General features: G+C 57.6%; 188 protein-coding genes, 5 tRNA genes, 1 other RNA gene and 1 pseudogene. 98 read left to right on the top strand and 97 right to left on the bottom strand.

What is annotated here, in order from left to right:
• Positions 1–156 precede the first annotated feature (156 nt).
• Positions 157–545, bottom strand: an RNA gene (rnpB, locus tag NCN06_RS06940) — RNase P RNA component class A.
• A gap of 39 nt (positions 546–584) precedes the next feature.
• On the opposite strand from rnpB, the gene NCN06_RS06935 reads away from it, so the two are divergent.
• From NCN06_RS06935 to NCN06_RS06925, 3 genes are all read left to right on the top strand, one after another.
• Positions 585–658, top strand: a tRNA-Arg gene (locus NCN06_RS06935).
• A gap of 91 nt (positions 659–749) precedes the next feature.
• Positions 750–1,076, top strand: coding sequence for a DUF8670 family protein (locus tag NCN06_RS06930; protein WP_226398767.1), 327 nt, complete (start codon positions 750–752; stop codon positions 1,074–1,076).
• A gap of 37 nt (positions 1,077–1,113) precedes the next feature.
• Positions 1,114–1,578, top strand: coding sequence for a DUF8661 family protein (locus NCN06_RS06925; RefSeq protein ID WP_115024820.1), 465 nt, complete (start codon positions 1,114–1,116; stop codon positions 1,576–1,578).
• On the opposite strand, the gene NCN06_RS12830 is transcribed toward NCN06_RS06925, so the two are convergent.
• The 4 genes from NCN06_RS12830 to NCN06_RS06915 are packed head-to-tail and all read right to left on the bottom strand — an operon-like array spanning position 1,561 to position 5,169.
• Positions 1,561–1,944 (bottom strand): hypothetical protein, encoded by a 384-nt coding sequence (locus NCN06_RS12830; RefSeq protein ID WP_350223186.1) that lies wholly within the window; start codon positions 1,942–1,944, stop codon positions 1,561–1,563. The genes NCN06_RS06925 and NCN06_RS12830 overlap by 18 nt on opposite strands.
• Positions 1,859–2,398: a hypothetical protein gene (locus NCN06_RS12825; protein ID WP_350223185.1), complete on the bottom strand. Its 540-nt coding sequence runs from the start codon at positions 2,396–2,398 to the stop codon at positions 1,859–1,861. Before NCN06_RS12825 ends, NCN06_RS12830 begins: the two co-directional genes overlap by 86 nt.
• Positions 2,399–2,425: 27 nt before the next feature.
• On the bottom strand, positions 2,426–2,647 hold the full coding sequence (locus NCN06_RS12820; RefSeq protein ID WP_350223184.1) for a hypothetical protein: 222 nt from the start codon (positions 2,645–2,647) through the stop codon (positions 2,426–2,428).
• A complete protein-coding gene (locus tag NCN06_RS06915; protein ID WP_226398766.1) occupies positions 2,647–5,169 on the bottom strand; it encodes a glycogen/starch/alpha-glucan phosphorylase in 2,523 nt (840 codons plus the stop codon). The genes NCN06_RS12820 and NCN06_RS06915 overlap by 1 nt, the downstream gene beginning before the upstream one ends.
• A 212-nt stretch (positions 5,170–5,381) precedes the next feature.
• Here NCN06_RS06915 and NCN06_RS06910 point away from each other — a divergent pair, with 212 nt between their 5' ends.
• On the top strand, positions 5,382–6,755 hold the full coding sequence (locus NCN06_RS06910) for a cation:proton antiporter (protein ID WP_226398765.1): 1,374 nt from the start codon (positions 5,382–5,384) through the stop codon (positions 6,753–6,755).
• 3 nt (positions 6,756–6,758) lie between these two features.
• On the opposite strand, the gene NCN06_RS06905 is transcribed toward NCN06_RS06910, so the two are convergent.
• Positions 6,759–7,076: a hypothetical protein gene (locus NCN06_RS06905; RefSeq protein ID WP_250398787.1), complete on the bottom strand. Its 318-nt coding sequence runs from the start codon at positions 7,074–7,076 to the stop codon at positions 6,759–6,761.
• A gap of 36 nt (positions 7,077–7,112) precedes the next feature.
• On the opposite strand from NCN06_RS06905, the gene NCN06_RS06900 reads away from it, so the two are divergent.
• Together NCN06_RS06900 and NCN06_RS06895 are read left to right on the top strand one after the other, a co-directional pair.
• Positions 7,113–8,033, top strand: a complete 921-nt coding sequence (locus NCN06_RS06900; protein ID WP_284499958.1) for an alpha/beta fold hydrolase — start codon at positions 7,113–7,115, stop codon at positions 8,031–8,033.
• A gap of 28 nt (positions 8,034–8,061) precedes the next feature.
• Positions 8,062–8,916 carry an aldose epimerase family protein gene (locus NCN06_RS06895; RefSeq protein ID WP_250398786.1) on the top strand — a complete coding sequence of 285 codons (855 nt, stop codon included), beginning with the start codon at positions 8,062–8,064 and terminating at the stop codon, positions 8,914–8,916.
• On the opposite strand, the gene NCN06_RS06890 is transcribed toward NCN06_RS06895, so the two are convergent.
• Positions 8,901–10,052: an FAD-binding oxidoreductase gene (locus NCN06_RS06890; protein WP_250398785.1), complete on the bottom strand. Its 1,152-nt coding sequence runs from the start codon at positions 10,050–10,052 to the stop codon at positions 8,901–8,903. The two genes, NCN06_RS06895 and NCN06_RS06890, sit on opposite strands and share 16 nt — an antisense overlap.
• 14 nt (positions 10,053–10,066) lie before the next feature.
• On the opposite strand from NCN06_RS06890, the gene NCN06_RS06885 reads away from it, so the two are divergent.
• A complete protein-coding gene (locus tag NCN06_RS06885; protein ID WP_226398760.1) occupies positions 10,067–11,413 on the top strand; it encodes a four-carbon acid sugar kinase family protein in 1,347 nt (448 codons plus the stop codon).
• On the opposite strand, the gene NCN06_RS06880 is transcribed toward NCN06_RS06885, so the two are convergent.
• Genes NCN06_RS06880 through NCN06_RS06870 form a run of 3 tightly spaced genes read right to left on the bottom strand, consistent with a single transcriptional unit; the run spans position 11,312 to position 14,903 of the window.
• A complete protein-coding gene (locus NCN06_RS06880; protein ID WP_226398759.1) occupies positions 11,312–12,688 on the bottom strand; it encodes a (Fe-S)-binding protein in 1,377 nt (458 codons plus the stop codon). The two genes, NCN06_RS06885 and NCN06_RS06880, sit on opposite strands and share 102 nt — an antisense overlap.
• Positions 12,689–12,731: 43 nt before the next feature.
• On the bottom strand, positions 12,732–13,457 hold the full coding sequence (locus NCN06_RS06875; RefSeq protein ID WP_226423108.1) for a sulfotransferase family 2 domain-containing protein: 726 nt from the start codon (positions 13,455–13,457) through the stop codon (positions 12,732–12,734).
• 21 nt (positions 13,458–13,478) lie between these two features.
• Positions 13,479–14,903: an NADP-dependent isocitrate dehydrogenase gene (locus NCN06_RS06870; RefSeq protein ID WP_226398757.1), complete on the bottom strand. Its 1,425-nt coding sequence runs from the start codon at positions 14,901–14,903 to the stop codon at positions 13,479–13,481.
• Positions 14,904–14,985: 82 nt separating this feature from the next.
• Between NCN06_RS06870 and NCN06_RS06865 the strand changes: the two genes are divergently transcribed.
• Positions 14,986–15,936 (top strand): glycosyltransferase family 2 protein, encoded by a 951-nt coding sequence (locus tag NCN06_RS06865; RefSeq protein ID WP_226398756.1) that lies wholly within the window; start codon positions 14,986–14,988, stop codon positions 15,934–15,936.
• Here NCN06_RS06865 and NCN06_RS06860 read toward each other — a convergent pair.
• Entirely contained in the window at positions 15,919–17,133 is a 1,215-nt protein-coding gene (locus tag NCN06_RS06860) for a ChbG/HpnK family deacetylase (protein ID WP_226398755.1), read from the bottom strand. The two genes, NCN06_RS06865 and NCN06_RS06860, sit on opposite strands and share 18 nt — an antisense overlap.
• Positions 17,124–17,879 carry a 5'-methylthioadenosine/adenosylhomocysteine nucleosidase gene (locus tag NCN06_RS06855; RefSeq protein ID WP_166015749.1) on the bottom strand — a complete coding sequence of 252 codons (756 nt, stop codon included), beginning with the start codon at positions 17,877–17,879 and terminating at the stop codon, positions 17,124–17,126. The genes NCN06_RS06860 and NCN06_RS06855 overlap by 10 nt, the downstream gene beginning before the upstream one ends.
• A gap of 77 nt (positions 17,880–17,956) precedes the next feature.
• Here NCN06_RS06855 and NCN06_RS06850 point away from each other — a divergent pair, with 77 nt between their 5' ends.
• From NCN06_RS06850 to NCN06_RS06805, 10 genes are all read left to right on the top strand, one after another.
• Positions 17,957–18,400 (top strand): Tery_1686 family protein, encoded by a 444-nt coding sequence (locus NCN06_RS06850; protein ID WP_502988829.1) that lies wholly within the window; start codon positions 17,957–17,959, stop codon positions 18,398–18,400.
• 75 nt (positions 18,401–18,475) lie between these two features.
• Positions 18,476–19,189 carry a biliverdin-producing heme oxygenase gene (locus NCN06_RS06845; RefSeq protein WP_226398754.1) on the top strand — a complete coding sequence of 238 codons (714 nt, stop codon included), beginning with the start codon at positions 18,476–18,478 and terminating at the stop codon, positions 19,187–19,189.
• Between the two features lie 10 nt (positions 19,190–19,199).
• Entirely contained in the window at positions 19,200–20,237 is a 1,038-nt protein-coding gene (locus tag NCN06_RS06840) for a glycosyltransferase (protein WP_226398753.1), read from the top strand.
• Between the two features lie 66 nt (positions 20,238–20,303).
• Complete coding sequence (locus NCN06_RS06835) at positions 20,304–22,142, top strand: ABC transporter ATP-binding protein (protein ID WP_226398752.1); 1,839 nt, start codon at positions 20,304–20,306, stop codon at positions 22,140–22,142.
• Positions 22,142–23,329: a glycosyltransferase gene (locus tag NCN06_RS06830; protein ID WP_250398784.1), complete on the top strand. Its 1,188-nt coding sequence runs from the start codon at positions 22,142–22,144 to the stop codon at positions 23,327–23,329. Before NCN06_RS06835 ends, NCN06_RS06830 begins: the two co-directional genes overlap by 1 nt.
• Before the next feature lie 221 nt (positions 23,330–23,550).
• A complete protein-coding gene (locus NCN06_RS06825) occupies positions 23,551–24,498 on the top strand; it encodes a hypothetical protein (RefSeq protein WP_226423104.1) in 948 nt (315 codons plus the stop codon).
• Entirely contained in the window at positions 24,495–25,634 is a 1,140-nt protein-coding gene (locus NCN06_RS06820; RefSeq protein WP_226398750.1) for a glycosyltransferase, read from the top strand. Before NCN06_RS06825 ends, NCN06_RS06820 begins: the two co-directional genes overlap by 4 nt.
• A complete protein-coding gene (locus NCN06_RS06815; RefSeq protein ID WP_226398749.1) occupies positions 25,634–26,902 on the top strand; it encodes a glycosyltransferase in 1,269 nt (422 codons plus the stop codon). Before NCN06_RS06820 ends, NCN06_RS06815 begins: the two co-directional genes overlap by 1 nt.
• Positions 26,899–28,023, top strand: a complete 1,125-nt coding sequence (locus NCN06_RS06810) for a glycosyltransferase (protein WP_226423102.1) — start codon at positions 26,899–26,901, stop codon at positions 28,021–28,023. The genes NCN06_RS06815 and NCN06_RS06810 overlap by 4 nt, the downstream gene beginning before the upstream one ends.
• Entirely contained in the window at positions 28,020–28,880 is an 861-nt protein-coding gene (locus NCN06_RS06805; protein ID WP_250398783.1) for a sulfotransferase, read from the top strand. Before NCN06_RS06810 ends, NCN06_RS06805 begins: the two co-directional genes overlap by 4 nt.
• A gap of 5 nt (positions 28,881–28,885) precedes the next feature.
• Here the strand turns inward: NCN06_RS06805 and NCN06_RS06800 are convergent, their stop codons facing one another.
• The 3 genes from NCN06_RS06800 to NCN06_RS06790 form a co-directional block, all read right to left on the bottom strand.
• Entirely contained in the window at positions 28,886–29,716 is an 831-nt protein-coding gene (locus NCN06_RS06800; RefSeq protein ID WP_226423100.1) for a sulfotransferase family protein, read from the bottom strand.
• A gap of 24 nt (positions 29,717–29,740) precedes the next feature.
• Positions 29,741–30,589: a 3-deoxy-8-phosphooctulonate synthase gene (gene kdsA / locus NCN06_RS06795; RefSeq protein WP_226423099.1), complete on the bottom strand. Its 849-nt coding sequence runs from the start codon at positions 30,587–30,589 to the stop codon at positions 29,741–29,743.
• Between the two features lie 112 nt (positions 30,590–30,701).
• The gene (locus tag NCN06_RS06790; RefSeq protein ID WP_250398782.1) at positions 30,702–32,510 is read right to left on the bottom strand and encodes a hypothetical protein; all 1,809 of its coding nucleotides are present in this window, start codon (positions 32,508–32,510) and stop codon (positions 30,702–30,704) included.
• Positions 32,511–32,648: 138 nt separating this feature from the next.
• Here NCN06_RS06790 and NCN06_RS06785 point away from each other — a divergent pair, with 138 nt between their 5' ends.
• Genes NCN06_RS06785 through kdsB form a run of 3 tightly spaced genes read left to right on the top strand, consistent with a single transcriptional unit; the run spans position 32,649 to position 36,554 of the window.
• Complete coding sequence (locus NCN06_RS06785) at positions 32,649–35,039, top strand: UvrD-helicase domain-containing protein (protein ID WP_226398743.1); 2,391 nt, start codon at positions 32,649–32,651, stop codon at positions 35,037–35,039.
• 25 nt (positions 35,040–35,064) lie between these two features.
• The gene (locus NCN06_RS06780; protein ID WP_226398742.1) at positions 35,065–35,775 is read left to right on the top strand and encodes a hypothetical protein; all 711 of its coding nucleotides are present in this window, start codon (positions 35,065–35,067) and stop codon (positions 35,773–35,775) included.
• Complete coding sequence (kdsB, locus tag NCN06_RS06775) at positions 35,775–36,554, top strand: 3-deoxy-manno-octulosonate cytidylyltransferase (RefSeq protein WP_226398741.1); 780 nt, start codon at positions 35,775–35,777, stop codon at positions 36,552–36,554. The genes NCN06_RS06780 and kdsB overlap by 1 nt, the downstream gene beginning before the upstream one ends.
• 10 nt (positions 36,555–36,564) lie before the next feature.
• On the opposite strand, the gene NCN06_RS06770 is transcribed toward kdsB, so the two are convergent.
• Entirely contained in the window at positions 36,565–37,116 is a 552-nt protein-coding gene (locus NCN06_RS06770; RefSeq protein ID WP_226423097.1) for a KdsC family phosphatase, read from the bottom strand.
• Positions 37,113–38,126 carry a KpsF/GutQ family sugar-phosphate isomerase gene (locus NCN06_RS06765; RefSeq protein WP_226423096.1) on the bottom strand — a complete coding sequence of 338 codons (1,014 nt, stop codon included), beginning with the start codon at positions 38,124–38,126 and terminating at the stop codon, positions 37,113–37,115. Before NCN06_RS06765 ends, NCN06_RS06770 begins: the two co-directional genes overlap by 4 nt.
• Before the next feature lie 18 nt (positions 38,127–38,144).
• On the opposite strand from NCN06_RS06765, the gene NCN06_RS06760 reads away from it, so the two are divergent.
• Positions 38,145–39,356 (top strand): tRNA nucleotidyltransferase/poly(A) polymerase family protein, encoded by a 1,212-nt coding sequence (locus NCN06_RS06760; RefSeq protein WP_250398781.1) that lies wholly within the window; start codon positions 38,145–38,147, stop codon positions 39,354–39,356.
• Positions 39,353–40,777 (top strand): glycosyltransferase family protein, encoded by a 1,425-nt coding sequence (locus NCN06_RS06755; RefSeq protein WP_250398780.1) that lies wholly within the window; start codon positions 39,353–39,355, stop codon positions 40,775–40,777. The genes NCN06_RS06760 and NCN06_RS06755 overlap by 4 nt, the downstream gene beginning before the upstream one ends.
• On the opposite strand, the gene selD is transcribed toward NCN06_RS06755, so the two are convergent.
• Positions 40,722–42,746, bottom strand: coding sequence for a selenide, water dikinase SelD (selD, locus tag NCN06_RS06750; protein ID WP_250398779.1), 2,025 nt, complete (start codon positions 42,744–42,746; stop codon positions 40,722–40,724). The two genes, NCN06_RS06755 and selD, sit on opposite strands and share 56 nt — an antisense overlap.
• Positions 42,743–43,777 (bottom strand): UDP-glucose 4-epimerase GalE, encoded by a 1,035-nt coding sequence (gene galE, locus NCN06_RS06745; protein WP_226398735.1) that lies wholly within the window; start codon positions 43,775–43,777, stop codon positions 42,743–42,745. Before galE ends, selD begins: the two co-directional genes overlap by 4 nt.
• A gap of 100 nt (positions 43,778–43,877) precedes the next feature.
• On the opposite strand from galE, the gene NCN06_RS06740 reads away from it, so the two are divergent.
• From NCN06_RS06740 to NCN06_RS06685, 12 genes are all read left to right on the top strand, one after another.
• A complete protein-coding gene (locus NCN06_RS06740; protein ID WP_226423094.1) occupies positions 43,878–44,663 on the top strand; it encodes a peptidylprolyl isomerase in 786 nt (261 codons plus the stop codon).
• On the top strand, positions 44,660–47,590 hold the full coding sequence (locus tag NCN06_RS06735) for a type I secretion system permease/ATPase (RefSeq protein WP_226423093.1): 2,931 nt from the start codon (positions 44,660–44,662) through the stop codon (positions 47,588–47,590). The genes NCN06_RS06740 and NCN06_RS06735 overlap by 4 nt, the downstream gene beginning before the upstream one ends.
• Positions 47,590–48,843 (top strand): HlyD family secretion protein, encoded by a 1,254-nt coding sequence (locus NCN06_RS06730; protein ID WP_226398732.1) that lies wholly within the window; start codon positions 47,590–47,592, stop codon positions 48,841–48,843. The genes NCN06_RS06735 and NCN06_RS06730 overlap by 1 nt, the downstream gene beginning before the upstream one ends.
• A 4-nt stretch (positions 48,844–48,847) precedes the next feature.
• Entirely contained in the window at positions 48,848–50,098 is a 1,251-nt protein-coding gene (locus NCN06_RS06725; protein WP_226398731.1) for a glycosyltransferase family 4 protein, read from the top strand.
• 41 nt (positions 50,099–50,139) lie between these two features.
• Positions 50,140–51,432 carry a histidine--tRNA ligase gene (gene hisS / locus NCN06_RS06720; protein ID WP_226398730.1) on the top strand — a complete coding sequence of 431 codons (1,293 nt, stop codon included), beginning with the start codon at positions 50,140–50,142 and terminating at the stop codon, positions 51,430–51,432.
• A 2-nt stretch (positions 51,433–51,434) separates the two neighbouring features.
• Complete coding sequence (locus NCN06_RS06715; RefSeq protein ID WP_226398729.1) at positions 51,435–52,385, top strand: UDP-glucuronic acid decarboxylase family protein; 951 nt, start codon at positions 51,435–51,437, stop codon at positions 52,383–52,385.
• Complete coding sequence (locus NCN06_RS06710; RefSeq protein WP_226398728.1) at positions 52,382–53,785, top strand: nucleotide sugar dehydrogenase; 1,404 nt, start codon at positions 52,382–52,384, stop codon at positions 53,783–53,785. The genes NCN06_RS06715 and NCN06_RS06710 overlap by 4 nt, the downstream gene beginning before the upstream one ends.
• Complete coding sequence (locus NCN06_RS06705) at positions 53,785–54,807, top strand: NAD-dependent epimerase (protein ID WP_250398778.1); 1,023 nt, start codon at positions 53,785–53,787, stop codon at positions 54,805–54,807. Before NCN06_RS06710 ends, NCN06_RS06705 begins: the two co-directional genes overlap by 1 nt.
• A 209-nt stretch (positions 54,808–55,016) precedes the next feature.
• Entirely contained in the window at positions 55,017–57,008 is a 1,992-nt protein-coding gene (locus NCN06_RS06700; protein ID WP_250398777.1) for a hypothetical protein, read from the top strand.
• Positions 57,005–58,558 (top strand): hypothetical protein, encoded by a 1,554-nt coding sequence (locus tag NCN06_RS06695; protein WP_250398776.1) that lies wholly within the window; start codon positions 57,005–57,007, stop codon positions 58,556–58,558. Before NCN06_RS06700 ends, NCN06_RS06695 begins: the two co-directional genes overlap by 4 nt.
• On the top strand, positions 58,555–59,646 hold the full coding sequence (locus NCN06_RS06690; RefSeq protein WP_250398775.1) for a hypothetical protein: 1,092 nt from the start codon (positions 58,555–58,557) through the stop codon (positions 59,644–59,646). The genes NCN06_RS06695 and NCN06_RS06690 overlap by 4 nt, the downstream gene beginning before the upstream one ends.
• 78 nt (positions 59,647–59,724) lie before the next feature.
• Complete coding sequence (locus NCN06_RS06685) at positions 59,725–60,759, top strand: glycosyltransferase family protein (protein WP_250398774.1); 1,035 nt, start codon at positions 59,725–59,727, stop codon at positions 60,757–60,759.
• 167 nt (positions 60,760–60,926) lie between these two features.
• Here the strand turns inward: NCN06_RS06685 and NCN06_RS06680 are convergent, their stop codons facing one another.
• From NCN06_RS06680 to NCN06_RS06645, 8 genes are all read right to left on the bottom strand, one after another.
• The gene (locus NCN06_RS06680) at positions 60,927–62,705 is read right to left on the bottom strand and encodes a GSCFA domain-containing protein (protein ID WP_250398773.1); all 1,779 of its coding nucleotides are present in this window, start codon (positions 62,703–62,705) and stop codon (positions 60,927–60,929) included.
• 349 nt (positions 62,706–63,054) lie between these two features.
• Positions 63,055–64,056, bottom strand: a complete 1,002-nt coding sequence (locus NCN06_RS06675; protein WP_250398772.1) for a sulfotransferase family 2 domain-containing protein — start codon at positions 64,054–64,056, stop codon at positions 63,055–63,057.
• Between the two features lie 523 nt (positions 64,057–64,579).
• On the bottom strand, positions 64,580–64,780 hold the full coding sequence (locus NCN06_RS06670) for a photosystem II reaction center protein J (protein WP_226408986.1): 201 nt from the start codon (positions 64,778–64,780) through the stop codon (positions 64,580–64,582).
• A 10-nt stretch (positions 64,781–64,790) separates the two neighbouring features.
• Positions 64,791–64,910: a photosystem II reaction center protein PsbL gene (gene psbL / locus NCN06_RS06665; protein ID WP_006852026.1), complete on the bottom strand. Its 120-nt coding sequence runs from the start codon at positions 64,908–64,910 to the stop codon at positions 64,791–64,793.
• An 8-nt stretch (positions 64,911–64,918) separates the two neighbouring features.
• The gene (psbF, locus tag NCN06_RS06660; protein WP_226423084.1) at positions 64,919–65,059 is read right to left on the bottom strand and encodes a cytochrome b559 subunit beta; all 141 of its coding nucleotides are present in this window, start codon (positions 65,057–65,059) and stop codon (positions 64,919–64,921) included.
• A gap of 3 nt (positions 65,060–65,062) precedes the next feature.
• Entirely contained in the window at positions 65,063–65,311 is a 249-nt protein-coding gene (gene psbE, locus NCN06_RS06655; protein WP_166015668.1) for a cytochrome b559 subunit alpha, read from the bottom strand.
• Between the two features lie 71 nt (positions 65,312–65,382).
• Positions 65,383–66,384, bottom strand: coding sequence for a photosynthesis system II assembly factor Ycf48 (locus tag NCN06_RS06650; RefSeq protein WP_250398771.1), 1,002 nt, complete (start codon positions 66,382–66,384; stop codon positions 65,383–65,385).
• A 9-nt stretch (positions 66,385–66,393) separates the two neighbouring features.
• Positions 66,394–66,792: a rubredoxin gene (locus NCN06_RS06645; RefSeq protein ID WP_115024895.1), complete on the bottom strand. Its 399-nt coding sequence runs from the start codon at positions 66,790–66,792 to the stop codon at positions 66,394–66,396.
• 83 nt (positions 66,793–66,875) lie between these two features.
• Between NCN06_RS06645 and NCN06_RS06640 the strand changes: the two genes are divergently transcribed.
• Genes NCN06_RS06640 through NCN06_RS06630 form a run of 3 tightly spaced genes read left to right on the top strand, consistent with a single transcriptional unit; the run spans position 66,876 to position 68,544 of the window.
• Positions 66,876–67,238, top strand: a complete 363-nt coding sequence (locus NCN06_RS06640) for an NAD(P)H-quinone oxidoreductase subunit 3 (RefSeq protein ID WP_011363234.1) — start codon at positions 66,876–66,878, stop codon at positions 67,236–67,238.
• Between the two features lie 2 nt (positions 67,239–67,240).
• Entirely contained in the window at positions 67,241–67,981 is a 741-nt protein-coding gene (locus NCN06_RS06635) for an NADH dehydrogenase subunit K (RefSeq protein WP_115024896.1), read from the top strand.
• Positions 67,978–68,544 (top strand): NAD(P)H-quinone oxidoreductase subunit J, encoded by a 567-nt coding sequence (locus NCN06_RS06630; RefSeq protein WP_250398770.1) that lies wholly within the window; start codon positions 67,978–67,980, stop codon positions 68,542–68,544. The genes NCN06_RS06635 and NCN06_RS06630 overlap by 4 nt, the downstream gene beginning before the upstream one ends.
• Before the next feature lie 7 nt (positions 68,545–68,551).
• Here NCN06_RS06630 and NCN06_RS06625 read toward each other — a convergent pair whose 3' ends face one another.
• Entirely contained in the window at positions 68,552–69,907 is a 1,356-nt protein-coding gene (locus NCN06_RS06625) for a gluconeogenesis factor YvcK family protein (RefSeq protein WP_115024898.1), read from the bottom strand.
• 149 nt (positions 69,908–70,056) lie between these two features.
• Between NCN06_RS06625 and NCN06_RS06620 the strand changes: the two genes are divergently transcribed.
• Positions 70,057–70,815, top strand: coding sequence for an ABC transporter ATP-binding protein (locus NCN06_RS06620; protein ID WP_170952207.1), 759 nt, complete (start codon positions 70,057–70,059; stop codon positions 70,813–70,815).
• A gap of 5 nt (positions 70,816–70,820) precedes the next feature.
• Complete coding sequence (locus NCN06_RS06615; protein ID WP_250398769.1) at positions 70,821–71,681, top strand: MlaD family protein; 861 nt, start codon at positions 70,821–70,823, stop codon at positions 71,679–71,681.
• Between the two features lie 50 nt (positions 71,682–71,731).
• On the opposite strand, the gene bchD is transcribed toward NCN06_RS06615, so the two are convergent.
• A complete protein-coding gene (gene bchD, locus NCN06_RS06610; RefSeq protein WP_226423081.1) occupies positions 71,732–73,840 on the bottom strand; it encodes a magnesium chelatase ATPase subunit D in 2,109 nt (702 codons plus the stop codon).
• 8 nt (positions 73,841–73,848) lie between these two features.
• Positions 73,849–75,255, bottom strand: a complete 1,407-nt coding sequence (locus tag NCN06_RS06605) for a hypothetical protein (protein WP_250398768.1) — start codon at positions 75,253–75,255, stop codon at positions 73,849–73,851.
• Positions 75,256–75,342: 87 nt separating this feature from the next.
• Here NCN06_RS06605 and folK point away from each other — a divergent pair, with 87 nt between their 5' ends.
• The 3 genes from folK to NCN06_RS06590 are packed head-to-tail and all read left to right on the top strand — an operon-like array spanning position 75,343 to position 77,852.
• The gene (gene folK / locus NCN06_RS06600; protein ID WP_250398767.1) at positions 75,343–75,840 is read left to right on the top strand and encodes a 2-amino-4-hydroxy-6-hydroxymethyldihydropteridine diphosphokinase; all 498 of its coding nucleotides are present in this window, start codon (positions 75,343–75,345) and stop codon (positions 75,838–75,840) included.
• A gap of 18 nt (positions 75,841–75,858) precedes the next feature.
• On the top strand, positions 75,859–76,419 hold the full coding sequence (locus NCN06_RS06595) for an NUDIX hydrolase (RefSeq protein WP_226423078.1): 561 nt from the start codon (positions 75,859–75,861) through the stop codon (positions 76,417–76,419).
• The gene (locus NCN06_RS06590; protein ID WP_226423077.1) at positions 76,419–77,852 is read left to right on the top strand and encodes an FAD-binding domain-containing protein; all 1,434 of its coding nucleotides are present in this window, start codon (positions 76,419–76,421) and stop codon (positions 77,850–77,852) included. Before NCN06_RS06595 ends, NCN06_RS06590 begins: the two co-directional genes overlap by 1 nt.
• A gap of 24 nt (positions 77,853–77,876) precedes the next feature.
• Here the strand turns inward: NCN06_RS06590 and NCN06_RS06585 are convergent, their stop codons facing one another.
• The 3 genes from NCN06_RS06585 to NCN06_RS06575 are packed head-to-tail and all read right to left on the bottom strand — an operon-like array spanning position 77,877 to position 81,887.
• Complete coding sequence (locus NCN06_RS06585) at positions 77,877–79,142, bottom strand: type II secretion system F family protein (RefSeq protein ID WP_250398766.1); 1,266 nt, start codon at positions 79,140–79,142, stop codon at positions 77,877–77,879.
• Positions 79,143–79,144: 2 nt separating this feature from the next.
• Entirely contained in the window at positions 79,145–80,212 is a 1,068-nt protein-coding gene (locus NCN06_RS06580) for a type IV pilus twitching motility protein PilT (protein WP_226423075.1), read from the bottom strand.
• Positions 80,205–81,887, bottom strand: a complete 1,683-nt coding sequence (locus NCN06_RS06575; RefSeq protein ID WP_250398765.1) for a GspE/PulE family protein — start codon at positions 81,885–81,887, stop codon at positions 80,205–80,207. The genes NCN06_RS06580 and NCN06_RS06575 overlap by 8 nt, the downstream gene beginning before the upstream one ends.
• 464 nt (positions 81,888–82,351) lie before the next feature.
• Between NCN06_RS06575 and NCN06_RS06570 the strand changes: the two genes are divergently transcribed.
• The 5 genes from NCN06_RS06570 to NCN06_RS06550 all read left to right on the top strand — a co-directional run bounded on the left by NCN06_RS06570 (position 82,352) and on the right by NCN06_RS06550 (position 87,582).
• Complete coding sequence (locus NCN06_RS06570) at positions 82,352–82,582, top strand: hypothetical protein (RefSeq protein ID WP_250398764.1); 231 nt, start codon at positions 82,352–82,354, stop codon at positions 82,580–82,582.
• On the top strand, positions 82,579–83,598 hold the full coding sequence (locus NCN06_RS06565; protein ID WP_250398763.1) for a hypothetical protein: 1,020 nt from the start codon (positions 82,579–82,581) through the stop codon (positions 83,596–83,598). Before NCN06_RS06570 ends, NCN06_RS06565 begins: the two co-directional genes overlap by 4 nt.
• Positions 83,595–84,323 carry a hypothetical protein gene (locus tag NCN06_RS06560; RefSeq protein WP_250398762.1) on the top strand — a complete coding sequence of 243 codons (729 nt, stop codon included), beginning with the start codon at positions 83,595–83,597 and terminating at the stop codon, positions 84,321–84,323. The genes NCN06_RS06565 and NCN06_RS06560 overlap by 4 nt, the downstream gene beginning before the upstream one ends.
• A 3-nt stretch (positions 84,324–84,326) precedes the next feature.
• On the top strand, positions 84,327–85,211 hold the full coding sequence (locus tag NCN06_RS06555) for a hypothetical protein (protein WP_250398761.1): 885 nt from the start codon (positions 84,327–84,329) through the stop codon (positions 85,209–85,211).
• Positions 85,212–85,278: 67 nt separating this feature from the next.
• The gene (locus NCN06_RS06550; protein ID WP_250398760.1) at positions 85,279–87,582 is read left to right on the top strand and encodes a type II secretion system protein GspD; all 2,304 of its coding nucleotides are present in this window, start codon (positions 85,279–85,281) and stop codon (positions 87,580–87,582) included.
• 6 nt (positions 87,583–87,588) lie between these two features.
• Here NCN06_RS06550 and NCN06_RS06545 read toward each other — a convergent pair whose 3' ends face one another.
• Genes NCN06_RS06545 through NCN06_RS12775 form a run of 5 tightly spaced genes read right to left on the bottom strand, consistent with a single transcriptional unit; the run spans position 87,589 to position 93,063 of the window.
• Complete coding sequence (locus tag NCN06_RS06545; protein ID WP_250398759.1) at positions 87,589–88,980, bottom strand: hypothetical protein; 1,392 nt, start codon at positions 88,978–88,980, stop codon at positions 87,589–87,591.
• A 25-nt stretch (positions 88,981–89,005) separates the two neighbouring features.
• Positions 89,006–89,626, bottom strand: a complete 621-nt coding sequence (locus tag NCN06_RS06540; RefSeq protein WP_250398758.1) for a pilus assembly FimT family protein — start codon at positions 89,624–89,626, stop codon at positions 89,006–89,008.
• On the bottom strand, positions 89,614–90,261 hold the full coding sequence (locus NCN06_RS06535; protein ID WP_250398757.1) for a type II secretion system protein: 648 nt from the start codon (positions 90,259–90,261) through the stop codon (positions 89,614–89,616). Before NCN06_RS06535 ends, NCN06_RS06540 begins: the two co-directional genes overlap by 13 nt.
• 2 nt (positions 90,262–90,263) lie before the next feature.
• Positions 90,264–92,510 carry a hypothetical protein gene (locus NCN06_RS06530; RefSeq protein WP_250398756.1) on the bottom strand — a complete coding sequence of 749 codons (2,247 nt, stop codon included), beginning with the start codon at positions 92,508–92,510 and terminating at the stop codon, positions 90,264–90,266.
• Between the two features lie 10 nt (positions 92,511–92,520).
• Entirely contained in the window at positions 92,521–93,063 is a 543-nt protein-coding gene (locus NCN06_RS12775; RefSeq protein ID WP_284499957.1) for a prepilin-type N-terminal cleavage/methylation domain-containing protein, read from the bottom strand.
• A gap of 146 nt (positions 93,064–93,209) precedes the next feature.
• Here NCN06_RS12775 and NCN06_RS06520 point away from each other — a divergent pair, with 146 nt between their 5' ends.
• The gene (locus NCN06_RS06520; RefSeq protein ID WP_226398353.1) at positions 93,210–94,028 is read left to right on the top strand and encodes a pentapeptide repeat-containing protein; all 819 of its coding nucleotides are present in this window, start codon (positions 93,210–93,212) and stop codon (positions 94,026–94,028) included.
• 1 nt (position 94,029) lies between these two features.
• Here the strand turns inward: NCN06_RS06520 and NCN06_RS06515 are convergent, their stop codons facing one another.
• The 3 genes from NCN06_RS06515 to NCN06_RS06505 form a co-directional block, all read right to left on the bottom strand.
• On the bottom strand, positions 94,030–94,455 hold the full coding sequence (locus NCN06_RS06515) for a hypothetical protein (RefSeq protein ID WP_250398755.1): 426 nt from the start codon (positions 94,453–94,455) through the stop codon (positions 94,030–94,032).
• A gap of 173 nt (positions 94,456–94,628) precedes the next feature.
• Entirely contained in the window at positions 94,629–95,864 is a 1,236-nt protein-coding gene (locus tag NCN06_RS06510) for a DegT/DnrJ/EryC1/StrS family aminotransferase (RefSeq protein WP_226398355.1), read from the bottom strand.
• 10 nt (positions 95,865–95,874) lie between these two features.
• Complete coding sequence (locus tag NCN06_RS06505) at positions 95,875–96,468, bottom strand: thioredoxin family protein (protein ID WP_226398417.1); 594 nt, start codon at positions 96,466–96,468, stop codon at positions 95,875–95,877.
• A 57-nt stretch (positions 96,469–96,525) separates the two neighbouring features.
• On the opposite strand from NCN06_RS06505, the gene NCN06_RS06500 reads away from it, so the two are divergent.
• Entirely contained in the window at positions 96,526–97,044 is a 519-nt protein-coding gene (locus tag NCN06_RS06500; protein ID WP_115024907.1) for a hypothetical protein, read from the top strand.
• On the opposite strand, the gene NCN06_RS06495 is transcribed toward NCN06_RS06500, so the two are convergent.
• Positions 97,026–97,466, bottom strand: a complete 441-nt coding sequence (locus NCN06_RS06495) for a hypothetical protein (RefSeq protein WP_226398356.1) — start codon at positions 97,464–97,466, stop codon at positions 97,026–97,028. The two genes, NCN06_RS06500 and NCN06_RS06495, sit on opposite strands and share 19 nt — an antisense overlap.
• 14 nt (positions 97,467–97,480) lie before the next feature.
• Entirely contained in the window at positions 97,481–98,392 is a 912-nt protein-coding gene (locus NCN06_RS06490; protein ID WP_250398754.1) for an FAD-binding domain-containing protein, read from the bottom strand.
• Positions 98,393–98,475: 83 nt separating this feature from the next.
• Between NCN06_RS06490 and fabI the strand changes: the two genes are divergently transcribed.
• From fabI to NCN06_RS06465, 5 genes are all read left to right on the top strand, one after another.
• Positions 98,476–99,258: an enoyl-ACP reductase FabI gene (gene fabI, locus NCN06_RS06485; RefSeq protein ID WP_226398418.1), complete on the top strand. Its 783-nt coding sequence runs from the start codon at positions 98,476–98,478 to the stop codon at positions 99,256–99,258.
• A 29-nt stretch (positions 99,259–99,287) separates the two neighbouring features.
• Positions 99,288–99,896 carry an imidazoleglycerol-phosphate dehydratase HisB gene (gene hisB, locus NCN06_RS06480; protein ID WP_226398358.1) on the top strand — a complete coding sequence of 203 codons (609 nt, stop codon included), beginning with the start codon at positions 99,288–99,290 and terminating at the stop codon, positions 99,894–99,896.
• Positions 99,897–99,956: 60 nt separating this feature from the next.
• On the top strand, positions 99,957–101,426 hold the full coding sequence (locus NCN06_RS06475) for a carotenoid oxygenase family protein (protein WP_250398753.1): 1,470 nt from the start codon (positions 99,957–99,959) through the stop codon (positions 101,424–101,426).
• Positions 101,427–101,489: 63 nt separating this feature from the next.
• Positions 101,490–102,164, top strand: a complete 675-nt coding sequence (locus tag NCN06_RS06470) for an SIMPL domain-containing protein (protein ID WP_250398752.1) — start codon at positions 101,490–101,492, stop codon at positions 102,162–102,164.
• Positions 102,165–102,728: 564 nt separating this feature from the next.
• Entirely contained in the window at positions 102,729–103,262 is a 534-nt protein-coding gene (locus NCN06_RS06465) for a hypothetical protein (protein ID WP_250398751.1), read from the top strand.
• Between the two features lie 12 nt (positions 103,263–103,274).
• Here NCN06_RS06465 and NCN06_RS06460 read toward each other — a convergent pair whose 3' ends face one another.
• The 6 genes from NCN06_RS06460 to NCN06_RS06435 form a co-directional block, all read right to left on the bottom strand.
• On the bottom strand, positions 103,275–104,822 hold the full coding sequence (locus NCN06_RS06460) for a BCCT family transporter (RefSeq protein WP_226398362.1): 1,548 nt from the start codon (positions 104,820–104,822) through the stop codon (positions 103,275–103,277).
• An 18-nt stretch (positions 104,823–104,840) separates the two neighbouring features.
• Entirely contained in the window at positions 104,841–106,031 is a 1,191-nt protein-coding gene (locus tag NCN06_RS06455; RefSeq protein ID WP_250398750.1) for an FAD-dependent oxidoreductase, read from the bottom strand.
• Positions 106,028–107,083, bottom strand: a complete 1,056-nt coding sequence (locus NCN06_RS06450; protein ID WP_226398364.1) for a Glu/Leu/Phe/Val dehydrogenase dimerization domain-containing protein — start codon at positions 107,081–107,083, stop codon at positions 106,028–106,030. The genes NCN06_RS06455 and NCN06_RS06450 overlap by 4 nt, the downstream gene beginning before the upstream one ends.
• Complete coding sequence (locus tag NCN06_RS06445; protein ID WP_250398749.1) at positions 107,083–108,120, bottom strand: class I SAM-dependent methyltransferase; 1,038 nt, start codon at positions 108,118–108,120, stop codon at positions 107,083–107,085. The genes NCN06_RS06450 and NCN06_RS06445 overlap by 1 nt, the downstream gene beginning before the upstream one ends.
• A gap of 69 nt (positions 108,121–108,189) precedes the next feature.
• Positions 108,190–108,771, bottom strand: coding sequence for an RdgB/HAM1 family non-canonical purine NTP pyrophosphatase (gene rdgB / locus NCN06_RS06440; RefSeq protein ID WP_226398365.1), 582 nt, complete (start codon positions 108,769–108,771; stop codon positions 108,190–108,192).
• On the bottom strand, positions 108,768–110,231 hold the full coding sequence (locus tag NCN06_RS06435) for a phosphoglucomutase/phosphomannomutase family protein (RefSeq protein WP_226398366.1): 1,464 nt from the start codon (positions 110,229–110,231) through the stop codon (positions 108,768–108,770). Before NCN06_RS06435 ends, rdgB begins: the two co-directional genes overlap by 4 nt.
• A 53-nt stretch (positions 110,232–110,284) precedes the next feature.
• On the opposite strand from NCN06_RS06435, the gene NCN06_RS06430 reads away from it, so the two are divergent.
• A complete protein-coding gene (locus tag NCN06_RS06430) occupies positions 110,285–111,760 on the top strand; it encodes a TM0106 family RecB-like putative nuclease (protein WP_226398367.1) in 1,476 nt (491 codons plus the stop codon).
• Here NCN06_RS06430 and ygfZ read toward each other — a convergent pair.
• Positions 111,742–112,536: a CAF17-like 4Fe-4S cluster assembly/insertion protein YgfZ gene (gene ygfZ / locus NCN06_RS06425; protein WP_250398748.1), complete on the bottom strand. Its 795-nt coding sequence runs from the start codon at positions 112,534–112,536 to the stop codon at positions 111,742–111,744. The two genes, NCN06_RS06430 and ygfZ, sit on opposite strands and share 19 nt — an antisense overlap.
• Complete coding sequence (gene pyrE, locus NCN06_RS06420; RefSeq protein ID WP_226398369.1) at positions 112,533–113,105, bottom strand: orotate phosphoribosyltransferase; 573 nt, start codon at positions 113,103–113,105, stop codon at positions 112,533–112,535. The genes ygfZ and pyrE overlap by 4 nt, the downstream gene beginning before the upstream one ends.
• Positions 113,106–113,161: 56 nt before the next feature.
• Between pyrE and NCN06_RS06415 the strand changes: the two genes are divergently transcribed.
• The 4 genes from NCN06_RS06415 to NCN06_RS06400 all read left to right on the top strand — a co-directional run bounded on the left by NCN06_RS06415 (position 113,162) and on the right by NCN06_RS06400 (position 116,089).
• On the top strand, positions 113,162–113,662 hold the full coding sequence (locus NCN06_RS06415) for a hypothetical protein (protein ID WP_250398747.1): 501 nt from the start codon (positions 113,162–113,164) through the stop codon (positions 113,660–113,662).
• A 12-nt stretch (positions 113,663–113,674) separates the two neighbouring features.
• Positions 113,675–113,747: transfer RNA gene (locus NCN06_RS06410), tRNA-Ile, on the top strand.
• 13 nt (positions 113,748–113,760) lie between these two features.
• A complete protein-coding gene (locus NCN06_RS06405; protein ID WP_226409035.1) occupies positions 113,761–115,044 on the top strand; it encodes a hemolysin family protein in 1,284 nt (427 codons plus the stop codon).
• Positions 115,045–115,081: 37 nt separating this feature from the next.
• The gene (locus NCN06_RS06400; RefSeq protein ID WP_115024926.1) at positions 115,082–116,089 is read left to right on the top strand and encodes a Gfo/Idh/MocA family protein; all 1,008 of its coding nucleotides are present in this window, start codon (positions 115,082–115,084) and stop codon (positions 116,087–116,089) included.
• A gap of 15 nt (positions 116,090–116,104) precedes the next feature.
• Here the strand turns inward: NCN06_RS06400 and NCN06_RS06395 are convergent, their stop codons facing one another.
• A complete protein-coding gene (locus NCN06_RS06395) occupies positions 116,105–119,281 on the bottom strand; it encodes a glycoside hydrolase family 15 protein (RefSeq protein WP_250398746.1) in 3,177 nt (1,058 codons plus the stop codon).
• Between the two features lie 48 nt (positions 119,282–119,329).
• On the opposite strand from NCN06_RS06395, the gene NCN06_RS06390 reads away from it, so the two are divergent.
• The gene (locus tag NCN06_RS06390; protein WP_250398745.1) at positions 119,330–120,064 is read left to right on the top strand and encodes a WecB/TagA/CpsF family glycosyltransferase; all 735 of its coding nucleotides are present in this window, start codon (positions 119,330–119,332) and stop codon (positions 120,062–120,064) included.
• Between the two features lie 4 nt (positions 120,065–120,068).
• Here the strand turns inward: NCN06_RS06390 and NCN06_RS06385 are convergent, their stop codons facing one another.
• Entirely contained in the window at positions 120,069–120,212 is a 144-nt protein-coding gene (locus NCN06_RS06385; protein ID WP_025362038.1) for a photosystem II reaction center protein K, read from the bottom strand.
• A 31-nt stretch (positions 120,213–120,243) separates the two neighbouring features.
• Positions 120,244–121,362 (bottom strand): tRNA guanosine(34) transglycosylase Tgt, encoded by a 1,119-nt coding sequence (tgt, locus tag NCN06_RS06380; RefSeq protein ID WP_115024928.1) that lies wholly within the window; start codon positions 121,360–121,362, stop codon positions 120,244–120,246.
• 29 nt (positions 121,363–121,391) lie between these two features.
• Here tgt and cobS point away from each other — a divergent pair, with 29 nt between their 5' ends.
• Positions 121,392–122,162 carry an adenosylcobinamide-GDP ribazoletransferase gene (gene cobS / locus NCN06_RS06375; protein ID WP_250398744.1) on the top strand — a complete coding sequence of 257 codons (771 nt, stop codon included), beginning with the start codon at positions 121,392–121,394 and terminating at the stop codon, positions 122,160–122,162.
• On the opposite strand, the gene NCN06_RS06370 is transcribed toward cobS, so the two are convergent.
• Positions 122,122–123,243, bottom strand: a complete 1,122-nt coding sequence (locus NCN06_RS06370; RefSeq protein WP_226398421.1) for a sensor histidine kinase — start codon at positions 123,241–123,243, stop codon at positions 122,122–122,124. The two genes, cobS and NCN06_RS06370, sit on opposite strands and share 41 nt — an antisense overlap.
• 382 nt (positions 123,244–123,625) lie before the next feature.
• On the opposite strand from NCN06_RS06370, the gene NCN06_RS06365 reads away from it, so the two are divergent.
• Positions 123,626–123,994: a DUF3155 domain-containing protein gene (locus NCN06_RS06365; RefSeq protein WP_115024930.1), complete on the top strand. Its 369-nt coding sequence runs from the start codon at positions 123,626–123,628 to the stop codon at positions 123,992–123,994.
• Here the strand turns inward: NCN06_RS06365 and NCN06_RS06360 are convergent, their stop codons facing one another.
• On the bottom strand, positions 123,995–124,567 hold the full coding sequence (locus tag NCN06_RS06360; protein WP_250398743.1) for an alpha/beta hydrolase: 573 nt from the start codon (positions 124,565–124,567) through the stop codon (positions 123,995–123,997).
• A 56-nt stretch (positions 124,568–124,623) separates the two neighbouring features.
• Here NCN06_RS06360 and purH point away from each other — a divergent pair, with 56 nt between their 5' ends.
• The 3 genes from purH to NCN06_RS06345 all read left to right on the top strand — a co-directional run bounded on the left by purH (position 124,624) and on the right by NCN06_RS06345 (position 127,673).
• Complete coding sequence (gene purH, locus NCN06_RS06355; protein WP_226398377.1) at positions 124,624–126,186, top strand: bifunctional phosphoribosylaminoimidazolecarboxamide formyltransferase/IMP cyclohydrolase; 1,563 nt, start codon at positions 124,624–124,626, stop codon at positions 126,184–126,186.
• Between the two features lie 55 nt (positions 126,187–126,241).
• Complete coding sequence (locus tag NCN06_RS06350; RefSeq protein ID WP_166015632.1) at positions 126,242–126,700, top strand: DUF4079 domain-containing protein; 459 nt, start codon at positions 126,242–126,244, stop codon at positions 126,698–126,700.
• 787 nt (positions 126,701–127,487) lie between these two features.
• The gene (locus tag NCN06_RS06345) at positions 127,488–127,673 is read left to right on the top strand and encodes a hypothetical protein (protein ID WP_250398742.1); all 186 of its coding nucleotides are present in this window, start codon (positions 127,488–127,490) and stop codon (positions 127,671–127,673) included.
• A 71-nt stretch (positions 127,674–127,744) separates the two neighbouring features.
• Here the strand turns inward: NCN06_RS06345 and fldA are convergent, their stop codons facing one another.
• The 3 genes from fldA to NCN06_RS06330 all read right to left on the bottom strand — a co-directional run bounded on the left by fldA (position 127,745) and on the right by NCN06_RS06330 (position 130,053).
• Positions 127,745–128,314 carry a flavodoxin FldA gene (gene fldA / locus NCN06_RS06340; RefSeq protein ID WP_502988828.1) on the bottom strand — a complete coding sequence of 190 codons (570 nt, stop codon included), beginning with the start codon at positions 128,312–128,314 and terminating at the stop codon, positions 127,745–127,747.
• Positions 128,315–128,789: 475 nt separating this feature from the next.
• The gene (locus NCN06_RS06335; protein ID WP_226398379.1) at positions 128,790–129,251 is read right to left on the bottom strand and encodes a hypothetical protein; all 462 of its coding nucleotides are present in this window, start codon (positions 129,249–129,251) and stop codon (positions 128,790–128,792) included.
• A 478-nt stretch (positions 129,252–129,729) separates the two neighbouring features.
• Entirely contained in the window at positions 129,730–130,053 is a 324-nt protein-coding gene (locus NCN06_RS06330) for a hypothetical protein (RefSeq protein WP_250398741.1), read from the bottom strand.
• Between the two features lie 277 nt (positions 130,054–130,330).
• Between NCN06_RS06330 and thiD the strand changes: the two genes are divergently transcribed.
• Positions 130,331–131,143: a bifunctional hydroxymethylpyrimidine kinase/phosphomethylpyrimidine kinase gene (gene thiD / locus NCN06_RS06325; protein WP_350223183.1), complete on the top strand. Its 813-nt coding sequence runs from the start codon at positions 130,331–130,333 to the stop codon at positions 131,141–131,143.
• 22 nt (positions 131,144–131,165) lie between these two features.
• Here the strand turns inward: thiD and NCN06_RS06320 are convergent, their stop codons facing one another.
• The 4 genes from NCN06_RS06320 to sfsA form a co-directional block, all read right to left on the bottom strand.
• A complete protein-coding gene (locus tag NCN06_RS06320; RefSeq protein WP_226398382.1) occupies positions 131,166–131,774 on the bottom strand; it encodes a DUF1997 domain-containing protein in 609 nt (202 codons plus the stop codon).
• Positions 131,775–131,835: 61 nt separating this feature from the next.
• A complete protein-coding gene (locus NCN06_RS06315; RefSeq protein ID WP_115024940.1) occupies positions 131,836–133,035 on the bottom strand; it encodes a 4-hydroxy-3-methylbut-2-enyl diphosphate reductase in 1,200 nt (399 codons plus the stop codon).
• A 110-nt stretch (positions 133,036–133,145) separates the two neighbouring features.
• Complete coding sequence (locus NCN06_RS06310) at positions 133,146–134,618, bottom strand: ammonium transporter (protein WP_226423044.1); 1,473 nt, start codon at positions 134,616–134,618, stop codon at positions 133,146–133,148.
• A gap of 104 nt (positions 134,619–134,722) precedes the next feature.
• Complete coding sequence (sfsA, locus tag NCN06_RS06305) at positions 134,723–135,487, bottom strand: DNA/RNA nuclease SfsA (RefSeq protein ID WP_226398383.1); 765 nt, start codon at positions 135,485–135,487, stop codon at positions 134,723–134,725.
• Between the two features lie 68 nt (positions 135,488–135,555).
• On the opposite strand from sfsA, the gene murJ reads away from it, so the two are divergent.
• Complete coding sequence (murJ, locus tag NCN06_RS06300) at positions 135,556–137,163, top strand: murein biosynthesis integral membrane protein MurJ (RefSeq protein ID WP_226398384.1); 1,608 nt, start codon at positions 135,556–135,558, stop codon at positions 137,161–137,163.
• Here the strand turns inward: murJ and NCN06_RS06295 are convergent.
• The 3 genes from NCN06_RS06295 to NCN06_RS06285 are packed head-to-tail and all read right to left on the bottom strand — an operon-like array spanning position 137,150 to position 138,016.
• On the bottom strand, positions 137,150–137,413 hold the full coding sequence (locus NCN06_RS06295; protein WP_115024943.1) for a cytochrome-c oxidase: 264 nt from the start codon (positions 137,411–137,413) through the stop codon (positions 137,150–137,152). The two genes, murJ and NCN06_RS06295, sit on opposite strands and share 14 nt — an antisense overlap.
• A 27-nt stretch (positions 137,414–137,440) precedes the next feature.
• Complete coding sequence (locus tag NCN06_RS06290) at positions 137,441–137,731, bottom strand: DUF3181 family protein (protein ID WP_115024944.1); 291 nt, start codon at positions 137,729–137,731, stop codon at positions 137,441–137,443.
• Between the two features lie 39 nt (positions 137,732–137,770).
• A complete protein-coding gene (locus NCN06_RS06285; protein ID WP_115024945.1) occupies positions 137,771–138,016 on the bottom strand; it encodes a hypothetical protein in 246 nt (81 codons plus the stop codon).
• A gap of 88 nt (positions 138,017–138,104) precedes the next feature.
• On the opposite strand from NCN06_RS06285, the gene NCN06_RS06280 reads away from it, so the two are divergent.
• The 7 genes from NCN06_RS06280 (at position 138,105) to NCN06_RS06250 (ending at position 144,617) form a co-directional block, all read left to right on the top strand.
• Positions 138,105–138,178: transfer RNA gene (locus NCN06_RS06280), tRNA-Arg, on the top strand.
• Positions 138,179–138,272: 94 nt separating this feature from the next.
• Complete coding sequence (glyA, locus tag NCN06_RS06275; RefSeq protein ID WP_115024946.1) at positions 138,273–139,562, top strand: serine hydroxymethyltransferase; 1,290 nt, start codon at positions 138,273–138,275, stop codon at positions 139,560–139,562.
• Positions 139,563–139,677: 115 nt separating this feature from the next.
• Positions 139,678–140,820 (top strand): glycosyltransferase family 4 protein, encoded by a 1,143-nt coding sequence (locus NCN06_RS06270; RefSeq protein WP_115024947.1) that lies wholly within the window; start codon positions 139,678–139,680, stop codon positions 140,818–140,820.
• Positions 140,813–142,072 carry a competence/damage-inducible protein A gene (locus tag NCN06_RS06265; protein WP_226423144.1) on the top strand — a complete coding sequence of 420 codons (1,260 nt, stop codon included), beginning with the start codon at positions 140,813–140,815 and terminating at the stop codon, positions 142,070–142,072. The genes NCN06_RS06270 and NCN06_RS06265 overlap by 8 nt, the downstream gene beginning before the upstream one ends.
• Positions 142,073–142,098: 26 nt before the next feature.
• Entirely contained in the window at positions 142,099–143,517 is a 1,419-nt protein-coding gene (gene leuC, locus NCN06_RS06260; protein ID WP_226423043.1) for a 3-isopropylmalate dehydratase large subunit, read from the top strand.
• On the top strand, positions 143,517–144,131 hold the full coding sequence (locus NCN06_RS06255; protein WP_115024950.1) for a 3-isopropylmalate dehydratase small subunit: 615 nt from the start codon (positions 143,517–143,519) through the stop codon (positions 144,129–144,131). The genes leuC and NCN06_RS06255 overlap by 1 nt, the downstream gene beginning before the upstream one ends.
• Positions 144,132–144,182: 51 nt before the next feature.
• Positions 144,183–144,617, top strand: a complete 435-nt coding sequence (locus NCN06_RS06250; protein ID WP_115094947.1) for a pentapeptide repeat-containing protein — start codon at positions 144,183–144,185, stop codon at positions 144,615–144,617.
• On the opposite strand, the gene NCN06_RS06245 is transcribed toward NCN06_RS06250, so the two are convergent.
• Together NCN06_RS06245 and NCN06_RS06240 are read right to left on the bottom strand one after the other, a co-directional pair.
• Positions 144,618–147,533: a DUF3769 domain-containing protein gene (locus tag NCN06_RS06245; protein ID WP_250398739.1), complete on the bottom strand. Its 2,916-nt coding sequence runs from the start codon at positions 147,531–147,533 to the stop codon at positions 144,618–144,620. It abuts the gene before it with no gap.
• Between the two features lie 74 nt (positions 147,534–147,607).
• The gene (locus NCN06_RS06240) at positions 147,608–147,727 is read right to left on the bottom strand and encodes a photosystem II reaction center protein I (RefSeq protein ID WP_006172424.1); all 120 of its coding nucleotides are present in this window, start codon (positions 147,725–147,727) and stop codon (positions 147,608–147,610) included.
• 64 nt (positions 147,728–147,791) lie between these two features.
• Here NCN06_RS06240 and NCN06_RS06235 point away from each other — a divergent pair, with 64 nt between their 5' ends.
• Positions 147,792–150,731: an alpha-mannosidase gene (locus NCN06_RS06235; RefSeq protein ID WP_226423040.1), complete on the top strand. Its 2,940-nt coding sequence runs from the start codon at positions 147,792–147,794 to the stop codon at positions 150,729–150,731.
• On the opposite strand, the gene psbN is transcribed toward NCN06_RS06235, so the two are convergent.
• Positions 150,719–150,859, bottom strand: coding sequence for a photosystem II reaction center protein PsbN (gene psbN, locus NCN06_RS06230; protein ID WP_011363291.1), 141 nt, complete (start codon positions 150,857–150,859; stop codon positions 150,719–150,721). The two genes, NCN06_RS06235 and psbN, sit on opposite strands and share 13 nt — an antisense overlap.
• A gap of 84 nt (positions 150,860–150,943) precedes the next feature.
• Between psbN and psbH the strand changes: the two genes are divergently transcribed.
• Genes psbH through NCN06_RS06210 form a run of 4 tightly spaced genes read left to right on the top strand, consistent with a single transcriptional unit; the run spans position 150,944 to position 152,287 of the window.
• On the top strand, positions 150,944–151,144 hold the full coding sequence (gene psbH, locus NCN06_RS06225; RefSeq protein WP_006849996.1) for a photosystem II reaction center phosphoprotein PsbH: 201 nt from the start codon (positions 150,944–150,946) through the stop codon (positions 151,142–151,144).
• Positions 151,145–151,153: 9 nt separating this feature from the next.
• A complete protein-coding gene (locus tag NCN06_RS06220; protein WP_115024952.1) occupies positions 151,154–151,384 on the top strand; it encodes a TatA/E family twin arginine-targeting protein translocase in 231 nt (76 codons plus the stop codon).
• Between the two features lie 28 nt (positions 151,385–151,412).
• On the top strand, positions 151,413–152,030 hold the full coding sequence (pth, locus tag NCN06_RS06215) for an aminoacyl-tRNA hydrolase (RefSeq protein WP_226423039.1): 618 nt from the start codon (positions 151,413–151,415) through the stop codon (positions 152,028–152,030).
• Positions 152,030–152,287 carry a DUF3146 family protein gene (locus tag NCN06_RS06210; protein WP_115094359.1) on the top strand — a complete coding sequence of 86 codons (258 nt, stop codon included), beginning with the start codon at positions 152,030–152,032 and terminating at the stop codon, positions 152,285–152,287. The genes pth and NCN06_RS06210 overlap by 1 nt, the downstream gene beginning before the upstream one ends.
• On the opposite strand, the gene NCN06_RS06205 is transcribed toward NCN06_RS06210, so the two are convergent.
• The 4 genes from NCN06_RS06205 to rph are packed head-to-tail and all read right to left on the bottom strand — an operon-like array spanning position 152,271 to position 155,405.
• A complete protein-coding gene (locus NCN06_RS06205) occupies positions 152,271–152,711 on the bottom strand; it encodes a RuvC family protein (RefSeq protein ID WP_226423038.1) in 441 nt (146 codons plus the stop codon). The genes NCN06_RS06210 and NCN06_RS06205 overlap by 17 nt on opposite strands.
• On the bottom strand, positions 152,708–153,859 hold the full coding sequence (locus NCN06_RS06200) for a DUF3084 family protein (protein ID WP_226423037.1): 1,152 nt from the start codon (positions 153,857–153,859) through the stop codon (positions 152,708–152,710). The genes NCN06_RS06205 and NCN06_RS06200 overlap by 4 nt, the downstream gene beginning before the upstream one ends.
• Positions 153,860–153,886: 27 nt before the next feature.
• Entirely contained in the window at positions 153,887–154,603 is a 717-nt protein-coding gene (gene ntcA, locus NCN06_RS06195) for a global nitrogen regulator NtcA (RefSeq protein WP_115024957.1), read from the bottom strand.
• A 58-nt stretch (positions 154,604–154,661) separates the two neighbouring features.
• Positions 154,662–155,405, bottom strand: a complete 744-nt coding sequence (gene rph, locus NCN06_RS06190; RefSeq protein WP_226423036.1) for a ribonuclease PH — start codon at positions 155,403–155,405, stop codon at positions 154,662–154,664.
• A 144-nt stretch (positions 155,406–155,549) separates the two neighbouring features.
• On the opposite strand from rph, the gene NCN06_RS06185 reads away from it, so the two are divergent.
• Positions 155,550–156,149, top strand: a complete 600-nt coding sequence (locus NCN06_RS06185) for a cob(I)yrinic acid a,c-diamide adenosyltransferase (protein ID WP_226423035.1) — start codon at positions 155,550–155,552, stop codon at positions 156,147–156,149.
• Complete coding sequence (dcd, locus tag NCN06_RS06180) at positions 156,149–156,742, top strand: dCTP deaminase (RefSeq protein ID WP_115024959.1); 594 nt, start codon at positions 156,149–156,151, stop codon at positions 156,740–156,742. The genes NCN06_RS06185 and dcd overlap by 1 nt, the downstream gene beginning before the upstream one ends.
• 11 nt (positions 156,743–156,753) lie before the next feature.
• Here dcd and thyX read toward each other — a convergent pair whose 3' ends face one another.
• Together thyX and NCN06_RS06170 are read right to left on the bottom strand one after the other, a co-directional pair.
• Positions 156,754–157,476 carry an FAD-dependent thymidylate synthase gene (gene thyX / locus NCN06_RS06175; RefSeq protein ID WP_226398390.1) on the bottom strand — a complete coding sequence of 241 codons (723 nt, stop codon included), beginning with the start codon at positions 157,474–157,476 and terminating at the stop codon, positions 156,754–156,756.
• A 44-nt stretch (positions 157,477–157,520) separates the two neighbouring features.
• Positions 157,521–158,096 (bottom strand): thioredoxin domain-containing protein, encoded by a 576-nt coding sequence (locus tag NCN06_RS06170; RefSeq protein WP_250398738.1) that lies wholly within the window; start codon positions 158,094–158,096, stop codon positions 157,521–157,523.
• Positions 158,097–158,159: 63 nt separating this feature from the next.
• Between NCN06_RS06170 and NCN06_RS06165 the strand changes: the two genes are divergently transcribed.
• Positions 158,160–158,663 (top strand): hypothetical protein, encoded by a 504-nt coding sequence (locus tag NCN06_RS06165; RefSeq protein WP_226423033.1) that lies wholly within the window; start codon positions 158,160–158,162, stop codon positions 158,661–158,663.
• A 90-nt stretch (positions 158,664–158,753) separates the two neighbouring features.
• Here the strand turns inward: NCN06_RS06165 and NCN06_RS06160 are convergent.
• Positions 158,754–159,995 (bottom strand): annotated as a pseudogene (locus tag NCN06_RS06160) (lytic transglycosylase domain-containing protein); the annotation flags it as partial.
• 783 nt (positions 159,996–160,778) lie between these two features.
• Here NCN06_RS06160 and glmM point away from each other — a divergent pair.
• Both glmM and NCN06_RS06150 read left to right on the top strand, forming a co-directional pair.
• The gene (gene glmM / locus NCN06_RS06155) at positions 160,779–162,173 is read left to right on the top strand and encodes a phosphoglucosamine mutase (RefSeq protein ID WP_226423032.1); all 1,395 of its coding nucleotides are present in this window, start codon (positions 160,779–160,781) and stop codon (positions 162,171–162,173) included.
• Between the two features lie 222 nt (positions 162,174–162,395).
• Positions 162,396–163,430, top strand: a complete 1,035-nt coding sequence (locus NCN06_RS06150) for a class I SAM-dependent methyltransferase (protein ID WP_226423031.1) — start codon at positions 162,396–162,398, stop codon at positions 163,428–163,430.
• Between the two features lie 156 nt (positions 163,431–163,586).
• Here the strand turns inward: NCN06_RS06150 and NCN06_RS06145 are convergent, their stop codons facing one another.
• Genes NCN06_RS06145 through NCN06_RS06130 form a run of 4 tightly spaced genes read right to left on the bottom strand, consistent with a single transcriptional unit; the run spans position 163,587 to position 167,884 of the window.
• The gene (locus tag NCN06_RS06145) at positions 163,587–164,540 is read right to left on the bottom strand and encodes a BadF/BadG/BcrA/BcrD ATPase family protein (RefSeq protein ID WP_250398737.1); all 954 of its coding nucleotides are present in this window, start codon (positions 164,538–164,540) and stop codon (positions 163,587–163,589) included.
• On the bottom strand, positions 164,537–165,850 hold the full coding sequence (locus NCN06_RS06140) for an IctB family putative bicarbonate transporter (protein ID WP_250398736.1): 1,314 nt from the start codon (positions 165,848–165,850) through the stop codon (positions 164,537–164,539). The genes NCN06_RS06145 and NCN06_RS06140 overlap by 4 nt, the downstream gene beginning before the upstream one ends.
• A 9-nt stretch (positions 165,851–165,859) precedes the next feature.
• The gene (trmB, locus tag NCN06_RS06135; RefSeq protein ID WP_226423028.1) at positions 165,860–166,564 is read right to left on the bottom strand and encodes a tRNA (guanosine(46)-N7)-methyltransferase TrmB; all 705 of its coding nucleotides are present in this window, start codon (positions 166,562–166,564) and stop codon (positions 165,860–165,862) included.
• Between the two features lie 24 nt (positions 166,565–166,588).
• Positions 166,589–167,884 (bottom strand): FIST signal transduction protein, encoded by a 1,296-nt coding sequence (locus NCN06_RS06130; protein ID WP_226423027.1) that lies wholly within the window; start codon positions 167,882–167,884, stop codon positions 166,589–166,591.
• Positions 167,885–167,953: 69 nt separating this feature from the next.
• Between NCN06_RS06130 and NCN06_RS06125 the strand changes: the two genes are divergently transcribed.
• Positions 167,954–168,565: a DUF3177 family protein gene (locus NCN06_RS06125; protein WP_226423026.1), complete on the top strand. Its 612-nt coding sequence runs from the start codon at positions 167,954–167,956 to the stop codon at positions 168,563–168,565.
• Complete coding sequence (locus NCN06_RS06120) at positions 168,565–168,858, top strand: DUF7734 family protein (protein WP_226398400.1); 294 nt, start codon at positions 168,565–168,567, stop codon at positions 168,856–168,858. The genes NCN06_RS06125 and NCN06_RS06120 overlap by 1 nt, the downstream gene beginning before the upstream one ends.
• Here NCN06_RS06120 and ileS read toward each other — a convergent pair.
• Both ileS and NCN06_RS06110 read right to left on the bottom strand, forming a co-directional pair.
• Positions 168,843–171,767 carry an isoleucine--tRNA ligase gene (gene ileS / locus NCN06_RS06115; RefSeq protein WP_226398401.1) on the bottom strand — a complete coding sequence of 975 codons (2,925 nt, stop codon included), beginning with the start codon at positions 171,765–171,767 and terminating at the stop codon, positions 168,843–168,845. The two genes, NCN06_RS06120 and ileS, sit on opposite strands and share 16 nt — an antisense overlap.
• Positions 171,768–171,794: 27 nt before the next feature.
• Positions 171,795–172,313, bottom strand: coding sequence for a Ycf66 family protein (locus NCN06_RS06110; protein WP_226398402.1), 519 nt, complete (start codon positions 172,311–172,313; stop codon positions 171,795–171,797).
• A 54-nt stretch (positions 172,314–172,367) separates the two neighbouring features.
• On the opposite strand from NCN06_RS06110, the gene NCN06_RS06105 reads away from it, so the two are divergent.
• Positions 172,368–172,449 (top strand) — tRNA-Leu (locus NCN06_RS06105).
• 54 nt (positions 172,450–172,503) lie between these two features.
• A complete protein-coding gene (crtR, locus tag NCN06_RS06100; RefSeq protein WP_115094331.1) occupies positions 172,504–173,535 on the top strand; it encodes a beta-carotene hydroxylase in 1,032 nt (343 codons plus the stop codon).
• A 7-nt stretch (positions 173,536–173,542) separates the two neighbouring features.
• Here the strand turns inward: crtR and gatC are convergent, their stop codons facing one another.
• From gatC to NCN06_RS06080, 4 genes are read right to left on the bottom strand one after another with little or no spacing between them, the layout of a single operon-like run.
• Positions 173,543–173,836: an Asp-tRNA(Asn)/Glu-tRNA(Gln) amidotransferase subunit GatC gene (gatC, locus tag NCN06_RS06095; protein ID WP_115094329.1), complete on the bottom strand. Its 294-nt coding sequence runs from the start codon at positions 173,834–173,836 to the stop codon at positions 173,543–173,545.
• Positions 173,833–174,621 (bottom strand): creatininase family protein, encoded by a 789-nt coding sequence (locus NCN06_RS06090; protein ID WP_250398735.1) that lies wholly within the window; start codon positions 174,619–174,621, stop codon positions 173,833–173,835. The genes gatC and NCN06_RS06090 overlap by 4 nt, the downstream gene beginning before the upstream one ends.
• 43 nt (positions 174,622–174,664) lie before the next feature.
• Positions 174,665–174,808, bottom strand: a complete 144-nt coding sequence (locus tag NCN06_RS06085) for a DUF8629 family protein (protein WP_170952198.1) — start codon at positions 174,806–174,808, stop codon at positions 174,665–174,667.
• A gap of 41 nt (positions 174,809–174,849) precedes the next feature.
• Positions 174,850–175,581 (bottom strand): queuosine precursor transporter, encoded by a 732-nt coding sequence (locus NCN06_RS06080; protein ID WP_226398403.1) that lies wholly within the window; start codon positions 175,579–175,581, stop codon positions 174,850–174,852.
• Between the two features lie 28 nt (positions 175,582–175,609).
• On the opposite strand from NCN06_RS06080, the gene NCN06_RS06075 reads away from it, so the two are divergent.
• Positions 175,610–176,251, top strand: coding sequence for a DNA-3-methyladenine glycosylase (locus NCN06_RS06075; protein ID WP_226398404.1), 642 nt, complete (start codon positions 175,610–175,612; stop codon positions 176,249–176,251).
• Complete coding sequence (locus NCN06_RS06070; protein WP_226398405.1) at positions 176,248–177,297, top strand: aspartate carbamoyltransferase catalytic subunit; 1,050 nt, start codon at positions 176,248–176,250, stop codon at positions 177,295–177,297. The genes NCN06_RS06075 and NCN06_RS06070 overlap by 4 nt, the downstream gene beginning before the upstream one ends.
• Here NCN06_RS06070 and NCN06_RS06065 read toward each other — a convergent pair.
• The 5 genes from NCN06_RS06065 to NCN06_RS06045 form a co-directional block, all read right to left on the bottom strand.
• Complete coding sequence (locus NCN06_RS06065; protein ID WP_226398406.1) at positions 177,237–178,751, bottom strand: NAD(P)/FAD-dependent oxidoreductase; 1,515 nt, start codon at positions 178,749–178,751, stop codon at positions 177,237–177,239. The genes NCN06_RS06070 and NCN06_RS06065 overlap by 61 nt on opposite strands.
• A gap of 71 nt (positions 178,752–178,822) precedes the next feature.
• Positions 178,823–179,203, bottom strand: coding sequence for a DUF565 domain-containing protein (locus tag NCN06_RS06060; protein ID WP_226423024.1), 381 nt, complete (start codon positions 179,201–179,203; stop codon positions 178,823–178,825).
• Between the two features lie 175 nt (positions 179,204–179,378).
• Positions 179,379–179,579 carry a DUF8635 family protein gene (locus NCN06_RS06055; RefSeq protein ID WP_115024980.1) on the bottom strand — a complete coding sequence of 67 codons (201 nt, stop codon included), beginning with the start codon at positions 179,577–179,579 and terminating at the stop codon, positions 179,379–179,381.
• Between the two features lie 43 nt (positions 179,580–179,622).
• Complete coding sequence (locus NCN06_RS06050) at positions 179,623–179,760, bottom strand: hypothetical protein (protein ID WP_170952199.1); 138 nt, start codon at positions 179,758–179,760, stop codon at positions 179,623–179,625.
• Positions 179,761–179,768: 8 nt separating this feature from the next.
• A tRNA-Ala gene (locus tag NCN06_RS06045) sits at positions 179,769–179,841 on the bottom strand.
• A gap of 66 nt (positions 179,842–179,907) precedes the next feature.
• Between NCN06_RS06045 and isiD the strand changes: the two genes are divergently transcribed.
• Together isiD and coaBC are read left to right on the top strand one after the other, a co-directional pair.
• Positions 179,908–180,108 carry a protein IsiD gene (gene isiD / locus NCN06_RS06040; RefSeq protein WP_115024981.1) on the top strand — a complete coding sequence of 67 codons (201 nt, stop codon included), beginning with the start codon at positions 179,908–179,910 and terminating at the stop codon, positions 180,106–180,108.
• Entirely contained in the window at positions 180,098–181,384 is a 1,287-nt protein-coding gene (gene coaBC, locus NCN06_RS06035; RefSeq protein WP_226423023.1) for a bifunctional phosphopantothenoylcysteine decarboxylase/phosphopantothenate--cysteine ligase CoaBC, read from the top strand. Before isiD ends, coaBC begins: the two co-directional genes overlap by 11 nt.
• Here the strand turns inward: coaBC and NCN06_RS06030 are convergent.
• The gene (locus tag NCN06_RS06030) at positions 181,357–181,626 is read right to left on the bottom strand and encodes a hypothetical protein (RefSeq protein WP_226398409.1); all 270 of its coding nucleotides are present in this window, start codon (positions 181,624–181,626) and stop codon (positions 181,357–181,359) included. The genes coaBC and NCN06_RS06030 overlap by 28 nt on opposite strands.
• 156 nt (positions 181,627–181,782) lie before the next feature.
• On the opposite strand from NCN06_RS06030, the gene NCN06_RS06025 reads away from it, so the two are divergent.
• The 5 genes from NCN06_RS06025 (at position 181,783) to NCN06_RS06005 (ending at position 186,990) form a co-directional block, all read left to right on the top strand.
• A complete protein-coding gene (locus NCN06_RS06025) occupies positions 181,783–182,613 on the top strand; it encodes a photosystem II manganese-stabilizing polypeptide (RefSeq protein WP_166015594.1) in 831 nt (276 codons plus the stop codon).
• Between the two features lie 107 nt (positions 182,614–182,720).
• Complete coding sequence (sat, locus tag NCN06_RS06020) at positions 182,721–183,893, top strand: sulfate adenylyltransferase (RefSeq protein WP_226398410.1); 1,173 nt, start codon at positions 182,721–182,723, stop codon at positions 183,891–183,893.
• 43 nt (positions 183,894–183,936) lie between these two features.
• On the top strand, positions 183,937–185,787 hold the full coding sequence (gene ftsH, locus NCN06_RS06015) for an ATP-dependent zinc metalloprotease FtsH (protein ID WP_166015592.1): 1,851 nt from the start codon (positions 183,937–183,939) through the stop codon (positions 185,785–185,787).
• Entirely contained in the window at positions 185,759–186,460 is a 702-nt protein-coding gene (locus tag NCN06_RS06010; RefSeq protein WP_226423022.1) for a bifunctional 4-hydroxy-2-oxoglutarate aldolase/2-dehydro-3-deoxy-phosphogluconate aldolase, read from the top strand. The genes ftsH and NCN06_RS06010 overlap by 29 nt, the downstream gene beginning before the upstream one ends.
• A gap of 62 nt (positions 186,461–186,522) precedes the next feature.
• On the top strand, positions 186,523–186,990 hold the full coding sequence (locus NCN06_RS06005; protein WP_226423021.1) for a hypothetical protein: 468 nt from the start codon (positions 186,523–186,525) through the stop codon (positions 186,988–186,990).
• A gap of 25 nt (positions 186,991–187,015) precedes the next feature.
• Here NCN06_RS06005 and aroC read toward each other — a convergent pair whose 3' ends face one another.
• The 5 genes from aroC to NCN06_RS05980 form a co-directional block, all read right to left on the bottom strand.
• Positions 187,016–188,110 (bottom strand): chorismate synthase, encoded by a 1,095-nt coding sequence (gene aroC / locus NCN06_RS06000; RefSeq protein ID WP_226398413.1) that lies wholly within the window; start codon positions 188,108–188,110, stop codon positions 187,016–187,018.
• A gap of 39 nt (positions 188,111–188,149) precedes the next feature.
• Complete coding sequence (locus NCN06_RS05995) at positions 188,150–188,608, bottom strand: cupin domain-containing protein (RefSeq protein ID WP_226398414.1); 459 nt, start codon at positions 188,606–188,608, stop codon at positions 188,150–188,152.
• Positions 188,605–189,363: an aspartyl/asparaginyl beta-hydroxylase domain-containing protein gene (locus NCN06_RS05990; protein WP_226398415.1), complete on the bottom strand. Its 759-nt coding sequence runs from the start codon at positions 189,361–189,363 to the stop codon at positions 188,605–188,607. The genes NCN06_RS05995 and NCN06_RS05990 overlap by 4 nt, the downstream gene beginning before the upstream one ends.
• 43 nt (positions 189,364–189,406) lie before the next feature.
• The gene (locus tag NCN06_RS05985) at positions 189,407–190,390 is read right to left on the bottom strand and encodes a hypothetical protein (protein ID WP_250398734.1); all 984 of its coding nucleotides are present in this window, start codon (positions 190,388–190,390) and stop codon (positions 189,407–189,409) included.
• Between the two features lie 24 nt (positions 190,391–190,414).
• The coding region (locus NCN06_RS05980) for a hypothetical protein (protein WP_250398733.1) at positions 190,415–190,600 on the bottom strand (186 nt) is incomplete at its 5' end.

The raw sequence follows: 190,600 nt of genomic DNA, 5'->3' as shown, positions 1-190,600 counted from the left end.
CGGGCGCGACCGGTCGACACGTGGGTGAGAGCTTGGTCCACCTGGACCAGTAACTCCGCTTCGATCGGGATCTCAGCGTGCAGGCGCTGGATCAGGCCGGTGAGCTCTGCGGCGCGGGATGAATCCACAGGCACTCCTGAGCAACGCTGATAAGGGGTTGAAAGCAGGACATAAGCCGGGTTCTGTTCACGCCACCACAGAGGTTGTCTGCAGAGGGTGGGTGGCTATCTATCTGGGACCGCCGTTACCGACGGCCTCAAGCGGCGCGTTCAAGCGGAACGGGGCCAATGGCCAGCCTTCGTTCCTTGGCCTTGCTCCCAGCCGGGGTTTACCGAGCCAGCACCTCTCGATGCTGCTGGTGCGCTCTTACCGCACCTTTGCACCCTTGCCTGTGCCGGCGAACCGGCCATCGGCGGTGTGTTTCTGTGGCACTCTCCTCACGGTCACCCGCACTGGGCGTTACCCAGCAAGCCTGGCCATCAGGGAGCCCGGACTTTCCTCAGCCGACACTCAAAGAGATCGGCCGCAACCACCTCGCCTGCTTTCAGATCTCATCATGCCTCGTGGGCATAATTCAGAGGTCTGGGGCTGTAGCTCAGCTGGATAGAGCGACGGTTTCCTAAACCGTAGGTCGTGGGTTCGAGTCCCGCCAGCCCCGTGAGAATCGTTGAAGAAGTAGTTAACGCTACATCTGGTGGGGTGGGCAGATCGCTCACCACCGCTAGGGTTGCTTTAACCGTGTGGGCGCCATGACCCAGCTTCACGATCTCCGTCTGCGGCTGTTGGTGCAGCAGGAAAGCGAGCGGATTGCGGAGTCCCAGCCCACGGATCTGGATCTATCGGTGGTTCAGGCCCGTTGCCTCTGCTGGCTGGCTCTGTTGGCGGAAGCCCATGAAGATCAAGCCAGTGATGCCGAACGTCGGGGTGACACTGAACAGGCCATGGGCTGGTTTGCCGATTCGATGCGGCTGCGGGATGTGATCGGTGTGGTCTCCTCCATTGAGATCCCTCTGCCCGACACGGCTGGAGAGGATGGCCCTCAGCCTGAAGAGGATCTGGGACAGCAGGCAGCTTGATCGGTGGCATAGTGGGAGATGACCGCGAGGGACTGCATTGCCGGAAGAGCCCTGCCAGTGCCCGGATTGCCAACGGTTTTACCGAGAGCATGACCGGCTGATCCGGGAATCGCCCACGCTTCGTCAGCAGCAGGAGCTCAACTGGGCAGCCCTCCAATCGTTTCGCACCCTTTCTGGCCGTGTTCTGGAAGATCTCCAGAGACAGCACAGCTCCCGCCAGACCGCTGATGCAGCTGCCAAGCCGGCAGCACCGAGTTCCCCACTGCCCGAGGAATCGGGAGATTCACTTCAGCAGGCCATTGCTGATCTGGAGAACATCAACGCCCATCTGTTCTCGATCGAGGCCTTGATGGAACGCGTGTTTGATGTTCGCGTCCCTGAGGAGATCGAACAGAAGTTCCGCGAACTTGCCGGTGAGTTGGCCCCTGACCCGTTGAATGTGGATCGTCTCCGGCTCAACCGTCTGTTGCATCAGACGCCCGACTTACCCGATCGCAGCTGATCCAGCTGTGCATTCAGAGGAGTTGTTAGGGGTGCTGTGGCGCCGGCATAATCGAGCAATCATGCCTTCTTCATCGGCGGGAACCACAATCACGTCAAAGTCTCCCCACCAGCTCAAGGCCTGTCGAAGTTCCTCTTGAAGCTGCAGGTCGTGTTCGCCGATTCCGCCTGTAAGAGCAAGCACATCGACACCACGCAAGCTGGCTGCCATTGAGCCGAGCAACTGAATCAAGCGGTGTCTGAATACGCCGAGGGCCCGGATTGCCCCGTTGTGGCCATTTTCAGCTGCAGCGCGGATCTCTCGTATGTCGCCGCTCAGGCCTGACAGCCCCTTCAGGCCAGACTCCTTCTGCAGGATGTCGGCCATGGCCCTCACGCATCAGTTCCAGCAGCAGGCCGGGATCGATGGAGCCGGAGCGGGTGGCCATCACCAGCCCCTCCAGGGGGGTAAAGCCCATGGTGGTATCGATGCAGATCCCACCTTTGATGGCGGCCAGGGAGGCTCCGGCCCCAAGGTGAGCACTGATCAGACGAAGGCTGGCGGGGTCTCGGCCCTGTTGCCGCCATTGCTCTCCCACCGATTCGGCCACGTGTTGGTGGTTGATCCCGTGAAAACCGAAGCGGCGGAACCCCTGGGCTCGGAACTGCTGGGGAATGGCATAGGTGGTGGCCGATGCCGGCAAGCTGCTGTGAAAGGCCGTGTCGAAGCAGGCCCATTGCTGGCATTCGGGTGCTCTCCGGCGTGCCCAGGCCAGTCCCTTCAATGCCGGTGGGTTGTGCAGAGGGGCCAGGGGGATCAACTCCCTAAGCCAGGTTTCCACCTCGGGCGTGATCAGCGTCGGCGCGGTTCACCGCGCCGACGCCGTGGACAACACGATATGGCCGATGCGCTCCAGTCGCTGGAGGTGGGGTTTGATCGCCGGCGTCAACCAGTTGTCGAGCACCTCCTCAAGCACGTCATCCTTGGCCAGGCTTTGTCCCTCATGCCAGACGAAAGCCCCGGTGGAGTCCACCAGGGCCGCCTTGAGGCTTGAACTGCCCAGATTGATCACCAGGCAGAGGTCGCCCATCAGCGAACGTCGCAGGTGATCTCCACGTTGAGTGGATCCACGGCCCAGATGTTGTTGCAGTACTCACTGATGGATCGGTCGGAGGAGAAGAACCCTGTGCGAGCCGTGTTCAGCAGCGACATTCGATTCCAGTGCATCCGGTCGCTCCAGGCATGGCTGACTGCCTCCTGGGCCCGGAGGTAGTCGGCGTAGTCGGCCATCACGTAGAAGGGGTCGTTGCCGGTGAGGTTGTCGAGCAGAGGGCGGAATAGCTCGCCGTCGCCGTTGCTGAAGTGGCCCATCTCGATCAGCCGCAGGGCCTCTTGCAGTTCAGGCAGCGCGGCGACCACGTCGCTTGGGCGGTAGCCACCTTGCTTCAAGGCTGTGATCTCCTCCACGGTCTTGCCGAACAGGAAGAAGTTCTCGGCACCAACGAGGTCTCGGATTTCCACATTGGCTCCATCGAGGGTGCCAATGGTGAGGGCACCATTCATGGCGAACTTCATGTTGCCGGTGCCTGAGGCTTCCTTGCCGGCAGTGGAAATTTGTTCAGACAGGTCGGAGGCGGGGTAGACCTGCTCGCCCAGCTTCACGTTGTAGTCCGGCAGGAAGACCACCCGCAGCAGGCCATCCATGTCGGGGTCTGCGTTGATGGTGTCGGCAATGCCGTTGATGAAGCGGATGATCAGCTTCGCCATGTAGTAACCGGGAGCGGCCTTGCCTCCGAAGATCACAGTGCGAGGCGCCATGCCCTCGGTCTGGCCGTTCTTGATCCGCAGGTACTGGGTAATCACCTGCAGTGCATTGAGGTGCTGGCGCTTGTATTCGTGGATGCGCTTTACCTGCACGTCGAACAGGCTGGCGGGATCAACGAGCACGCCTGTGTTGCGGTGGATGTAGGAGGCCAGCTTGCGTTTCACCGACAGCTTGGTGTTGCCCCAAAGCTCGAGGAAGCCATTGTCGTTCTGCCTTTCCTCCAGCTTCCGCAGGTTCTCCATGTTGGAGATCCAGTCTGGTCCCACGTGCTCATCCAGCAGGGCAGACATCTCGGGGTTGGCCAGGGCGACCCAGCGCCGCGGGGTGACGCCATTGGTGACGTTGGTGAACTTCTCCGGCCAGAGCGCTGCGAACTCCGGTAGTAGGTCGGTTTTCACCAGATCGGAGTGGAGAGCCGCCACACCATTGACGTGGTGCGCGCCGATTGTTGCCAGGTGCGCCATGCGCACGGCTTTGCTGCCTTCTTCATCGATGATCGAGAGCTTGCGCTGGATCGCGTCGTTGCCGGGATAGCGCAGTCGCACTTGCTGCAGGAAGCGGCGGTTGATCTCGTAGATAAGCTCCAGGTGGCGGGGCAGCAAGCTGCTGAACAGGTTGAGATCCCACTTCTCCAGTGCTTCTGGCAGCAGGGTGTGGTTGGTGTAAGCCACGGATCGGGAGGTGATGTCCCAGGCCTTATCCCACTCCAGATGCCGATCGTCGATCAGCAGTCGCATCAACTCCGCAACGGCGATGGCTGGATGGGTGTCGTTGAGCTGAACAGTCCAGTAGTTGGCGAAGTCTTCGACGGCCAGTCCTCGGTTATCGAGGCTGCGCAGCATGTCCTGCAGTGAGCAGCTGACGAAGAAGTGCTGCTGCTTCAGGCGCAGCCGCCGACCTTCGTCGGTGCCGTCGTTGGGATACAGAACCTTGGAGAGCGTTTCGCTGCCCACCTTTTCCTCAACGGCGCCGTAGTAGTCGCCGATGTTGAAGGCATAGAAGTCGAAGCTTTCGGTGGCATCGGCACGCCAGAGTCGCAGCCGATCGCAGATGTTGACCCGGTAGCCCAGCACCGGTACGTCATGGGGGATGCCAATCGCGTGTTCCGCTGGGATCCAGCGCGAGCGGTAGTTGCCCTTGTCATCGATATAGCTCTCTGTGCGGCCACCGAAGCCGACGAAGCAGGCCTCATCGGGCTGGGGCAGTTCCCAGGGCCAGCCACCCTTGAGCCATTTGTCGGTGATCTCCACCTGCCAGCCATCGCGGATCAGCTGGTCGAAGATGCCGAATTCGTAGCGGATGCCGTAACCGGTGGCCGGGATCTTCAGGCTCGCCAGCGACTCCATGTAGCAAGCCGCCAGGCGACCGAGACCGCCGTTGCCCAGACCCGGTTCCTCCTCCACATCAAGGATTTGCTGCAACGACTCGATGCCGAAATTCTTTAGTGCCTCCTCGGCCTCCTTCTGGATCCCCAGGTTCAGCAGGTTGCTGTGGAGCTGCGGGCCGATCAGGAATTCCGCCGACAGGTAGGCCACCGATTTCTGCGGGCGGGCCCGCATCGCTTCGGTGGTGGCGAGATATCGCATCATCAAGCGGTCGCGCACCGCATAGCTCAGGGCCATGTAGAGGTCATGGCGGCTGGCGGTGGGAGCGAGCTTGCCGAGCGTGAAGAAAAGGTGCTCGGTCATGCCGTCGAACACGCTCTTGGCATCCAGCCCGGCGCGTTCGGGGTCGTTGTAACAGCCGGGGGTCGGCAGACGCAGATCGAACGGTTGGGACGTGGTCATGGGGGGGCAGCGAGCCAAGGAGCGTGGAATCACCGTCAGGCCAGGGGTGCTCGGAGCCCAACTCGATGAATTACCCGGACCGTAGCGATCACAACTGGGGCTGCCTGCAAAAAAGCGTGCTTCTACAGCATTCCCGGTCAATTGGGATCGTCCAGCGAACAGTTCGTCGGCGGATTCACCATTAAGGTTCGGCGTGAATAACGCCCGGCTTGATGCTGCTGCCCACCCTGCTGAGCGAAATCAGCAGCCATGACCTCGAATTGGCGGAAACGCTGATCGGCGTCCTTCGCTTCATGCTGATTTTTGTGGCGGCCCGCTCCCTCGCGGAGGTGCTCGTGAGGTTCGAGCTGCCCACAATTCTTGGTGAGCTTCTTGCTGGGGTGCTAATCGGTGCTTCGGGTCTGCATCTTCTGGTGCCGCCGGAGACCCAGGTGCAACTTTCCGGAGCTTTTTCAGAGCTGGTCTCCGGCCTGTCGCACGTTCCGGTGGACGAAATCCCAGCTCTCTACAACGAGAGCTTCGGAGCCCTGCAGGCGGTGGCCACGTTGGGTCTCTACTCCCTGCTGTTCCTCACCGGTCTCGAAAGCGAGCTGGAGGAACTGATGGCGGTGGGGGCCCAGGCCTTCAGTGTTGCCGTGGTGGGTGTGGTGCTGCCCTTCGCCCTCGGCACGCTTGGACTGATGGCGATCTTCCATGTGGATGCGATCCCAGCGATCTTTGCGGGTGCCTCGATGACGGCTACCAGCATCGGCATCACCGCCAGTGTTTTTGGTGAACTGGGTTATCTGCGCACCCGGGAGGGTCAGATCGTGATCGGAGCTGCCGTGCTCGACGACATCCTCGGCATCGTCATCCTGGCCATTGTGGTGTCCTTGGGAGCCGGTGGAAGTCTGGAGATTGGACCCATCGTGCAGTTGGTGGTGGCGGCGGTGCTGTTCGTGGTGGTTGCCCTGTTGTTGAGCCAGAAGGCGGCACCGGCTTTTGATTGGATGATTGATCAACTCAAGGCTCCTGGCGCCAAACTGATTGGTTCCTATCTGCTTCTCGCTGTCAGCTGTTTTGTGGCGTCCGCCATCGGTTTGGAAGCCGCCCTTGGGGCCTTTGCTGCTGGTTTGATTGCCAGCACGTCCAAGCACCGCCATGAGATTCAGGCGGCGGTCACCCCCATCGTTGGCCTGTTCGCCACCGTTTTCTTTGTGCTGGTGGGTGCCGGTATGGATCTTTCGGTGATCAATCCCTCTGACCCCGGTGCCCGTTCCGCCCTGGTGGTAGCAGCCTTTCTTTTTGTGGTGGCGATCATCGGCAAGGTGGCTGCCGGCTGGGCCATCTTCAGCAAGGAAAAGACCAACAAATTGGTGGTGGGTCTTGGGATGATGCCCCGCGGCGAAGTCGGCTTGATTTTCTTGGGCTTGGGAACCGCCTCCGGTCTGCTCAGCCCCAGCCTTGAGGCGGCGATTCTTTTAATGGTGATCGGGACTACCTTCCTGGCGCCGGTGCTGCTGCGCATCGTTCTGAAAGGCAAGCCCCCCGAGGATGGCAATCAGGTGCCTGAAGAATTTGCTGCTGATCCCCTGGCTGGCAATTGAGCGTTAATCCTGGCGATTGAAGGCAACCAACAGCAGGCTCCAGCCAATGGCGATGGCCGCCAGGCTGGAGGCCCAGCCTGGGCCTAGAGCCCAGCTGGCAACCAGTTGGGTGATCAATCCCACCATCAGCGCCAGCAGGAGACTGCTGGTCACCAGCACAATCTGGCGCCACAGCTGCGGCAGGGGGCTATCCGCCAGGCTGGTTTCGAACGCTGCCAGAGGTGCACTCAAGGGGATGTAAAGGGCAATGGCCCAGAGCAGGGCACCCCGCCAGACCCCACCATCGGCGAGGGGGCTGATGAATACACCGGTCTCCTGCATCCAGTTCCCCGAAACTGCTGCCTAGCATCGCGGCTCTTGCGCGACGTTGTGGAGTCCACGCCCTGGAACCATCTCGGCCACACCGTTCATGCGGTGCAGCAACAGCCTGACGCCTCTGGAGATCGCCCGGCTCTTCTGTTGGTGCATGGGTTCGGGGCCTCCACAGATCACTGGCGGCACAACATTCCCGTGTTGGCTCAGACCCATGCCGTGCACGCCATCGATCTGCTGGGATTCGGCAGGAGTGCCAAGCCGGCGGAGCTGAATTATGGCGGCGCCCTGTGGCGCGATCAGCTGGTGGCCTACGTGCGTGAGCGGATTGGTAGGCCGACGGTGATTGCCGGTAATTCCTTGGGGGGATTCGCCGCCCTCGCCGCCGGGGCCACATTGGGATCGGATTGTGCGGGGGTTGTGCTGCTCAATGCCGCCGGTCCCTTCAGTGATGAGCAGAAATCTCCGCAAGGTTGGGGGGCGATCGCCCGTCAGAGCATCGCCACGGCGCTGCTGAAGAGCCCGGTGCTGCAGCGGCTGATGTTCGAGAACCTTCGCCGTCCGGCCACGATCCGCCGCACGCTTAACCAGGTGTATGTGGACAAGACCAACGTCGATGACTGGCTGGTGGAGTCGATCCGCCGCCCGTCACTGGATCCCGGTGCATTTGGTGTGTTCCGCACGGTGTTCGACATTCCCCGCGGCCAGCCCCTCGATGAGTTGTTCGCTGAACTCACGGCGCCATTGCTGCTGTTGTGGGGGATTCGTGATCCCTGGATCAATGCGCCCGGGCGGCGTTCCACCTTCCAGCGCCATGCGCCGGCTGCCACCACTGAGGTGGTGTTGGAGGCGGGTCACTGCCCCCACGATGAGGTGCCTGAGCAGGTGAATGCAGCTCTGTTGGAGTGGCTGGCGGGCTTGACGTCGGCCACAGCACCGACATATCCGGAGCACTCCGCTATTTGATTAGGCCAGACTTTCCGCACCTTGGCGGATGCCGATGACCCTCACCCAGCAAGCCGCTCCCTATGCCCACTGGGAGTATGTGCACCCCACCAGCGGTGACCGGCTGCGGATCATCCCTGAGCGGGGAGGAATCGTCAGCGAGTGGCGTTGCGGTGAGCGCGAGGTGCTTTATTTCGATCAGGAGCGTTATGCCGATCCTGCGAACAGCATCCGCGGCGGTATACCGGTGTTGTTTCCGATCTGCGGCAATCTGCCCGGCGACGTGTTCACGGTCGATGGGGTCGACCACACGCTCAAGCAGCACGGCTTTGCCCGGAATCTTCCCTGGGCATTGCAGCTGCTAGACGACCAGAGCGGGGTTCGTCTCAGCTTCTCCAGCACCGATGAAACCCTCAAGGCTTATCCCTTCGCCTTTCTGGTGGAGATGGACGTGCGGCCAATTGACAGTGCTCTGGAGATCAGCACCACCATCCACAACCGCAGCGCTGCGGCGATGCCCTTCAGCTTCGGGCTGCATCCCTATTTCAACGTGAGTGACCTGGCTCAGACCCGGCTCACCGGTTTGGCGGAGCGCTGCCTCAATCATCTGGAGATGGCTGATGCCGCCACGGCTGATCAGCTCACCCGTCTGCCGGAAGGAGTGGATTTTCTCTGCCGTCCAGCTGGTGCTGTAACTCTGATCGATGACACCAACGGCGCCCAGCTGCAGCTCCAGCACCAGGATCCGATGGATCTCACCGTGGTCTGGACCGAGCCGCCTCGCCCGATGGTTTGCTTGGAACCCTGGACGGGGCCGCGCCAATCCCTGATCAGCGGTGATCGAAAACTGGTGCTGGAGCCCGGTGCTGAGCAGACCCTCGCCTGTCGCTACAGCGTCTCCTGATGCACCCCGGGCAGACGGCCGCGGCTGAGTTGCAGCTTGGGATCGAATTGGCGTTTCACCGCTTCGATCAGTGATCGGGAGGGACGATCAACCCACGCTGGCAGGGTTGATCCTGCGGTGCGTTTCAACAGCGTCATTTCGCCGCCAAGGCGGCTAACGCTGCGGCGCAGCGCCTCCAGCTGGTGATCCGGTGTGGCGATGTCGCACCAGCCATCACCACAGCCGGCTCCGGCGGCCAGTTCCCAGCACCATGGCTTGAGGGTTGTCATGGCGTCATCCCGCAGCAACAGCTGCAACTGGGCTGGCGGCAGCACCAGCCGCACCAGCTGGGCTGATTGGCTGGCATCGAGGGGTGTGGTCAGCGGATCGGTGCAGGGCTGGCGTTCTGCACTGAGCTGTTGTTGCAGCGCCAAGCTTTCCAGCCGGTTCAGCTGGTCCTCCACCGCCTGGTTCGACACGCTGCTCACCACCAGCCGGAGCTGCCAGGAGCCATCGCCGCTGTTGATCCAGTCACAGCGTTCTGGCGTGAGACTGGAGCGCAGAAGTTCAGTCCGGAAGTTGTCTTGGGCTGCAAGGTCGCCATCCACGAGCAGGCTGCTGCGGGCGGGGCGCTGCGGTTGGAGCCGCAGGGTGAGTTCCGTGATCAGCGCCAGGCTGCCCCAGCTGCCGCAGAGCAGACGCATCAGGTCGTAGCCCGCCACGTTCTTCACCACCCGTCCACCGGCCCGGGCTTCGACGCCATCAGCCCGCAACAGGCCGATCCCGATGATCTGATCGCGCACCCCCAGATGGCGTTGACGCAGTCCCCCCGCCAGCCCCCGGGCCACCAGTCCGCCAATGGTTCCGGGCGCGCCGGCCCGGGGCCAGTCAATCGGTAGCCATTGCCCCTGGTCCGCCAGTAGATCCTGCAGGTCTTGCAGTGGCAGGCCGGCTTCCACCGTGATGGTTAGATCGTCCACCGCATGGTCGATCACCCGATTGAGCTGACGACACGAGAGCACCTCGTGGCTGGGATTGAGCGGCGGGCCCCAGTCCAGGCGTGTTTCCAGGCCACTGGGCGTCCAGGGTGTGGCGCTCTGATGCCACTGGCGAACCAGGTCGATCAGATCGCTGCGGGTAGCGGGGGAATGGCTCACGGCACGATGGTGCCATGAAGGTTGTGGTCATTGACGACGATCCCACCGGCTCGCAGACGGTGCACAGCTGTCCTCTGCTGCTGCGCTGGGATGTCGAAACCCTGCGCCGGGGGTTGCGCCAACCCTCGTCGTTGTTGTTTTTGCTGGCGGACACCCGGGCGCTGACGCCAACGGATGCGGCTGAACGCAACCGCAGCATTGCCGCTGCGCTGGATCAGGCGTTGCTGCGGGAGGGTTTGGCGCGCGATCAGGTGCTGTTGGTGAGTCGCGGGGATTCGACTCTGCGCGGCCATGGGGTACGAGAGCCTGAGGCCTTGCAGGCGTCCTTCGGCCCCTTTGATGCCACCTTGCATGTGCCGGCTTTTCTGGAAGGAGGCCGTACCACCGTGAACGGGGTACATCTCCTCCACGGCGAACCGGTGCACACCACGCCGTTTGCCCAAGACCGGCTGTTTGGTTTCAGCAGTAGTGATCTGGCCTGCTGGCTGGAGGAGAAAAGCGATGGAACCATTGCCGCGGCTTCGGTGCTGCGGATGTCTTGCCGTGAGCTCGATGCCGCCTGTGGTGCTGGCCTGCCGCAGTTGATTGATCGCCTCCGCTGTTTCCAGGCCAATGTGTCGGTGGTGGTGGATGCCGAGCGTCAGGAGCAGCTCACTGCTTTAGCCGCAGCGGTGCGTGCCCTTCAGGGAGAGAAACGTTTTCTGTTCCGCTCTGCCGCCAGCATGGTGAAGGCCTTGGCGGATCCCGGCCCACCGCCGTTGGATGCAAAAGGCCTTGTGGGGCTGCGGCGACGAGCTGCCGACGGAACGGCTCTGCCGGGATTGGTGATGGTGGGCTCGCACGTGCCCTTGGCGGATCGGCAACTCGACCGGCTTTTGGCTGCCCCCGGTTGTGCTGGCCTGGAGCTGCCGGTGCATCGCATCGCCAAGGTGCTGGAGGGACCAACACCCGATCTGTTGTTGGCAGACCTGGAGCGGGTCTGGTTGCAGCAGTTGCGAGCGCTGCTCGACGCTGGCGCCACACCGGTGCTGTTCACCAGCCGCGGTGAGCTGCGCTGTGCTTCAGAGCACGAGGGCCGGCGCTTGTCCTGCGCACTGGCTGCGTTGATGGGGAGACTTGCGGCCGCCTTCGCCCCTGATTTGGGCTATCTGATCAGCAAAGGGGGCATCACCACCCAGACCCTGCTGGCCGGTGGTTTGTCACTTGAGTCGGTGCAGCTGGAAGGGCAGCTGTTGCCGGGACTCTCGCTCGTGCGCCCGTCAGGGGGACCCTGCAGCGGTCTGCCAATTCTCACCTTCCCCGGCAATCTTGGTGGTGCCGACACCCTGCGGGACGCCTGGCAGCGCATGGAGGCCGGCTGAGGCAGCCAGCAGTTCCATCGGGTGCAGTACCTGGGCCCGATCGCCTAGGTGCCGCCGCAACTGCAGGGTGCAACCGATGTTGGCGCTGGCCACCAGTTCAGCTCCGGTGCCGCTGAGGTCATCGGCCTTGATCCGCCCCAGTTCAGCGGCCTCCTCCGGTTGCACAAGGTTGTAGATGCCTGCACTGCCGCAGCACACCCCCGCTTCGGTCGCTTCCTTCAGCTGAATGCCGGGGATGGCTCGCAAGAGTTGGCGAGGTTGGGCCTGGATGCCCTGGCCGTGAATCATGTGGCAGGCGTCATGCATGGCCACAACCGCTGGGAGAGGTTGCAGTTGCGTGCGGAACGTCTCCAGCAGGCCGCGATCCGCCAGGAACTCCTGCACATCCAGCACCGGAGCACGGAATTGGATGTCGCCGTTCAGCAGCTCGCCGTAGGCCTTCATCGTGTGGCCGCAGCCGGAGGCGGCCACGAGCACCGCATCCAGCTCACCTTGCACAGCGTTCATGCTGCGGAGGAGATCCCTCGCGAGTTGGCGGGTGAGCTCCAGCTCACCCTGGTGATGACTCACGGCACCGCAGCAGCCTTGGTCTGGTGGAATCACCACCTCAAAACCGTTGGCCTGCAGCACCTTCACCGTTGCGGTGCTGACGCTGGGATCGAAGCAGCGCTGCACGCAGCCCAGCAACAGCGCCACGCGGCCGCGGCGCTCGCCGCTGGCGGGATTGATCTGAAGCAGTTGGTCGCTGAAGCTTTCCGGCACCAGGGGGGGCAGTAGTTGCTCCATCGCTTCGATCTCCGGCCCGAACAGACGGGTGAGCCCGGAGCGGCGGGCCAGGTGTTGCAGTGGTGTGCCGGCATAGGCCCGCAGCGGTTGCAGCAGGGCCCGCAGGCGCTTGGGGTAGGGCAGCACCTGCAGCAGCAGCTGGCGGAAGGCCACCTGCCATGGGCTTCGCTGGCCCGCATCGATCAGCTTGGGGCGGGTGGCTTCGATCAGCTGGTCGTAGCGCACCCCCGAAGGACAGGCGCTCACGCAGGCATAGCAGCCAAGGCAGGTGTCGAAATGGCTGGCGACCGTGGCATCCAGTTCCAGCTCGCCGGCTTCTATTGCCCGCAGTGCATGGATGCGGCCGCGGGGGGAATCCATCTCACTGGCCAGCACGCGATAGCTGGCACAGGTGGGCAAGCAGAAGCCGCAGTGCACGCAGGGGTCGGCGGCACCGGCGGGAAGGCCGGGGAGTTGGGTGCGAGATGAAGAGCCGGATTCGAGTCCCATCAATCAAGTCTGACTGCTTGACGATTTCCTTGCCTGGAAGGCTTTAAAACTGATATTTTCCCCATTCCACTTCTTGGTAAAAGATGCGCTCAATGGCGTCTTTTTGATTTGAATTGAGTATTTCTTTGTAGGGCCTTTTGTCGGTGCGTAAGGTGGATTTGGCTTTGGGAAGTTGTGGATTTCCGGCTAGATTGAGATCATTAAATAGATTCTCAATGGCTTCCTGAAGTTGTTCATAGTGATATAAGTGGTTCACGAGGATTGTTCCTTTGTGGCTATAAATTGATCGGCAAGAAGTTGCGAAATTTTCTAGAAGACCGCCGTTGATAAAAGTGTCTAGATCGAGGTCTTTGTGGCTTTTCTGGTCTTTTTTGAGTTCAAAAAACTGGGAAAGAGCATGGTCCCATGGGTTTCGAATAAAGCAGAAGCTGTAATAGCTCTCGAATGTCGATGCACTGATGTAATTTTTGCTAAGGGCAGTTGTTGCCTCAATGTGTGTGTGCAATCCAATCGATTTGATATAGCGGCTGACGCCTTTTTTCTGTAATTTGCACTTTGCTTTAATTGCAAAGTAGTTGATTTTGTTCCACCAGGGAATATAATTTGTGGGTCCCTGGTAGCCAAGCTCCCGGCGAATCTTTTCGTCTCGACCTAATGGCGTAATGACGTCTTTGCGATTGCAGCTGCTGGACAGTGCAATCGCTGTTGATGTCGATGCTGTCTTCCGGTTGGCAAAAAATATGAATTTATTTGAGTGATTAATAATCACGAATCTCTAGCAGTTGATTGTTCAGAAGCGGTCAATGATCGCCTCGGCAAAGCCGCTGCAGCTCACGGGGTCCACTTGGGGTTCCATCAGTCGGGCCAGGTCGTAGGTGACCTGCTTGTCGGCAATGGCGGCACTGAGGCCTTTAGTCACCAGATCAGCAGCCTCCTGCCAGCCGAGGAACTCCAGCATCATCACGCCGCTGAGGATCACCGACCCCGGGTTGATCCGGTCGAGGCCGGCGTGTTTCGGGGCGGTGCCGTGGGTCGCTTCGAAGATGGCAGCGTTCTCGCCGATGTTGGCGCCAGGGGCCATGCCCAGGCCTCCCACCATCGCGGCCGCGGCATCGGAGATGTAGTCGCCGTTGAGGTTGAGCGTGGCGAGGATCGAATACTCCTGGGGGCGGGTCTGGATCTGCTGGAAGATGCTGTCGGCGATGCGGTCATCCACCAGCACCATTTCTTTCCATTTGCCGTCACCGTGGCTGCTGCCGATGGCGTCGATCACCGCCTGCACCTCCGCATCGATGTCGGCTTTCTTCTCTGGTGTGAGGCTGTCGTAGCCCGGTTCGATCATCCGTGCGTTGGCCTGCACGCTCAGGTTGGAGTCCTTCTCGAGGTTGCCGAGGATCCAGCTCTCCCGCTCGGTGATGCACACATCGCGGAATTCGGTGGTGGCCAGCTCATAGCCCCAGTCACGGAAGGCCCCTTCCGTGAATTTCATGATGTTGCCCTTGTGCACCAGGGTCACGTGGCGCTTGTTGCCCTCAAGGCGAAGGGCGTGCTGAATCGCCTTGCGGATGTGGCGTTGGCTGCCGTTTTTGCTCACCGGCTTGATGCCGATGCCTGATCCCTCGGGGATTTGGCGCTTTCCGAGCTTGCCGTTGGCGGGGATCACCACTTCGTTGAGGTGCTTGCGCAGCTCTTGGCCGACGGCGTCATCGGCTTCCCATTCCACCCCCATGTAGATGTCTTCGGTGTTCTCCCGGTAGACGATCACGTCCAGATCCTGGGGACGCTTGTGGGGGCTTGGGGTGCCTTCGTAGTAGCGGCACGGGCGCACGCAGGAATAGAGATCAAAGATCTGGCGCAGGGCCACATTCAGCGAACGGATGCCGCCGCCCACTGGTGTGGTGAGGGGGCCTTTGATGGCCACGCCGTAGCTGCGGATCGCTTCGAGGGTGTCCTCTGGCAGGTACTGGTAGGTGCCGTAGAGGTCGCAGGCTTCATCGCCGGCATACACCTTGAACCACTCAATGCTCTTGCTGCCGCTATACGCCTTGGCCACGGCCGCATCCAAAACCTTTTGCGTGGCGGGCCAGATGTCAACGCCGGTGCCATCGCCCCGGATGAAGGGGATGATCGGGTTGTTGGCCACCACGGGTTGACCGTTCTCGAAGCGGATCGGTGTGCCCTGGCTGGGGGCGGTGAGCTTCTCGAACTGGGCCATGGCGGTTGGTCGGGCGTCAGCAGGCCGAGCCTATGACTGAGCCGGTAGCCCTACGGTTCCCGATAGTGCAAACCGCGCATTCATGGCCAGTGAGCAGGTGTGGGTGGTGGCGGCCTGCTTCAACGAAGCCGAGGTGATCAGCGCCTTCATCGAGCGGGTTATGGCCTTGCCGGATGTTGACCGTCTTCTCCTCATTGACGACGGATCGTCTGATGCCACGGTGGCGGTGATCCAAGCCTGGCAGCAGAGGCATGCCGACCAGGGCGTCACGCTGCTGGAGCTCACCCGTAACTTCGGCAAGGAGGCGGCGATGTTGGCGGGGCTGGACTACGCCAACGGACGCTGTGCCGCGGCGGTGTTGATCGATTCCGATCTTCAGCACCCTCCGGAACGGATTCCGGCGATGGTGGAGGCCTGGCGCAATGGCGCCGAGGTGGTCACCGCGGTGCGGGATGACCGCGATGCCGAAGGGCTGGTGAAGGTCGCCACGGCATCCTGGTTCTACCGGGTGTTCAACCGCCTGGTGGATTCGATCCAGCTTCAGGAGGGGGCCGGTGATTTCCGTCTGCTGAGTGCACCCGTGGTTGAGGCGGTGACCCAGTTGCGTGAGGCCACGCGTTTTTCCAAGGGTTTAATGCCCTGGACCGGTTATCGCAGCGAGGAGATCGCCTACAGCCGTGTGGCTCGCGTCGCTGGTGCCACATCCTGGAGCTCTCTCAAGCTCTGGCGCTATGCCCTGGACGGCATCTTTTCGTTCACGGTGAAGCCGTTGAAGGTTTGGGGCGTGATCGGTGTTCTGATTTCGTTCCTGAGCTTCATCTATGCCGCACTGATCGTTCTGCGCACCCTGGTCTTTGGTGTGGATCTGCCGGGCTATGCCTCACTGATCGTGGCTGTTCTGTTCCTCGGGGGGATTCAGTTGATTGGCATCGGTGTGCTGGGCGAATACATCGGCCGGATCTACATCGATGTCAAACGGCGGCCGCACTATTTCGTCAGAGCCGTGCATCAGGGTTCAGAGCTGTTGCGCTGAAGTCCACTCTTTTTGGCGGTGGGAGGAGTTGAAAAAGGCCACGGACTGCTGAAAGGTCTCCTGATCCATGCCAGATGCGGCATGGCGGCGGGCCGGGTGGATGAGCACAACGGGCCTTGATTCGCGAGGGATCGTGCTGGGGCTGTGGGCCGTGATCCAGCTGCGACGCAACGCATTGCCGAACATCGATCCACTGAACAACACACCGGCGAAGCGCTGGTTGGTTGGAATCCCGGCCCGGCGTAGCCGGGGGATGGCCAGCCCGCTCAGCAGCTGCAGGACCAGCCACTTGATCAGCCCTCCTGTGTGCAGGCTGCGCCACCAAAGTTTCAGGGACAAGCCTTCCGGCAGGGGTTCCCGCGTCGTGCGCACCCAGGTGATCGATTCGGAACGGGCCAGATCCAGCACGGCATCCAGCACCAGGGGCACGAGATGGATGTGCTGGTGGCCATCGAGTCGGATCCGCTGCAGCCCGGTGAGTTGGCGGTAGCGGCTGATCTGCTGCAGCAGAACCGTGCGCAGCTGGGGTGCGATGCGTTGGCGTTGCCACGGCAGGATCGAGGCCAGCAGCAAGGTGCCGAATCCGGTTGGCAGATCCGGAGCGTTGGGCAGGCGATGCCCTTCGGTCAGGCAGAGGTGAAGCGTGAGTGGTGGTGGATCAGCAAGGTCGCGCCAGGCTTCGACAGCGGCAGCTGCACTTGGACCATTCACCAGAAGACTGGCTCCCTGGATCTGTCCCCTTCGGGCGAGATCGATGATCGCCGCATCAACCCCGTCAGCCAACCCGAGGTCGTCGGCATGGAGCAGCGGTGGTTGGCCGTTTTGTTGGTGGCGCGACTTGGCACTGAAGCGGGCCGCTCGACTCCAGATCAGTGCATTCAGCACCGTGGGTGTGAACACCAGCACCAAGATCGGGGCGTTGAGCAGCGGCAGCAGAGCGCAGACGCTGATGTTGACGACGTACTGCAGGAGCAGCCAGCGACGGGCGAACTGGCGACCACCAGTCTCTTCCCGGAAGGTCAGTAAGGCGTGGCCCAGATACCCCGCTACTGAGGCGGCCAGGAAGGCGATGGGGTTGGCCAGGCTCAGGGTCATCCACTGGCCCAGCAGCAGAAGCACGCCAATGTGAACCGCGGCGGCCGTGCCCCCCACGACGCCGTACCGCAGCAAGCGGTTCAGCAGAGGCATCATGCGCATCGTTGGGGCGTGTCGTTGCAGCGTTGCAGCAGGGCCTCAATCAGCCGCCATGCCTTCTCCTCGTAGCGTTTGACGAAGTCTTCGAAGCTCTGGGCTGCCGCCTCATCGGCACCATCGGAAATCACCCGAAGCACAAGCCAGGGGACGCCCTCCTGCTCGGCCACCTGCGCGACGGCGGCGCCTTCCATCTCAACGGCCAGCAGATTGGGAAGGGCGTCCCGCAGTGTTTGCAGCACCGCGGGATCGCCGATGAAGCGATCCCCCGTGGCGATCAGACCGCTGCGTGGACGTGCGAATCCGTCCAGTTCGCTGGCGCCGTGAGCCTCCTGAAGAGCGGTCTTGGCCCAGTGAAACCAGGTCGGCTGTGGTCGGAGCTGGTCCTGATTGAGCGCTGGCAGCGTGAACCGTGGGAACAGGGGGCGGGCATCCATGTCGTGCTGCACCACGGCATCGGCCAACACCACATCCCATTGACGAAGGGCTGGATCCGCAGCGCCGGCGACACCCGTGAACAACAGCAGATCGATGCTGGGATCGCTGGCGAGCAGACGTGTGGCGGCCCGCGCAGCGCTCACCTTGCCCCAGCCGCTCCAGGCCAGGCTGAGGCGCACGTTGTCACCCCAGGATCCCCGATGGATTTTGAGATCTCCGTGTTCGCTGCAGCTCAGGTCCTTGAGGTGGCTGAGATCGGAGCCGATCTCCTCCGGCATCGCGCCAAGCAGGGCAATGTGCAGCGGTTGCGTCATGGTTTCTTAAACCTCGGGCAACCGTAACGGCGACCTCTTGCATCTCCCTGCACACTGTGCGGAAGTCGGAGGGTCCAGTGAACGCGGGTGAGTCGGTACACAGCGTGGCCCGGATGCGAGCACTGGCCTCCACGATCACGCTGGTGCGTCAACAGTTTCCTGCTGCACAGGCCAACCTCAGCCCCTGGCGGGATGACCCGCAGACCCGGCAGTGGAGTGAGGAGGAATCGTTGGATCTTTCATTCCACTTTCCTGGCTGGAGTCCACGGCTGGAATGCCGCAGTTTGCTGATGCAATTGCGCATCAGCGAAGAGAGAGGTGATGAACAGCTGCGTCTGCTGGGGGTGTTGATGCGGGGCATGACCTACGACGGCGAACGCTGGCGCCTGGCTACGGTCGGTGAGTGGTTGCCGGAAGGCCGCCATTTGCCCCAGCAGCAGCAGGTGAAGCAGCTTCAGCAGATCTGTCGCCAGTTGTTTGAACTGTTCGAGGGACATGCTGTATCTGATACAGCGGCGTAACCCTTCGCAACGCTCAAGGCCACCCTTACGTGGACTGCTTATAGGGTCCTTCTATCGGTCCAATCACAAGCATTCATGTCCGTTGCACTGGCTGCCCAGATCCGTGAAGGCACGAAAAAGTCTCACACCATGGCCGAAAACACCGGCTTTGTGAGTTGCTTCTTAAAAGGCGTCGTCGACAAATCCAGCTATCGCAAGCTTGTTGCAGACCTCTACTTCGTCTATGAGGCGATGGAAGAGGAGATCGACAAGCTGGGTGATCATCCTGTTGTTGGACCGATTGGCAAGAAAGAGCTCAATCGTCGTGAATCTCTCGAGCAAGACCTCACCTACTACTTCGGTGAGGGTTGGAAAGAGCAGATTCAGCCGTCTCCGTCGGCAGTGGCTTATGTCGAACGCATTCATGCTGTTGCGAAGGAGTCCCCTGAGCTCTTGGTGGGTCACCACTACACCCGTTACCTCGGTGATCTCTCCGGTGGTCAGATCCTCAAGAACATCGCTCAGAAGGCAATGAATATGGATGGAGACGATGGTCTTCGTTTCTATGTCTTTGATGACATTGCCGACGAGAAGGCGTTCAAGACCCAGTACCGGGCTGCCATGGATAATCTCCCGATCGATCAGGCCACGGCTGATCGCATTGTTGAGGAAGCCAACCATGCCTTCCACCTGAACATGAACATGTTCAAGGAGCTTGAGGGCAATCTCGTTGCCGCCATTGGCAAGGTTCTGTTCGGTTTCCTGACTCGTCGTCAGCGGGCTGGCAGCACCGAGGCCGCCGCCGCTTGAGTTTTCGCTGGTGCCCACCGAACTGATTCGTTTTCTGGTCCCCGGGACCGGTCGCCGCTTTCGTTGTGGTGGGCTCAGCGTCGAACAGCAGACCGCCCGACTGGTGGCAAATCTGTGCTCGACCGAATTGGTCACTTACCGCGAGCGTTCACCCGATCATCCGTACCTGGATGATTGTCTTCGTCATGAGCTCCCTGATGCTCAAGTTGTCTGGGTGGTCAGCTGGGGCTTTGACGTTCCTGGTTTGATCCGTCGGTTGAACGGCCGTCGGGTTGTGTATCACGCCCACAGCAGCCAATACGGCTTTGGGTTGCCCCCTGGAGTCCCGGTATTGGCCGTCAGCCGCAACACCCTGGGCTATTGGGGTGACAAGGCTCCCCGCAATCCCTTGTTCTTGGTTCCGAATGCCCTGGGCCAGGCTTGGCTTGACCGTGGCGACCGTTCGGCACGCCAAAGTCGATCCATCGATGTGCTGGTGCAAGCCCGCAAGAGCAGCCCTTATGTACTGAATCAGTTGGTGCCGGCGTTGCGGCAGGCCGGTCTTGTGGTGGAGGTGCAGGCCGGCTGGGTGGATGACTTGGTCGAACTGTTCAATCGCTCCACGGTGTACCTCTACGACTCAGCGGAGTACTGGCGCGGCCGCGGCGTGACCGAGGGTTTCGGGTTGCCGCCGCTGGAAGCGCTGGCTTGCGGCTGTGTTGTGTTCAGCAGCCTGAATCATGCCCTGGCCGACTACGGCGATCCCAGTCACACCGTGCATCAGATCGGTTGTGGTCGGCTGCATTTCGACCTCGAACGAATCAAGGGCGCTGTTGCTGCTCCCCAGAGCTGGCGCCCTTCAGTCGACCGTTTGGAGGCTTTGCTGCAGGAATGTTCAGAAGCTGAGCTGCTGAAGCGCTGGCGAGACGCCTTCTCTCTTCTGGATGCCCTGGAAGCTGCATCCGGGCCAGATCTGAGTAGTGCCCCCACGTGGCGGTTGCAGCTGCAGCAGCTGCTCTCACGGCTTCAGCGAGTGGTCAATCGGTTGCCCGTCTGGCCTTCCCGTTAGGGCAGCATGATCCTTGGCGCGTACGGTCACTGAAGAGGTTGATGCGTCGGTTCTGGCTTGGGAAAGATGAGCCGTCAGTTTCCGAGATTTTCCCTGCAGAGTCAGACTTGGAAAGATATTTCGGCGTTGCTGGGCAAGTTGCCGGCAAGGCGGAAACGGTTGGTCGGTTTTGTCCTTCTTGCGTCGTTTTTTCAGGGCATCCTTGATCTTCTTCTGATTGCATTTTTGGCCCGATTTGTTGGCCTGTTCTCAGGTGCAAAGCTTGCAGATCGCTTGCCAGGAATTTGGGTTTTTGGTGGCGGAATTTTAGATCAAACGGGCTGGCTTTTGGCCTTATTGATTGCTTCATTCTGGCTTACATCTTTCGTGCGTTTTCTTGTATCTTTGATGCAAAGTCTCCTGAGTGCGGAGATATGGAATGACCTCGTCAATCAGGTGTACCAAAATGTTCTTCAGCAGCGATATGAATTTTTTATTGAAAACCGTACGGCCAACCTCTCCGAAAAATTCAATCGAATTCTCAATAGTGTTTCAACCAAGGTTGTGATTCCTTTGATTGCGATTGCCGGCAATGCTTTGTCGGTCACGTCTCTATTGGTTGGTGTTGTTTTTGTCCTTGGCTATCAGGCCTTGGCCATCTTCTTGCTGATGTTGATTGCCTACGCAGTGGCTTCGGTGCTTATTACTCCTTATTTAAGGTTGGCGACCAAGCAGCGTGTTCGTTATGGAAGACGGATCAATCTTTTGCTGATGGAGTCGTTGCGATCCATACGTGATGTTCATCTGTACTCGGCTGATAAATATTTTGTGACTCGCTTTTCTTCGGATGGAGTCATTGCAAAAAGGTACGATCGACTGACGCGCTTACTGCCTGATGTTCCGCGCTTTTTGATCGAGCCTGCTGGTGTTTCGATTCTTTTCTTGGTCGGTTTGGCCCCAGCTGTTTTGAATGGGGATTCCAGTGATGTGCGTAATGCGATTCCCGATTTGTTCGCAATCATGTTCACGTTGTTGAAGATTTCTGGGCCGCTGCAGAACACATTCCGTAGTCTGAACCGTTTGCGTGGTGGCCTCCCTGAAATAAAAGATGCGCTGGACTTGTTGGATCTGAAGCCTGAGCGACTTCTTCTGTCTTCTCCTGGTGTACCAACCCCAGAAGGGTTAATGCCCCGCCGGCTGATTCAGTTGAAGGATGTCAGTTTTTTGTATCGGCGCAGCGAAAAATTAATTGTTGATGCAGTCAATCTCTCGATTCCGATTGGCTCCCGTTTTGCCTTGGTTGGGCGCACGGGAAGCGGAAAAACCACAATTGCCCATTTGTTGCTGGGTTTGCTCCAGCCATCATCGGGTCAGCTCATGTTGGACGGCATTCCTGTGAGTGCGCAAGACTTGCCTGCTTGGCAGGCCAATTGCGCCTTGGTGCCTCAAGATATTCGTCTTTTTGATGGAAGTATTCGCGACAATGTGGCGTTCGGATTGGACAATGATTCGATCGACGATGAGGATATTTGGGCTGCGTTGAAGACGGCTCAGTTTGATGATGTTGTGGCTCAAATGCCCTATGGCCTTTACACCATGATTGGAGAAAACGGCGTCAAGTTGTCTGGGGGGCAACGTCAGCGTCTCGCGCTGGCACGAGCCTTTTATCGTGGTGCCAAGGTTCTTGTCTTGGATGAAGCGACAAGTGCTCTTGACAACAGAACAGAGCATGATCTTCTTCAGGCCTTGGATCTGGTGGGGCGTCGCTGCACAACCATCGTGATCGCCCATCGGCTGTCAACAGTCAAAAAGTGCGACCGAATTGTCGAGATTGAAAATGGCAAGATCCACGCTCAGGGTGATTTTGTCTCTCTCTGCGAGAATTCGGAAACGTTCAGGGATATGTATCGCATTGAAAACACTTAATGGCAGATATCGTTCTGCTCTCTACGGCTGACTGGGATCATCCCCTGTGGACAAACAAGCAGCACGTTGCTTGTGCACTCGCCGCTGAAGGTGAGCGAGTTTTGTACGTTGAATCTCTTGGTCTTCGCTCGGTTCAAACCAAAACCCAGGATTTCAGAAGGATCCTACGGAGGCTGTTTCTTGGGCTGCGTTTCCTGCGGGCGGTGCGACCGGGGATCTGGGTGTTGTCTCCCTTGGTTGTGCCCGGTGGATCCCGTGGGATTGCGCTACGCCTGAACCGCTTGATGGTTCGTTTCAGCGTGTCACTGGCTTGTTGGTTGTTGCGCTTCCGTTCCCCTTGGCTTTGGACCTACAACCCGCTGACGTTGCTCTATTTGCCGTTGAAAGGGTTCGAACTGTCGATCTATCACGCGGTTGATGCGGTTCAGGAGCAGCCTTGTATGCCCAAGAGTTTGATTGAATCTGAAGAAGCCCGCTTATGTCGCTCCGTCGACCAGGTATTCACAACGTCGCCGTATCTCGCTGAACGGCTGGCAACGTATACAGAACGAATCTGTTACGAGCCCAATGTTGCTGACCGGGATCATTTTTCCGCCTCACTTGAACTTCGTGATGACCCCACGTTCGTCTTTCCGCCGGAGTTGGTAGGAATTCCAGAGCCCAAAATTGGTTTCGTTGGTGCGATCAGCAGCTACAAACTTGATTTTGCGCTGATTCGTGCAGTCGCCGTTCGTTGCCCTGAGTGGCAATTCGTTTTCATCGGGCCACAGTCAGAGGGTGAGCCCAGCACGGATCTCTCGCAGTTGTGTGGTCTCAGCAATGTGCATTGGCTTGGCCCGAAGCCCTACAGCCAACTCCCACAGTTTTTGGCTGCCTTTCAGTGCGCCTGGTTGCCATTGCAGTGCAATCCCTACACCCGCGCGATGTTTCCGATGAAATTTTTCGAGTACCTCTTCGCTGGGTTGCCTGTGGTCTCCACGCGGATTCATGCCCTTCATGCCTTTGAGGCCATTTGTTGCCTCTGCCCACCGGATCCGTTGGAGTTCAGCGAGCAGCTCCAACGTGTTTTGGCAGGAGAGGGTCCACGTCTCGATGAGCGATTGAGCGGAATTGAGGGTTACACCTATCAAAGTCGAACCCGTCGCATGCTGAAGCTGCTGCGTTCTCAAGGGGAATGCGTTGGATGAACGAGCAGCTCTCGCTCCAGCTGGTTGCTGTCAAGAGATGGCTTAAACGCGTTGCCCCGCCGATTTTTGCGTTGCTGAAATCTTTCAACCAGCGGCGTGAACAGCTTTGGACCAGTCCGTTGGCGTATGTCTGTCGAAACAGCCGCCTGGGTCACGCGTTAGGCGTTGCTGTGTTTCGGCTCACGCAAGGGAGGCTGACGTCAGCTTCAACGAGCTATCTCATGTTCGATGGCAGCCTTCGCCTTCATCAGTATCAACAGGCTTCTTGGATTGCTGATGCGGCGTGGCGCCGGTGGCCGAATGCGATCGATGTTGTCTCGATGCAGTGCACCCTGGCGTTAAGGGCTGGTGCATTGCCTGAGGCCTTTGCTCTGATGGAGCGATCCCTGATTGCGTCGGACTATCGAGCTGTGGATCGGGTTCTTTTTCGCACCGGATCTCGCCCCCGTGATCTCCACCAAAGCGATGAGGTTTTTCGTTGGCTTTCGCATCGTGCCGACATTGACCTCACCCGGCGCTCCTATGCGCTCGTCGCTGAGGCTTATCTGATTCTTCGCCTAGAGAATTCGGCGCGCGCTCAGGAGTTGGTAGCCGCTTTGGAGGGCATGGCAGAGAAGCTGCGCAGCGACGAAGCAACAACCTGTTGTCCGCAGTCCAATCGGCAGAATCTTGGGAAGCTGTATGTGTCGATCAGCAGTGCTCTCTATCACCTCGCTCTTCTTCAGGGGGACATGCCTTTGCTGGCGAGGTGTTGGCAACGCTTGGCTGAATTCAGTCGTGCGATCGACAGGGATCAGATGAATGCTGATGCGTTGTTCCGCATGTCCAGCAACATCGGGCGCGGTCTTGCCCTTGGCTTTCTGCTCGACCCGCGTGAATACGGAAGGGTACGCAGTGATGCGTTGACCTTGTTGAACGCTTGGACGACCGCCAACGCTGCAGGGCTCGCCCCGAGGCGACGTGTCAGGGGAAGAACGCCTCAGGAAAACCATCTCCTGTTCCTTGAGGCTTTGCAGCAGAGTTGTATGGAGCTTCACCTGGCGGGTGGTTCCGTTACCCCGCAGGCGTGCCGTCAGTGGGCGCGTCTGCTGAATCACTCCTCTGAAGGAAGTTTGAACGACACGATCGCGGCGCTGGTGCAGAGGCAACTCACCGAGCCCGAGCCATGAAGGCTGCAGCACAGCCGCGCAGGTCGGCACTTCTTTTCATTGATTCGCTCAAAATCGGTGGTGCAGAGCGCGTCACCCTTCAATGGGCCGAATGGCTGTCGGAGGAAGGTTGGAGCGTCACCTTGTTGACCTCAAAGTCCGCCAGCCACGACTTCTATCCCGTCCCCGCTGGTCTCCGCCGCGTGCAGGAGCCTGCCCTGCCGGGGCTGTTGGATCGTGCCTTGTTTTGGCCGTTGAAGCTCTTGCGCTTGCGCAAGCTGCTTCAGCGAGAACAACCAGATCTCTTGATCGGGATGACGACGCTGCCATCAATCAAGTTGGCGTTGGCTTCGGTCGGTCTGTCGTCATGCCTGGTGCTTTCGGAGCGCAACTACCCTCCGGCTCGGCCGCTGGCTTGGCGTTGGCGCCTGCTGCGTCGTTTGGCCTATCCCAGAGCTCATTTGCATCTGGTGCAAACGCAGGGCATTGCTCAGTGGCTCCATCAACGCGGCTTGGCCCGCCGCACAGCGGTTTTGCCCAACGCGATTGTTTGGCCGATACCGCGTCTGGCTCCCTGGCTGAATCCGGAGCGTTCCGTTCCGCCGGGCCAGAAGTTGATCCTGGCGGTTGGAACCAAGCTCCATCAGAAAGGCTTTGATCGCTTGGTGGCCGCGTTCGCTGGCTTGCAGGCTGACTTCCCCGATTGGTCGTTGGTGATTCTTGGCATCGACGATGCGCTGTATCGCGGGGTCAATCAGGCGGCTCGGTTGCGCGCGCAGATGGGCACTGAGTCCTCACGTTTGATCCTTCCGGGGAACGTCGGCAATGTGGGGGATTGGTACAAGGCCAGTGCCTTGTTTGTTCTCTCCTCTCGCTTTGAGGGGTATCCCAATGTGTTGCTCGAGGCGATGGCCTCCGGTCTTCCTTGTCTGGCGGTGGACTGTCCCACCGGCCCTTCGGACCTGATTGATCCAGGATTGAACGGTTGGCTTGTGTCCGAGCAAGTCGCCTCAACCGACATGGAACAACCCTTGCGCCAGGCCTTGGAGGACAAAGCTGCGCGCGTGGCCTTTGCGTCCAAGGCTCAAGCGGTCCGCCAGCGCAATGCACCTGAGAGCTTGCGACCTGTGTTTCTTGATTTGATGGGGTCTCTGTGATGCAAGAGCAAGAGCCTCTGCTGGCGGATTCAGGTCGTGATGATCTGTGGCTGGTGCTGCCGCATCTCGGAGCGGGGGGCGCGCAAAAAGTTGCCTTGATAGCCGCCCGCCATTTCGCTGCTCAGGGTTTGAAGGTGAAGCTGGTAACGCTCATCCCAGGGCATCCTGTGGCCCATGCCCTTCCTGACGGCATCCCTCTGCTTGAACTGGGGCTACCGAACCATCGCTCCTGGTGGGCCCGCGCTGGTCGTTTCACCCTGGCGCAGCTCGACAAGCTGATCCGCTGGTTGTTTCAGCTGCAGCTGCGCTGGTTCGAACGCTGGTTCCAAGCCCGTGTCTGTCCAGGGGGTCGGGGTCTTGCTATGCAGCTTTTTCGTGTGGGAACAGAGGCGACGGCTGGTTTTCGTCTCCGTCAGCTGCGCCGGCAGTTCCGTCGTCAGCTGCCCCATCGGGTCCTGGCCCTGCTCACCCGCACCAACATCACGTGCTGTTGTGCTGCCTGGGACCTTCCGATTCACCTCGTGGTGTCAGAGCGCAACGACCCCTCACTTCAGCTGCTCCCGGAGGTGTGGCAGCGCCTGCGACCCTTTGCCTATCGCCGCGCGGATGTGGTGACAGCCAACACAGCCGGTGTTCTTTCGGCTCTGGAACCCATGGGGCCCTGGGAGCGGTCGGCCTTGCTGCCCAATCCCTTGCCGGGTGCCCCCAGGGCTGGTGCACGTGGAGGTCAGGCGAGCGCCGTTGGCTTTATCAGTGTTGCCAGGTTGGTGCCGCAGAAGGGACTGGACGTGTTGATCAACGCCTTGCCAAGGCTGAGCGGAGCTGCAGCAGACTGGCCCGTCACCTTGGTGGGTGATGGGCCGGAGCGCGAGACGTTGCAGCAGCAGGCGCAGGATCTCGGGGTCTCGGGTCGGTTGCGATGCATGGGGTTCCGCCCTGATCCGGAGCGGTTCCTGGCGGAGGCTGCTGTGTTCGTGTTGCCCTCCCGTTTTGAAGGCATGCCCAATGCACTCCTGGAGGCCATGGCTGCCGGTCTGGCGGTGATCGTGACGGATGCTTCCCCTGGCCCCTTGGAGGTGGTTGAGCCGGGTGTGAGCGGTTTGGTCGTGCCAAGTGATGATCCGATTGCTCTGGCCGCCGCGATGGTGAAGCTGGCCTCGGATCCAGTGTGTTGTCGGCGGATGGGTGCGGCGGCCAGGGAACGAATCGCTGCGTTGGATTGGCCCCAGTTGGAACCGCTTTGGCGGTCGATCCTGGCGTTGTCATGACAGCACGTGTTCTAGTGCTGGCGCCGACCCGGCGGGCGCGGACGGAAACCTTCGTGCGCGCGAATCTGGCCCGCTTGCCGTTTGCGGTGGAGGCCTGTTTCGGGGATGAGATTCCCTGGCGAGAGCCCCTTAAAGCGCTCTATGGGCTGGCGATACTGATTAGTAAGGTCTGCACCCGGTTGGGCTGGCTTCGACTGGCCACGCTGCCCGCTTCCATTGTGGCTGTGCTTTTGGTGCGACGTCACCGGCCGGATGTGGTGATGGTGGAGTTCGGCTTTCATGCCGTTCGGGTGATGGAGCTGGCTCGCACGGGAGTTCCCCTGGCGGTTCACTTCCGCGGTGCCGATGCCTCTGCCGACCGCTACCTGAAGCGCTTGGAACAGCGCTATCGCCGTTTGTTTCAGCTCACCTCGGCTGTAATCGTCAAGAACCAAACGATGCGGAGCCGTCTGATCGCCCTTGGCGCCGAGCCAGCACAGCTGGTGATCAGTCCATCCGGTGCCGATGAGGAGCGCTTTCAGGGGGCTACTCCCGCCTCCATGCCTCCGCGGTTTCTGGCGGTGGGTCGCTTTGTGTCGAAAAAAGGGCCGTTGGACACCTTGGAAGCCTTTGCCCTCCTACAAGGCCTGACGGATCAGGCCGATTCGTGCCGCCTGGTGATGGTGGGTGATGGACCGTTGCTTCCTGTCGTGCAGGAACGGGTGCGCCAGCTCGGCCTAGAGCAGCTGGTTCAGTTCCCTGGCGTGCTTCCACCCGATGCGGTGGTGGAGGAGATGCGGCGCGCGCGGGCGTTTCTGCAGCATTCCCGCACAGCGGAGGATGGTGATGAGGAGGGATGCCCGGTCTCCGTGATGGAAGCTCAACTTTGTGGTCTGCCCGTTGTGGCAACCCGCCATGGTGGGATTCCTGACGTGGTTGTGGATCAGCAGACCGGTCGCCTGGTGGAGGAAGGCGATCGCCTGGCCATGGCGGAGGCAATGGCCTTGCTGGTGGATCGCCCAGATCTTGCGGCTGCTTGGGGTGTTGCGGGGCACCGTCGGGCTCAGGCCCAATTCACCGTGGCGCATCACGTGGATCAGATCACAATGCTCCTCAACGATTTGATGGGCCACAGCCGATGAGCAGCAAGCGATTGAAGGTGCTGCTGATCCGTGGTCTCGGCCACAGCGGCACGACGATGCTGGATTTGGCCCTGGGGGCGCATCCGCAGATCATTGGCCTGGGTGAGGCGGCGCGAATTCTGGCGACGCCGCAGCCTGGTGACGAACATCGCGGGCCCAGTCAACTACGCGGTGCCCATCGGTTTGAGCGGCGTTGCACCTGTGGTGCCATTGCGGCGGAGTGCCCACTCTGGGGACCTCAGCTCGAGTGGCTGCGCCTGCATGACCATACGTCGATGCAGGAGAAAGTGCAGCGGCTGCTGACGGGTTCACCCCACGCTGGTGAGGCGGTGTGGCATGTGGACTCGTATCAGGACGATCTGGAGATGACGCGGCTGCCCGAGGCGATGTTTGACATCCGGATCATTCATCTCGTGCGTGATGTGCGCTCCTGGGTTCATTCCCGGGCCCAGGCCGGTCGTAAGGCAGGCCAACGCTTGCCGGCAGCGCGTCAGCTGGCGCGCTGGTGGCGTGTCAATGCCAAGTTTGAGAGGGCTTTTCGCCAGTCTCCGTACCCGGTTTTTCGTCTGGGTTATGAGGAATTTGCGCTTCAGCCCCAGCGCAGTTTGCAGTTGCTCTGCGCCTGGTTGTCGATCGATTTCCAGGAGACGATGCTGGCTCCTGGTCTCAACAGCAGCAGCCACATCCTCGCGGGGAACCGGGTGCGTTTCGATGCGGATCGCAGCCGAACGATTGCTTACGACGGTGTCTGGTTGGGGGCGCAAGAACCAACGGCTGCGCATCTCGGCTTGCTCCTGCCTGGCGTTGCCCGGATGAACCGCCGCCTGGTCTATTCCAACAACTTGCTTTGCCGCTGATGGCCTCAGCCCCCCCGCCAGGTCATGGCGGTGGCCCAGTGCTGCTCAACTGCTAGATCCGGACAGCGTTCCTGCACAGCTGTCACCAAAGGGGCGAAGTGCCGGCCCAGGCGCTGCAACAGCTCCGGCGGAACCGAGGTGGTGGCTTGGCTGGCGTTCACCCGGTGGCTCAAATCGGGTATTTGCTCTGGGATGCCGAGATACCGGCATAAATCCTGATGTGCTGCTGGCGTGAAAAGGGTTTCGTACAAGCCGATGAAGACCTCCGATTCAGCGAGTCCGCCCCGCAGTGCATCGAGGGTGGCGGGGTAATCGTTCCGAGGAGATTCACGCTTGAGCAGCTTGATGCTGGCCTTATCCAGGTGCTCGATTTCATGCGCGGGTGTGAGCAAGCCACGCTTGCGCAGTTGCATGCGCTGCTGCGACAAAAACCGTTCGACTGGGTCGCGCATGATGAACACCGCCCGCGTTTGCACGCCGCGTTTCGCGAAGGCCTGCTGGATGCGCTGATAGCTCTCCGCTTTCAACCCGGCATAGGAGGGGGTGATGTCCCCCGTCAGGCGGATCTGGGGTGGCTTGAGCAGTGATGCGAAGTAGTCGAAGTAGCGCTCGGGACGTTCGATGAACCGTGCCCGACGCCAGGTGCGCCACTTCAGCGGTGTGGGTTGCTTGGGCCGGAAGCATGCAAAGCGTTCCAGCTCGAGAGCATCGAAAACGTGGTACTCCTTCAGAAAGCCGAAATCGGCGTCGCCTCGGCGTTGCAGTTGATCGTGCAGCCAGGAGGTTCCTGCTTTCTGGGCACCAACGCCGAGCAGAAAAGTTGCGTCAGAGGCCAAGACGTTCTGCCTTTTGAGCGCGCATCAGTTGATGCGTAGGTCTCGCATGTCTTTCACCAGATCGTCGATGGCTTTGATCTGAGTGAGAAATGGTTCCAGCTGATCAAGAGGTAAGGCGCTGGGGCCATCACAACGGGCTTGCGCTGGGTCAGGGTGTGCTTCCAGGAACAAGCCGGCCAGGCCAACCGCCATGCCTGAGCGGGCCAGGTCGACAACCTGGGAGCGACGTCCGCCGGAGGCAGCACCACCTGGATCCCTGCACTGCAGGGCGTGGGTGACATCGAAGATCAGCGGAAGGTCATCGCAGGTTCGCTTCATCACGCCAAACCCCAGCATGTCCACCACGAGATTGTCGTAACCGAAGTTGGTGCCTCGCTCGCACAGCATCAGCTTCTCGTTCCCGCATTCGCGGAATTTGTCCACGATGTTGCGCATCTGTTCTGGGCTGAGGAACTGTGGCTTCTTGATGTTGATCACCGCACCGGTTTCCGCCATGGCCCGGACCAGATCGGTCTGCCTGGCCAGGAAGGCCGGAAGCTGGATGATGTCCGCGACCTTGGCGGCAGCTACGGCTTCCTCCGGACTGTGCACATCAGTAATCACCGGAATGCCGTGGGTGTCCTTCACCGCCTGCAGGATTTGCAGCCCTTCCTCGAGGCCGGGGCCGCGGAAGGAATGAATGGAAGAGCGGTTGGCTTTGTCGTAAGACGCCTTGAACACCAGCGGAATGTTCAGCCTTCCGCAGACGTCTTTGTAGTGGCCGGCGCAACGCAGGGCAAAGTCAAGATCTTCGAGAACGTTCACGCCACCCAGCAGGGCGAAGGGTCGATCGTTCGCGAAAGTGATGTCGCCCAGTTGGATCTGATGCGCCACGGTTTCAATCACGTCCAATGATCGGCGAGCCTACCCGCCTTCAATCAATTCGTATCAGGGGATTAGGTTGCAAATTTGTTGGGCTGTCGCCTCTGCCCCCGCTTCTGGCTGATCAGCGGTGGCGGAAGATACGTGCGTACTGACGGCTTGGATCCTCTTGATACAGCAAGTCGTAGTTGGAGAGATCGATGCCGTATTGGGTTAGTTTCTGGCCAGTGTCGATGTCAACCAAATAATCTCCCCGTTGAGGTGCGTAGAACTCGCCTTTTCCGATACCGGCTTTGATGATGTAGCGCCTGGTGTCGATGTCGTAATACACAAGACGGTCGTAGGTAAGAGCTTTCATCTGGTCGGAATGTTTGAACCATCCCTTTGAGTAGATCAGGTTGACTGTTTCTCCGTTCTCCTTGGCATGTTTTGTGATGGCTCTGGCTTCGTTCAGGGTTGTTCGCCATGAACGTTGTTTCCAGCTGATTAGTTGTGCGCGTTGTCGGAATGTGGCGGCTTGTCGATCTTCAACATTCAGCAGCAGCAACGTGGTGCCAAGGGCCACAGCTTGAGCCTGACGACTGTTGATGCGTTGTTGCAGCTTCGGAGCTAGAAGGCTTTCCCAGATCATCAAGATGTCGAGAACGGCGACAAACTGAATCGGCAGGCTCATGTAGTTGCTGCCTTCCAGGCCTACTAATGCGTACAGGGCAAAGCCATAGGCCAGCACCGCAAAGTTGAGTCCGTCGAGGGCAGTGACGTTTGTTCGTTTGCGGCCGATCAGCCATAGGCGTGATGCGATGAAGCCCAGCAAGACGATCAGACGAATGTCGAGTGCCAACACTGAAAAGCCCAGATGTGAGTCGTAGCGCGGCACATCAGCGGCAAGGCTGGGAAGTGCACTGAGAATCGCAAACGAGGCCAGAAAGAACAGCACCAGGCTGACGATGGCGATTTCCAACGCATAAGCCTCTCTCCATTCGGAGGGCTTGATCGATCCCCATGCTGGGCGGTTGGGCATGGCTCCAAAGCTGCCGGCAACGATCGTGGTGGCTGCAGGGACCATGGCTAACAGCACTGCAGTGTCTTTGAAAAATGGGATGAACAGCGCGAAAAGCAGTGCGAGTCGGCCGTTTCGAAGCTGGCCTGAGTCCAGGTAAACGCAGTAGTGATAGGCGTACAGCGCGAGCAGAAATGTGAGAAATCTCTCGCTGTAAATGAATTGGAAATAGTTGTAAGCGGATGCGCTTGTGAAGAGGAACAGAAGCGTTCCCATTAGGATAAGTGAAGCACTGGTGACGTTTTTCTTGACGCGTTCAATCAACTTGCAGCCCAGGATGATGGTCGCAATGAGTTCAAGAGCACTCACCAATGACCAGACCTTGATGTAGGGCGTCATCCAGCTGAGGATGTGAAGATCTTGATGCGAAAGAGGAAAGAAGCGAAAATCGTTTCGTCCCATCGTTTCATTGATCAACTTCTCTCTGAGGCTGAAATTGTTGAGGAGTTGATCGCTAAAGATGTCGTCGTACCAGGTGAGAATCTCCTTGTAGAACCAGCTGCTTTCCTGCACCATCAGCACCACATAGATCGTCAGCACTATCGTGACGACTGGATGTTGTTTGATGAAGTCTGTGAATGCTGAAAGCCAGGATTTTTGTGGTCTTGTTTTTTCTTCCTGCGTGCCTGCTTTGACAATGGAACGAATCAGTAGCCCAGCGAGAACAGCCAAAACAGCGATGAATCCCCCATGGGCGATGGCGTTGTATTGGTTCAGTAGAGACTCTCTTGTCGTTTCTGGAAGAGTGCTGAATCTGCTTGCGCCGAACTGAAGCCAGAGCTCCACGCTCGCGCTGACGATTAAGGCCGCGCCAGATAGCACTGACAGCCAGAAGCTCCAGCGTTGTTCAAAGACCGTGGTCGTCTCTCGCATGGCCTAGCGAATGTCTTGATCGGGTTTGGGCTCGACCAGGTCGACGACCTTGGCCTGCAGAGCCTGGGTCAAGTCGAAGCTCAGGGGAAGGCCATCGCAGTTGCGTTGGAGGCATCTAAGCACCACTAATCTCCATCCATGAGCTTTTTGGCCGGCCTCAACGACGCCCAGCGACGGGCGGTTGACCATCACGAGGGGCCCCTGCTGGTGGTGGCAGGCGCTGGCAGTGGTAAAACTCGCGCCCTCACTCATCGGATTGCTCACTTGATCGGTGAGCACGGTGCGGATCCCGCCCAGATCCTGGCGGTGACCTTCACCAACAAAGCCGCCCGCGAGATGAAGGAGCGGCTCGAGGTTCTCCTGGCGCAGCGTTTGGCCCAAAGCCAGTACGGCCAGCCCTGGAGCACTCTGCCCCCGGTGGAGCAGCGCCAGCTGCGTTCACGTATCTACAGGGAGGTGACCAAGGAGCTCTGGATCGGCACCTTCCATGCCCTGTTTGCGCGGATGCTCCGCTACGACATCGACAAGTTCAAGGACGCGGAAGGACTCACCTGGACCAAGCAGTTTTCGATCTACGACGAGGCTGACGCCCAGAGCTTGGTGAAGGAGATCGTGACCCAGGAACTCCAGCTGGATCCCAAGCGGTTCGAGCCCAAAAAGACCCGTTGGGCCATCAGCAATGCCAAGAACCAGGGTTGGCTGCCGGACCAGCTCGAGGCCAATGCAGAAGGCCAGCGGGGCAAGCTCACGGCCGATGTCTACCGGCGTTATCGCAAAGCCTTGGCGGCGAACAACGCCCTGGATTTCGACGATCTGCTGTTGCTTCCGGTGCAGTTGCTCCAGCAGAACGAGCAGGTGCGTAGCTACTGGCATCGCCGCTTTCGCCATGTGCTCGTGGATGAATACCAGGACACCAACCGCACCCAGTACGACTTGATCAAGCTGCTGGTCACCGACGGCAAGGAGCCTCAGGATGTTGATGACTGGTCAGGCCGCTCGGTTTTTGTGGTTGGTGACGCCGACCAGAGCATCTACAGCTTCCGAGCGGCTGACTTCACGATCCTGATGGGATTTCAGGACGACTTCGGCGATCAGGCGCCGGATGACTCCACCCGGACGATGGTGAAGCTGGAGGAGAACTACCGCTCCACCGCCACGATCCTTGAGGCGGCGAATGCTCTGATCGCCAACAACAGCGAACGGATCGACAAGGTGCTCCGTCCCACCCGTGGTGAAGGGGAGCTGATTACCCTCACCCGGTGCGACGACGAGATTGCCGAAGCGGAAGCCGTGGTGCACCGCCTGCGCACGATGGAAGCCGCCAACCCCGAGCTGAGTTGGGGCGACATGGCCGTGCTGTATCGCACCAATGCTCAGTCCCGTGCGATCGAGGAATCCCTGGTGCGCTGGGGTATCCCTTACATCGTTGTGGGGGGCCTGCGCTTCTACGACCGGCGCGAAATCAAGGATCTGCTGGCCTATCTGCGGCTGCTGATCAATCCGGCCGACACCGTCAGCCTGCTGCGGGTGATCAACGTGCCCAAACGCGGCATTGGCAAAACCACAATCCAGCGCCTCAACGATGCAGCCAATCAACTGGGAATCCCGCTATGGGATGTGGTGAGTGATCCTGAGGCGGTGCGCTCCCTCGGCGGCCGTTCGGCCAAGGGTTTGCTGCAGTTCTGTGACCTGGTCAATGACCTGAAAGCCCGCAGCCGTGACGTGGCGCCATCGGAACTGATTCAGCAGGTGATGGAGAAGAGCGGCTACGTCAGTGAATTGATTGCCGATGGCACCGATGAAGCGGATGAGCGGCGCCGCAACCTCCAGGAACTGGTCAATGCCGCTCTTCAGTACCAGGAGGAAAACGAGGAGGGTGATCTGGAGGGATTCCTGGCCACGGCGGCCCTCTCCAGCGATGCCGATAGCAAAGACACGGCGGCCGATCGCGTCACATTGATGACCTTGCACAGCAGCAAGGGTCTCGAATTCCCTGTGGTGTGCTTGGTGGGTCTTGAGCAGGGATTGTTCCCCAGCTATCGATCCTTGGATGACCCGGCCTCGCTGGAGGAAGAACGCCGGCTTTGTTACGTGGGCATCACTCGGGCCAAGGAACGGTTGTTCATTTCCCATGCCTGTGAGCGTCGTCTCTGGGGCGGCATGCGTGAAGCGGCGGTGCCTTCAGTGTTTCTTTCCGAGCTGCCGGAAGCCCTGATCCAGGGCGATATTCCGCAGACCGGTGGGGCGGCGCTCCGGCGTGAACGACGCCTCGACCGGCTCACCCGGGTGGACCGCGACAAGCCGACATCGGCCCCCGCCAATGCCGTGCGTCGCCGGCAGGCCGGCCCTGCTCCAGGCCGCAGCTGGCAGGTCGGCGATCAGGTCATCCACGCCAGCTTCGGGGTTGGTGAAATCACCCACACCTTCGGCAGCGGCGAGAAGGTGTCGATCGCGGTCAAGTTTGCGGGGATGGGCCCCAAGATCCTCGATCCGCGCCTGGCGCCGATTGAACCTGTGACCACCGCTTAATCTCGCCAACAGCCATCTCCGGCCTGTGTCGACTATCAGCCAGCCGATTCCCATTTTCATCGGCTACGACCCAAGAGAGCGGGCAGCCACCAACGTTCTGATCGACAGCCTGTATCAGAACAGCAGTGTCCCTCTGGCGATCACGCCGCTGGTGACCCCTCAGTTGGAGGCCCAAGGGTTGTTTAGGCGCGAACGGGACCCCAAGCAGAGCACAGCTTTTTCCTTCACGCGTTTTCTCGTCCCCCATCTGATGGGCTACCAGGGCTGGGCCCTGTTCATGGATTGCGACATGCTCTGCCGGGCCGACATCAAGGCGCTCTGGGATCAGCGCGATGACGCCTATGGGGCCATGTGCGTGCAGCACGAGCATGTGCCTGGGGAGACTGTGAAATTTCTCGGCGAGGTGCAGAGCCCTTACCCCAAGAAGAATTGGAGTTCCCTGATGCTGCTCAACTGCAGCCGCTGCACCAAGCTCACGCCTGATTACGTGAACACGGCAACGGGGCTTGAGCTGCACCGCTTCCACTGGCTCGAGGGTGACCATGAGATCGGCGCCATCCAGGGGGGCTGGAATCATCTGGTGGACGTGCAGGCTCCGCCGGAGTCCGAGCAGGCTTCCCCGATGCTGCACTGGACCCTGGGAGGCCCCTGGTTCCGCGAACAGCGCACCATGGGTGGCGCCTTGGCCGCTGAATGGTTCAGCGCCCGCGACGATGCAATGAAACTCTGGGATTGATGGCGATTCGTAAGTGTGTGGTGGCTGTTCCGGCCAGGCTTCAGTCCTCTCGACTGCCCAACAAGGTGCTGGCTGACATTGGTGGCAAACCAATGATCCAGCGTGTTCTGGAACGCTGCCGTGAGGCTCGTGGCGTAGAAGCGGTAGTGCTGTGCACCGATAGCGCCAAGCTTCAGACCTTGGCTGAGGGATGGGGGTTTCCGGTGCTGATGACCGCTGAATCCTGCAACTCCGGCAGTGAGCGCATCGCTTCCGTGGCCCATCCTTTGATGGCCCTGGGTTGGGGAGATGCGGACCCCGTGGCGGAAGAGACCGCCGTAATCAACGTTCAGGGCGATCAACCGTTCATCGATCCTGCCGTGATTGATGCCATGGCTGAGGAATTTCGGAGTCAGGATCCTGTGCCAGCAGTGGTCACTCCTGTTTACGGGCTGAAGCCCGAGTCGGTGCACAACCCCAATGTCGTGAAAACATTGCTGGCCCACGACGGCCGCGCCCTGTATTTCTCGCGCTCTGCCATCCCCCATGTGCGCGATGTAGCCGAGGCCGATTGGCATCAGCACACCACCTATTGGGGGCATGTGGGGATGTACGGCTTCCGGGGAGATGTGTTGGCCGCATGGGATCAGCTGCCGGCATCACCACTGGAGGATCTCGAACGGCTGGAGCAGCTGCGGCTGATCGAGGCTGGCCTGACCATCGCCACCTTCCGGGTTCAGGGCACGTCTCTGTCGGTGGACACCGCCGAGCAGCTCGAACAGGCCCGGGCGATGGTCTGACCTCTACACCTCAATCGTTGCGGTCTTTCCAGCCGTCGCGGCGCAAGTTGCCCCAGCGTCCACGCCCCTGAAGGATGCGCTCCGCCAGCTCACGGACGGCCCCATGGCCGCCCTGGCGGCGGAGCACCGCATCGGCACCGTGCCGGACGGGCCGACAGGCGTCGGCGGGTGCGAACAACAGTGCCACCACCGGCCTGACGGCCAGATCGTTGAGGTCATCGCCCACAAAGGCCGTTTGCTCAGCGCTAACTCCAAGTTCGTTTTGAAGGGCCGTGAGGGCAGCCGGCTTGTCCTTGATGCCGACAAGGCAATGGCTGATGCCCAGTTGCCGGGCACGAACCTCTGTCGCTCCTCCCTGGCCTCCACTGAGGAAGGCGATATGCAGCCCCGCCTGTTGAAGCAGGCGGATCCCAAGACCATCGCGCACATCGAAGCGCTTGATCAGTTGCCCCTCGGCATCGAACCAGAGGCCCCCATCGGTGAGGACGCCATCCACGTCCAGCACGAGCAGTTCAATTGATCTCAGGCGGCGCCTTAGCAACCACCAGCGCAGTTTGTTCACGCTAGACCGGCCTGAACCAGATCATGCAGGCGCAATAGACCCATCAATTGGTGCTCTTGATTCACCACGGGCAGCACAGAGACGGGTTTTCGCCGGTTGTGTTCCATCTGCTCCAGAGCCTTCACCACCAAAACATCGGCCTTCGCTGTGATCGGATCGGCGGTCATCAGATCCTTTGCCGTCAGTTGGCTCCAGGTTTCAGCGCCGTGATCCTGCAGGGCACGGCGCAGGTCACCATCGGTGAGGATGCCGAGCAGGCTTCCCGGGCTGTCTGGGTTTTCAACCCAACCACTGCCGATGCCGTCGCGCGTCAGCCCGCCGATTACTTCGGGCAAGGGGGTGTGGGGCTGAAAAGGGTGCAGTTGGCTGGCGGGAACCATTAGGTCGGCGGCTGTGAGGGTCAGCTGCTTGCCCAGGGATCCGGCGGGGTGATTCAGGGCGAAATCTGCCGGTGAAATGCCGCGCCGCTCCATCCAGACCGCCGCCAGGGCATCGCCGATGGCCATGGCCACGGCTGTGCTGGCGGTGGGGGCCAGATTCAGGGGGCACACCTCACGGTCCACGCCGGCTTCCAGCACCACGTCACTGCCGCGGGCCAAGGATGAGTCAGCCCGTCCGACGATGGCGATCCGCCCGGTTCCCCGTCGGGTTAGGTGGGGCAGCACCTCCAGCAGTTCGGTGGTCTCTCCGCTATTTGAGAGCAGCAGACAGACGTCCTCGGCGGCCACCACACCCAGATCGCCATGGAGTGCATCGGTGGGATTGAGGAACAGGGCCATGAGCCCGATTGAAGAGAACGTGGCTGCGATCTTGCGGGCCACGATTCCGCTCTTGCCTACACCAGTAATCACCAGCTTGGCCTTACGGTCTGCACAGCGCTCCAGAAGGGCCAGGGCGGCTTCCACCTGGTCGCTGCTCAAGCGTGCGGCAGCTGTGGCGATCGCTGAGGCTTCCTCCTCAAGGCAGCGGGTGAGTGCGGACAAGGACTTGATCCGTGATGATCGGCCCATTCTCCTGCACGCCCTGCAATGGATCTTCCAGGTGTGCCGTCTTCCGTTCTGGAGGCGTTGCAGGCTGCTGCACGATCACTCGGCATCCCGCGTTTGGCCCTTGTTGGCGGGGTCGTGCGCGATCAGATGTTGCATCAGCGCTATGGGCGCGTCTGGTCGGGTGTACCTGATCTGGACTGGGTGGTTGAGGGAGATGCCGCTGCGCTCGTGGCGGAACTGGATCGCCGGCTCGGCTCTAAGCGCATCAGTTGTGTTCAGGAGCATGGGGCTTTCGGCACGGTGGCGTTTCAGCTGGATGGAATTCCCCTGGATCTGGCCACGGCGCGGCAGGAGCACTACCCCGCCCCTGCGGAGAATCCCGTGGTGAGAGTGGGAACCCTCCAGGCTGACCTCGCGCGCCGGGACTTCACGATCAATGCCATGGCCCTCGATCTGGTGACCGGTGAGCTGATCGATCTCCACCATGGCCAGGAGGATCTGGCCTCAGGCCAGTTCCGCTTCTTGCACGCGGGCAGCGTGCAGGATGATCCGACCCGGGCGATCCGCGCTGCCCGTTACGCCGCGAGGCTTGGGTTTCAGCTTGCGCAGGAGAGCAGTGAGCAGATCCGCAGCACCGTGCACCAGTGGCCATGGGCCTGGGGCCACGGTGATGCAGCGTTGACAGCTCCGCCGGCTCTTGCCAGTCGTCTGCGGATGGAGTTGGAGCGTCTGCTGGAGCGGGAACCCTGGCCGCAGGCGCTGGACTTGTTGGAGCAGTGGCAGGCCTTGCTGCTGTTGGACCCCCAGCTTCAGCAGGATCCAGGACGCATGCAGCGGCTGCACTGGGCCCAACGGCTCGGTCTTCCCCTGATGCCGGCTCTTCTTATGGGAGCAGCAGACCCGGTTGCTGTCGCGCAACGGCTGCAAATTCCTGGCCGACAACAGCAATGGCTTCAGCAGTGTGTGGCTCTCTGCGACTGGCTGGTTAAGACGCCCCCACCTTTGGAGGCCACCCCGTCGATTTGGTCGACGGCTCTTGAGCAACAGGGTTGGCCGCCGGAGGCGGTGGCTCTGGCGGTGACCCTCCGCCCGAAGCAATGGAAACCGCTGTTGCGTTGGTGGGGGCGCTGGCGCACGATTCAGGCGCCGCAGACAGCGCGTGAACTGATTGCTGCGGGATGGCAACCGGGGCCTGGGATCGGCGAAGAGTTGCGCCGGCAGCGCAGTGCAGCCCAGGACCGCAGCCGATGAAACGCAGCTGGATTTTGGTGGTGGTGGCCCTTTGTCTGTCCTTTGGTCTGCGGGCCTTGCTGTTGATCGATGCCACGGCCCTCTGGAGCGATGAGCTTTACAGCGTCGGCAAAAGTTTTCAGCCCAGCTTCAGCAGCCTGCTTGAGATGCTGCGGGAAGACACCCATCCCCCTGCTTACTACGGCCTTCTTTGGCTCTGGGGGCATTTGGTCGGCCAGAGCCCGGTCAGCCTGCGCTTGCTGTCTTGGCTGGCGTATCTGGCCGGTGGCCTGGTGATGGTCCGTCAGGCGATGGCCCTTGCCCAGGTGGGCGCAAGAACCAGGGTGGCGGCCACAGCAGCGCTGTTGGCCTTTTGCAGTCCTTATCCGATCCGTTTTGCGATCGAGGGCAAGAGCTATGCCGTGCTGGTGCTGGTGGTGGCTCTCGTCTGGTGGTGGCGCCGTTCCGGCCATCCCATCGCTTATGGCGCGGTGGCTGGTTTAGCCGGCTTGACCCATTTCTATGGATTGTTTCTGGTGCTGGCGGCTGCGGCTTGGGATGGCTGGCGACGCCGCTGGAGCTTTGCTGCTGCCGCCCTGATCGGAGCTCTCCCTGCCTTGGCATGGATGGCCTACGCCGCGGACTACCTGTTCAGCTCACGGGCCGGCAGCTGGATTGGTGTGCCGGATTACGCCCTGTTTGAGGAGACCCTGGCCCGCGGCCTTGGCCTCTGGCCGCTGCCCAAATTGGCCCTGATTGTGCTGCTGTTGGTGGTTCTGCGGCGCTGGGGAGGGCTGCATCGTTTGCCTTGGCCGGCGTGGAATCTGCTGGATCGAAGCGGTCTGATGCCATCCCTGTTGATGGTTGTTGGGGTTGTTGCCGTGTCGTTTATCAAGCCGATGGCCTTCAGCCGCTATTTCGTCGTGCTGCTGCCCGCTGTGGTGCCTGTCCTGGCGGCGCAGCTGGGGGGGTTGGAGCTCAATCGCTTCGGCCGCGGCTGTGGTCTGGTCGTGCTGGTGTTGTTCTTGGCCAGCTGGTGGGGACCGGGGTTCACCGAACTTGATGCCGGCGTCGGCGGTGTAAGAGAACAGGACCAGTTCCGTTTAATTAGTAAGCGCACCAGCGGGTTGGAGGAGCGCTACAGCCCCAGGGAGCGTCTTTTCAATCTCAGCGACCGGATGGAGGCGGCGATGGGTCGGATCCCTTTGCCTTCATCACCCTGGGGCGGAAAGGAAGCGCTGAAGCAACGGCTGCAGGAGCCGGATCCGCCGAAGCAGCTCTGGCTGGCCAGCAGCGGGCCGCCGCCGGCGATGGAGCGCAAGCTCAAACCCCTGCTGTCACAGGTTGAGCAGGCGGGTTTCAACTGCGAACCGCAAGCCAACGACCTCACCCATGCGCAGCTGTTGCATTGCCGATCTGAAGCCATAGGCCGTTCTGAGTGAGCTGGGCAGCGGCTTCGCTGCTGCAGGCCAGCAGCAGGGGGCCGCAGGTCTGCGGGTCCACCAGTAGCTCCAGTAGTGCTGCGGAGGGATGTTGTTTCAGCTGAATCGGGCCCTCTAGCCATCGCCAGGCTGCCCGGTTGGAGGGGGCCAGGGTGCTGGAGACGCCGCGTTCGAACAGGTCAAGCGCACCGGGGTAGGCCGGGATGGCAGGACCGTCCAGCTTGACGATCAGTTCTGGGCTGTTCTGGAGCATTTCGCCTAAATGGCCAAGCAGGCCGAAACCGGTGATGTCGGTGCAGGCGTGAATGCCCTCGCGGATTGGCTCGATTTGCTCAAGCAGCATGTGCTGGCTGCAGGCCATCTCCCGCAGTGCAGCATCCAGATCGGCAGCTTTGCTGGCGCCGGCCATTGCCCCTGCAAACAGCACGCCGGTGCCCAGCGGACGACTGATCAGCAGGGCATCCCCGGGCCGCAGCCCTGATTTGAGCCAGGGCGATGGGCTGGCGCCGTTCACCGTGAGGGTGACCTGCACCCCGAGGCTGGCCGGCACCGGTGCAGGGCTGCGCGACTCCATCGTGTGGCCACCGATCAGCTCGGCGCCCTGTTCATCCAGCACCGAGCGGATGCCGGCCAGGGTCTGCACCAGCAGCTCTTGCTGTTCATTAGTCGGGACCATTGGCAGCGTGATCGTTGCCATGGCGCTGGACACTGCAGCTCCGCAGGCCCAGAGATCAGAGCAGGCATGCAGGGTCGTCAGGCGGCCGTTAAGCCAGGGGTCACTCACGAGGGCTGGAAAGCCATCCACGCTTTGCAGCAGCTCCTGATCGCCGGGGACACGGGCAGCGTCTTCGGGCTGTCCCTTCAGTCTCACCCGCTCCAGTGCTGCTTCAAGGGGTTGTGCCGGCAGCTTGGCTGCGCAGCCCCGGCAGGCCATTGGCTCGGCATCAGCCATTGATGCCGGTGGTTGAAATCCGTCCATGAACGCGCGATCGATGCGTTGCTTCAGACGCCAGAGCAGGGGGGATGGCCCCAGCCGCAAGCTGCCCCATCGCGCCCAGGCAGCATCCTGATGGCTTCCGATCAGCTGCAGCGCCTGACGCTGCGGATGCCAGGGGCGCAGGGGTTGGCCCTGGCAGGCCGCTTCCAGATTGGTGGCCAAGGGACGTCCGGCGCGTACTGCCCATACCCCGGATGCAGGGCGGGGTGATCCGCTGATCACGGCACAGTCGCCACTGGCGAACAGGGATGGATGGTCTTCCACCCTCAGGCAGCGATCGGTGCGGATCCGGCCATTGGGATCCAGCGGCAGGCCGGTCGTCGCCAGCCAGTCAGGCCCCTGGCTTCCGGTGCAGAGCAGGTTGGGTCCGCTGTGTGGTGTGTCGTTCTCGATCAATGCGATTCGGGCCCGTTGCAGCACCTCTTGGATCCCTGGATTGAGCTGTCCGCTGCGCTGTTGCAGTTGCAACTCCCGCTGCGGCCAGCGGCGTCGCAGTGCCAGGACGACTTCCAGGCCGGCAGCTCCCGCTCCGATCACCCGCAGGGGCTTCGGATCAGCTGGGTTTTCGCTTTCGAGAAAGGCGAGCGACGCTTCCAAGGGCTTAATCGGGATCCCAGCGGCGCTTGGTCGGCTCACGGATCCCACATCCAGGCTGAGCCAATCGAAGTGAAGTGCAGGCCGATCGCGCAGCCTCAGACATTTGGCCTGAGGGTTTAATCCGGTGATTTCCGCTTCCACGAAGGCAACCCCGGCTCGGTCACAGAGCTGGCGCAGGTCGATGGCGAGCTCATCTCGCTTGTAGAGGGCGGCGATCAACCCCGGCACCATCCCGGAATACAGAGTTGTGCTGGACCGATTAACCAGCGTGATGCTGTGCTCTGGGCGTCGCTCCGGCCGCATGGCCCAGCGTTTGAGCAGAAGCGCATGGCTGTGTCCGCCGCCGGCCAAAATCAGCCCACCAGCTGCAGTCATGGGTTGGGCCGGTACCCCGTTGGATTGGCCTGCTGCCAGGCCCAGCCATCACGGCACATCTCCTCCAGGCTTCGGCGGGCGCTCCAACCGAGCACGGTTTGTGCGGCTAGCGGGCAGGCCTCCAGGCGGGGCACATCGCCCGGTCGACGCTCCACCACCTCGTAGGGGATGGTCAACCCTGTGGCCTGTTCGAAGCCGTGCACCACATCCAGCACGCTGAGTCCACGGCCGGTGCCGATGTTGAGGGTCAAGGGATCGGCTGCTTGGCGTTTGAACAAATGGTCAAGGGCCATGCCATGGGCTTCGGCCAGATCCATCACATGTAAGTAATCACGGATGCCTGTGCCATCCGGTGTGGGGTAGTCCTGGCCGAAGACGCGCAAGTGTTTGCGGCGCCCTGCGGCCACCTGCGTGATGAAGGGAAACAGGTTGTTGGGAATTCCCAGCGGGTCCTCACCGATGCGTCCACTGGGATGTGCGCCGACGGGATTGAAGTAACGAAGGCAGGCCACCTGCCAGGAGCCCGAGCGGCAGAGGGCCGCCAGCATCTGCTCCACCGCCACTTTGGTCTGGGCATAGGGGTGCACCGGCGCCGTTGGCATGTCTTCCCGCAGAGGGAACGTCTCGGGTTCTCCGTAGGCGGTAGATGTGCTGCTGAACACCAGGGTTCGGCAGCCGTGGCGTTCCATCGCTGCCGCCAGAACGCGGCTGCCATTCACATTCACGTCCCAGTAGAGGAGGGGGTTGGCGACCGATTCCCCAACGGCTTTCAGCCCGGCGAAATGAATCACGCCATGCACGGTTCCGGCAGCACGGAAGGCCTGATCCACAGCGCTGGGGTCGCGCACATCCCCCTCCACCAGGCTCAGCTGGGTTGAACCCGCCAGCTCCTGCACCCTCCGTAAAGCTTCCGGACTGCTGTTGTCGAAGTTGTCCAGAACCACAAGGTCATGGCCCTGTTCCAGCAGCACAAGGCAGGTGTGACTCCCGATGAAGCCAGCTCCACCGGTGACGAGCACGCGCCGGCCCATGTTCTTAATCGCTCTGATCTGTCGATTCTGAATCAACTTGGTTGCGACAGGATGACGGCCTAAGCGATTCAACCTAGTTTTCGTCCATTGCACTGGACTTGTGGATCGCGGAACGGTTGTTCCGGAGTTGCAGAGAGCGATCGGTGTTGAAGGGAGGGCTTTGCTCGATCGCTTCAACCTGCTCAAGCCCTTGGTGGAGCAGATGGTGACCAGCCAGGCAATCGCACACGTCGTGATCTCCGAAGAGCAGTTGGAGCAGGCTCGGCTCGGCTTGCTCCAGCAGCGTGGGTTCGATGGCTTGGCGCAGTGGGTGGATCTGCTGGAGATGCTGGGCCGCAGCGAAGACGAGGTTCTTGAGCGTCTTCGCCACAGCATCCGCCGCCATAGCTGGATGCGGGAGCGTTTCGCGGCCAAGGCGGAGGCCCGTTTCCTTGAACGCAAGAACGAACTGGATCAGGTTGTTTACAGCCTGCTTCGCCTCGAGAACAGCTTTCTGGCGCAGGAGCTCTACTTGCAGATCGAATCCGGTGAATCCAACTTCGCTGATCTGGCCAAGCGCTACGCCGAGGGACCGGAACGCGACACCAACGGAATCGTGGGTCCCGTCTCTTTAACCCAGGCACATCCGGCTTTGGTCGAGAAGCTGCGGGTCGCTCAGCCCGGGGTTCTGCTGGAACCCTTTCGGATCTCGGATTGGTGGCTGGTGGTTCGGTTGGAGCGTTACGCGCCAGCGACGTTCACCGATGAGGTCTCCGTCCAGATGTGCCAGGAGATGTTCGACCTCTGGGTTGACCAAGAAACCACCGCCAGCTTGAGCAAGCTGGCTTCGGAAACCTCAGAGCCAGCTTCCACCAGCGGCTTCATCGACTTCAGCATCTCCCGATGACCCAGACACCGCCTTTCCCATTGCTGGAGCATCCGGCCTTCCGCGGCGTCTCCGAAGCCTCGCTCTCCAATTTGAAGAGTTCTTGCCGTGTGCTCCGGTTTGATCTCGGGGGTCAGTTGTCAGATCCCAACGACATCCCGGCTCGAATACTGGTCATTCTCCAAGGCCAGGCCAGGCTTGTTGGTCGTCATAACGGTCGTCTCACCACGGTGGGCAAGTTCGGCCCCGGCAGTGTGGTCGGGGCCGCAAGCCTGCTGTGCGGCACTCCCTGCGAAAACGTGATCGCTGCTGAGGAGGTGATTGCTTGTGCCATCTCGGATGAACTCTGGTGTGAGCTCTATGCCAGCGAAGCCTCATTCCGTCACTGGTGCGATCAACAGCTCTGGCCCCAGGAATTGCTCAAGCTCCTGGAGGTTCTTGAGCAGAGCACCCCTGAAGCCGACAGCTCTGCCCTTGAAAAGTTGGAGGGTGCCCTGCAATCGGCCGAGCGTTGTTTCCCTGAGCCAGCTGCAGTAGATGGGGCCTTGGCTGCCGGGAAGCTCCTCTTCCTCACCAGTGCATGGGGTGACCTGACGGTAGGTCGGCCCGTCCGTTCATCCAGGGATCTTCCGGCTTGTGAGCCGTTTTCGCTGCGGTTGGTGTCCCTGCCTGCTTCTGGGCTTTCTTGTAACGCCGAAGAAACGACGGGCAACAGCTCTGGCTCACTCGTCTCAGCTTCGACGATCCAGGACGCAGAGGCGCTGCCCCCCGTCAGCAGTTTCAGCCCGGAGCGCAATGTTGTTGAAAGCCTGCGTTTGATCCGGGCCGAGGGTTCCCTCCAGGAAACCCTGGCCTGTTTCCAGATGCTGGCGCAGCTGATGAAGCTGCCGTTCCGCCGTGATGCGATCGAGAAAGTCCTGCAGGACAATCTCCGCCGCGGTCTCACCCCCAATCTCCAGCTCTGCGGTCAGCTGGCGGCAAGCCTTGGCCTCCATGTGATGGCTGCACGGGTTCCGGCAGCAGCAGGGACCAGGCTTCAGGTGCCGTCGATGCTGCCGTGGAAGGGGGGGTTCGCGCTGGTGATCGCCAGCAACGAGCGCGGGCTCAAGCTGGCCTCGCCCAAGCAGGGCATGGTGACCTTGGCGCCGGATGATCTGGCCGAGCAGTTTCCCGAAGGGATCGAGCTGCTCTTGATGGAACGGTCCAACAGCAGCCCCGATCAGAAGTTCGGTCCCGGGTGGTTCTGGCCCGCTCTCAAGCGCTACCGCGGCGTCTTGATGCAGGTGTTGGCTGCCAGCTTTGTGGTGCAGCTGTTCACCCTCGCCAATCCGTTGTTGATCCAGGTGATCATCGACAAGGTGATCAGCCAGCGCAGTCTCGACACCCTGCAGGTGCTGGGCATTGCACTTGTGGTGGTCACGATCCTGGAAGGGGTGCTCGGCAGCCTTAAGACCTTCCTTTTTGCTGAAACCACCAACCGCATCGATCAGCGTCTAGGAGCTGAGGTGATCGATCACCTGTTGCGTCTACCCCTTGGCTATTTCGACCGTCGCCCTGTGGGCGAACTTGGCACTCGGGTGGCCGAACTGGAAAAGATCCGCAACTTCCTCACCGGTCAGGCCCTTACCACCATCCTGGATGCCGCCTTTTCCGTGATCTACATCGCGGTGATGCTGATTTACAGCTGGCTGCTCACCTTGATCGCCCTCTCCGTTCTTCCGATCCAGATCGGTTTGACAGTGCTGGGGGCTCCCCTCTTCCGCCGTCAGTTCCGTGCTGCCGCCGAAGAAAACGCCAAGACCCAGAGCCATCTGGTGGAGGTGCTCACCGGCATCCAGACGGTGAAGGCTCAGAACGTGGAGATGGTCAGCCGCTGGCGCTGGCAGGGGTTCTATTCCCAGTACATCGCCCGCACCTTTGAGAAAACGATCACAGGTACAGCCCTGAATCAGACCAGCCAGGTGCTGCAGAAGATTTCTCAGCTGATGGTGCTCTGGATCGGTGCCTCCATGGTGCTCAGTGGCGATCTGACCCTCGGTCAGCTGATCGCGTTCCGGATCATTTCCGGTTACGTGACCCAGCCCCTGCTGCGCTTGTCCACGATCTGGCAAAACATCCAGGAGTTGCGCGTCAGCTTTGAACGGCTTGCGGATGTGATCGATACGCCGGAGGAATCCGATGAAGTTGATAAGTCGAAGGTGATGCTGCCTCCGCTCAAAGGGGATGTCCGGTTTGAGAATCTCTTCTTCCGCTTCCGCCCCGGGCAGCCGCAGGTGCTGAAAGAGGTGAATCTTGAGATTCCCGCAGGCACCTTTGTGGGCATCGTTGGCCAGAGCGGCAGTGGCAAGAGCACCTTGATGAAACTGCTGCCCCGGCTCTATGAGCCTGATCAAGGCCGGATCCTGATCGATGACTACGACATTGGAAAGGTCGAGCTTTATTCCCTGCGCCGTCAGATCGGCATCGTTCCGCAGGATCCCCTGCTCTTCAGCGGAACTGTGAGCGACAACATTGCGCTCACAAATCCGGAAGCCTCCAGTGAGGAGATCGTGCGGGCTGCGCGTCTCGCCAATGCCCACGACTTCATCATGGATCTTCCCAGTGGCTACAGCACGCCTGTGGGTGAACGGGGCGCTGCTCTCAGCGGAGGACAGCGACAGCGCGTTGCCATTGCCCGCACCTTGCTCAGCAACCCCAAGCTGCTGGTAATGGATGAGGCCACCAGCGCCCTCGACTACGAAACCGAACGGAAGGTCTGCGACAACCTTCTTGGCAATCTCAACGACCGCACTGTCTTCTTCATAACCCATCGTTTGTCGACCATTCGCCAGGCCGACGTGATCGTGATGCTTCACCAGGGAGCTGTTGTTGAGGTCGGCACGCACGAGGAATTAATGAGCCAGCGCGGTCGCTATTACGCCCTTTATCGCCAGCAGGAGAGTTCCTGATGAAGATGAATCCTCAAAAGGTGACGGCCCTCATCAAGCAGAGCTCCAGCACGTTGGTCGCCACGTCACGCAACGTTCTGAGCCGTATCGACCCCGGTGCCCCGCAAGATGCCTCCGATCTCACCACCTACGACGAATCGATCCTCCAGCAGGGTCGCTTCTGGATGAGCACCGTCACCTGGGCCTTGATCGGCAGCACTTTGTTTGGGGTGGCTTGGCTGGCCTTCGCTCGTACCGAAGAAATTGTCGTGGCACCCGGCAAGCTCGAGCCGATTGGTTCCGTTCAGGACATCCAGATGCCTGTGGGAGGTGTGGCTGATCAGATCCTTGTGAAGGAGGGTGATCGGGTGAAGGCTGGCCAGGTGCTGATGAAGCTGGACACAGAAGCCAGCGAGGAACTCCGCAACAGCTTGGAGAAGACGATCAAGCTCAAACAGGAGCAATTGACGCTCAAGGAGGAGGAAAAACGCAACACCATGCAGATGAACCAGGAAGAGGTGCTGATGCTGGAGAACAATCTCACCCTTCAGGCTGAAATTCTGGAGCGTTATAAGCAGTTGCAGACCGCTGGTGCTTTCTCTGAAGTGCAGTACCTCAATCAGCAAAATATCGTTGCTGAAACCCGAGGCAAACTGATGCAGAGCAAGGCGGAACGCCTGCGTCAGATTGCCCTGCTCGATCAACAGACGGCCCAGTTGAAGTCTGATCTTGCCGATCTCAATGGGCGCTTGGTGGAGAGCAGGGTCACCCTTCGATACCAGCAGCTGAGATCGCCTGTGGATGGTGTGGTCTTTGATCTCAAGCCCACCTCCCGTGGCTTTACGGCCCAATCCACCCAGACGGTGATGAAGGTGGTGCCTATGGGTTCGCTCGAAGCGAAAGTGGAGGTGCCCAGCAACAAGATCGGTTTCGTGCAGGTGCCACCGGGTTGTCCAGACGATCTCGATGCCTGCATGCCTGCCGACATCAGCATCGACTCCTTCCCCTCCAGTGACTTCGGAGTTCTCAAGGGCAAAGTGACCCGCATCGGTTCCGATGCCCTGGAGCCTGATCCCCAGGAGCAGCGTCAGGAACTCAGTTTCCCGGTCAAGATTCAGCTGGATGATCAACAGCTGAAGCTCAAGTCCGGATCCTCTTTGCCCCTGCAGGTGGGCATGAGCCTGACGGCGAACATCAAGTTGCGCAAGGTGTCCTACCTGCAGCTCTTGCTGGGAGAATTCCAGGACAAGGCGGAATCGCTTCAGCGTCTTTGAGTTCGTGCGGATTCTTTTCGTTCATCAGAACTTTCCAGGGCAGTACGTCCACATCATTCAGCGCCTGGCTCAGCAGAGGCAGCACCAACTGGTGGCCCTGGGGATTGGTGCTCTTGATCGCGGGCGCGGCATGCCCGAGAGCCTTAACTACTTCCGCTATCGGCTGGATCGCGGCAACACCAAGGATGTTCATCCTCTGGTGATGGAAACGGAAACCAAGATCATCCGAGCTGAGGGCTGTGCCCGTGCTGCTGAGCAGCTCAAGGCGAAGGGCTTCATGCCCGATTTGATCTGTGCCCATCCCGGGTGGGGTGAACCACTGTTTTTGAAGGCGATTTGGCCCGATGCGCCACTGCTTTGCTATCAGGAGTTTTTCTACAACGAGACCGGCTTCGATTCCAACTTCGATCCGGAATTCCAGGACAACGGGAGTTGGCAAGGCCAGGCGAAGCTCACCATGAAGAACGCCTATCTGCATCTCACTCTCGAGCAGGCCGACTGGAACATCTCTCCCACTTATTTCCAGGCCAGCAGCTTTCCGGAGCACTGGCGGCGAAAAATCAGCGTCATCCATGACGGGGTTGATCTTCAGCAGGCCCGGCCCAATTCATCACCGGTGCCGCTGAAGCTGCCTGATGGGACTGTGCTGGAGAAGGGCCAACCGATTGTCACCTTTGTGAACCGTACGTTGGAACCCTATCGGGGGTGCCACACCTTTATCAGGGCTATCCCTGCGCTGCAGCGGCAGCATCCCGAGGCCCGGATCGTTGTGGTGGGTCGAACTAAGGGGGTGAGCTACGGCGCTGTCTGTCCTGATGGCGAATGGGGAGACCGGTTTTTGGCGGAGATCAAGGGCCAGTACGACCCGAGCCGGGTGCATTTCACCGGGTCATTGCCCTACAGCCAGTTCATCCCTCTGCTGCAGCTCTCCGCCTGTCACGTTTATCTCACCTATCCCTTCGTGATGAGCTGGAGCCTGCTGGAGGCGATGGGTTGCGGTTGTGCGGTGGTGGGATCCGACACAGCTCCGGTGCGAGAGGTCATCCGTCACGGCCACAACGGTTTATTGGTGGATTTCTTTTCTCCAACTGATTTGGCCGCGGCGGTGGTGGAGCTGCTCAACGACCCAGAGCGCGCTGCTGCGTTTGGTGCGGCCGCCCGTGAGACGGTGGAACGCACCTATGAACTGAATGCCTGTGTCACCCGACAGCTGGCCTTGATGGATCTGGTGGGGAGCCGCAGCATCATGGCCTGAGGCCACCCGGCAGACTGAGCCGCTGTACCTGCATCCCGCACGTGAGTCAGCTCCAGAGCCTCAGGGGCATGGTCGATCTGCTGCCCGAGGCGCTTCAGCGTTGGCAGGCGGTGGAGGCCATGGCGCGGGAGCAGTTCCAGCGGTCTGGGTTCGGGGAGATCCGGACGCCGCTCCTGGAGACAACAGATCTGTTCTGCCGTGGCATCGGTGAGGGCACCGATGTGGTGGGCAAGGAGATGTACAGCTTTCAGGACCGGGGCGATCGGTCCTGCACCTTGCGGCCGGAAGGCACCGCATCCGTGGTGCGTGCTGCCCTCCAGCACGGCTTGCTCAGCCAGGGCGCCCAGAAGCTCTGGTATGCCGGGCCGATGTTTCGCTACGAACGTCCCCAGGCGGGCCGGCAGCGGCAGTTCCACCAGATCGGGGTGGAGTGGCTCGGAGCAGAGCAGGCCCGCAGCGATGTTGAGGTGATTGCACTGGCCTGGGATTTGCTGGCCAATCTGGGTGTGGGTGGGCTGCAGCTGGAACTGAACAGCCTCGGCACTGCGGAAGACCGTCAGGCCTACCGCGCTGCTCTTGTTGCTTGGCTCGAGCAGCGCTCAGAGGCCCTTGATCCTGATTCCCAGGTGCGCCTGAGCACCAATCCGTTGCGCATCCTCGACTCCAAAAACAAGGACACGCAGGCGCTGTTGGTGGACGCGCCCACCTTGGCTGATTCACTTTCTGATGCCAGCCGTGAACGTTTTGCGGAGGTGCAGCGAGGGCTGACCGCCCTGGGGATTCCCTTCCGGCTCAATCCACGGCTGGTGCGCGGCTTGGATTACTACAGCCACACGGCCTTCGAGATCACCAGTGATCAACTTGCTGCCCAGGCCACCGTCTGCGGTGGTGGCCGTTACGACGGCTTGATTGGCCAGTTGGGCGGCCCCCCGACCCCCGCCATCGGCTGGGCTCTTGGAATGGAACGGCTTTTGCTCGTGCTTGAGGCTGCTGCGCAGGCGGATCCTCAAGGTGTCGCCGCCCGACTGACGGCGACTCCATCAGCCGAGGTTTACCTGGTGAACAGAGGTGGCGAAGCTGAGCGCGTCGCCCTGGCCTTGGCCCGGGACCTGCGGGCTGCTGGGCTTCGTGTGGAGCTGGATGCGTCGGGCTCCGCTTTCGGCAAGCAGTTCAAGCGGGCCGATCGCAGCGGTGCGCGCTGGGCTCTGGTGCTCGGCGATGAGGAGGCCCAGGCGGGAATGGTGCGCCTGAAGCCGTTGCAGCAGCAGGGTGAGGAATCCACCGTTGCGATCTCGCCGGTGGCCGCGATTGTGGATGCACTGCGCACCCCCTGAGTATGCAGATCCACCTCGTCACTGGCGGTGCCGGCTTTCTCGGCTCCCATCTGATCGACCGCCTGATGGAGGGGGGTGATGAGGTGATCTGTCTCGACAATTACTTCACCGGCCGCAAGGCCAACATCGCCCGCTGGATTGGCCATCCCCGTTTCGAACTCATTCGCCATGACGTCACGGAACCGATCAAGCTGGAGGTCGACCGGATCTGGCATCTGGCCTGTCCTGCCTCGCCGATTCACTATCAGTTCAATCCGGTCAAAACGGCCAAGACCAGTTTTCTCGGCACATACAACATGCTGGGACTGGCTCGGCGGGTGGGGGCGCGTTTGCTGCTGGCCAGCACCAGTGAGGTGTATGGCGATCCTGAGGTGCATCCCCAGCCCGAGAGTTATTGGGGTTCCGTCAATCCGATCGGTGTGCGCAGTTGCTACGACGAGGGAAAGCGCATCGCTGAAACCCTTTGTTTTGATTACCAGCGCATGAATGGTGTTGAGGTGCGGGTTGCGCGCATCTTCAACACCTATGGCCCGCGCATGCTCCTGGATGACGGCCGGGTGGTGAGCAACTTCATCGTTCAGGCCCTGCGGGGCGAACCACTGACGCTCTACGGAGATGGCCGCCAGACCCGCTCGTTCTGTTATGTCAGTGATCTCATCGAGGGGCTGATCCGCCTGATGAACAGTGAGCGCACCGGGCCGATCAACCTCGGCAATCCCGCTGAATTCACGATCCGCGAGCTGGCGCAGCTGGTGCGGATGCGGATCAACCCGGATTTGCCGTTGGAGGAGAAACCCTTGCCGCAGGATGATCCTCAGCAGCGGCAACCAGCAATTGATCTCGCCCGTCAGCAGCTGAACTGGCAGCCGACTGTCTCACTGGAGCAAGGCCTGGCTCCCACCATCGACTCCTTCCGTAATCTCCTGGGATCTGCCGACGGCTGCGGGACGTGACCATTCAACGGATCTGCTGCATCGGTGCGGGCTACGTGGGTGGCCCGACCATGGCGGTGATCGCAGATCGCTGCCCGCAGGTGCAAGTGCAGGTGGTGGATATCAACCAGGCACGCATCGATGCCTGGAATGATGCCGACCTCAGCAAGTTGCCGGTGTATGAACCGGGGCTCGACCGCGTTGTGGAAAGGGCTCGGGGGCGGAACCTGCATTTCTCCACAAATGTGGGGGCTTCGATCGCTGCTGCCGACATGGTGTTCATTTCGGTGAACACGCCCACCAAGACCAAGGGGCTTGGTGCTGGTCAGGCTAGTGATCTTCGCTGGGTGGAAGCCTGTGCCCGTGAGGTGGCTCAGGCGGCCACCGGCCACACGATCGTGGTTGAGAAGAGCACCCTGCCGGTGCGCACGGCTGCCGCCATTAAAACGATCCTGGAAGCAGCCAGTGACGGAAAGGATCAGCGCACCTTTTCGGTGCTCTCCAATCCCGAGTTTCTGGCAGAAGGAACGGCCATCCGAGATCTTGAGGCCCCTGATCGGGTCTTGATCGGTGGTGATGATCCGGAATCCATTGATGCCCTCGCCGAGATCTACGCCCATTGGGTTCCGGAGCAGCAGATACTGCGCACCAACCTCTGGAGCAGTGAGCTCTCCAAGCTCACCGCCAATGCCTTTCTGGCGCAGCGGATCAGCTCGATCAACTCGATTGCTGCCTTCTGCGAGGCCAGTGGGGCGAATGTGCGCGAGGTTGCTAGGGCGATTGGCACCGACAGTCGGATTGGCCCGAAATTCCTCAATGCTGGTCCGGGGTTCGGTGGTAGCTGTTTCCAGAAGGACATCCTCAACCTGGTGTATCTCTGCCGGCATTTCGGCCTGCCGGAGGTTGCGGATTATTGGGAGAGCGTGGTGGCTCTGAACACGTGGCAACAGCACCGCATTGCCCGGTTGGTGGTGGAGAAGCTGTTCGGCACCGTGACCGGCAAGCGGCTGGCGATTCTTGGCTTTGCCTTTAAAGCCGACACCAACGACACCCGAGAAGCTCCCGCGATTCGCATCTGCCGCGATCTTTTGGAGGAAGGTGCTCAGCTGGCCATTCACGATCCCAAGGTGGCTGCTCAACAAATGGCCCGAGACCTTCAACAGGAGGCAGCAACACAGGCTGATGCTCTCAGTGGAACCGGCAGCTGGGCTGAGGCTGGCACGATCGAAGACGCCGTGAAAGGCGCCGATGCCGTGTTGGTGCTTACTGAATGGCAGCAATACAGCAATTTGAATTGGATGTCTCTTGCTGGTCGGATGCGTAAGCCGGCATGGGTTTTTGATGCGAGAGCTGTCACCGACCCCGAACAGGTGAGAGCGGCGGGCCTCACCCTTTGGCGTGTGGGGGATGGAGAGGGCTAATGGCGCGCACAGTTCTTGTCACTGGAGCGGCCGGCTTCATTGGTGCAGCGTTGTCGATTCGTCTGTTGGAGCGTGGTGATCGGGTCGTCGGCCTCGACAATCTCAACGACTACTACGACCCCAGTCTCAAACAGGCGAGGCTCCGCCAGATCGAAGCCGTGGCTCCGGCCGGAGCTTGGCGCTTTGAGTGCTTTGCTTTGGAAGATGGTGAGTCGTTGACGGCACTGTTTGCCGAGGAACGGCCCCAGGTAGTGGTGAATCTGGCGGCCCAGGCAGGAGTCCGCTACTCCCTCGAGAACCCGGCGGCCTATATCCAGAGCAACTTGGTGGGCTTCGGCAATCTGCTTGAAGGCTGTCGCCACTACGGCACGGAAAATCTTGTTTACGCCTCAAGCAGTTCGGTCTATGGCGGCAATCGCAATCTTCCATTTCACGAACGTCAGCCGGTGAATCACCCGGTGAGCCTTTATGCCGCGAGTAAAAAGGCCAATGAGTTGATAGCCCACACGTACAGCCATCTCTATGGGCTGCCGGCTACAGGGCTACGTTTTTTCACGGTGTACGGACCTTGGGGGCGACCCGATATGGCTCCAATGCTGTTTGCCCGGGCGATTCTTGCGGGTGAGCCGATCAAGGTGTTCAACCACGGCAAGATGCAGCGCGACTTCACCTACATCGACGACATCGTTGAAGGGGTGATGCGCTGCTGCGACAAACCAGCGACTGCCAATCCTGACTTTGATCCGCTTCAACCGGATCCGGCCACTGCGGCGGCTCCACATCGGGTGTTCAATATCGGCAATAGCCAGCCCACTGAACTGTTGTGTTTCATCGAGGTGATGGAGCGGGCGCTCGGTCGTGAAGCGATCAAGGATTTTCAGCCGATGCAGCCTGGTGATGTGGTGGCCACTGCCGCTGATACATCAGCTCTGGAGAACTGGGTTGGTTTTAGACCTTCTACATCGATTATTTTTGGGATCGAGAAGTTTGCAGAATGGTTCATTCGTTTTTATCAATTCTGAATATAGTCTCGCTCAGCTTCGATGCTCCAGATTTTTGCTGTCAGGTTCAGTTAATCTGCTAGTGACCATATTCTTTCGAGTTGCATTTGAACCACTCATTGTGATGTAGAAATTAGCTCCATCCATCGGTCTATAATGTAGTACCCTTGGTATAGGCAAAGCAATGATGGCGTTGTAAGCATTTGGTTTAACTGCTCACAAGAACTATGATGAGTCTGATTCAACAGCTTCACCAGGAAGAAAAAGATAAAAATTATCAGAAGTTCTGCGAGATCGCTGAAGAGATTTTATGCGGCGATGAATTTATCGGCTCTCCTGTTTTGATGCGACAAATTCAGGCGAGACGGGATTTCTATCTTGATCAGTTATTCAATCAACGCTCAAGGTCAATTGAAACTTGCCATATCGTCGAAAAGATAGATTCCGATAGCCGTGAAGTTCTCAAAAAATGTTGCCCTGGCTTTAAGAGTCTGATTGATTTACAAGGGAATGAAAATAATTTAGCGAGCACACATCAATCCGCTTCAACTTATATTCAATATAAGCTTCTCGATGCAATAATAACCAAGAGAAAAGAGCTCAGACTGTCTTGGGATAATGATTACAAAAAAGATGGTCAAGATATTTATTGTTTTCAAGTTCTTCTGGAAACTGAATTTAGGCTCACGCCATTAAGACGAAAAACCTCTCAAAAGCTCACTGAAGGCTACATGGATTATTTGTTAGAATTAGATAATGAATTTATGCCGATATTGATCGTTTACTTCGATGAAGTTGCAAGTATTGTTGATAGCGTTAAATGTATTCCTTTCCCTTCTGCACTTCGAGGTGCTTATCACTACTCTGAACTTGTAGATTGCTGCAATGTATTTTCAGGGATTTCTGCCATAGATGAATTTACTAAAAACTTCATTGAGGCTGAAGAAGTGCAGGAAATACAAGAAATACTAATCAGTCCTGAAAATTATGATATGGGACTTGTGTATAGCAACGAAGATTTCCGCAGATGGATTAATATTGTTCATGGTATTAATATAGTCCAAAAAATATCGGATGGCGATAAAAATGTGCTTTTCTTGCCCGAGAACTCCTATCCAACAATATCTCTAATTGTCAATGGCTTCACTACATCATTGACAAAAGAATCATGCGATTCTGCAAATATCTTGATTGTGGATGATTCTGATTATGAACCATTATATAAGTTATCGGCAAAGACTCCAAAAAATGCTAACGATCAAGAGTATGGGCATAAAATAGTGTTGCCATTCATCGACAATCAAACTAAGAAATTTCAAACAGATGCAGTTTTAGCCCTTCTACAATCTGCTAATCATGCACATTTAGCATTACATCCACCTCGCAGCCCAATTTCAAATTTCGAAAACTACAATCCTCCTACTGAATTAGAGAATCCTGAAATATTGGTCGTCGTTAATGTTACAGAAGCTTCTTCTGTGACTGAAGAATTTTTACTTTCATTGGTATTTCAACAAAATATTCATATATCTCGTTTTATTTTCCTCGTAAATCCTGATGACGAGGAAAAGCTTAAGGCAATTTATAAAACACTTGCTGCTAAATGGAATTGGAAAATAAAATACTCATTCAATGGCGATGTAGACTACCTACAATTGGTCATAAAGAAAACACCAAATATATTATTTGTCAATCAATATATAATTTTGCAAGATCCAAACACACTAAGGATCCTTGCAGATGATTTGAAAAAATATCATTCTTTCTCTAGTGGGTGCCTGTTAAGCCATTTACAGTCAGCTCAAAAACAGCAACTATATTTTAATAATAGTGCAGGCCTCTATCTTTCATTAAGCTCTTATTCCGAAACAGGACGCATCGTATTGCAAGCAAGGAATATTATAAAGTCATTGCCACCCACAGAAATCTGTGTTTTATCCAATCATTTTGATTTGGGCTTGTACGACAGCAAACTCTTACTATCAAATAAATTAGAGCACCATCATTTAACGAATATCGAGCAATTCCTTGTACAAGCATCCTGCGATGCGCCTTTGAAAGGCTTTCATAATGTCTGTACAACCAAGGTATGCGCAAATTATTTACGGAGTCCTACCCTGAATATGTCGTTAACATTAGATGCCAAAACTTCACTAAATGTCATCACTAATTTATCGTCCTTGCTCAATAAAGTTACATCATTCAGCAATTTATTGCCATGAGAATAACTTTCATAGTACCTAGCCCGCAATGGCTCACAGCAGCAGGTGTCAGGATAAGATATAAAAGATTAGAGCCCTTTTTTGATAAAAAGGGATGCATAATTTGCATCATTTCTGTTCAAGATGTAAGTGTGAGATTAATTCAAGAAGCTGATTTTGTTATCATCTCCAAGGTTTTCTCGACTGACTCCCTTTATATTATTTCTCTTTGCCGTACTTTAGGCGTAAAAGTCGGCATTGATCTGTTCGATGATTACTTTAGTGAACCAAAATTAAGTATTTTCCGTAAATTTCATGATTGGCTGGAATTGGCTTCCAAAATTATTGATTTCATATTATGCTCGACAGATAGGATGAAACATGTTGCTTCCAAATTCATCAATCCTGATTTGATTTATAAAATTAACGATACAAAAGACCCCAATATATCCTTTTCTGAGACCAAAAGCTTCGTAGAGCAAAAAAGTAAGATAGTCTCGGATAGCAAGTCTTTTAACGTTCTTTGGTTTGGTATCGGAGATAATCCGTATTTTAATGTTGGGATCAATGATCTATCCAATTATTCCAATGCTCTTTTTCAGATCAACAAATTATCTCCTTTAATAAATCTGACTATTCTTACCAATGAAAGGGCATTAACGGCGAAAAATTTGACAAGGATTTCCAGACTTCCAATGCAAGCAAAATTAGATATATGGACAGAGGCCAAAGAAATAAATTATTTAAGGGATGCAAATCTTGCATTTATGCCTGTTAGTCACCAGAGATTTTCCATAGCTAAATCATCAAATCGTTGCTTGACTGCACTCACTTATGGTTGTCAGGTTTTATCCAATGGCTTTGACCTATATTCAGATCTCTCAAAGCTGATTTATCAGTCAACAAGAGACTTCGTTGCGGATTACAAAAATGGAACTTTCAGGTTCAATCAAGATACAATTTCCGTCTTCGAAACTATATGTTCGACTTCGTACGACTGCGAAGCTGAAGTTGGCAAATTCCTGACATTTCTACAATCAAAAGTATTTACACTGCCAGCCAGGAATTCAGTTAAGTTTTGTATTGTCAATAGCAAACCGCAACCTCTCAATCCAGAGCTTAATATTAGAAATTGGCTGTTCCCCATCATTGATGGATCCACACTGTCTATGACAGCTGATGCTAATTTTGGCATCGAAAAATATGGAGATATAATCTATTTTGTTTTTGCCAATCATCTGGAAGATCTATTGCTTGAGAGATGGCACAAATACCTTCGATATAAATATCCTCAAGAGGCTTACGCTGAATTAAATCAACAGTATCGTATTCTAAGTGTTCAGTACGTAGAAAATAGCATTCCTGAAAGTACGGCTGATTTGGAAAGGTTAATCACTGCTCGGTATGCGGAGAAAAATCCTGATCGGATTCTAGGCTTGCTCCAAAGTGAAATACATCAATCAATTGTCTACCCATGCCTGCGTAATCTTTTGATGATTCTCTTTGGATGCGAAAATGTATTTTACTCTGATTGTCACACCAGAATTAAACCCCTCAAAGTACGGATATGAAGATCAAGGTGATCGGAGGTTTTATTGTCAACTTATTGCAAGATGTCAATATCTTAAGGCCACTTATTTATATCACTGCGGATGATATAGGCATCAATCCTCTTATCTTGGTGACAAAAGCATTTATTCAGCGAGATAAATCGCAAACATGGATGAATGAATTGCAAAGCATATCAGATGATACACAAGCAACTCTTATGATCATGGATAGCCTTATCGATGTTTGGCAAGAATTAAATTCTTATACAAGTGGATTCCTTGTCTCAGCAAGTGAAAGTGATTTACATTCACACAAAGAGACCCATGAAATTTTTAAAGTAGCTCCATCATGTATTAGTACAGTTACATTACAGCATGGCTTTGAGTGTGTTGGATTTTTGATGAATAAGCATCATCAGAAACACCATGGCAACTCAGTAGGATTTGCGTCGGAGTATATTTGTGGCTGGACTCCGAAGGAACTTCAACGGAATCTGAGGCAACTTCAACATTCCCGTTACTACAATCTTGGGCCTACGGCATGGCTGAAGTACACCAGCAAGCGTAAACTCACTTCAGACGTTGAAGATCGCAGTGTTCCACAAATGGGAATAGTTTGTGAGAACTTACATTCTGTCCGGTTTGGAGAGAATTGCAGTGTAAATCTTTTTATGCAGCAGTTCTTCGACCTTGCTGAGTATCTAGACGCCAAAGGAAAACAGATAGCACTCAGGCCACATCCTGGTGGCCAATATTCAATTAACAGTGAAGCTTCACTGCCTAAAAATGTAGTTCTTGTCAACCAACCATCCTACAAGGTGAATTGGCAGTCTTATTCATTCGGTATCTCAGCACCTTCCTCAGTTTTGTTTGATTTAATGGTCAATAAAGTTCCTGTTATGGTTTGGCAAGACCAGCAGCAAACGATTGATATTTCTCAGCATGCTTTTCTACCGGTGGCACAAAATGCAAAGGATATGATCTCATTTGCAGAGTACCCTCTAAACATTGCTTCTTCATTTAGGAATCAACAGCTCAGTGCGATTCTTCGAGACAATGATGAAATTACATCCAACTATATTCAATTCTTGCAAATACTGTGTACTTGAATTTTATGTTGAACTCTGTCTTTGTTGAACTCTGCCTTTTCTCTGAATTAAAAGTAATTTTTCCCGGAGTCTCTTAAGATGAAAATATCCGTTCTTTGTGAGACAATTCAAGCGACTCAATCAATTGCATATTTTTTTGATCAATCTCTTGTGCCTGATGATCAAAAAGTCAAGTTTCAACTTCATGCATGGGCTGAGTTAAAACACCTTGATACTTTCTCTAGATACCTTACCCTTTTTGACTGTGAATATTTAATCCTTTCTCGCTGGTATTCGCCGGACCATATTCATGAAATCCTTCGCGAAGCACGTAAAAATGGCAAGAAAGTTTTTCTGCATCTGGACGACTTCTTATTCTCTGTTCCCAAATCCATTGGTATTAAGAAGTGGCGTCATTATTCGAGTGCCAAGATGTTAGAGGCTCTTTATGCGGCAGCAGAATTATCAGACGGGATCATCGCATCAACAAATCTATTGGCTAATCAAATTAATGAAATTCTGCCCTCGACTGAAATTTTTGTATTGCCTTATTGGCGACATTTTGACAATAGAAAATATAGCTGTACTGACTTTATAAAAAGAGTTTATCCTGTTATTGGCTACATGGGTACCCAAACCCATGCGGATGATCTAGAGCTGCTTACTCCCGATTTAGATCAAGTGCTACATAGAAATCCCTCCATTGTATTTGAGACTTTTGGAATCGATATGCCTAAACTTCTTTTTGAAAAGTATCCAAATCGATGTTCAACACTTGATAAAGTAGAAAGTTACGAGGAATTTCAGTCAGTTTTGTCTTCTCTAGGCTGGTGGGTTGCTCTAGCCCCTCTCACCCAAAATATATTCAATTACTGCAAGACAAATACCAAGTTTGTTGAATATATCCAGGCTGGTATTCCTGTCATTGCTTCAAACTATGGTCCCTATCAGAATACCCCGACGATAAGCGACAACCAAATTGGAGATCAGCAATGTTCTTGGCTGGAAAAGATTGAAACAGTTATCTTTTCTAAGGTCAGCAGAAACCTTCTATATGAACGCCAGATTCGATATTGCAGTGATTTTTCTGATCCTAATGTATTGGTTGGCTTTTATAGATCAATTGCATGTTAGACACGTAGATATTTCAGGTTCATCAAGAGTGGTTTTGTATTATACCGTATTTCATTATTGGAGCGGCTTTTTTGCTTTGCTTTGCTATATTTTGGACCAGACAACATCTATTGCTCTAGTCTTATTATTGCATACTGTAGACCTCTTGCATTCGTCAATAAGTTTATTTATCTAGACAAAATATTAGGAATTGATTCACGAAAATAATCTTCATTCAAGTGTACATCATCTGTTCCTACCCTAATAGCATATTTGTCGAGAGAGAATCCTGTGTCTGATATGCTCGTAGAGGGTTGAGCTAAAACAATGCCCGCCTTTATATAATCTCCTAGTATACGGTCCAGCAATTCATTGAAATAAGTGTTGTAAACTATTTGTGAATACGAATTCAAATAAATAGATCCGAATCGTATTAATGCGCATGATTCTGAGGGTAATGGGCTGACAATCCAGCGTATATCCTTTGGTTGCAAACAGGTAAGTGCTTGTTGAATTATTCTCTTGGCGTAAGTCAAACGTTGAGTTATTTTTGAATCAAATAATTCTGGAATTTCATTTATACATGAAATCATGGGTATCTCAGGTGACATTTTTTCTGTAAAAGTGCCATGGAAGCGAAGGAAATTATCACCCATCAAGCCACCAACAAAAATCAATCTTGTGCGTTTTGATGTTTCAAACCTTTCGACTTGCTCTCTTGCATTTTTGGCAAATTTATTCAGCTTTATATTTTTTGCAGAGCCATCATTGGCGAAAGTGCATATATCTTTGGTTTGTACAGCTTTTTTGGGGTTTATCCCATTTTTAATTACTCTTCGGTCAACAATGCAGAAGTCATTTGCAAATTGATGCCCAATGTATGTTTTGAGGGCTTTAACAAATGAATTCATATGGCTATCACCAATTATCTCTGTGTGATGACATTTCCTCGTTTCTGATGTCATAAGTTGATTATTTTGTAAGTCTGAGTACATTTCAAGGAGTTGCTCTTCACATTGAATATCTAAGTCTTCGGAGGGTATGGTATTAATGGATTCAAAAGGGCAATGCTCTAAAAAAAAGTATTTCATTACATTATCAACAGTTGATTGCTTTACAGTTCTCAGATTTGAATCATATGACCCTTGGTAATAACGTGGGTTTGTGACTACTTCGTATGAAGGGAAGTAATCGATAGAGGATCTTTCTGATAATTTTGCTGCCACTGCTCTTAAAGTGGCCTTTGAGTATGTGTTGGCAACTAAAATGTGCTGCTTGGAAGCTGTTGCCGTCAAAGGAACTGGCGATACTGTGAGTATTGTTTTAAATCCTTTTCCTCCCCTAAAAGCTTTGACTATTCTGAAAAATTCTTTGAAATCCGAAATAATTGAATCAAAACTATAGTTTTTGAATTTATATACTTTGTCATTGAACTCCCCTGCTATGACGCCAGGTGCGCTTGGGAATACTACTTTGTCTTTTCTACGAATCCAAGCTTCTGTAAGTCCTAGAGTAAAAATAAAGACATCTAACTCCTTGAGAACAGATCTAACAGCTTGTAGATGTTGCAGCCTATGTTCTGTTACTTCATCGCTTGAGTTAATTGGCGAGGAAATTGCTCCTGGCCTTAGAGCATCAATGAAATTTCCATCTTTTTCCCATGCAATATTTGAAATTGGGATCTCTCCAATGCTCTCTTTTGCTAATTGTAGTAATTGGGCTACAGTGTATATATTTCCATAATTTGCACTGTAATCACATGACTCTTTGTCTAGAACTTTGAATCCATTGCTTTTCAAGCTTCGTGATACATGTTGAGCAAAGCATGAGCCGGCAGTTGCTATGTGATCCGATTGACTTATCAAAAATTTTTTTGTGTAAATATTGTCTAGTGATTCTGGTCTTTTTTCTGCTACCGCTTTTTTCCAAAATGATTTGTCGCTTAAGCCGAGATATGGGTTGTTCATGTTTTTTTGACGACGTCAGTAGAGGCACTCTAATTCACCCTTTCATAGCCACCGCTCTTTCGCCTCCTTTATCGCTGCCAGATCTGTCGGAGTCCTGGCCGGTTTTAACAGAGACTCCCTCTGGTCTTGCCCGGTTCCTTTTGGCTCAATACTTGCTTGAGCTGGGTGATTTTCGGTTGTCATTGTGAAACGCTATATACGACAGGTCCAACCACGCTCAGATCATCTCTGTGGCCAAAATAGGTTGCATTCTCATTTTCAACTTAGAGGCCGGCTCTTGCCTCCTTAGGCGCACTTATTTTTTCGTGCAATCTGCAGAGCCTTAATCACTTGAGAACAACCTTTGTTTTCAGTACATTTGCCTCAACCAATAGTCCATCTCTTCTTCGCCATTATTTATTGTCTGCAGATATAGAAGGATGTCGTGAAAATATAAAAAACCCACTTTTTTAATTAAATCGGGATTATACATGTTTTCTGCGATTGGTTTTTGCGATTCTGCCATTGCCGATCCAATCAATTCCCCTGGGGTTTTGTAACTTAATTCGATTGAGTCTTTGCAGCCATAGGATGTATGGATTGAGTTGAATGGCCTTACGTCTTCTAGAGTTAGGCCTACTCTCTCTTGTATTGTGGAGGCAGTCTTTTTGTATTGTTCGAGTGGAAGGTAGTCGTGATAATTTTTGTAGATTAAAAAGTCGCACTGATCTTGAATGTGTTCGTTTGCTTTCTTGAGGTTTGGATTATGCCATAGGATCTCAACAAAATCCGCGAATGTTGTTTTGTTGTTTGTTCCCATGATTGATTGGGTTACTTCATAGCTTTTGTCGTTGTCATCTTTCCCGCTATTGCACAATTTGTCACAATAGAAAGATAGTAGTCTCTTGAACGGATTTCTTAAAACTACAAATGTATAGTCTGCTATTAAAAGCTCTTTATTGGAGGCCGCAAAGCTTGAATTGTTTTTGTGAATCCAGTTTATGTCTTCAATTCCCGAAATTGCTCCATTTGCCTTGGCGATCGAAAATCTTAAGGTTGAGCAAGAGTTTTTTGGGATCCACGTGCAGATTGAATTACTTTTGAGGTGAACTAATGTATGTCGTCTCGAGAATTCGTGATCTTCATTTTTTTCGATTGAGATTGGATTGTTGAACGATTTAGAGAAAGTTAGCTTTGTGTTGTCACCATCTAATTGATTGGATTTGGAATGACTTTCCAGGGGTACTATATCTCTTATTGTTGTTTTGAGTATTTCGTCAACGACTCTCGACTTTGCTTTGCTTTGGTCTAACTCTCTGGCAAGTTTTTTGTTAAGGTCATTCAGATCTCTTATCATTTTATCTTTGTCCATTGTGGGCGCTATGAATTGATTTGATCTTGCGATAACAAGATACCTGGAATTCTAGCCAGGCGCTCTAAGGATATGATATGGTCTTGTAATACTTCTATTGTTTTGTAAGGGCGAATGATAGAAAGAGTCGAACCATCAATTAGTGAGCTGATACTTCGCATTGACTCCGCTATGTCTGCGGAGAATGATGAGCTCACTTCGTTGCGACAAGAGATTGCAGTCTTGAAGGAGGTGGAAGCAGAAAGAGATGAGGCGCGAAGAGAAGCAGAGCTGACCTTGTCACAATTGCATCAATCCCAACAGGAGCTCCAGCACTACTATCTACTGTGTCAAAAACAGTCCGAAATGTTAGACGTAAGTGCAAAGCTCCAGGCTAGAAGTTTCGCTCTGATCATTAATGCTAAAAATTAGAGCCATGTGATCCGACGGACTAAGGCTCAGGATGATGTTTAAGTTACGTTGATAATTGATCAATAAAAAGCCGGCATAATGCCGGTCTTGATTTTGGTCTGATCAAATTTTCTCAAGCGGAGCCAACGCCGGTGTAGGAACCGTAGAAAAATAGACCCACAACAAACAGGACGGCCATTCCACCTGCAGTAGCGACAAGCCACAGAGGAAGGACGCCTTCGGTCCAGCGGCTTCTCCAGGGCACAGCCGGTGTGCCATCAGGATTGCGATCGGGAATTCGACCGTCGGGATATTGGGATTTTTTTCCGCTCATGGAATAAACCTCAGTTGAAGAAGTAGCTGGACATGAGCACGCCGGTCACGAAGACGAACAGCAGACCCAGGTAGAGACTGGTGCGGTTGAGCTCAACCGGAAGGTTGTTGGGATTGGGATTGCGTTCCATAGGTCAGATCAGCGGCGAATGAACTGCATCGCGCCGAGGGCGCCAAGGAAGAACACAGTCGGGATGCCGAGGGTGTGCAAAGCCAGCCAACGAACCGTGAAGATCGGATAGTTGCGTGGCGTTGTGGCGACGGGGGTTGATTGTGTCATGACTTATTTCAGGCGGATGTCGAGATCAGACTTGCCCTCGTAGCGCTGGCTCACCACGGGAGCCTTGCTTTCGGATGCCTGGAAGTAGGCGTCGGGACGAGGGGTGCCGAATGCGTCGTAGGCGAGGCCGGTGGATACGAACAGGAACCCAGCCAAAAAGATGGAGGGGAGTGTCACGGCGTGAATCACCCAGTAACGGATGCTCGTGATGATTTCGAAGAACGGACGTTCTCCTGTTGAGCCGGCGGCCATGGCGTTGGGCGTGTCAGGACGATGATCTTAGGAGGTAGCGCTGGTCAGCTGAGGCTGATGCTGCACCTCAGTTACACAGCGTTGCCGACCCAGCGCAGTAAATTGCCGCGCTCTCCGAGCACAAAAGCGTGCTCACCGTCGAAGACCATGCGCGTGAAGTTGCTTGGTTGACGGTCGCCAACGGGATCGTTCTCCCAGCTGTCGCCCCCGTCTTGGCTCACGAGAAGCGTGCCGTTGCCGCCACCGGCCCAGATGGCGCCGTCGTCATCCCAGGCCAGATCCATGTAGCCGTAGCCATTGGTGATGGGAATGATGGCTTTGCTCCAGCTGTCGAAATCCCCGGGCTCATCGTTGAGGCGTATTTGGGCGCCGCGAGCGACCATCCAGAGATTGCCGTCGGGTTGAAAGCCAATGCTTTGCAGGCGCTGACTGCTCACGCGCTGGTGGACTTGCCAGACAGAATCGCCCGGTTCCCAAGTGGCATAGAAGTTGCCCAGGCCACTCACACTCACATAGCTTCCGTCATTGCTGCGTCGCAGATCTCGCACGGCTCCCGCCGCATCGGTCACCTTCGCTTCCCAGCTCGACCCATCGTTGTGGGTCTCGTAGACAGCACCCACGTTGGTGGCTAGCTCCGCTGAGTGACGATCCAAAGCTGTAATCAGGTAAGGCTCGCCGGGCAGTTTTGTGTCGAGGAAAAGTCGTGTCCAGTTCTGGCCGCCGTCCTCGCTGTGCATCAGCAATCCCGGTTGTCCGGCAATCCAGCCTTCATCACCATTGAAATCGATACTGATCAGCCGGAAGTTCTCTTCGTCGGGAAGATCAAGGCTGCGTTCGTTCCAGTGAGCTCCGCCGTCGTTGGTTTCTCGAATCATGCGATTGCTGCCCACCAGATAGCCGTGGCGGCTGTCGGTGAAGGCCACATCCAATGGATTCGCTTGGGTGTCGAGGTCCAAGGCTTGCCATGGACTCGATGTCGCCATCGGAACATGAGTCGTGACGCACCCGCTGAGGCTGACCCCCAGGACAAGAACCAGCAAAAGCTGAGTCGCAGAGTTCAACAGACGTTTCATGAGTTGGCCTCAGCGCAGGGAATAAAGGGATAAGAAGAAGGCGAAGCCGAGGGCAAGGCCGCCAAAGATCAGAACATTCTTCTGTCCTGGGGTCATTCGGTTGACACCGAGGCCAAAATTCAGATTTTCGTCGAAGCCGCTGGCTTTGGCGCGCGGGCCGATGTCGCGGAAAGCGGCCACCCTGCTCCTGCAGACCGGACAACGAAACGACATCGGGTCGAGATCTTCGAACGCCGTTCCGGCTTCGATACCAACCTTTTTGACTCCTTCCTCAGGGTCGTAGACGTAGCCACAGCTGCGACATTCGAAACGGTGGGTCCGTGGATCGCTTTCCGGGGCGGTTTCAACCGCTGGCTCCACCGCTTCGGTCGCTTCGACCGGCTGGACGGACTGTTGTTCGTCGCTCACCGCTGTGTTGCTTGGCGGGTTGACTCTATCGGCGACAACTCCTGGCAGTGAATGCCAGACTGGCTCCGTCTACGGGGACCTCCATGTTTGCCCTGCCCGGCTACGACGCCTTCCTGGGGTTTCTGCTGATTGCAGCAGCAGTGCCTGTGTTGGCTCTCGTGACCAACAAGTTGGTGGCGCCGAAAAGCCGTGCCGGTGAGCGCCAGCTCACCTACGAATCCGGCATGGAACCCATTGGCGGCGCCTGGATTCAATTCAATATCCGCTACTACATGTTCGCGCTGGTCTTCGTCATCTTTGATGTGGAGACCGTGTTTCTTTACCCCTGGGCTGTTGCGTTCAACCGTCTCGGCTTGTTGGCCTTCATTGAAGCCTTGATTTTCATTGCCATTCTCCTGGTGGCTTTGGCCTACGCCTGGCGCAAAGGCGCCCTCGAGTGGAGCTAGTCATGTCTGAAAACACATCCCCCTCCATTTCTGCTGTTCGCGATCTGCGCGAAGCCAGCTGCGGTCCGATTGGTGCCCCGACGGTCACCAACGACCTCAGCGAGAACGTCATCCTCACCAGCTTGGATGACCTGCATAACTGGGCACGTCTGAGCAGTCTCTGGCCCCTCCTCTATGGAACGGCCTGCTGCTTTATCGAGTTCGCGGCTTTGCTCGGCTCCCGTTTCGACTTTGACCGTTTTGGTCTTGTTCCTCGCAGTTCCCCACGTCAGGCCGATCTTTTGATCGTGGCCGGCACCGTCACCATGAAGATGGCTCCGGCTCTCGTACGGCTCTATGAGCAGATGCCAGAGCCGAAGTATGTGATCGCCATGGGCGCATGCACCATCACAGGCGGCATGTTCAGCGCTGACTCCACCACAGCTGTGCGCGGCGTCGACAAGTTGATTCCGGTGGATCTTTATCTACCTGGCTGCCCGCCCCGCCCCGAAGCCATTTTTGACGCCGTCATCAAGCTGCGCAAGAAAGTCGGGGATGAGTCGCTGGCGGAGCGGCGCAAGCATCAGCAGACCCATCGCTACATGACGGTCTCCCATCAGATGAAGCGTGTGGAGCCTGTTGTGACCGGCGCCTACCTCCGGGCTGAATCCCAAAAAGCTGCCCTCGCTGCTGCTCCAGCCGGTCAGACCTTGGCCACAGATGCCGCCGTGCTCACCCCTGCTGCTGAACCCGTCGAGTCATGAGCGAAACCCCCTCCAAAAAACCTGCCGCTTCCGATGAAGCTGGTGCTGTCGTTGCGCCGGAGCCTGGTCCGGTCAGCCAATGGCTGAACAAGCAAGGCTTCGATCACAACAGCCTTGAGCCCGATCATCTTGGCGTCGAGCAGATCGGTGTGGAAGCTCCCGTTCTCCCGATGATTGCTGCGGCTCTCAAGAGCAATGGCTTCGATTATCTGCAGTGCCAGGGCGGGTATGACGAAGGCCCTGGCGAGCAGTTGGTTTGTTTTTACCACCTGTTAGCAATGACGGAACAGGTTGAAGCCATGGCGGCTGATCCCTCCGCAAAGCTGCGGGAAGTGCGGATCAAAGTGTTCCTCAGCCGGGAGGGCACTCCGTCGCTTCCATCGATCTACGGCCTATTTCGTGGAGCTGATTGGCAGGAGCGTGAAACGTTCGACATGTACGGCATTCAATTCGAGGGCCATCCCCATCCCAAGCGTCTTTTGATGCCGGAGGACTGGAAAGGTTGGCCGTTGCGCAAGGACTACGTCCAGCCAGATTTTTACGAAATGCAGGACGCTTATTGATCGCGTCTCAGGATGCGTGTTGGGAGCGATGGCTCCGGTAAAACCTGATGACCGCTAGAGCCAGGCTGCGGGAATCGTGACGCAAGGTCGCTGTAGGTCGGATTCCCTGCAGAGGTGCTTGGGTGACGTCATAACCATCTGATCGAAGCCCTTCGGCATCACAACGCACCGGATCCGCACCCCGGCTTTGGTAGTGGCGCACCAGGTCTGAAGGTGGAAGGTCGTCTTGGGCAAGAACGGCATTAAACAGCCTGGGTTCAATGCCGAGGCTGGCCAGCTGCGCTTCGATCGCCCGGATGTGACCGCGCACATCCAGGCCGTCGGTCTCGCCGGGCTGTGTCATCAGGTTGCAGATGTAGAGCCGTGGTGCTCGGCTGCGTTTGATGGCACTCACTAGCTCCGGCACCAGCAGATTTGGGAGCAGAGACGTGTAGAGGCTGCCCGGCCCGAGCACGATCAGGTCGGCGTTGGCGATCGCTTCGAGCGCTCTTGGTAGGGCAGGCGGGCGTTCCGGAATGCAGCCCAGACGAACGATGGGGCTGGGGGCGTTTCCGATGTTGCTCTCTCCTTCGATCCGTTGACCGTTTTCGAGCTCTGCCCAGAGCCGCACATCCACATTGGTGGCAGGGACCACTTGTCCTTGAACTGCCAGAACACGACTGGAGGCGGTGATGGCTGTTTCCAGATTGCCCGTGATGGCCGTTAGGGCTGAAAGAAAAAGATTGCCAAAGCTGTGACCTTCCAGGCCGCTACCGGCCGAGAAGCGGTACTGGAAAAGGCGGGTGAGCAGAGGCTCTTCTGTTGAGAGTGCTGCCAGGCAGTTGCGGATGTCACCTGGGGGCAGCACCCCCAATTCCCGCCGGAGCACACCGCTGCTGCCGCCGTCATCCGCGACGGTGACGATGGCGGTGATGTGACTGCTGTAGCGCTTCAAACCACTCAGCAGGGTCGATAAGCCGGTGCCGCCGCCGATGGCCACGATGTTGGGGCCCCGGTTCAAGCGGCTCTTGGCCCGCAGGGCATCCACCAGCACGGTGTCTTTGTCGGGGGCGAGAGCCTGTTGAATCGAGCCGAAGCTGCGGCTTTGACCCCAGAGGAGCAGGCCACTGCCGATCAAGACCACCAGTGGCCCCGTAAATTCACGGGGCAACACGGTGGTGAGGGTGCCCAGCAGCCAGCTGAGGGTTTCCAAAATCCAGTAAATCGGCTTCAGATCGGCCCAGATGGCGGCACCCAGCAGAGCCATCAACAGCCCCAACCCAGATGTGAGCAGCCAGCGCTTGACCACCAGGCCGGGTTGCAGCCAGCGCACTGCCCTTTGGGATCGGGTCATCAGATCCCGACGCCGCATGTCGCGCATCATCCGGGCCTGGCGTCTACTTTTCGGGGTCTTTGGCGCCAAGGAAAGACTTGGTCCGCTAGTTCACCAAACTGTACGGAGCTTGTCGAAAGGCGGCAGGATGTCTGTGTTTTTCGGCCCAGATCGTGCCGCAGTCTGAACCCGTCGTGGAGATGCGGGACCTCACGATGCAGTGGGGACCTAAGCCTGTGCTGAATCGGGTCAATCTGACCCTGCGCCCGGGGGAGCGGTTGGCCGTGGTGGGCCCATCGGGTGCGGGAAAGTCAACGGTGCTGCGCCTGCTGGCTGGTCTGCAGTTGCCCACCAGCGGTGAACTGCGCGTGTTCGACCAACCACAGACGTATCTACGGCTGGATCAGACCGATCCGCCCGACGTTCGGCTGGTGTTCCAAAACCCCGCCTTGCTGGCCTCCCTCACGGTGGAGGAGAACGTTGGTTTCCTGCTGCGCGAAAGGGCGCAGCTGTCGCAGAAGGAGATTCGTGATCGTGTGAATGCCTGCCTCGAAGCTGTTGGGCTCTATGACGTGGCCCATCTCTACGCCGGGGAATTGAGTGGTGGTATGCAGAAGCGGGTGAGCTTCGCCCGTGCGCTGATTGATGATCCCCAGAGGGGGGATCAGTCGATGCCCTTGCTGCTATACGACGAGCCCACGGCAGGCCTCGATCCTGTGGCCTGCACGCGGATTGAGGATTTGATTGTGAAAACCACCACCGTGGCGCAGGGGTGTTCGGTGGTGGTGAGTCATGTACGCAGCACGATCGAACGGTCTGCGGAACGGGTGGTGATGCTTTACGACGGCCAGTTTCAGTGGGAAGGCTCAGTGGATGCGTTCCGCACCACAGACAACCCCTATGTCGTGCAGTTCAGGACGGGTAGCCTGCGCGGACCGATGCAACCGGCGGAGCACTGATCACCATGCGACGCAGCGTTCGTGATGCCATCGTCGGATTCACTGTGATCGGCGGCATCATCGGCTTTGCTTCCACGGCCTTGTGGTTGCGAGGTGTTCGTTTGGGCTCCAGCCACTGGACCCTGACCGCACGTTTCAACGATGCGGCTGGGCTGGCGGAGCGCTCCCCTGTGACCTATCGGGGGATCCTGGTGGGTTCGGTGCGCTCGATTGCGGTGACGCCCGAAGCGGTGGTGGCTGAGCTCGAAATCGACAAAGGTGATCTGCTCCTGTCGCTGCCCGTCACGGCCACGGTGGCCTCCGGTTCCCTGCTGGGGGGAGATGCGCAGGTCTCACTTGTCAGTCGCGGCACACCGTTGCCCAAAGGTGCCCCTCTCCCGCGTGCTGCTGACTGCCGGGCTGAACAGCAACTCTGTGATGGCAGCACTGTGGAAGGGAGTGAGGCGGCCAGCCTTTCGACAGTGACGGAAACCCTGCAAGAGCTGCTGGCCCAGGCTCAGCAGGAACGGGTCATCCCAAATGTGGCTGCATCACTTGAGCAGATTGAGGCCACCACAAAGGAATTTGAGCTGTTGACCGTGCAGCTCCAGGAGGAGCTGGCCCAGGCTGTTCCGGTGATTCGCAATCTGGAGGCGGCGACGGCGCATCTGAACAACATTGCGTCCTCTCTCGATAATCCCCAGACGTTGAGTGAGCTCAAGCAGACGGCCGCCAATGCCGCACAGTTCACCGCCAAGATCGATGCGGTCGGCGGCGATGTGGCTCAACTCACAGGGGATCCTGAGTTCATGCAGGGCGTGCGCAATCTCACCATTGGCTTGGGTGAGTTGTTTGGTGAGATTTACCCGGCCCAGACCGCTCAATAGGCACGATATTGTGCCTCTGATTTCACGATTTATTCACGATATCGTTCTGTTTAGATGTTGGTGATCGCATCCATCGCCACAGCTGCGATCGCCTGATCGCTTGCCTTGGGCAGCTGCACGTATTTGCCTCCGGCGGCTTCGGCGAGATCTTTCCCCATGCCGCTGCCGATGAACTTGCGCTCGGTGTCGATCACCAGCAGCTTGATCCCGAGCATCCGGTAACGGGCTGCTACATCCAGCACCTCCTGCTTTAGGTCGGGTTTCTCCTCGCCCTCCAGCTCGGGTTGGCCCAGAGAGGTGCTGAGTGGCACGTTCCCGCGTCCGTCGGTGATCGCCACCACCACCACCTGGCCGAGATCGCCAGTGGCCAGTGCGTTCGCACCGACACGGGCGGCCTGGGTGAGGCCATGGGCTAGTGGTGAACCGCCGCCGCAGGGCATCGATTCCAGCCGGCGGCGGGCTGCCGTGATTGAGCGGGTGGGGGGCAGAAGCACTTCGGCCTGATCGCCTCGGAAGGGGATCAGGGCCACTTCATCGCGGTTTTCGTAGGCCTCGGTGAGCAGTCGGATCACGGCGCCCTTGGCGCTCTGCATCCGGTTCAGGGCCATCGAGCCGCTGGCATCGACCAGGAACACCACTAGGGCACCGGCTTTGCGCTGCAGAAGCTTTGCCCGGAGGTCGCCCTCTTCCACGATCACGGTGCGACCGGGTTCCCGTTCCCGCCGGATCTTCTGGTAAGGCGCGGCGGCCCGCAGGGTGGCGTCCACGGCGATCCGGCGGACCGGACCGCGCGGCAGCATCGGTTTCACATAGCGACCACGACTGTCGCTGAGCACCACCGAACGGCTTCCGCTGTTGCCGCTTTTTGTTTTGGCGGCGTTGAACAGCAGCAGGTCGGGGTCTACCTCGATCGCTTCCGGATCGAGCATGAACTCTTCGGGAACCGCCGGTGGAGCCTGATCCTCCTCGCCGTCTCCCTCGTCGTCGTCGCTGCTGTCGTCCTCGCTGTTGTCCTCCGGTGGGTCGGCCTCCTCGTCGTCCGATCCCTCCGGTGGTGGGGGTGGGTTGTCCTGTTGCTGATCCCCCTGGTCCTGCGGCGGTGGCGGTGGCTCCTGGTCTTGCGGCGGCGGCGGTTCCATCTGCTGGTCCGGTGGCGGCATCTGGGAGGCCCGCGGTGCGATCACAAGGGCGACGGCCACCTGGAGGTCTTCGGCGTCCACCCGATCCCGGCCGCTGAGGGCCGCATGGGCCTTGGCCACCCGTACTGCGTAGAGCTCGGAGCGGTGGCCTTCCACGCCGCCGCGGATGGCTTCAGTCACCAGATATTCGATTTGTTCGCGGCTGATCTGCACATCCGGCAGCCACTGGCGTGCCAGTAGCAGCTGGGTGGCCAGGGCATCCGTTTCTTCCCCCCACTTTTCGGCAAAGCTGCGGCTGCATTGGCCATGACTGATGACCGCATTGGTGATTTCCACCCGCTGCTCGGTGCTCACCAACTGGTTGGCCGACAACACAATGGCAAAGCGATCCAGCAGGTGATCGCGAATGTTGCCTTCCTCCGGGTTGTAGGTGGCGATCAGCAGGGGACGGCAGGGGTGGCTGAGGCTGAGGCCTTCCCGCTCAACACGGTTCTCGCCGCTGCCTACGGCCGCCAGCATCAGGTTGACGATGCCGTCGTCCAGCAGGTTGAGTTCATCGACGTAGAGCACGCCGCGATGGGCATCCGCCAGCAGGCCCGGCTGGAAAACGGCACTGCCGCTGGAGAGCGAGGCGGCCACATCCACGGCACCTACTAGACGGTCTTCGGTGATGCCGAGCGGGATCTGGACGAAGGGGGCGGCGATGACCGTGGAGGGGGCTTCGCCTGAGATCCGCTTTCGGGTGGCCGAATCCCATTCCTCTGGGTTCTGTGGGTCGAGGTTGCGGCCCACGCCACCCTCTGCATCCAGAACGTCGATGGGTGGCAGAAGGGCATGCAGCCCCCGGGCCAAGACAGATTTACCGGTGCCGCGTCCCCCGGCGATCACCACGCCGCCCAAGCCTGGGTCGACTGCCGCCAACAAAAGGGCAAGCTTGAGCGTTCCATGGCCGGTAATTGCGGCCAGAGGAAAAGCGCGGGTCGCTTGGTCGTTCTTGAGTGCTACACCGCTTGCCGCCATGGACGCGTTCAACCCGCTTCCAGGGCAGTCTTGCTTATTGTGCCTGGCTTTTGAGCTGTTGCGCTGGCATCCAAACGGCCCCGATCGCGCCATTGCGTCTCAAAGCATTCGATCACCAGAGTGTTGAAAAGCAGTTGGATCCGGTGCTGCTGCAGCTCGGGGTCAGATGAATCGGGGTTTGATGGCTCAAGTTGTGTAAGGATTTTTTCTACCTCATCGTTCACGGTAGGAGCGAGATTGAGTTTGAGGTGCTCTTCGATAAAGAAAAAAAGTGCTTCTTTTGGAGGCTTGTTGGCGCTGATTTGTTTTGCTTTCAGCGAAAGGGTTTGAGAAATCAGCTCACATGCTTTGTTGGCGATATTTTCGTCTTTTGAGTGGGCTAAATTTTCCCAAATCTGAATGGCTTCTTCGCTTCTTCTGAGTGCAGCGAGCGCTTCACCTTTTAGCTGCAGAGCTGCGAGATCGTCTTGGAAGTAATCTAATATTGAATTCACAAGGTAAAGAGAGGCTTTGGGTTTGTCTTCGAGGACTGAACGGGCTTTCCTGAAAATCAAAAATTTTATATGATTTCTGTTATCAATTTTGCTGGGATCGTCTATGAATTCAAGGTCGAGGTCATTGGTTCTGGCGATCAATTGTGTTTGTTTGGCGAGATAGAGCTTTGATTTTGATTGATGATACTTTGAATTTTCCTTGATATATTCGATGCTTTTATTGATTGAAGTAGTGAGTTTTGACCCTTTGGCTATTTTTTTCAGGCTCCTTAGCATATCCAATGCTGCTGATTTTTGTCCCATCATGCTGAGGGACAAGGCTTTGTCTTGAAGTAGCCACGGCGATTCTTGCCCGCTTTGCAAGATTTGATCAATAAGCTCATAGGAAAGCTTTGGCAGTTCGGCGGATCGAGCTAAGCGAGCTTCTTCGCGAACTATCGGTGTGATGTCTTGGTCGTTAAGCAGTTCTTCGGGCAGCGGCAGTTTTTTTTCGTACCTATGTGCTATTTCGTGCAAATCATTGACAAGTTTCTTGAATTTGTTTTCATTGGCTTCTTGTTGTAGTAGGAGTGATATTTCGAGTAATTTTTTCGCTTCGGTGGTTGCCTTTTGGTCTCGTTTATTCTGGCTGACGTCTTGTAGTATTTGTCGGGCTTGCCGGATTTTTCCTTTGCTTAAAAGTATTTCTGATTTCTTGAGTAGTAGTTGATTGGTGGCTCCGTCGCTTTGGATGGTTTTGTTTATGTCTTCTAGTGCCTTATTGGTGTTATTTGTTGGTTCAGAATTTTTGGTGACCTGAAGGCGAAAATTCTCGATTATTTTTTTAGCGGCTTGTGAATTCTTTTTGGTTATGATTTCTGGCTTTGTTGTTGCCTTGAATAAGGAGGTTCGGAATCTTGTAAAGAATGGAACCAAAAACATTTCCTTGAGTCGTTGAATAAGCCCTTTGGCTGATCATTGCATGCTTCGGCTCTTAGGGTCGAGTTGTGCTTTGCCGCCACGATCGCAATGGCATCGTTCCCCTTGGAAAGAGCGCTTGCTATTGGGCTCGGGGCGAACCTGAGCAGCTCTCACGGACCTCCTGAATCCACCCTGCGTTGGATTGCACCCCGCTTGGCGGCTTTTCTTGTGGAGTGGGGCAATGCGGAAGCTCAAGATGTTCGCTGTTCTGCGTTTCTGAAGACCCAGCCGCTTGGCGGTCCTCCAGGTCAAGACGAGTACTGCAATGCAGTTCTCCTGATCTCCCGCATCGAGCGTCCGCCGTCTGAAGTTGCGGCACTTGAGCTGTTGGAGGAAATGCAGTGTTTGGAACAGAGCTGTGGCCGTGACCGTGCGCGGGAGCAGCGCTGGGGACCCCGCACTCTTGATCTCGACCTGTTGTTTTGGGGTGAGTTGAGGCTTGACTTACCACGTTTGGTGTTGCCCCACCCGCGGATGCACCTGCGCAACTTTGTTTTAGAGCCCCTGCTCCAGGCGATGCAGGGCGTTCACCCGCCATGCTGGTGAGCCTTCTCGCCTGCTCCCATGGCGCCGCTGCCGGCCCCGGAACCCTTTGAGTTGCTCGACACCGTTGAAGCGGTCGATGCTCGAAAGATTCGTTTTGAACGCAATCGGATCAAGCTGCCGATGGGGGTGGAGGCCACCTTCGGGATGATCCGACATCCTGGTGCGTCCCTTGCGGTGCCGTTCACCGATGACGGTCAGGTGGTGCTGTTGCGGCAGTACCGCTTCGCGGTGCAGGCACGTTTGCTCGAGTTCCCTGCCGGCACCTTGGAGGAGGGGGAAGATCCCTTGGAGTCGATGCAGCGGGAGCTGGGTGAAGAAGCCGGCTACAGCGCGACCCGCTGGGATGAGTTGGGGCCGATGCTCCCGTGCCCGGGATACTCCGATGAGGTTATCCACTGCTTTTTGGCCCGGGAGCTCACCCCCTTGGAAAACCCACCAGCCGGCGACGACGACGAAGACCTGGAGGTGGTGCTGATGAGTCCAGCGCAACTGGATGCGGCGCTGGCTTCGGGTGATGAATGGCTTGATGGAAAGAGCGTCACCGCCTGGTTCCGAGCCAAGCAGCTTCTCGGCCTCTGATGACGACCCCTCGCGTTTTGTTCTGGCACCGCCGCGATCTGCGCCTGGCGGACAATCTGGGTTTGGCCGTCGCTGGGGAGATCAGCCCGGCGGTGACCGGCGTGTATGTGCTCGACCCCAAGGTCATCGATCCTCCGGAGCATCTGCCGGCGATGGCGCCGGCTCGTCTGTGGTTTCTGATCGAGAGCCTGGTGGAATTACAGCAGCGCTGGCGGGAGGCCGGTAGCCGTCTGGTCATTCTCGAGGGGGATCCTCCGGTTGTGCTGCCACAGCTGGCAGAGCAAATCGGCGCCGAGGCCGTGGTGTGGAACCGCGATGTGGAGCCCTACGCCCGTGAGCGTGACCGCCAGGTGGCGAAGCGGCTCCAGGCCGATGGTCGGAAGGTGGTGGTGGACTGGGATCAGCTGCTGATCGCTCCTGAGCTGGTCAAGACCGGTGGTGGTGATCCTTACCGGGTCTACGGCCCCTTTTTGCGTAACTGGCGCGGCCAAGTGCTGGCCAAGCAGCCCAGCACCGTTGCCGCCCCCACCGGGCTGGTGGATCTGGATCCCGTCCACGTGCCGGCGGGAAATTTCCTTGCGGCATTGCGGGAGAGCCATGGTTTCAAGGGCACCGAGATCTGCCCCTGCCTTCCCGGAGAGGCGGCGGCCTTGGAGCAACTCACGAGGTTCTGTGATGGACCGCTACTCGGCTACGAGCCTGATCGCAATTTTCCCGGTACCGCCGGCACCTCGACCCTCAGTGCTGCCCTCAGTGTGGGCACCCTCAGCCCTCGGCAGGCTTGGAGTGCCGCCCAAGACTCCCGCGCGCTGGCCCGCTCCGAGGAGCAGCTCCATGCCATCGCCGTGTGGGAACAAGAGTTGTGCTGGCGTGAGTTTTACCAGCAGGCGCTGTTCCATTTCCCCGAACTGGCCGATGGCCCCTATCGCGAGCAGTGGCGCCGTTTCCCTTGGGAGAACAACGAAGACTGGTTCGACTTCTGGAAGGAGGGCCAGACCGGAATGCCGATTATTGATGCTGCCATGCGTCAGCTGAATCAGACCGGCTGGATGCACAACCGCTGCCGCATGATCGTGGCCTCTTATCTGGTTAAAGATCTGATCTGCGACTGGCGTTGGGGTGAGCGGGCCTTCATGGAGCTGGAAGTGGATGGCGACCTAGCCGCCAACAACGGTGGTTGGCAGTGGAGTGCCAGCAGCGGCATGGATCCCAAGCCGTTGCGCATCTTTAACCCCGCCACCCAGGCTTCCAAGTTCGATGCAGCCGGTGATTACATCCGCCAGTGGGTGCCGGAGCTGCACCATGTGAACACCAAGGATTTGCTCAGCGGAGAGATCGGTGCACTCGAGCGGAGGGATTACCCCGAACCACTGGTGGATCACAAGAGGCAGCAGGCCAAGTTCAAGGCGCTTTACGCGACGATTCGGTCTTGAGGATCCCTCTGATACAGGGGTCTTCTATTGGATCGTCTCAAACATGAAGAACATGGGTAGATACATCGCGATGAGCATGACGGCAACAACTCCTGCAACAAAGACGATCATCAGCGGTTCCATAATTGATGTAAGAGCTTTGACGCTTTCAGAAACCTCATCTTCGTAAAAATCAGCCAATTTGTTCACCATTTCGCTCAGCTCTCCAGTCTCTTCGCCAATGCGGAACATTGAGGTGAACATTACTGGGATGATTTTGTCTCTTTCTAAAGCCTTATGGATTGGCTGTCCAGATTCAATTTCGTAATACATTTTGGTGATCACATTCTTGAAAACTCGATTTGATAATGTTCTTTTTGATATTTGGAGTGCCTCCAAGATGGGGACACCAGCATCGTTGAGGGATGACAGTGTTCTGGAAAAATTGGCCAGAGATGACTTGGTTACGAGACCACTAACAACTGGAATCTTGAGAAACAGGCGGTCTTTCCATAGAAGAACCGGTTCTTGTCTGGATAAAATACGAATGACGAAAAAACTGATAATGCTGATCGGCAGCAGCTTCGCCAGAAACATTGGATCAGTGATGATAGTGGAGGCATCCACAAGAAATTGAGTCAAACCAGGAAGATCAGCTCCCGACTTTGAATACATCTCAACAAAAACTGGCATGACATAGACCAGCATGATGATGACAACAACAAACGTGATCACAGAGATGCCAATGGGGTAAGCCATTGCACTTCTGATCTGACCTTTGATCTTGGCTAGAGATTCCAGCAGTTTTGATTCACGATCCAAGACCTCTGGTAGCTTTCCTGCAGCTTCTCCTGCTGAGACCAGCGCTAGGTACATCTCATCAAAAATATTCGGATAAAGTGAAAGGTTTTCCAGAAGTGTTGTTCCTTTGCTGATGCCTATTGAGATTTCTTTGTAGATACTTTTGAGGGATTTGTTGTCAGAGCTGCTGGAGATGATGTTGAGAGCTTCAAGTAGTGGTAGGCCAGTACGGATCATCGAGGCCAGCTGCTTGGTTGATATGGCCAGATCTTTTGTCGACGGCTTCGGATATCGCTTGCGCGAGGGAGTAGTTCCAGTGTTGATGGAGCGAGTCTTCTCCTGTGGAGCAGGCTGTTTGTTGACTCGGTTTGGATTGGATGTTGATTGACTAGAAGAAAGATTATTCTTTTTAGAATTAGTATATGCAGAATTGGCCTCAGGTCGATTTTTTCTGACTGTTTTTAGTCTCTCTCTAAGATTTTTGTCTTTCAGGTAGTCATAGCTGGCCATTTTTATTGAACACTATCGAGAAGACTTGTCAGCACATTAGGGCGATTGCATTTATAAAAAGCTTCTTCTTTGGTGATTAAACCTTCGTCCACCAACTGGAAAAGAGCTTGCTCAAGAGTCTGCATCCCAAATTTACCACCAACTTGGATTTGGGAGTAGATCTGTGAGGATTTTGATTCACGTATCAGATTACTAACAGCATTGTTATTGACTAATATTTCAGCAGCAAGCTTTCGCTGTTTATCGGTGGTCTTGCAGAGTGTTTGTGAGATGACTCCTATCAGCGATACAGAAAGCTGCACTCTTATTTGCTGTTGTTGGGCCGTTGGAAATACATCAATAATTCGATCAATAGTCTGCGATGCAGAAGATGTATGGAGGGTACCCAAGACGAGGTGGCCTGTTTCTGCAGCGGTAATTGCAAGGCTAATTGTTTCCAAATCACGCATTTCACCAACCAAAATGATATCTGGATCTTCTCGAAGTGCAGAGCGAAGTGCATTGGAAAATGACGAGGTATCTTCTCCAACTTCTCGTTGCCTTACAAGACAGTTTTTGTTATTAAAAACAAATTCGATTGGATCCTCAACGGTAAGGATATGGTGTGAATGATTGGCATTGATCCAGTCAATTGAACTTGCCAGCGTTGTTGTTTTTCCTGATCCAGTTGGTCCAGTGACCAACATGAGCCCACGAGGACGGTTCAAAAGTTGCTGGAGGCTTTCTGGAAGTCCGAGAACAGAAAAATTGGGAATTTTGCTGCTGAGTGCTCTCATCACACAGGCAATTTTCCCGCGATCGAAAAAGACATTGAGTCGAAAACGAGCTACATTTTCTAACCCATAACTGCAGTCGAGCTCTTTTTTTTCCTTAAATGCTTTCATTTTCGTCTCGCCGAGCATCGTAGTCAACTCTTTCCAGAGTTGTGCTTGCGATAGTTTTTCATCAGATGCTGGCAACATCTGACCTTGGATCCTGAAATAGGGTTGAATATCACCCGTTAGATGGAGATCAGAACCTCCACGGGTAACAAGATCATTCATCAATGCATGCAGTTTCAGATCAGGCATTTTCAGGCTCCTCGATAACACATACTCTTTCAACTTCTGCCAAAGTTGTGAGCTGCTGTTTGACTAAATTCATTCCATAATCTAGCAGGCTTTGCATCCCCTGCCTTTTGCTGCATTCTCGAATTGTGTCTGCTGTTGAGTGTTTCAGGATTAAGCCTCGCATCTCATCGTTAATTGACATCACTTCATAAAGGCCCAATCGTCCTTTGTAGCCGGTGCCATTGCAATTTGTACAGCAGGCTTGGCCATTCTGGGTTTGTTCTGTGTTGATATTCATGGCTTGGGCGACACGAACTGATTGAATTCCGTAGGAGAGAGCGAGATCGTCTTTACCTGGCTCTGTTGTGCGTGTTGTGCTGCAACTTGGACAGACTTTACGAACCAAACGCTGCGCCATCACTCCAACAACAGATGCACCGACCAAATAAGGTGGCACTCCCATTTCATCCAATCGAGTTAAAGCTGTAGCAGTGTCGTTGGCATGCAGGGTTGTAAAAACCATGTGCCCTGTTAAAGCAGCCTCCATGGCCGTTTGAGCTGTTTCTCGGTCTCTTGTTTCACCCACAAGAATAATGTCCGGATCTTGGCGCATCAAGGCTCGAAGCGCTCGAGCAAAATCCAGGCCTTTTTCCCGAATAACCTGAACCTGATGGATTCCCTGGAGTGTGTATTCAACAGGATCTTCAACCGTGCTGATGTTCACATCGGGGGAATTACGCTCGCTAAGGATTGAATAGAGCGTCGTCGACTTGCCACTACCAGTGGGGCCCACCACAATCATGATTCCATAGGGTGATTGGCCTATATCTCTTATCAGCTTGAGTTCTTTTTCTGAAGTGATTAGTTTTTGCAGATTGAGAATAGAAGGATCAGATTGCAAGGAGCGAAGTACAACTTTTTCTCCCCATTTCCCAGGAAGTGTGCTGACCCGGAAGTCCTCTATCGAACCATTAAGATTGACACGTATACGACCATCTTGTGGAAGACGGCGCTCTGCAATATCAAGCTTGCTAACGATTTTCAATCGGCTGATAATGGCGTTCGTTCTGCTTTTGGGCAGAGAATACACTTCTTTCAGGATTCCATCAATTCTGTAGCGAACTCTCAGGCCAGCTTCCTGGGGCTCGATGTGTATGTCGGATGCCTTTAGTTTTTTGCAATTGGCAAGAATCGTAGTTACCGCGGAAATAATTGGATCGGACGAAGATTCTTCTTCTTCCGGTGTAATCGTTTCTATCGATTCTTCTTCCTCTTCAATATCTTCAAAAAATGCTTCAGTGCCAATCAGGCCCAGCTCATCCGTGAGTTCGTTGCTAAGATCATTGACCTCTGATATTTCTTGATCAATCTCATTATGTTTTTCTAAATTTTTATTTTCGATCTTAATTGGTCTGTTTTCTTCTAATTCTGCAGCCTCGGCATCAATGTGTTGTTGAATTGTTTGATGCTCTGTGGTGAAGACTGCTTTGCCAGAGTCGTCTTGCCATCGCTCCCAGTCATCCGCTGAAATTGCTGTAATTTGTATGTCTTTAAAACCCAATTCTCTAAGTTCTTTCGTCAGCATTTTAACTTCGTAGTAAGAGGGGTTCATCGCGCCTAGGCGGATACTTGAATCACCTTTGGAAATCAAAATAACACCACATTCTTCGCAGCGTTTTTCAGAAAGAACGCTCATCAATTCTAGAATTTGAGCGGTCACTGATTGCTTTCATCCAGTTCTACTGATTTTATAGCCCTATGGTTGCAAGCGCTATTGCAGTATTTGCATAGCTTGAAAGTATTGACAAGAATATTGCTTCTGCATATAATGGCACAAACAAATCGTTGCTGGTGAGGCTAAACATTAACCAGCTTTCTGCTCGCGATTCTTTGATTGCTGTATCTGTAGTCGTTGCATCGTCTCTAGTTGTTCCCCAAGCATGGTCTCTTAATCCATCATTGCCCTCTCCGGAGCGAACTCAGGGTGTCTCCGATGAACTTCCTTTGACGGGTGAGTCTCGATCTTCAGGTCAGGATGGTTTTCGCTCTGTTCCTGCGAATCGAATGAAGTCTGCGAAAGGAACTACCGATGAGAAGCGGAATCCATTCGCAGTTGATTCTCCGTTTGATTCTAATGGTTCCGCGAATAACATTTCGTCGATGGCCGCTGACCTCAATTCATTGCGTCTGACAGGTATTGTTCAAGAGGGTTCTTCTCTCAAGGCTCTTGTCGAGGATGGCTCTGAACACGCTTTTTTAGCCCTCGGCGATCCTCTGTCATTGGGCGTTGTTCAGGGTTTGGGTTATCGTGTTTCTGCTATATCCTTTGAAAAAGGAAATATTTCCATTACGAATGGGCGCGAAGAGCGCCAAATTGCTGTTCAAAGATGATTCGACAGTACTGGGATCAAGCAAAGAGCCGTCTTTCAGATGTTCAGCTACCACAAATTAGTAAACCGTTTGATTTTACGAGTGACCTGAAGGTATTTGAACAGTTTTCTGTACTTTCCAGTTTGGACCAGCATCTGGTTCTGACGTCGATTAAGGCCAATCAATCGACGATGATGGTCGACGATTGTTTGTCACTCGATCTCCCTTCTCATCTTATTGGAGATTCGGGAGTTGAAAATACTGAAGAAGTTGCTCAAATTATTCTTGATTTGATGGAGGTGATGGGTTTGTCCTCATCTCCAATACTGCTCCTTCTTTCTTCGTCGAAGTTCAGTCATTGCTCTTTTCTAGTCGATGAAATTTCTTCTTGGGATTTAAATGATCCGAAACTGAGGGCTAAAAGCCCTTTTCTTGCTGATCAAACACTGATCGATTTCTACCCTGACGATGAATTGTTTGCTCAGGATCACCGAACACGTGGTGTTGATTATGCCAGCTCATATCTTATTCATTCGTGGATAAATACCCTGCAGATTGTCGGTCAACCTGTCTTGGGAATTTCACCCATGTACACAGGGATAATGACTTGGGCTTTGAATTCTGTCAATTCGCTTAAAAATACTGTCTTTTGCGATGTAGAGCCAAATTGTTGTAACTTATTGCTTAAGAGTTCTGTCTCCGAGTTCCGCTCCTTCCAGTTGCCGTTTGGTTCTGCTTTGTATGCGGGTCAGTCGAATCGTCTTTTTGATCAATTCTTGAAACGTCTTCAGTCTGGTCTCGATGTGATTATGGAAGATCAATCGTTTAAGGGTGGGTTCCAATATGTTATTTCTGGATATGGCTTGGGTGATTTTAGTTCATCTCCTTTGTCTAATTGGGGTTCATGGTCTCTTTTGACCAGTCAGATATCAAAAAAATATCAAATTTCAAATAAATTAAGGCCCGATGAACTGAGCCTTCATCAACATCTTTTCCCTCAGCTTATTGTCGGACTTTTTGCATATCTAGAATCATGACTCCTATTAATTATCTCCCCCCTGATTCAGGCTTACCGTTTTGGAAAAAACAAGAATCTCCGGTTTTTGGGCATGCTTCTGGTAGCTCTTTCTCGTCATCTTTGCTCCAACAGGGTTATGTTATCCCTTTGGCCATGGCTGGTTTAACTGTTGCTTTGTCGTGGGCCTTCCCATTCTTTAATAACCGTTCAGCAATCTCACAAATTTCAAACCTTGAATTTGAGCACTCACAATATTTACAGCTAACAGCTCGTATTTCAGCTTCAGAACAGGAGTTTGATCAGCAAAAATCAGATATCAGGAGCTTTTCCGCTCTGTTTACATCGTCCGCTTCTGCATATCCATTTGCCTTTAATTTGCAGCGCTTTGTTCCACGCAAGGTGAATTTTAATACATTTGTTCTGGATAATTCTAGTTTTAATATTTGTGCTTTTGGTCCAGACTACGAAAGCTTGGAGGATCTTATCGATTTACTAAAAGCTATGCCTGCGGTAGATCCGAATAGTGTCCGTTTCACCAATATGGCTTCTGATCTTTCCGCCCTTGGCTCCTCTGGTTGTCAAAGCTTGTCTTCTTCGCAACCTGTTTCAGTTTCCCTAAGAGGTAAATTCCTTCCAGCAACGACTTCCGATTTGGAAGATCTCTACTCAGCTGCTTCTGATTACGGCCAATACAACAAACTTAGGCTCTACAACACACTTCTGAAAAAGATAGGGGGTGTTTGATTGATGGCTTCTTTACTCCAGAAAATCAAAGATTCGATCGATAAGCTCAATAAAGTTGACGTAGGTGCCCAGCTCTCCAAGCTGAAGGACATCAAAATCGAAGATCTTAAAAATATTAAATTTTCAGATCTTCGTGGTACAGCAGACCCAATGACCCTTTCGGTTGTCGGAAGCGTTGTTCTGTTAGGTGCTGGTCTTTATTGCTTTACATTGCCTGAGTGGCGATCATGGGGCCTCAACGCCGAAACGCTTCAGCAGTACAGGTCTGAGGCTGAACAGGTGCCAATTTTGAGAGCCAGTTTGGCTGATCTTCAAAAGCAAAAAGACGAGTTGGGTGAGGAGTTTGATCTTGTTCATGATTTTGTTTCAGAAGAGTCGGTCGAGCTATTTACATCAAAGTTTTTTACTGAAACTGCCAGACGTTCTAATGTTCGGCTATTGGGGGTCAATCCGTTGCCTGCTGGGGTCCCATACACCTGTATTCAGCCCGATCAGAATGATTTTTCTTTTGATCAATCACTCTCACCTGATTTTTCTTCTGGGCAGGAACCAACGGGTGATTTGGAGCCTCCAGCTGATTCTGTTGCTTCGTCGCCACCTTCCTCAGATCTCGCGCGTATTTTTAAGGTCAACCGCTTTCAGCTTTCCCTTCGTGGCGATTACCTGAATGTGATTGATTATCTCCGCTATCTTAACCAGTACAAACAAACACTTTCACCTGTTTGTTTTGAGGTCTTTGCTACCCCTATTCAGCCCTCGCCTGAGGCTGCTTCAGGGGGTGGAAGCAATCCAGAGCCCCGCTATGTTGGTGAAGTTACCGTTAAATTGATTGTAGATATTCCGCAACGTCAAGCATCTGCAACCACTGCGCCTATCTCCAACGAGTAAGGCGCTCGTCTTGCATCTTCCTCCCTCCAGTCTTTTATTTCAGCCAATGTCTTCACCAGCTCGCCCGATGATTAGCTCGGCCTTGGCCTTGGTGTCTGCTCTTGGGGGTGTTGGTGCTGATATAGGCCTGGTGAATTTTTCTGCGGAAGCGAGAACGGTCAGAACTCGAACTCAGCTCACTGATGCCGATTTCGTGAGAATGCGTCTTTTGCGCTCGAATGGACGCGTTGCCATCGCGATCGATCTGTCAGGAAAGGTTGAACGGGTCAACCAAAGTGTTCTTGCTTCTTCTTGGAACGGAACGATCAGTACCGAGCAGCAGCAGCGAATGATTAAAGGGCAGGCAACTGTTTCGATTCCTGAGTTAGGCAATGCTGAAGCCTCTTTGATTCGTAGTGGTGGTGGTTTGATTCTCAGTGTGATGCGTAAGGACGGCCGTCGGATGAATGAGGCGGTGGTTAGTGAAACTGCAACGGGTCTTGTCTTTGCCTTCACACCCCAGTCTGTCCCCACTTCCGAAACAGGATTTCTTGATCCAGTGAAACCCAGGCGCTTGCCACAGCAAGCCTATGCACCTCGCTTGCAAAGGCGTGCCGTCGCTCCTGCCGTTGGTGATATCGCTGTTGGTACGACTGCTATCCCTAACCCAAATCTTCTCAACATCACTGGGCCGGTGGTCTCTGTGAAGTATCGGCAAACCAATGCCCGCCATGCTTTTGAAGATCTCGTTTCCAGGGGTGGATATGGCTTTGTGTGGGTACCGGTGGATCCACGATTTACATCGAGTGTTAGTTCAACTTCTAACTCCTCCGCAGCACCAGATCCTGCTGGTCTGAATCCGATGGGTCCAGCAGCTCAGGCTCAGCCCACCTCAACATCGATGTTGGCTCCAGGTTCATCTGATGCCGGAAAACCTGATTCCATTCGCTACGTCAACATGACGATGCGAAATCAGCCCTATTCCCGTGTATTCAATGCACTGTTGATGGCGACACAGATGCAAGCCAAGCTTGAAGATGGTTTGGTGTATGTGGGTCCCAAGGTTCGTGAAACGATCATTAAATCCCGTTTTGCTCGTACATATCGGTTGAATCAGGTGACGGCCAGTTCAGCTGCCGATTATCTTGCCAACTTAGGGGCGACGGTCACCAAGACTCAAACACGCTCTACAGCTGTGACCCAAGGCTCTTCGGGTGCTGAAGCCATCAGTGGAGCACCAAATTCTTCGACGACAACGTCAGATAAAACCACCTACGTTCAACCCTATGGATCCAAGACTGGTCCTCTTTTAGGTTTGCTGGCAACGACTGATGAGCGCCTTCAGTCAGTCACTTTGGTGGGAAATGATCAATTGATTCGTACGGCCGAGCAATTTCTCAAAAAAATTGATCTACGTCAGCGCCAGGTTGCTTTGTCGATCAAGGTTTTGGATATCACGCTGGATAATGTCAAAACCTCTGAGAATTCTTTTGCTTTTCGAGCAGGTAATAGTTTCATCGTAAGTGATCGCGGCAAATTAATTGGCTCTTTTGGTAGTTATCTTCCTCCGAATGATTCAACCTTTAACACGATGGCTGGTGGTGCATCATCTGCTAAATCCGAATATATTGAACTTGAGGAAGGCCAAACTCGCTTTCCTGAGGAACCTCTCGACCCTGCTCCTGTTAATCCTGGAAGAGCTTTTGACTATGACACTCTTTATAATCTTGTACGTTCTAAAATTGAATCAAGTTCTACCAAGGTTGTTGTTTCGCCCACTTTGATCCTCAGTGAAGATCCCAAGCCTATACCCAGTGGTTCTTCTGATGCCTCAACAGATGGTTCGAGTGCCTCGATTGGGCGGCCCAATGCCAATGAAGCTTTCATTGTCTCGGGTATAGAAGAAATCACAAGTTATCAGGTTCAAGCCGGTCAAAATGGTGCTCCGAACACCTGTCAGCCTGTATTTAAAAATGCTGGATTGAGGCTCGGTGCGAAGGTCACAAAGATCGACGACAATGGTTTTGTCTCTTTTGTGATGTCTCCTGAGATTTCAGCTGTTGTTGGTTCTGGTTCAGATATTCCAGGCTGCGGGCCCATTAAGCGAATGATTCAGCGTAGGCTCGACACAGGAAATCTCCGTGTTCGCGCTGGCCAAACGTTGATTTTGACGGGTGTGATTTCTGAAACTGATCAAGAAATCATTAGTAAGTGGCCGATTCTTGGAGATATTCCAATTGTGGGTCAGTTTTTCCGGAGCCGTAGAGGAACGCGTGAAAAACGTGAGCTTGTGATTATGGTGACTCCCCAGATTATTGATGATACCCAGGGTGGTATCTATGGATATGGCTATACACCGAGTCGGCAGGCTGCTACGTATTTGTTAAATTGATGCGCATTAGGGAGCGACAACGCAACTTCCTCCATTCATATCTGCAAGCTGCCCCATCCAGCCACTTCCACAATAGTTGCCTCCACCGAATGATATCGTTTTGATCTTCACAGGATTAGTTGATCTAATATTGTTATTGTAACTTCTATAGCTTTGTGCAAATGAGCCGCTATATCTCTTTCCTCCTAGGTAAATAGTTCCACTAGTCCACGTTCCTCCATCTGACAGCAATACAATCTCTTTAACATTTTGGTCTTGAATCATGCGATTTGTGTGTCGCCATGGGTCCGTTCCACCCCTGGGATAAAGTCCGTTTACTAATTGACGTAGGTAAGCCCTGTTATTCGCAGTCAGTTTCTTCGGTCCGTTCCATGCTGTTCTTTCAGTTCCCCAGCCGCTGCTTGAGAAGGCTGTGACATTAATCTCTGCATCATCTGAGCACGAATCGATCGCCCTTAATAGTTCTCTTTTTGCACGACCCATTCGATTGTTTCCCCATCCCATTGAACCTGAGACGTCAATTAGAAATGATGTTTTGTCGCATGTGATTGGTTGACCACCAAAGTTACAGCCTGATCCGCTTTTGCATTTGGATACCGTATTGGAGTTGGCTCCAGCAACTGCATCTTGTTTCATGACTTCGGTCATCGCTGAGCCCTGACGTTGTGTTGTTCTTCCTTCGGCTGTTATACCCGGTAAATCACGTCCATTATTGAGGGTAATTGTGAGTTTTGCCATTCGCTTGAGCCTTTGATCAATACAAACTTCGATTCCACCTCGTTTGATGTGTTTCCATCTTGTGCTTGGGCATTTTAGGGATCGGTTCGTTGATTTGCTTATGTGCCTAAGAATTTCTGTGTTACTTGTTTTATCTGCTGTGTAGTAACCGAATTTGTTGATATTTGTGCCGATTCGATGAAGTTTAATCTCTTCTGTATTTCCTACTGTTCCATAAACAATTGGGCATTCAACAGCTTTCAGATCGGGCTTGCCGGTACTAATATCGTAAGCACCCAAACTCATAGCTTGATCTGGGATATCTACGGCAAATAAAAATTCAATTCCTTGTTGTTTGTACGTATCACATCCTTTTGGTAATTCACTCTCCACATCAATCAGTTGCTCGCCATTCCTGATCTCTTGCTGAATTTGATCAATTGCACTGTCCGCCAGTTCGATAGCTGCTGAATTGCGTTCACTCTGTTTGTTATTGTTGACGATTACTTGTGAGAGTTTCATCCCAGCTGCAACAGTCAATGATGCAACAAGGGCTCCGACGAGCAATTCGGTCAAGGTAAAGCCGGTCTGCTGATATTGTTTGGTTTGCTCTTTTTTTGACTTTAAGTGATCCATTTTAGCGACTGTATTAATGTGATTTTGCATTGATTTAACCTTCATATCCTCTCTTGGTTCTCAAGCATTGTCAACATTCGAGGCCGGAGATTGCGGATACTGCATTCCCGACAGTTAACTTGTTCATTTTCCTCTGTTTAATTCTGATGTGTCCTGTGAGGTGTTGAACCACGACACAGAGTTCTGGTGCTTGGCTCGTAAAGGGATCGCTATCACTTTGATAGCCCAACACAAAAGTAGCATTGTTGCTTCCTGCTTTAATTGGGTCAATATGTATAAAACCCCGCGGAGAAAAGGTGATCTCTTTGAAGTTTGTTCCGATGAAGATTTTCTCCACTTCTCTGTCTTTGACAGTTGAATTTATCACTTTTTCCTCAGTACTCTGTGCTCCAAAAGTATCAGACGTTTTTTTCTGGATTACTGCGCTTGTGCATGAGCTTTTTAGGTCTGCTCCACTTATTGTGCAAGTTGCTCCCCATCGCTTGGCATCACTTTTAATTTGCTCAAGGTTTGCTTTTAAGGCCAGTTGTCTTGTTTTGATCGTTTGAAAATGCTTCCAATTGATCAGGCTTGGAACACTGATTGATGCCAAAATGCCTGTTATGACGATTACAAAGATCATCTCTGTAATTGTGTATCCATTTTTATTTCTGCCTCTTCTCTTCCTTTCTTGGTGATTTAGTACTGGCATAACGAATGAGCTGGTGGTGACAGGTCGACAGAGCCAATGGTTTTTAGGTTTGCGCTATCAAATAGAACTTGTGCTAATTCTCCTTCTAAAGTATATGTAACCCTGATGATACTTTCATCCATCAGGGTTATACTTTGATTCGCTTGGGTGGGGGCTTCTGGCTTTTTAACAGTGACGATTCGTTTTAGACCACTCTTTGCATTTTGCAGGCCCTTAAAGACTTGATGTGTTTGAGTGTTGAAGCTGATTTCACCATCTTTGATCAATGGAGAAGCTGCAATGGCACGTTGTGCTAGATATTTGCATTGGCCAACTCCAGCCGTTGATTGTTGGCAACTTCGGTTTGTTGCATAACATGCACTCTGTGATTGTGTCTTCTTTTCATAAAGGTAGCTTTCCAACTCAAGTTTAATCTCTGTTAAATCGTCGTCGACTGTTTGTGAAAGTGCCTGTCTTAACGACGACCGATAATTAATGAACTGATACTTGTTTGTGATTGTGACTGATGTGGCGACCAGAATGGCCAAAATTACTGCTGAGATAATGGTTTCGAGAAGCCCGAATCCACTTATTGCTATTGGTCGTGGCTTGTTCGCCTGCTGATTCTTGCTCGTTAGTAAATATTTTGCTTTCATTTCTACTTGTTTAGTATTCGTTGCGGATCGACCAGGATTTCACTTTGAGCTCGGTATTCTGGCAGGCCAAAGTTGTATTCTTGGCCATATCGACTCACCATTTCGTCAATGAACTGATTGTTGAATTCCCAGTTGTGACTTGTGCTCGAGTTGATCCAGTCTTTTCTGTATCTTGAGTTTGTTGGTTCGCGGCTTAAGCATACATTTCTTGCCCATACAGCCCCTTTAAAGCGTCTTTGTGCATTTGCGATATCAGCATTATTCCATAGGCTCGTTAGCTGCACGTTGTAATAACGGCTTAATCCATATGTATTCTGTGCCATCTGGCTTTCGTAGATGTTGCTGTTAATTAGATTTCTTGTCGTCCATCCATACTGATAGCTGCATTGATAGCAACGGTACCAAGATGAATAGTACCAGTAGTATCGACGGCACCATTGCCAGCCACATACTCTTCGATAGCTTTGCTCTCGGTATTGCATTGGCCTCTCACGTTGGATACGTGCTGTTTTTCCTGAAAATGAAAGTCCATGTGTTGTAATTCTTCCTGTTCTCAGATTGTGCCGCATGATGATATTATTTGGTATATAAACCCTGTAGTACCGTGCCCAATAGGGAAGATTGTTGGTTATAAGTTCTCCCACCCCTGTGTAGGAGTTGTTGTTGATTTTTGCATCTATTGCTTTTAAAGCACGATTGTTCTCATCTCTTAATTCATACAGGTTTGCTGAGCTTTGATTGTTTCTTCGAGCGACATGTAGATAACCCCCCTTGTTAACGACAGCGTACTTGTGCTGTGAGTTGTGATCCTGTACCCACTGATAGCGCCCCTGGCTGTTCCATGATTTGGCGACACCCGCAGATACCAAAGTGCTACTGGGTGCATAAATAAATGCATTGAGGGATTCATTGCTCCTTCCAGTGCTCTGAATCGTAAATGTCCTCCCCCCTGTTGTTAACGGCCTTGCTTCGCCGGTGTGCCGATAATTGGGGCGACTATCAATGTCACACTGGACCCTCTCATTTACTTGGCTATTTGCTTCTCCCGTATCTGCCTGGATAATCGTTAATTGGCTGGCTTTGCCATTCCCACATTGTGAATTGAATGAGGTCACATTGCAGATTTTTGCTCCAGGTGCAATATGAATATCTCCCTTTACTTTTAAAGTGACAGGATTCGATGTATTGATTTCGAGTCGACTTCCCGGCAATAGGTACAAGTCATCAAATTGATATATCCCACCAGGACCTAAACGGTTGGTTGTTTGACCGTTCTCACCCTTCCGGAGCATGACGGTTCCTCTGTTGCTGGAGGGGCCACTGTTTTTGGGATGGCTCCCAAGATCACTAGGAAATTTCGCTGGAAACACTGTTAGACCTCCATATTGGCTGCTTCCACTGATGGGAGATCTTGTGTACGTTGTACGGAATTTCTGAATTTGATTTCCGCACTCGTTTGCACCAAAGATATTTTTACGCAGTAAGATAGATCCTGTAGGAATACCTGTATTGCTTGTGATTCTGAGGTTTGATAGAGATATTGGTTCTCTCTCATTTCCATTGTACCCGGCAGAAAGAAATGCAAAGCCTGACTGATTCATTGTTCGGGCAATTTGCAAATTGATCATTGCTGATCGCCCGGCTTTATTGACTCCCCCGTCGTTGCCACCAATCAAGCTGACAAGCTGTTGGCGGCTTGTTCCCGTCGTGATGATTTCGTTGGTGGTATAACTGTGCACAAAACCCGTTGCTGCTGGTTTCACATCAGGATTGAGTTTGATTCCCTGTTGATAAAATGTTTGTTGTATCGCCCGGTGGGGAGCAAGCCAATTTAGGGCTTGATTGGTATTTGGTTTGCACATCGGTGCTTTTTGCCTGCCTGCACCTTGTTTCCAGACGCCATCGAGCCAATATGCAGTCGATGGATTTTCAAGTACACCAGGCTTTGCTCTTGTTGGACATTCTGCGCTGGGGGTATTTTTCGAGCATCCATCGGCTACCCAGAAGTAGTGATAGATATTTCCACCGTCGGTGTCGTTGAGAAGTGTTTTGTATTGCGTTCTAAGGGAATCAAGCCCTGTACGTCCAATAAATCTCAGAAAGTCGAAACGTGTTCTTTGATTGCTGTTCATGGCGATGTACACGGCCCCCATTAAGCTGCTCGTCACGATTAAGCCAATAAATAAAGTAAGGGGCAAAGAAAAACCTTCCTGCCCCTCTCTGATTTTTATTTTTTTCTTGTTCTTCATCCCCTAAGTGTTATGCGCACTTAGCTGTTTTTGTGTCTGTTGTTGATTTTTGGTCGTAAACTTGGGTTGTTTTGGCCACTTTGCTGTAGCACCCAGTGACTGACAGGCCTCCTGTGAATGTTGAAGTGGGTGCGGCTGTAATCTTTGTTTCATCAGTAGTCTTGCTCAGGGTAATTGTGTAGAGACCTGAAGGTAAGTTCCAGCTGGTCCCTTTCGTCACAGCAACCGCTTTTACCCCTTGGCAGGCCGTTGGTGTTGTGCCTGCGCATGAGGCAATTGCCACGTATTGCGCAATATCTGCGGCATCGTCCGCAATTTCGGTGTTTTCCGCATAGAACGCCTGTGCCGCTTTGATGTAGGACGCCACAGCTGTTGATGCTTCTTTCTGCTTTGCCTTGATGCCCGCGCCCTCAAAGGCCGGGATTGCGATAGAAGCAAGAATTCCAATGATCACCACAACGATGATCAGCTCCACCAGGGTGAATGCATTCATACGGCCCAGGCGCCGCTTCTCCATCAGGCGCAGGATGAGCTTTCTCTCCAGAGCTGACATGGGCTTGATTTTGGTTTGGGCTAACCGCTCCACTCTACTTTTTTCTTTTATGGTTTGTCTCCCCCTGAAGGATTCCACTGCATGACGTCATTGTCTCGTTTCTCCTTGCATGCGTTTCTTGCATAAATCCGCCCGCTTTTTTGTGAATGTTTAAGCGTCCGCTTGTGCTGTCGTTGATGCTGCCATTTTGTGGTTCCTTAAGCCTTGCTGCCGATCCGGATGCTCTCTCGCAGGCGTTGCTCGAGCGCCGTTGTGAGGCATGCGATCTGCGTTCCGCCGATTTGGTCCACGCCGATCTTTCTACTGCTCGCTTGCGGAACGCCCAGCTTCAGTTGGCGAACCTGAGTCAAGCCAATCTTGAGGGTGCGGATCTCTTCGCTGCTGATCTACGACAGGCCATCTTGGCCGGTGCGTCCTTGCGTGGTGCTGACTTGCGTTCGGCACGTCTTGAGGGTGTTGATCTCCGTTCATCTGATCTCACAGGTGCTCTACTGGACGATGCCGCTTTAATTCGCAGTCACTGGCGTGGTGCCATCGGTCTTCAACCTGATTGGTTGAGTGCAGCGCATTTCCACAACGCCGGTGTTGCTGAAGCTGAGGCCGGCCGTTGGCCTGCTGCTGAACAACTCTTTACCGCTGCCCTTGCGCTTGTTGAAGATGAACCCTTGAGTTGGGCCGGTCGGGGGGTGAGTCGGGGTTTCCAAGGCAAAGTTGCCCTGGCTGCATCAGACCTTGCCAAGGCCGAAGCGCTTTCGAGAGCCAGCGGAGATTTTGAGTCTGCAGAGCGCCTTAAGCAACTACAGCTTCAGGTTCTTGAAAGCGTTGAGCCTGAATTAACGCAAGGCGGAAATGGTCTTGGCGGTGCCGCTTTGGAAGGTGTTGCTGGCACGTTGAAGCCTTTTTCCTCAGTTCTGCAGAGTCTTGCTCCTATCGCTTTGAAATTTCTGATGCCTCTTCCGTTCTGATTCACCAGAGGGGATGTGCGCGCATGGGTGAGTCGTCTGTAGGGGCTTGGTTCGGCCTGCTCTCGTCGAAGCTTGCATTCGCCAAGCTGCTCTCGAAAGCATTCGGTAGATCAGCTGTTCTCAGTGGCAAGGGTTCTGCTTGAAGTTCTAAAAGTTCCTCAATACTTTTTTGAAGAATTCCTCCGTCCCAGACAATCGTTTGGTCGGGATAGCCAATGCCAACGAAGTGTGTGCCATTGATTCCGCCAAACGCCAGTCCAAGATCTTCCGCAATTCCCTGGAAAACACCAATTCCGCTCGAATACGGAGGTCTCCAGGTGTAAATCTCTTCCCCTATGCGTTCGTTCTGCGTTTCGATGCTCTTGCAGACGCTGGTCTCCAGAGCTGTGCCACCACCTGTGCTGTTGTAAATGGTCGTGCAGACCAAGGGGGCTGCAGATGCTGCACAAGTGCCGCTAATAAGTGTGGCAAAGGCCACAACACATGTTGCTCTGAAGTGTTGTGCTGCCAAAGTTCACAAGCATTCTTAAACAAATTAATGGTGTTGGCTCGATTCACCAACTCCAGGGGGGACTGTTTGTTTCTTGGATCCTGCCTTGCTTAGGCGGCAAGTGGCATTTCGCCATCGCTGCCAAAGCTCCGAACTGCGGGGCTGGCTGGCAGCAACTGCCGCACCGTGTTGATCACCGCCTGTTGCTGGTCGATCGTTAACTCCGGGAAGATCGGCAGGCTCAGTACCTGGCTGCATAGCTGTTCCGTGACTGGCAGGGATCCTTGTTTTAAGCCCAGGTGGGCGTAGGCCGGTTGCCGGTGGATCGGAATTGGGTAGTAGATAATCGTGCTCACCCCCCGCTCCTGCAGCGTCTGCTTAAGCCAGTCGCGGCAGCAGCTCTCCGGGATTCCGTGGCGTGCACTGGTGGTGGAGGAATTGCAGCTGGCGTTGCAGAGGGGTTGGCTGGTGGGGCAGCTACCTATGCGAACCACGAATTGGTTCCAGCTGTGGCCTTCGTTGGAGGACGGCAGGGTGAGTCCTTGGAGATCCCCAAGGGCATCTCGGTAACGGGAGGCAATGGCTGTGCGGTTGCTGATCCAGCTCTCCAGCTTCGGCAGTTTCACGTTCAGAACTGCTGCCTGAATGGCATCAAGGCGGCTGTTGTACCCAAGGCTGGTGTGCAGGTAGCGCTCGGGCATGCCATGCACGGCCAGCTCGCGCATGGCCTGGGCCAGATCGGCATCGCTGGTGGTGACGGCACCAGCGTCACCGGCCGCACCGAGGTTTTTGGTGGGGAAAAAACTGAAGCAGCCCGCATCACCAAAGCTGCCTACAGGTTGGCCATTCCATCGGGCTCCCGTGGCCTGGGCGCAGTCTTCGATCACCTTCAGTTGATGGCGCTCCGCAATCGCCATCAACTGGTTCATGTCCACCGCACGGCCAAACAGATGCACCGGCATCAGGGCCTTGGTGGCCGGGGTGATCGCGGTTTCGATTTGGTCGAAATCGATCAGGTAGGTGCTGGGGTCGACATCCACGAACACCGGTGTGGCGCCGACGGCGCTGATGGCTTCAGCGGTGGCGAAAAAACTGAACGAGCAGGTGATCACCTCATCGCCTGCACCAATGCCGAGGGCACGCAAGGCCAGGATCAGTGCATCGGTGCCGCTGTTGCAGCCCACGGCGTGGTCGCAGCCGACGCTGACGGCAAAGGCTTCCTCGAATTGTTTGATCTGCGGTCCGCCGATGTACTGACCGCTGCGCAACACCGCAAGAACCGCCTCTTCGAGGTCCACACCCAGATCGTTGATCTGCTGGCCGAGGCTGAAGGGAGGTACCTGCATGAAGGAAAGCTTAAGTGGCTCCGCCGAACCACTCCGGTTCGTGTCCGGGGTTCCACTTCACATTGCAGCCCACTGAGGCTGTTTGCTCCGGGTTTACCGGTGCTCTCGTCAGCACGGAAATGAGGGCGGCCCGCAGGTCTCGGCCGTCGAGGGGCTGATCATTGCCGGGTCGGCTGCCGTCCAACTGGCCCCGATAACGGAGGGTCTGTAGGCCTTTGCTATCGGGTGAAAACAGGTAAAACTCCGGAGTGCATGCAGCCTGAAGCGCTTTGGCCAGGTTCTGCTGCTCATCCAGCAGATATGGAAAGCTCCAGCCGTGGCGCCGGGCTTGATCCGCCAGTTGTTCCGGCCCGTCCTGGGGGTGGGTGATCAGGCTGTTGCTGCTCACGCCGACCAGTTGCACCTGGTCGGCGAAGTCGTGCTCCAGCCGGGTGAGCTCTGGCTCCACGTGTTTCACAAACGGGCAATGGGCACAAAGCACCATCAGCAGCAGGGGCCGATGGTCCAGCGATTGGCTGTTCAGCCGGCCGCCCGTGACCTGGGGCAGATCAAAACCGTGCAGCGGCGTGTTCAGCGCCAGCATCGTGGATGGTGTCAGGGCCATGACGCGCAGGCAGATGCGGCGAATCTGCTTCAGGATGGCCACCTCCGGTGGTGATGGATGCCGCGCCTGCGTCTGATTTGGGGAGTTTCGTTACTGCTGGCGGCCTGCGGTGCCCCTAAGGAACCGCCCAGCTGGCGCTTGTTCCCTTTGCAGCGGTACGTGCCCCATGACGGCGTGGCCGTGGTGAGTCAGCCGGATGGGTATGGGATTCATATCTATTTGGAAACAGACACCAGCTTCGCGGGGGTCTGTCGTCCCCGATGGCTGCCAGATCCAGCCCGTCTGTTCAACGGCAACGGATCCACCCCATTCAGTTCTGGTCTGGCGACCCGCCAGGAGTTTTTCGATGCGGTGTCCCGGCGTGATGTGCGGGCTTTGCTGGAGAAGGAGCTGGAGGCACTATGCGAGGCCCGCGCACCAGATGAGCGCTGGCAGTGGACTGAGCCGCCCCTCAGCGAAGAGCAAGTGCTCCCCGTTCAGCTGCCATCTCTGGAGGAAGAGGACCTGCTGACCAATCCTGTGGAGGAACTGAAGCGGGTCCGGCAGTTGCTTAAGGATCAGCAGGATGGGGAGTAGCCCTCCCAAACCACTGCTTCGGCGTCCCGCCAGTAGCGGCTGAAACGCCCCAGCCGCGGTGGACGTTCCAGCTCCACGAAGGGCTTGGGATCCATCAGCTCCAGCGGAAGTTCCGCATCGATGGCAGCGCCAATACGCTCCAGGCGAGGATCCACCACTGTGCTGCTGATCACGCCATCTGCCTGGTGGCGGCACGCAAAGGCCAGCACCTCGGCCGCTACATCCCCCTTGCGCAAAGTGAGGGGCAGGTCGAGAGCGTTTTCGTAGAGGAAGCCGATCCGTTTGCGGCTGATTCGTGCTTCCTGGATCCAACGGGTATCAAATACAAACACCGCTGGGGCCTCGGGCCAGGCCTGCAGCGCCGGGTTGCTGGCGCCGAGAGCTTCCTCGTGAATCCAAAGGATCGGACGTTGAAAAGACATGAGGACTCTCCTGCTTATCGCTTGGGACGGGCCAGGGCGGCACTGGTGCCTCCGCTGCTCCGGCGTTGGCGGTTGCGTTGGTGGTTGCGGTCGTTGCCGCTGTTGCGAATCGCCGGCATCGGGGAGAACAACTGGTTCTCCAGTTGCTCGTAGCTGCCGTCGAACGGGCAGTTGTTGGCACTGGAGCAGTTGTCGCAGTAGTGCCCGTCGCTATACCTCTCCAGGTTGCCGCGATTGAAAAAGTAGGGCTTATGGCTGAAGGTGCTGGCCACCCACTGCCAGCTCAGATGGTTGCTGGCTGGGTCGCCATCCAGCAGGTGCTCCAGGAACCAGTCGGCCCCGGCCTTCCAGTGCACCCGTCGCCAGTGCACGAGCCAGGCGGCCATCCACATCCGGGCGTGGTTATGTAGCCAGCCGGTGCTCACCAGTTGATCGCGAAAACGATCCATGCAGGCCAGCCCCGTGGTCCCTTCGCGCACATCGGCCGGCAGTTCCCGGGTATAGGAACAGGCGTCATGGCCCGTTTTGAACGGTTCCTGATCGTTGTGGATGTCGTCGCATAGATCGAGCCACATCCGTTGCCAGAAGTCGCGCCAGCCGAGTTCGTTGATCAGCTTTCCGCCCTCATCGCGGTTGCGGATTCGTGCAAACACGGAATCGCGAACCTCCGCGAGGCCCAAAACACCATGGCGGATGTAGGGCGACAGTCCGGTGACCGCGCCCTTGAGATGGTTGCGGGTTTTGGCGTAGCGCCTTGCGTCAATGCGCCGCAGCTTGTCATCGGCTGCCTCACGACCACCGCGTATCGGGCTAAGAGTCCCTTCCGCCTCTGGAAACTCTTGCGCCAACAGGGCATTGAGGGCATCGCGGGAGGCGAATTGCCGCGGCAGGTCGCCGTTGATCGGGGGTGACGCAGCGCTGGGCACCGGCCTTCGTCAGCAAAGGAGCGGTGATCTTGGCGGGGGATGGGGGAGAATCGCGCGAATTCAACCCGTTCCGGTCTGTCCTGATGCTGCTTGATCTCACCGGCAAGAAGATTCTCGTTACCGGCATCGCCAATAACCGTTCCATCGCCTGGGGCATTGCTCAGCAGTTGAAGGCGGCCGGCGCTGAGCTGGGCATCACTTATCTGCCGGATGAAAAGGGCCGCTTTGAGTCCAAGGTGCGCGAACTCACCGCACCCCTCGAGCCCAGCCTGTTTTTGCCCCTGAACGTGCAGGACGCCGACCAGATGGCCGAGGTGTTCGGGGAGATCAAGGAAAAATGGGGGGTTCTCGACGGCCTGGTGCACTGCCTGGCTTTTGCAGGCAAGGAAGAGCTGATCGGCGACTACAGCGCCACCACCGCTGAAGGCTTTGCTCGTTCCCTCGATATCAGCGCCTATTCCCTGGCTCCTCTCTGTGCTCATGCCAAGCCGCTGTTCAGCGAGAAGGCCGGCGTGATCACCCTGTCGTATCTCGGCGCTGAGCGGGCTATCCCGAACTACAACGTCATGGGTGTGGCGAAGGCCGCGCTGGAAGCGTCTGTTCGCTACCTCGCCGCTGAGCTGGGTCCCGAGAAGCAGGTGCGCGTGAATGCCATTAGTGCTGGTCCGATCCGCACCCTGGCCAGCTCCGCCATTGGCGGCATCCTCGAGATGATCCACAACGTGGAGGAGAAGGCTCCCTTGCGTCGCACGGTCACCCAGATGGAGGTGGGCGGCACCGCAGCCTTCCTGCTCAGCGATCTGGCCAGCGGCATTTCCGGTCAGACCATTTATGTGGATGCGGGCTACTGCGTCACGGGGATGTAAGGCACGATGTGAACAGAGGAGGTGGAGTGATGACACGCCAGGGAGACATTCATCGGGTCACCGGTGAAACCGATGTGAAGGTGCGTCTGGATCTGGATGGCTCCGGCCAGTGCCAGGCCAATACCGGAGTGGCATTCCTCGATCACATGCTTCACCAGATCAGCAGCCACGGACTGATCGACCTGGAGATCAATGCGGTGGGAGACACCCATATCGACGATCACCACACCAATGAGGACGTGGGGATTGCCGTGGGGCAAGCTTTGGCTCAGGCCCTGGGAGACCGCCGTGGTATCCATCGCTTCGGGCACTTTGTGGCACCGCTGGATGAGGCCCTGGTGCAGGTGGCACTGGATTGTTCCGGTCGCCCGCATCTCAGCTACAGCCTGACGATTCCCAGCCAGAAGATCGGCAGCTACGACACCGAGCTGGTCAAGGAGTTCTTCGTGGCGGTGGTCAACAACAGTGGCCTCACCCTGCACATCCGTCAGCTGGATGGCGTCAATTCACACCACATCGTGGAAGCCTGTTTCAAGGCCTTTGCCCGGGCACTGCGCATGGCCACCGAGGTGGATCCACGCCGGGCCGGTGCTATCCCCAGCAGCAAAGGGGTTCTGGAGCAGGCCGGCGCCAACTGATAGCGGCGCCGCGCTTCACAGTCCGTTACGAGAGGATGGGAGCACGTTGATCGTTCGCCCGTGACCGTCGCCCCCGCCCGCAGCTACGACCGCAGCGACTGGTCCAGCGCCTTCGTCAATGTGGAGGAGGAGCTCACCGATGTGGCCTTAACGCCGGTGCGTGGAAGCGTTCCGGCGGAGCTTCAGGGCACCTTCTACCGCAATGGCCCCGGGCGTCTGGAGCGCGATGGACACCGCGTCCATCACCCCTTCGATGGCGACGGCATGATTGCGGCGATGCGGTTTGAGAACGGCAGCGTCCAGCTCAGCAACCGCTATGTCCGCACCGAGGGCTGGCTGGCGGAGGAGAAGGCTGGCAAGGTGCTTTACCGGGGGGTCTTCGGTAGCCAGAAGCCCGGTGGTCGTTTGGCCAATGCGTTTGATCTGCGCCTGAAGAACATCGCCAACACCAATGTGGTGCGCCTCGGCGATCAGCTGCTCGCTCTATGGGAGGCTGCCGAGCCCCATGCGCTGGATCCCCGCACCCTGGAGACTCGCGGTCTTTCGCGGCTCGATGGTGTGCTGAAAAAGGGTGAAGCCTTCAGTGCGCACCCCCGCTTCGATCCCGGCCATAACGGCCGTCCCTGCATGGTCACTTTTGGGGTGAAGACCGGCCCTCGCAGCACCATTCGCTTGATGGAGTTCGCCACCGATGGCCCCCAGGCCGGTGCGTTGCTGCATGACCGCTCCGACAGCTTTCCCGGTTTCGCCTTCCTCCACGATTTCGCCATCACCCCCAACTGGGCGGTGTTCCTGCAGAACGCCATCGCCTTCAATCCCCTTCCTTTCGTAACCGGCGAAAAGGGTGCGGCTCAGTGCCTGGCGTCCCAACCCGGTGGGAAAGGGCGTTTCTGGCTGATACCGCGAGATTCCGGTCGTTTTGCCGGTCAGAAGCCGCGCATCCTCGAAGCCCCCGACGGCTTCGTCTTCCATCATCTGAATGCGTTTGAAGACGGTGATCATCTCGTGGTGGAGAGCATCGTCTACGACGATTTCCCGTCCATCGGTCCCGATGACGACTTCGCTCAGGTGGATTTCGACACGGTGCCGGAAGGAATCTTGCACCGTTGTCGCCTGGATCTCAGCAGGGAATCGGTGCAGACCGAGCGGATCAGTGAGCGCACCTGCGAGTTCGCCATGGTCAATCCCGAGCGTCAGGGTCTCAGCGCTCGCTATGCCTGGATGGCAGTGGCCGAGCGGGAGACGGGCAATGATCCGCTGCAGGCGATCCAGAAGCTTGACCTCGATTCCGGTGCCACCCACACCTGGAGTGCGGCACCGCGTGGCTTCGTGAGTGAGCCGCTGATGGTGCGCCGACCCGGTGCGGAGTCCGAGGACGACGGCTGGGTTCTGGACTTGGTCTGGAACGGAGCCCGTGCCGCATCTGATCTGGTCATCCTCAACGCCAGTGATCTTGCTGAAGTGGCGGTGCTGGAGCTGCCCTTGGCTGTTCCCCATGGCTTGCACGGCAGCTGGGCCCCGGCAAGCTGACAGCTAGTAGTTGCTTCGGTTGTGCGGAACCCGCGTCAAACATTGAGCATCGGTTGGGGCGCCTTGTCTGTTGCAACCACAGGCTTGCTTCTGCTGTCTCCGCGGGTGCCTGTGATGGCGGCTGCTCCGTCCTGTGCGGGGACGTTGTTGCAGTTGTCTGTTGTTGAAGAGGGCAAGACCGCGGTAGCCAGTTTTCGCTTCTCATTGGCTGTGTCCGGTGAAGGATCCACCGGGCAGGCTGCGTTGACGCAGCTGAATCAACGCTTGGCCCGGTTGCGTCACTTGCTGAAACCGTTCATTCAGGGACGCCTGATCGTTCCATCTCCGTCCACATATCCACGTTCTGGAAGCAATGGGGCCAAACAATCCTTTGTTGCCAACACCGGTGTTTCCGGTGAGGTGAAGCGGCAGATGTACAACCAGCTCATCCAGACAGTGGGCGGACAGCCCGGCGTGCGGATGCAGGGGATGAAGTCCGTCGCCAATGACAAGGCCGAGACAGCGCTTCAGCAACGGTTGACGGCTGCGGCACTGCGGCGTGGCATGGCCGAAGCCGATCACACCGCGGCGGCGATCGGAGCCACCCGGGCGCGACTGCTCAGGATCAATCGCAGTAACGCGATGCATGGGCCCCGGCGGGTTCAGCTGTCAGAGGCCATGCGCGCTGGTTTCGATCCAGGTGAAGCCCCGGAACCAACGGCAACGGTGCGGATGGAGCTGCTCTACTGCCTCACATAGCCAGCTGATACCTTGAGCTCTCAGGCTGGGAATCTGGTGTCGATTGAATTCACGCGTCCGCAAATCAATCGTGATGAGCGGATGCTGTGGATCCATGCCGGTCCCCATAAGGCAGCCAGTAGTTACGTCACCGAGCGACTTCGACAAAACCGGGACCATCTCGCAGCCCAGGGTGTGTTGATGGACGGTGATGACAATCGTCTGGCCAACGCCATCGCACAAAAGAACTATGCGCCTGTTGAGGAAGCGCTGGCCACCCTGCCTTCTTCACTTCACAGGGTTTTGCTTAGTAGCTCCTCTTTGGATGATCGGATCCTTAGTCGAACTGCCTTGGGCAGATTGCAGGCTCTGGTTGAGCGTCAGGGGTTTAAATTAGGAGTCAGTTACTTTGTTAGAGATCAGCAGTCTTGGTTGAATTCAGTCTACGCACATCGAGTTCGACGGTTTCGAGAGACGCCTGATTTTGAGCGATATTGTAATTACATTATGCATGATTCTGGCTCGTGGGATATTTCTTATCCATCCAAATTTCGTGTGCTGAGTCGCTTCCCCTCGATTGCGACGTTGTTTCTTCCTTTGTCCAAGCAGGTGGCGATCACCGATCCGTTTCTGGCCTTGGTTGATGCTCTGGGTCTGGATGCTCCATCGGGTGAACAGGGCTGGTTGGCGGGCCGTTCCTCGAAGCAGAACATCCAGCCTGGCGCCCGGGGTATCTGGATGTCGGCTCTGTGTCGCCGCTTGATGGTGGAGACGGGTTTCGATCCGGAAGTGCTGAAGCGGAAGGGCAAGGTCATCCGTGACCTCGCGATCGAACTTGGCTGGGATCGGGAGAAGTTTGACGGTTTCGATCAACCGCTTCATGACAGGGTGTCGGCCTTTTATGCCAGCTCTAATGAGGCTTTTGCGCAGCAACACTGGGGTGTCAGTTGGGACAGCCTCTTCCCAGTGCGGCCTGCGGGGCAACAGGTTTATTCGGGGCCTGAGGCCGAGGTGGAGCGGAAGGAGATGCGAGGTCTGATGGTTCGCGTGCTGCGAGAGCTGCGTTTCCCCTGGCGCTTGCGGCGTCGTTTCTTCTCTCTTTACGACGCCGCTGTGTGAGGGTGGCTTAGATCAGCTAAGGCCTTCGCGCTTGGCCTCTTTCCAAGCCAGCCGTGGCGCGCTCCATAGGGTGGCCAGCACCAGGGGGGTGACTGGCACCGCGGTGATCACGATGAAGGCCTGCAAGGCATCGATGGAGGTGCTGTCCCCTAGGCCTGTGCCGATGCGCAGCAACACCAAGGTCAGGCTGCCAATCATCAAGGCCCAGAACAGCCGCAGCAGAGCTGGCGGCTCATTGCGGCCGCTCACCACCATGGCTGCGGCGTAACTCATCGAGTCGGCGCTGGTGCACATGAACAGCACCACCAGCAATAGACCGATGGGGATCAGCACTCCGGCAAGGGGCAACTGGCTGAGGATGGTCAGTAGTGCTGCTGCGGCACCGTTCTGGGCCAGGGCTTCACTGATGCCACCCCCGGCCAACTCGAGATGTAATCCGGTGCCCCCAAGCAGGGTGAACCAGACGTTGGTCACGATCGGGCAGAGGATCGCCACGGCCAGTACCAGCTCACGGATGCTGCGGCCGCGGCTGACGCCGGCGGTGAAGAGCCCCATTAGCGGCGCATAGCCAAGGAACCAACCCCAGTAGAAGACAGTCCAGCCGTTCACCCAGTTCGAAGGCGCTGCGTTGGGTGCAAGAGCCATCTGCGGCAGATGGACCAGATAAGTGAAAAAGCCGCTGAAAAAGTGCTGGATCAGCCAGAAGCCAGGGCCTAAGAGCACAAGGCCTGCCGCCATGGCCAGAGTGAGCCAAACGTTGAGCTCCGACAGCCACTTGATGCCCTTTTGAATGCCGCTGACTGTGGATGTCGCGAACACAGCGGTCAGCAGCACCACCACCAGGGATTGCAAGCCTGCACTGTCGGTGAGCCAGGGCAATTGCCCTGCAGCGTTGCTGAGCTGCAGGGATAGGAATCCCAGGGGACCAACGGTGCCGGCGATCGCTGCCACCACAGACAAGCCGTCCGCTAGGTGACCGATCGGGCCATCCACCCAGCTGCGCGGAACGATGTTCACCAGCAGGGTGCGGGGACGCAGGGGTTCACCGCGTCGTTCCAGGATCGAGAAGGTGATCGTGGTGGTGGTGGCCACAAGAGCCCAGGCCAGGAACCCCCAGTGCAGAAAACTCACCGCCAGGGCGGGATCCACCGCGGCTGCTGTGCTGCCTTCGACCCCTGCAAAAACCGGTGATGGTGTTTGGAAGTGATACAGCGGTTCGGCAGCGGACCAGAACACACCCCCTCCTGCCAGCAGGGTGCAGATCAGCACCGCACACCAATCGAAGAATTTGAAGCTCGGCTTGGCATCCGCTCCGCCAAGCCGGAGTTTGCCGATAGGGCTGATGGCAAGGATCAGGGCGATCAGAAACAGCAGCACCACCATCCATTGCCAGACCGCCCCCAGGGCATCACTGATTACGGCTTTGCCGGTTTCAGTGAAATGCTTGGCCAGAGCCAGGTCGATGGCCGAGACCAACAGAAAAATCAGCAGCGGGATGGCGCCGACCCAGAGCGGGGGCTGTTGCCACCAGGAGCGCTGGTTCGCGGGGTTGTCAGACATCGGATGAGGGGTGAAAGATCAGGCGCGGACGGCGTCGCGTTGGTGGCTCCAGCAGGAGAGATCCACTGCAGGTTGTTCACCACTGGCGAGGCGTGCCAGAGAATCACCGATCAGAGGAGCGAACTTGAAGGCCTGGCCGGAGCCCCCTGCGAACAGACTCAGCTTCGGGGTGAGCCGATCCAGCACGAAGTTCACATCGCTGGCCATGGAGTACGGGCTGATCACGGTCTCGACTCGTTCCTGAACTCCCTCCAATTCGTTGAACAGGAAGGTGTCGAGCAGCTCCACCAGTCGGGCTGGTGGCTCGGTGACCATGGCGTTGGGTGCGGCGACCCGCAGTTCTCGTGGGGCCCAGTCGATGCCGGCCTTGATCCGGGGCCTGCCATCCGCCGTTTGGCTCAACACGGGGAAGCCGTAGTACAGGCCACCATCGTCGCTTCGTTCTTGCTGGAAGCAGAACCACTGGGGGTAGCGATCAGCGAGTGCTGGGTTGACGGTGTAGTGAGCCCAAAGCATCGGCCACACCTCCAGTTTCGGTGCCAAGCCGAGGGGGGCCAGCAACAGTTGGCTCCAGATCCCGCAGGCCACCACCAGTTGGCTTGCGGCGATGTGCTCGCCGCTCTGCAGGGTGACGCCTCCACCATCTGGATCGAGTCCGGCCACGGGGCAGTGCTCGATCAGCTGATGGCCGGCGTTACGGGCGGTATTGATCCAGTGGGAGAGAACTTTGTCGCTGCGTACGGCACCGGCGGTGGGTTCGAACAGGCCAGTGAAACCGGCCTTCGGCTTCAGCGGGAAACGGGCAGCGATCTGTTCGGCATTGAGGGCCTCGTAGGGGATTCCCTGATCGTCCATGACCTGGCGGGCCCCGGGGATCGATCCCTCGATCGTTTCCTCATCCCAGCTTTCGCCGTAGAAGAGCAGGCCGTGGGTCTCTCTCAGCTGCTCGCCGGCGTGAGTTTCCTCTTCCCGCCAAAGGCGATTGGCCTCCTGGGCCAGACGGCAGAGCACCGGATCGGAATACATCTCCCGGAACATCCGGGTTTCGCCGTAGCTGCTGGCCTTGGCGTGGGCCAGGGTCTTGGCTTCCAGCAGCACCACATCGCGCACGCCGCGGCGGGCAAGGGATGCAGCGCAGCTCAGGCCCGCCATGCCGCCGCCGACGATCACGACCGCTGCGCGGCTGGGCAGTGAGGAGGGCGTGCTCATTCGCTATCTCCAAAGCTCAGGCCGATGGGATCGGTGGAGGGTGTCGCCGCCACTTCCTCGAGGGCGGCACCAACCGACAAACCCTGTTCGCGCTGATTGAGATAGTCGCTTGCCCGCCGGCGCACCTCATCGCGTACGAAGGCATAGACGTCCGTGGCGCCTGCGTCCTTCCAGGCATCGGGGGAGAACCGCTCGATCGAATCGGCGATCACGGCGCCAGCATTCACAAGAGGGTCTGGCAGTACCCGCACACCGCGGCGCCGCAGGTCGTCTGCTAGCTGCGGTTGCTGGAAGGGGGCATTGGCTGCAGGAACCACGGCGGGGGTCTTCAAGGCCGTTGCCATTTCGGCGTTGATCAACCCGGAGATGGAACAGGGCAGCACCAGGTCGAGGTCCAGTTCCCACCAGGCACAGCTCTCGGGCAGAGGCGTCGCGCCGGGAAAACTGGCTCTCTCGCGATCCAGATCCACGGTGAACACCGTCCAGCCGTGATCGACGAGATGACGGGCCACCGTTCCGCCGACGGCACCGCAGCCGTGCACGAGGGCCCGGCCGGGAATGGCATCTTTGAGGTCCTTCTCCAGCACTGCCTCCACGGCGCCGAGGGTGCCATGGGCGGTGGCGGCACTGGCGTCTACTGGGCTGCCGACCGCCGCCAGCACATGCGGTGTGAGCGCCGTCAGACGCTCCATGTCCTCCAGGCTGGTGTTGAGATCGCAGCCAGTGATCATGGCGCCATCGAGCGACTCCAGCAGCTCGGCGGTGACGCTGATCAGTTCATCCTTGACCGCATCGGGCTCCGCTGCCCGGGCGACGATCTTGCCTCCAGCAAAACCGGTGCCGTAGAGATCGTGCTTGTGGGTCATCAACCCCGCCAGCCGCTGTCCGTCAGCGATGCAGGCCTCATCGCTCGGGTAATTCAGCAGGCGCAGGCCCCCGTTGGCGGGGCGCTTGGCATCAGTGTCTTCCGCCACCACGAACACCGAGAGGTGGTCGGAGACGTGTTCCGCCAGCACCGACACAGTCGGCGATGCTTTCTTGCTGCTGCTCATCAGGCCACCTTCTCCATCATCTGGTGGTGTTCGACGTAATCGAGACTCCATTCGCTGGGGGTTTCGGCGATGCGCTGTTGCAGACGCTCGTACACCGTGTCTGCAGCGGCCTCCCCGGCAGCACTGGCGAAGCTGTGGCGGCTCCAGCTGCGGATCGTCGCCATCAGGCCGGCGGCGAAAGCGGCCGTGTCACCGTTCTCGTTCCAGCGGCGTCGGTACGGGCACTTCACATAGACCGTGCGCTCGTCCACGAGGCGCAGTCCGTTGCGGTAGGCGGCGCTGTTCTCGTCCTTCAGCGGAGCCATGAACTCCTCGGGGGACTTGTAGAAATTCAGAACGGTGCCTTTTTTGTATTGCTCTGCGCTGATCAGACCTTCCTCGGCCATGCCGCGCCAGATCTGGTGCAATTGGTCGTGCACATTGCGGGTTTCGCCGCCGTTATGACCGAGATAACGTCCTTCGTTATCGCGTGAGAGGTTCACGGTCAGAAGTCTCCCGCCCACCTTCAGCTCGCGACTCCGCAGTTCGAGGATGTAGTTCCAGTCCTTCATCGCCTGGGCGGTGAAACGCTGAAGGGCATCGGCATCACCGGAGGCCAGCACATGGGTGTGGCTATCGAGTGGTCCGGGCGAAGCGCTCAGCCAGTGCATGGCGGTTGCGGAGAAGCCGAAGCTCACGCTGTCCGGGGCCACGGAGGGCTCGTAGAAGCTGCGGGCACTCACCAGCACTGTTGGTTTTGGATCCCGGGGAATCTGCAGGGCCAGGTTTTCTGCCAGAGCGAGGTTGTCGTTGCTCGGTAAGTCGTTACCGATCAGCGTCAGATGAGCATTCGGCTGGTTGGCATGCAGGCGATCCAGCACCTGATTCCAGAGCCCTACAGCAGTGCCGCCATCGGCAGCTCCGTAATCGATCAGGACATGGCTGTCTGCGACAGCCAGTTGATTCACACAAGTCAAGGCCCAGTCCGAGGCGGCTTCAATGCACAGAAGAGCGCCTTCGGTCTGCGCGCTGTAACCCGTGGTCATGGCGATGGCCATGGACCTCGTCAACGGCAGGCCTCACCGTACAGACCATGGCTGAACTGACTACGAATTAACGCGTCTGCTTCACGTTGCTTGGAGCAAATGACGCAGTTGGGGTTCCAGGAGGCTGAAGGCTCTGCCGCGATGGCCATGCTGTTTTTTCTCAGCCAGGGGCATCTCGGCAAAGGTGCGGCCCGTTCCAGCAACTTCGAAGATCGGGTCGTAGCCAAAGCCTTGCTCCCCACGGGGTGACGCCGTGATCAAACCGTCGCAACGGCCTTCCACCTCAAGCAGAACGGATCCATCGGGGGCTGCAATGCAGAGCGCAGCGCAGAAATGGGCTTGGCGTTGCTCTGAGCCGTTCAGCGCCTTCAACAGCCGCGCGATGCGTTCCGGATCGGTGGGGGCGTAGCGGGCGGAGTGAACACCCGGGGCGCCATCCAGGGCGTCCACGCTTAGGCCTGAATCGTCGGCCAACGCCCATTCCCCTGTAGTAGCTGCAACCGCTTGGGCTTTGAGACGGGCATTGGCGGCAAACGTGGTGCCTGTCTCCTCCACCTCCAAACCCTCAGGCTGGGGCTGCACTGTGACGGGGAGGGCCTGCAGCAGACCCTGGAATTCACGAATCTTTCCGGCGTTGCCGCTGGCGATGACCAGTGCCTTCATGCGGCCTCCGCGAACTGCCTGCCCCAGGCCAGCACAGCATTCACCCGATCGGCATCGGGCCCTTCGCAGTAGAGCCGCAGTAGAGGTTCGGTTCCGGAAAAGCGCAGCATCAGCCAGTGGCTGGGACCCATTCTCAGTTTGATCCCGTCTGTGGTGATCACCTCCAGCACCTTTGCCCCTGCGATGGTCGAAGGTGTGCTCTGGGCAAGCAGCATCTCGAGCCGTCGGCGTGCCTCCATGTCAGCAAGTCGCAGGTCGAAGCGGTCGTAGTGGCTACTGCCTCCATGCTGCGCCTGGAGAGCATCCAGTCGAGCTCCCAGGGGTTGCTTTCCTTCAACAAGGGCTTCCAGCACCAGCATTGCTGCGAACAGCGCGTCCCGCTCGGGCAGGTGCATGCCGAAGCCAACTCCACCAGACTCCTCGCCGCCGATCAGCACGTCCCCCGCCAGCATCTCCGCGGCGATGTACTTGAAGCCCACAGCGAGCTCAAGAACATCGCGTCCCTGCGCTTCCGCCACCAGCCGCATCAGATCAGATCCGCTCACGGTCTTGACCACTGCTCCTGGCAGCTGCCGGGCGCGGGCCAGGTGATCGATCAGCAGGGGCATCAGCAGCTGGGTGCTGCAGAACCGACCTGTTTCATCCACAGCGGCAATGCGGTCCCCATCGCCGTCGAAGACCAATCCCACGGCAGGGCTCCCGGCGGCGGTTGAGGTCTTCACCGCTGTGATCAGCTCTTCGAGATAGGCCGCAAGGGGTTCCGGCGGATGACCACCAAATAAAGGATTGCGATCGCTGCGGATTTCCTCCACCACCCCATGGGCCTCAGGCCCGAGCAGCTCCGTTACACACCCGGCGGCTGAGCCGTGCATCGGATCCACGATCACCTTCAGGTTGATGGTCTTGAGGCCCCGCAGCAGTGCGGTGAGGTCGAGCTTGCGGCGGAGACCTTCGAGATGCTCGCCCCGACCATCAAAACGGGGGACCTCCGCTTTGATCGGTGCTGTGATGCCGCCGGCGGCCAGTCGTCGTTCGACTGCGGCGGTGAAGTCGCCCTCGACTGACCCGCCGAAGGGGCCTTTGATCTTCAGCCCCAGCCATTCCGGCGGGTTGTGGCTGGCGGTGATGACCAGCGCTCCAAGGGCTTTGCGCTCCACCACGGCCCAGCTGCAGGCCGGTGTGGGGACAGCGGTGTCAGTTAGTAGGGGCTCGAGTTCACAACCCCGCACGGCGGCGGCGATGGCTTCCGCCAGTTCGGGAGCCAGAAAGCGCCGGTCATAACCGATGACCACCGTTCGGCTGTTGTGGCCTTCTGGGGCGCGATGCGCGAGCTCCTGGGCCGCGGCAGCGGCAACGGGCAATAAGCGCTCCACTGTGATGTCGACACCGATGATTCCGCGCCAGCCATCGGTGCCGAACTTGATTGGAGCTGGGCTTAGGGGGAGGGGAGCCGATGCCATGGCACAGCCTGCACTTCAGTGGATCTAGCAGCTGGCAGCCGTAGGGTCGGCGGATGGGTGACACCCCGCCTGCCGACAACGCCCTCACCGACCGGTTGCTGCGCAGTTGGCTGCGTTGTCGTCGCAAGGCCTGGCTCGATCGCCACGGAAATCCTGCTGAGCGACGTTGGACCGCCCATCGCAATCTGCTGCTGGATGACCAGCAGCGATGTTTTGTGGGATTGATGCCCCGCAAACCAGGCCATGGCTTGGCCGCCTGTGTTGCCGGTGCCGATGCCGTGGTGGGTCTGCGCCTGAAGGGTCTGGGCCCTTCCGGGGAACCGTTGGAGGCGCATCCTCCCCTGCTCAGGCGGGTCAAGGGCCAGAGCCGTTGGGGCGACTTCGCCTATCAACCGGTGCTGGCACGTCAGGGCCGTCGTACCACTCGGGAACATCAGCTGCCCCTGGCGCTGATGGCTCTGCTGCTCGAGCAGGTGCAACAGGGCGAAGTCCCATCCATGCTGGTTCTCGGCGGCGGCGGCCGGCGGCTGGAACAGGAGCGGGTCCATCTGTCGAACGGCATGCGCCGACAGCTTTCGGAAGGGTTGCGCAAACTGCGTGATGACCTTGAGCGGTCGGTCCCCCCTCCTCTGGCAGCCGATCGACGCAAGTGCTCACTCTGCAGCTGGCGGGGTGTTTGTAACGCCGTGGCGGCGGAGCAAGGGCACTTAAGTGAGGTCAGCGGCATCGGAGCCAAGCGCCGCGAGATGTTGCTGGAGCTTGGGATTCGCGGCCTACCTGATCTGGCCGCTGCTGATCCGATGCAGCTCGCTAAGCAGCTTCAACGCTTCGGTGATCAGCATGGTGAGGTGGCTGCAGCCTTGGTGGCCCAGGCCAGGGCGCAGCGCGATGGTCGGGTGGAACGTTTGGACGCTGCACCGGCACTTCCGGAACTTCGGGACTGCCCTGGTGTGCTCCTTTACGACATCGAATCCGACCCCGACGCCCGTCACGACTTTCTCCACGGTTTTCTCGTCTTGCACAGAACCGAACGTGGGGACTGGGACCTTGCTTCAGTGGCCTATCACCCGATCCTGGCCCTGGCCGAGCACGGTGAACCCCGTTGCTGGCTTCGGTTGCAACGCCTGCTGGATCACTACCGGGGGTGGCCAATTCTTCACTACGGGGAAACAGAAAGCCTGGCCTTAAGGCGCATGGCCGAGCGGCAAGGTGTCGATGAGGCTGAACTGAAGCAGCTTCGTCACCGTCTGGTGGATGTTCATGCCCGGGTGCGGCGTCACTGGCGCTTGCCATTGGCCAGTTACGGCCTCAAGGCCGTGGCCGGTTGGCAGGGGTTCCGATGGAGTCAGGCCGGTGCAGACGGGGCCAGGGCCTTGTTGTGGTGGCGGCAGTGGCAGGGCGATGGCCCTGATCGACGCGGCAATAGGCATGGGCTGCGCTGGATCTTCGACTACAACCGCGATGACTGCCTAGCCACCTGGGCCGTTGCCGCCTGGTTGCTGCAACACGATCAGACGTCGGGATCCTGAAACGCCTCAGGTCGGCTGATCTGGAGCAGTTCCCCATTGGGTCCCTCCAGCGTTTCACTGGCAAGACATTGGCGGCGCACCAGGGCCAGTCCAATCCACGAGTTGTCGTGTTCGAGAGCACTGGTGATCACCCCGGCCCTCTCTCCCTTCAGCGTGAGTTTTGTGGCTCTGGACAGCGGGCTGCGGCAGCTCCAACAGCGCAGCTCTTGTTTCACCCCCGCTTTCCCGATGAGTTTGGCCATGGTCTCCTGGCCCAGGTAGCAGCCCTTCTCTGTGCTGATCCGAGCCACGAGTCCCAGTTCCAGAGGGTTGGTCTCGCCATTGAGTTCACCTGGCCCTGGTGGGAAGCCGCTCTGGAGCCGCCGACGCTCCAATGCCGCGGCGTTGGCGGGCTTTCCTAATACCCATGGCTCTGGCAATGCCACATCCGGCTCAGGCCAGATCACTGCAGCGTCAGGTTCCAGCCATTGCAGCCGGCGCCCCTCGGCCAGGGGTTGGAGTCGCACACGATCGGCTGGAAAGATCACCTGATCGAATCCGGCGTGAACCGCAGCAGCATCTCCCGCCAGAACGATCACATCGGCTCCATCCGTATCCAGACGGACTTCCAGCAGCGCCCGTAAGCGTCCCGTTGCGGTCAGCCAGCAGGTCTGCAGGAGATCACCGGGTTGGAGTGCGTTGAGGTCAGCACTGGTCTGACCCTGAAGAAACTGGCATGCTCCGCCGCCGCTCAGGCGCAGCCGGGGGAATGTGGCGTCCCAAAACAGCCTGCTCATACCTGGGTGACGGCGGCGATCTCAGACAATTTGTACAGGCTGATCAGCTCGAGATCGTCAGCAGCCATGGCGGCATCGCCCCCTTCTTCCCGGTCGACGATGGTGACGACCCTCTTGACGCAGTAGCCGGCGTCGCGCAGCTGCCGGACCGCTTTGAGGGAGGACCCCCCTGTGGTCACAACGTCTTCCAGCACGGTGATCAGTGCCCCGGGCGCTGGTAGTGGTCCCTCCAGCCAGGCTCCAGTGCCATGGCCTTTGGCCTCCTTACGGACGATTAATGCATCGAGATCACGGCCCTGATTGGCGGCGGCCATGGCGACACCGCTCACCAGTGGGTCTGCTCCGAGGGTGAGGCCGGCCACTGCGACTGCATCAGTTTCCACGTGGGTCAGCATGGCTCGACTAATCAAGGCCAGGCCGGAGCCGCTCAGGCTTACTGGTTTGCAGTTCACGTAGTGCTCGCTCCTGCGGCCTGACGCAAGGGTGAAGTCTCCGTGCCGGTAGGCCAAGGTGGCCAGTCGGCTCAGCAGTTGCTCGCGCTCAGTCGGGACACTCGACGATTCAGGCATGGGTCTGGCCGCGCTTCGCAGATGTCCTTAGTTTGCGCTTAGAGCTGTTTCCTCCGGTGCTGCTGCGCTCGTTCTTTCGCTCGGGATTGTTGGTGCTCGCTGGCCCATCGGTGCTGGCAGGCCCGCTGGTCTGCACGACCAGCATCGAGGCTCCTCCACCGGGCAGTGGTTCTGCTCCCGTGGAAGTGACGGTGTGCCATCCCACGGAGACCACCAGTGAGCTGATCAACCGTCGCCTCTACTCCTGGACGTCACCCATGGCCAGGGGTGTGGATCCCCTTCATCAACTGACTGATTTTCTGGGTATCGCGGTTGGAGGAATCGAGGGGAATCGGGTGATGGGCCTTGGCTTTCCGGATCAGACCCTGATCTGGGACGGGTCTGCCCTGCAAAACACGACCGGAGCTCTGCTGGAGGAGCAGAGTACGCCGCTGCCGTTGCGGACCCTCGATATCCCTAGCGGATTCGACGGCAGCCTGGCCGCCTCCGACATAAACGAATCCGACCTGGAGCGACCCATGCCCGATGACTTCCCCGACGTCACTCCCCTGTGGTAACACTCTCTTTGAGGGGGTCTAGCAATCTGGTGAATGCAGCGAACTCATAATTCGCCTAAGGCGAGTTCGATCCTCGCGACCCCCATTCCCCCCTATTGATGCGGCTTTTACTGCTGGCTGTCCTGCTGGTTTTGCCAGCCTTTTTCGCGGCCGCAGAGGTGGCCCTGTTGCGGCTTCGCCCCAGCCGTGTCGAAGTGCTTGTGGAGGAAGAGCAGACCGGGGCCCGCTCTATTCAGCGTCTGCAGCGACGCCTGCGGCGGGCTTTGTTGGTTTCTCAGCTGGGTTCCACCCTCGCTCTAGTGGCTTTGGGCTGGGCCGGCCGCGGTTTGGGGGGTCGGCTCTGGTCGGATGGCTCCCTAGGTGTGGCCTGGCGGGATACGGCGCTGTTTCTCGGGATCGTTCTGCTCGCCACGTTGGTCGCCGGTTTACTGCCCAAGGCCTGGGTGCTGAACCGTCCGGAATCCTCCGCGCTCCGACTGGTGCCGTTGCTGGAGGTGGTGATGCGCTGCTTGGCTCCGCTGCTCAACCTGCTTGAGGCACTGGCAGGCCTGCTGATGCGCCTGCTCGGCCTGGCTCCCCAGTGGGATGTATTGGTGCCAGCACTCTCTGCCGGTGAGCTGGAAACCCTCGTGGAATCCGGGCGGGTCACGGGATTGTTTCCCGATGAAAAGAACATTCTGGAAGGAGTCTTCGCCCTGCGGGACACCCAGGTGCGGGAGGTGATGGTGCCTCGCTCCGGGATGGTCACGCTGCCGGCCACGGTCCGTTTCGCGGAGCTGATGGAAGCCGTTCATCACACCCGTCACGCGCGGTTCCCGGTGATTGGCCAGTCGCTGGACGACGTGCGTGGCGTGCTGGATCTCCGTCAGATGGCTGAACCGATTGCCCGGGGAGAGCTCCAGGCCGATTCGCTTCTTGAGCCCTATCTCCAGCCTGCGGTGCCCGTGCTGGAGACTTGCACCTTGGCGGAGCTGCTGCCGATGATTCGCAGTGGCCAGCCGCTTCTGTTGGTGGTGGATGAGCACGGCGGCACTGAGGGGCTCGTGACAGCAGCAGATCTCACCGGAGAAATCGTTGGTGATGAGGATCCCGGCGAGACCGATGAGCCAGATCTGCTCGAGGAAAAGGACTGCCCTGGTGTTTGGCTGGTGGCGGGAGATCTGGAGATCTTCGAGCTGAACCGTCAGCTGGACCTTGATCTGCCCGAGGCGGATGACCATCACACCCTTGCGGGTTTCCTGCTGGAGCGGCTTCAGCACATTCCATCCGCTGGGGAAGCGCTGCATTTCAACGGCCTGCAGTTCGAAATCACGGCCATGGCAGGGCCGCGGATTGACCGCGTCCGGCTCGTTCTTCCTAGTCCAGAGGATGATTCCGACTGAAGGCCGATAGTCTTCCCCCAACCGACTGCCCGTTCTGATGTCTCCCGACCCCATGGTCCCAGTGAAGGTCGGGGTGATCGGAATCGGCAACATGGGTTGGCACCACGCTCGTGTGCTCAGCCTTCTGCGGGATGCCGACTTGGTGGGAGTTGCGGATCCCGATGCCGAGCGCGGACAGCTCGCTACGGAGCAATTCGGCTGCCGCTGGTTTGGGGATTACCACGCCATGCTTTCTGAGGTGGAGGCGGTCTGCATCGCTGTTCCCACCCTTCTGCATCACCCCGTCGGCCTGGCCTGTCTTCGAGCGGGTGTGCATGTTCTGATCGAAAAGCCGATCGCGGCGAGTCAAGACGAGGCCACCGCGCTGATCGAGGCTGCGACAGCAGCCGGTCGTCTGCTGCAGGTTGGTCACATCGAGCGGTTCAACCCCGCTTTTCGTGAACTCACCAAGGTGGTGGCCAACGAAGAAGTCGTGGTCCTCGAGGGGCGTCGCCACAGCCCCCATTCCGATCGGGCTAATGACGTCTCCGTGGTGCTGGATCTGATGATTCATGACATTGACCTTGTGCTGGAGCTGGCCAAGGCACCCGTTGTCAGGCTTGCCGCTGCCGGTGGTCGCAGTGCCGAGGGACCGATTGATTACGTCAATGCCACGCTGGGTTTTGAGAATGGTGTTGTGGCCAGCCTCACGGCCAGCAAGATGAGCCACCGCAAGATCCGCAGCCTGAGTGCGCACTGCCGCTCAAGCCTGGTGGAGACCGACTTCCTCAACCACACCCTGCACATCCATCGCCGCGCCCATGAGTGGTATTCCGCAGATCACGGTGAGCTGCTGTACCGCAATGACGGCTTCATCGAGGAGGTGAGCACCACGTCCATCGAACCGCTCTACGCCGAGCTTGAGCACTTTCTCCAGTGCGTGCGCGGCCGGGAAACCCCTGCTGTGGATGGTCTTCAGGCGTCACGTGCACTCAAGCTGGCGGACCTGATCGAGCAGGCGGTCGAACACCCGGATACCGGGGCACCCTTGCCTGCACCCATCTGACGGGCCTGACTCGGATCAGACCAGCCCTTCTTGTTCGGCCAGCTCCCGCAACGCCGTGACCTGCCAGCGCCGACAGTCACCGGGAGAGGATCGATAGAACTGCCCCCAGGCCTGGGCTTTCTGCTGCGGGTAGTTCTCAGGACTGAGGGATGGATGACTCTGTTGCCAGCCCACCCGGACGGCATGACCGATCACCACGTCGAGGGCTAGGTCATCCTCGAAGCGCACCTCCGGATTGGCTTCGACAAAGGCCATCAATGAGAGCAGGCATTCGCTGCAGAGTTGCCGGTATTCCGGTGCTTTGATTCGACTCAGCAGATGGTCGACTTGGGCGGCGAAATTGCGTTCGCCGGGTGTTTTCTCGAGGACGAGACGGCTGTTAAGTCGATTGCGCCGTTCCAGCTTGTCGCCGATGACCAGGCCGCGGCAGTGTTGCAGCAGGGACCAGATACCAGCATAGAAATCGCGGGGAACTTTCTGGAATGAGCCCAGGCGGATGCGGTGCTGAAGCCAGTCACCGCCCCCGGGTGTTTCCTCCAATGGATCGGGAACGGACCATTGCACCCTGCCGCTCACGTGCAGCTGCTCGCCGCGTTGCAGGGCGGCCCTCGCATGCTCCACATCCCCGAGCACGGCGCGCAACCGTTTGCGGATGGCGTGGGGTGCTTCGCTGCAGAGGGCTTCAAAGGCCTCGTCCTGGCTGAGACTTTTGTCCAGGGCCAGTTCCGATGTCAGCAGCAGCATCAGCTGCCCCAGCTGCAGGGTGAGGCTGCCCTTGAGCAGGGCTGGCTCCCGCCGCGCCACGCTGTCGAGGGCCAGCAGGAGTTCCTGCTCGAGCATGCGTTCACGACCGTCGATCCCGCTAGTCGTCTCAATCCGTTCGGCGATGGCAGCGCTGTCCATGGGTTGACGGAGCCTGGAGTCGCCGGTGTAGTTGCGTCCCACCACCACTTGTTTCTGGCGGACGAGAAGATCGGTTAGGGCATCTTCCAGCTGGGGATGCACCATGCCCATGGCGCCGGCACAGCGCCGCACCACATTCCAGTCTTCACAACGCAAGCCCCGTTGATACACCTCTTCGAGCAGCTTGCGCAGGGCCACCGGATGCCCATCGGGGCTGAGTTGTATCCCCTGAGGGCCGAGACGCCGTTGCAGCAATTCCAGTACTTCGGCCTGTTCATGCAGCAGCGCACTGCTCCAGAGGCGCTGGCTCAACTGTTCGAGTGGGGTGTCATCCAGCTCCTGCTCCTCAGCGGCAGTCAGATCCCGAAGATCGGTGGCATCGCGCAAAACGTGCTGGGGTTGATCGGATGCCGGGACGGGCTTCCGCTGAAGCGGTGGGAGCTGGACCTCTTGCCCCTGATCCACCAGCTGACTCAGGCGGCCCAACCGGACGGGGATGGTTTCAATCACGCCGCTGCCGAGTTGATCGGCAAGTTTGAGGACGACGTCACGGTGCTGATCTAGGGCTGTTTCACGAATGGGAATGACCAGAAGGGGCAGTCCCGCACCCCGCCAGTGCCGTTGCAGCAGATGCAGCTCGTCCACAACGCTCTCCAGCAGCTCCTCAGGGTCATCGGCCAGATAGCTGCTGCGGTCCTCCAGAACCGACGGGGTGAACACGCTGATAGAGCCGTCTTGACGGTAGACACGAGCGGTGTCCTCAGTTTCCACGCGGTGCCCGGGGCGTCCGCTGAGCTCCAGCCGCGGATTGGTGCCGGCCGCTTTCAGCCGTTGTTTCAGCTCGTCGGACGACAGCACGGGAATCACCGTGGTTGGGTCGATCGGCACCTCTGCAGCCAGTAGTGCGTGGCGCACGGCATCCGTCTCGGGAGCCATCGCCACAAGAACTGCCTCGGCGCCCAGTTGCTTTGGATCCCTGCGCCCACACGGGTCGATGTCTTCGGGGCGGATCAGATCGTTGAGCAGCATTTCCCCCAGCCAGACGAGGCTTTGGGTCCAGATCAGCGGCAGATTGGTGTTGGCTTCTCTGGCCTGGCTGCCTGGATTCAGCCGTTCCGCGTTGACGGCACTGGCAGGAACTTGATAAAGCTCCGGGTAGAGACGTTCGCCGTCCTGTTCGACCGCCAGCGCCTTGAGTTGGCTGTGCAAGCGCTGGGCCTCGTCCGAGCGCCCTTCGCAGCATGCGGTGACCAATTCGAAGGCCAAAAACAACGGCCACTCCGACTCGATCCCCTCAAAGGCGGCGAGCTCCTCAGGTTCGTAGTGCAGGCGGCTGACGTCTTCCACCACCGTCTGGTGACCATCCCGAAGGAAGCGTTTGTAGCCGTAGGCCCCGCCCAGTTCCCGTCGAATGCGACGGCCCGTGCGCTCCACCAGGGCAGCATCTTCCACTGCCCAGGCGGGATAACCAATCACGGAGAGACAGGCACTGTCTGCTTCCTTGCTGGCGGATTCCCGTGGCAGGAGCCCTTCCAGGGCGCGACGCAGGCGCACGATGGCCCCCTGAGGAATCAGCAGGACGCAGCTGCCGTCGCCATGGGGGCCGTAGAGGTCAAGCCCATCAAGCGATTCCAGGGCGGCCTTGGCCATGCCGATTGAGCTCGCATTGCGCTCCGGCAGTCCATGGTTTCCCTTGTCACCGCGTTCCCAGATCCCGTAATCGGGGGTGCGGTACGCCCTGGCGATGTAGTGCACGAGGTTTTGGAGGAAATCCACCTCGTCACGGCACTGCACCACGGCGCAACCGCCCTTGGTCAGCTGCGCCAGCTGCAGCAAGAACAGAGAGGTGGCATCCAGTTGAAGATGGCCCCAGGCGTCATCGGCCACCACCGATTCACCGGTGCAGCTGTCGTATTTGGCGTGGAGCGCGTCGAGGGGATGCAGGCTCTCCTTAAAGCGCTCCACTTTCACGGCTTGGCGCATCATCGAGCGCATCAGGCCGCGCATGAGGGCTACCACCCGCTGCTCCAGTTCCCAGGATCGTCGGCTGGTTTGCCCCTGTTGACGGCGGTGGGCCAGGGCCAGTCCCCAAACACACTGCACCGAATAGACGCAGTCCCGCACCCAGGCATCTCCATAGTTGCCATGGATGGTGTGGGCGGTGCTGGCGGGGAGCAGGCCGCTGATCGGGTCCTGCCGATCGAGAACGACCCGTTGGATCGATTGATCCAGACGCTGAAGGTTTGTGGCGTGGTTCTGCGGAAGGTTTTCCGTCGTCGTCACAACCATGCCCTCATCCATCACCACCCCTAAATTCTCCAACGCAGCCCCTCGGCCATGGATCCTGTTAGCACCACTCCCGATGACCGCCGCCGCTGCGAGGTGCTCGGCGTGCCTCTGGACGCCTGCCGCGACGTCTGTGCTGCAGCTCTCGGCCTGCACGCTCGGGGAGGGGGACGCATCGTCACCCTCAATGCCGAGATGACGATGTCTGCTCGGGCGGATGCCTCTTTGGGGCAAGCGATCGGGACCGCTGATTTGGTGATTCCGGATGGGGCTGGAGTGGTCTGGGCTCTTGCGCGTCAGCGGATCCGTGTCGTCAAAACAGCAGGGATCGAGCTTGCTTGGACCTTGCTGAATTACGCAGCAGCCCATCAATGGCGAGTTGCTTTGGTGGGTGCTTCACCTGAGGTGATGGAGACGCTGCGGGCGGACTTGCCCCAGCGCATCAGCGGGCTCAATCTTGCCCTCACTGTGGATGGCTATCAATCACCCCAGGCCTGGCCCGGCATTGAGGCTCAGCTCAAGACATTGAAGCCGGATCTCGTTTTGGTGGCCCTGGGCGTGCCGCGTCAGGAGACCTGGTCCGAGCGGGTTGCGTCTGGTCAGCCAGGGCTTTGGATGGGTGTTGGCGGCAGTTTTGATGTCTGGGCCGGCACCAAAAAACGTGCCCCCGGATGGATGTGCCGGATGCAGCTGGAATGGTTGTATCGACTCATCCAGGAACCCTCCCGTTGGCGACGCATGCTTTCGCTGCCGGCCTTCGTTGTGGATGTGATCCGGATGGGTTGAGGGTTCAGCGGAAGCCCACAGAGGCTTGCCAGACAAAGGCAAGCAGCAGGAAGAAGACCGGGATCAACGGGAGGATGTCGATCAGCGGAGAGAAGGCCTGATAGGCCTCGGGCAGCTGTGCCAGCAGGTCGAGGGTAAAGGCGGCCATCCCTTGCATCAAAAAGGCGTTGGGCTGGACGCTACCACGTGTGGTGAGCTGGTGAGTCCGGCTCCCAGGGAGCGAAATCCTCTGAAAAACAGCCGTCGCGAATGGCTTGTGCCATGGCGGACGTGAAACGCACCAACTGCGTGATGTTGTGAATGCTCAGCAAGGTGAGGCCCAGAAGTTCCTCGCTGCGAATCAGATGATGCAGATAGGCCCGGGTGTGTCCAGTGCAGGCCACGCAGGAACAGCTCGGATCCAGGGGTGTGTGGTCGTGGCGGAAGCGGGCATTGCGCAGATTCCAGCGTTCGCCACCCACCAGTGCTGTTCCATGGCGACCCAGTCGGGTGGGCAAGACACAGTCGAAGAGGTCGATGCCGTTGGCCACGGCGATGGCCATCTCTCGCAGGGTGCCGATGCCCATCAGATATCGCGGTTTGTTCGTGGGGAGTAAGGGCGTGACATCCCGCACGATTCGGTGCATCTCCTCCGCGGGCTCACCGACGCTGACGCCACCGACGGCGATTCCCGGTAGATCAAAGGAGGCGACGGCACGGGCACTCTCCCGCCGTAGATGCGGGAAACAGCCGCCCTGAACGATGCCGAACAGGGCCTGGTCCACGCGTGTGTGGGCTGTGACGCAGCGCTCGAGCCAGGCATGGGTGCGGCGACAGGCATCGATGACGTCGTTCTCCGTCGCCGGATAGGGCGGGCACTGGTCGAAGGCCATGGCCACATCCGCCCCGAGGGCCATCTGAATGCGGGTGGCATGTTCCGGTGTCATGTCGATGGTGCGTCCATCGCGGGGGTTCCGAAACACCACGCCGCGGTCATCGATTTTGTTGAGGTCCCCCAGGCTGAACACCTGAAAGCCCCCGGAGTCGGTGAGCATCGGCCCGTCCCAGCCCATGAAACGGTGCAGGCCACCTGCCGCTGCCACGATCTCTTCGCCGGGCTGCAAATGCAGGTGGTAGGTGTTGGAGAGCACCATCTGGGCACCCGTGTGGCTCAGTTGCTCGGTGCTGATGCCCTTAACGGTCGCCAGGGTGCCCACCGGCATGAAGCGTGGTGTTTGAACCGGCCCATGAGGGGTCGTAAACGTGCCGCACCGGGCCGCTGTATTGGCGCAATGCGCGTTGATCTCAAAGCCGAACAAGGCCGATCTGCCCCTGCAATGAACCTACGGTGAGGGCTGATTGCACCCGTCACGCCATTCCCCGGAGCGCTCCGTCCTGGCTGTCTGATCTGGCGGGAGCCTGGATCTTCTACACGGTGCTGCCCGCATGGCCCTGGCCGCAGCCCTCGTTTCAGCGCATCGCTCGTTTTGCTCCCTGGATGGGGCTGCTGATCGGAGCGCTGCAGGGGCTGCTCTGGAGTTGTCTTTCCGGGTTGGGTTGGCCTCCTGCAGCCTGTGCCCCCTGCGTGGTGGCTCTCGGAATCCAACTCAGTGGTGGGTTGCACCACGACGGCTTGATCGACACGGCGGATGGTCTCGGGGCGCCAGTGGAACGGAGGCTGGAGGCTATGGAGGACAGCCGGGTGGGTGCCAGTGGTGTGCTGGCTCTCGTGATGGTGCTGCTGCTGCAAGTCGCGGCGCTGATCCAACTGGGGCCCCAGGCCCCAATGGTGCTCTGTCTGGCTGCGTTCTGGGCACGGGTGTCACCGCTATGGGCCATGGTGCGGTTCGACTATCTGCGGGTCGATGGAACCGCTGCTTTTCATCGCGACAACGCCAGGCCGCTCTGGGATGCACTGCCCACGTTGCTGGCTGTGGCGCTGCTAGCTGCGCTTGTGGCACCCCTCCCTCTTCTTTTGGGGGGTGTTGTGGCGATCCTTGTTGCCCAGGGCCTCGGGCGACGTCTGGGGGGGCATACCGGCGACAGCTATGGAGCGGTTCTCGTTCTGACCGAGATGATCACGCTGCTCGGCCTGGCGTTGTTTCTGCCGGCCAATTGAGGATGAACGCATTGCCCTCAGCGGGCAGATCCGGAGCGATCGTGGTTGGCTCCACGCAGAGGCGGAGGTTGCGGCCCTGCCGTTCCGCTAAGGACCGTGCGAGGGCGAGCCCAAGGCCGGTGCCGGCACGGTCTTGGCCGGTTGATCCCCGCGCTCCCCTCTCGAAAATCATCTCCCTCTCCTCGATGGGGATTGGCGGTCCGTCGTCCCAGACGCAGAGCCCGTCGGGCAACAGACACAGGCCCACGCTGCAACCCGCTGGGCTGTAGCGGAACGCATTTTCCAGGAGGTTGGCGACGATTTCTGCAATGGTGCCGTCTTGGGACGGCTGATCAATCCATTGGGGCCACGCTTGCGGCCCCTCCCAGGGGCGTCCCTGCAGGCTTGCTGTCGCTTCCGCTCGCTCCAGCAGAGGCATTAGCAGGCTTCGCATCGTTGCCTCGCCTGCAGCGGGCCCGGGGGGTAAGAGGGTCGGGCCCAGGGTCTCCTGCTGTGGCAAGCGCTGTTGTCCAAGGTCATCCAGAACGTCGATGTACTGGCCCAGTTGCCTTTGCTCCGAAAGCATGCTCTCCACGAGTGGACGGTGGGAGCTGTCAGCTTCGAGGCGCCGCATTAGCAGCTGGGCGTAGGTGCGCAGGGCCGCCAATGGATTGCGCAATTGGTGAACGAGGGTGCGCAGTTGATCGTTTTGTTGGCTCAGTTCCTGGCGGAGTTGCAGGCATTCCAGGTCTCGTCCAAGAGCGTGGCTGATGGCAGCAGCACTGCGCCGCATTCGCTGGTCCAAGCTTAGATTCCAGCTCCGTTGAGGATCCAGATCGGCTCGCAGTGCTCCCAGGATCAATCCGGCATCCTGTAGGGGGTACCAACGCCGACTTTGATGCGGCAGGCGCAGGTACGGGTCGGCGTCGGCGGCGGGAAGGGACCGTTCATTGGCGGACCATTGCCGGATGAGCAGCAAGGGCGGACCTTGTTGATTGGGTGGTGCACTGACGTAAAGCCCTAGATGCTGAATGCCTTCTTTGGCGGTTAGATCAGCCAGCTGTTGGTCTGTGAATTCAAAGAATCGATCGGTGAGTTGCATCAGATCCGGTCGATCCATTCACGTGCTTGAGCAAGCCTGCGGGAGGGGGACTTGAAAAATCTGGGAAAAGTCTTAAGATCCTCTTATCGACCGAGGCGCTGTTCTTTGTGAACAGACGCCCACCATCTCTCACAACGGTTGCATTTGTTGTGCAACCAAAGCTACAGCAGAGGTTGAAGTGTCCTCAGCTGATTCCCGCTTGGGTGTTGGTGTTCTCCAGGCAATTGTGGTGCGCCCGCAATTGCCTCGACGCGGTCCCTTGCGTCTGGCGTTTTTGCGCCGACGGCTATTGACGATTCCGTGGTGATGGTCATTTCGCCGAAACGGATTTCGTCTGTTCTGACGATTCACCCCGTTCTTCCCTTCGTACCGGAGCCCTTCCATGTCCAAGAAGCGCAAGCGCATCAGTCGTCGTCGTCTGGCAGGTCAGCGGGTCTTGGCGCATGTGCCAACCCATCACCTTGAAACCGGTGAGTACAAGCCCGTCACCGCCGCGCGTCGGTACATCGCTGAGGCTGGTTTGGTATCTCCAGCGCTGTTGAACGTGCGCCGGAATGAGCACACCACCGATCGCTTCTTCTGGGGTGAGAAGGGCTTGTTTAGTGCGCAATACGCCGAAGAGAATCATTTCCTCTTCCCGTCGTTGCGCACCATCGTTGATTCCATTGGCGAAGACAAGCTCTTTGAAGGGCTTGAGCTTGGCGCTGATGATTGGGAGGAAATGGAGGAGTACGAGTACGCCTTCGTTTGATCAGGCGCTCTTCAGAACACGCTCGATAAACAGCACGATTGGCTGCACCATCTCATCAGGGATGGTGTGGCCGTTTTTGAATTCCAGGGTCTGGCACCGATCTGATTGCAATTGCGAGCTGATGGTTTGCATGGCCTGGAAAGGCACCACGGGATCTTCAGAACCATGCATCAGTAAAACGGGGGGATGCTGCTTGGGTGGAGCCCAGTTGGGATGCGGGTAGCCGCTGCAGCTGATGACCCCTGCCACAGGCAGGGAGCAGCTGCAGTCCAGAGCCATGGCGCCTCCCTGGGAAAAGCCGAACACCACCGTTTGTTCCAGGCCGAGGCCTGACCTGCTCAGGTCTTGCAATTGAGCCTTCAGGAGGTCAACAGCCTGGGGCACGGCGCTCCACTGTGCGGGGAACAAGCCGTACCACTGACGTCCTCCCGGTTGGTCTGGGTGGAGTTCAGGGGCCTCCAGGCACACCACATCAAGCTCCTTCGAGGTTTCATAGGCCAGGCGATCGCCCAGAGGTTTCAGATCATCTCCATTGGCTCCCCAGCCGTGGAGGAGCACCAGCCGGCCATCCATCGGGCATCAACATCACTGATGCGTAGGTTGGCTCACGACCCAGTCACGACCCTTCGATGGCTCCTGTCGCTCTGTTGAGTGTTTCCGATAAGTCCGGGCTGGTGCCTCTGGCGGAGGCCCTGCATCGGACCCATGGCTATCAGTTGCTCTCCAGTGGAGGCACAGCCAAGGTGCTGGAGCAGGCGGGCCTTCCGGTCACCCGTGTGGCGGATCACACCGGGGCTCCAGAAATTCTTGGCGGTCGTGTGAAAACACTGCACCCAAGGGTGCACGGCGGAATACTGGCCAAGCGGGGTGATGCAGCCCATACGGCTGATCTGGAACAGCAGAACATCGCCCCCATCGATGTGGTGGTGGTCAACCTTTACCCCTTCCGAGAAACGGTCGCCCGGCCGGATGTCAGTTGGAACCAGGCCATCGAGAACATCGATATCGGTGGCCCCGCCATGGTGCGGGCGGCTGCCAAGAACCATGCCGATGTGGCCGTCCTCACAAGCCCTGATCAATACGATCGTTTGTTGATCGCCATGGCGGAGTCCGGCGGGAGTGTGCCTTCGGATCTGCGTCGCCAATTGGCCCTTGAAGCGTTCCAGCACACCGCGTCTTACGACACTGCAATCAGCCGCTGGATGCTCGAGCAAAGCTCAGTGGAAGACAGCCCCTGGCTGGAAGCTGCCCCTCTACGCCAGACCCTGCGGTATGGGGAAAATCCCCACCAAAAAGCGCGCTGGTTCAGTCATTCCAAGCAGGGTTGGGGCGGTGCGATTCAGCTGCAGGGCAAGGAGCTGAGCACCAATAACCTTTTGGATCTGGAGGCTGCTCTCGCCACCGTGCGTGAGTTTGGCTACGGAGCCGATGGTGACGCACCGGCTTTGCAACCGGCGGCCGTCGTCGTCAAGCACACCAATCCTTGTGGTGTGGCGATCGGGTCAACGTTGCCTGCCGCATTGACCCGGGCTCTGGATGCTGACCGGGTTAGTGCTTTCGGCGGCATCATTGCCATGAATGGTGTTGTGGAAGCCACGGCGGCCCGTGAAATCACCAGTCTTTTCCTGGAATGTGTGGTGGCACCAGGATTTACGGCCGAAGCGCGGGAGGTGCTTGCGGCCAAGGCGAATCTGCGGCTTTTGGAACTGTCTCCTCAGGCCATCGACGCAGCTGGTCCCGATCATGTGAGAAGCATTCTTGGCGGTCTCCTGGTTCAGGATTTGGATGACCAGGCGATCACGCCGGCAGACTGGACTGTGCCCAGCCAGCGTCCGCCTACACCCCAAGAAAAGCTGGATTTGGAATTTGCGTGGCGCTTGGTGCGTCACGTTCGCTCCAACGCCATCGTGGTAGCTCGGGATGGCCAGAGTCTCGGCGTGGGTGCTGGCCAGATGAATCGGGTGGGATCGGCCCGGATTGCCTTGGAGGCTGCGGGTGATCAGGCCCAGGGGGCGGTGCTGGCCAGTGATGGTTTCTTCCCCTTTGACGACACGGTGCGTCTGGCCGCCAGCCATGGCATCACCGCCGTGATCCATCCCGGCGGGAGCATGCGCGATGGCGATTCGATCAAGGCTTGTGATGAGCTCGGTCTGGCGATGCAGCTCACGGGGCGCCGCCATTTCCTGCACTGATGCTGGTGGGGGGGCGGCGGCCCCCTAGCCTCGCGTCACTGAAGACTCCCCCCTGATGCTCGCCACGCTTCCCTTCAGCCTCAATTTCGCTCACCCTTTAGCGGAGTGGGGCCTGCTCGCTACTGGTGGTTGGGCCCTTTACCTGGGGATCAAGGCCAAGAAAACACGCACTGGTACGCCAGAACAACGCAAAGAGCTGGTGCCGAAAAAGTTTGCCCAGCGCCATTACCTCTGGGGCAGCATCCTCTTAGCGGTGATGACCCTCGGCACGCTGGGTGGCATGGCTGTGACCTATCTGAACAACGGCAAATTGTTCGTTGGACCGCATCTGTTGGTGGGTCTGGCCATGACAGGGATGATCGCTGTTGCCGCGTCGCTCTCACCCCTCATGCAACGGGGCAATCTGATTGCGCGCAAGGCTCATGTGGGACTGAACATGGGCATGCTGACGCTGTTCCTCTGGCAGGCCTTTAGCGGAATGGAGATCGTCAACAAGATCTGGACCAACCGCTGAAGATCCTTCAGAAGGCTGCCCACTGACCGGGTGGGCAGCCCTTTAAATCTATGGCCTGGACAACCCTCCATGTGGAGGGCGAGTTGCACGCCATCTTTTTCTAGGGCCCTGGATTTTTGAATTAAGGCTGAGACAAGCTGCGCTGGGATGTCAGAACAGCGCTAAGAGGTGCTGCCTAAAAAGTTTGGCCAGCGCCATGACCCCTTGGGCAAGCTCCGGCTGGTGCTGATGATGAGAGGGATAGTCGCCATTACCGCGTCGCTGGATCCCTTGATGCACTCATCAAGGTGTTCGCACGAAGGTCGCTGCTGTAGAAGCTGTTTTCCAGAACGTGGATGTCAGTCGAGGGGCTGAATCAGTAATAGCGTTGAGATGATTCGGCTTTATTCTGGCCACTAACGATAAAAATCCTCTCTCTTGAGTGGTGTTTTTCGTTCGTTGCTTTTGATGTAAAAAAATGCAGTTGCTGCAACGACTGCGAGTGGTACTGAAGTAAACAAAAGAAGCGCAATCGCCGTATAGTCTTGATGCATGGTGCAAGAAATTTTTGATACGCTATTTTCTTGAGCCAAGGATTAATTGTTGGATTTTACTTCGCTTTGATTAAAAAGAAATGTCCTGGATCATCTTTTGATGCAAGTTATGTTTTATTTGTTCTATTGTTTGCGTTCTCCTGAGGGATATGCATATTCGCATCATTTCGAAGGTTCTCTGTGTCAATGTTGAATGCTGCCATTGATTTAACCCAAATCATGAAGGATCTATGAAAAGCTCTTTGAAGGCCATCATGTTCTACATCTTTTATATTTTAATCTGTGGAGGAGCTCTTGCTCAAGCTGTTCGTGAGTCGACCAAGCAGCCGATTGGATTGTTGGTCGCTGCGATGGCGATGACTCCAGTCATTGTTTCTATTTATGGTGGGCTGCCTGTTGATTTTATGAAAGTAAATTTCAGCAAAGTACGTGATGACTGATCGTCAGTTGTTCGGCTAAATTCTAATTTAGCTTTGGTTTAATTGTGTCATGTATGTCGTTTTCCAGATTATTATATATTGACTTCCTGAGTGATTGCCCTTGACCAGGCCTGTAGGCGGTCATCAGTTTTTTCGGATTCATTGTCTTCGTCAATAGGTAATCCACAAAACATTCCATCGATAACACTTTTGGACTCATCAAAAATATATTGGTCAGTTGATACATGGCCGATCATTCGGCCTCCTGCAGATTTGAATGATTTGTAAAGTTCTTCCATGGCATCACAGAAATATTTGCTGAATGCAGCTGAGTCTCCCAGGCCTACTATCGCAATGGGTGTGTCTTTTAGCGATAGATGGGGAATGTTGTCAATGTGTTCGTCCCATGATGTGCCTGATCTTTTAATGTCAGAGCCAGTGTTCCAGGTTGGTGTGCAGCAAATTAACGCTTCAGACTCTTCTAGTTCTTTTGTAAAATCTATTCTGTCAAGATCTTTTAATTCTGATCCTGGTAATAATATCCTTAGCCTTTCTGCTATGTCTTCTGTATGGCCGGTTGCTGATGCATAAACGATAGTAAAGCGCATGAAGCAAATCCCAAGTGAATGGATTATGAACAATTTTGAGATGAGATCAAGCACTTATTTGACGCATCGATGTCATGCAAGCTACTGATGCGTCTGGTTTTTAAGCCTATTCCTGTTGGTGGGCTCAAGAATATGTATTCATATGTGATTGATATCAAGCTGGACGCTTGAAGCGCTAATTTGCTTTTCTCTTTTTGTTCGTGTTTGAGGTTATTCATTTGCTTGCGCTCCCATTTCTTTGAATTTTGTTGGCCATCTAAATGATTGTGTTCCGCGAGTTTGCCTCTATTAGCTGTAATTTATTCCATCAGTCTTGCTGTGGTAATTCTGCTAAAAGATGTGGAGTTTGTCTGCACTCTTGTGGTGATTTTCGTGGTGGATTTTTCCGATTTGCTGTTTATAGAAATGCTCAGCTCTGTGGTTTTTGATGATAAATCGGATTGCATTTTCGATGAATCTTGGGCCCTTGGGCTCAAGGCGTCGCTGGGGGCCGTTGCTGGACCATCAGTGATGCGTTCCAAATAACTGGTCAGGTATCACCAAGGCCGTTGAACAGCTCTTTGTGAACAACAAACGTGTGGTACAGCACTGTGCCTGATTCGGGTTCGAGTCGTTCTCCGTCTGCGTTGAAGCCGATACTGCACACCAGATTGCCTGTCCAGCTGATTTGATCCGGGCTTTGACTGACAGACCATTTCAGCATTTGCTGAGACTGTTCAGGCAGTTGCACAGCAATTTTTTCGCAGGCTTTATTGAGACGGTAAAGCGCGGGTGGTTTGGTAGGTAGTGCGAGTGATTTCCTTAGTGAAAGCTCATCGAAGATACCGATGTATCGAATGTGCTCAATGATCTCCAGCTCAGAGGGGTCCAAGCCCGCATTCTCGAGGGCAAGCTCAAAGGCTTCAACATCCAGGTGGGGCCGCTTGATCATGTCGTTTTTCCCTATGGTTTCAGTCGTTGAGGTGACGCATTTAGTAAGCAGTACGTTCAATAAGTGCTGCGGCTGAGGAAGGTCATAATGCTGATAATTACGAAATAAAGTGCTGATGTTTCATGTTCGAACTTTTGCGTTTTAACTGTTCCAAAGAGCACGCCCTGAAGTCCAGTGTCCATTCTTGCATCGGATTCTTGGTTTGCAAGGTTGATCAGCAATAAGGCTGGCCTAACCTGCTAAGTGTAAGCGGCAATAATGCTCGAAAGGTTCTGAGCTAAGTGTAGTAATTGGAAGGAAATTTCAATGGTTTGACAAGGCTTTTGGCTTTCAAAAGTTTCTTGAATATGGATTAATTTGAAGTCATGGCTCAGGTCAATCGTGCGGATCGCAAGCTAACGCTTATTCGCTTGAATTTAAAGTAGTATCAGCCATGTCTCATGCCTTCGCATGTATGGCGTAAGTTGATGTCCATGATTTCTGTGATCTTTCCTTTTTGGTAAGTTTTGCGCATGCCTGGACTTCAGCGGGTGCTTTCTCAGTTGCTGATTCTGCGTAATAAATCTGGTTGCCGTTGCATTTCTATTTTAACTTTCTCAAGCATGTGACTGCTTTTTGTATAAACAACGACCTCTAAATTCTTTGCAGCCTGGTGTATTTTCCAGAGGCCAACTTGTATTTCAGAGCGTGCATATGTTACCTGCCATGCGTCTGGGTGAGGTCGGCCGACTTGCTTCACCGTGATCAGGGTCCAAAAAGAGTTGCGGCGCTGCATCGCTTGGTAGCAGTGGCACACCGCGCCATCGGCTTGCTTTGTTCGCTCGAAGCCGATCTCCTGTAATTGATCGCTCCAGTCAGGCATTTTTGAAGGCATGAGCTGTCGACTCCCAACGTGTTCAGTTTGCCAGCTCGTCTGAAGGTGGTAGTTCGACTCGGAATCGAAGTTTCTGTTACGACGATCAGTATTCGTTTTTGCCCTATGGCCGATCAAATTGAGCGAGATGCTGGGCTCAAAGTCGCTAATTTTTTTTTGACGAAATGGCGAGTGGGTTTTGCAAGCGCAAGGGCTGTTGCTGAGGGTGAAACTGATCTTTGCCTAATGTGAATCGGCTGATGTCTGATTCGTCGCAGGTTGATTAATGATGAAAAGCCCGGGGCGCTGCTTGTCGGCGCTGACGATTGGTGGAAGCGATTCGGCTGGTGGTGCTGGTATTCAGGCAGACATCAAAACCTTTCAGCACTTCGATGTTCACGGTGCATCCGTGATCACGTGTGTCACGGCTCAAAACAGTCTAGGTGTCACGCATGTTGAACCCCTCAGTTGTCATTCGGTTGCCCAGCAGATCGAGGCTGTTTTTTCGGATCTCGTTATTCCTGCCTTGAAAACGGGGATGTTGTACTCGCCTGAGCTCGTGGAGGCTGTCGCTGATCCATTGCGATTGTTCGAGGGGTCCACCGTGGTTGATCCGGTGATGGTGTCTCGAGCGGGCTCAAGGCTGTTGAGTGGAGATGCCGTCGCGAAGTATCAACAACTTCTGCTCCCGCTCGCCACGTTGTTGACGCCCAATCTGCACGAGGCTGCTCTTCTCACGGGCCGCGAGATCAATGGCAAGGTCGATGTAGAGCATGCGGCTCAGTGCTTATTGGAGCGTGGTCCCCAGGCCGTGCTGATTAAAGGTGGCGGTTTGCCTGAGTTGGCAGGTCAGGATTTTTTCTGTTCGGGTGATGCTCCTGGCGTCTGGCGAACGCAACCCGCAATTACAACTCCCCACACGCACGGGACGGGGTGCACCCTCAGTGCTGCAATCACGGCTGCGCTCGTTCTTGGTTTACCACTCGCAGATGCCGTGATTCAGGCCAAGATCTATGTCAACCAAGCACTGCTCCAGCCGGTTGCCTTTGGACATGGACCTGGATGTGTTGGCCACAGGACCGAAGCTCTGAGCCAGTGAGCTAAGCCCCATCCCTGCTGCTTTAAAAGGCTGCCCGTTGACGGGGTGGGCAGCTCAGACCATGGCTGGCATGGAAATCTTCTTGGACCTTCCATGTCAGCCGACGCGAAATCTGTCGAACGATCTGTTTCAGCAGATGGTCACCGCTGCTCTGAACCAACTGATCCGGCAACATCGAAATCACTTTGGGTAGCCGGATCCAGACCTTGAGATCAAGGTCCCATTGCACTGAGGTCTGCTCTTGTTCAGGGATCAGTCGCATCCCAGCGCGGAAGTCGACGTCATAGTGATTTCGCAGTGCGAGGGTCTGCGGCACCGTGCGCAATGTTTCGATCCGGTACATCCCTTCCTGTTGCGGCAGCAGTCTCAGAGCAATCGTTGGCTCCACTTCGAAGCCGAAGTTTCCGAATCGCCCCAGGGTCAGGCTGTAGGACTGCAGGTCGATGGCTTCGACCTGCATTGGACTGGCGCAACGCTCAAACCAGCTTTGGTGGTCATCCAGGTAGCGCGCCACGACTGCTTGGGGAGCCAGCATCTGCATCGAATCCTCGAAGTGGCTGCTGTAGCAGCGCACCTGGGGGTCGGCACCGTGAAGCTGATTGTCGGTTTCAGTGGGCGACAAGACAGTCACGGATAGGGAGCTGCCGACGATGGGCGGATTAAAGATGAACCAATGTAAAGCTCCTTGCGATTCAGTTTTCGCTCAATTGCATCAGTTTTTCGATCACCTCTTCCACAGCCCGGTCTGGGGTTGAGGCACCGGAGGTGATTCCCACCTTGACGGGTCCTTCAGGAAGGAAATCGCCTTCACGACAGAGCTCGGCGGAAAGGGGTTTGTGCTCAATTGAATTGCTGCCGACGTCAATGCGCTCGGGCGTGTCGATGTGGAAGGAGCGGATGCCGCGGCTGATGGCGATTTCCTGCAGGTGGGTGGTGTTCGACGAGTTGAAGCCACCGATTACCACCATCAGGTCCAACGGTTCATCCACCAGGGAGAACATGGCGTCCTGACGCTCCTGGGTTGCGTCGCAGATGGTGTTGAAGGCCAGGAAGTGATCGTTGAGCTGGGTGGGGCCGTATTTGCTCAACATCGTTCGCTCGAACAGGCGTCCGATTTCCTCCGTTTCGCTCTTGAGCATTGTGGTCTGGTTGGCCACACCCAGGCGTTCGAGGTCTCTGTCGGGATCGAAACCAGGGGAGCACGCTTTGGCAAAGCGTTCGATGAAGGCATCGCGGTTTCCGTTGCCGAGGATGTAATTGGCGACGTACTGGGCTTCTTCCAGATCCAGCACCACCAGATAGGTACCGGCAAATGAGCTCGTGGCGAGTGTCTCCTCGTGCTTCACCTTGCCGTGAATGATCGAGGTGAAGGTGTGCTTTTTGTGTTTCTCCACGGTGTTCCACACCTTGGAGACCCAGGGACAGGTGGTATCAACGATGTGACAGCCCCGCTCATTCAGCAACTGCATTTCCTGAACGGTGGCGCCAAAGGCCGGAAGGATCACCACATCACCGGAGGTGACACCGGAGAAATCCTTCACCCCTTGTTCAACGGGAATGAATTGGACATTCATCTCTCTCAGATGATCGTTCACAGAGGGGTTGTGAATGATCTCGTTCGTGATCCAGAGACGCTCGCTTGGGTAGTGCCTGCGGGTCTCGTAGGCCATTGCCACGGCACGTTCGACGCCCCAGCAGAAACCGAATGCTTCGGCCAGTCGAACGTCGAGCCGACCGTGTTCAAGCCGATAGCCGTTGTCCCGAATCGTGCCGATCAGACCGCTCTGGTAGGCCTGTTCGAGGCTTTCTGCCACTTCCTCGGCACGCCCGAAGCCTCGCCGGTTGTAACGCTCGGAATGATGGAGGGAGCGCTTGAAGGCGTGGGTGTCCATGGGGTGCGCCGGTGTGGGGTAACTCTATGTGGCCTGAAGCTGCGATCCAGGCAGCAAAAAAGCCCGGCCGATCGGCCGGGCTTGAGATCAATAACTGTGCCTGAAAGGAATCAGTTGTTGATGGTGGAGAAACCGGCGTAGGCCTCCATGCCATGTTCGCCGATGTCCAGGCCTTCGGTCTCCTCCTGTTCGGTGACGCGGATACCACCGAAGAGGGCGCCGATGATCTGCCAAGCGATGTAGCAGGTGACCACAGTCCAGATGGCGTATGCAGCGGTACCCAGAGCCTGGATGCCGAGCTGCTCAACACCACCGCCAACAAGCAGGCCGAGAGGTGAGCCGTCGCCCTGGATGTCATAGCCCCAGAGGCCAATCACGAGCGTGCCCCACACACCGCACACACCGTGCACGGAGAAGGCTCCCACGGGATCGTCAATGCCTGCGGCATCGAGTGCAGCGACGGAGAAGACGACGATGATGCCTCCCACCAGACCTGCTACCCATGAGCCTGCCAGGGTCAGGTTGCCGCAACCAGCGGTCACGCTCACCAGGCCGGCCAAGATGCCGTTGATGATCATGGTCAGGTCAGGCTTTTTAGAGGTGATCGTGGAGATCACCGTGGCACCGATGGCACCGCCGGCAGCGCCGAGGGTGGTCGTGACGGCCACATAGGGAACCCACTGGTCCATGGCCAGCTGGGAACCGGGGTTGAAGCCATACCAGCCGATCCAGAGGATCAGAGCGCCGAGGGTGGCGATGGACATGTTGTGGCCAGGGATGGCCTGCACCTTTCCATCGACGTATTTGCCGATGCGGGGTCCAAGTAGCATGGCGCCGACCAGGCCGGCCCAGGCACCAACGGAGTGCACAATCGAGGAGCCAGCGAAGTCAATGAATTCGACATTGCCCACGCTGTTGAGCCAGCCACCGTTCCACTCCCAGCTGCCAGCAACCGGATAAATGAAGGCAGTGAGGACGAGCGCGAAGATCACGAACTCACCAAACTTGATGCGCTCCGCCACAAGGCCGGAAACGATCGTTGCAGCTGTTCCGGCGAAGGCTGCCTGGAACAGGAAATCAACGGTGGGGACCAGGCCGGCATCGCTGATGGTCTCAGCGGTGACGGTTGGATCGAAGAAGAATCCTGCGAAGTACAGCCAGCCGTCGATCGCGGCATCGCCATACATAAAGGAGTAGCCCACGAACCAGTAGGCGGTCACCGCGAGGGCGAACACGAACAGGTTCTTGGCAAGGATATTGACGGCATTCTTTTGCCGACACATGCCTGCTTCAACCATGGCGAAGCCGGCGTTCATGAAGATCACCAGGATGGTGGCGACCAGAAGCCAGAGGTTGTTGGCCAGAAAAGCTGCGGAGAGTTCAGGTAGCTCTTCGGCTTTGGCAGACAGCGTGAAGATGCCCAGACCCATAAGCGCCAAGGGCGCACAGGCGAGCCAGGTCATGGCGCGGTTGGAGCTGAAGCCACGGATGCTCTTGAGAAGCAGCATCGGGCCTTCCAGGAGGCTTGCCTCTTGGAGTGTTTTGCGCCGCCGTTCTGGAGGCGCGTGGAATGCAGTTGTCATGAACGAGGGTGCAGAGCTGCGAGACACGTCTGGAATGTTCCCAGACGAACCAAACCAAGCTGCCTGGGGGAAGCCCCCTTCCATGTTCGATCTGCTACCAAAAATCAAACTGGTCTAACTGGGCGCACTCCCTGCCAATGCACCGCGTCGGCGGCAAAGCTGAAACAGCACGGCACAACTTCCACGCCGCTGCCGGTGGATTGGCGAAACAGTTCTCCGTAGCGCGGATCAGCACTGTCGCCGGGAGCAAAGTCGTTCACATCTGGGCGACTGAGGCAGGGCACGAGCACCGCCCGAGCTTCCGGAAGCACACCCATGAGCTCGATCAGATGCTTTTGGCCCCGCTCGGTCACCGTGTCAGGGAATAGTGCGGTTCTGCCGTCGGTCCAGGTTGTGTTCTTCACCTCTAAGTAGATCAGTCGTTGATCGGGGTTCTGTTCTGCCGGGGTCAGAAGGAGGTCAATCCGGCTGCGCTTGTTTGTTCCGTAGGCCACCTCTCCGCGGATTCCCGCAATCGCACCGAGTTGAGTGTCCAGACACCCCGCTTCGATCGTGGCCCGAATCAAGCGGTTTGGGAGGGCGGTATTAATGCCGACCCAGCAGGGTTTTCCCTCTGCACCTGGAACTTCGGCTTGTTCCCAGGTCCAGGCCAGCTTGCGTTTTGGAGAGGGTGCGTGGCGGAGACGCACCCGTTGGCCAGGGATCAAGACCCCCGTCATTGGACCGGTGTTGGCGCAATGGGCCGTGACGGTCTCACCACTGCTCAGTTCCACATCGGCGAGAAAGCGTTTGTAGCGCTTCAGCAGCACGCCCTCCGTCAGGGGTTCAAAACGCAGCAGGGCATCGCCCGGAGAGGGAAGGCCAGTCATGGCAGCAGCCGAGATCTGCCCATGGTCTCGTGCGATGCATTCACAATGCGCCCAGTGCTGGGGGCGGAATGGCGCGTTCACTCAAGGGGATCGCATTGGTGGTGACCCTTGGCACCCTGCTGAGCAAGGTGGGTGGCCTCATCCGGCAGCTGGTGATCGCAGCGGCCTTTGGGGTTGGTGCTGCCTATGACGCATACAACTACGCCTATGTGCTGCCTGGATTTCTTCTGATCCTCCTCGGGGGGATCAACGGCCCTTTTCACAGCGCCATGGTGAGTGTTCTCAGCCGGCGCCCCCGGGCTGAAGGGGCTCACATCCTTGCTGCTCTCAACACCAGCGTCAGCGCTCTGCTTTTGCTGGTCACGATCGTTCTGGTGCTGGCGGCGGATCCCCTGATCACCCTGGTGGGGCCGGGTCTGGCACCCGATCTTCACGCCATCGCCAGGGTTCAGCTGCAGGTCATGGCACCGATGGCGCTGTTGGCCGGACTGATTGGGCTCGGCTTCGGTTCCCTCAACGCCGCAGATGAATTCTGGATTCCGGCGATCTCACCGCTGATGTCCAGCGGGGCCTTGATCCTGGGTGTGGGACTTCTGTGGTGGCAGCTCGGTGCTGACATTGCCTTGCCGTCCGCCGCCATGACCGGGGGTGTGGTGTTGGCATTCGCCACGTTGGTGGGGGCTTTATTGCAGTGGTTGATCCAGCTGCCGGCTTTGATCCAGCAGGGGTTGGCTCGGTTCCAATTGGTCTGGGACTGGCGGCATCCCGGCGTGCGAGAGGTCTGGCGTGTGATGGGGCCCGCGACGCTGTCGTCCGGAATGCTTCAGATCAATGTGTTCACGGATCTGTTTTTCGCCTCTGGAATCGTCGGTGCGGCTGCGGGTCTGGGGTACGCCAATTTGCTGGTGCAAACGCCGCTGGGCCTGATCTCGAATGCACTCCTGGTGCCCTTGCTGCCCACCTTCGCCAGGCTCACGGCGCCGGCCGATCGACCGCAGCTGATCGAACGGATCCGGCAGGGGCTCATGCTTTCCACCGCATCGATGATTCCTCTCGGCGGTCTGTTCATCGCCTTGGGTGGTCCCATCGTCGCCCTGGTCTACGAGCGTGGAGCCTTCGATGCGACAGCGGCTCAGCTGGTGACGGGTTTGCTGATGGCCTACGGCCTTGGCATGCCGGCCTACCTCGGTCGGGATGTGCTGGTGCGTGTCTTTTATGCCCTCGGCGATGGGACGACGCCCTTTCGGCTCTCGCTGGCGGGGATCGGTCTGAACGTGGTTTTTGATTGGCTGTTGGTGGGTGGCCCGACCCCTTGGGGGAATCAGTCGCCGTTCAATTTCGGAGCGCCCGGGTTAGTGCTCGCCACGGTCGCCATCAACCTGCTCACCTGTCTTGCCTTGTTGTTTGCTTTGCAGCAACGGATCTCAGGCCTTCCATTGCGGCGCTGGGGGCTTGATCTTTTGCGGTTGGCCATCGCTGGTGTGCTGGCCGCAGGCGCCGCCGGGATTCTGTTGGCCGTGGTGAGCTGGCCTTCAGGAGTCGTGGGCTTGCTTCTGAAGGTGTCTGCACCTGGCCTGCTGGGTCTGCTGCTGTTTGCCTTGATCGGTGCTCAATTCAAGGTGGCGGAGGTGCGTGAGATCACGCAGCTTTTGGTGGGTCGATTCAGGTCTCGCTGAGACGAATATCACGCTCTTCACGCACCTGGATAGGAAGTTCCAACTGTTCGCGACCCACGAGCTGTGGTCCTTGAACAGAAACGATCCGTGCTTCGATCCCGAACTCCTTGAAGGCGGTTTCCAGTTCCTGAATCAGGGCCTTTTCGACCTGGGCCTCTGCATCGACCACCCGTCCAATCAGCCGTTCACCCAGTCGGCCGATGCGCTGGCGAACGACGTCTCTCGAGTTGGTGACTTCAATGATCAGCACACCAACCGCGGCGGATGGACTGCAACCTTATCCGCAGTAAGGCTCAAGGATCTCTTCGAGATCACGGAGCTGGCTGGGGGGAATGAGTTTGGCGAGGGGGAGCTGACTAGCGCCTCCTGCCAGCGGAACCTTCACGGCGTCGAGCGCCTGCCGAGCAGCGACTTCAGCTCCTTGATTAACGCGAGCACTGCATTCGATCGCGAGGGCGGAGGCCAGCTCGGCATCGCCGAGGTAAAGATGCCAGCCGCTGATTTGAACGTAAAGGCGATCAGCTAAAGCGCTTTGAAGGTCCTGCAGATCGCTGGCGGAAAGGGACATCGGCCCAGGAGGAGCGAGGGGGATGCCTCCATGCTGGCGTTATTCCTCTGGCTTGGGTCGCTGAAGAATTACCCAAATCAATTGGCCCAGCCACAAGGTTGCCCAGAGTCCGGTGACCCAGGTCAAGCTCCCCGGAGGAAAGGGATGGCGCATCTCCTGCAGGAACCAACTGCCGCTGTTCACCGCGGCGAAGATGCCGCCGTGAAGGCATAGGTTCACAATGCGCTCGAAATGCCGATAAGTCGGATCCTCAGGGTTAGCGGGGCCATACCAGCGGATCGGCATTGCTCGGGCACAGAAACACCTGAATCCTGGCGCGGCCGGGGCCCGGTTGACGAGCGGACCCTCGATGGGGTCTGATGGTTCCACGCCAGCGCTTGTAGCTCAGCGGATTAGAGCATCTGACTACGGATCAGAGGGTCGGGAGTTCGAATCTCTCCAGGCGCGTTTCAACTGCCCCCATGGGCAGTTTTTTTTTGGTTGATCGCTCAGCCTGATCGCTGTGGTTTCTTACGATTGGTCAAAGCTTTACTGACATTTCATGGGCCAGGCTTCTGGACGCGCCATCGACGCTGATCTGGCTCAATCGGATCCGGATATTGCTGCGTTCATCAACCAGGAACAGCAGCGTCAGGAAACCCACCTTGAGCTGATCGCATCGGAGAACTTTGCGTCCCGCGCGGTGATGCAGGCTCAGGGTTCTGTTCTGACCAACAAGTACGCCGAGGGGCTGCCCAGCAAGCGGTATTACGGCGGTTGTGAGCACGTTGATGCCATTGAGGAGTTGGCCATCGAGCGGGCCAAGCAGTTGTTCGGGGCTGCATGGGCCAATGTGCAGCCCCACAGCGGGGCCCAAGCCAACTTCGCCGTTTTTCTGGCCCTGCTGCAGCCCGGGGACACGATCATGGGGCTCGACCTGTCCCATGGCGGTCATCTGACCCATGGCTCTCCGGTCAACGTCAGTGGCAAGTGGTTCAACGTCGTTCAATACGGCGTCGATAAGGAGACCCAACGCCTGGATATGGAGGCGATTCGGCAGCTTGCTCTGGAGCACAAGCCCAAGCTGATTGTTTGTGGCTATTCCGCCTATCCGCGAACGATTGACTTCGCTGCGTTCCGTGCCATCGCGGATGAAGTGGGTGCCTATCTGCTGGCCGATATGGCCCACATCGCCGGCCTCGTGGCTGCTGGCGTCCACCCCAGTCCCGTGCCTCACTGCGATGTGGTGACCACCACCACCCACAAAACCCTTCGCGGCCCCCGTGGTGGTTTGATTTTGTGCCGCGATGCTGATTTCGCCAAAAAATTCGATAAGGCCGTTTTCCCCGGCAGTCAGGGCGGCCCTTTAGAGCACGTGATCGCGGCCAAGGCTGTGGCTTTTGGTGAAGCGTTGCAGCCTTCGTTCAAGGCTTACAGCCAGCAGGTGGTCGCCAATGCGGCGGCCCTCGCCGAACAGCTGATTGCCCGCGGCGTCGATGTCGTCAGTGGTGGCACCGATAATCATGTGGTGCTGCTTGATCTGCGGTGCATTTCGATGACAGGAAAAGTGGCTGATCTGCTGGTGAGTGATGTGCACATCACGGCCAACAAGAACACGGTTCCCTTTGACCCCGAATCACCCTTCGTCACCAGTGGCCTGCGGCTGGGAACTGCTGCACTGACCACGCGCGGTTTTGATGTTCAAGCCTTCCGCGAGGTCGCTGATGTAATTGCCGACCGTCTTCTGAATCCAGAGGATGACGCGATTCGGCAGCGTTGCCTGGACCGTGTGGCTGCTCTCTGTGAGCGCTTCCCGCTCTACGCCGACAGCAAGCAGCCTGTTCTGGCTTGAGGTTCGGCCCTTCCACTCGAAGCAGCTTGGGTGGGTTTTGCTGTGCGGGTTGCAAGCTCTTTAGGATTGGGCTTACTCCTTCTGACCGGGGGACCGTCTCTTTCCCGGAGCTTTTGTGAATCTCTTGGCCAGCCCTATTGCGGTTGCCTCGGTCAGTTTTCTTCTGGCCGCGGTGATCACCACGGTGCTGGTGCCCCGGGTGCGACGGCTGGGTCTTCGCTTCGGGTGGACCGATCAGCCCGATGAGCGCAAGCAGCACATCACCCCCATGGTGAGACTTGGGGGGGTTGCCATGGTGCTGGGTTTTTGTCTGGCCTTGGCGGCGGTTTGGTCGATGGGGGGCTTCGGACTGCTGGCTCCGGCAAGGGATCAACTGATTTGGAGCACCCTGGCCGGTTCGCTCTGCTTTTTTCTGATCGGCTTGGCGGATGACCTCTTCGCCCTTTCCCCGTGGCCTCGGCTGGCTGGGCAGGTCGCCGTGGCTTGTGCGGTTTGGAGCCAGGGCGTTCGGATTGGAGCAATCGATCTCCCCTGGCTCACCGCTTCCGCAGGTCCGATTGCCTTGCCGGACGGCCTCAGCCTTCTGGCAACCGTTGTTTGGCTGGTAGGGATTACCAATGCCATCAACTGGTTGGATGGCCTTGATGGCCTCGCCGCTGGGGTTGCTGGCATTGCCGCTGTCGGACTGGTGTCCGTCAGCTTTTCGCTTCATCAGGTGGCCGCTGGATTCCTGGCCGCTGCACTGGCTGGCTGCTGCCTTGGTTTCTTGCGACATAACTTCAACCCAGCCCGGATTTTCATGGGCGATGGGGGTTCCTACTTCCTCGGGTTCACCCTCGCTGCCGTCAGCATCGTGGGACCCGCCAAGGGGCTCACAACCGTCAGCTTGCTGCTGCCGCTCCTGATTCTCTCGCTGCCGCTGGCCGACATGTCGGCCGTGATCATGGGCCGGCTGCGGGAAGGCCGCTCTCCCTTCTATCCCGACCGCCGTCACCTCCATCACCGTTTGCTTCGCGCCGGGTTCAGTCATCGGCGCACGGTTCTGTTGATCTACGTCTTCACCCAGTGGCTCGCAGCCCTTGCCCTGGTAGTTGCCAACGCTGAGATGCGCTTCCTCTGGCTGGCTCTCGCCACAGCCATCCTGGTGGCCACGGTCGTGATTAGTCGGCGTCAGCTGCAACACGAGCGGGCCCTGATGAGCACCACGCCGCGTGCCACACCCGTAGACCCTGCTGCCCTTGGCAAGCCGCGTGGCTGAATCGGGCGTTGAAGTTCTGTGTGTGGGCACGGAGTTGCTGTTGGGCGACATCCTTAATGGCAATGCCCGATGGATCGCTGAACAGTTGGCTGGTTTGGGGTTGCCGCATTACCGCCAGACGGTCGTCGGCGACAACAAAGACCGCTTGGTTTCCGCCGTGCGTGAGGCGTCGCAGCGTTGCAGGGTTCTGGTGACGACAGGCGGTTTGGGCCCCACGCCGGATGACCTCACCACAGATGCCCTGGCTGCTGCCTTCGAGACTCCTCTGGAGGAACGTCCAGAGCTCTGGCTGGAGATCCAGCGGAAGTTATCAGCGGGAGGCCGGCCGGTGGCTCCCAGCAATCGCAGCCAGGCTTTTCTCCCCCGCGGGGCTGAGGTTCTTCCCAATCCAAAGGGCTCGGCTCCCGGGATGATCTGGTCGCCGCGACCGGATTTCACCATCCTCACCTTTCCGGGGGTGCCCTCGGAGATGCAGGCAATGTGGACGGAGACGGCCGTCCCGTGGCTCCAAGAGCATGGTGGTGCCACCGGGATATTTGTTAGTCGTCAACTTCGCTTCAGCGGACTTGGTGAATCCGATCTGGCCGAGCATGTTGCGGATCTGTTGGCCTCCACCAACCCAACGGTGGCTCCCTACGCCTCCCTCGGAGACGTGAAATTACGGCTCACAGCCTGTGCCCCGAGTGCCGATGCTGCAGCTCAGATGCTGGTGCCGCTTGAAGCGGAGCTGCGGCGCCGTACGGGAGATCACTGCTACGGCGTGGATGAGGACAGCCTGGCGTCGGTGGTGATCAGCCTGCTCAAACAACAGGATCAGTCTCTGGCGGTGGCTGAATCCTGCACCGGAGGCGCACTGGCGGCGGCTCTCACGGCTGTTGCAGGCTCCTCATCGGTTTTTCAGGGTGGCGTCATTGCCTACAGCAATGCGGTGAAACAGGGCCTGCTTGGGGTGTCGACGGATCTGCTCATGACCCACGGCGCTGTCTCGCAGCCAGTGGTCGAAGCGATGGCCCGGGGAGCCAGGGAGCGCCTGAATTGTGACTGGGCGATTGCGGTGAGTGGAATTGCCGGGCCTGGAGGTGGAAGCGCCGAGAAGCCTGTGGGCTTGGTGCACCTTGCCTTGGCCGGCCCCCATGGTTGTGAGGCTTGGGTGCACCGCTTCGGTGAGCGCCGTGGCCGGGCGGCTATTCAGAGGTTGAGCGTGATCCGCGGCTTAGACCGTCTTCGTCTTCGCTTGCTCGCTCAGGTTTAGGGTCGACGGTTCCTGCGGCTGAACAGTTGAGTTCCGGCACCCTCTACGACAAGGTGTGGGATCTGCATCGGGTGGCGGAGCTTCCCGGCGGATCCACCCAATTGTTTGTCGGTCTTCATCTCATCCATGAGGTCACCAGTCCCCAGGCATTCTCGGCTCTGAAGGACAAGGGCCTGACGGTGCGTTGTCCCGAGCGCACTGTGGCCACGGTGGATCACATTGTGCCGACCACCTCCCAGCAACGTCCGTTCGCCGACCCGTTGGCGGAGGAGATGCTCAGCACCTTGGAGCGGAACTGTCAGGAGTACGGCATTCCTCTCAACAACATCGGCAGCGGAAGGCAGGGCATCGTTCATGTGATTGCCCCGGAGCTCGGTCTGACCCAGCCGGGGATGACGGTGGCTTGCGGTGACTCCCACACCTCCACCCATGGCGCCTTCGGGGCGATCGCCTTCGGAATCGGGACCAGTCAGGTCCGCGATGTGCTTGCCAGCCAGAGCCTGGCCATGAACAAGCTCAAGGTGCGCCGAATTCAGGTGAATGGCCTCCTGTCGGAGGGGGTGTCTGCCAAGGATCTGATCCTTCATGTGATTCGCCGCCTTGGCGTGAAAGGCGGCGTTGGTTACGCCTATGAGTTCGCAGGGCCTGCGATCGAGGCGCTGTCCATGGAAGAGCGGATGACCCTCTGCAACATGGCGATCGAGGGTGGAGCCCGTTGCGGTTACGTCAATCCTGACCAGATCACCTTTGACTATCTGAAAGGTCGTCCCCATGCCCCGGAGGGTGATGCCTGGACCCGCGCTGTCTCCTGGTGGAGCTCCCTGTCCACCGACCCCGATGCAACGGTCGACGATGAGGTGGTCTTCGATGCGGCTGCGATTCCACCCACGGTGACCTGGGGCATCACTCCCGGCCAGGGATTGGGGATCGATGAAACGGTTCCCAGCCTCGATCAGCTGGATTCAGGGGAGCGTCCGATCGCGGAGGAGGCCTACCGCTATATGGATCTCCAGCCAGGAACGGCCATTGCTGGAGTCCCTGTGGATGTCTGTTTCATCGGCAGCTGCACCAATGGTCGTCTCAGCGATCTCCGTGCCGCTGCCGATGTGGCCCGTGGGCGCCAGGTGGCTGAGGGCATCAAGGCGTTTGTGGTTCCCGGCTCGGAGCAGGTGGCAAAAGCCGCTGAAGCGGAAGGGCTGGATACGGTGTTCCGTGCCGCAGGCTTCGAGTGGCGGGAGCCTGGTTGTTCGATGTGTCTGGCCATGAATCCGGACCGGTTGGAGGGACGCCAAATCAGCGCCAGCTCCAGCAATCGAAATTTCAAGGGTCGGCAGGGATCGGCCAGTGGGCGGACTTTGTTGATGAGTCCAGCGATGGTGGCCGCTGCTGCCGTGAATGGTCGTGTGACTGATGTCCGTACTTTGATTTCTCCGTCAGCATCGTGATGGCTCTCTTCCCGACTGGTCCTGTTCAGCATGTGAGTGGAACGGCCATTGCCGTTCCAGGCGAAGACATCGATACGGATCGGATTATTCCGGCACGGTTTCTTAAATGCGTCAGTTTCGAGGCGCTGGGCGACCAGGTGTTTGCTGATGACCGTCTGGAACTCTCCGGCGAGCATCCCTTTGATCAGGTCCGTTATCAGGGTGCCTCGATCCTGGTGGTGAATGGCAATTTCGGCTGCGGTTCCAGCCGTGAGCATGCACCCCAGGCGTTGATGCGCTGGGGAATCCGTGCGGTGGTCGGTGTCAGTTTTGCCGAGATTTTCTATGGCAACTGCCTCGCTCTGGGCATTCCCTGTGCAACGGCTGCGCCGGATGAGATCAAGGCGATTCAGGCGCAGGTGTCTCGTGAACCAGGTGGCTCGTGGCAGCTGGACCTTGCTGGTTTGCAATTGACGTCGGCGGAGTCCAGCTGGCCTGTGTCGATCGATGCCGGCCCTTTGGACATGCTGCGCAGCGGTCGCTGGGATGCCACGTCCCAGCTTCTGGACCATGGCCCTCAGGTCGCAGCGTTGATGCAATCACTGCCTTACATCAACCAATTCGCAGCGAATTGACGGTCAAGCGCGACTCCTGTGTCTATGAAAGAGACAGGAGGTTTCGTGTTGATGGCTCATTCGTTGTCGCGGTTGTTGTTGCCGTTGTTGGTTCTTGTCGGTGTCGGTCCCGCAGGTGCCATGCCGCTTCAGGTCCAGCCCCACGATCCCTTGGATCGCAGCTGTCCTGGTTGTGACCTGCGCCATGCGGATTTCCGTCAGGCTCACCTCATCGGCGCTGATTTTCGGGGCAGCGATTTGCGCGGAGCCGATCTCAGGGAGGCGAATCTTGAAGGTGCTGATCTGACGGGGGCCCTGCTGCAAGGAGCTGACCTTCGGGGAGCCAACCTCACCAATGCAGAGCTGTCTGGTGTGGATCTGCGCAATGCCGATCTGCGGGACGCTCAGGTGATCAATGCCTATGCGCCAAACGTTCGGACCACCGGCATGCGTTATGCCGGTGCTTCACTGCTCGGAAGTGATCTGATCATTGGCGGCGGTGACTGATCAGAAGGGTCGATCCGAGTTGCCCATCTCCATCCAGTTCGTCGGGGTGTAAGGCACAAACGGCACTCCTGTGCCTTTAAAGCCAAAGTCGTTGAGACGGAAGCGGACGCCACCAATACCTTCGTACGGATTGAAGTAGATCCCGACGTCGTAACTGCGACGTTGCCAGCGCAGTTCGACGTTCGAGTTGACCGTTTTGCCGTAGTACTCCGAACCGGGGTCGATGTTGTAACTGACGCCTGTACTCAGCACGACCGGCCCCACGATCTGCTGGGTGAGCCCGATCCCAAGGGTGGCGAGATCGACGTTCCGATCAAAGGCGAAGGGGCTGTTGCCGTTTTTCAGGGAGCCGCTGCCCACGATCGAGATCTGTGTGAAATCGAGGAAAGGCTTGCTGAAGGTGCCCAGGGTGATGGTGGGCCCTCCGCTGAGGCTCAGAGTCTCTTGGTGACGGCCATCGCCATAGACAGCCACCGAAGTGTTGACGTTGGTGTTCAGACTCAACCCGGGAACAATTGGAACGGGGGAATAGCGATAGGCCGCCGTTGGAATCAGCTCTGCTGTGTTCCCTTTCAACAGGGGAATCTGGCTGGTGATTGAGGCATACAAGCTGCCACGCCCAGTACGTAAGGGGCGGTTGCTGTTGAAGCGATCGGCGTCGTAGTCACCGATGGCACCTCGAATCAGATAGTTGTGGTCTATGTCCCCTGTTGACCAGCTGCCTCTGGTCTGGGCGTAGACGCCATAGGCCGCATTGATGTCGGTCTCACCCAGGGAGCCATTCCAGGTGCGATAGCGGTAAGCCCCGAACAGTTTGGTTTCCAGCACGCCCAAGCTGCCCAGGTCGATATCTCTGCCGAAGCTTCCCCAGAAGCGACTTGCGCTGAGGATGTCATCGGGATCAAAGCTGCTCATGTCGGCGTCGGCGCTCAGCCTGTAATCCCCGTACCGGCCACGAAGTTTGGCGTCCAAGCCAAACAAATCACCGGCACTGTTGAAATCGCCGTCCATGGCGCGCTGGAGCATGAACTGCGGCTGAAGGGATAGCTCCGTGCTGGTACCAATGGTTAGAGGCTTGAGGTTGCGTCCCACAAAAAGGCCACCGCGGTCTTTGTTGTCGATGCCAACAACCAGACGGTTCTCAACTTCCTCCTCCTTCTGGATGAGCTGTCGACGTGTCACAGGGATGGGCAGTCGCTCTTCGACGATCAGGCGGTTGCGACGCGCCGAGATCAGCACATCACCATTGGCTTGTTCCCTGGCAATCACATCCTCTGCATCGATCCTGGTTTGAGCAGGGGTGAACGGATCGTTGCTGAATCCCATGCGGTCGGCTTGCCAGCCATCCGCCGTGATCAAGACCTTCGAAGCCTGGATTCTCCAGCGGCTGATCGTGCCATTAAGGAGATTTGTGCTTCCCAGACTCTTGAGTTGAGGAACTTTGACCACACCGAAGCGGTTTTCATTCCTGATTGAGGAATTCAGGCGTTGAACGGGGATGCCGCTGCGTCGTTCGATGCTGAAGCTGCCCTGGAAGTCGATGTCCGAGACGCGCTGGTCGATCTTGGCAATTGCCTCCGTCCGCATGGCTTGCTGCTGGGCCGGGGGAATCGCTTCCTGTTCGGTTTTGCCATCACTGGAGACATGGCGCTGGGGGTCACCGCCGTCACCGAGTGCAATGGAGTCGAGGCGGTCAGAGAGGGAGGAAGGCTTGACGCGATGGTCGCGATCCGGATCTGCACACTCCGGCAGGGGAGGCATCATGGCGCTCTCCGGCTGGGGTGTGTCCCGTCCCCAGCGGTAGCGCAGGCCAAGCAAGTAGGCATTGCTGCCTTCGCTGACTCCTCCATAGGTACCGAACGCACCGGAGCGGTGATGAATTCGGCCGACGAGTGACAGGTCGGAGGAGACAGCGGCCTCGACCTCGAAGCCGAGATAGTTCAGCAGTTGGGTGTAGTTCTCGCGGAACGTTTTCTCGTAAAGGCTGACGTCAGCGTTGTAACTGATGCCTTCCACGAAGCTGAGGCTCAGCCACGGCTGAACCCAGACGCGCGCTCCGATCCCCAGGACCCCTTCGCCGAAGCCTTGTGGGGGTAGATCGGCATAGGGGTTGCTCTGGTTGAATTCGCCCCCCTGTTGCTGCTTGGCCATGTGGCTGAACAGGTCTGCCTCAAGTTCGATGGCCAGTGGCCCAGCGCGCATGATTCGCCTTTGCACGCCCAAGCCCAGCACGGCTTCCGGTCGCATCCGACCGTTGAACATGAAGGTGTCGCCGAAGGGGGCATCAATCATTTGGCCTCCCCAGGCCGTGACCGCCCAGGGTTGTGGATGCCAGTCGGGTACCGGAGGGAGGAGAGGAGGACAGGCCACCGGAGGCATGCTCTCGTTGCTCTCTGGGGTGTCTTCTGTGGAGGAAGTCTTTGACGGCGACTCAGATGGTGTCTCAGGCCGTTTCTCAGTCGCTGGGGATGTTGTGCGAGAGGTTGTAAACGGATTGGTGAGGGGCTCCTCTAGGTCGATGACCCCATAGACATCATTGAGTTGACCTTCGTTTTGGACGAGGTTGTAGCGGAAGCTTGACGCTTGAAAATATTGCTTGCCGCGTCTTAAACGCACGGCACCGCGGGCATAGAGCGTGCGAAAGCCAGCATCGAATTCAATCCGATCGGCGCGCAGTTCAGCGTTTCCGAGCTGAATGCTGACGTTGCCTTCGGCGATTGTGGCCTGGGTGTTGCGATCGCTGTACTGACGATCTGCCTGGATCTTTAGATGCGCAGGTGCTGGTGCAACAGCAGAAGAAGTCTGTTCAGCCGATGAGGCTGAAACTGGCAATGCCGAGACCGATCCCGTAATCAGGGTTCCAGTCAGTGCGAAGAGAAGGCGATGAGCCCCCAAGGCAATCCTGCTGCGGGCCACGATCCTGCCAGCTCAGCCCCAGGATCCAGCCTCGATCAGACCAGTGCGTTGCGCGGTCTGTTTGAGAGGGTCACTCAATCTTCGAGGTCTTTGCGGCTGGGAGTGCGGCTTGGATCGCTCGCAAGGAACCCGAACACGAAAATGCCGATGAAAAAGAAGACGACCGAATAGACGGAGATCTTGAGGGCGAGCATGGAGACCGACCGGCGTCTGTGAGAAGGGCATCATCTTATGGGGCATGACAGCGTTAGCTGGGGAATGAACCCTGAACAGGTCGCTCGATCGGAGTGGATTGAAACGTTTCGCAGTCGGTCGCGTCGTGATCTGCGTGCGGATTGGCGTCGGTCAGGGTCTGCCAAGGCCGGTGTTTTTCTTGATGAAACCTGGGGAGCGACCCATCGCCCGGACTGGGCCAAACGTGGTCTGCTGATTTGGCCAAGGGGGCGTCAATGGCTGCGTCTTGAGCAGCGGTTGTTCTGGCCAGATGGCTGGTGCAACAGCGAGTCTTGCCGTGCACGGCTGGTGCTGAGCTGGTGGGCTGAGCACATGCGGCTATGGGTTGACGACGTGCTGGTCCATGAGGGGGATCTGTTCGATACCGCCTGTCGCTGGCCTCTCCCCGAGCGATGCCGCCAGGGGTCTGCGCTGAATCTTCTGCTGGAGCTTCGCAGCCCACTGCATGACGATGGAGCTCTGATCAGCAGCCATCTGGACCTGGAGCCGCAATCAGCGGGCACGGATCCAGAGGGCACGCTGCTCCCCTCGGCGTTGGAACTGCATCTGGCAGCGGATGGTGATCTGCCGCCGCATTGGGCGGATCTGGACCCCAGCGGTGCGGAGGCTCAGGTCGCTGTCGCGACGCACCTGCACCAGACGGCAACGCCTGGAGGTTCAATGCATTGGCTCGGTCATGCTCATTTGGATCTGGCCTGGCTCTGGCCGGTTGCCGATACCTGGCAGGCCGCTGAACGCACCTTTCGATCGGCATTGGCTCTGATGCGGCGCTGGCCAGAGCTGCGCTTTGCCCATTCCACGCCGGCGCTTTACGCCTGGATGGAGCAGCACCGCCCTGCTCTGTTTGCTGAGATCCAGGAGGCCAGCCGCGCCGGCCGATGGGAGCCGATTAATGGTCCCTGGGTGGAGACGGATTGCGTTCTGGTCAGCACGGCGTCGCTGTGGAATCAATTCGCTCTTGGTCAGGACGACAGCCGTCGCCGCTTCCCGGAATGGGCCCATGAATTGGCCTGGCTACCAGACAGCTTTGGCTTCGCGGCAGGGTTGCCTGCGGTGGCTGCAGCCACCGGTGTGCGCTGGTTCTGCACGCACAAGCTGGCCTGGAATGCCGAGAACCCCTTCCCGCACCGTGTGTTCCGTTGGCGTGGACGGGGACGATCTGAACTGCGCAGCCTGATGCTGCCGCCGATCGGGCGTCGTGCTGATCCCGTGGAGATGTTGGTGGAGCAGCGTGCATGGCATGAGGCCACGGGGCTAGAAACGGCGCTCTGGATTCCTGGTGTTGGAGATCACGGTGGTGGTCCCACCGAAGAGTTGCTGGAGCAGATCGAGCTCTGGGAGGGGCAAACGAATGCGTTGCCTACCCAAGCCGGCACGGTGCGTGAGTTCCTGACGGAGCTGGAGCGGGGTGATCAGGCCTGGCCGGTGTGGCGTGATGAGCTGTTTCTGGAGTTGCACCGCGGCTGCGCCACCAGCCGCCCAGATCAGAAGCGTCACAACCGCACGCTGGAGCGGCTTTTGCGGGAAGCCGACGCTGCTTCGGCCCTGTTGACACTCGCTGGTCAGGACAGCGGCAGCAGCGATTGGCGTCCGCTGTTGTTTCAGCAGTTTCATGACATCCTTCCGGGAACTTCGATCCCGGAAGTGTTTGAGCAGGCGGAACCGGTCTGGTGCTTGGCTCGGCGCCAGGCCCGTCAGGAGCGCGACCGGAGGCTGGCAAGGCTGCCCCGTGCGAATGACTCCGCGGTGGACTGGAGTTGGTGGGGTCTGCAACCTTTGGCCTCTTGGTCACCACTGGTGCGCCTTCCAGCTGGATCGTGGTCGGTCGATGCTGTTTCACTGCCCCAGCAGGCTGCTGCGGTTGGTGGAACTTGGGTGCAGTTGCCACGTCAGCAAGGCAGTTGCTCTGTGCCCCTCAGGCGTGAACCAGGGTTGAAGCACTGTGCTTCTGAACCCCGTCACCCCGTGGTCATCGCGTCGCTGGGGTCAGGAGCCTGGCGTCTGGGTAATGATTTGGTTGAACTTGAGGTCTCCGCAGCCGGACTCCTTGCTTTCAGGGGGCGTGATGGAAGAGAGCAGTTGTCGGCGCCGCTGCAGCTCGAGCGCTACCGAGACCGTGGAGAATTTTGGGATGCCTGGGATCTGGCTGCTGGTTACCGCTCCAATCCCCTGGGTGTTGACTCCACGGGATCATTGCAATGGCTCGACAAGGGCCCCCTGGTCGCCCATTTGGTGCTGAGGCGCAAACTTGGCGCCAGTTCCATGCGACTGGACCTGAGGCTGAAGGCCGATACGCCTTGGCTGGAGCTGATCTGCAGCATCGACTGGTGCCAGACCCACGAGTTGTTGCGCCTGGACCTGCCGCTGGCGACTCGCGCCGTTCGGATCGGTGCCGACACCAGTGGAGGGGTGATTGAACGCCCCGCTGAGCCGATGACACCTCGGGAAAAAGCCCGTTGGGAAGTCCCTGTGATCTCTTGGTTCGCCTCGCAGTCGGCGGCTCCTGGAGGTGGGTTGGCTGTGTTGCTGGATGGTCCTCAGGGGGTTGATTGGTCTCCATCACGACTGGGCATTTCGCTCCTACGCGGTCCAACCTGGCCTGATCCCAGTGCTGATCAGGGCTGGCATCGCCAGCGTCTTGCTCTCATGCCGTTGTCAGGCTCCTGGAGCGATGCCGGTGTACCGCAGGCTGCGATTGCATTTCGCGAGCCGGGTTGTTGTGCACCGCTGCCCGCTGAGCCGCGTCAGTGGTTCCCATCGCTCCCGAATCAGCTCACGCCGGTTGCTCTGCAGCTGAATGGCGGTGACTGTTTGCTGAAGCTGATGAACGCGGGATCTGCTCGCTGTAGATGGGCCCCCGGTTCAGGCTGGCGCGTTCGCTTTCAGGCCGACTCAACTGCAACAGATCAAGTGGTGATCGCTCCCGGAGACCTCGTGTCTCTAGTGCTGTCTCAGTCCTCGTGATCGTCAAACGGGTCATCGAGAGCTTTTGATGGCGGACCAAAGGCCTGGTACACGCCAAAACCGGTGAGTCCGAACAAAACGGCGAGCACACCGATGGCAACGGACAGGGCTGGGGACGACGTTTCCATCACATCTCTCGACAGGATCGACCCCGAACCGGAGTCGGCCCCTACAGTATCGGGACTTCAAACCACCCGAGACCCAGCGTCGTCATGGCCCAACGCACCCGTCTGGGAGACCTTCTCCGCCCACTGAACTCCGAGTACGGCAAGGTGGTTCCCGGATGGGGCACCACTCCCGTGATGGGCATCTTCATGGTGCTTTTCTTGGTGTTCCTGCTGGTGATTCTTCAGCTCTACAACAAGTCCCTCATCCTTGAGGGCATCAACGTGAACTGGAACGGCCTCGGCTGATCTGAACCCATGAATATCTTCGGCGTCGGTCTCCCCGAAATGGCGGTTATCGGCGCCGTTGCGCTATTGGTTTTCGGTCCGAAGCGCTTGCCGGAGCTTGGTCGCACGTTGGGAAAGACCCTGAAGGGATTCCAATCCGCGTCCAAGGAATTTGAGCGCGAGATCAACAAAGCCATGGCAGATCCGGAGGTGCCGGCGGACGCTGCCAAACCGGTCGAAGAACTTCCCCCCGGCGACTGAGTCGCCACAACTGAGTCGCCACAGTGGTATGACCACCGATCTCAAGCTTGTCGTGGGACTGGGAAACCCCGGCACGAAATACACGGGCACGCGCCACAACATCGGCTTCATGGCTTTGGAGCTTTTTTCGGAGCGTTCCGGATTCAGCTTTCGGCAGCAAGCCAAATTGCATGGATTGGCGGCCGACACAGGAGTGGGTGATCAGCGTTTGCGCCTCCTCATGCCGCAGACGTACATGAACGACAGCGGTCGTGCAATTCGTGCTGCGCTCGATTGGTTTGGCCTCGAGCCCCATCAACTGCTGGTGCTGGTTGACGATATGGATCTCCCCCTTGGCCGTTTGAGGCTGCGTGCTCAGGGCAGTGCTGGAGGTCACAACGGACTGCGTAGCACCATTCAGCATCTCGGCACCCAGGCGTTCCCCAGGCTGCGGATCGGGATTGGTGCTCCGGCTGAGAACCCTGCCGAGCGTCGTGCCCGAACGGTGTCTCACGTGCTTGGTCCCTTCAGCAAGCTGGAGCAACCCTGTGTGGGCGCTGTTCTGGACGCTGTCCTGGAAGGGATTAATCGTCTTCAACGTCAGAGCTTTGAGCGCGCCGGGACCTGGATCAACGGGTTTCGCTACGACCTGGAGTCCGAAGACTGATGCCGGCTCTTCCGGCGACAACAGCCCATCTACGGGTGCTTCGCCAATGTTTTCAGGCGAAATGTGTGGAGGGTGAGGTCTCTGCCGGAGGCTTTGAGTGGCAGTTTTCCTGGGCGTTTGACCGCGGCGAGCTGATGGTGGAGCCGTCCTTAGGACGTGCCCTGATCGAGGATGCCTTGCGGCGGTTCCTGGTGCGTTCTGATTACAAGCTCGAACCAGGAGGTGACTACACCTTCATGGTCAGGGCCAGGTTTTGAGCAAGAACGTGGGTGCAGGCTCTGGCCATTGCAGGCGGCACCCCAGGTGCTCTTCCAGCATGACTAAGGCGGCAACAGCATCCAGGTCCACCGGTGGAATGCGCAGCCCTTTCGGTAGAACTCGGCGCCAACCCCGAGCTGGCCACAGCGTCCAGTAACGCTGTCTTGCCCGCAGGGTGGTCCCCTGCTCCGGAATCACGGTGAGGCTGCCCAGGCCTTCCAGCCGCTTGATCCACGCTTGGCTTCCTGTTCCGTCGCCAATCAGGATGCGATCTAGAGCTTGGTCTTGATTCCACTGCTCGAGCCAGGGTTCCACGGCCTCTGGGCTCAGAACATGGCCCTCGCTGACAAGACCATGCTGAAGATCGGCCAGCACAAGGCCACATTTGCAGCGGCCTGGGTCGAGTACGGCCACCCGCTTCATGGGGATGCCTCAACCTCGACCACAACAGCATCGGCGCTGTAGCTGATCCCTGCGGCAATCACCTTCAAGACCACGCTTTTGCTGGGTCCCTCCATCAATGTCTGGGCCAGTTGGGAGAGTGCTGATCCATCGAATTGCAGTCCTTCCGTCAGGGATCCTCGCCGTTGCACCTCGGCATAGGCCGATGCCAAGAGAAGGTTCAGCCGTGTTCGAATGCCCTCTGGTGTGCGTTCATCCGTTCGTAGTGTGGTGGTCGCCAGCACGTCACCGCTTTGAGCCACTGGGCGGTTCGGACGCACTTCGGGGAAGGCGTACACCGCCGTTTCACCACGCAGCACATTGGTGGCGGAGCGCAGCGAGATCACCCAGGTGTCCGGCTTGCGGATGATGTTCTGTAGGCGTTCCACGTCGCTGCGGGGAACGCGGATCAACTGTCGTTCGGGTGCTTCACCCGGCCTCACCTTGCCGTAGGCGTTGGCATTGGCCTCTTGAAGCAGCCTGTCGACAGCCTGTTTCGCTTGATCAGGAGCATCGAGACGAACCGTTGCTCTCGCCAAGGTCTGTCCGCTACTGATCACCACCGATCCACGCCTCAGGGCGACCAGGTTGAATTCGAGTTCCTTGAGTTCCTGCTCGCCAGCTCGGATTCGGCTCCGCACGCTGTTCAATTCGGCCTCCGTGCGCTGGATGTCGGCATCGCGGGAGGCGATGTCGCGGCTCAGACGCTCACGTTCTGCTTCGAGCTGGGCGCGTTCGTTCTGCAGAGGAGCCAGTTCGCGGCGCAGGGTGTCAGCCCGTTGCTGTGACTGCTTGAGTTCAGCGGCGATCCGGTTGGCTTCTGTTCGGGTCTCTTCCCGTTCCCGTTCGGCTGCATCGAGCTGCCGCCGGCTGTCCTGGAGCCGGTCTTGCAGAGCATCCAGTTCAAACAGGCCCACCCGCAGCTGGCGGCTCACCAGCAGCAGCAGGCCGAGCGATAGTGCGCTGATCAGGCTGCCGGTCAGCACCGTGATCAGAACGGCGGTCCGTCGCGGGCGCATCTTGAACAGACTCAGGCGGGCCTTGCCAACACGACTTCCCAGCCGGTCACCCAGGGTCGACAGAACGCCCCCGAGCACCAGCAGAACCAGGATCAGTGCCCAGCCACTCATGGCCGCACCTGTGGGTTGACGTGCTGCCTAGCTGAATCGTTTGGCCAGAGCGATTGGATCCAGAACGGTGATTTTTTTGCGGTCAATCTGAACCAGACCGGATTGACGCAAGTCTCCCAGCAGACGCGTGATTGTCACGCGCGTTGAGCCAATCGCTTCGGCGATGGCCTGATGGGACAGGCGCAGGTCGATGGTGATTCCCAGTTCATCCGCAACGCCGAAATCCCTGCACAGCACCAGCAGAAAGCTCACCAGTCGGGATGACATGTCCCTGTGGGTCAGCGTTTCGATCATCGTTTCGGTCTGAAGAATCCGACTGGAAAGGCCCTGCAGCAAGCGCAGGCCAACGCTGGTATCCGCCTCGATCGCTGCCTTCACGGATGTCGCAGGCGCCGTCACCATCTCGACTCTGGTGAAGGCTACGGCGTGGTAGAAGCGATCAGACCGTTGACCGGTCAGCAACGACAGCACCCCGAAGAGGCTGTTCTCGCGCAGCAAGGCCACTGTGATCTCTTCCCCTGACTCGTAGACGCGGGAGAGACGGACCGCGCCGCGGCGGATCAGATAGACCCGTTCAGCAGGATCTCCAGGGAAAAAGATGGTCTTGTTGCGGTCCACCAGTTCACTGCTGGCGCCGTCCAGGTCCCGGATGATTTCCAGGAGGGAGCGGTTGGCCGGTTCTGTGCTGGGGGTTGGAGCCACCATCTGCGGGGCGTATCGGCTGAAACCTCGGCTACTGGTCATGACAACCCCCTTGTGAGGCGAAGTTACGGAGCCAACGGTGGCCGCCGTGTAGCGGTTATTACGTAACTCTGCTGTGCTCGCTCATCGCTTGGCGTTGCGCCTGCATCAGGGATGTCAATCCAGGCTCAGCCAGATCCAGTAATTCATTGAGTTGGCTGCGGCTGAAAGGCGCTCCCTCCGCAGTTCCCTGGATCTCCAACAGGCGACCATCGCCAGCCTGCACAACATTCAGGTCCACCTCAGCTTTGCTGTCTTCGCTGTAGTCCAGATCCAGCAAGGCCTGGCCATCCACCAGGCCGACGGACACGGCCGCCACCTGGTCGACCAGTGGCGATTGCTCCAGAATCCCCTCATCCACGAGTGAAAGGCAGGCTTGCTCAAGGCCGAGCCAAGCTCCCGTGATGGATGCAGTCCGTGTTCCGGCGTCGGCCTGGATCACATCGCAGTCGATCAGCAAGGTGCGCTCGCCCAGTCGCTTCATGTCGATCACAGCGCGAAGGCTTCGGCCGATCAACCGTTGAATCTCCTGCGTGCGGCCCGACAATTTCATGAGCTCTCGTGATTGCCGCTGCGGCGTGGATCCCGGCAGTAACCGGTATTCGGCGCTGAGCCACCCCAACCCTTCCCCCTTCCGCCAGCGTGGAACCTTGTCCTCCAGGCAGACGCTGCAGAGAACAGCGGTTCGGCCGGTGTGAACCACAAGGGAGCTCAAGGCAAAACCCATGGGATTCCAGGTCACCGAGAACGGCCGTAATTGCTCAGGGCGACGGCCATCGGTGCGGCTTCCAGCGGTTTGGCTCATCGGTGGTGTGCAGTTCTTCAAGCCTCGCAGGCGGTTGGTTCTCGCCCGTCCAAACACCATGGGTGGTGTCAATGCACTTGTGGAATGTCATCTCGCCGCTACATTCAAGGTCTTGCCGGGATTGCCCGGACGGATGTTGCCGCGATGACCACAAGCCTTGCCGACCCCCAAGCGTTCCAGAACTCACTGGATAGGGATCAGCAGGCTTTGCAGCGGGCTGGACTCAGGCCCCTGCCACCTGTTGCAGATCCTCCACCGCTATATCTGGTGGCTCCCGAAGGGCAGCTCCAGGTCCACACAGCGCCCTATCGCGGCAGTTTCGCCAGTGTTCTCAGTCAAGCGATGCGTGCCGCTGGTCTGGGCAGTCGTGTTCTGATCAGTCAGTTCCTCAAAGGGGGCGTGCAGCAGGGGCCCGCAGGTCGTGTCCAACTATGTGGAGGCCTGGTCTGGCTACGGCCCGAGGTGCCTCTCTGCCTCTCTTCTCCGAATCACCCCGGCGGTGCGGAGGCGGTTGCTGCCGTTTGGTCCATCTGCCGTCAGCATTTGATTCAGGGGGATCTCGACCAGTTGGTCCTGGATGAAATCGGCCTGGCTGTTGCCTTCGGTTACCTCAATGAATCGGACGTGATTGCAGCTCTCGAGCAGCGGCCCGCCTCGATGGATGTGATCATCACAGGACCTGCGATCCCCGCCGGCGTGGTGGAGATGGCAGATCAAGTCACGGAGTTGCGCCGAGGTTTCTGATGCTCAAGTGCGATCGCTGGATCACTGAACAGGCTGGGCAGGGAATGATCGAGCCATTCCAGAGCGGCCTCGTCCGTCATCTGGATCCGGAGCAGAAGCTGCGTCCGGTGCTGAGCTTTGGTTGCTCCTCCTACGGCTACGACCTACGCCTGTCTCCTCAGGAATTTTTGATCTTCCGGCACGTTCCCGGCACGGTGATGAATCCCAAGCGGTTCAATCCGGCCAATCTCGAGCCCACTCCTCTCCATGAAGATGAGGACGGCCGCTATTTCATTCTTCCGGCCCACTCTTATGGCCTTGGCGTAGCGCTTGAAAAGCTTCGAGTTCCTCCCAACATCACTGTGATCTGTTTGGGCAAGAGCACCTATGCCCGCCTTGGAATCATTGTGAATACCACCCCAGCGGAAGCTAGCTGGGAGGGTCACCTCACCCTTGAATTCAGCAACAGCTCCGGTGCTGACTGCCGGATCTATGCCGATGAAGGTATCTGTCAGCTGTTGTTTTTTGAGGGTGATCCCTGTGCGACCACCTACAGCGATCGACAGGGCAAATACCAGCACCAGCCCGAACGTGTGACGCTCGCCAAGGTTTAGATCTCCCCGGTTTAAGGGGCCAGTCGTGCTCGATGCAGCCTGCTTTTTTCGTACCAGGCGGCGAACTCAGGAGCCCAATCCACCATGTGGGGCCACATCAGATCGCAGAGCTGGCGGATCTCCAGCTGAGCATCGAGTTTGGCCCGCAGATCCATGAAGTGGAGAAACGCGCGCAAACTGAAGCTCACCACAAAGTGCTGGCGGTAGTCGAACGGAAGGATGCCGCGGGCGTGCTCCTCGGAGAAGCCGGTTTTGAGAAGATCCCTGTATCGCTCGGCAGCGCTTCGGCACAGATCAAGATCTTGGTTGCGCAGCTCTTCCGTGTAGGCATATTTCTTGCCCTGCCTGTCGCTGTAGTCGCCGACGGGCCGCAAATAAAACACCTCTTCAAGCTCTAGGGCCCCATCCGCTGCTCTGCAGATGCGATCGCCCGTGTAGCGCATCGATTGCACATCGAAGCTCACGCCGACCCGATGGGTGCGGGCCTGCTGCATCACCGAATGAGGGAACCAGCCCACGTTCAGCACGATCTGTGCATGTTCCATGGGGCCGTAATGGCCGCGCTCTCCGGATAGCAAACGTTTGACGCAGATCTCCCCAGCCCGTTGTTCATCAGGCCAACTGGCACGATCTCCGGCCACAAAACCTTCGCTGTAGTCCTGATGCATGGCCGCATAGATGCATTGCTGCGGGTTCGGCGTGGCAGCGATCAGATCGACCCGGAAGCGGTCCATGGGAGCGTCAGAGTGACGAGTTGTGGTGATCATGGCGAGGTGTGTCAACCATGGCTGCGCGGTCCAGCCGTTGGTTGGCTCGACGTTGCCGCGAATGCGCTATCAGGGGAGGAGGGACTACGCAGGCGGCTGAGGCTGCCGACGCCAGGCAAGGCCGGCAATGGCTGGTTCTCAAGCAGTGCAGCACTCAAGAGTTGCAGTTCTTCCGAGCTGCGCAGGCCGAGGGATCGGCCCCTTGGCTCCCCCTCGGCGTTGAACAGGTTCAACTGAGGAATGCCATTCACGTCGTAGCGATCAACCAGATCTTGCCAACGGGGATTGTCGACGTTCACCAGAACAACATCGAGTCGCTCTCGGGAACTTTGCTCCAGTTCCAGCATTGAGGGAGCCATTTCTCTGCAGACCTGACACCAGTCCGCGTAGAACTCGATCAGTGTGGGCCGTCCGTTGTTCAAAGCAGTCTGCGGGTCGAGGGATCGTCTCGCCAGCTGCTCCATCGGGCTTTCGCTCTGAATACCGCCTCGCAACATCACCAGACCGAGGGCGAGAGCAACCGCGACCAGCACCAGCACCCATCGCTGTGTCGTGCCAAGGGGAGAAGACTCTGGGGAACGTGTCATCGCGCCTCAAACGCTGTCATCACTTTGGCAGCTCCTCAGGAAGCTCGCGGCTAGCTTGCACCCATGCCAATTCTGCGACTGCTGAGCCTTCCGGTTCGGGCGCCGTTGCTGACGGTGCTGTTTCTCGTTGCGGTTGTGCTCGGGAAACATTGGCAGGTTGTTCAGCCCGCGTTCACCTCTCTCTTCGGGGTGAGTTCGGCCTGGTTCTGGTGCCTCGTGCTGCTGCAGGCCGAGGTGGTTGTCGTGTTTTGCACAATGCCGGATCTGCTGCTGCGGCAGGTGTCGATGCTCATGGCGTCCAGCCGGGTGATGACGTTGGTCGTCACGTTGCTGTTGGTGATTACCGGTGGCATTTACCTGCTCAAGCTCAATGTTCTTACCGACGTTCTGATCCTGGCTTCAGCCTTGCTGTTGGCGCGTCTCGATCTCATTCGCCTTGGCGTCCTGCCCGGTGCCAGGACGTGCCTGTTCCTGATGAGTGCTGTCGTGATCGGCGGCATCGTCGCTGGCACGCTTCTGCCTAACCCCACGGCCAACCTCTTCGCAGGAGGGTTGATCACCACCTGAGTAGCCGATCAGGTTGTCGAGCACTTTCTTGGTGTAGAAGCGTGTTTCCGGGTACGGAATGCGTTCTACCCAGAGCGCAGCATCTTCCCCATTGGTGGGCTGAGGCCATGAGGCCACGGCGCCGGGCCCGGCGTTGTAGCTCGCAATACTGCGAAAGGGGTCGTTCTCCCATCGCTCTAATAATTGGTTGAGGTATCGCGCTCCCAGTTGGATGTTGTCGGCGGGATCCTGCAGCATCAGCGTGCTGGTTGGCTCGCCAGCCATCTCCGTGGCTGTGGATGGAAGCAGTTGCATCACGCCAACGGCCCCTGCGGGGGAGACGACCCCAGGTGCAAAGCGTGACTCCTGCTTGGCGATCGCTCGCAGCAGATTGGCTTCAAGATCTTCCTCCTGCGCTGCTGCTTCCATCTCAGCCTGGAAGAGGCGGGGGAACTGGCTGCGGTGGAGGAGGTGTCGTTGCTGGCAGCTGGGATCACGCCAGCGGAGGCTGAGCCACCAGAGCTGATCCAGTGCCATCCAGGTGTCTCCGACGGCAAGGCGCAGTCTGCCTTCGGCGAGACGTTCTTCGGGTGGGAGCGTGATCACAGGATCACGCTGTGCCTGCCAGATCTCCCAGGCTGCATGCACCTGTCCGAGCCGCCAAAGGGTGTTCACTAAGGCGTCTTGGCTATTGAGGGGTTGCCAGGTCTGTGGATCCTTCTGCGGGTGTTGTTTGCGTAGATCCAGAGGTCCTGAGATCCCAAGGCGATCCATGGCGCGCCATCGGTAGTAGCCGGCTGGGAAGGACCTGATCAGGCTGCGCCAGGTGCGCTCAGCCTTTTCCGTTTCACCAAGTTCCTGGTGGCTGAGCCCAAGCCAGAACAGCCTGCGTGCCTCCAACGGTGGTGGCAGAGGGCCATGCTCGCTGCGGCGGTCCAACAGGTCGCGGGTGCGCTCCCAATTCCCGGCAAGGAAAGCATCGCGGGCGAGATCCCATTGGAGTTGCCAGATGTCGGGATCGTTGGGCCACCGGTTCAGGGCGGCTTCCGCTTCATTGCCGTCGGCCAGTCGCACGCGAGCCGCGGCAACGGCGGCTGAGCGCTTCTCAACGCCTGCCGGCAGGGCATCCAGGACCCCAGGATCGGGATAAAGCGGCTCGCTCAAAATCCTTGCCGCTTCAAGGCTTGCGGCATGGCCTGGGTGGGTTTGTGCCAGGGTCAGCAGCTGTGCTGTTCCCTCATCAGGGTCACCATGCAGCAGCAGGGATCGACCAATGGCCAGTTGGGTTTCCGGGGCGGCATCGACGTCCTGGAGACAGGCCAGCGCCGTTTCCGCATGGCCTCGTTTCGCCATTGCTTGTGCCAAGTTTTGGCGCTGGGCGGGCTCTGGTGCCTGTGCCCCCGTGGCCTGGCAGGCGTCACGCATCTGTTCTAGGGCCCCTGGCCAAAGCACATTCCAGCGGGCCAGGTGCAGGGCCCCTTGATGGTTCTGCAGCGGTTCGGGCCCACCCCCCGCTGCCAACGTCAGCGCTGCTGGGTGGGCGGGTTGCTGCTGAAGCAGCTGCTGGTGATAAAGGGGTTTGTTCTGGCCAAGAGCCAAGCGAGCCCAGGCGGAGCCGGGCTCTTCGGGAAAGCGATCAAGAAGGCGCTGCCAGGTTTGTTCGGCCGCCGCTGTCTTGCCCTGGGCGGCGGCGGTGAGTGCTGCCCGTTCGAGGACCACAGCAGCGACCGGATCGTGTCCCCAACCTTGGCTATTGAGGAGTTGATTCGATTCCTCTCTGGCCACCATCAGTAAGGCGGCTTCTCGACGTGTCTGTGGATCGATAGACCAGCGGTAGTGCTGCCAGAGCTGTGCTTGCGAGAGCTCAGGTGTTAGGGGCTGATGCTGCCTCTTGAGCAGTTGCTGCCCACCCCATGCAGCAAAGCCGCTGAGACTGGCAACCGAGAGGAGCAGCAGCGTTCCGATTCGCGGCCCTGCCAGCACACTCAACCTGGATCAGAACTCATTCTGATGATCTTGACGGGAATGGCGACCGTTTCATCGACTGAGGGCAGATGAGGGCAGAGCTGCACCTGTCACGTTCCTGGGAAGCAGCGTTAGAAGCGCTTCGTATGGTGCTGTCCACGATTGAGACCCATGGTTCATAAGGCGTGTTCCCCGATTGGCCCGGCTCTCGGTGACGCTGCGCCGGGGTTTGGAACCGATGGGATCCGTGGGCTTGCTGGCACCGTTCTGACGCCGGCCTTGTGCCTTCAGGTCGGCTACTGGGTTGGTCGGGTTCTGCAGGCGGAAGGCCCTGTTCTGATCGGGATGGATTCCCGGACTAGCGGCAGCATGGTGGTGTCTGCCCTGACAGCCGGTTTGACGGCGGCCGGCCGCGATGTGTGGACTTTGGGGCTTTGTCCGACACCGGCGGTTCCTCTGCTGATTCGCCAGCTCGGTGCCGCCGGTGGCTTGATGGTGTCCGCAAGCCACAACCCCCCTGCGGACAACGGAATCAAAGTCTTTGGAGCCGATGGGGCCAAGCTCAGCGCCCAGCGCCAGGCTCAAGTGGAAGCAGGTCTGAAGGGGCAACTCCCCATGGCTGACGAGGGTGCTTTTCGCTGCGGCGTTGCTCGATCAAGCGCCGACCTTCTGGATGGGTACCGGGAGGTCTTGCAGCAATCGGTGGCTGAACGCCGTCTCGACGGCGTTCCCATCGTTCTTGACCTTTGCTGGGGCTCCGCGACAGCCTGCGGCGAGGATGCGTTTCGTGCCTTGGGGGCTGATCTCACCGTGCTTCACGGTGAGCCCGATGGCTCCCGCATCAACGTTGGCTGTGGATCCACCCATTTGGAACCTCTGCAGCGGGCTGTGATCGAGCGCGGTGCGGCGATGGGATTTGCTTTTGACGGTGATGCCGATCGGATGCTGGCAGTTGATGGCCGCGGATCCATCATCGATGGAGACCACGTGCTTTTCCTCTGGGGGTCAGTGCTGCAGGACCAGCAGGCGCTGCCCGATCAGCGGTTGGTGGCGACCGTGATGTCGAACCTCGGCTTCGAGCGGGCCTGGCAGCAGCGGGGCGGCACTTTGGACCGCACTCCGGTGGGAGATCAGCATGTGCATGCAGCGATGGTGGCCAGTGGCGCTGCCCTCGGTGGCGAGCAATCCGGTCACATTCTTTCGGCCTCCCACGGGCTATGTGGCGATGGTGTTCTGACCGCCGTGCAGCTGGCCACCCTGTGTCATGCCCAGGGCATCACCCTCAGCGATTGGTTGGACCGCAGTTTTCAGGCCTACCCCCAGAAATTGGTCAATGTGCGGGTGATGGATCGTGCGCGACGCAAGAACTGGAGCGATTGCACGGCCCTCACCGACGCCATTGCCACGGCGGAGCAGTCGATGGGAGAGAGCGGTCGCATTCTGGTGCGTGCCAGCGGTACGGAGCCGTTGCTGCGGGTGATGGTGGAAGCCGAGCAGTCAGAAGCTGTTGAGCAATGGACAGGGCATCTTGCTGCTGTTGCTGAAGCCCATCTCAACGTGGCCTGAGGATCAAAGCCTCTGCCATCAGAAGGGCGCCATTGCAGGCCTTGCTTCAGCCTCTTTCGCTGAACCCCTGAGCAGCAACATCAGCAGAATGTATGCAAATTAAATCTCGAGTAGCTGTATTTGCCTGGATATAGATTTTATCTCCCTTGGCCTGGCTGACTGAATTAACCGTGAGGTCGCTCTATCATATAAGATATTGCCGAATAAATCGTTGCTAAAAAAATGAATATACACGACAGTTTCAAGAAGAAGCTCAAGGAGATTGTATTTCCCGAGAAGAGTTATCCAATTCGAATGCAAGAAAATGGACTCATTTACCATTGCATATGTGTTGAGGCTAATCGTGAAATTACGGTTTTTGATATATCCAAAATAAGGCATCTGAGAAATAATAAATTACCGGGAATACTTGTCAAAAGTTTTAATGAAGAATCTGGCGCGGTGGAGGTTAAGTTCTCCGGTTCAACGACTTCGCGCCAATATTCAAGTATTAGCAGATTTAATTTTGCGCCATTGATATTTCCGTCAATTTTTCAATTGGAGAATCCCTTTGAGCAAATATGTTTGACGATCTCTTGCGATGTTGATTTTTTAATCTGCTCGCCGCCACGAATTGCAAGGAAAGAGTTTTTGAGATTGGCGAAAGGTAAGGGGGTAGAGATAGGGCCAGGACCTTCTCCGCAAATTAGTAATAATGACCAGACTGTAGTAAAATATATAGAGGAAAAATCAGCGGATGAATGGAAAAATTTGTATGCTGATTTTGATGATGAATCCAAGGAGAATTGGAGTTCTTACCAAATAGGTACAGCTTCTGATATTGGAGAGCCTGACTCTAGTCTTGACTTTATTTTTGCCTCTCATGTTTTTGAGCATTTGCATAATCCTATTGGCCATCTCAAGTATTGGTCCGAAAAACTCCGGCCAGGAGGCCTAGTTCTGTTGGTTGTACCTCAGCAAAGTGGGACTAAAGATTTTAACCAAAATTTTACAGATATTGGTAATCTGAAGCAAGAAGAGCGCGGAAATAGATTTTTGCCATCAGCGGAGAATTATTATGCCTGGGGTCAGGGAAGAAGGAAAGAATATGTTGACAAGCTGATTCTCGAGAAAGCTTCGATTCATGTGCATACTTATGACTATGATTCTATAATTATGCTTGCAGAGGAAATGATAAGTAGGCAGGTATTTTCTAATTATTTAATTGAATATCTTCCTTGTACAAAGGATTTTTTACTTGCTTTCAGGAAGTTATAGCTTGATGATTGAAAAACATTGAAGCCGTGAAAGCTATTCTTGTTCAGTATTAATAGATCGCACTAACAAGTAGCTCTAAAGCTACTTGTTAGTCGCAAAAGCATTTCGGTCTGAGGCTCGGGACGGGGCATCTTGCTGCTGTTGCCGAAGACCATCTCAACTTGGCCTAACGGTCAAGTCCTGGGCCATCAGCAGAGCGCCATCACAGGCATCACCCTTGGCATCACCCCAGCGGGCACCGGGAATCGACTGACGCATGGTCTGCTGCACGGCCGTGCGGAAACCCATGAGATGGGTGATGGCTCCCCCCCGGCAGACCACTAGGGGGGAAAGCAGCGATAGACGCCGGGCCACGGCATCGATGCAGTTGGAGAGGGTTACTGCTGATCGCTGAACGATCTCCTCTGCGCCCGAGCAGCCCTGGGATGCCGCCTCTACTACCAGCGGAGCCAAGGCCGCGAAGTCCGCCGTGCCGAAGTCGTTCTGTACCACCCGGGCTTTCACCGCCGCGTGGCTGTCGCAACCCATCTGATTCCAGATCTGCAGGCGCAGAGGATGGTCGGGCAGGCGCCCATCGGCCATGCGCAGGGTCAGTTGCAATCCCTGGTGGCCGAGGTCAAAGGCTGAGCCGGCTCCATCGAGCAGCCATCCCCAGCCGCCACAGCGGTGTTCATGGCCGTCCTCGCCTCGGCCCAACACGATCATTCCCGTACCGCTGATCGCCAGGATTCCTGCACCTTCAGGGATCGCACCTCGCAAGGCCGTGCGTTCGTCTCCGGTGACCAGCACCTTGCCCAGTCTTGAGCCATCACCGATGGCCAGGGCTTGACCCACCAATGCTTCGGCGCGCTGCTGCAATCCTGTGCCGTGTTCGATGCCGCTGGCTCCGACAACGGCTGCCTGGATCAAGCCAGTGGGGTGATTTTTGAGGGCGTGCTGCGCACTTGTGCGGATCGCTTTGAGAAAACGTTCCTCACCCAGAGGGGCATCCAAATGACTGACGCCGGGCCCCTCGCCCTCACCAACAGGCTGAAGCAAGCCGTTCTTAACGAGGCTGAGGCGGCAGCGTGTGTGGGTCTGTCCGGCATCGAATCCTGCGAGCAGCGTCATGATTTTCCGGGTCGACTCACCAGGGTGGCCAGGGCAAACCAGCCGATCAGTTGCACTTCGGGGCGGAAGAAGATCGTGTCGGTGCTGCCCTGCATCAGCAGGCCAGCGATGGCAGCAAGGCTGGCGATGGCCGCCAACGCGCTTGGCCCGTCCGTGTTGAGCTGCTTCAGGCCCTGCCTCAGGCTGCTGACGAGCAATCCCAGGCAGGCCAACAGCCCGGGGATGCCGGTTTCCACCAGGATTTCCAAAGGAACGGAGTAGGCACTGAGGGCGTTGAACTTTGGCTGTTGATACAGGGGGTAGATGCTGTTGAAGGCTGCATTGCCAGGGCCGATGCCAAGCCAGGGACGGTCTTGCACCATCTGGATGGCCGCCATCCAGACGTTGATGCGGAAATTGTTGGAGCTATCTCCTCGTCCTGCCAGCAGGCTTGAGATGCGCGTGCGGATGGGATCGATCTGGGTGGCCGCCACCACAAGACAAGCGGCCCCAACAACCAAGACTGCTAGGGGGACGAGACGTCTCCAGAACGGAGGCCAGTGGCGGGTCCAGCGCAGCAGCAACAACAGAAGCAGCACGGCGACGGCAGCCACCATTCCCAGCCAGCCCCCTCGGCTGTAGGTGAACAGCGTGGCTGTTCCTGCGAGCACCAATGTGGTGCCAGCAAACAGCTGGGCTCCTACTCCACGCCACCGCACCAGAGCGATCGCCGCGAAGGGGATCAGTGGCAGCAGATACCCCGCCAGGAGATTGGGGTTTCCCAGGGGGCCATAGATCCGAATGGTGCCGGCGCTGACCGAATTTGGATCCGCCCAGCCCGCCAGTTCCTCGCTTGAGGCATAGAGCTGACGCAAGGCGATAACACTGCTGAGCAGGCCGCCACTCAGCAGTCCGGCGACCAGCCGGTCCCACCATCGTTCATTGCTCAGCAGCAGTTTGCAGAGCAAGGCATAGACGCCCAGGTAGCTGAGCAGTTTGATCAGACCTTTGCTGGCAGCGATCGGAACAGGCGAAAAACCCGTCGCCACAATCGCGATGGCGAGAAAGAGCATCAGCCAAAGCGAGATGGCCCCGATGCGGCGTGGCGGGCTGCAAAGGCACCAGAGCACCCATAGGGCGCCGCAGGCTGCAATCACCAGGGCCAATCCCGTGCGTGTGAACACGGGAAGACCACTGAGCAGCACCAGCAGCAGGAGCCCCGCCAGTCCTTCTAGGCGTTTCAGCACCGCCTGATCCGGTGCCACCAGCCCCTGCCAGCGCGCCAACAGTGGACCACCGCTCGCCGCCTTGGTTGCATCCGCAGAGGCCATCGTGGGGGGTCAGGTGGTGAGTGCTTCCGCCGGATTATCGATCTCCTGCCAACGCTGTTCCAGATCTGACACTGAAGGAAGCGGACTCTGGTTCCTGCGGTACAGCACCCGGTAGACGGGGAGGCTCTGTTCGAGCACATAGCGCTCCCGTTCCGTGGGAACCGGAAGTGGGTTCTCGCTTCGCCAGGGACGCTGATCCTCGGCCGGCCGGTCAAAGCAGGCGCTGAGTTCCGTGAGAGCCACCATCGGCTCAATGACTTCCAGAACATCGCTCTGAAGAAACAGTTCACGGCCGGGCTGGAGGGCCGTCGCGATGGCGAGGAGCAGCGCCGGTTGCAAGACCCGTCGCTTGCGGTGCCGCCGTTTGAACCAGGGATCGGGAAATTGGATCGAGACCCGTTGCAGCCGGTCCTGCTCCAGGGCCTTCATCCAGCCTTCCAGACTGATGTTGGCGTTGCAGAACAGGATCCGGACATTGCCGTGCTCCGAGGCAAGCGCATCACAATCGGCGGAAGTCACCAGGGGTCGGCGGATTTCAACGCCGAGATGGTTCCAGTGGGGATCACGTTCGGCCAGACCCAGCAGGCATCTCCCACGGGCGCAACCGATGTCGAGGTGGATCGGTTGATCAGGAACCCGGAATAGCTCCTCAGGTTGTGGAAGTTGCAGCGGCAGCTGAAAGAAGCGACTGAGGGGATTGACGTGCTGACGCAAGGTTTCGAGGCGGTGCGATCTCGCTCAACTGAGATTGTCAGAGCCACTGCCAGAGGAGCTTTCGGGGTCCTGACGCAGCAAGCCCCAGCAGGCGGTGTAGCCGTGCAGATGCGTCGTTCCGCCAATGGGCCCAATCTCACCGTTGCAGAACGCTCCTGCCACGGGAAGCTCCGGCATGAGTTGGCGCGCCAGGCTGATGTCGCCATCGGCACGACCGAACAGTCCCTTGCCTCGTCCCAAGCAGGCCATCAGAAGTCCGAAGTGGACCGTGTCGCTTGGATCAGCCGTGGCTGTCTTCAGCAACCCAAGGGCCTCGTCCTGAGATGCGGTGGCTTCACGGAGATGGAATTGCACGTTTTGGCCGGCGCGCACTCGCTCTGCAACGGCCACGGCGCCGTTGCTGGGATCCACACCAATCAGGTTGCGCATGAGGAATGCACTTGCTTCTGAGGTTGCTCCGTCGGAATTCAGTCGCAGGCTGCTGCGTTCCACGCCGAGGAATAGTGAGTGACGCACTAGCTCGCGCTCCTGTTCGCTGAGGTCGGCTAGGACCCGCTGCAGGCAGGCGATGGGGCTGGCTTTGTTGCCGCCATCATTCAGTTCCAACAGCACGTTGCGCTGCACCTGCTCGATCGAGAACACCGGGCCAATGGGACGACAGCCTTGCGCTACCACTGTTTCGAGTCGCCAGCGCCCCCCGATCGAACAGACCACTGCGCCTGTGAGGATGCGGTCATCCAGCAGCAGTGATCCGTGCGGACTGTTGTGGGGAGCTGCGATCCCGCCAATCTTCTCGGCATCCGGGTAGGCATAGTCCAGCCCGCTGATCAGATCGTTGATGCCACTGCTGGTGGGGTCGATCAGGAGGATCTGGCTCCGGGAATCCTCCGGTGTGATGTCGACCCAGTCCTGCCAGCGTTGGGCCGCTCCATCAAGATCAGGCAGTTTTTCTGTGCTGAGGTGTCGGGTTGTGATGGATGCCCCCGGCAGGGAGAGCAATGTCACGCTCAAGGCCGGTGTCTGCTCCAGTTCCGAGGCACTACCGTCGCCGCGGGTGCCCACTACGCCTCCACCTGTGCATCCGATCCAATGCTTTGCGCTGATCTGGGCGCGCAGCATCGGCAGTAGCCGAGGTAGGTCGGTGGCGTAACCGGTTGAGGTGAAGACGAGTGCGAGATCGGCTTCGCCCCTGGGTCGACCCAGTTGTTCGACCACGTCCCGCACCGCTTCGTCCAGAGACGCTTTGGCAGAAAGCCCTGATCGGCAACTGACTTCAGTGCCCCCGGATCGGAACCAGCTGAACGGTGCAAACGGTGCCATGAAGCGGACCCTATCAACCCTGGAGCTCAGCTCGGGACGTTGATAATGGCGAGACTGTGACAGTCCTCAGTGAACGAGCTCACGTACCGCGCTCTGGTGTGGCTGACCTATCGCTTGGCCGCCACCTTTGCTGTTGGTGTGCCTTTGGTCTTGTTGATGTGGTCGGCATGGCGTCGCGAGCCGATGGTGCTTCGGCTTCTGGGCATCTATTGGAAGGTGGCCAGCCTGATGGCGATCAGCCTGCTGCTTCTCATGGATCAGCGACCCCTGGGCTACGCCACTGCTGCTGTCGCTCCGGTCTTGATGGTGATCAGCCTGTGGTTCTGGGTTGACATCAATGAAGAGCTGGTCGATCAACCGTCTTGGCGTCCCCTGCCGTTGGCTGTGAAGGTTTGGCGTTGGGCGTTCAGTGGTTTTGGACTCCTCAGCCTGGTGATGAGCATCACAGGCTTGCGTTGCATGCATCAGCTGGCGTTGCCCTCCTGCTTGACGTGGCTTGAGGCTCCCCAGGGCATCCATGGCCTGGCGGCCACGGTGTTCAATTTTTTATTCGGTGGTATGTGGACTGAGGCCGTTGCTGCCTTTGTGGGATATGTCGCCCTGGTGGCCTACCTGGCCGGGCTCCTGCAGTGGTTGTTGGTACGCCTGCCCCGCTACGGGCGTGTGGCGGGCGATTTCTGATGACGGATCAAGCGGTGGTTCAGGCTTTCGAGGAACGAACGCGTCTTGAGCCCCAGCGGGTCGTCCGACTTCGGGGGCAGGTGGGTGATGTGCCTTTTGAGTTGCTGATTTTTCGTGGATTCAGCAGCAGCACAACCCATCCAACCGCCTTTGACCCTGATGCCCCTGTTCTCCCCAAGGGAACAAGCCTGGATCAGGCCGAGTTGCTTCAGGGTCCCTTATCGCCCACCCAGGAGGTTGTGCTGGCTGGACCGATGCCGCCGAACGACCTCTTGGATCAGGCCAATTGGTGAGTTCGGCGTTCCAGGACGCCGACACAGCGTCCGCAGATGTGGGGGTGGTCTGGATGTTGACCCACATCCCCTTCGTAGTGCCAGCAGCGTTCGCATTTGATGCCCCGCGCTCGGCTCACCTCGATCAACGCGAGGTCGTCGTCTTGGCTGGCCAGCAGTTCGGCCCAGGGCTCGCCACCGATCTGCAGTTGTGAAACCAGCAGCCAGTCCCGCAGGCCGTCCACCTCTGCATCTCCCTCCTCATTGAGCCAGGAGAGAGCGGCCTTGAGCTCCGGGCGGCGGGCATCAATCCGCACGGATGCCTCAAGCGATGCGCCGAGTTCCTGACGGCCGCGGCAGTCTTCCAACACTTTGTTCACGGCAGCGCGCAGCTCCCGTAGCTGTTGAACCGGAGCGCTGAGGGCGCTATCGCGCCAGTCCGCTGGAACCGTGGGCCAGCCGCGGCGGAAGACCGAGGTCTCTTCGACTGGGTAGGGCAGGTTCTGCCAGATGTCTTCGGCCATATGGCACAGCACCGGAGCGATCAGCCCGGCCAGGCGTTCGATGATCAGGGCCATCACGGTCTGGCAGCTGCGCCGGCGCCGGTCCTGGGGGGCACTCACATAGAGCCTGTCCTTGGCGATGTCGAGGTAGAAGTTCGACAGATCGGTGACGCAGAAGTTCTGCAGCAGCTGGAAGAAACGGAAGAATTCGAAGTTTTCGAAGGCTTCTGTGATGTCATCCATCACCTCGGCTGTGCGCTGCAGCATCCAGCGGTCAAGCAACGGCAGTTCGGCCACGGGGATGGCGTCGGTTGCCGGATGGAAGTCGTGCAGGTTGCCGAGCAGGTAACGGCTGGTGTTGCGCACTTTGCGGTACACATCCGCCAGCTGGCGCAAAATCCCGGCTCCGATCGGCACATCGGCGGAGTAATCCACCGAGCTCACCCACAGCCGCAGAACATCGGCTCCATAGGGCGGTTCCTGCTTCTGGTTCTTGCCTCCCTCGATGATCACCATCGGGTCGACCACATTGCCGAGGGATTTGCTCATCTTGCGGCCCTTCTCATCAAGGGCGAAGCCATGGGTGAGCACCCGCTTGTAAGGCGCATGGCCATTGACGGCGACCGAGGTGAGCAGTGAGCTCTGGAACCAGCCCCTGTGTTGGTCGGATCCTTCCAGGTAGAGGTCGGCGGGATAGCTGAGGTTGTCGCGCTGACTGGCGACAGCGGCCCAGCTCGAGCCGGAGTCAAACCACACATCCATGGTGTCGGTGCCCTTCCGCCACTGATCGGCCTGGTTGACATAGGAGGCCGGCAGCAAATCAGCTTCGTCTTTTTCCCACCAGACGTCGGCACCGTGTTCGGCGATCAGTCCTTCAATGTGAGCCAGGGTGTCGGCATTCAGCAGCACGTCACCGTTGCTGCGGTGATAGAAGACGGGAATCGGTACGCCCCAGGTGCGCTGCCGTGAGATGCACCAGTCGCCCCGCTCTTTCACCATTGATTCGATGCGGTTGCGACCTGAGGCGGGAGTCCACTCCACCTCAGCGATCGCATCGAGTGCCTGTTGACGGAACCCTTCCACGGAGGCGAACCACTGCTCAGTGGCCCGGAAGATCGTGGGTTTCTTGGTGCGCCAGTCGTAGGGGTAGCGGTGGCCATAGGCCTCCTGCTTGAGCAGGGCGCCTGCGGCCTCAAGCGCCTCGATGATCGCGGCGTTGGCATCCTTGAGAACGTTCAGTCCCGCGAACGGCCCGGCCTCCTCGGTGAGGTTGCCGGCTTCGTCCACGGGGCAGAGCACCGGTAGGCCGTTCTTCTGGCCGGTGTGGAAGTCATCGACGCCATGACCAGGAGCGGTGTGCACCAGGCCCGTGCCCGATTCAGTGGTGATGTAGTCGCCGCCGATGACCACCGGACTGCTGCGATCAAGAAGAGGGTGGCGGTAGGTCAAACCAGCGAGCAGGGCGCCTTTGACCGTGGCGCGCCGGGTCAGCGGCCGTTCCAGGGTTGAGCTCAGCGAGGCAATCAAATCAGTCGCCACCAGCAACAGGCGGCCTGCGCCGTCGTCGGCAAGGGCGTAGTCGAGCCGTTCGTTCACGGACACCGCCAGGTTCGCCGGCAATGTCCAGGGCGTGGTGGTCCAGATGGCGACCTGCAGGGCTTTGCCCAGACCTTCTGTATCGGTTGGCAGCTCGATGCCATCAGCCCTGAGCGCATCCCGAAGGGACGCTGGCAGCTCCACCGCAGGGAAGGCGGCGTAGACGCTGGGGCTGGTGTGGCCGTCGGGGTACTCCAGTTCGGCCTCGGCCAACGCTGTGCGGGAGCTCGGGCTCCAGTGCACCGGCTTCAGCCCTCGATAGATGTGCCCTTTGAGCACCATTTCGCCAAACACCCGGATCTGGGCGGATTCGTATTCCTTCTGCAGAGTCAGATAAGGCTGGTCCCAGTCGGCCCAGATTCCCCAGCGCTGGAAGCCTTTCATCTGGCCATCCACTTGCTTGCGGGCATAGGCGGCTGCCTTTTTGCGCAGCTTGATCGGTGTCAGCGCCTTGCGCTGCTCCTGATCCATCGACTGCAGCACCTTGAGCTCGATCGGGAGACCGTGGCAGTCCCAGCCAGGGACGTAACGCACCCGCCGCCCGTTCAACACCTGATATTTGTTGATGACGTCCTTCAGCACCTTGTTGAGGGCATGGCCCATATGAAGAGCGCCGTTGGCGTAGGGCGGGCCATCGTGGAGAGTGAACGTTGGACCGCTGTTCTTGAGGCCCAGCTCGCCGTCGATTCCTTGGTTCTTCCAGAAAGACTGCAGTTCCGGTTCGCGTTGGACGGCATTGGCGCGCATGCCGAAACCCGTCTGCAGCAGGTTGAGCGTGTCTTTGTAGGAGGGACGTCCCTCGGCGGCGGCGTCGCGCTTCTCCTTGCTCACGGGGTCCCTGCTCTGGCCTCGGGATTATCAGTCCTCGCCCTCTGGGGATGTGGCATCCGCGGGTGGGACAGGCTCGGTGCTGGTCATTGCTGAACCAGCGTCATCGCTAGCGGCAGCGTTTTCAGGGGACTCGGGACGTACCCATTTTTTCTCGGTGACCCCTGATTTCCCAGTCGGCTTGAGTTGTTTGGCGATGCCGCTGATGCCTTCCCCAACGCGGCCTGTGGTGATGAGGAGCTGCCGAACGCTGGTGCGCCAGTGGTCGAGCGATTGAAAACGCTGCTGCTCTGTTTCGCTGAGAGTGTTCCACCGGGCTTGTCCGACCTCAGTGCCCAAGCGAGCGATCAATAAACCGGCGCAGAGAACCGCGAGCATCGGGGCTCCCCTCAGCCGGTCACTGCTGGTGACCAGCACGAGACCCAGTAGCAACACCACCGCTCCCCACACACCATCGCGCGGGCGACTGAGTTCAACGGCCAACAGGGGAAGCAGCAGGAGTGCAAGGCCAAGCAGGAGGCAGAAATCGCCGCTTAGGGTCGCAAGCATCCGTGTTGATGCGGACTGCTCCCATTCTGGGGCGATCTCTAAAGTTGGCGCATTGCCCACCTGGCGGAATTGGTAGACGCGCTGGTTTTAGGTACCAGTGGCTTCGGTCGTGGGGGTTCAAGTCCCCCGGTGGGCATTCCTTTCCCTACGGTGGTTCGGGAACGTTCCAGACTTGTTGCCTGTCCTCCGGATGCATCAGAGCACTGCTCAACAACAGCAGCCTCGTCCGGTTGGAGTGGCTTACCGCTCGGTACCCCGCGAATTTGTTGACCCCCCTGCCTTTTGGAATCCCACCGTTGGGTTGTTCCTCGGGGGGTATGCGCTGGCCGCTTTAACCATCTGGGGTTGGTTTGTGGCGGCTTGGCCCTTGCAGGTGCTTCTTTGCACCGGCTTTCTTGCGCTGCACTTGGAAGGAACGGTGATACATGACGCCTGCCATAACGCGGCCCACCCCAATCGATGGGTGAATCAAGCCATGGGTCATGGCTCAGCGCTGCTACTCGGGTTCAGTTTCCCCGTTTTCACTCGGGTGCACCTGGAGCATCACGCCCACGTCAATGATCCGAAGAACGATCCCGATCACATCGTCAGTACGTTTGGACCGCTCTGGCTGATCGCACCAAGATTTTTTTACCACGAGTGGTTTTTCTTTCAGCGACGCCTCTGGCGGCGCTGGGAGTTGATGCAGTGGGGGTTGGAACGCAGCATCTTCGTGGTGATAGTTCTTGCTGCGGCGCGCTTTGACTTTCTGCCATTCATCTTTAACTGCTGGTTCGCGCCTGCCTTGATGGTTGGGGTGACACTGGGTCTTTTCTTCGACTACCTCCCGCATCGGCCGTTCACGTCCCGCAACCGCTGGACGAATGCTCGGATCTACCCCGGCAGGCTGATGAACTGGCTGATCATGGGGCAGAACTACCACTTGGTTCATCACCTCTGGCCTTCGATTCCCTGGTTTGAGTACAAACCGGCCTATGAGGCCACCAAGCCTCTGCTCGATTCCAAAGGATCTCCCCAGCGGTTGGGCATTTTTGAGACCCGCAGGGATGGCTACAACTTCCTGTACGACATCCTCGTGGGTGTCCGAAGTCACAAGCGTCGCAGCGGAAAAATGAGGCGTGCTGCCCGGTTTATGCCCGGACGGGGGTTGCGACGTCACTGGCTTGGCTTTGTTGATCGCATTGCGATCAAAACGGAAGCCAAACGCTGGGTGTCCCGATAAGTCTGATTCAGTCGGCGAGGATCTTTGGAACCCTGAAGAAGTCCCCCTCCCTCTGGGGCGCCTGACTGAGAATCTCCTCCCGCACAGGTGTTGGCTGTACTCCATCCGCCCGGGTGACATTGGTCACTTCAACGGCTCTTGTGGTTTCTGGAACGCCCTTGGTGTCCACCTCTTGGAGCTGACCGACGTACTCGAGGATCGATTCAAGCTGATCGGTGTAGGTCGCAATCTTCTCCTCGGGCAGATCAAGGCGGGCCAGATGGGCCACCTTGCGGACGTCGTCGCTGGAAATCTGGCTCATGACTCGCCGAGGAACGTGCGCAGATCCTCGCTCAGCGCGGTGGCGGCTGTCTCCAGCAAGGCATCGCCCTGCTGGGCAGTTGCCAAGGAGGGATGAGACCCCATGCGTCCATCGGGGTGACGGCGCCGGAAATCATCTGGTCCGTGAATCGGACCTGCCGGGGCGGGGTCGGGCAGTGGGCGCTGCTTGCTCAGCAAACTGGGCTCCACAGCGAGGGTGACAGCGATTTCGCTCGGTGTGGCGTGATGCCCTTCTTTGTCGCCATAGAGATCGCGGGCCTGGCGCATCACGGGTCCCGCCATGAACCAGTTGGCCAGACGACAACGCAGTTGGGGGGCGACCGGAAGATTTCGGGTTGTGGCAGTGCCGTGGGCCTGGGCAAAAGCTGCTTTGGCTGTTGCAATGTTGCCGCCGTGGCCATTAATCACAAACACCCTTTCAAAGCCATGTCGCCCCAGGGACAACACCAGGTCATGCAGCACGGCCAGAAGTGTGGCTGGCTGCAAGCTCATCGTTCCAGCGAAGCCAAGGTGGTGTTCTGCCATGCCGAAGGCCTGGGCTGGGGTGACCAACACGCCGGTGCGACGGCCCACTTCGAGGGCGACTGCTTCTGCGGTGAGGGCGTCGGTGCCGATCGCTCCAGTGGGACCGTGCTGCTCGGTGGATCCAAGGGGAATGATCACGCCTTTGCAGTCTTGGAGGTAGGTCTCCACTTCAGGCCAACTGCGCAGGGCCAGACGAATGGTGTCCGTGCTGTCGACAGGACCGGGAGTTGCAGCGGTCATTCAGGCTGAGCCAATGACCTGATGATCGCTCAATCTCAGCCGATCAGTGGGCGGTTCCGTTGCCGTCGTATTTGTCGGTGTTGTAGTAGCCACCGCGTGTTCCGAAAAACAGGCACGCCAAAGGGAACAGCACGATGCTGCCAAGAAGCACAGTGCCGAGGTTGAAGCTGGAGGTGGCTGCGTCCATCAACTGGCCTGAATTGAGCTCAGCTTGGCGTGGATGCACCGCTAATGCATCGCTGACTTGGTTTCTGTTGTGAGTTCGCGTCCTTCTCCGGGAATGTCGAGCCACGCCCTCAGCCATGCCGTGAGCCAGATGAACGGCAGTGTGTCGCTCAGCGCCGCCAGCACCTTGAACAGGTAGCCGCTGCCGATGAAGCTGATCAGCTGCGGCAGCACGGACCGTTCCGGTTGCACAGGAAGCACATGGGCGCCGTAATGGCTGATCAGCACCACGGCACTGGTGTCCACCAGCTGACTCACCAAGGTGGAACCGTTGTTGCGCAGCCAGAGGGCTTTGCCTTTGGTGCGCTGTTTCCAGAAGTGGAAGAGCCGCACATCCACGAATTGCGCCGTGAGATAGGCCACCATCGAGGCGCCCACTGAACCGAAGCTGAGTTGCTGAATGGTGCGGAAGGTGCTGTCGTCGCTTCCGCTCATGGCTGGCAGCACCCCTCCCAGCCAGAGAATCAGCATCACCCAGCCGTTGAGCAGCAGCCCGACCCAGACCACTTGATTGGCTTTCTGCTCACCCCAGATTTCGCTGATCAGATCGGTGCAGAGGAAGGTGATCGGATAGGGCAGTGCGCCAACGGCTACCACGATCGGCCAGCCTCCAATGCTGCCAAGTTGAAGGAATCGGGTCAGCCCAAGGATGTTGAGCATGCCCAGGGTCCCCAGGAACAGGCCTGCCAGCAACAGAAACACCCCATCACGCCGTGCCTGGAGGTTGCTGTCCAAAGCCTGCAGAGTTCAAGCTGGAACCAGCGTGGCCGCCAGCCGGCAGGCTGTCATCGATTTCGTTTCGCTTCCGCTCAGTTTCTTTGCGCGTCCAGCTCAGATCGTGGGTCCTGAGTTGGTCGGTTGCAGGTTGGTGAAACGCCAAGACGATGGACGCCTTCTCTGGGGCGTGATTGTCGAAACTGAGGCGTATTCCCAGGACGACCCCGCCTGTCATGGTTATCGGCGCAGGACGCCTCAAAACGAAACCCTGTTCGGTGAGCCAGGGCGGTTTTATGTGTATGTGAGCTACGGCATCCACCACTGCGTGAACGTGGTCACCGATCGGGGGGAGTGGGCCAACGGTGTGTTGCTGCGCGCGGTGGCCCTTCCTGATGAACCGGAGCGGATCGCGGCAGGCCCCGGTTTGCTCGCGCGACGTTTTGGGCTTGATCGCAGTGATGACAGTTGTCCGGTGACGGGCGAACATGAGGTGTGGATGGCCCTGAGGTCAGACACGTTTGCCAGCCAGGATCTTGTGACCACAACGCGGATCGGCATCTCCCAGGGCGCAGCAACCCCGTGGCGCTGGTATCTGCGGAGTAGTCGCAGTGTCAGCAGGCGAGCCCGGGGTGATCGCATGCCACCCAAGGCACAGTGCTGGACGCCATCGCTGGAGCAACCTTCATGAGTGGCTGGCCGCATCGGCATGTTCTTGATCTCGCGTCGTTCTCGCGAGAAGACTTCGCTGCGGTGCTTGAGCTGGCCCAGCGGTTTCGTTCGCTACCGATCACCGGTGCCCGAAAACTTCCTGCGCTGCAAGGCCGCTTGGTGGCCACGCTGTTCTTTGAACCAAGCACCCGAACCCGCAGCAGTTTTGAGCTGGCGGCCAAACGTCTGTCGGCAGACGTCATGAGCTTTTCACCCTCCAGCAGCTCTCTGAGCAAAGGGGAAAGTGTTCTCGACACGGCGCGCACTTACGTGGCCATGGGTGCCGACGTGTTGGTGGTCCGCCACCGCTCTACCGGTGTGCCTCAGCAACTGGCGTTGGATCTGCAGCAGATGGGTGAGCGCACTGTCGTGCTCAATGGCGGTGATGGTCTCCACAGCCATCCCAGTCAGGGACTGCTGGATCTGCTCACCCTTGCTCGGCATTTCTCCCCTCAGCACCCCATGCCGGAAGCGCTGCAGGGGCGTCGCATTGTGATTGTCGGCGATATTCTTCACTCGCGGGTGGCACGTTCCAATCTCTGGGCTTTGACGGCCTGTGGAGCTGACGTTGTGTTGTGTGGCCCGCCGAGCCTCGTCCCAGAGGATTTTGTGGCCTTCGTTGATGCTCCGCCCCCAGGTCTGCTCAAGGATCCGGTGCCGCAGCGGGGCAAGGTCAGCGTGATGCGGCGCCTGGAACATGCGTTGCCAGGAGCAGATGCCGTGATGACCCTGCGGCTTCAGAAGGAACGGATGGGCCAGCAGTTGCTCACCAGCCTGGAGCGCTACCACCGCGACTTCGGACTGAGCCATGAGCGCATGCAGCTCTGCGGTCAGCATGTTCCAGTTCTGCATCCTGGTCCGGTGAACCGAGGCGTTGAATTGACTGGGTCGCTCTTGGATGACCCACGCGTCAGCCTTGTGGAAGAGCAGGTCAGGAACGGCGTGCCCACCCGGATGGCCTTGCTCTATTTAATGGCTGCCTCTGAATCCGCCACGGAGGCCTCCTTGGTGTCGAGCAGCTCCTGAGTTTGAGGGAGACCAGAGAGTTGGTGGGCGTAGTAGTCCATCGCTGCCTTGAGGGCGGCATCGGGTTCGGCGATTGACGGGCCCGTTCCGCTGGCCATCGGGAAATGAGCATCTTCTGCATCAAGGGCAAGATGCTGGCTGGGCATGCCTGTGAGCAGAACGGAGGCACGTTGCCGGGTCGCCAGGGCATACAGCCATTTGATGCTCAAGGTGATTCGGTTCTCTCGGTTTGGTATCAAGGCCAGGTGAACGATGGCCCACAGCAGCAGGCCCAGCCGTCCTGAAAATTTGAAGCCATGCAGGTCGGCAACGGCACTGCCATGAACCACAGCCATGCTGCCGAAATCGACGTAGCGAAACGTGGGGCGGGCGTGTCCTGCCACGATCGCTGCGATGTCCTTGCCGATGAACGTGCCGGCCTGTTTGGCGGGAGCCGCCATTCCTGGAAGCGGCTTGCCATTCACGGTGTGGCTGTAGCTGGAGAGATCTCCTGCGATCCGGATCTCAGGGTGGCTTGGGATCGAGAAGTCGGGGTTGACCACGACCCGTCCACCGCGATCGACCTCGCAACCGGTTGCATTCGTCAGCTTCTGCCCCAGATGCGATGCCTTCACGCCAGCGGTCCAGATCACCGTTGCAGCTTGGACCCGAACGTCTCCATTGGGTCCACCGATCACAACCTCTCCGGGCCGCATGGTTTGGACGCGGCTCTCCGGCATGTATTCGATGCCATCTTGTTCCAAGGCTTTCAGGGCCCTTTCGGAGAGCTCCGCCGGCATCGCTTTCAGCACCCTGTCGCCGGGATCCACCAACACGATCCGCGTTTTCTGGGGATCCAGCTGCTTGAACGCATCCTTCAAGGCCCAACGCATCAGCTCTGAAACGGCACCAGCCATTTCGCAGCCACTGGGCCCAGCTCCAACGATCACAACCGTTTGCAGGAATTGGCGAGCCTTGGGATTCGGTGTCTGTTCTGCCTGCTCCATCGCCATCAGCAGACGGCGACGTATTTCTTCGGCGTGTTCGAGGATTTTCATTGGGGGCGCAAATGTGCGCCAGTCCTCATGGCCGAAGTAGGTGCTGCCCGACCCTGTCGCCAGGATCAGATGGTCATAGCTGTAGGTCTTGCCGTTGAACACGATCTGCTTGCCCTCTGGGTTCACCGTGGTGACTTCACCCAGCAGCACCTGGACGTTGTCTTGCTGGCCGACCAGTTCGCGTAGAGGCGTGGCCACGTCACTTCTTGAGACCAATCCGGTTGCCACCTGATACAGCAGCGGCTGGAACAGGTTGAAGTTGCGCTTGTCAATCAAGGTGATGCGCACATCGGCATTGGCCAGGGCCTTGCAGGCATGCACCCCGGCAAAGCCGCCGCCGACGATGACCACATGCGGGGCATGACGCAAGCGCTCGGCAGGTGGTTCAAGCTCCAGGAAGTAATGGTTGCTTGCCATCTGCAGCCCGGAGGATTCTTCCCGAAGGGTATGAACCGCAATCTCTTTTGTCTGCTTTGAACTCTTCCGCTTCAGATCAGCTTGAACCCTTCGAGAAAAAGACCGTAGAGAAAGCCAATGCGACCAAGATCCAGCAGTTGCTGCGGCAGTTTCAGCGAGGGCTTTGAACTGCGTCGTCGTCGAATCGTGAGTTCAGCACCCAGCACCACCAGAAGTGCAGCCACTGGGTCCATTTGACTGAGAGCACCGGCGACGGAGGTGAGCGCGCTACCGATCAGAAATCCGATCAGGCCTGCAAGGGCCAATAAAGACAATCTCCGCCAGGGATTGCGTGACCAGCGATCCAGTCTCTGGATTGCTGTACCAACGTTGGTTTGCAATCGGGTGGATTGGAGCCGTCGCACGGCATTGATTTCGGGGGAAGAGGCAGGGTTGAATCCAGTGATCCCCATCACCCGGCCATGCCCCTGCCGCATCCTGTCTACACCACACCTAGGCAGTGTGCAGGCATCAGACACTACTGATAGCAGATTTCAATAAAAAACCCGGGACGAGCCCGGGCCAAGTGATGGGGACTGGCGAAGCAAAGCCAGCGTTGGAGGCTTTGGCAAGAGGTTGCGCTTCAGGCTATTTAGTCTCAGCTTTCGCTTTTCTGGACGCTTTGCCTTCGAGGAGCTCCAGCAGCGCTTCCATTTGCGCCATCACACCCCGCACTTCGCCAGCCTCGGGGAGTAAACCGTCTTCCATCACGCCCTGGTGCATTTCACGCAGTTCCTGGCGGATGTAGCGCAGATGACTAACGACCTGCTCTCGCTTCGATTGCGACATCGGCTACAGGGGATTACTTAACACCCTTTTACCTCATAAAGGGTCACATCCGGCGTGATGGGGCGCGACTTATCGCACCGGCAGCGGCAAGGAGTGCGAAGGTCAGGAGGGCTGTTGGTCGTGCCACGGTGCTGAACAGCACAAGGACGAACAGGCCGATCAGTGGAAGGCGACGCTGCAAAAACGCAGTGGAGAATAGGGGATTCGAACCCCTGACCTCTGCGGTGCGATCGCAGCGCTCTACCAACTGAGCTAATTCCCCGGATGGCTAACGCTAGCTGGCACAGCCTGCGTCAAAATGTCATCAATAGCGTCTGATGACTGCTTGATGCTCACGCAGGAACGGCTGGATGCTTTTGACGAGACGTCGACGGCAGAACTTGCCCGTCGCCTCGAAGAGGACGACTATCCCTCGCCATTCGACAGCTTGTCTGACTGGCACCTTCTTCGTGCGCTGGCCATCCACCGCCCCGAACTGATCCTGCCTTACCACCACCTGGTGGACCAGGAACCCTTCGATGAGGACTGACAAGGCGTCTTCGCTCTACGGGCGGCGTGTGCTGGTGGCCGTCAGCGGCAGTATTGCTGCGGTGAAAACGCCGTTGTTGGTGAGTGCCCTGGTCAAGGCTGGCGCAGAAGTTCGCTGCCTTGTCACCCCGAGTGGTGCTGCGTTGGTGAGCCCCGTTGCTCTGGCAAGCCTGAGCCGCCATCGCTGTTACCTCGAAGCGGACCAGTGGAACCCCACGGCGCCCCGGCCGCTTCATATCGAATTGGCCGAGTGGGCGGAGTTGGCCATCGTCGCGCCCTTGAGTGCAAGCAGCCTGGCGCGCTGGAGCCAGGGTTCAGCGGATGGACTGCTCGCCAGCGTCTTGTTGGCAACGGAAGGTCCGGTCATCGCGGCTCCCGCAATGAACACCGCCATGTGGCGCCATCCTGCGGTGCAACGGAACTGGCTGCAGATCCAAGACTTTCAAGGAGTGGTCCCTCTGTTGCCGATGTCCGGTCTTCTGGCCTGCGACCGCGTCGGTGATGGGCGAATGGCTGACCCGACCTTGATTCAGTTGGCGGCGGAATCTGTCTTCAGCCGAGGCCCTGATGCTCCTGTCGCTACCTGTGATTGGTCGGGGATTTCTCTTCTGGTCTCGGCTGGACCAACTCAGGAGACCATTGATGCGGCCCGTTTTTTGAGCAACCGCAGCAGCGGTCGAATGGGAGTGCTCATGGCGCAAGCTGCACGGTTCAGAGGGGCAACCGTGCAGTTGGTGCATGGTCCGTTGGATCTCCCCGATGCCTGGCTTGAGGGGTTGCAGTGCACGCCGGTCGAGAGTGCGGCTCAGCTCAGCTCAGAACTGCAACTGGCATTGCCGACGTCTGATGTGCTTGTGATGGCTGCCGCTGTTGCTGACCTTCGGCGGGAAGCTGGCTTTGAGGAAAAAATGCCCAAAAAGCAGCTTCAGGATGTTTTGTCGTCCGGTTGGACCGAAGTGCCTGATTTGCTGTCAAATCTGACCCGTCAACGCCGGCCTGGACAGTTGGTTCTCGGATTCTCAGCGCTAACAGGTGATGACACGCATCTGTTGGAGAAGGCTGAAAGCAAGCGCCTGCAGAAGGGCTGTGATCTGATGATGGTGAATCCCGTAGACCGTGATGGTCAGGGTTTTGGTGACCAACCGAATGGAGGTTGGTTGTTGGGGGAAGGTTGGAACCGGAACCTGCCTGTGACGACAAAGCTGACGCTTGCCCACCAGCTGTTGGATGCCTTGTTCAAGCTTCGAGATCAGGCCGCGGCGTTGGTGGATTCCTGACCGAGCAGGTCGATGAAGGTGCGCAGCTGAAGCCTTGGGATGTAAGGCCAGCCGCCGTTTTTCTCCATGCCCTGCAGCAATGTGAACAATTTCTGGCGGTTTTCGGGAAGGCTCTGGCGGAATGGACCGTCCTGAACATCCCGATGCAGGGCTTCAAGTTCGCGCAGCAGGATGAGAAGTGCTTCCGGATTTCCCCGCAACTCTTCTGCCAGCTCGCCCAGGGCGGCCAGCGAAGGAGCCATCCTTTCCTTGGTCGAGGCTGGATCGTTTGAGGTCACGCGCTTTCGACAAGTTGTTTAGAGCTGCAAAAGGCTAGCCCTGTCGCCATTTTTCGCCCTGTAGGATCCTGATTCGACGGCATTCCGTCCCCATTAGCGTTCAGCCGACTGGCTTTTTCCATGCGCATTCGTCCTCTGCTGGCCGTCGTGCTGGCGCTCTGCCTCGCGTTTTTCACCACGGCCTGTAGCGGCGACAGTCAAGCTGTTCAGCGTGGTGCCTCCAATGTCACCTACGACGACATCCACAACACCGGCAAAGCCAACGATTGCCCCACCATCGGGGACTCAGCTCGTGGCTCGATTCCTTTGACTGCTGGTGGGAGCTACGAGCTGCGCGAGATCTGTATGCATCCCGTTCAGGTCTACGCCAAGGAAGAGCCCAAGAACATTCGTCAGCAGGCTGAATTCGTCGAGGGCAAGATCCTGACCCGCTACACGTCCAGTCTCGACTCTGTCTTCGGAGATCTCACCGTCACAGAAGCGGGGCTCCAATTCCAGGAGAAGGGCGGTATCGACTTTCAGCCGATCACTGTTCTGGTGCCCGGTGGTGAGGAGTTCCCCTTCACCTTCTCTAGTAAGTCACTCAATGCCACTGCTGAAGGTGCTGCTCTGACCACCAGCACAGACTTCGAAGGCACCTATCGCACGCCGAGCTACCGCACCAGCAACTTCATCGATCCCAAGGGTCGTGCACTCACCACTGGTGTTCAGTACGCCCAGGGACTTGTCGCCCTTGGTGGCGACGACGAGAAACTCGAGAAGGACAACAACAAGCGTTATATCGATGGCGTTGGAACAATGAGCCTCTCCATCACCCAGGTCGATCCTGAAACAGGGGAATTTGCTGGCGTCTTCAGCGCCATCCAGCCCTCCGACTCCGATATGGGTGGTCGTGAAGTGGTCGATATCAAAATCACCGGCGAGCTGTATGGCCGCCTTGAAGAGGCCTGATCGCACGCACCACAACAGGTTGCGTTTGGGGGCTTAGGCCCCCTTTTTTTTGATCCGTTGCAATCCTCCGCTGATCTGGGAGAATCGCCCGATCTTTCTCTGCAGCCATGACCGCCAGTGCTTCCGCTCCCGCCCAGCGATCCGGTGTGATCGCTCCCTACGGCGGAACTCTGGTTGATCTGATGGTGGCTGATGCTGATTGTGCCGCCGTGAAAGCCTCCGCAACCAAAACGATCGAGTGCTCCGATCGCAACGCTTGCGATGTTGAGTTGCTCTGCGTTGGTGGTTTCTCACCCTTGCGTGGGTTCATGCACCAGGAGGACTACAACTCAGTCGTCAATGGTCATCGTCTTGCTGCAGGTCAGCTGTTCGGCCTGCCGATCGTCATGGACACCGACCGCGATGACGTCACGGTCGGTGACACATTGCTGCTGACCTACAAGGGCCAGAATCTGGCTGTTCTCGAGGTGGAGGACAAGTGGGAGCCCGACAAAGTGGCCGAAGCCAAGGGTTGCTACGGCACCACCTCCATTGAGCATCCTGCGGTGCGGATGATCACGATGGAGCGCAAGCGCTTCTATCTGGGTGGAAGCCTCAAGGGTCTCGCTCTCCCCGAGCGGGTGTTCCCCTGCAAGACCCCGGCAGAGGTGCGGGCAGGGCTGCCTGAAGGTGAGGACGTGGTGGCGTTCCAGTGCCGCAACCCTATTCACCGCGCTCACTACGAACTCTTCACCCGTGCTTTGCACGCACAGAACGTCAGCGACAACGCTGTGGTGCTGGTCCATCCGACCTGTGGCCCCACGCAGCAGGACGACATCCCCGGTGCCGTTCGCTTCCAGACCTATGAGCGTCTTGCGGCTGAAGTCAACAACGACAGCATTCGCTGGGCCTATTTGCCCTACGCGATGCATATGGCAGGCCCGCGTGAAGCCCTTCAGCACATGATCATCCGCCGCAACTACGGATGCACTCACTTCATCATTGGTCGCGATATGGCGGGCTGCAAATCGTCTCTGACCGGTGACGACTTCTACGGCCCCTACGACGCTCAGAACTTCGCCAAGGAGTGTGCGCCCGAGCTCACGATGGAAACGGTTCCTTCGCTGAACCTCGTTTACACCCAGGAAGAGGGTTATGTGACGGCGGAGCACGCCGAAGCCCGTGGCCTGCACGTGAAGAAGCTCAGTGGCACCCAGTTCCGCAAGATGCTGCGCGGCGGGGAGGAAATTCCCGAATGGTTCGCCTTCAAGAGCGTGGTTGAGGTGCTCCGCGCTTCCTGAAGACTGAGAACACGTTAACATTCCTTCATCTACGAGGCGACCTGTGAACAAGCGTTGGCGAAATATCGGTCTCGGGGCCCTTCTGGTCTTGGCGATCGTTGTGATTGCACCAGCGTTCATTGGTGGTGGTGGTGGCAGCCAGCCCCAGGTGAACACCATGCGCTACAGCGAGTTCGTTGAGGCGGTGAAGGATGACCAGATCAGCCGTGTGCTGATTGCGCCCGATCAGGGCACGGCTCAGGTGGTCGAAAACGACGGCCGCCGTGCCCAGGTCAATCTGGCTCCAGATCGTGAGCTGCTCGGCTTGCTGACCGAACACAGCGTTGATATCGCTGTTCAACCCTCTCGCCAGACACCTGGTTGGCAGCAGGCAGCTGGAAGCTTGATCTTCCCGATCCTTTTGCTTGGCGGTCTGTTCTTTCTCTTCCGTCGCGCCCAAGGCGGTGGCGGCGGTAATCCCGCCATGCAGTTCGGCAAAAGCAAGGCAAGGGTCCAGATGGAACCCTCCACCCAGGTGACCTTCACCGATGTTGCCGGGATTGAAGGCGCGAAGCTTGAACTCACTGAGGTCGTCGATTTCCTCAAGAACCCCGATCGCTTCACGGCTGTCGGCGCCAAGATTCCAAAGGGTGTCTTGCTTGTGGGCCCTCCGGGAACCGGTAAGACACTGCTGGCAAAAGCAGTTGCAGGGGAAGCAGGTGTTCCTTTCTTCTCGATTTCCGGTTCTGAGTTCGTCGAAATGTTTGTCGGCGTTGGTGCTAGCCGCGTTCGCGATCTCTTCGAGCAAGCGAAGAAAAACGCCCCTTGCATCGTCTTCATCGACGAGATCGATGCTGTCGGTCGCCAGCGTGGCGCAGGCCTCGGTGGTGGTAACGACGAACGCGAGCAGACGTTGAACCAGCTCCTCACGGAGATGGATGGCTTCGAAGGCAACACCGGCATCATCATCGTGGCGGCCACCAACCGCCCTGATGTGCTGGATGCAGCTTTGATGCGCCCCGGTCGTTTTGATCGTCAGGTCACTGTTGATCGCCCCGATTATTCCGGACGTCTACAAATTCTTGGTGTCCACGCCCGTGGCAAAACATTGGCCAAGGATGTCGATCTCGACAAGGTTGCTCGTCGGACACCCGGCTACACCGGTGCTGATCTGGCCAATCTTCTCAACGAAGCCGCCATCCTCGCGGCCCGTCGTGAACTCACGGAAGTGAGCAACGACGAGATCAGCGATGCCATTGAACGGGTCATGGCTGGTCCGGAGAAAAAAGATCGGGTGATGAGCGAACGTCGTGCACGTCTTGTCGCCTATCACGAGGCAGGTCATGCTCTCGTGGGTGCCCTGATGCCTGATTACGACCCTGTCCAGAAGATCTCCATCATTCCCCGTGGCAATGCTGGTGGTTTGACATTCTTCACCCCCAGTGAGGAGCGGATGGAGTCGGGTCTGTATTCGAGGGCTTACCTCCAGAACCAAATGGCTGTTGCCCTCGGTGGTCGGGTCGCTGAAGAAATCGTTTACGGCGAAGACGAGGTCACCACGGGTGCCTCCAACGATCTGCAGCAGGTCGCTTCGACGGCACGTCAGATGATCACCCGCTTTGGCATGAGCGACGAGTTGGGGCCAGTTGCACTGGGTCGTGCTCAGGGCGGCATGTTCCTCGGCCGAGATATTGCGGCCGAGCGCGATTTCTCTGAGGAAACCGCCGCGATGATCGATAAGGAGGTCTCTGAGCTGGTGGATGTGGCTTACAAGCGCGCCACCAAGGTTCTCGTCGACAACCGCGTCGTTCTTGATGAATTGGCGGAGATGCTCGTTGAGCAGGAGACTGTTGATGCTGAAGAGCTTCAGGAGCTTCTGATCAAACGTGACGTCCGGGTCGCCGAATACGTCTGATTTCGATTCGTCATCCAACCCTTGGCTGGTGCGGCAGGAGCTCTTCGTGGCATCCCTGCAGCACCAGCCTCTTTTATTGGTCGTCAGGCCTGAACCCGACGATCTCGGGCCTTCAGCATCGGGATCCGTTCTGTTGGATCAAGTGCAGCAACTTCACGCTGCAGGTCTGCGCCATCTCGAGGTGGCCTGGCTGAATCAGCCGGGCTGGGGCGAGTTCATGCAACGGGTTCAGGATCAATGTCCCGGTTTGAATCTGGGAGCGGCTTCGGTGACCTCTCCTCAGGCGCTCAATGATCTGTCATGCCTAAACCTCAGCTATGCCATGGCTCCCTGCTGGTCTCCAGACCTAGTGGAGCAAGCCAGGGAGGTTGGACTCTTGTTGGTGCCTGGCGTCTTTAGCCCTACGGAAGTGCATCAGGCCCTGCGCTTCGGATGTCGTGTCGTCAAGCTGTTTCCCGCAGCCAACCTTGGGCCCGGGTACTGGCGGCGATTGCATGCGCCTCTCGGCCCCTTGCCCTTCGTGATCGCTGCGGGTGGCCTTGAGGTGGGTGATATTCCTGTCTGGCTTGAGGCTGGTCATGGTGCCGTGGCCTTGGGGCGCAAGGTTGTGGGCTCGCCGCCTGCTTTCCAAGCACTTCTCGACTGGTTGCGCCAATCGACAACTCAGGCTTGATGCCACCGACTTGTTGACATGCGTCCAAGATGCTACAGATGAGATAGCTATCTAACTGCGTCATGTCGCAGCTCACGATCAAGCTCAGCGACAAGGCCGATGCCCTGATCGCTCAGCTTCAAAAGGAGATCTTCAATCGCCGGCGCAAAAAGGTTTCTGCTGCAGGGGTTGTGGAGACCTTGGTTGAAAGTGGTGCAAAATCGCAGTCAGACAAGCGCTTTGCCACGTCCTGGACGAATTTGATCAAGGACATCGAGAAGGCAGCCAAGCTCTCCTATGCCCACGGCAGCAAACCCTCCACTCTCAGTGATGAGGAATGGGCTCTCGTGCTGAGCCATCGCAGTCGTGCCACGACCGGTAAGGCACGCCGGACGGTGAAGAAAACGATGGCTGCCAAAAAACCTGCCTCAGCCAAGGCGCAGGCCAGCAAAAAGCCCGCTCGACGCACTCGGACCCGCAGCGCGGCGAAGGCAAAAAGCGTTGGAGCGGTCGTTAGCTCCAACGGCAGTTCAGCTGTTGCTTCCGTCTGACGTCACTTGAGCTGACGGGAGCTGCTCACCAAAGGCTGCATTGCCCCTGCTGCCTCAACAGGTGATCAGCAAGAACGAGCGCCACCATGGCCTCCACCATCGGCACGGCCCGGGGCAGAACACAGGGGTCGTGCCGTCCTTTCCCCGCAAGCGTGGTGGCCTTGCCATCGGAATCGATGGTTTGCTGCTCTTTGCGGATCGTCGCCGTTGGCTTGAAGGCCACCCGGATCACAATCGGCTCGCCATTGCTGATTCCCCCTTGGATGCCACCGGAGTTGTTGGTTGCGGTCTTCAGACGACCATCGTCGCTCGGTAGGAAGGCATCGTTGTGCTCGCTGCCCTTCAGCAACGTGCCATCGAAGCCGGAACCAATTTCGAATCCTTTGGTTGCGGGCAGCGACATCACCGCTTTGGCGAGATCGGCTTCAAGCTTGTCGAACACCGGCATTCCCAAGCCAATGGCGGGATGGCGCACCACGCATTCGATCACCCCACCGCAGGAATCTCCTTCGCGGCCGATGGCTTCAATCCGCTGAATCATCTGCTCGGCCACCGCTGGATCCGGACAGCGCACGATGTTGGATTCCACGTCGCTCAGCTGAACCTCCTGCGGGTCGATCCCGGAGGCTTCGATGTTGTGGATCCTCTTGACCCAGGCCAGGATTTCAGTCCCTGAGGACTGTTTCAGCAGTTGCTTTGCGATCGCACCCGCAGCGACGCGCCCGATCGTTTCCCGTGCTGACGCACGACCTCCACCGCTGCGCGCCTGGATGCCGTATTTGGCTTGATATGTGGCATCGGCATGGGATGGCCGAAAGGCGACCGCCATGTCCTTGTAATCCCCTGGCCGTTGGTCCTTGTTGCGCACGACCATGGCGATCGGGGTCCCCAGGGTGGTTTCTCCATCCAGTAGGCCACTGAGGACTTCCACCTGATCCGCTTCTTTTCGCGGGGTTGTGATGTGGCTTTGCCCAGGCTTCCGTCGATCCAGGTCGGCCTGAATTGACGCGACACTGAGGTTGAGCCGTGGTGGACAGCCCTCCACAATCACGCCCACTCCTCCCCCGTGGGATTCACCGAAGGTGCTGATCCGGAAGAGGTCGCCGAAGCTGCTGCCCATGGCCATTGATCGATGCGATGAGGCTACGAAGCCATCGGTTCAGATCAACTCCGGATGGGGCAATTTCAGACGGTCTGTCGTGGGTTGTTGCCGAGCCATCTCGAAATCCAAGAAGTCAAATCCCGGACCAACACAACAGCTCACCAGGGTGTACTCACCCATACTGCGCGCCGCCTGCCAGGCATTGGCTGGAACCACTTGGACAGGGTTTGATGCATTCAGTGGGTCCCGTTGCAGCGCTGTGCCATTCGCCTGGCACTGAAAGAGCTCCAGAGTGGCTCCATCAATGTGCGTCCAGGCTTCGTCGGCACCGATTACGCGATGCCAGCAACTGATGGCACCGGCTGGCAGCAAAAAGAGAATGGCCGTCAATGCCGATCGCTCGGCCCCGTCTTGGCGTTGAACCTGCTCCGGGCTGCGATGCAACTCGCGGTACCAACCTCCCTCCGGATGGGGAATCAACTGCAGCTGTTGGATCAGGGTCTCCACTTGGTTCATTGCAGACCTGCGCGCTGGCGCATGTTCTGGACGTGCTGCCAGATCTGAGCCACCCAGAGGAAGATCCAGCTCATCCCGATCAGCCAAATCGGTTGATCCTTGCGAAAGACGTCGAACAGCAACACCACTCTTGGCTGGTTGGAGCGATTGATGGCTGAGTGCAAGAAGGTGTCATCCCAGAGAAATCCCTCACCTTCCTTCAGGTAATAGTTCTGCCCATCAATCATCAGCTCGCAGGAACTTCGGCCATCACCAAAATTCTCCACATACAAAGGCAGGTGATACCTCCAAACCCCTTTGAAGGGCCCTTTGTGAGGCCTCAGCACCTTCCCCGGGGGGAACAGGCTCACGGCAGCTGAAACGACGTCGGGGTGGTGCTGCAGAAAGTTCCGCAGAGAAGGGATCAGCGCCTGATTGGCGGGGTAGTTGTAGCCATAGCCCCGCAAGGGGAGCATTCCCCAGACCTTGCGGTCGAATTCATACAGCGTGCGCTGCTGTTGCATGATTTCGTGGTTGGCCGGCAGGCGCCCCGATAGGGCGACCTCCAGAGTTTCCTGACGGATCTGCTTGTAGGACTCCAACAGCTGCCGATGGGCTGGGAAGCCCTCGTCCGCTGCAACCACCGCTGGATTGTGCAGGGATTGTTCGTAGCACCAGCGTGCGATCTCACGCCAGAACCGGTAATGCCATGGACCCCAGCGAATCACGCGTTGGATTGGATTGCGTTGTTTCCGCTTGGCCGTTGGGCTGCTCACGCTCTGCCGCTTCTCTTGACCGAGGAGCTTTGCATGCTGATGTCTACTTGGGTGGGATCAAGCCCCTCAGCGTGCGCCAGCCCCGCCGCAGGGTTGTGGCCCAGTCATCGCTGCCGCGGCGGATCAGCCGCGTTGAGGGATAGAGCGGGGTGGTTTCGCCGAGATCGGGCCAGTTGGTGATGGAGCCGTTGTCGAGAATGACAGCGCAGGGAATGCCTAAGGCACCAGCCAGATGCGCTGTGGTGTTGCTGATGGTCAATACGCCGCGTACTCCGGCCACTTGTCTGGCGAATCCATCCAGATCAACCATTTGGTCGATGGATTGTGATGAGCGAATGCGTTGTCCACTCAGCTCCCGTAAGGCTTTGATGCGAGCCGGTTTCTCCAGGTATTGAAGCGACTGAATCGGTTGTCGAATGGTCCGGAGAACTGAAGCCCAGTCTTCGACAGCGGGCATTCGATCTTTCTTGTTTCTTGATTTAGAAAACCAGCTGATGCCGATGCCTTTGGGTTCCTCCTCTGGGGTTGTGGGAGCCTTCAGTGTTCGGAAGCCATGCTGCAGCTGTTGTTCATCGGCTCCAAACCAGTAGGCAAGCCGTTCTTGGGCTGCCATGTGGGATAGCCCGACCTGGTTCTGTCTTCCATCAGGTCTGCAGCAGACAACCCCAGGGAAGCTCCTTTCGATGAGTGGATGGAGTCGTGGATCCGTTAAGACGACGACCTGGGCGACGTGGGCCTTCAGGTCACCGATAAATCTCAGGATCCGCAACTCGTCACCCAGATCCCGGGTGGTTGGCAGCACAAGAACTCCCTCGCAGCTCTCGTCTGGACCTGGCCAAATCGGGAGTTGGTGATCGGTGGTTGCCTCAGATGCCCGTGCCAGAGCGAACCAGCAATCCCTGTAGCAGCGGGCCCGCTCAAAGCGGTTACCAATCGTGCGAAGACGGCTCCACTTTTGAGCTGCTATCGCTGTCTCAGCCTGCTCGGAGATGACCTGTCTGGTTGCGTTGCTGGCTTTGTTGTCCATGCCAGGTCGCTATTGATCGGAACCTTACGGAATCAAGGCGAGCAAGAGCAGGATCACAACAAAAAGCCCCCACCTTGCGGCGAGGGCTTTCCGATTCAGTTGATCTGAATCGTTTGGTCTGTTCCAGAAGGAACAGGTTGATTCCAGATCAACCGATGGCAGGAGCCTGCAGAGCCACAGGAGTGGACTCAGCAGCAGCCAGGTCGAGGG

The organism is Synechococcus sp. MU1648 (genome assembly GCF_023630615.1).
Taxonomy (GTDB): domain Bacteria; phylum Cyanobacteriota; class Cyanobacteriia; order PCC-6307; family Cyanobiaceae; genus Parasynechococcus.
The sequence above is the reverse complement of the archived record's forward strand: the minus strand, read 5'-3'. Positions and strand labels throughout refer to the sequence as shown.

Coding starts and splice junctions, on each gene's coding strand:
- NCN06_RS06930 (WP_226398767.1), top strand. CDS start 750: ATGACCCAGCTTCACGATCTCCGTCTGCGGCTGTTGGTGCAGCAGGAA.
- NCN06_RS12830 (WP_350223186.1), bottom strand. CDS start 1,944: ATGGCCGACATCCTGCAGAAGGAGTCTGGCCTGAAGGGGCTGTCAGGC.
- NCN06_RS12820 (WP_350223184.1), bottom strand. CDS start 2,647: ATGGGCGACCTCTGCCTGGTGATCAATCTGGGCAGTTCAAGCCTCAAG.
- NCN06_RS06915 (WP_226398766.1), bottom strand. CDS start 5,169: ATGACCACGTCCCAACCGTTCGATCTGCGTCTGCCGACCCCCGGCTGT.
- NCN06_RS06910 (WP_226398765.1), top strand. CDS start 5,382: ATGCTGCTGCCCACCCTGCTGAGCGAAATCAGCAGCCATGACCTCGAA.
- NCN06_RS06905 (WP_250398787.1), bottom strand. CDS start 7,076: ATGCAGGAGACCGGTGTATTCATCAGCCCCCTCGCCGATGGTGGGGTC.
- NCN06_RS06895 (WP_250398786.1), top strand. CDS start 8,062: ATGCCGATGACCCTCACCCAGCAAGCCGCTCCCTATGCCCACTGGGAG.
- NCN06_RS06885 (WP_226398760.1), top strand. CDS start 10,067: ATGAAGGTTGTGGTCATTGACGACGATCCCACCGGCTCGCAGACGGTG.
- NCN06_RS06880 (WP_226398759.1), bottom strand. CDS start 12,688: ATGGGACTCGAATCCGGCTCTTCATCTCGCACCCAACTCCCCGGCCTT.
- NCN06_RS06870 (WP_226398757.1), bottom strand. CDS start 14,903: ATGGCCCAGTTCGAGAAGCTCACCGCCCCCAGCCAGGGCACACCGATC.
- NCN06_RS06865 (WP_226398756.1), top strand. CDS start 14,986: ATGGCCAGTGAGCAGGTGTGGGTGGTGGCGGCCTGCTTCAACGAAGCC.
- NCN06_RS06860 (WP_226398755.1), bottom strand. CDS start 17,133: ATGCGCATGATGCCTCTGCTGAACCGCTTGCTGCGGTACGGCGTCGTG.
- NCN06_RS06855 (WP_166015749.1), bottom strand. CDS start 17,879: ATGACGCAACCGCTGCACATTGCCCTGCTTGGCGCGATGCCGGAGGAG.
- NCN06_RS06845 (WP_226398754.1), top strand. CDS start 18,476: ATGTCCGTTGCACTGGCTGCCCAGATCCGTGAAGGCACGAAAAAGTCT.
- NCN06_RS06835 (WP_226398752.1), top strand. CDS start 20,304: ATGAGCCGTCAGTTTCCGAGATTTTCCCTGCAGAGTCAGACTTGGAAA.
- NCN06_RS06830 (WP_250398784.1), top strand. CDS start 22,142: ATGGCAGATATCGTTCTGCTCTCTACGGCTGACTGGGATCATCCCCTG.
- NCN06_RS06825 (WP_226423104.1), top strand. CDS start 23,551: ATGTTCGATGGCAGCCTTCGCCTTCATCAGTATCAACAGGCTTCTTGG.
- NCN06_RS06820 (WP_226398750.1), top strand. CDS start 24,495: ATGAAGGCTGCAGCACAGCCGCGCAGGTCGGCACTTCTTTTCATTGAT.
- NCN06_RS06815 (WP_226398749.1), top strand. CDS start 25,634: ATGCAAGAGCAAGAGCCTCTGCTGGCGGATTCAGGTCGTGATGATCTG.
- NCN06_RS06810 (WP_226423102.1), top strand. CDS start 26,899: ATGACAGCACGTGTTCTAGTGCTGGCGCCGACCCGGCGGGCGCGGACG.
- NCN06_RS06805 (WP_250398783.1), top strand. CDS start 28,020: ATGAGCAGCAAGCGATTGAAGGTGCTGCTGATCCGTGGTCTCGGCCAC.
- NCN06_RS06790 (WP_250398782.1), bottom strand. CDS start 32,510: ATGCGAGAGACGACCACGGTCTTTGAACAACGCTGGAGCTTCTGGCTG.
- NCN06_RS06785 (WP_226398743.1), top strand. CDS start 32,649: ATGAGCTTTTTGGCCGGCCTCAACGACGCCCAGCGACGGGCGGTTGAC.
- kdsB (WP_226398741.1), top strand. CDS start 35,775: ATGGCGATTCGTAAGTGTGTGGTGGCTGTTCCGGCCAGGCTTCAGTCC.
- NCN06_RS06765 (WP_226423096.1), bottom strand. CDS start 38,126: ATGGGCCGATCATCACGGATCAAGTCCTTGTCCGCACTCACCCGCTGC.
- NCN06_RS06760 (WP_250398781.1), top strand. CDS start 38,145: ATGGATCTTCCAGGTGTGCCGTCTTCCGTTCTGGAGGCGTTGCAGGCT.
- NCN06_RS06755 (WP_250398780.1), top strand. CDS start 39,353: ATGAAACGCAGCTGGATTTTGGTGGTGGTGGCCCTTTGTCTGTCCTTT.
- selD (WP_250398779.1), bottom strand. CDS start 42,746: ATGACTGCAGCTGGTGGGCTGATTTTGGCCGGCGGCGGACACAGCCAT.
- galE (WP_226398735.1), bottom strand. CDS start 43,777: ATGGGCCGGCGCGTGCTCGTCACCGGTGGAGCTGGCTTCATCGGGAGT.
- NCN06_RS06735 (WP_226423093.1), top strand. CDS start 44,660: ATGACCCAGACACCGCCTTTCCCATTGCTGGAGCATCCGGCCTTCCGC.
- NCN06_RS06730 (WP_226398732.1), top strand. CDS start 47,590: ATGAAGATGAATCCTCAAAAGGTGACGGCCCTCATCAAGCAGAGCTCC.
- NCN06_RS06715 (WP_226398729.1), top strand. CDS start 51,435: ATGCAGATCCACCTCGTCACTGGCGGTGCCGGCTTTCTCGGCTCCCAT.
- NCN06_RS06705 (WP_250398778.1), top strand. CDS start 53,785: ATGGCGCGCACAGTTCTTGTCACTGGAGCGGCCGGCTTCATTGGTGCA.
- NCN06_RS06700 (WP_250398777.1), top strand. CDS start 55,017: ATGAGTCTGATTCAACAGCTTCACCAGGAAGAAAAAGATAAAAATTAT.
- NCN06_RS06695 (WP_250398776.1), top strand. CDS start 57,005: ATGAGAATAACTTTCATAGTACCTAGCCCGCAATGGCTCACAGCAGCA.
- NCN06_RS06690 (WP_250398775.1), top strand. CDS start 58,555: ATGAAGATCAAGGTGATCGGAGGTTTTATTGTCAACTTATTGCAAGAT.
- NCN06_RS06685 (WP_250398774.1), top strand. CDS start 59,725: ATGAAAATATCCGTTCTTTGTGAGACAATTCAAGCGACTCAATCAATT.
- NCN06_RS06680 (WP_250398773.1), bottom strand. CDS start 62,705: ATGAACAACCCATATCTCGGCTTAAGCGACAAATCATTTTGGAAAAAA.
- NCN06_RS06675 (WP_250398772.1), bottom strand. CDS start 64,056: ATGGACAAAGATAAAATGATAAGAGATCTGAATGACCTTAACAAAAAA.
- NCN06_RS06670 (WP_226408986.1), bottom strand. CDS start 64,780: ATGAGCGGAAAAAAATCCCAATATCCCGACGGTCGAATTCCCGATCGC.
- psbL (WP_006852026.1), bottom strand. CDS start 64,910: ATGGAACGCAATCCCAATCCCAACAACCTTCCGGTTGAGCTCAACCGC.
- psbF (WP_226423084.1), bottom strand. CDS start 65,059: ATGACACAATCAACCCCCGTCGCCACAACGCCACGCAACTATCCGATC.
- psbE (WP_166015668.1), bottom strand. CDS start 65,311: ATGGCCGCCGGCTCAACAGGAGAACGTCCGTTCTTCGAAATCATCACG.
- NCN06_RS06650 (WP_250398771.1), bottom strand. CDS start 66,384: ATGAAACGTCTGTTGAACTCTGCGACTCAGCTTTTGCTGGTTCTTGTC.
- NCN06_RS06640 (WP_011363234.1), top strand. CDS start 66,876: ATGTTTGCCCTGCCCGGCTACGACGCCTTCCTGGGGTTTCTGCTGATT.
- NCN06_RS06635 (WP_115024896.1), top strand. CDS start 67,241: ATGTCTGAAAACACATCCCCCTCCATTTCTGCTGTTCGCGATCTGCGC.
- NCN06_RS06630 (WP_250398770.1), top strand. CDS start 67,978: ATGAGCGAAACCCCCTCCAAAAAACCTGCCGCTTCCGATGAAGCTGGT.
- NCN06_RS06625 (WP_115024898.1), bottom strand. CDS start 69,907: ATGATGCGCGACATGCGGCGTCGGGATCTGATGACCCGATCCCAAAGG.
- NCN06_RS06620 (WP_170952207.1), top strand. CDS start 70,057: ATGCGGGACCTCACGATGCAGTGGGGACCTAAGCCTGTGCTGAATCGG.
- NCN06_RS06615 (WP_250398769.1), top strand. CDS start 70,821: ATGCGACGCAGCGTTCGTGATGCCATCGTCGGATTCACTGTGATCGGC.
- bchD (WP_226423081.1), bottom strand. CDS start 73,840: ATGGCGGCAAGCGGTGTAGCACTCAAGAACGACCAAGCGACCCGCGCT.
- NCN06_RS06605 (WP_250398768.1), bottom strand. CDS start 75,255: ATGTTTTTGGTTCCATTCTTTACAAGATTCCGAACCTCCTTATTCAAG.
- folK (WP_250398767.1), top strand. CDS start 75,343: ATGGCATCGTTCCCCTTGGAAAGAGCGCTTGCTATTGGGCTCGGGGCG.
- NCN06_RS06595 (WP_226423078.1), top strand. CDS start 75,859: ATGGCGCCGCTGCCGGCCCCGGAACCCTTTGAGTTGCTCGACACCGTT.
- NCN06_RS06590 (WP_226423077.1), top strand. CDS start 76,419: ATGACGACCCCTCGCGTTTTGTTCTGGCACCGCCGCGATCTGCGCCTG.
- NCN06_RS06585 (WP_250398766.1), bottom strand. CDS start 79,142: ATGGCCAGCTATGACTACCTGAAAGACAAAAATCTTAGAGAGAGACTA.
- NCN06_RS06580 (WP_226423075.1), bottom strand. CDS start 80,212: ATGCCTGATCTGAAACTGCATGCATTGATGAATGATCTTGTTACCCGT.
- NCN06_RS06575 (WP_250398765.1), bottom strand. CDS start 81,887: ATGAGCGTTCTTTCTGAAAAACGCTGCGAAGAATGTGGTGTTATTTTG.
- NCN06_RS06570 (WP_250398764.1), top strand. CDS start 82,352: ATGGCCGCTGACCTCAATTCATTGCGTCTGACAGGTATTGTTCAAGAG.
- NCN06_RS06565 (WP_250398763.1), top strand. CDS start 82,579: ATGATTCGACAGTACTGGGATCAAGCAAAGAGCCGTCTTTCAGATGTT.
- NCN06_RS06560 (WP_250398762.1), top strand. CDS start 83,595: ATGACTCCTATTAATTATCTCCCCCCTGATTCAGGCTTACCGTTTTGG.
- NCN06_RS06555 (WP_250398761.1), top strand. CDS start 84,327: ATGGCTTCTTTACTCCAGAAAATCAAAGATTCGATCGATAAGCTCAAT.
- NCN06_RS06550 (WP_250398760.1), top strand. CDS start 85,279: ATGATTAGCTCGGCCTTGGCCTTGGTGTCTGCTCTTGGGGGTGTTGGT.
- NCN06_RS06545 (WP_250398759.1), bottom strand. CDS start 88,980: ATGAAGGTTAAATCAATGCAAAATCACATTAATACAGTCGCTAAAATG.
- NCN06_RS06540 (WP_250398758.1), bottom strand. CDS start 89,626: ATGCCAGTACTAAATCACCAAGAAAGGAAGAGAAGAGGCAGAAATAAA.
- NCN06_RS06535 (WP_250398757.1), bottom strand. CDS start 90,261: ATGAAAGCAAAATATTTACTAACGAGCAAGAATCAGCAGGCGAACAAG.
- NCN06_RS06530 (WP_250398756.1), bottom strand. CDS start 92,510: ATGAAGAACAAGAAAAAAATAAAAATCAGAGAGGGGCAGGAAGGTTTT.
- NCN06_RS12775 (WP_284499957.1), bottom strand. CDS start 93,063: ATGTCAGCTCTGGAGAGAAAGCTCATCCTGCGCCTGATGGAGAAGCGG.
- NCN06_RS06520 (WP_226398353.1), top strand. CDS start 93,210: ATGTTTAAGCGTCCGCTTGTGCTGTCGTTGATGCTGCCATTTTGTGGT.
- NCN06_RS06510 (WP_226398355.1), bottom strand. CDS start 95,864: ATGCAGGTACCTCCCTTCAGCCTCGGCCAGCAGATCAACGATCTGGGT.
- NCN06_RS06505 (WP_226398417.1), bottom strand. CDS start 96,468: ATGGCCCTGACACCATCCACGATGCTGGCGCTGAACACGCCGCTGCAC.
- NCN06_RS06500 (WP_115024907.1), top strand. CDS start 96,526: ATGCCGCGCCTGCGTCTGATTTGGGGAGTTTCGTTACTGCTGGCGGCC.
- NCN06_RS06495 (WP_226398356.1), bottom strand. CDS start 97,466: ATGTCTTTTCAACGTCCGATCCTTTGGATTCACGAGGAAGCTCTCGGC.
- fabI (WP_226398418.1), top strand. CDS start 98,476: ATGCTGCTTGATCTCACCGGCAAGAAGATTCTCGTTACCGGCATCGCC.
- hisB (WP_226398358.1), top strand. CDS start 99,288: ATGACACGCCAGGGAGACATTCATCGGGTCACCGGTGAAACCGATGTG.
- NCN06_RS06460 (WP_226398362.1), bottom strand. CDS start 104,822: ATGTCTGACAACCCCGCGAACCAGCGCTCCTGGTGGCAACAGCCCCCG.
- NCN06_RS06455 (WP_250398750.1), bottom strand. CDS start 106,031: ATGAGCACGCCCTCCTCACTGCCCAGCCGCGCAGCGGTCGTGATCGTC.
- NCN06_RS06450 (WP_226398364.1), bottom strand. CDS start 107,083: ATGAGCAGCAGCAAGAAAGCATCGCCGACTGTGTCGGTGCTGGCGGAA.
- NCN06_RS06445 (WP_250398749.1), bottom strand. CDS start 108,120: ATGGCCATCGCCATGACCACGGGTTACAGCGCGCAGACCGAAGGCGCT.
- rdgB (WP_226398365.1), bottom strand. CDS start 108,771: ATGAAGGCACTGGTCATCGCCAGCGGCAACGCCGGAAAGATTCGTGAA.
- NCN06_RS06435 (WP_226398366.1), bottom strand. CDS start 110,231: ATGGCATCGGCTCCCCTCCCCCTAAGCCCAGCTCCAATCAAGTTCGGC.
- NCN06_RS06430 (WP_226398367.1), top strand. CDS start 110,285: ATGGGTGACACCCCGCCTGCCGACAACGCCCTCACCGACCGGTTGCTG.
- ygfZ (WP_250398748.1), bottom strand. CDS start 112,536: ATGAGCAGGCTGTTTTGGGACGCCACATTCCCCCGGCTGCGCCTGAGC.
- pyrE (WP_226398369.1), bottom strand. CDS start 113,105: ATGCCTGAATCGTCGAGTGTCCCGACTGAGCGCGAGCAACTGCTGAGC.
- NCN06_RS06405 (WP_226409035.1), top strand. CDS start 113,761: ATGCGGCTTTTACTGCTGGCTGTCCTGCTGGTTTTGCCAGCCTTTTTC.
- NCN06_RS06400 (WP_115024926.1), top strand. CDS start 115,082: ATGTCTCCCGACCCCATGGTCCCAGTGAAGGTCGGGGTGATCGGAATC.
- NCN06_RS06395 (WP_250398746.1), bottom strand. CDS start 119,281: ATGGTTGTGACGACGACGGAAAACCTTCCGCAGAACCACGCCACAAAC.
- NCN06_RS06390 (WP_250398745.1), top strand. CDS start 119,330: ATGGATCCTGTTAGCACCACTCCCGATGACCGCCGCCGCTGCGAGGTG.
- NCN06_RS06385 (WP_025362038.1), bottom strand. CDS start 120,212: ATGGCCGCCTTTACCCTCGACCTGCTGGCACAGCTGCCCGAGGCCTAT.
- NCN06_RS06370 (WP_226398421.1), bottom strand. CDS start 123,243: ATGCAACTCACCGATCGATTCTTTGAATTCACAGACCAACAGCTGGCT.
- NCN06_RS06365 (WP_115024930.1), top strand. CDS start 123,626: ATGTCCAAGAAGCGCAAGCGCATCAGTCGTCGTCGTCTGGCAGGTCAG.
- NCN06_RS06360 (WP_250398743.1), bottom strand. CDS start 124,567: ATGGATGGCCGGCTGGTGCTCCTCCACGGCTGGGGAGCCAATGGAGAT.
- purH (WP_226398377.1), top strand. CDS start 124,624: ATGGCTCCTGTCGCTCTGTTGAGTGTTTCCGATAAGTCCGGGCTGGTG.
- NCN06_RS06350 (WP_166015632.1), top strand. CDS start 126,242: ATGCTCGCCACGCTTCCCTTCAGCCTCAATTTCGCTCACCCTTTAGCG.
- NCN06_RS06345 (WP_250398742.1), top strand. CDS start 127,488: ATGTTCTACATCTTTTATATTTTAATCTGTGGAGGAGCTCTTGCTCAA.
- NCN06_RS06330 (WP_250398741.1), bottom strand. CDS start 130,053: ATGCCTGACTGGAGCGATCAATTACAGGAGATCGGCTTCGAGCGAACA.
- thiD (WP_350223183.1), top strand. CDS start 130,331: ATGATGAAAAGCCCGGGGCGCTGCTTGTCGGCGCTGACGATTGGTGGA.
- NCN06_RS06315 (WP_115024940.1), bottom strand. CDS start 133,035: ATGGACACCCACGCCTTCAAGCGCTCCCTCCATCATTCCGAGCGTTAC.
- NCN06_RS06310 (WP_226423044.1), bottom strand. CDS start 134,618: ATGACAACTGCATTCCACGCGCCTCCAGAACGGCGGCGCAAAACACTC.
- sfsA (WP_226398383.1), bottom strand. CDS start 135,487: ATGACTGGCCTTCCCTCTCCGGGCGATGCCCTGCTGCGTTTTGAACCC.
- murJ (WP_226398384.1), top strand. CDS start 135,556: ATGGCGCGTTCACTCAAGGGGATCGCATTGGTGGTGACCCTTGGCACC.
- NCN06_RS06290 (WP_115024944.1), bottom strand. CDS start 137,731: ATGTCCCTTTCCGCCAGCGATCTGCAGGACCTTCAAAGCGCTTTAGCT.
- NCN06_RS06285 (WP_115024945.1), bottom strand. CDS start 138,016: ATGCCGATCCGCTGGTATGGCCCCGCTAACCCTGAGGATCCGACTTAT.
- glyA (WP_115024946.1), top strand. CDS start 138,273: ATGGGCCAGGCTTCTGGACGCGCCATCGACGCTGATCTGGCTCAATCG.
- NCN06_RS06255 (WP_115024950.1), top strand. CDS start 143,517: ATGGCTCTCTTCCCGACTGGTCCTGTTCAGCATGTGAGTGGAACGGCC.
- NCN06_RS06250 (WP_115094947.1), top strand. CDS start 144,183: ATGGCTCATTCGTTGTCGCGGTTGTTGTTGCCGTTGTTGGTTCTTGTC.
- NCN06_RS06240 (WP_006172424.1), bottom strand. CDS start 147,727: ATGCTCGCCCTCAAGATCTCCGTCTATTCGGTCGTCTTCTTTTTCATC.
- NCN06_RS06235 (WP_226423040.1), top strand. CDS start 147,792: ATGAACCCTGAACAGGTCGCTCGATCGGAGTGGATTGAAACGTTTCGC.
- psbN (WP_011363291.1), bottom strand. CDS start 150,859: ATGGAAACGTCGTCCCCAGCCCTGTCCGTTGCCATCGGTGTGCTCGCC.
- psbH (WP_006849996.1), top strand. CDS start 150,944: ATGGCCCAACGCACCCGTCTGGGAGACCTTCTCCGCCCACTGAACTCC.
- NCN06_RS06220 (WP_115024952.1), top strand. CDS start 151,154: ATGAATATCTTCGGCGTCGGTCTCCCCGAAATGGCGGTTATCGGCGCC.
- pth (WP_226423039.1), top strand. CDS start 151,413: ATGACCACCGATCTCAAGCTTGTCGTGGGACTGGGAAACCCCGGCACG.
- NCN06_RS06210 (WP_115094359.1), top strand. CDS start 152,030: ATGCCGGCTCTTCCGGCGACAACAGCCCATCTACGGGTGCTTCGCCAA.
- NCN06_RS06205 (WP_226423038.1), bottom strand. CDS start 152,711: ATGAAGCGGGTGGCCGTACTCGACCCAGGCCGCTGCAAATGTGGCCTT.
- NCN06_RS06200 (WP_226423037.1), bottom strand. CDS start 153,859: ATGAGTGGCTGGGCACTGATCCTGGTTCTGCTGGTGCTCGGGGGCGTT.
- ntcA (WP_115024957.1), bottom strand. CDS start 154,603: ATGACCAGTAGCCGAGGTTTCAGCCGATACGCCCCGCAGATGGTGGCT.
- rph (WP_226423036.1), bottom strand. CDS start 155,405: ATGAGCCAAACCGCTGGAAGCCGCACCGATGGCCGTCGCCCTGAGCAA.
- NCN06_RS06185 (WP_226423035.1), top strand. CDS start 155,550: ATGACCACAAGCCTTGCCGACCCCCAAGCGTTCCAGAACTCACTGGAT.
- dcd (WP_115024959.1), top strand. CDS start 156,149: ATGCTCAAGTGCGATCGCTGGATCACTGAACAGGCTGGGCAGGGAATG.
- thyX (WP_226398390.1), bottom strand. CDS start 157,476: ATGGACCGCTTCCGGGTCGATCTGATCGCTGCCACGCCGAACCCGCAG.
- NCN06_RS06170 (WP_250398738.1), bottom strand. CDS start 158,096: ATGACACGTTCCCCAGAGTCTTCTCCCCTTGGCACGACACAGCGATGG.
- NCN06_RS06165 (WP_226423033.1), top strand. CDS start 158,160: ATGCCAATTCTGCGACTGCTGAGCCTTCCGGTTCGGGCGCCGTTGCTG.
- glmM (WP_226423032.1), top strand. CDS start 160,779: ATGGTTCATAAGGCGTGTTCCCCGATTGGCCCGGCTCTCGGTGACGCT.
- NCN06_RS06150 (WP_226423031.1), top strand. CDS start 162,396: ATGAATATACACGACAGTTTCAAGAAGAAGCTCAAGGAGATTGTATTT.
- NCN06_RS06145 (WP_250398737.1), bottom strand. CDS start 164,540: ATGACGCTGCTCGCAGGATTCGATGCCGGACAGACCCACACACGCTGC.
- NCN06_RS06140 (WP_250398736.1), bottom strand. CDS start 165,850: ATGGCCTCTGCGGATGCAACCAAGGCGGCGAGCGGTGGTCCACTGTTG.
- NCN06_RS06130 (WP_226423027.1), bottom strand. CDS start 167,884: ATGGCACCGTTTGCACCGTTCAGCTGGTTCCGATCCGGGGGCACTGAA.
- NCN06_RS06120 (WP_226398400.1), top strand. CDS start 168,565: ATGACGGATCAAGCGGTGGTTCAGGCTTTCGAGGAACGAACGCGTCTT.
- NCN06_RS06110 (WP_226398402.1), bottom strand. CDS start 172,313: ATGCTTGCGACCCTAAGCGGCGATTTCTGCCTCCTGCTTGGCCTTGCA.
- crtR (WP_115094331.1), top strand. CDS start 172,504: ATGCATCAGAGCACTGCTCAACAACAGCAGCCTCGTCCGGTTGGAGTG.
- gatC (WP_115094329.1), bottom strand. CDS start 173,836: ATGAGCCAGATTTCCAGCGACGACGTCCGCAAGGTGGCCCATCTGGCC.
- NCN06_RS06090 (WP_250398735.1), bottom strand. CDS start 174,621: ATGACCGCTGCAACTCCCGGTCCTGTCGACAGCACGGACACCATTCGT.
- NCN06_RS06085 (WP_170952198.1), bottom strand. CDS start 174,808: ATGGACGCAGCCACCTCCAGCTTCAACCTCGGCACTGTGCTTCTTGGC.
- NCN06_RS06070 (WP_226398405.1), top strand. CDS start 176,248: ATGAGTGGCTGGCCGCATCGGCATGTTCTTGATCTCGCGTCGTTCTCG.
- NCN06_RS06065 (WP_226398406.1), bottom strand. CDS start 178,751: ATGGCAAGCAACCATTACTTCCTGGAGCTTGAACCACCTGCCGAGCGC.
- NCN06_RS06060 (WP_226423024.1), bottom strand. CDS start 179,203: ATGGGGATCACTGGATTCAACCCTGCCTCTTCCCCCGAAATCAATGCC.
- NCN06_RS06055 (WP_115024980.1), bottom strand. CDS start 179,579: ATGTCGCAATCGAAGCGAGAGCAGGTCGTTAGTCATCTGCGCTACATC.
- isiD (WP_115024981.1), top strand. CDS start 179,908: ATGCTCACGCAGGAACGGCTGGATGCTTTTGACGAGACGTCGACGGCA.
- coaBC (WP_226423023.1), top strand. CDS start 180,098: ATGAGGACTGACAAGGCGTCTTCGCTCTACGGGCGGCGTGTGCTGGTG.
- NCN06_RS06030 (WP_226398409.1), bottom strand. CDS start 181,626: ATGGCTCCTTCGCTGGCCGCCCTGGGCGAGCTGGCAGAAGAGTTGCGG.
- NCN06_RS06025 (WP_166015594.1), top strand. CDS start 181,783: ATGCGCATTCGTCCTCTGCTGGCCGTCGTGCTGGCGCTCTGCCTCGCG.
- sat (WP_226398410.1), top strand. CDS start 182,721: ATGACCGCCAGTGCTTCCGCTCCCGCCCAGCGATCCGGTGTGATCGCT.
- NCN06_RS06005 (WP_226423021.1), top strand. CDS start 186,523: ATGTCGCAGCTCACGATCAAGCTCAGCGACAAGGCCGATGCCCTGATC.
- aroC (WP_226398413.1), bottom strand. CDS start 188,110: ATGGGCAGCAGCTTCGGCGACCTCTTCCGGATCAGCACCTTCGGTGAA.
- NCN06_RS05995 (WP_226398414.1), bottom strand. CDS start 188,608: ATGAACCAAGTGGAGACCCTGATCCAACAGCTGCAGTTGATTCCCCAT.
- NCN06_RS05985 (WP_250398734.1), bottom strand. CDS start 190,390: ATGGACAACAAAGCCAGCAACGCAACCAGACAGGTCATCTCCGAGCAG.